Source organism: Rheinheimera oceanensis, assembly GCF_018831085.1.
Lineage (GTDB): Bacteria > Pseudomonadota > Gammaproteobacteria > Enterobacterales > Alteromonadaceae > Alishewanella > Alishewanella oceanensis.
In genome coordinates this window covers 57,672-288,357 of sequence record NZ_JAGPNM010000006.1, presented here as the reverse complement: position 1 = coordinate 288,357, position 230,686 = coordinate 57,672, and the positions used below count along the sequence as shown (strand labels likewise).

Here is a 230,686-nt window from a genome sequence, read left to right as displayed (position 1 = left end):
GAACAACCCTGCCAGCATTTAAACGCCTTCTGAAAGCTGCTTTGTTCTTCAAACCCAAGCTGGTAGGCAATTTGCTGCAGGCTCAGGCTGGCATCCTGTAAATACTGTTGCGCCAGTTGATGCCTGCATTGGCTTACCAACTCGCGAAAGCTGGTATCTGCCTGTTGCAGGGCGCGTTGTAATGTACGGCTGCTCATATTTAATCTACTTGCAGCACCCGTTAACCGGGGCGCCTGAGGCAATTGCTGCAGTATAAACTGGCGCAGCTGCATTAATACCTGTTGTGGCTGTGTACTCTGGCTGCTATCAAATGCCGCCAGGCTGTATCCCGTCAGAATAGTACTTGTCATATTTTGCTCCGCTCTGGCAGCAAAGCAAGATCCACGAGTTTGCTACGCTCTGCCATATGGTGGTGCAAGCATAAATCAGGGTTGTGTATTTATTAAACCTGCTGCATACGTATGCATTGAAAATATCATGTAACTAAGCCACTACCGGCAGCTATATCTCTGCTATACCTGATAAAACAGGTTGCGGACACTGCAATAGACAGTAAAACAGTAAATTGCACCACTTTGGCGCACTCTGTGTTGGTGGCGCTCTGCATTTGTGCAATTTAGTAATTATGAATACGTATTCATATTGAGGTGTTGCGCTAATAAGTTTAATAAATAGCCTTAGACAGAAGTCTGGTTGTACTGATACGGCTGCGCTTACAGCTGACAGACAGCACACACAACACACCGGGGATGAAGGACATGACTAAATTTAAACTCAGTATGCTTACGCTGGCGCTGGCTGCGGCCGGTACTTGCTCAATGGCATATGCGCAAACTACTGATCAGGTTACAGAACAACAGGCCAAAGCTGATGAGCAAATCGAAGTAATTTCGGTAACAGGTTTTCGCCGCAGCTTGCAGGATTCGCAAAACATTAAGATGTTTAACTCATCTATTGTTGAAGCGGTGTCGGCAGAAGATATCGGTAAGTTACCGGACGTTAGTATTGCTGAATCGCTGGCCCGTTTGCCTGGCCTTACTGCCCAGCGTCTTAACGGCCGTGGCCAGGTGATCAGTATCCGTGGTTTATCGCCGGATTTCAGTACTGCGCTGTTAAACGGCCGTGAGCAGGTAAGCTCCGGTGATAACCGTGGCGTAGAGTTTGATCAGTATCCTTCGGAGCTGTTAAGCGGCGTGGTGGTATATAAAACGCCAGACGCGGGTTTAGTGGGGCAGGGTTTATCCGGTACGGCTGACATGCGCTTGATCAGCCCGCTAAAGCATGGTGAAACCACAGTGGCAGTGAATGCCCGCTACGAGTGGAACCAGATTGATGCGTTAAATGCCGGTGCAGATGACAACGGCCGTCGTTTAAGCATTTCTTATATCGACCAGTTTGCAGATAACACTATTGGTATTGCGCTGGGTTATGCCAATATGTCTAACCCTACTCAGATTGAACGTTTTGAAGCCTGGGGTTACGCTGATACCGACGATGGCGATAAAGTCATTGGCGGTGCCAAAGTGTATGCTAACTCTAACTTGTTAGAGCGTGATGGTTTTATCGGTGTATTTGAGTACAAGCCGAATGCTGATTTCAGCACAACAGTTGATCTGTATTACTCCAAGTTTGATGAAACCCAGCGCACCAGTTTTATCGAAATGCCGCTGTTGTGGGGTGGCGCAGCGCTTAGCGATGCGGTGGTAGAAAACGGCCTGGTAACATCGGGCACCTATAGCGGTGTAAAAGCCATAGTACGTAATCATGGTAATTTCCGCGAAAGTGACTTGTTTTCAGCAGGTTGGAAAACCGAATTTAAGCTGGCCGATAACTGGTTTGGTACTGTTGATGTGAGCCATTCAAAACTGGACCGTACCGACCTTATTCTGGAATCAGATGCCGGTACCGGTACTTTAGGCTCGGGTGCAACTGACACTATTCAGTTCCAGATGAACGGTAAAGGAGCCACCTTTAATGCCGGCCTGAACTATGCCGACCCTGCGCTGATTTTGCTTACCAGCCCGCAAGGTTGGGGTGGCGATATTATCCCTGGCGGCCAGCTGGGTTACTACAATTCGCCGACCATTACTGACGAGCTGAACCAGATCCGTCTGAGTGCCAAGACACTGATTGAACATGACGTTTTTGACGAAGTAGAGTTTGGTCTGAATGTCAGCAGCCGCGAAAAAGATAAACAAGCCAATGAATATTTCCTTGGTTTACCTAATGGCGCTACCAGCGCAGCTATTCCAAATGTTAGGGGTACAACCAGCCTGTCTGCTTTTGGCATACCGGGTATGGTTAGTTACGATCCGCGTGAGTTAATTTCATCAGGTACCTTAGAACTGGTACGTAACCCCAATGCCGACGTCCTGATTAAAGACTGGAACGTGCAGGAAGATGTGGTAACAGGCTTTGTTAAAGTGGGTGTAAGTACCAGCATTGGCGAAATTCCGGTAACCGGTAACTTTGGTACCCAGGTGGTACACACAGACCAGTCGTCTTATGCGCTGGCTGCTTCTGGCACCGGTATTGACGTATCTTCTTTCCGCCTTGAAGGCGGTGATAAATACTGGGAAGTACTGCCCAGTATGAACCTGAGCTTTGATCTGGGTGAAGGCCATTTTGTGCGCCTGGGTTTAGCCCGTACTATGGCCCGTGCCCGTATGGACCAACTGCGTGCCAGTCAGGATTTCAGTTTTAACCCGGCAAACAACAATGCCCAGGCCACACCGGAAAGTAACTCTCCGTGGAGTGCCAACGGTGGTAACCCGGCATTAAAACCCTGGATAGCTAATGCACTGGACGTGTCTTACGAGTATTACTTTGATGACAGCCTGGGCTATATGTCACTGGCAGCGTTCTACAAAGACCTTGAAAGCTATATTTATGAGCAAGCGGTTATTCAGGACTTTACCGGTTATCCATCGGGTGGTATTACCCCGGTAATTAACGAAGGCGTTGCCACTAAGCCCCAGAATGGCGAAGGTGGCCGTATTAACGGTTTGGAATTCAGCCTGTCGTTAAGCGGTGCTATGCTGACACCGGCACTGGAAAACTTTGGTACTATTCTGACCGGTTCCTGGACTGACAGCAGTATTGAATCAGATCCTAATAACCCCTCTACACCTTTACCAGGTTTGTCAAAACGTGTTGCCAACTTAACGGTATATTATGAAAACGCCGGTTTTGCTGCCCGCGTCAGTGGCCGTTACCGCTCTGACTTCCTGGGTGAAATTGCCGGTTTTGGTAGTGGCCGTGATCTGAAGATGATTGAAGCCGAAACTGTGGTTGATGCACAAGTAAGTTACAGCTTTGATACCGGTCAGTTTGAAGGTTTGACCTTATTGCTACAGGCCAACAATATTACCGATGAGCCGTTTGTCCGTACAGAAAATGGCAATATTATCGAGTATCAGCGTTATGGCCGTACTTTTATGGCAGGTTTATCTTATAAATTTTAAGTAGTAGATAGCTGTCTATCAGGCCCTGCTTTAATGTTATGTTAAAGCAGGGCTTTTTTATTGCAGCAGGGGAGCGTCAATATGGAAAATAGCACGGTAAAACAAGTGCTTATTGTAGGTGGCGGTACAGCAGGCTGGATGACAGCCGCCATGTTAGCAAAGCTGATGGGCCCGCAACTTAGTATCCGGCTGATAGAGTCAGACGCTATCGGCACTGTGGGTGTCGGCGAAGCCACTATACCGGCGATTCAGCATTTTAATGCGGCATTGGGTATTAACGAAGCCGAGTTTTTACAGGCTACACAAGGCACAATAAAACTGGGCATTCAGTTCGAAAACTGGGGTAAAGAAGGCGACAGCTATATGCACGCCTTCGGCCCGGTTGGCAGACAACTTGGTGTCACCTCGTTTCATCATTACTGGCTGGCGGCACAGGCGCGCGGCGATAGCAGCAGTTTTTGGGATTATTCACTTAATTATCAGGCTGCTCATACCGGCAGATATGCGCCTTTAGCGCACATTCCCAATACGCCGCTGCAGGGGTTGCTGCATGCGTATCACTTTGACGCCAGCCTGTACGCGGCTTTTTTACGCCGTTACAGTGAACAGCTTGGCGTGGTCAGAACCGAAGGCACCATTGGTGCAGTTGTTAAAACCCCGGCCGGTGATATTGCCAGCGTAACATTACAGGATGGCCAAAGCTTTAGCGCAGATTTATTTATCGACTGCTCAGGTTTGCGTGCATTGTTAATTGGCCAGGAACTAGGCGGCGGTTATGAAGACTGGCGCCACTGGCTGCCCTGCGACAGCGCACTGGCAGTGCCAACAGCCGCTACCTTGCCGGTTATGCCTTATACCCGTGCTATTGCCCATAATGGTGGCTGGCAGTGGCGTATTCCGCTGCAACACCGTACCGGTAATGGTTTGGTGTACAGCAGCCGGTTTTTAGACGACAGTGCTGCGCACCATACTTTAATAAGTAATCTGGATGCTGAAGCTTTGGCCGAACCGCGCAAAATCAGCTTTGTAACCGGGCGACGTAAGCAACAGTGGCTGCAAAACTGTGTGGCTATTGGTTTATCCAGTGGTTTTCTCGAGCCGCTGGAATCAACCAGTATTCACCTTATTCAAAGTGCCGTGGTGCGGTTGGTGCAGTGTTTCCCGCAACAAACCGATATGGCCGCGCTGCGCCGCGAGTATAACCGCCAGTCACAGCAGGAATTTGAAGCCATCCGCGATTTTATCATCCTGCATTACTACCTGAATCAGCGTGCTGATCACGGCTTGTGGCAGTATTGCCGTACTATGGCACTGCCGGAGTCACTGGCACAACGCATAGAACTGTTTCGCCAGTCCGGCGCGGTGTTTCGTCAACAGGATGAGTTGTTTACCGAGGTGGCCTGGCAGCAGGTCATGCTGGGGCAGCATTTGCGGCCGCAGCATTATCACCCGCTGGCAGATAGCCTAACCGATGGCCAGTTAAGCGGTTTTCTGGCCGATCTAAAAGCCATTATCAGCCGCACCGCAGAACAGTTACCTTCGCATCAGCAGTTTTTGCAACAGGGGCGTTAAGATAAAAAAGGCCACCTTATCCCGTGGCCTTTGTCGTTTGGCAGACGCCGTTACTGTGCCAGCAGTACCGCGCCCCACTTAGCCGGTATGGTCAGGCTGATTTTATCGCCGCTTACCGATAGCGGCAGTTGGTCAATCTGCTCTTGCCAGTTCAGTTGATCGCGCTTTAGTGTCACTTGCTGTGGTTTATCGCTGTTATTCAGAATAACCCGTACCCGCTGCTGCTGATAATGGCGCTCAAAGCCATACAGTTCTTTGTCGTTGTCAGTAAGCAGGGTAGTAAAATCTCCCAGTTGTAATGCCGGCAGACGGTTACGTAACCGGATCAGCTTACGGTAGTGCTGCTGTAGCGTTTTATTCACTGCAACCTTGTCGGCCGGGCGTTTACTGCCGTTGGGGTTGGTTGCTTCGTCTTCGTACTTAATATCGTCCCAGATCATAGGCTTGCGGTCATCCGGGTCATTGGCACCCCACATGCCTACTTCATCACCGTAATACACCATAGGTGCGCCAACGTAGGTCATCTGAAAAATAACAAACAGCTTTTGCAGGCGCAGTTCTTCGTCATTGGGTTTACGTACTTTGTAATCCGGGTTGCTGCCAACCTGTGATAGCTGAAAATAATCGCCCCAGTCACGGAAGTTACCAATACCACGGTTAACAATGTGCGAGCCAATCCGGTTGGAGTCATGGCTGCCAAACAGGTTTTGTGTTACATAAGCTACGCCTTTTGGATATAAACCGCGCATCTCGCGCAGCTTGGCATCAAACTCTGTGGCGCTGATGTTATGTGGTGGCGGGTTAAACATAAACTCTGCGGCGGTGAAGGCGAAGTTGTAGTTCATTTCGCCATCAAACTCATCACCCTGCAGGTAGGGTTTTACCAGCTCGGGCGGCATCACAATTTCTGCAGTAATATAGGCCTGTGGGTTAAGGGTTTTTACATGGCCGCGCCAGTCTTTCCAGAAACCGTGTGCCACACAAAAGGCCACATCCAGCCGCCAGCCATCAATACCATATTCTGCCCCTTTGCCTTTGGGGTTCATCCAACGCTCGGTAGCAGCAAACACGTAATCGCGCGGGCCCTGTACCAGGCCGTTTTCATCTTCTTTAAATTCAGGCAGCGATGGCACACCAAACCAGCCTTCATAGCTAAATTCGGTGCCGTTTTTTTCGTCTTTAAAACTGTGTACGGTAAACCAGTCTTTATAAGGTGAGTTTTGCTGGTGCTGTTTAAGGTGTTGAAAAGCAAAGCTGTTAGCACCCATATGGTTAAATACGCCGTCAAAAATCACTCTGATGCCGCGCTGTTTTGCTTGTTTAATCAGCTCCAGCGCCAGCTCGTCGGCTTTGGTCCACACCCAGGTGGACGGATCCAGCGGGTTTTCTTTGGCCATCAGGGCGCGGTCGCCGTCCGGGTCAGGGCCGAAGTTAGGGTCAATATGGTGGAAGCTGGCGCCATCGTATTTATGCAGCGATGGGGCATCAAACACCGGGTTAAGATAAATGGCGTTGAAACCCATGTCTTTAATGTAATCCAGCTTGTCGATCACGCCTTGTAAGTCACCGCCATAGCGGCGGCGCAGCAGGTGTTTCCACAGTTCCGGTTCGCCATTGCTAACTTCGTAAGGTTGTAACTTGTACCAGTCGCTGCCCCAGGGATGTACCTGCCACACTTTGGGTTTTTCTACCGGATCGGCACCGGCAATATCGGCGGCTGTCGGGTTGTTAGAGGGATCGCCATCACGAAAGCGCTCAGGGAAAACCTGGTACCACACTGCACTTTTAGCCCAGCCGGGCACAAATTCGCCCTGTTCATTCAGCGCAATCGGGCCTTTTGGTGTGGCGTCTGAGGTTTGCGGGCAAAAAGCCGCTGCCGCCGTGGCATAAAGCAGTGTACCTGCCGCCAGCAAGCCGGCCATAACCGGTGTCAGTTTAATGTTGAGCATATCATTTCTCTTTTTTGCGGCAGGTAACCTGCCGTGGCCTGTTAATTTGTCTTTGCGTTCTAACCACGCGGTTTGAATTGTACTGATGCACCAAAGCTGTGCTTTTTGCTGGCTTTGCCTGCACATAGACAGTGCTTTGTACAGAGCCCTACCTGTTTTATATACCAGTTTGGTGCAGCTGCGGGAACAGCTCCGGCGTTTTTGCACTGCAATGGGCGACTGAATACGTATTCATATTGCGGGTTAGTGGTTAACGGTTAATAAATAAACACTGAAACAACAGGCTGCAGGTTTTCATGCCGGTCGCATGGAGCGCGCAACCCTTTATAAAAATAAACGCGATAAAAATAAAACGGGGAAACAGGGCATGAATAAGTTCAAGCTTAGTCTGCTTACGCTTGCTATGGCAGGGGTGGGTAGCCTGGCATGTTCTGCTGTGGCACAAACAGCAGAGCAGGCACAGCAATCAGCAAATCAACAGACATTAGACGATGTGGAAGTTATTCAGGTACGTGGCTTTGCCGGCAGCCTGTTCCGCTCACTGGACGCCAAACGTTTTGGCGACACGGTATCTGAAACCATCTCTGCCGACGATTTAGGCGCCTTGCCGGATGTGTCGATGGCCGATGCACTGACCCGCCTGCCGGGTATTTCAGCGGTGCGCACCGGCGGCCAGGCAGCAGAAATTAATATTCGCGGTATGTCGGGTGGTTTTGTATTTTCAACCTTAAACGGCCGTGAGCAGGTGTCTACCAGTGGTAAGCGTAATATTGAGTTTGACCAGTATCCGTCAGAGTTAATTAACTCGGCGGCGGTGTATAAGTCGCCAAAAGCTTCATTAATTGAAGGCGGTGTAGCCGGTACGGTAGAGCTGCAAACTGCCAGCCCGCTGCGCAACGAAAAACAGCATACCTTTACCGTAAATGCCCGCGGCATGTATAACGATCGTGCCAATGAAGTGCCGGACGGAGTCGATTTTGGTCACCGTTTTAGTATGTCGTATCAGGGGAAATTTCTTGGCGACACGCTGGGCTTTGCCGCCGGTTATGCCCGCTTGTATCAGCCCAGCGTAGCTACCCAGTTTGTTGGCCTGGCTTACAATGGCCAGAAAGATATTAATGATGATGGTGTTAACGAATTTATCAGCGAAGGCTTTGAGTTGCAGCATAAGGGCGGTGAAGAAACCCGCGACGGTTATATGGCCGCGCTGGAATGGACACCACATGATGCTTTTACGCTAAAAGCCGATGCATTTTTATCCAAATTTGATAAAGAAGCTTTTGCCCGGGGTTTTCGGGTTAAGTTTGGCGGCCCTACAGCGGCGTTGGGTAACCCGGTATTAAACGGCAGCTCTGTCATTGGCGGCACTTTTAACCGTACCTCCAGCAGCTTTACCCGGGTAGAACTGGTTAACGATGATAACCGCGACTACGACGAAGTACGCAGCTTTGGTATTAATGCCGACTGGGATGTCAGCAATAGTGTAAACCTGTCATTTGACGTGTCGCATTCCAGTGCTAAAAGCGATTTTCGCAACGGCTTGTTATGGAGCCTGGTTGCTGAAGATGCCAGCACCGTAACGCCGGTGCTGGACAGCAATGTGTCAATTTCTTATCTGTTGAATGGCCTTAACCTGCCAAGCGTTGGGTTTAACCAGGCCGCTGCGTTTACCGATATTGATAAAGTAATGGTAAGCAAATACGGTATTTACCCTTATGTGAACGACGATGAGGTTACCGCTTACCGCTTTGATGCCAGATGGGCGCTGGATATGCCGGTTATTGCTGCGCTGGAAGCCGGTGTACGGTACTCCGAGCGTACCTATAAAAATAATCGTTCTGTGTTTGAGTATGGTAGCGATGGCGCTTTTTTAACCTCGCAGCCGCCACTGCGCTTAACTGCTGACATGGTAGAGGTGGTGAATTTTAAAGGTGACTTTGCCACTTACCCCGGTTACCTGGCGATAGATCTGGATAAAGCATTAAATGCCTGGTTCCCACAGGGCATTCCGCAACCGGTGCAAACCTGGGGCACCGGCAATGCCGGCATTTTGCCGTCGCAGCAAGTAGCCAATGGCCCGGACACAGGGTGGACAATGCTGGAAAGCGGCGAAGTATACGAAGATGTGCTGGCCGGTTATGTGATGGCAAATCTGGATACGGAAATTTTTGGTATTCCGCTAACCGGTAATATTGGTGTACGTGTGGTGCAAACCGATCAAAGTGCTACCGACTTAGCCGATGTAAATGGCGATCCGCTACGTGGTGCACAAAATATTACCGATGACGCCGGCCTAGTAAACACCCGTTATGCGCCTGGTGTTCTGGGTGAAAAATACACTGATGTGTTGCCGCAACTTAACCTGAATTTTGCCATTACCGACAACTCGCAAATTCGTTTTGCAGCTGCCAAAGTGATGTCGCGCCCACCGATTAACCGGCTGGCGTCTAATACTTCTATTACCATCAGTGATGACGGTGAAATCAATGGCAATAGTTCCAACAGCCCGTTTTTACGGCCGTTTGAGGCTACCCAGTATGATTTGTCGTATGAATACTACATACCGTCGGGGGCCATCGCTTTTGCTTTGTTTTACAAAGATATTAAGTCATTTGTAAATGATTTTACCATTCAGGAGTTTGATTTCGCTGGTGCAGGTTTTGATGTGCCGGAGGTTATTATTGATGAAGATGGTATTCCGCGCCCCACCTTTAACGGGGCTTTCTCTACCGCAGTAAATAACGGCGAAGGCGGCTATATCCGTGGCGCCGAACTGGCCTTTACCAAGGTATTCGATTTCCTGCCTGAGCTGTGGTCCGGCCTGGGAGTGCAGGGCAGCTATTCCTATACCGAAAGTGAAGTCAGCCTGATTAACAGCCTGGGTGGTGCCGCGATAGAAACTACCTTTGAAGGCCTGTCGCAAGATGTGTTCAGTGGTACGGTATTCTGGAACTATAAAGGTTTTGACGCCCGCATCAGCGCCCGCTATCGCTCGCCTTTTGTGTCGTCCCAGGTGGGCATAGATGAGCAAATCACCAACTTTGACAGTGAAACGGTGATCGATATGCAAACCTCATACGACATTAACGACAATTTCAAGGTGCTGTTTCAGGTTAACAACCTGACAGACGAGCCAACAAAAAGCTATTTCGGTGACAAAGCGCAAACCGGCACTATCCAGTTTTTTGGCCGCCAGTTCTACCTTGGCGCGGTGTACACCTTTTAACCGGATTTTGGAGCAACAATAATGACGACAACAATAAAACTGCTAAAGCTCGCTGCTCTGGCACTGGCAGCACACCTGCTGGCCGCCTGCGGCGGTGGTGATTCAACTAAACCCGGTGAAGTACTGCTAACCTGCAATGTGCCGCAAATTCCTGATGCGGCAGGCAAAGAATGTGTTGATCCGCCACCGATAAAATGCAAAAAACCGTCGTTTCCCAGCGCCAATAATGAGTCCTGTATTATTGGTTATGACCCCGGCGCCCCTGAGCCCGTGGTTATGGCCGGCGCTAATCAGGCGGTATTATTTTATAAACGCCCCGACGGTAATTATACCGGCTGGGTATTACATACCTGGAATAACGAAAGCTGCGATGCCTATGAGCAATCCTCTTTGGCACCGTCCTGGCAAAATGGCCTGGTGCATAATGGTGTAGATGTCAACTACGGTGCTTACTGGATACTGAGCTTAAAACCGGGCTATGCCGGTACTGAAGGGGCCTGCGGCAACTTTATTGTGCATAAAGGCGATGAGAAAGACTTAAGCGACGCCGACATGAAAATGCCGCTGACGCAACAGCAACCGGAAGGTGAACCGGATTTCTCCCGTATGAACTGGACCTTCTCCGGTAAGCCTGACGTGTACCAGTACCCGGTGGTGTCGTTAGGCGTTAGCATTGCCGGGGCTGCTGCACACTGGATTGATCAGCATACGTTTGTCTGGAGCTCTGCGATAGCCAAAACAGCAGCAGAGGTAAAGCTGCACTACGCTGCAGATGCCGGGCTTGACGTAAACTTCGACGAGCAAATCCCCGGCAGTGTCGTGTCATTAACGCCGGTAAATCTTAGCGATGAGCAAAAAGCTTTAGTACCGCATCTGGCAGAGCAAAGCGCATTTAGCGTTGATTTTAGCGCTGATGAAGCCAAAGCCATGCTGAAAAATCAGTTAGTGCTGGCGGCGTATGGCAGCGACAATGCGTTGCTGGAAGCCACCTGGGTGCAGGCTGCAAAAGTGCTGGACGACTTGTATACCAAAGGCGATAACGACGCAGACGAAGCAAGCCTGGGGCTGATTTACGAAGGCGGCAATATTACCGCCAAAGTATGGGCGCCAACGGCACGCAGTGTGAATTTAAAGGTATACAACGCCAGCAAAACCCTTACTGCTACCCACGCTATGACAGCCGACAGCGAAACCGGTATCTGGAGCTATGCCGGCAACAGTGCGCTGGACCGCCAGTTTTACCGCTATGAAGTCACAGTTTATCATCCGCAAACCCGTAAGGTAGAAACGACTGAAGCGACCGACCCTTATTCGCTGAGTGTCTCTACCAATGGCCGCTACAGTCAGTTTGTTAACCTGGATGATGATGACCTAAAACCGGCAGGCTGGGATGAGCGCACTATTCCTACCGTAGCCAAACCGGAAGATATCGTGATTTATGAAGGCCATGTGCGGGATTTTTCAATCCGTGATCAAAGTGTCACTGCCGCTAACCGTGGTAAGTATCTGGCTTTTACCGAAACAGATTCAGAACCGGTAAAACACTTAAAATCTTTAGCGGATAACGGCTTAACCCATTTCCACCTGTTGCCATTAAACGACCAGGCCAATATTAACGAAGATGCCAGCCGCCGAATCGAGCTGACTGATACGGTTGGCCGTTTATGTCAGTTAAACGCTGCTGCGCCGGTATGCGGTAATACCAGTGCCGGTGACAGCTTGTTGTCAGTACTGCAAGGCTACTCACCTTTTGGCGAGAAAGCACAGGAACTGGTGCAGGCTATCCGCGGTATTGATGGCTTTAACTGGGGTTATGATCCACAGCATTTTATTGCCCCGGAAGGCAGCTATGCCTCTAACCCGGAAGGTGTGGTGCGTATTAAAGAAGTGCGGGCAATGATCAAGGCCCTGAATGATCTTGGCCTGCGTACTGTGCTGGATGTGGTATACAACCATACCAGCGCCTCTGGCCTTAACACCACCTCAGTGTTCGACAAAATCGTGCCTGGTTATTACCACCGCTATAACCCAGTTAGCGGTGCAATGGAGCGTTCAACCTGCTGTGAGAATACGGCTACTGAGCACCGTATGTTCGAAAAATTTATGCAGGATTCAATGGTGATCCTGGCACGGGATTTTGGCTTTAACGACTTCCGTTATGACGTAATGGGCCACCATCCGAAAGACAGTATTCTGGCTACCCGCGACATAGTGCGTAGCGTGGTGCCTGATGTGTACTTCTACGGTGAAGGCTGGAACTTCGGTGAAGTTGCCAATAACCGCTTATTTGTCCAGGCCAAGCAGCAGGATATGGCAGGCTCAGGCGTCGGCACCTTTAACGACAGGCTGCGCGATGAAGTGCGTGATGCCGTACTGTTTAGCAATCAGGCAACAGAGGAGAATCTGCGCAAACAGGATCTGATCCGTATCGGCCTGGCCGGTACCTTAAAAGACTATGTGCTGCAAAGTTATCAGGGCATTGCAGGCCCGGCATCAAGTTATAGCTGGAATGGCCAGGCGGCAGGCTATGCCGAAAGACCGGCTGATATTATTAACTATGTATCCAAACACGATAACGAAACATTGTGGGATCAGCTGCAGTATGGCCTGGCTCCGGGTGTAAGTATCGACGAGCGGGTGCGGGTGCATAATATGGCTATTGCCATACCACTGATGAGCCAGGGTATTCCATTTTTACAAATGGGTGATGACTTCCTGCGGTCAAAATCAATGGACCGCGACAGTTATGACTCCGGCGACTGGTTTAACTTTGTTGATTTCAGCATGCAAACCAACAACTTTGCTATTGGTTTACCGCTGGCAGAAAAAAACGAGGCTAACTGGTCACGTATCAGCAATATCCTGACTAACCCCAATGCCAAACCGGCAGCAGACGATATCCGTTTTGCCAGCGACGTATTTAAAGAATTTTTAAGTATCCGTGCTGCCAGCCCGCTGTTCCGTTTAGTGACTGCGCAGGACGTTATTGACCGGCTGGGTTTTCATAATATTGGCAAAAACCAGACTCAGGGCTTAATTGTGATGAGCATTGACGACGGCGCCGGTTTAACCGATTTGGATCCAATGCTGGATGCCTTGGTTGTGGTTATTAACGGTACATCGCAAGAGCAATCGCATACTGTACGTACAGCTGCAGGCTTTGACTTACACCCCATTCAACAAGCCTCTGCCGATACCAGAGTGCGGGCTGCAAGTTTTAGCCAGGGCGTAGACGAGGGCACCTTTACCGTACCGGCGCAAACGATGGCGGTATTTGTAAAACAGCAGCAGGGCGCACAAGGCACAGGCCTGGCAGCCGATGCCACCTCAGGTGCTCCGGATATTCCACCCTACGAAGCCACCACCATTTATGTTCGCGGTGGTATGAATGGTTGGGGTGAGGTGGATGCCTTTGAATATGATGGCAGCGGTATTTATATTGCCATTATTGATATTGTTGCCGGTAATTACGAATTTAAAGTTGCCTCGGGAGACTGGTCAACAGTAGATTTCGGTGCCGGCGGCGATGGTCAGGCAGTGACACTGCTACAGGCGAAAACACTGGCAGCCGGTGGTGGGAATTTGCAGGTTAGTTTTGCCAACAGTGCAACCTATGCCTTTGTACTGGATGCCACAAATAAAGATGCACCGGTACTAACGGTACAGGAGCTACCACCTTATGGTGTGGGAACGTCGGTATATTTGCGTGGTGCACGCAGCTGGGAACCGATAGATGAAATGACTTATGTTGGCGGTAATGTTTACCAGATAGATTTACTGCTGGATACCGTTAAACAGTATACCTTCAAGTTCGCTGATGCTACCTGGGGAGCGATTAACTATGGTGCTGGTAGCGGTGCCATGACGCTGGGTACTGGCAAAGTTCTGGAGCATAACGCCGGAGATCTGTCGTTAGATGTAACCGAAGTAGGCACTTACCGCTTTAGTGTGGATGCCACAAATCCGTTGGCACCGGTAATGACCATTACTAAACTTTAACGGTGTTTTATCCCGGGCTTTAACCGGGTTCCCCTGGTGTTTAGCCGCAGCTTGCTGCGGCTTTTTTTATACACCCGCAAGCATAACCGCTTTATTGATCTGCCTGCTGAAAGTATTTGAGCTGCAGTTGCCGGTACTGCGGGCTTTGCTGAAATGCCACCAGGGCCTGATTAAAGCGTTGCACCAGCCAGCTGTCCTGCCCCAGCAGGTGATAGCTGTTAGTACCAAATAGCGGCAGTTGCTGCAGGCCGGTATCACCGGGGGCGGTTTGCTGGTAATAGTACGCAAAAATATTTTTATCCATTACCAGCACATCAACCCGGTTTTTTAGCAGCATAGCCGGTAGCTGTTGTTGATCTACCACTTCCTGATAGCTGGCAAACCCCGGGATCAACTGCGCGTAATCTTGTGGCAAAAACAGATGCGCATTCTGAAATGCCAGTACCCGCTTGCCGGTTAAATCGGCCAGCGTTTTTACCGGTGGTTGCTGATCTTTGCGGGTAATCAGCACATTTTCGTAATGAATATAAGGCAGTGTTGCACTAAAGCCGTCCGGTACAGTGCGTTGCAGCGAAACAAAATCAGCCTGGCCTTGCTTAAACAGTTCCAGTAACCGGCCATTAGGGGTATGTAAAAATACGGCGCAGCGGTGCATTTTCAGGCTAACTTGCTGCAACAACTCCAGCTCATAGCCGGTTTTTGTTGCCACTTCGATATAGGGTGGTTTGTTTACGCCCACTAGAAATGTCAGTTCGGGCCATTGGCATGACAGTGCCGGGCAGCAGTAAAATAGAAGTGCTGTTGTCCATAACTTCATGCCTGCTCCGGTAGATAAAATGTTACGCCCGCAGATATAACACTTTGCATTCGTTAACTATTGTATAGTCAGCTTAACCAAGCTATACCGGTTGCGCCAGTGTCAGAACAGGAACAGTCAGTTTGTTGCTGCGGCAAATGAATAACGGATACTCCTCGCGCTAGCGGGGCTTTTGCTGTAAGCTGCGCGCCCCTCCGTATCGGAGGCCACTGCAGCTGCGGCAGACTTTTTCGCAGCATTAACTGCGGGATATCGCATGCAATTTACTGATTTAAACCTGTCGGCAGCGCTGCTTAAAGCCATTGCCGATAAAGGCTATACCACTCCTTCTCCTATTCAGTTGCAGGCGATCCCTGCAGTACTTGGCGGCCGTGACTTAATGGCTGCAGCGCAAACCGGTACCGGTAAAACCGCTGGTTTTACTCTGCCATTGCTGCAGTTACTGACGGATGGCCCCAAAGTGCAACCTAACCAGGTGCGGGCACTTATTTTAACGCCAACGCGTGAGCTGGCTGCCCAGGTAGCTGAAAGTGTTGCGGTGTATGGCAAGTACCTGCCACTGCGCAGCACAGTGGTATTTGGTGGTGTTAAAATTAACCCGCAAATGATGGCCCTGCGCCGTGGCGTAGATATTTTAGTGGCAACACCGGGCCGTCTGCTGGATTTGTATCAGCAAAACGCTGTACGTTTCAGCCAGTTGGAAGTGCTGGTACTGGACGAAGCCGACCGTATGCTGGACATGGGCTTTATTAACGACATTAAAAAAGTGCTGGCGCTATTGCCCAAAAAACGCCAGAACCTGCTGTTTTCGGCCACCTTTTCTGATGATATCCGCAAACTGGCCAAAGGCCTGGTAAACAACCCGCTGGAAGTGTCGGTGAGCCCGGCTAATACTACTGCCGAACGGGTAGAGCAGCTTATTTACCCGGTAGATAAAAACCGTAAAGCGGCACTGGTCACAAAGTTAATTCTGGATAATAACTGGCAGCAGGTATTAATTTTTACCAAAACCAAGCATATGGCGAATAAACTTAGCCTGCATTTAGAAAATGCCGGAATTAAAGCTGCGCCTATTCATGGCAATAAAAGCCAGAATGCCCGTACCAAAGCGCTGGCTGATTTTAAAGCCGGCGCAGTACGTGCTTTGGTGGCTACTGATATTGCAGCCCGCGGCCTGGATATTGACCAGTTACCCCAGGTAGTTAACTTTGAACTACCTAATGTTGCTGAAGATTATGTGCACCGTATTGGCCGTACCGGCCGCGCAGGTGCTGCAGGCCATGCAGTATCGCTGGTGTGTGCAGATGAAAGCAAAGAACTGGCCGGTATTGAACGTTTAATTAAACAGGAGTTACCGCGGCAGATATTGGACGGTTTTACACCGGTAAATGTGTTGCCACAGTCTAAGCTGAATACAAAACCCTATAAGCCAAAAAAACCTAAAGCACCTAAGCCGGAGCATCGTGATGGCCAGCGCCCCCCAGCCCGGCCAGCTCACAGAGCAAAATAATCTTTAATCAGTTACATCTTGCCCACGGCAAGGTGTAACCTGCTGTGCTAGAATGATATTTCCTTTAGCGCCAGCAGTTTGGGCTGGTGTAGTTCTACTAAAAGCAGATTGCAGTGATCAGAGCATATACCCGCTTTATAGCTATTTTCAGTGTGGTTAGGCAATGAGGTGGTTGGCCTTGTTGGCGATAGTATTATGTTGCGGCATGTTTAAAAGTGCGGCAGCAAGTACTGTTGTGGTAAATAACAGCGTTGCACTGGATAAACTGACATCAGCACAATTACGCAGCATTTTTACCATGCGACAAATTCAATGGCCGGATGGCTCGCCTATCTATGTTGTGGTGTTACCTGATAACAGCGCTGAGCATCAACGTTTTAGCCGTGAACAGCTGCGGCTGTTTCCGTATCAGTTAACCAATATTTGGGACAGACAAAGTTTCTCCGGTACCGCCAGCCGGCCTTGGCAGGCTAAAGATCAAGCCCATATGATGGAGTTGTTACGCACTACGCCTGGCAGCATTGGTTATGTTGAGCAGTACCAGGCCGACCCGGCAGTGAAGGAGGTGCGCATTGAATAATACCTATAATATCGCAGCAGCGGCTTTGCTTAGCGTATGGCTTTACCCGGCCTCTGTTGCTGCAGCCGATATTGATTGGAACGGTTTTATTGCCCAGGGCCTGATCCAGGCCCAGGACAGTGGTTTTGTTAATAGCAGCGGGGATATTTCTGCTGAACTAACCGAGCTGGGTCTGAATAGCCGTTTGCGTCTGGCGCCTGCCTGGCACCTTTCCGGACAATTGGTATATCTGGATGGCGGCAACCGGTATCCGCCGGGCTTGCGGCTGGACTATTTATTTCTCGACTGGTATGTCTACAACAGTACCGACTTGCAAGCTAACCTGTATCTGGGGCGGATAAAAAACCAGCATTGGCTGTATTCCAGTACCCGTGATGTACCTTTTACCCGGCCGTCTATTGTGTTGCCGCAGTCGGTGTATTTTGATGCCTTTCGCGATATTGCGGTAGGCAGCGATGGTATGGCATTGCAGGCGCGGCACTATAACAACCTCGGCGATTTTACCTTTAACTGGAGCCTCGGCAATACGCCGGTGTCAACACAGCAAAGTGAGTTGCTGCTGGGCGGTGCCATTAGCGGCAAACTGAAAATGAATTTTGACCATCAGGCCAGCCTGTATTGGCAACCACAGCTAAGCCGCTTCAGTTTTGGTATGGTGCTGCTGGATTCTGAATTCAGTTACCGTGCCGCTGAAACCGAGCCTTTTTTTGCAGCAGACTTTAGGGTAAGCCGGGTGATGCTGAACATGCGTTATCAACTGGAGAAATGGGAGTTTTCCAGTGAACTGCAACAGGAGCGGCTGCAAATTGACGGCTTTTTTGCCCCGCTGTTTCGTCAGGATCAACTAGGCCAGGGCGGCTATGTGATGGCGCAATACCGCCAGTCAGCCCGGCTAAGATGGTTTGCCATGCTGGATTACTCAGTCGCTAATAAAGACGACCGGCGCGGGCGGCTGTTAAATGAAAATAGCGGTGGCGCTGTGCCGGCATATTTTGCTTACCAGCAATCGGTAGCCAGCGGGCTAAGTTATGATATCAGTAGCAGCTTAAGGTTAAGTGCAGAAATTCACTGGGTAGAAGGTGCAGGCCGCTTATCACCGGTAATACTGCCTGATGTGCTAACAAACCGGTATAAATACTGGCAGCTTTATGCCGCGCAGCTGACATACAGGTTTTAGCCAATGCGTTATCTGAGCCTGTCATGGAAGATACTGCTACTGATGTTAAGCATGTTGCTGCTGTTGCTGATCTGGTTTACCAGCCTGTCGCTGCTGCATATGAATGATCAGTTTAACCGCCAGCAGGCTCTGCGTAAAACACAGGGCCAGCAGTATTTTCAGTTGTATAACCGCGCAGTAGATCAGCAACTATTAACCTGGATGCAAAGCTTTGCTGAACTACAACAGATAACCGGCAGCGAGGGGGTTACCCGGTTTGCTGCGGCGTTGCCAGGACAGATGGAGTCCTTACAACTTAACTTTGCGCTACGTCATATGGCACTGTTTGGCCCTGCACAGCAGATGATTTATCAAAGTAGCCCGCAGTTACCGGCACACAGTAACGATATTGTGCAACACACCCTGCAGCAACAAAGCCCGCAAGCTATGATCCGCTGTGACGAACAATGTTACAAACTACTGACTTTGCCATTGCTGAATGCCGATGGTGAGGTAGCCGTGGTGCTGATGATTACCGAACTGACAGAAGTGCTGTTTAGTTTGCACCAGACACTGGGTACTGAGGTGGCTTTACTTAGTTACCAGCCGGGCCAGACGATAACGCAGCAATTCCGCCTGCTGCAGGCATCTGACCGGCAGCTGATACGACAGTTGTATCAGCAGTTGCCAGATGATATTGAAGTGGCTTCAATACGTAGCAACGGCATTGTTATTGCGCTGAAAGATATGAGCTACTACCTGCATTTAATTCCGCTTGATCCGGATAACGCCTTGTCGTATCAGCTGTTAATGGTAGAAGATGTCAGCAGTGCTATGCAGGATAAACAACGTTACCAGCGGCAAATTTTGCTGGTGGCAGCGGGCTGTTTCGTGGCGGTACTGGTACTGATTTTATTTATTACCCGCCGTATCAGCAGCCGTATTTTGCAACTGGCAGCGGCATTGCCGTTGCTGGCACAGCGGCGATACCATGAGTTTCGTCATGCCAGCCAATTGCCGGCAGGGTTACTGCAGGACGAACTGAGTACGTTTAGCCTGTCTGTACTTAACCTGAGTTACGAGCTGGAACATCTGGACCAGCGGTTAGCCGATAACACCACGGCATTGCAAAAAATCGCTATGTTTGACCCCCTTACCGGCCTGGCCAACCGCAACCTGCTGCAACAACAACTGCGGGTGGCACTGGCGGGTTTGCCGCTGCATAACGGCTATGTCGGTTTGTTGTTCCTCGATTTGGATAAGTTTAAAACCATTAACAATAGCCGCAGCCATGCTACCGGCGACTTACTGTTAATTGAAACTGCACAACGGCTGCAAAGCCTGTGCGGTCACGGCGAGGTGGTGTGTCGTTTTGGTGGTGACGAATTTGCATTGGTTATGCCGCATATCAGCGAACCACAGCAGGCCGAACTTATGGCATGGCGGGTGTTGGCAGTGTTTGAGCAGCCGTTTTTGCAAGGGCAGGGCGCAGTGTCGCTTAGTGCCAGTATCGGTATCAGCTTTACTGCAGAGCCTGCACTGGCAGAGGAAGAATTAATCCGCCGCGCTGATTTAGCCATGTACCAGGCCAAAAGTAATGGCCGCAATTGCTACTATGTATTTAATGAGCAAATGTCGAGCGATCTGGCTAACCGGCTGCAACTGGAGGCTGAACTGCGGCTTGCCATAAGCCAACAACAGTTTTCGTTAAACCTGCAGCCTAAAGTAAATTTACGCAGCGGCCAACTTGCCGGGTTTGAAGCCTTACTGCGCTGGCATCATCCATTGCGTGGTATGGTGTCGCCGGACGAGTTTATCAGCGTGCTGGAGCAAGCCCAGTTGATTGTTGATGTGGGCTACTGGGTGTTTGAACGCTGTTGTCAGCTATGCAACGAGTTAGCTGATATGGGCCTGCCGCAGGTGGTTATTGCGCTTAACTTGTCGGCCGATCAGTTTTTGCAGCCAGGATTGCCGGAGCGGTTTCGCCAGTTAATGCAGCAGTATAATGTCAGTGGCCAGCAGTTTGAGCTGGAGCTGACCGAAAGCACCTTAGTCAGCCATGTCAGCCAGACGCTGGATATTATGCATCAACTAAAAGCGCTGGGGTTTAGCTTTGCTATCGACGATTTTGGTACTGGCTATTCATCGCTTAATTACCTTAAACGTATGCCGGTAGACACCATAAAAATTGATAAAAGCTTTGTACTGGGCATGCTGGATAACCCGTCAGACTACCAGATTATTGTGTCAACCATTGCCATGGTGCAAAAGCTGGGACTGCAAGTGGTGGCTGAAGGCGTGGAAAACTATCAGCAATTGCAGTTGCTGCAACAGCATCACTGTGATTTGGTGCAGGGTTTTTACTTCTCAAGGCCGTTGCCACAGACGCAACTGGCGGCTTTTGTCAGCCAGGTTACGCAAAACAAATGGCCAGCGCAGTTGTTGCGCTGACCACTTAACAATGTGCTAGCTGCCGATCACACCGCCATCGTTTTTAGTAATAACGACGGTAGCCGAACGAGGCCGGCTGTTGCCACCATCCGGCCAGTGGCTGGTGAAATCACCCGGTGCTGAGCGATCCCCGGGATGCTGAATATTAACAAACATGGTTTTCAGATCCGGCGTCATAGCAACACCGGTTACTTCACAGTCGGTTGGGCCAACTAAAAAGCGTTTTACTTCACGCGTTACCGGATCTGCGGCTAACATCTGGTTATTGCCGTAAGGGCCGTTGCTTTGCTGAGAACCGCTCATATCGGTTTGGATCCACAGCAGGCCATTGGCTGCAAAATACAAACCATCAGGGCTGGCCAGATGGTTGTCTGCTGTTAATGTCAGCTCAGTGTCTGGTGTGGCTGTGCCGACATCTCCGGCCAGCAGGAAAATATCCCAATCAAAGGCAGTAGCTGCCTGCGTTTCGCGCTCATTCCAACGGATAATATGGCCAGTTGCATTGCTGGCGCGCGGGTTAGCGGCGTCCACCTGGGCTGCGGTGCGCTGAGTATTGTTGGTCAGGGTAAAATAAACTTCGCCGGTCTCCGGGTGTACAGCGCCCCATTCCGGCCGGTCCATTTTGGTAGCGCCGGCAATATCGGCCGCCAGGCGGGTATTTAGCAACACATCAGCCTGATCGGCAAAAGTAACGCCGGCTGCAGTGGCTTTGGCAATAAAATCAGCGTTGTTGATATCCAGTGGTAACCATTCACCGCTGCCATCTTCGTTAAAGCGCGCTACATATAAAATACCGTCATTAAGTAAATGACCACCGGCAGTGTTCTTGTAATACGGCGCAGTAGAGACAAATTTGTAGATATATTCAAAGGTAGAATCGTCACCCGAGTACACTACTATGGGCTGGCCTTCTTCCAGTTTGCCAAAAATGACCCCTTCATGGCCAAAGCGGCCCAGTGCTGTACGTTTTTGTGGCACGCTGTCTGGGTTAAACGGGTCTATTTCTACTATCCAGCCAAAAGTGTTTGGCTCGTTGCGGTAATCGTCTTTTGCTTCAGCGCCAATGGTGCTGGCATTAAAGCGCTGATACACATCAGCTGCAGGTGTGGCGGTTTCCCAAAAATAACGGCCGTTAGCTGACGGTACGCCATAGCGGCTGTGCTCACGGGGCTTTTGTGCATCGGTATTAACAAAGTAACCGGCCCAGTTTTCTTCACAGGTTAAATAGGTGCCCCAGGGGGTAAAGCCGTTGCCGCAGTTGTTCAGTGTACCGCGGGTACGGCTGCCATCCGGGCTGTATTTGGTTACCACTTTTTCGCTGCCGCGCACCGGGCCTGCCAGTTCCATTGGTGTTGCGCCGGTAATACGGCGGTTAAACGGGCTGTTATTAACCAACGCCCAGCTACCGTCAGCCTGTTGCTGAATATGTGCTACAGATACACCGTGGGCAGCAACTTCTTTACGAACTTCATCGGCAATACGCGGGACAGTGGTAATGCCATTGGTATGGATCAGGTTGTTGTCGATATACTCATGGTTAAACACCAGTAAGCCTTCCTGCGAGTTTTCGCCGGCTCCACGGGCATCAATAGGGAAGAAGTGTATGCCGTCATGGTGGCTACCCACTTGTTGCTCCTGATCGCTGCCGTTGTTACTGCCATCGTCCAGGTAGTCAGGGTAACTGCCATTTAACGGTGTACCCCAGGGCAAAAACGCCTGAGCAGTATAACCTTCTGGCACGGTGATAGCATCGGCACGGTTAGTGGCAATGGCGGTAAAGCCCAGTAGTGGAACAGCAGTTTCCGGCGGTACTGTTTCCGGGTTGTCATTGCTGCTGCCGCAGCCTACCAGTGAACCGCCGATAAAAGCAGCAACCGCGGCTCCGACACTGCCTTTAAGAAATTTACGCCGTGCCATACGGCTGTCAACAATGGCAGCAAAAGTAGGGTTAAGCGAAAAGTTAGTTTGCGGGTCAACACCCGAGTTATCTATCGTTACAACGGTTTTACTGTCTGACATTATTATAGGCTCCATAATAAGCGCTTTAGAAGTTTGAGCTATTAAACCCATGCTTAATGTCAGTGTTGTTACAGTGAGATAGCAGTTTTATGATGCTACAATGACATGGCGATGTCAGTGTCGGGGTGGGCGTAAGGCTTTTTCCTCTGGTATAGTACGGTTTTACGTCGTCAGGGAGCGGGAATAAATGCAGTGGCAGGTACTAACCTTCGGTGAATTAGACACATACACGCTATACAGTTTGTTGCAGTTAAGGGTAGATGTGTTTGTGGTAGAGCAAAATTGCCCTTATCCGGAGCTGGATGACAAAGACTTACACACACAAACCCGCCACATTATTTTAAAAAAAGGCGATAAGGTAATAGCCTATTCGAGGGTACTGGCGCCGGGTGTCAGTTTTGATGGCTTTCCGGGTATTGGCCGGGTATGTGTATCGCAAACCGCACGCCGTTTAGGTTTGGGCCAGGTATTGGTTGAGAAAACCCTTAGTGTGGCAGCAGATCTGTGGCCGGATACTGATATTCATATCTCAGCTCAGTGTTACCTGCAGCAGTTTTATCAGGATTTAGGCTTTAAACCGGCCAGCGAGCCTTATTTAGAAGACGATATCCCGCACCTGAAGATGATAAAGCCGGTGCAGTAAAAGCAAAAAAGCCGCAACGAATGCGGCTTTTTTGCTTTTGATGCTGGCTTAGAAGCGCACGTTTACGCTAACCCAGAAATTACGCGCTTTATCTTTGTTGTTGTAGTCGTCAACAAAGCTGGCACTATAACCATTAGCACCGTCGCTATCGTAAATACAACTTGTGGCGCTGTCGCTACACTCGGTGAATACGATGTTGTAGGTAGTAAAATCGCGATCAAACAGGTTGTTGATACGGGCATTAAAGGTTACTGATTCACTTGCCTGATATGATGCGCCTAAGTGGAACACATTGTAGGCTTTATAATGTAACGCTTTATTGTTTTCTACATCCCATGAACGGAAGCGTTTAGTGCGGTACTCTGATGTTAGAAATATATTCAGCGCGTCTGTCGCTTCCCAGCTTAACGTCAAGTTCGCCATATGTTTGGCACTATTACCCAGTGGCTGGCCTTTTTCAGCGCCACTTTTTTGCTTGCTATCGGTATAGGTGTAGTTGGCGCGAAAGGCAACACTGTCAGTTATTGCCCAACGTCCGGCAAGCTCAGCACCCTCAATAGTCACTTTGTCGATATTCACCGTTTTAGTGCTGGTAGCGTAACCTAAATCAGCATACTCACCAGTGCTGCTGCACTCCACATTGGTGCCGGTACCACAAGGCTGAGAAGCAATTTTGTCGTCGAAATCATTCTTAAAAATAGTGGCATTAAAGTTATGACCATTAGGATGCTGCCAGTACACGGCGATTTCTGAAGAGACACTGGTTTCTGCTTTCAGATCCGGGTTACCAAACATTGGTGAAGTACCCTGACCACCAAAACCAACTACGCCGTCATATAACTGGGTGGTTTTTGGCGTTTTAAAGCCGGTACTAACGCCACCTTTAATGGTCCATTGCTCGTTTAACGTATAAACACCATATAGCCGTGGGCTTAGCTGGCTGCCAAATACTTCATGATCATCACGGCGTAAGCCGGCTGTTATAGAAAATGACTGCGTTGCATCCCAGGTATCCTCAGCAAATACCGACCACATATTATGCTTTTGCACTGCGCCGGGGGTGCCGCTTTCCATACCAAATATGCCGTCTTCCAGTTCGCCACGGATCACCTGAGCACCGGTGACTAAAATATGCTGGCCCGCCAGTTCAAACGGCATATCCAGTTTGGCATCCAGCGTGTACTGATTGCTGGCCATTTTACGTTTGTCACGCGGTAAGAAAGTAGCTTCAGCTAAGTCTTTGCGTGCATCCAGACTTAAGCCTGCATATTCACCGGTAGCGTCAAACATCGCCAGCAGTAATTCACGTTCAGCAACAGTAAATGGCAGGGTACGGCCATGGTTTTGGGTATCTACGTAAGATAGCGACACAAAGCTGTTACCAAAATCCCATTTACCTTCATGGGTTAAAGACCAGGTATCACGGGTAAATTCCTGAGTGGGGCTGTAGCCAACGCGTGGGTTAGCGCGACGTGACCAGGTGCCGCCATTGTTGGTGCAGGCATTCTGGTTATTGCCTGCTGCACCTTGGCAGTAGTTTCCTGCTATCCAGATACTATCAATATTATCTACAGTACCAACTGGATATTCTTTTTCACCGTTATCATTGATAACCGGTGAGTTGTCATACTGTTGTTTAGAGCTTTCAATATCAAACCAGATGCTTTGGTTGCTCGTTGGTGTCCAGCTTAAACGGCCACCGAAAACTTCGTTTTCATTGTCAACTGTTTTACCACCGGCACCAAAACCCAGTGAGCGGTTACGTACTTCACCATTAGGGTACTCTACTGGTGCATACTGAGGGTTAGATGCCAACCGGTTATAAAAACTGCCGCGCAGTGACATACCTAACACGCCGGGAATTAATGGGCCCATCACATTAAAATCAGTGGTGATATCATCACCGAAAGCGTCGTCGGCTTGTATAGTGCGGCTATGGCTTATTGAGCCAACCCACTTATCAGTAACTTTTTTGGTAATAATATTGATTACGCCACCCAAAGCATCAGCACCATACAATGTAGAAGCAGGGCCGCGAATTACTTCAATCCGGTCTACCGCATCCAGCGGCGGAATATGACCAAACTGGTTGCCGCCAAAGCTGTTAGGGTAAATATCACCATGGTTATTCTGCCGCTTACCGTCTACCAGAATTAGCGTATAGTCTGAGCCCATACCGCGCATACTGATAGTACCCTGGCCGGTTTTGTCACGGGTTTCGCCGATATCCACACCTTCTAAATCACGCACTGCATCTAACAAAGTGGTATAAGGACGCTTTGACAGCTCTTCCTGTGTTATCACCGAAATACTGGCAGGTGCATCAACCAGTTTTTGCTCAAAACCTGATGCGGTAACCACGATAACTTCCATATTGTAGTCCGGCGCCGCAGCGGCAAGTTCTGCATGGGCAGAAGGTAGGGTAAACACAGCTGCAACAGCGCACGCCAGTGCGGTAGGGCGAAACAACATTTTTAACTCCTTTAACGGTATTATTCGGGCATTGTTGCCAGTTGAAGTGTAAATCTATGTAAATAGTGTGGCGAATGATAATTATTATCATTAGTAAGATCAATCATTATATTCCGCTTTGTGTGTTTAACTGCCCACCGTTATACCTGCGGTTGTTTCATTTACCATTAATTAACTTAAAAATTGATTAAGGAAACAGGCTGCAACGCCTGTAGAACCGTAGATCAAATGAGATTGATTCGTGTTTTTTACTGTGTTCTAATTGCGCCAATTTTCGATTTTTTGTTAAAAACGGAGTTTTCATGCACAAGTTATCCCTCAGCCTGCTCTCGGCAGCAGTGGTATCAACGTTCTCTGTTGCGGCAGAAGACACGCTGAGTACTATTGAGCGCCTTAGCATTATTGGTTCATCCCAGGCGGTAAATGATATTCCCGGCTCAGCCGCTTATATTTCCCAGCAGGAACTCGATGTGTTTAGCTACACCGATATTTCCCGCGTGCTGGGTAGCACACCTGGCGTTTATGTGCAGGAAGAAGATGGTTATGGTTTGCGCCCTAACATAGGTATGCGCGGCACCGGTACCAGCCGTAATGACAAAATAACGGTAATGGAAGACGGCGTGCTGATAGCCCCGGCATCTTATGTGGCGCCAGCGGCTTATTATTTTCCAACTACCGGCCGCCTGGAAGCGGTAGAAATTATTAAAGGTTCGTCTTCGGTCAAATATGGCCCGCGTACTACCGGTGGTGTATTAAACCTGGTGTCACGCAGTATTCCGCAGGCTGAACTGGCCGGGCGTATTGATGCTGCGCTGGGCGAAGATGGCTTTCGCAAGCTACACGGCTTTGTGGGTGGCGAGCGGGAAAACTTAGGCGCGGTAATTGAAGGTTATCATTACGGTGCTGATGGTTTTAAAGATTTACCCAATGGCGCAGATACCGGCTTTGAAAAAACAGACTTGCTGGCCAAGTTTGCCGGCCGTTTTGGTGCCAACAATGCGCATAAACTGCAGTTAAAGCTAAGTTATGCCGATGAAACCTCAGATGAAACCTATGCTGGCTTAACCGACGCAGATTACCGCGCCTCACCTTACCGCCGTTATGCCGCATCGCAAAAAGATGTCATGGACACCGAACACAAAGGTTATCAGTTAAGTTACCAGTATGATCTGGCCAATGGCGCAAAATTCAGCACCACGGTGTATTTAAATGAATTCAGCCGCAACTGGTACAAGGCCAATCAGGTAAGCCCGGCTAATTTAGCGGCTTACTCTGCATTTGAAGCCAACCCGACTGCAGAAGGCATTAATGTCAGCATTCGCGCGAATAACCGCGAATATGAGTCAAAAGGCGTGCAGTCTGAGTTTACCCTGCCGCTGGCTGCGCATCAGCTGACGTTTGGCGGCCGTTTTCACAAAGATTCAGAAAGCCGCTTTCAATGGGATGACACGTACCGTTTACAGCAAGACCTCAGCATGACACTGACCAGCGCAGGCGTGCCGGGCACACAGGACAACCGTGAAGCGTCGGCAGAGGCTCTGGCGTTATATGTGCATGACGAGTGGACTGTGGGCGATTTGGTTTTAAGCGGTGGTTTACGTTACGAAGATATTGATACGAGAAATGAAAACTGGAACCGGGCACCGGATCGCGCCGGGGCTTCAACGGTAAGTAAGGCCAGCGGTTCTATTGTGTTGCCATCACTGGGTGCCACCTACCGGTTAAATGATGCGGTGGTTTTGCTGGCAGGGGTACAAAAGGGTTTTGCACCGGCCGCGCCAGCGAATGCTGAGCAAAAAGAAGAAGAAAGTATCAATGTTGAGATAGGCGCCCGGTTTAACGTTGCTCAAAGCCGCAACGAGGTTATTTTGTTTCAGTCGGGCTACGACAATATGCATGGTAACTGTGCTGCCAGCATTGGGTGCAACCCCGACAATATTGGCGATCAGTATAACTTTGGTGAGGTAAAAGTTACCGGGATTGAACTGAGCAGCCAGCGTGATTTTGCCCTGCAAAACGGTTTTAAAGTACCGCTGAAACTAAGCTACACCTATACCGACAGTGAGTTCCGCTCTGATTTTAACAGCGGGCTCTGGGGTGTGGTTAGCCGTGGCGATAAAATGCCTTATGTGCCACAAAACCAGTTTAGCCTGCAACTGGGGCTGGAGGGTGAATTATTTGCGCTGCACAGCCGCTTAAGCTATGTGTCTGCTGCACACGCCAGCCTTGAGGCTCAGGGCCTGAACGCGATAGACAGCCGCACCGTGGTAGATTTATCAGCAAAATACCAGTTAGCTGAAAAGCAGCAGTTGTACTTTAACGTCGACAACCTGCTGGATAAAACCTACATTGCCAACCGTGGTAATGGCGGTATTCAGCCCGGTAAACCCCGCACTTTATCGGTAGGTTACCGGTTAGATTTCTAACGCTGTTACATTAAAAAAGCCCGTAAGGGCTTTTTTTAACTTAACGTTGCGGCGGGCCGTATATTTGCTCGGCGCTGTTAAACAGGATCCAGCTGGTTAAAATATACTTGTCATTTGATACCGGCACACAGCCGCGATGAGTGTGGGTAAAATAGGCCGGTGCTATTACCATGCGGCCGGTTTTGGGCGAAATGCTTTTATTCTGGTAATAAAACTCGGTTTGGCCGCCTTCGGTTACGTCATTTAAATAAAACATAAACAATAAGGTACGGTGCAGCGGCTCGGTGCTGCCTTGCTGTGGGTACACTTCGCTGTGCCAGTAACCGTAATTGCCTACACCGGCCTGATATTTTTGCGCCTGAATATTACCCAAACGAAACAGTGCGCGCATAAAATCCAGTGTTTTGGGCTCACCCAGTTCGGCAAAGTTGTCATGTGTAATGGCGGTGGGCTGGCCGGTTTGCGGGTGCGCTATGGTTAAGCCCATCGGGCCAATCAGGGCAAAATGGTACTTTTTAAAATAGTCACTGGCATAGCGGGTGGTAGCTTCCCAGATCACTTTTAGTAACGGCTGGTACTCTGCATGCTGGTACAGATATAAATCGGTACTGATTTTTTTACTGGTATCCACACCGCCGCCGGTACGGCCGGCCGTGGTATGCGGGCTTTGGTCAAACACTTTAATCAGCTGTTGGCAAAACTCGCTGCTTAACGCATTATCGTACACCTCTATAAAATCGGTCATCGGGTTACCTTTATGTGGCAAGTCATTATTTCTCCGCGTTTCTCTGACACGGATGCGTTGGGGCATATCAACAATACTGTGTTTGCAGTCTGGTTTGAAGGTGCAAGACAAGATGTTTTCAAAATTTTTACACCAGAGCTTAATGTGCGCCAGTGGCCGCTGATTATTGCCAGCGTGAAGCTGGATTACCATGCCCAAACGCATTATGGCGCTGAGGTGGAAATTCGTACCTATATCAGCCGCGTTGGTGGCAGCTCTTTTGATGTATATCAGGAGGCCTGGCAGCACGGCGTAAAAACGGTGTCGGGTACGGCAGTATTGGTGCAGTTTGATTATGCCGCCAATAAAGCCGTAGTTATTAGTGCATTGCAAAAACAACAGCTTAATCAGCACCTGTATAGTGCGTAAACATCGCAGGTTACGTTTCACTGGTCGTAAAGCTCTGGTATGGTAGGCGCAAGCTGAGTAAGGTCGAGCAATAATCATTTTCCGGAGTCTGCTATGAAAAGCGTGTTTATGGGGCTGGCCATTGGCGCAAGCCTGGTGTTGGCAGCGGCTGCCCAGGGCTATGACCGCATTACCGGTGCAGAGTTTGCCAGCCGTTCTGAAGTGATCGCCCCTAATGTTATGGCGGCGACCAGCCAGCCTTTAGCAACGCAAATTGCACTGGATATTATGCGCCGTGGTGGCAATGCCATTGATGCTGCTATTGCTGCCAATGCGGCATTAGGGCTGATGGAGCCTACCGGCAATGGCATAGGCGGCGATTTATACGCTATTGTCTGGGACGCCAAAACGCAAAAGCTGCATGGCTTAAATGCTTCCGGCCGTTCGCCACTGAGTTTAAGTTATGAAATGCTGGCGCATGAGCTGCAAAAGCTAGGCCGCACCGATTTACCACCACATGGTATGTTGCCGATAAGCGTGCCCGGTGCAGTTGACGGCTGGTTTGAGCTACACCAGAAATTTGGCAGTATGCCCATGGCGGAAATTCTGCAACCTGCTATCGGTTATGCTGAAAACGGTTTTCCGGTAAGCGAACTAATTGCTTATTACTGGGACCGCAGTGTGCCGGTATTAAGCCAGCAGCCTGGCGATTTCAGCGGCACTTTTACCATTAATGGTAAAGCGCCGGCCAAAGGCGAAATGTTTAAAAACCCGGCACTGGCCAATACTTTTAAAGCGCTGGCAAAAGGCGGCCGCGATGCGTTTTATAAAGGTGATATAGCCGTAGAAATTGACCGTTTTATGCGCGCCAACGGCGGCTACTTACGTTATGCCGACTTTGCCAACCACCGCTCAAGCTGGGTAGAACCAGTGGGCGTAGATTACAAAGGCTATACACTGTGGGAACTGCCACCTAATGGCCAGGGTATAGCTGCCCTGCAGATGCTGCAAATTCTGAAAAACTTTGATTTAAAAGCCGCCGGTTTCAATACGCCGGAAAGTTTGCACCTGTTGGTTGAAGCAAAAAAACTGGCCTTTGAAGACAGAGCCAAATTTTATGCCGATGAAGACTTTAACAAAGCACCGGTAGAGGCACTCATTTCAGAAGAGTATGGCCGCGAGCGCGCCAAGCTGATTGGCGACAAAGCCGCCAGGCGGGTGGATGCCGGTAACCCGAATTTGTATGAGGGCGATACCATTTATATGACCACCGCCGACAAAGACGGCAATATGGTGTCGTTAATTCAAAGTAATTACCGCGGCATGGGCTCGGGCGTAGTGGTACCGGGGTTAGGCTTTGTATTTCAGGACCGTGGCCAGCTGTTTTCGATGGACAAAAAACACGCCAATGCGTATCAGCCGGGCAAGCGGCCGTTTAATACCATTATTCCTGCCTTTATCACCAAAGATGACAAACCGCTGGTCAGCTTTGGTGTAATGGGTGGCGCTATGCAGCCACAGGGCCATGTGCAGATTTTAATCAATATGGTGGATTACGGCATGAACCTGCAAGAAGCCGGCGACGCCGCGCGCTGGCAGCATTTGGGCAGCACCGAGCCAACCGATGGCAGCGACATGTACCTGCAAAACGGCGGCTATATTGAAGTAGAGCGCGGCATACCTTACGAAACTGCGCGCGAGCTGATGAAAAAAGGCCATGATGTACGCTACGGCTTGGGTGGCTACGGCGGTTACCAGGCCATTATGCGTGACCACGCCAACGGTGTTTGGGTGGGGGCATCTGAATCGCGCAAAGACGGTCAGGCGGCGGGGTACTGAACATTTCGCATTAGTGAGAACCGGATTGCTCTAAACTGACCGTTGAAGGCATGGATGCTGACAAATTCGCCAGGAGCGAATTTGAACAGCTGTGCTGGTCCGCAGGATAAACTTCAAGGATGAAGTTTATAGTCGAGCCTACATGGATGTATTCACGGCGCGTCAGCGTGGGCAATCCGGTTCGATACCATTCATTAAGGTTGTAGTTTTACGCCAGTTGCACCTGCACCTGATAATTGGCGCTAATTTGCTCGATGGCCTGCTGCATATCACCGTCAAAATCAGCGCACAGCTCGGCGTAGCTGTGCCGCAGTTTCAGGCGTTGAGTGGTTTTAACAAAGCGCAGCACTTCTTCTTTACTGGTTAAAATCAGCCGGGGTACCCGTACATTATTGCCCTGCTCATCTTTGGCAATCATGGTAAAGTAGGACGAATTACAGTGCTTTACTTTACCACTCTGAATATTCTGCGCTTCCACGCGAATACCCACCACCATCGAACTGTTACCAACAAAAATAACCGATGCTTTTAACGTGACCAGCTCGCCTACTTCAATCGGGTTAAGAAAATCGACTCTGTCTACTGAGGCTGTCACGCAATAACGGCCGCTGAATTTAGAACCACTGGCAAAGGCGATTTGGTCCATTAGTGATAACAGATAGCCACCGTGAATCTTACCGCTGAAATTAGAGTGTGACGGCAGCATCAGCTGCGACAGCGTTACGCGTGAACTGCTGCTTTTTTTATAGAGATCAGTCATAACGGTCCTGTATGTTAGTTAAGCTGCACCAAGTTTAGCAAAGCTTAATGTGCAGCAAAGCTTAGTTCAGCTCTTGCTGCAGTGGTTTATGTTGTACCAGGATCCACGGCGAAATGACCACCGCCCACAGCTCAGTTTGGTTATCAAACCACTGCTGTGCCTGCTGCTCGCTGGTGCGCCCTACAGTGCCATTTGCCAGTAAATCAGCAACGGTGGCTTTATCGTCCAGGCTAAAAGCAAAGGCTACCTCGATTAAATCCAGCTCAGACGCCACCGTAATAACGGCACCGGCAGCATAAAACTTTTGCAGCTCCAGCCAGTTAATCCGGGCCGTTTCACTGATAATTTTCGCTTTAATCAGCTCGGGGCTTTCTGCTTCTTCAGCCAGATAAGCATCGGGTGGGGTTATTGCTGTCATACCTGCTCGCTATTCAGTTTCATCGCTTTGCTCAGTGATCTTGGCGGCGCTGAGTTCATGTTTTTTCAGTAACTTATAAAAGTCGGTGCGGTTACGCCCGGCCAGCTCTGCGGCGCGGGTAACATTGCCTTCTGTCATCTGCAATACACGGATAAGGTACTGGCGCTCAAACTGGTCACGCGCTTCGGTTAATGTCGGCCAGTAGCTGCTGTCATGCGACAGCGCCTGTTCTACCTGAGCCGCACCAATAACCGGGCTGTGCGTTAGTGCCACGCATTGTTCCACTACGTTTACCAGCTGGCGCACATTACCGGGCCATTTGGCTGTTGCCAGCAGTTGCATAGCATCATCAGAAAAACGGGTAACATCTACCTGGTGGCGTTCGACACTTTGCTGCAGCACATGGCGAGCCAGTAGCGGAATATCCTCCGGCCGCTGCTCCAGGCTGGGCAGTTGCAGGTTAACCACATTTAAGCGGTAGTATAAGTCTTCACGGAAGCTGCCATCGCCCATAGCCTGCTGTAAATCACGGTGTGTTGCTGACAGCACCCGTACATTGATTGGTACGGTTTTACTGCTGCCTACCGGGCGTATTTGCCGCTCTTGCAGTGCGCGCAGCAGCTTTACCTGCAACGCCACCGGCATATCGCCTATTTCATCTAAAAACAGTGTGCCACCATCGGCTTCACGAAACAGGCCACCATGTTCAGTAACAGCACCGGTGAACGCGCCTTTGGTGTGGCCAAATAATTCTGACTCCAGCAGGTGCTCTGGCAGGGCGCCACAGTTAATGGCAACAAAGGGTTTAGCAGCGCGCGGGCTGGCTTTATGAATGGCTTTTGCCAGCAGTTCTTTACCGGTCCCGCTGGCGCCGGTGATTAACACGCTGACGTCGCGCTGAGCTACGCGGTAGCTTTGTTCCAGCAGCTCCTCCATTACCCGGGAGCGGGTAATAATTTCTGCACGCCATTCTGCTTGCTCCGGCACGGACTGATGCACCGCATTTTGCAGAATATCGCGCAGCTCATTGGTGTTAAGCGGTTTGGTTAAAAAGCCAAATACCCCACGCTGGGTGGCGGCTACCGCCTCGGGGATTGAACCATGTGCCGTCATCAATACCACTGGCAGGCCGGGGTAGCGTTTGGCAATTTCATCAAACAGGCTCATGCCGTCCAGCCCCGGCATACGTAAGTCGCTTAGTACCACATCAACACTGTTTTTCATCAGCAGTGGCAAAGCAGCTTCTGCTGAATCAGCACTGATCACCTGATAACCTTCACCTTCAAGGCGCAGAGTCAGCAGGCGCAGTAAGCTGGGATCATCGTCTACAAGCAGTAACTTAGGCTTAGGGCTGGCCATTGTTGTCCTCTTTAACCGGCGCGGGCTGGTTTAACTGCGCTTCTATCTGGGTTAATGCATCAATTTTTTTCTGCAGTTCTTTGTTGGTTTTTTGCAGTCGCTCAATATTATCGTGCTGTTGTGCATTAAGCCGGGTTAAGGCGCTTACTGCCGATTCGGCTTCAAGCAATTTTTGGTTAAACACCAGATCCCAGCTTAGCAGTGCAGCCAAAGGTGCCGGTAAAGCGGCCAGCTGATCAGCTGACTGCATTTGCACCCGTAAGCGGGTAAGGTAGGGTGTATCCGGGTGCAACTGTAAAATGGTGCGCTTTAATAGCCAGACATCATCCTGGGCCGTTTCGCTGTTAAGTAAATCGCGCTCTTCATTAATGCGGTTTAGCATGGCCGCACGGTAATTGACCCAGGCCTGCAATGTTGCGGCATCACCGGCAATGGCTAAAGGGGTTTTTACCGGCTCAGGTTCAGGTAGTATTACCGGTTCGGGTTCAGCCTCCAGCAAGGGCTCGGCTATTGGTTCAGGCGCTACCGGTTGTGGTGCAAGCTGGCAGCCGCTAAGTGCCAGTATGGCCACAAAAATTAACCCAGTTTTCATCCCAGTTTTTCCTCTAATAACGGTAGCCGTACCCTAATACAGACATCGGCATAAATAACATCAACAATATCAGCATGGCCGCCCAGCAGGCGGGCACAGTCGGCAACAATCGACAGCCCCAGGCCAGAGCCCTGCACCGAGTCAAAGCGTGGTGTGGTACCGCGCTGAAATGGCTCAAACAGTTTTTCCCGTAATGATGTCGGAATAGGATTGCCGTTATTTGCGACATCTAAAATCAGCTGATGTTCCTGCTGATACAATTTTACCCACACCGGGCTGTCCTGGCTGCCGTACGCCTGGGCATTGTTGATCAGGTTGTCGAGTATACGCCGGAACAGCGTAATATCAGTATAAATTGCGCTTAGCTGACAGCTAAGCTCAATAGCCTGGCCGCGTTGTTGCAACGATAAGGCATGGTCGTTAAAGCAGTCGGTAAATAATTGCTGGGGTGAATGCCAGTCGGGCTCGGGTTTGGCTTGTTGTAATAAGCGGTTGTAGTCAAGCAACTGCTCGGTTAGCTGGCTTAGCCGGTCAGCACTGCCATTTAGCAGGCCAACGACTTCCAGTTGTTGTTTATTTAGCGGGCCAACTAACTGCTCACTGAGCAAGGCGCAGCCTTCGCGGATGCTGGACAGCGGCGTTTTTAACTCATGCGAGGCGTGACGCAGTAAAATCAGCCTTAGCGCTTCCAGTTGTTGTAAGCGTGAACTAAGCCAGCGCAGCTGTTCGCCCAGCTCTGTCAGCTCACGCGGGCCGGTAAGTTTTTCATCAGGGAATTGATGCTGCTGGCCAATAGCACGGATCATTTTGTCCAGTTTGCGTACCGGTGCGGTAATACGGCCTGATGCCCACAGTACTAACAACAGGGTTAACAATACCAGTGCTACTGTTTGCCAGGCCAGTTGCTGCTGGCTTTCTACTACAAAGCGTTGTTGTTGCTGCAGGTTTTGCTCCAGCAGCAGCCAGATTTGCTGTGTCAGCTGTTGCTGTTGCTGGCGAAATTGCTGCATCAGCGGTTCAAGTTCTGTGCTACTTAGCTCAGTAAAGTTATCCAGCAGTATGCCAAGCTGCAGTTGTTGTTGCTGGCACAGTTGCGACTGGCCTATGTTGTCACACACCTGGCGCAGCAATTGTTGATAGCTGTTCAGGTGGGTGCGTGCCACCCGGGCCAGTGCATCGGTTTTTACTACGGCATGCTGGCGTACTGCGCGCTCTATATCCACCACCAGGTTTTGCATATTTTCTGCCCGGCGTACGCTTGCTACCGAGGTTTCAGCTTCAGCTACGGCATTCTGGCTAACACCGCTTAGTGCTTTGTGGCTCTGCCATAGCAATACGGCCACGGGGATCAGGGCCAGAAAAAAGCTCAGCAGTACCAACTGGCGTAAAGATGCGGTCTGAATAGAAAAACGCATAATAGTTTGTCTTAATTACAGGGCTGCTAAGCATACCTTATTTTAGCGGCAAAAAAAAAAGGCCAGTGGGGTTCTGGCCTTACAAAAATTCAGCAAGTGCTGAACTCATGGGATCGTGACGCAAAGAGGCAGTTAAGCGGCCTTTGCCATATAAACCGGTTGATACTGAGTAGCCGGAACCTGAGATGCTGCAACTGCAGGGGTTGCTACAACCTGAGCCTGTTCCCAAGCCAGTACGCTATCATTATTTAAATTAACACGGCGTAACATGGTTACTGCTACAGCTACGTTAGCCAGTAAGAACAGCACTGTACCAAGTAAGAATAAGTCCATAACAACCTCCGTTAAGTGCAGCGTTTACTTCGATTTGGCTGCGTTAAGACGGTTTGAAGGAGAATGTTGCAAAGGCACCTGAGCAATTTGGGCTCTGAGACTTGCGCTTGCGACATTCTCCTGAATCGTCGCTTGCCATAGCTAATACAAGGCTTGTGCCAACTTTGAAATTTATTTTATTTTACATGTAAATCAATGGTTTATTTGTTTTGCGGATGAGTGGCTAATAAGGTGGCCGAATTAACTGTCGCTGTTTAGCAACAGTTAATTCGGGTTGATTGTAAAAGTGTTATTTTTCAAATGATTAGCGTGTATGCTTTTTGCGACATGGTTCTTATGTAATTGATTTTAATCAAATAAAGCCGTAGCGTTTTGCTACGTGGTCAAAATACTCCAGGCATTGCTTGGCATATTCGCGTTTTTCCACGTAAGTGCCGGGGAAAAAGCTTTTTTTAAAGCCGTAAGCCACGATGTCTTTCAGCCGTTTTAGCGGGATATCAAAATTATCCAGCGCCAGCTGGTACTCTTTGCTAACGCTGGTGTTAGACACTAAACGGTTGTCTGTGCAAATCACGGTGGCAATGCGGTTTTCCAGCATATCTTTAAATTTATGCTGCTTTATATCGCTGATAGCCGGGTTGGTTTGCAGGTTGCTGGTTAAGCAGACTTCTATCGCGATACGCTTATCAGCAATATAAGACGCCAGGTTACGGATATAGGCGGTTTTATCAATGATATCGGTGTCGCTAATCATCTGCGGAATAAACATAGAGTAACCATGGCCAATGCGGTCAGCATAGCATTCGGTTATTGCTTCAAATACGCTTTCTGCGCCATAAGCTTCACCGGCATGCAGTGTTTTCAGCAAAAAGTGCTGATGGGCATATTCGTAAACTTCTTTAAATTTACCGGCCGGATAACCGGATTCCTGGCCGGCCAGATCCAGCCCGACAATAGGCATATTTTCTTCGTCGCGTAACCGCACGCTGGCGCGCACCAGCTCCATTGCTGCTAACTTAATCACATCAATAGGGGCAAAATCGCGCATCAGCTGAAACAGGTTGGTGTAGTAAGGCGAAAAACCCTTATCGCCAAACATCCGCATGGCACAGTTAATAATACCGTAGGCAAAGGGTGGTTTTTGGCCGCTAAGCACAATTTCGCTGCGGTTATACTCCTGCATGGCCCGCTTTAAGCCATTATTAACCGCATGCATTACGCGGTCAAAATCGATACCGTTGGGCAGGTCAATTAACAACTGCGGTGCAAAGCGCACTTCAATATAGTTTACGCCTTCAAGCTGGTTGTCTATCGCCAGCTCATAAGCTGCGCGCTCTAAGTTTTCCATATCGCGCAGCACTGCACAGGTATACTGAAAACAGTGCAGATACTCGCCCAGGTTATTGTACTTTTCTTTAAATACCAGTTGCTTTAAGCCTTCTACCGTATCAGCTGGTAGTTTAGTGCCGGTACGTTTGGCCATTTCAATCAGGCTATCAAGCCGCAGGCTGCCATCCAGATGCAGGTGTAAATCAGACTTGGGCATCTCTTTAATAAACTCGGCAGAATAACGTGGCATATCGGCTCCTCAACAAACACTTACTACGGCATACAATTGCTGCTAAGTGTATCGCAAATTCTGCTATTTTCGTTGGTGACAAGCTTAGTTAGTTGCATATTTATTAATATTGGCAAACGCCGGCAGAATACTTTGGGCGTAACTAACGTGCGGGTATGGTAGGTTCCTGCAGCGCACGGGCCTGCCAGCTTAAACCGCTGGCAGGCTGCTACTTAACTGGCCTGGCCTTAGTAGCTGGCTTGTGTAGGTTGTACTATCAGCTCATCCACATTTACATCGTCTGGCTGCGCAATGGCATAAGCAATGGCGTTGGCTATGGCTTCGGGTTTTAACGCCACTTTACGGAAATCTTCCAACCAGGCTTTTGCTGCAGTATCTGTGGTGGTGTGGGCCAGTTCGCTTTCTACTACGCCCGGCGAAACGGTGGTAACCCGTACTTTTTTCGTTTCCATACGCAGGCCGTTTGAAATGGCGCGCACGGCGAACTTAGTGGCGCAATACACCGCAGCGGTAGGAAATACACTATGGGCAGCGATAGAGGCTACATTAATAATATGGCCGCCGCGCTGTTCCATTGCGGTTAAAACTGCTTCTATGCCATTTAGTACACCTTTAATGTTAACGTCGATCATCTGGTTCCACTCGTCTGCTTTCAGTGCCGCCATAGGTGACAGCGGCATTAAACCGGCGTTATTTACCAGTACATCAATCGGGCCAAATTCTTCCGTAGCTGCAGCAACCACGGCTTTGAAATTGTCACGCGATGTTACATCCAGCGCATAGGCTTTAGCCATGCCGCCATCTTGCTTAATTGTCTGAGCAAGTGCTTCCAGACGGTCAGTGCGGCGGGCAGCAATAATAACGGTATGCCCGGCTTTTGCTAACACTTTGGCGGTGGTTTCGCCAATACCACTGCTGGCGCCGGTGATCAGAATAACTTTGGCTTTATTCGTTGTCATAACAAAACTCCTGTGTCGGTAAACAGAAAATACTGCTGAGTAAATACGGGTTGCCCCGATGCCTGTTATGCTAACGGCAAGAAGTGCTGTTATGGATACCCAAAGATACGATATCATTGCCTGATTATCCAACTGATATCGGTAAGCAGCATGGAACACAATAGGCTACGGCAAAGACTTTTGCAGCTGGTACAGCATGCTGCAGTGAATGAAGGTTTAAATAGCACGGCGATCCCCAATGTGTTTTGCTACAAAATCTGCCGCCCCGGGATCACCATGCCGGCCGTGTATGAGCCTTGCCTGTGTATTATTGTGCAGGGCCGCAAAAACGTGCTGCTTGGCACTGAGATGCTGTCTTATGGCGAACTGGAATTTCTTATCGCCTCAGTAGACCTACCTATTTTGGGCACTGTTGTTGAAGCGTCAGAACAACGGCCGTATTTTGTTATTCAGATAAATATCGATGCCCGGTTGCTGTCTGAGTTGCTGCTGCAAATGGAGCATCTGGCTGTGGCCAGCAAAACGGCGAAAAGCGGCTTGTTTATCGGCCAGGTAGACCGGCAAATGGGCGACAGCCTGTTGCGCTTATTTACACTGCTGGAAGAGCCCGACGATATCCCGGTATTAAGCGAAGCACTGATCCGGGAGATGCACTATCGTATGCTGCGTAGCCATTACGGCAAAGAAATCGCGCAGATTTCGCTAAAAGGCACGCCGACACAACGCATCTCTGTTGCCATTCAAAAGCTGCGTCGTGATTATGATCAAACGGTAACGATAGAAGAACTGGCGAGCCTTGCCGGTATGAGCGTGTCTTCTTTTCATGTGCATTTTAAAGCAGTAACCAATATGAGCCCATTGCAGTTTCAAAAATCGGTCCGGCTGGTAGAGGCGCGCAGCTTAATGATTTCACAGCAAATAGATGCGGCCAGTACAGCGTATAAAGTTGGCTATGAAAGCCCATCGCAGTTTAGCCGCGAATATGCCCGTATGTTCGGCCGCCCGCCTGCACGGGATATTGCCAGAATAAGGCTGTAAACAGTTGAGGTGTTAAACCCATAATTAAACGGAAACTTTCCTTGCTGTTGTCGGCGCACACGCCGGAGCTGATGTGTTGGCGCCGGTTGCTCTTTGCTCAGTTGCACGGGGCCGGTATATGGTCTACTCTGTGAAGCTCCGCATATTTAACAGTCAGCGTTGTAAATCTTATTTATAGAAATTAAGTTTTCCCTAAGAACAATAAGTTGAAGGATACATGCATGATGAATAAATTTGTAATAGTCGGCATCGCAGTTGCGATGTTGATCTTCGGTATGGGCCAGGCAGCAGCCGGGGTATACAGTTCAGAGCAGGTTATAGCGGCTCAGCAGCACCAGTACAATAAACAACAGGTGTTGTCTTTTGTCGACAGCGCCGAAGTGCAAAACAAACTGATTGAACTGGGTGTTAACCCTGATGATGCCAAACAACGTATTGCCGCCATGACTACGGCAGAGCTGGATGCGTTAAACAACGAACTGAATGATATGCCGGCAGGTGGTATCGTGGGTGTTATCGTAACAGTACTGGTTGTCGTTGCCGTGCTGGATCTGATGGGTATTACTGACGTTTATCCGTTTATCCGTCCAATAGGCTCGTAGTTCTTTATGCGTTTACTGTGGCAGGCCGGCCTGTTGGCTGGTCTGCTGATCACTCTGACAGCCTGCCAGACCCCACCGCAAACTAAACAATTATTGGCTGCGCCACCTGATATTGCCCGCCGGCACTTTATTGCCCAGGTACCTTTTTATCCGCAGCAAGAGTATTTTTGTGGCCCCACTACGTTGTCTGAAGTTGCAGGCTTCTATGGTCTGCAAAAAAGCCCGGTTGATATTGCGCCTAATACCTTTACGCCGGGTCTGGAAGGTACACTGCAAATTGAGATGGTAGCCGCTACCCGGCAACTGGGTTTGCTGGCGTATGAGCAAAAGCGCGCCAATATGAGCCAGTTGTTAAGCCTGGTGGCAGATAATATTCCGGTTATTGTACTGCAAAACAATTCTATTGCCTGGCTGCCGCAGTGGCATTATGCCGTGGTGATTGGTTATGACATTGATACAGCAGAAGTTATTTTACATACCGGGGTTACAGAAGCGCACCGGCTTAACTTTGCCACTTTTGAGCGTACCTGGCAGCGCGGCAACTACTGGCTGTTAGCTATGTTGCCCGGTGATAAAACCAGTTTGCACCTGGATCCCTTTTTGTTCACTAAAGCCTGCCAGGATTTACTCAACACCGGCCAGCCTGATGCCGGCCTTGCTGCGCTTAAAAGTGCCACCCGGCAATGGCCGGACTACTGGCTAAGCTACTTTTTATTGGGCAATTATTATTTTTCCACCCAGCCTGTTGTTGCAGCCAACTGGTTTGCTCAGGGTTTGCCTTTTGCGCAGCAAGAAGTTAGCTACCTGAACAATTACGCCATGCTATTAAGTGGGCTGGGTTGCCACAGTAAAGCGGCAGAATTAATCGCCACGGCATTGCAAATAGCACCGCAGGATGACAATTTGCTCGATAGTGAAAAGCAAATTATTCAGGCGCAACAAACAGGGGCTGATGTTGTACCGCAATGCCAGATCCAGGCTTTGCAATAAGCCAGATAACCCGTAATAGCGTGTTCAACTGACTTAGGTTGGTGCAGTGGACAATTATCTGCTAGGCTAAATCAGTCTGAATAAAACCTTTTTAAGGTCGGTTATGCAAACTGAAACAATTACCTACTTAAAAGAGCACGCCAACACGCTGGAACTACGCGAAGAGCTACTGATCACTAAAAATGGCAAACCGGCTTTTGTGGTGCAGTCTTATCAGGATTATCAGTTTCAGCAAGACACGCTAGCACTGCTAAAAATGTTGAAGTTGTCGGAAAAGTCATTGCAAGTGGCGGAGCTAAGTCTGGATCAGGCATTTGAGTAGCACTTATACCGTTGTTGCGTCGCCGCTGTTTAAACTATCACAGCAGCGGCTTGCTGCATTTTTAACCGAAAAATACTCCGCCACTCTGACGCAAAATACGCTAATGAATATTAAACAGCGCATTAAGCAGGATCTGGTAACGCATCCCACCTTGGCACCTATCAGCGAACGTTTGCTGGCGCTGGGTATTGCAGATTACCGGCAGTGGCAGGTAGATCAACATAATCTGTTGTTTTACCGGCTCAATGAACAAAAGCAACGTATCGAATTATTATTGCTGATGGATAGCCGGCAGAGTCTGCAAAAGCTGTTGTTTGAGTTAATTCTGCTTATCTGATAGCGATAACAATGAGAAGTAGAGGGTATAACAGCTAAGAAATGGTGCCCGGGGCCGGACTTGAACCGGCACGCCCTTTCGAGCGAGGGATTTTAAATCCCTTGTGTCTACCGATTTCACCACCCGGGCAGAGTCGTTTGCGGCAAAGCGCTTGGTAAGACGGCGCGCATCTTATGTAACCTTGGCGTAATATGCAAGTGGTTTTCATCGCAGATAAAGTTTTTTGCCGTTTAGCCATCTATACTGTTGCAGTTGAAAAATAACCATGCTATTACTATTGGCGTTTTGCTAACCAATGTAATGAACAGAGCAATTAATGAATTTTAACCGTCGCGTTTCTACAATTAGCCTCCTCGTGCTCCTCACCGGCGCGCGGGGTGCTGCTTATTGGTAAAAACGTAACGAACCGATAAAGCTAAAACCCCGTGCCACTGGCCGGGGTTTTTTGCATTTTAAGCCCCCGCCACAGGTTGCAACCTAAACCGAGATAACGGAACAGGAAACACAAGATGAGCGGCGATAACAAAATTTGGATCTTTGACACCACCTTACGTGACGGCGAACAGGCACTGCGCGCAAGTTTAAGCCAGAAGCAAAAAATTCAGCTGGCGCATGCCATTGCCAGGCTGAATGTTGATGTAATGGAAGTAGGCTTTCCGGTATCCAGCCCCGGTGATTTTGACTCTGTGCAGCGTATCGCACGCGAAGTAAAAGGCCCGATTATTTGCGGCCTGGCCCGTGCTGTAAGTGCCGATATAGAGGCCTGCGGCGAAGCGTTAAAAGACGCCGAGCGGCGCCGTATTCATACCTTTATTGCCACCTCACCGCTGCATTTACAGTACAAATTGCGTAAAACCCTGGCCCAGGCCAGCGAGCAGGCCGTAGCCGCCATTAAACTGGCCAGCCGCTATACTGACGATATCGAGTTCTCCTGTGAAGATGCCGGCCGCACGCCGATTGATGATTTATGCTGGATAGTTGAGCGCGCCATCGCTGCCGGGGCTACCACCATTAATATTCCGGATACCGTTGGCTATACGATACCAAACGAATTTGCAGCCATTATCAGCACGCTACGCAATAAGGTGCCGAATATTGATAAAGCCCGCTTAAGCGTACACTGCCATAACGATTTAGGCTTAGCGGTCGCCAATAGCATCAGCGCAATACAGGCCGGTGCCCGCCAGATTGAATGTACGGTAAACGGTATTGGTGAACGTGCCGGTAACTGCTCGCTGGAAGAAGTGGCGATGATTATCAATACCCGTAAAGACGTATTGGCGCCGTTGTATACTGATATTAAAACTACCGAGATTTACCGCAGCTCTCACTTAGTCAGCCAAATTTGTAATATGCCTATTCAGCCGAATAAAGCCATTGTTGGTGAAAACGCCTTTGCCCACAGCTCCGGTATTCACCAGGATGGCGTGTTAAAGGCACAAAACACTTACGAGATTATGGCGCCGGAGCAAGTCGGTATCCGTCAGAACGAGCTGAACTTAACTTCGCGCTCGGGCCGGCATGTTATCCAGCACCGTTTAGCTGAATTGGGCTACACCAACAGTGATTATGACCTGGAAGCAGTATACAAAAGCTTCGTGGCGTTGGCCGACCAAAAAGGCCGGGTGTTCGACTACGACTTAGAAGCCCTGGTATTTTTTGAAAACATGCAGGAGCAAAACGACTACTACGCGCTGGAGTTTTTAAGCTCATCCACCCATACCGGCCACGTGGCCAGCGCTACTGTTGGCCTGCGCTGTGGCGATAAGGTGTTTACCGAAGCGGCTACCGGCAATGGTCCGGTAGAGGCAGCCTTCAGTGCTATTGCCCGTATCAGCAAACTGAATATCAAGATGGTTGATTTTAACTTACAGGCCAAAGGCAGTGGTGAAGACGCGTTGGGCCAGGTGGATATTATTGCCGAGCATGAAGGCCGCCGCTTTCATGGTGCCGGTTTGGCTACCGACATAGTGCGCAGCTCGGTGCTGGCCTATGTGCATGTGCTGAATATGATCCAGCGCGCCCAAACTATCGATGCGCATAAGCATGCGCGGCAAACACATTCAAAAATCGCAGCAGGTGAGCAGCAATGAGTAAACAGATAAACAAGCACTACAAGATTGCCGTACTGGCCGGTGACGGCATAGGCCCGGAAGTGATGGCTGAAGCCGAAAAAGTATTACAGGTAGTAGCCGATAAATTCCGGTTTGGCTTAACCTTAACCCCGGCGTTAGTCGGCGGCGCGGCGATAGACGCCACCGGCGAGCCGTTACCGGCAGCGACACTGGAATTGTGCAAACAAAGCGATGCCATTTTATTTGGCTCGGTTGGCGGGCCGAAATGGACTGGCCTGGCGCCAGACAAACAGCCGGAGCGTGGTTCTTTATTGCCACTTAGAAAAACCTTCGATTTATTCTGTAATTTGCGCCCCGGCCAGATTTATCCGGCTTTTGCCGATTTATCGCCGCTGCACCCACGCGTTAGCAGCTTGGGCATGGACGTACTGTGTGTACGCGAGCTGACTGGCGGCATTTATTTTGGTGAAAAAGGCCGCACTGATACTGATGCTTTTGATACCCAGCGTTACAGTGTGACGGAGATTGAGCGCATTGCCAAAGTCGCCTTTGAGGCGGCAACAAAACGCAGCAATAAAGTGACATCAATCGATAAAGCTAACGTGCTGCAAACCAGTATTTTATGGCGCGAAACTGTTGAGCGGGTGGCGAAAGATTACCCCGGCGTAACGCTGGAGCATATGTATATCGACAACGCCGCTATGCAGTTGATCCGCAGCCCGCAGCAGTTTGATGTATTGCTGTGCGACAACCTGTTCGGCGATATTTTATCTGATGAAATTGCCGCCATTGCCGGCAGCTTAGGTCTGTTGCCTTCGGCTAGTTTAAACGGCAGCGGCTTTGGCTTATACGAGCCAGCCGGTGGCAGCGCACCGGATATTGCAGGCAAAGGTATTGCCAACCCGATAGCGCAAATTTTAAGTGCCGCCTTAATGCTGCGCTACAGCTTTGGCGAGGAAGACGCCGCCCGCGCCATTGAGCAGGCCGTGCAACACTGCCTGGAGCAGCACATAGTAACGCGCGATATTAACCCTAAATCCACTTACGGCACGGCTGCGGTTGGTGCAGCTATTGTTGCCACTTTGCGCCAGGAGAACCAATAATGGGCCAGGCTACTGCTAACGCGAAAACCCTATATCAAAAAATCTATGCCAGCCATGTGGTGGGTAAGTTAAACCCAAGTACCGATTTATTGTACGTTGACCGGCATTTAATTCACGAAGTTACCTCGCCGCAGGCGTTCTCCGGTTTAAAACTGGCCAATCGCAGTGTGCGCCGGCCCGACCTAACCTTTGCCACTATGGACCATAATGTGTCAACGCAGCGCCGTAGTATCGACGCCGCCGGTGACACTTCACGCAAACAGCTGGAAGCCTTAGCAGCCAACTGCGAAGAAAACCGTATTCCATTGCTGGATTTAACCCATCCGGATCAAGGCATAGTGCATGTGATTGGCCCGGAGCAGGGCTTAACCCAGCCTGGCATGATCATTGTTTGTGGTGATTCGCACACCTCTACCCACGGTGCTTTCGGTGCACTGGCTTTTGGTATTGGTACCTCAGAAGTCGAGCACGTACTGGCCACGCAAACGCTGCCGCAGCAGCAGGCCAAAACGTTAAAAGTAGAGATTAATGGCAAGTTAAGTGCCCATGTTACGCCAAAAGACGTGATTATGGCGGTAATAGGCAAGCTGGGTACTGCCGGTGGTAATGGCTATGTTGCCGAGTTCAGTGGCAGTGCTATCCGCGCTATGAGCATGGAAGGGCGCATGACACTGTGCAATATGAGCATTGAAATGGGCGCCAAGGCCGGGCTGATAGCGCCGGATCAAATCACCTTCGACTATATCAAAGGCAAGGCGCATGCGCCCAAAGCCGAGCATTGGGACGCAGCCGTGCAATACTGGCAAAGCCTGTATTCTGATACCGATGCCGTGTTTGACACTGTGGTGGAGATTGATGCCGCCGCCATTACGCCACAAATTACCTGGGGTACTAACCCCGAGCAGGTAATGGCAGTGGATCAAAGCGTACCCTCACCGGATAGTTTTACTGATGTCACCAAGCGCGATGCCGCCGAGCGGGCGCTGGCTTATATGGGGCTGGAACCCGGGCAAAAGCTGACCGACTGTAAAGTAGATGTGGTGTTTATCGGCAGTTGTACTAACAGCCGGATAGAAGACTTACGCGCTGCCGCAACTGTGGTGCAGGGCAAAAAGGTCGCTGCCGGCGTGCGCGCCTTGGTGGTGCCGGGTTCCGGGGTGGTAAAACGCCAGGCTGAGGCCGAAGGCTTGGCTGTTATTTTTAAAGACGCCGGTTTTGAATGGCGCGAACCGGGCTGCAGTATGTGCCTGGGTATGAACGATGACAGAGTTGAAGCCGGCCAGCGCTGTGCTTCTACCAGTAACCGTAACTTTGAAGGCCGCCAGGGCCGTGGCGCGCGCACCCATTTGGTTAGCCCGGCGATGGCAGCAGCAGCGGCGATTGCCGGTAAGTTTGTTAATATCGCAGCGGCGGCAACCACAACCAACGGAGAGCAGGCATGAGTAAGATATTTGCACAGGGCCTGGTGTGCCCGCTGGATAAAAACAACGTTGATACCGACCAGATTATCCCGAAGCAGTTTTTAACCAGTGTCAGCCGCGACGGCTTTGCCGAAGCGATGTTTTTTGACTGGCGTTACCTGGCTGATGGTGCGCCGAACCCGGACTTTGTTATTAATAAGCCGGAATACCAGGGTGCCAGTATATTGCTGACCCGCGCTAACTTTGGCTGTGGCTCCAGCCGCGAGCACGCGCCCTGGGCCATTAAGCAATACGGTTTTACCGTGATTATTGCTGAAAGCTTTGCCGATATTTTCTTTAATAACAGCGTCAATAACGCCATGTTATTAATTCAGTTAAGTAAAACCAATATCGACTTGCTGTTTAATCGTTGCCAGCAAGGCCCGCAGCAGTGGCAAATTGACCTGGCCAGCCAGGAAATACTGTTCGGCAATAACGCGGCTATGGGTTTTAATATCGACGCCGATATTAAGCAGCGGTTGTTATCCGGGTTGGATTTTATCGGCTCAAGCGAGCAGTTAAATGCACAAATTGCCGACTACGAACAAAGCCGCAAAGCCAGCCAACCCTGGCTGGGCTAAACACTAAGGCTCTATCAGCGGCGATCCAACGGGCTGACAGCTAACACAAACACCTCAGCGGCATATCTGCCCTGAGGTGTTTTTTTATATTGTTGCCTGTGCTATCTACCTGCTATAAATTAGTGACTTAAGGCAGCGTGGCATAGAAATATAACGCACAGCCACCGAAATATAACGCATGCTTGTTTTTTCAGACGGTGAAAATAGCAGTTGAAAATTTGTTGTTATTTTCCAATAAATTATCAATTTCTGTTTACTCTATCGGAATTGAGAAAACGAGCATGCTCAAGAATAAAATGTTATGCATGAGTAAGATCGTGGGCATCAATGGATATAGCTAGAAGAGTACAGATCGCAATGTTAGGCGAAGTTCCTCATACACTTCGCTTTCTTTACGTGTCGCTAATCGATAAAAAATTGAGTTTCCATGCGGTTTTTACTGATGATGCAACAGACGATCATCTTGAATCAGCAAGTTGCGTGTTAACGGAAATAATTGCTAGTTGTCCACGTAATGTAGTTCTCAATGAAATTATTGAACGAGATAGTAAAAAGCCATGGAAAATAGGTGGCGGTGACAATCTGATGTATTTAAGGTACGGAGAGTTAAGTCATGCATAACACATATGAGCCTTCCCGGAGTCAATAGGTAAAACCGCTCTTCTGGTCGCGTCAGCGGCCAGGCCCTTGTCCATCAGCAAGATAGACTGCTTCATCTGTCATTATGGTTGCCAGGCGATAGCCTGCAACAAACACATATCGGGGCTCTCTTATCTCATGCTCAATGAGCGCCTGCTGATTTCAGCATCCTTGCTGACAGCAGGGGCACCAGACATTCATCGGTTAACCTGTTTGGCGCTATTCAAGACGTCGGGCTTAAAGCCAGTTAGTTTCAGGCTCAGCACAGGTGCAAACCATCTTGCTGATGGGTATGCGCAGCGACAAGGTGTCTAATCAAAGCAATCTGGTTACGGCAATGTGCCAGAAGGCGGGCGATTCAGCTTATTGCCAGGGGCTACCCAACCATCATTTGAGCATCAGCCATGGTGTTCCAGTTAGACGTTCAGCTCACCTTGTCCCGCGACTTAACCGGCTAAGAATCGCTTTTCATCAAACACCTTCTGATTTTTCAGCATGTAATAAACGCAGCGGCCAATTTTATGCGCCAGAGCGCTAAGAGCCTTGGCTTTGCTCATGCGCTTTTGTAGTTTCAGCAAATAAGCTTTGGCCTTGTCGTTACCGCGCAGGTACAGCACGGCAATCTCACCGAAGGCCCACTTCAAATGGGCATTGCCGATTTTGTTACCTTGTGTGCCATAGCTTTTGCCTGCTGACTCGGCTTTACATTTAATCAGCCGACTGTATGAGGCAAAGTCCTGTACTGTGTTAAAGCGGCCAATACTGCCAATCTCATACAGAATGGTCAGTGCCAGAATACGACCAATACCGGGGAAACTGGTCAGGATGTGGTAATCACTACCGTTATGATGTTTCGCATGTTTTTCAATAAAACATTCAACGGAGCTGAGTTCGTGTTTGTAAAAAGCAATGATGTTCAAATCAAGGTCGATATTGCGTTGTACACAGTCATCATCAAAGCGGTTTCGCATGGCTTCCCGAGCAAAGTCATAGCGTAAGTTCAGATTATTTGGCGACAAATTGTATTGGCTGGTCGTGTTTTTAACGTGCGCTTTAAATCAGCACCGTGACGGACGATACGGGTTCGGCGGCGCAATAAGTCACGGGCAGCACGCATTTCTGGCGGATAAACGTATGCCAGTGGGAAATTGCCACCACGGATAAGATGAGCGATTTTATAGGAATCAATGCGGTCGTTCTTGGCTTTACCGCCATGAATGGCTTTCATATACAGCGCATGACCGAGAATAAAGTCGATACCGTGTTCAGCACAAAAATCACTAACCCAGTACCAGCAGTGCATGCATTCAACGCCGACAACAATATTGCCGATGTAAGGTGCTAATAAATCGAGCAAAGGCTGTGGTAATGCTTTAATTTCACGGTGTAAGATGGTTTCACCGGCAGCATCCAGAATGCAGACGTACAAAGAGCGTGCATGCAAATCAATTCCACAATAGTACGGATGTTGTGTAGTATAAAATTTCATTGAGTCTTCTCCTTTTTGGTTTGGTCGCCTTCCAGCTTAGCCAAATGGCTGGGCTGGGGAGAAGGCTCAATGAGTATCAAGGCGCTGTTGTCGCCACTGTCGTGGCTGGGACGGCTTTCGCTGCGCTTCAGCCGCTCCAAAGCTATGCGTTAGAGATCACTTCAAACATATTCAGTGGGAATCGCTAAATGAAAGACGTCATGGATGCAATAAATTCTCGAATAAAATCGCCATATTTTGGATATGCTGTTTTGGCGTTCTTTGCGCTTAACTGGCGTGGAATATTCTTACTGGCAGTATCAACGGGTTCTCCAGCTGAAAGACTACAGCTGTTTGATACAGAAACAAGTTTCTGGGGCCTTGCCATACTACCTTTAATTGTTGGTGCCTTAGTTGCGGCATCAACTCATTGGCTAAGATACTTATTTCTCCTAGTTGCAAAAAAGCCGCTAGGGTTGATAGAAAATTCAAATCTTGAGGCTGAGCATAGAAAATTTATTCGTCAGGCAGAGCTTGAGCAGGTGCGTACTGACTTAGCTGCAAAGAGAGAAAGCGAACTCATTGATAGAGCAAAAAGAGATGAGTCTATTGCGGAAATATCAGATGAATCCAAGAAGAAGGAGCTAGAAGAAGAAATAAAGAAAATCAGAAATGAGAGAGATGCCAAACTATCGGAGAAGGCTAGAGAATTGCTATTATCTGCCGCGTCAGAAGATAAAGGAGTAATCATGACTCCGAAAACTCTGGGAGAGCAAAGCATACAAGCAGGGAAGAAATCATTCGGAAAGAATTCAAAAAGAGATTATGCGGCATATGAATCCGCACTCAATGAACTTGTTACGAGTGGCTATGTTCAGCCTGTTGGCCACAAAGGCGAAATCTATGAGTTAACACATGAAGGGTGGCAGCTCGCGGATGCCCTCTAACAAAGCCATCAAATTCGCTCCCTGCGGCCGCCGGACGGCGACGTTATGGTTCATCGAGGAATAAGTTTTGCCAAGTATTGATGCAAGGATAAAAAAGGTACTTAAATATATCAAAGAAAACCCTCGGTGTAATTCCAAAGGGCTAGAGGCTGATCTAGTTAAAGATCTAATAGAACAAGGCTTTTTAAGCGGAAATATTTCTCGGACTCTAAATTCACCAACGTATTGTTCTCAATTGCTACTTACCTCTAATGGTGAGAAAAGGCTTGAATCACTGCGTTTTACTAGTTTGCCAAAATGGTTTTGGCCTTCTATTTTTACTGCGTTATTAGCAATAGTCGGCACTGTAATACTAAAATCTATGGGTTTTTAATATGCAAAAAACCATAACAAAAGTGTCAATTTGATACACTTACGCTTCGCTTTAATGCGCAAATTACACTGGCGTTATATTTTTCGGAGAGTTTAAGTGCACGATTTCGTTGGTAAATGGCATATCACTTGGATGTCAAACTGGGATCAGGACTATGTAGATTTAGTTGAACCCGGTTATTTTGAGTTTACAGATGATGGCTTGGGTGAATTTGCTTTTGGTGCTGTAAAAGGTTGGGTTGATGTCCGGGTTTCTACACGCGTTCCGTACATGGAGTTTTCATGGCAAGGCGAATGTGAAGGCGATGATCTTTGTGGTCGTGGGAAAATTGAGTTCACAACTCCTTTCAAAGGCGAAGGCGAAATATTCATTCATAACAGTGACGAATCAGAATTCATCATTGAAAGGAAAAGATAACAATAGCCATAAAAAACGCGCCCCTCGTGAGCCCGACCCGCAACACATTATCCGCTTATACTGGCTGGCGTTATGTTTGCCTGCGAAGGCGGATGCAAGAAACCTGCTCCCACCAACATGGCAATACCCTGTCAGCTTTGTATACTTAAGGTCGGTTTAATTTAGCGGCAGGGTAAAATATATGCGTAGCAAAAACACGAAAATTACGGTTATCAGCGCGCTGGCGGCGATGCTGCTTTGGTTACCCGAAGTGGCAGCGCACCATGGCTGGAACTGGACCGAAGATAAACAAACAGAAATGACCGGCACTATCACAGAGGTTTTTATCGGGCCGCCTCACCCGCGGCTGATGATTGAAACCGATACCGGCCCCTGGCAGGTAGACTTAGGTAACCCCCGGCAAACCAAAGCTGCCGGTTTTGTTGAAGGCGAAGCCAAAACCGGTGATACGGTGCTGATACGTGGCCACCGCTCTGCCAACAAAGATGAGCATATTATCAAAGCCGTACGTGCAACTATTAATAGCAAGCAATATACCTTTTACCCTGAACTGCTGCGTGAGGATTAAGCCGCAATGCTGACGGCGTTGTTGCTTAATCTGGGCGATACGGCGTTAGCATCGGCACTGCGCCAGTCGGATATCGGTTATCCGCTGGTAGCCTCAGCACATATTCTGGGTCTGGGGTTGCTGGTGGGTAGTATTGTCACGCTCGACTTACGTATTTTAAGCATCATTAAGCGGGGCTCTCTTAGCGAACTGGCGCCGTTATTAAGCCGGGTCGCAGCGTGCGGCGTTATGCTGGCAATACTAACCGGGGTGTTGCTGTTTAGCGTACAGCCGGCACACTATCTTGGCAACAGCGCTTTTCTGCTAAAACTGGCACTGATCAGTCTGGCGCTGATTAATGTGGCGGTGGTACATGGCCTGCCGCCCTGGCGCGCCATTCTGGCAGACCAGCCAGCTACCTTGCTGCTGAAACTTAGTGCCTTAATCTCACTTACACTATGGCTTGCTACTCTAACTGCCGGTCGTTGGATCGCTTTTGTTTAGCGTTGGCGCTAATGCCGCTTTGCAGCCTGAAAGGCGCTGTACCTTCGCTTATTGCGGCAGTAAACTTAGCGCACTCAACACTCAACACTCAACACTGAGCAAGGTTAACCATGGCTAAACTATTTTCTTACGGTACTTTGCAACAAAAAAACGTCCAGTTGGCCAACTTTGGCCGCGAGTTAAGCGGCAGCAAAGATATTTTGCAGGGCTATATTATCGGCGAGGTAGAAATAACCGACGAGCGGGTACTACGCGAAAGCGGCAAAGCGTATCACCCGATTTTGCGCCTTAGCGGCAATAATGCCGATGAAGTGCCGGGTACGGTATTTGAGCTGACCGATGCCGAGTTGGCGCAGGCCGACGACTACGAAGTGGATGCTTATGTGCGGGTAAAAGCAAGGCTAAAGTCCGGCACTGAGTGCTGGATTTATGCAGCAGCAGACCTGATTTAACGATGTTTGACATAGTACTGACTTAAGGGGCCAAGATGAAATCACTATTTACCATATTGCTACTTGTTACCTGGCCTGGCTTCGCATCTGACTGGCGTGACAACTCAGAAGTTGAAGCTTTGTTCACACAGGCGGGTATAGCCGGCACTTTTGTACTGTATGATGTCGATGCTGATCAGTTTATTGGTTACAACCAGGCTCGCGGCAAAACACGATTCATTCCAGCGTCGACGTTTAAGATCCCCAATAGCCTGATTGGTCTGGCAGTAGGCTCAGTAAAAAATGTTGACGACATTCTGCCTTATGGCGGCCAACCACAACCTTTTGCTGCCTGGGAAAAAGACATGGCTCTGCGTGATGCGATTACCGTATCCAATGTGCCAGTTTATCAGGAGCTGGCCCGGCGCACTGGTCTTGAACGCATGCGTGAATATGTTTCGGCATTTGATTTTGGTAATGCAGATATTGGTGTAACGGTTGATACCTTCTGGCTGCAAGGGCCGCTGAAAATAAGTGCAGCTGAGCAGACACTGTTCTTGGCAAAACTGGCAAAAAACCAGTTACCTCTACCTAAACACATTCAGCAAAATGTGCGTGAAATTATCTTACTGGAACAAGGCGAGAACTGGCAGCTATATGGTAAAACCGGTTGGGAAAATGTGCCGGGTCCCGGTGTAGGCTGGTGGGTTGGCTGGGTGCAAAAAGAAGGGCGTATTTATACGTTTGCGTTAAATCTGGATATTAAAAACGCGTCCGATGCAGGTAAGCGGGTAACGCTGGGTAAAGCCAGCCTGGAATTGCTGGGGTTATTGTGAAATAACATGGCAAAAACCTCGTTACTTTTAGTACTGGCCGATACCATTCTAGTTGCTCACTTCTTATTTGTGTTATTCGTGGTATTTGGCCTGGTGGCCATTTACTGCGGCTATGTTCTGCATTGGCGTTGGGTAAAAAACCGTACTTTTCGTATTGTGCATTTAGCTGCTATCGGCATAGTAGCACTGCAGTCATGGCTTGGATTAATTTGCCCGTTAACCGTTTGGGAAATGGCACTGCGCGATAAGGCCGGTGCCGCAACCTATAGCGGCTCTTTTATTCAGCACTGGCTGCAGCAACTGTTGTATTACACTGCGCCGGATTGGGTATTTATGCTGCTGTACAGCGGTTTTGCCGGCCTGGTACTGGCCAGTTGGTTTCTGTTGCCGCCCAGGGCGCGCAAGCATTAACACCTTGCTGTCACATTTTACTGCGCTGATTTGTCTTATTGGTACTGACAATTGCAGGAGTTACCGATGACGACAGAACAATTACATCAGGCGGCTGAATTGCCGTTGTGGCACGGCGAATTTAGCGAACAGGATAAACACGATATTGAACAGCTGCGTGCCAGCCAGGCTGCGGCTATAGTTGCCGGTGATGCCAACGCCTATGCACTGCTTTGCAGCGATGATATACAGCTGCTGATCCCATCCAGAGAGCTGGTGTCCGGTAAGGCCGCTTTTCTGCAGACAGAGCAGGCGCTGTTTCGCCACGCCAGCTTTACCGGTTTTCAAAAGCAAGCAGCGCTGGTGGTACGAAGTGGCGATTTAGCCTACGAAGTGGGCGTACAGCAGGTACAGATAAAAAACCAGACTGATACCGCTGGTGTTTATTCCGCAAGGCAAAAGTATACGCATATCTTCCGCCGTACCAGCCTGGGCTGGCGCTTTGTTGTATTAATGTCTAATTCAAACGAGTAGCGGCGATGTCGGATAAACGAACAGAAATTTTTGAGCTGCACCGTAAAACAATTGAAGGGTTGGCTTACCGCATGCTGGGTTCGCTCACGGAAGCCTATGATGCGGTGCAGGAAACCTATTTGAAATGGCATCATGCCGATGTGTCAGCAATAGAAAGGCCGCGGGCCTGGCTAATTACGGTATGCAGCAGAATTTCTCTGAATCAGCTGCAATCAGCCCGCAAACAGCGGGAGTTATACGTTGGCGAGTGGTTGCCTGAACCCTTACCGGATGAGCTCACCCGGCAAACAGCTGACCCGGCGCAGCAGACTGAACTGAACGATACGCTGTCATTTGCCTTACTGCTGACATTAGAGAAACTTTCGCCGCAGGAGCGGGCTGCATTTTTGCTGCACGATATTTTTGAGCTGAGTTTTGCTGATATAGCGCATGTTCTCGGTAAATCTGCAGTGCAATGCCGGCAGTGGGCAACGCGGGCCAGAAAACGCATTCGTCAGCATAGCCAGCGTTTTATTACCACGCCGCAGATGCACAACGCGTTGCTTGAGGGTTTTATTGATGCGACACAGCAACATGATGCCGACAAGTTAATTGCGCTGTTGGCGAATGATGTGGAGCTGTACTCTGACGGTGGGGGTAAGGTTGCGGCCTTAGCGGAAGTGCTGCGTGGTGCCGCCGACGTTGCCGGCTTTCTGGCTGGAGTTTTTGCTGCATATCAGCAAAACGGCATTGAAATCTGTTTTCAACCGCAACGCTTTAATGGCTCACTTGGCGTATTAGTGTTTGAAAATAACCAGCTTGCCACTGCTATTACTATCGAAACTCATGCCGGGCGTATTCAGCATATCTACGCGGTACGCAACCCGGACAAGCTGAAAGGCCTGCATTAATGGTAAGCAGTTACCTCAGAGCACCGACGGTTGCAGGGCTGTATCGTCACTGGTTGTTGTAACGACGTTGGTTGCGGTTATGCTGATAGCAGCAGCGGAAAAGCACTTTTTTGATTGACGGGGTAAAATTGCACGCAGATGGATAATCACAACGATGCCAGCACTGAGCTACTTAATAAGGTGCGCCACTGTCGCTTGTGCACGGCGCATTTACCGCTTGGGCCAAGGCCCATTTTACAGTGGCACCCGCAAGCACGTATTTTAATTGCTGGCCAGGCGCCGGGGCAAAAGGCGCATGATGCTGGCTTGCCGTTTGCTGATGCCAGTGGTGAGCGTTTGCGGCAGTGGCTTGGTTTGAGCGCAGAGCAATTTTATAACCCCAAGCTGGTGGCAATATTGCCGATGGGTTTTTGTTTTCCCGGTACCGGCAAAAGTGGTGATTTACCACCCCGGCCAGAATGTGCCCCTGCCTGGCGCCAGGCATTATTAATACCGCTAAAACAGTTACAACTCACTCTGGTGATAGGCCAGTATGCACAGGCTTATCATTTACCGACAGCCAAATCATCGGTAACCCGCACCGTGGCATCCTGGCAGGATTACTGGCCAGACATCATCCCGCTGCCACACCCAAGCCCACGCAATAATATCTGGTTAAAACGCAACCCCTGGTTTGCCGGGCAGCTGTTACCAAAGCTACAGGCCCGGGTGAAAGAGGTTTGTTACTGAAACCGCAGTAGTGTTGCCGGGCTTATCAGGCCTGTCTTAGTTAGCGGTCAGTTGCAGATTGGCGTATTCAATCATCGCTTCCGGTGTCTCCAGGCCAGGCATGGGTTCACCGCTGGCCAGCTGTTCAAACTGCAGTGGTTCGGCAAAGCTAAATGTCAGCTTTAACTTTTCCGGTTTATTAACAAAGGCTGTCAGGCTGTCTTTCATTGGCTGTGGCAAAGGTTCCAGCATTGAAATATTCAGTAGCGCCATGCCTTGTATGGTTTTTAGATCCGGTGCCTGGCCCTGCTCGGCCGCCATAGCAATAGCACGCTCAATAAAACCTTTATTTTCAATAGTAATATTGCCACTGTTTAATGCGCCGGTAGCCAGTTTAGCCATTACCTGCTGTACATAGTCTTCGCTAACGGTAAGTGCTTGCTGTTGTTCCGGTGACATGGCGCTGAATTCTTTAGCGTATTGCCAGAACTGCTGCATTTGCGCCAGGGTAAAGTCATAGCTCAGGCTAAACTCGTCATTAATGCGGGTGTGCTGGCTAAATAACAGTTGGCCATTGGCCTGATACTCGTAACTGTAATCACCGTGCAGCGCTATGCTTTGCACAAAGGCGCTGATGTGGGGCGGCAGTAATTGTAATGCGGCAGGTGCGGCTTTAATTCCGGTGATTTGCATACTGGCTTTGTCAGCCAGGCTTTGCGGTTTAACACCTTTAGCAGTGATAAGGTCGATAGTGGCAACATTGCCCAGCTCTGCCATGGTAACTTTCAGGCCACTAATGCTGTAACTTGAGGTGAGCACGTTAGCCGATACATCTTTATACGCTAATGAAAATTGAGGCATTTCACCGTTGTCGGCAAGGTCACGGTAGCTTTGGTTTGCCTGTTCAATCTGCTGTTTAATGGCGTCTTCTGCCAGCATGTTGGCATAATACAATCCGCCGCCTGCGGCTACAGCTACCACAACCAACGCTATCACTGACTTGTTCATACTAATCCTTTAAAAGTGTTTGTTAAAAAAACGGTAAAATGTTAACACAAACCGCGCTGGCCGAACAGTAAAGCAGGCGGCTTTTTTATAGAGCCACCGCCTATTTACGCTGTTGCTAAAGCCTGTTACTTTGGCCGCTAAACAGCCCGGGGGCAGATATGGAAAGCTATTTTCACTGGTTTGATTTATTGGGCATTGCGGTGTTTGCTATTTCCGGCACTTTAGCCGCATGGCGCAACCAGATGGATGGCTTTGGTGTAATAGTGCTGGCCAGCGTTACTGCTATTGGCGGCGGTACCTTGCGCGATGTCATTCTTAATGCCCCGGTGATCTGGATTAACAATAACAGCTATTTTTACGCCATTTTTATCGCGGCTGTGGCTACTATTTTGCTGGTACGCAACCGCTTAACCATCCCACATAATACTCTGCAGCTGTTTGATGCGCTGGGGTTGGCATTCTTCGTTATTATGGGTACGCAAAAGGCGCTGGATCACGGCACTTCGACTATGGTTGCCATTTTGCTGGGCACGATGAGCGGAGTTTGCGGCGGTATGATCCGCGATGTATTGTGCCGTGAGGTGCCAATGGTGTTTCGTGGCGAGTTATACGCTGTAACCTGTATTTTCGGTGGTGTGGTTTATACCGGCCTGCTGGCACTGGGCGTGACGCAACTACCCGCTATGCTTAGCGGCATGCTGGCGTTATTGTTGCTGCGTTTGGCCGCCATGAAATGGCAATTAACGATACCGGTGTTCAGCAAGCATCATAACGAGCTGAACGAGCCTTAAGCCGGCGCCAGCTAAACAGCAGCCCCAGTAGCAATAGGGCCAGGCTGAGCACGCCGGTTAGCAGCAACGCCAGCTGATACAAGGTGCCGCCCACGGCAGCCAGATGCAGCGGGTAAAAACTGTTTCGCAACCGCTCTGCCGTTGTCAACTCCGCCGCCGGTACGGCGTACAGCACACTGTTATCCAGCGGATTAAGTTGCAGTACGCCGCGGCCATTCGGGTGCCATTCGTCGCTGGCCTTAGCGCGAAAGCTTATCGGATCAGTGTCCTTTTGCCGCAGACTCACCAGCCGTAGCGACTGCAGTGGCCAGTGCTGCTGCGCGCTTTGCAGTGCAGCTGTCCAGTTAGTGGCATTAAGCGGCACTGCCGCGATATGGCGTACCGGTTGTGCCGGCGGTGCAGAGGGGGGAATTAACGTGTGCAGTACGCTTTGGGTTTGCTTACTAAATACCATCATAGCGCCGGTGGCACTGGTTAGCAGCAACAGCGGCAACAACAGCAGTGCCAACACACTGTGGTACTGGCGTAAGCTACGCATGCTGCTGTCGGGTTTTGGCAGCTGAAACAGGCGGCGGTTAAAACGGCGTGGCCACCATTGCCACAGGCCACTGAGTAACAGCAGCAGGCTAAGCAGGCCGATAACGCCGTTTATGGTATGGCCGCCTTCACCCGCCAGTAAATGCAGATGAAAATCGTACAGCCAATCCAGCCAGTCGCTATGCACACTGCGGGTTAACAGCAACTGATGCTGTTCATTGTAATAGTGGCGCTGGTTATCGAACGTAACGGCTTCCAGCCAGAGTGCATCGGCAGAGGGGAATTTCACATAACGAAACTGTGCATCTTGCTGCAATTGGTTTAGCAGTGGCCCCCAGTGGCTGATATCGGCCACTGGCTGAATATGCTGCAACTGCGGGTATTGCCAGCGCAGCAGCGGGTTTTTATACAGCAACACCGCGCCGCTAACGCCCAGCAACACCAGCCAGATGCCAAGCGCCCAGCTTAGGTAGCGATGCAGCCGCGCCGCGGTTAAGGCCATTTAGAATAAGCTCATTTTAAAAGCTATGGCTCCAGCTTAAGTTTAGCGTGCGGCCGATACCGGCAAAGTAACGGGCATTGGCCGGGGTGCTTTGGGCGTAATAAGTAAAATACTGTTTGTCGGTCAGGTTTTCTATGCCCAGAGTCCAGCGGCCATAGTTTGTATCATAGCTGCTGCTTAAATCCAGGGTGGTATAGCCGTTAAACTGTTCAGCGGTATTTAGCGTATGGCTAAACAGAATATTGGCCTGCAGGCGGCTGCTAAGCTTAGGCAACCATTGCTGTTGCCAGTGCAGGTTTAACCGCTCCGGTGCGATATTCACGCCACCCAGATCGGTGTCAACCTTGCCGTCGTTATCACTGTCAAAGCGGCCATTAGTGCGGGCATAACTAAAGCCCAACTGGCTGTCAGTGCTAAAGTAGTACTGGCCTTCGGCTTCAATACCGTCTATTTCGGTTTTTTCCCGCATTACGCTGTAAATGCCATCGGCATCGGGTTCTAAGCGCGAGCCTAAATCAGAGTCGGAGCGATAGGCGCTGGCGCGCAGTTGCCAGTTGTCAAAGTTGAACTCTACCCCCAGCTCCAGATTGTCGGAAATTACCGGCTGTATAGTCAGAAAGCTGTCTACTGACAAGCCTGGGGTATTGATATCCCGCAGTACGCGGCCCACGTCCGGCATACTAAAGCCTTCGCTGTAGCTGGCATACAACCGGACATTGGCATGCAGTTGCCATACCGCGCCGGCGTTTAACAGCAGTTCGGTAAAGTCTGGTTCGCCACCGACAACAAAGGTGCTGTTGTAAGATGCCAGCGTAGTAAAATCAGCGACTTTCAGCTTACCGTATTCATAACGGCTGCCAAGGCTAAAGGTCCAATCGGGTACTGCGCTGTAACGTAATTGGGCAAAAGGCGCGATATTATTGAATTTTGCCTCCGGCACCCAGTTGCGGCCGGTCAGCGCCAGTTCCTGATAGGTTTTATCCTGTAACCAATCAACGCCGGTGCTTAAATCCAGCGCGTTTACTGCCAGATTAGGCTTAAACCAGGTTAAGCGGCTGCCGTACTTAGTGGATTTATTCTGTGATTGATCATACAGGTTCTCGCCATAAGCCGGATCCTGGAATGCCGCAAAGCGGCCACCGCCATATAGCGCCGCAAAGTCCTGTAAAAACAGTTGCCAGCTTAAACTGCCGCCAAACACCGCCTGGTTAGTGTAATCGAGAGTGGCCGTAGTCACTTTATTCTGTGGGGCTCGGCCTTCGGTTTCGCCACGTACCGAAGTGGCTGCTATGCCCTCATTCACATTGCCCGCTACCTGCACATAGTTGCCGTTACCGCGCAGCTTATAATGGTTTACCATCAGCTGCAGTGTTTCCGTATTGCTTAATTGCTGCCGGGCTTTGATAAACACATCTATGCTGCGCGAGTCCATCGTATCGCCCTGGGTGCCGTCAACGCCAATCAGTTTGCCATTGCCATCGCGGTACATCCCGCTATCGCTGGCCGCTACGCCGGCTACCACAGCTAAACCCTGTTGCTGGTAGCTATGCAAATAACTGGCTTTATAGCTTTGGCTATCGCTGCCGCCGGCCGTAGGTGTGGTAAAGCCGGCACTAAGCTGATGGCGGTTGTCAGCGGCAGATTTGGTAATAATGTTAATAATGCCGCCGCTGGCGCCCATACCCTGAATGGCATTGGCACCGCGGATCACTTCAATACGTTCTATCATCGCCGGATCTATGGTTTTACCGTCGCGCGAGCCGTTACGTAGCGGGTTAGATTGCGGCACACCGTCAATCATATACAAGGGTTCGCGGCCGCGCAGTGTTTCGCCGGCTGAAGTCAGCTTTTGCCGGCTGGGTGAAAAACCGGGTAACAGGTTGCCCAAAATGGCCGAAATATCCTGGGTAAACGCCAGCTGGCTGGCAATTTGCTCTTGCGTGATCACGGTAATGGTGGCCGGTACTGTACTGACCGGCGCACTGCTGCGTGTGGCGCTTACCTGAATATGCTCTATGGCATCGTCGTTGGCCTGCAGCAGCGGGCTGCATAATAACAATGACAAAGCGATGCGGGACGGGGTAAAGCGGGGCAGAGCAGACATAAGCAACCTTATTAACATAAAATGCAATGATAATGGTTCGCATTTATAATTCTACTGTTAACAAAAGTCAAGCCAGCACTGCATAAGCCGGTTAACGGCACTTACGATAGCTGCGTTCTGGCCGGCCGATAGCGCCGTAGTGTTGATCGACCATTAGTTCTGCACTTTCCAGCAAATATTCCAGATAACGTCGTGCGGTAGAGCGGCTGATGCCCAGTTGCTCGCCAATGCGCTGGGCGGTGTAGGTTTGCCCGGGCGTAGCATTGAAAACCTGCCGTACTTTTTGTAGTGTCAGGCCATCAACGCCTTTGGGCAGACGCATATTGGTATGGTCTTTACTGTTGTCCTTGGCAGTGTCGGCCGGGTTTAAAAACAGCGCATCCACCACCGATTGGGTCACTTCCTGTGCGGCAGATAAATGCTGTTGTTTTTCTTCAAACCGGCTTAACGCCTGGTCCAGCCTGGATAACATTATCGGTTTAACCAGAAAGTCACACACCCCCAGCTGCATGGCTTTTTCCAGCACCTGTACTTCTTTGGCGGCAGTTAACAACATAATTTCACTTTTAGTGTCGCGGGCACGTAGCTCTGACAGCAGCGTCAGGCCGTTACCATCTGGCAGATACACGTCCAGCAATATCAGCGCCGGGTTTAATGCCGATAACACCGAGCGCGCTGTGGCCAGATCGCTGGCAATACCCAGTACCTGATAACGTGGTGCGTTAGCCCGCCTTTTATCCGGCGACAGTAAGTACTGCGCCAGTAATTGCGCTACTTCTATTTCATCTTCCACTATCACAACGCTGTAGGTCATGTGTTTTGCCTGCCGTGTTTGGGGATAAACACACTGAGCCTGGCACCGCCAAGATCAGACTTACCCACCTCCAGCGTGCCGCGACAGGCATCAAGGTGGGTTTTTACCAGATACATACCGATGCCGTGGCGGGCATCGCTTTTTGAACTGTACTGTGGGGTGAAAATGGTGTCCAGATCGGCAGCCAGGCCAAAGCCGCTGTCTTCGACATCAAAAATCAGGTTAGTACCCACATCGTCCAGCGTTACCCGCACTGCCGGCGCACGAAAGCGCACTGCATGTTGTGCCGCTTCCAGCGCGTTGTCGATCAGGTTACCCAGTATAGACACCAGTTCTGCCATATCTTTGCGCTCTATCGGCGCTAACTGGCTGTCACTGCTGACTTCAAAGCGGATATTCATCTCCCGCGCCTTATGGTGTTTACCCAGCAATAAACCGGCAATCAGTGGCTCGCTGATGTGCTCCAGCAGGTTATGAATTTGTGCCTGAAAGCCTTGTGATTCCTGGCCAATCAGCTCTATGGCTTTATCGTAGGCACCCATCTGAATTAACGCGCCCAGAGTGTTGAGCTTATTGGCATAATCATGGGTTTGCACCCGCAGTAATTCGGCAAACTCCTGTAACTTGGCCAGTTGCTGGCTTAAGTATTCCAGTTCATCCACCGGGCGCATGCTTAGCAGTACACCATCGGTTTGGCCTTGTACCTGTAACACCGAGCGCCCCATAACAATGCGTTTACCGGCGGCAAACAGCTCAAATCCGCGGATTGGCAGGTGCTGATCGGCCAGCAGATAAGCGCTGTGATCGGGCAGTACCTCATGCAGGCTAAGCTTGCCGTTATGCCGCGCCGGCGCCAGCTCAAGTATTTCACAGGCGCGCTGGTTTAGCTTGCGGATACGGCCATCGGGGTCTACGGCGATAATGCCGGAGCGCACGGTGTTTAAAATAGCTTCCTGTTCGGCAAATAAGCGGCCGATTTCATCCGGTTGCAGGCCAAAAATAGCATGGCGTACCCTGCGGCTGATCCAGATAGAGCTGAATATACTTAATGCCACCAGTAACAGGCCCAATAGCAGCAATTGCAAGCCGTGGCTGTACAGCAAAGGCCGGATCGATTGCTCTAAATAGCCTACCGACACCAAACCAATAATAGCGCCGCTATCGCTTAGCACCGGCACCTTGCCACGGATAGACAAACCTAAACTGCCGGTGGCTTCTGAGATATAACGCTCGCCGTTAAGTGCGCGCCGGCTGTCATCGCCTACCATAGCCAGGCCAATTTTGCTGTCGTCGGGGTGGATAAGCCGCCGCTGTAAGGTGTCGCCAAGCACAATAAAGTCGGCCTGAGCCAGCTGGCGCAATTGCTCTATAGCACCAAGCAGGCGGTTGTCGGCGTAGCCAAGTTGCAGCGCGTGTTGCACATCGGGCCGGCTGGCTACGGCATTGGCCAGGGTTAACGCCCGTTCACCGGTTTGCTGCTGCAGGTTTTCTGCCAGTAGCGCATACACTATGCTGCCAAATACCAGCAATTGCAGCAGGCACAGGCCGGTAACCCAGAGAATTAACCTTGTTTCGAGCTTTTTAGGTCGTTTCATGCTGCTCCTGCTGTATATCAGGGAGTAATTTAGAGAACCGTCTTACTCACGCTAACACGCCGTAAACCCTTCCCTGGGGGCTCGATTCGCCCGTCCGGGGCTGCAACGGTTAGCTTAGAGTAAGCCGGTTCTCCTTATATTACTGTTATATTGCGGCCTTACGTAAGCGCAGAAAGCTTAGCAACGGCATGGCCAGTACCACTATAGCCAGCAGCATAATACCCAGTGTCAGCGGCTTATCCCAGAAGATACTCAGTGAGCCGTCTGATGTCATCATGGCACGGCGGAAGTTACTCTCTATCATATCGCCGAGGATAAACCCCAGCAGCAGCGGCGCCATCGGGAACGCCAACAGGCGCAGCACCAGCGCTACCAGCGCAAAGCCAATCATCATAAACAGGTCAAAGGTGTTAAACGATACCAGATAAACGCCAATCAGGCTGAAAAACAGGATCATCATCGTCAGGATAGCTTTGGGCATAATCAGTACCCGCGCCAGATACGGGATCAGTGGCAGGTTTAAAATAAGCAGCACTATATTGCCTAAGTACATACTGATAATCACCGCCCAGAATACATCGGGGTTGTCTTGCATCAGCATTGGCCCCGGCTGAATACCGTAGGCAATTAGTGCCCCCAGCATAATGGCAGTAGTGCCGGAGCCCGGAATACCCAGGGTTAGCAGCGGTACAAAAGAGCCGGTACAGGCGGCGTTATTGGCAGACTCCGGTGCGGCCAGGCCACGCAATGCACCTTTACCGAATTTTTCCTGTAAGGCTTTGGGCGCCAGATTGCGCTCGGCAGCATAGGCCATAAAGCTGGCAATGGTGGCACCGGCGCCGGGCAGTACGCCGATAATAAAGCCCAGCAATGAAGAACGGCCAATGGCGGGGCTGATTTCTTTTACTTCAGCTTTACTTAAGCGGATAGAGCCAATTTGCATTGGTTGCTCGCTGTTGGCTTGTTTTACTTCCGGTTTCAGTACATTACTCAGGGCTTCAGCCAGCGCAAAGGTCGACATCGCAATCAGCAAAAACGAGATGCCATCGAGCAGGTCGGTATTGCCAAAAGTAAAGCGCTCGGTACCGGAGGACGGGTCAATGCCCACCGTGGATAACGTCAGGCCGAACACTGTCATCATCATGGCTTTTAAAAAGGTACCTTTGTTAGAAAACGCCGCTATGGCGGTCAGGCCCAGACACATTAACGCCACATAGTCGGCCGACTGAAAGCTTAGCGACACTTTTGCCAGCGTGGGGGCCGCCAGCATCAGCAATAACGCACCGATAGTACCGCCGGTAAACGACGCCCAGGCCGCAATGGCCAGTGCTTTACCGGCCATACCTTGCTTTGCCAAAGGGTAGCCGTCAAACGATGACGCTACTGTACCGGCTACGCCGGGTGCATTAATTAAAATAGACGAAGTAGAGCCGCCGAAAATAGCGCCGTAATACACACCTGCCATCAGGATCATGCCTGAGCTGGGGTCAATGCTGTAGGTAATGGGGATCATCAGCGCAATGGCGGTAATGGGCCCAAGGCCGGGTAGCATGCCGATAAAGGTGCCGACAAAGCAACCGGCAATAACGTACAGCAAATTTTGCCACTGCAGGGCGGTCGACAGACCAAGTAAAATGCCATCTAACATAAGTTAACTCCACAGTTCGCCGGGTACCAGATAGATCCCCAGCAACTTCGTCATAATCAGCCAGAACACCACCGCAACCGGCACTGAGGCCAGTAGCAACACGCGCCAGCGGCGTTCACCCATAATAAAAAAGCCGGCAGATAAAAACGCAGAGGTTGCCAGCAAAAAGCCGGTAGGTTCCAAAAGCGCGGTATAAACCCACATTAACAGCAACAATACTGCGGTTTGGCCGATGCTTCTGCGGTTAATCTGTGGCCAGCCAGCGTCACTGTTATGCTGGCGCTTAATGGCTTGTGCCAGCAGTGCCAGCAAGCTGAATATCAGCCCCAGCACGGCATAAACTTTGGGGATAGACGCCGAGTTAACGGCGTCCATTTCTTCAAACGGCAGCAACGGAATTTGCCAGGCAAACACTGCATAAGCAGTAAAAAAAGCCAGGAAAATCAGTGCGCCTAACGTATCGCGATTTAACATAGCTGCCTCTGCCGGTTAGTTGCGGATAAAGCCCAGGTCCAGCATGACCTGCTTCAGCTCCTGCTCTTGTTCAGCCAGTGCTGCAGCAAACTCTTGTGGCCCCTGATACAGGTTGATCCAGCCGTTACGGGCACGCACAATTTCCCACTCAGGCGTTTGCAGCATTTTTTGCAGCATATCGTTATAGGCGGCTATTTGCTCTGCCGGGGTACCGGGGGCGGCGAAAAAGCCACGCCAGTTGGTAAAGCTCATGTCATAACCCAGCGACTGCAATGTAGGAATATCCGGGTAATCAGCCACCGGTTGCTCTGCCGTCATCGCCAGTATGCGTGCCTGGCCGCCGTTGGCCAGTTCCAGCGCTTCACTTAAGCCGGTAGACAGCAGCTCTACTTCACCCGACAGCAAACCGGCTTTGGCCTGGCCGCCAGCGTCGTAAGGGATATAACGCAGGTTGCGGCCAGGGATGCCTGCTGCAGCAATAGCCTGTGCTGCCACCAGATGGTCCATACTGCCGCGTGCCGAGCCACCGGCAAACTTTAACCCGGACGGGTTAACTTTCAGTTGTTCAATCACCTGCTGCCAGCTGGTGAGTGGTGAATCATTACGTACTACAAAGGCGCCGTAGTCGGCTATCAGGTTGGCTACCGGGGTTAGATCGCGATGGCTGAACGGAATAGCACCGGATAGCGCGCGGATCACGATAGGGGTGGAATTCACCATCAAAATGTCGTTTTTCTTATTACCTATTTCAATCATATAGGCAATAGCACGGCCACCACCGCCGCCAGACATATTCTGAAATGAAGTACGGCTTTCCAGGCCGGATTTCATCAGCGCTTCACCTACACTACGTGCTGTGGTGTCCCAACCGCCGCCCGGGCCGCCGGGAATAATAATATGCAGTTCGGCCAGTGCACTATGGCAAAAGCCCGCCAATACCACCGCCAGAACGGATTTTTTCAGTAAGCTGATCATCTTCATAATAAGGTTTCCTAGAATAAGTACTGTACGCGGGCGGCAAAGCCGGTGCCGCTGTCTTCTTCGCCGCTAAGCGCCTGCTGGCCGGCGCCGGACACATTGCTGTGCATCAGGTTGGCCATAAATTTTACTTTCGGATTAAGGTAGTAAGCGCCGCCTAAGGTATAAGTGGTAACATCGGTACCCTGGCCTGCGTTGGCGGTGTTAAGCCGGCTGGCTCTTGCTACCAGCTCCCAGGCATTGCGGATGTCTTTCGGCTGGCCAAACACGGCAGAGCCAGCACTGTAAGGGCGTTGCTGCCCACCGGGAAAAAAGCTGACACTAAGGTGATAACCGCTGTGGTGTTTGCCATTAAGCGCGCTGCTGTTATCCAGGGTATTCAGTGTGCGCAGGGCGTATTCAGCTTCCAGTGTCAGGCTGCGCAGCTGATAAGCCAGCTCCAGCCCCGACTGGCGTAAACTGTCCAGCGCGACCACATCGCCACCGGCGGCATAATCAACCAGCCGTACTGCTGTTTCCCGCAATTCGCCGCGGGCAACCCGAGCCGCCAGCTCATTGCCGCCCATATCGCGCTGCGAATGCCAGGCACCCAGGTGCCATACCTGTTCAGCAGAGGTTTTCGACCAGGTTAAGCGACCAGTGTAGGCCAGCGCCAACTTACCGCTGTCATCTTCGCCGTCTGAGCCAAAAGCATCGTTTTTATATACCCCCAACGCCCAGCGCAGGCCGTTGTCTTTATTATACTGATACGCCGATGCGCCCCAGCGGAAGTACGGAGAGAAGGTATCAGCCAGGCTGCTGCGTTCAATCAGGCTGATATTGTTGCTGCTGGTAAGGGCGTTAAGCGAGATATCTTCGCGTAATTTACCAAATTGCAGACGCAGGCCATTGTCGAAACCGGAATAGCGTACCCGCGCCATAATAATTTCGGCGGTGCCTTCGGCAAATTCCAGCAGTAAGGTGTGGTCCCAGTGTTCAAAGTTGGAATTAATGGCAGCTCTTACGCGGCGCGGAAATAAATCACTGCCGCTGCTGCCGTTTTCATTGGCGTTATAGGCGCCGTTAAACCAGTTGTAATCTAACTGCACCCGGCCATCAAAGCTGATAGCGGGGGAGTCAGCCTGTTTTTTCAGTTCAGCTACCTGCTCGCTGAGTCTGGCAACCTGCGCTGCTAAATCTTGTTCGGTTTCAGTGGCGTACGACGGTGCCGCCAGGCACGACAATGCCAGCACCGGTAAAAGTGTATTATATGGTTTCATCTATCCAGCCCTGTTGATCATAGTTTTATTTTTGTAGCGGCTGAACAGCAAATGAACTCAGGCCGCAACGCAAGCCTGGAAGCAAAGCCGTTTTTGCTCAATATTGTGTGCTTAAGCTGCAATTAGAGCGTTTTGCTGATTTTGTGCATTTTGTTCATGCGCATAAGTAGTGCGGCGCCTTGTTGTGCTGCCAGTGCTTTTCAAACTGGTATTTAGCCGCATTCCATGGATAATAAGCCGCACTAAAACATTGACTGCGGTGCGCAGTTTTTGCACCGCTGACAGGATGCGCTATGTCTCAATTACTTCGTATTGTGCTTATTCACACCCACCTGCCTGGTGTGGTGGAACTGCAACTGGATGAACACACCAATATCTGCGGTACTAATGCCTCGGGTAAAACTACCTTACAACGTCTGGTGCCGGTATTTTTTGGCGAGCAGCCTAACCGGGTAGTACCGAAAACCCGCAAAAAGTTTGATGAATTTTATCTGCCGTTTTCTAACAGCTATATCGTGTATGAATATCAGCGCGAAAACGGCGATATTTGCCAGGTGGTGTTAACGCGTAAAAATGATGGCGGAGTTGATTACCGCTTTATCAATGCGCCTTACCATAGCGACCAGTATTTGCAACACACCGAAGAGGGTGTAAAAGGCCACAGCTACAACGACTGGGCTGCTGCAATGCGCAGCCTGGCTGACGTGCAGGTATCGCATAAAATCAGTGCGACCAGTGAATACCGCAGCATTATTCAGAACGACGCCGCCGCACTGCGTGGTAACAACGCCGACAGCGTAAAATTGCGCCGCTTAGCGGCCAGCTTTAGTCTGGTTAGCAGTGGCCATAAGCTGCGCCATATTGAAAAGCTGGTTAGCGCCGTGCATGCCAAAGAAGGCAAAATGGATACGCTAAAAGCGATGTTAGCGGCCATTTTTGAAGAAGACGGCGTAACCCTGCCTACTACCAAGGTGAAAAACACCAAGGCGCGCGAGTGGATCCAGCAAATGCGCCAGTCGATGCGGCTGGACAAACTGCAACAGGATTTTGAACGCTTAAAACAACTGGCCTTACAACTGGACAGTGCTGAAGCCCAACTGGCCGCGCTACTGCCGTTATTGCAGCAGGACGAGCAGCAACAAAAACTGCAAAAGGCCGATGCCGAGCAACAGGTGCAGCTATTGCGTGGCCAGCTGCAACAGTTAAAGCAGCAGTTTGAACAGCAGCAGATGGAGCAAAACAGCAAACTGAGCAAAGCTGAGGCAGACTTAACCGAAACCAGCGCGCGGTTAGATCAGCTGCAACAGCAGTATGATAGTTTTGAAAGCCGCGATATGGCCAAACTGCAGCGCGATACCGACGCGCTGCCATTGTGGCGCGACACCCTGCAAGAGCTGCTGGAGCAATACCAACTAATGGTAGAGCAGCACGGCGATATGGAGCGCCAGTTAGAGCAGCGCAAAGCCAAACTGCTTGAGGCTTTTAACCGCTTAAGTGAGCAACAGCGGGGTAAAGCCAAACAACTGCAACAGCAAAAAGACAGCACCCGCGAGCAGCAAGACACTAAACTCTCGGCGCTCGAAAACGCCTTTTCGCAGCGTTTACAGCAGCAGCAACAGCGCTTTGCCGAGCAATTAACCCAGTGCAGCAATGGCATTGCGGTACTGCAAAGCCAGCTGAGCCATTCAGCGTTAACCGACGCCGAGCATGATGAACTGCGCAGTGCCGAGCTCAGGCTGGAGCAAACCCAGCAGCAGGCCCAGCAGCAGGCGCGCCAGGTACAGCAACTGCAGCAGCAATATCAGCAAGCCCGGCAACAGCGCGAACAGGCCGATAAGCAACTGGAGCATGCCAGCAAAGCGCGGCATCTGGCCGAGCAGCAACTGCAGCAACTACACCGCCAGCTCACGCCTGAGCAGGGCAGTTTACGCCATTATCTGCGCCTGCATTACAACGGCTGGGAGCAAAAGCTGGGTAAGGTGCTGGATGAACGTTTATTAGAACGCCAGGATTTACAGCCGCATTTGGCAGAACTGAGCGACAGCCTGTATGGCCTGCAACTTGAACTGGCGGTAATAGACACGCCCGACTATGCCCAGGATGAAGCGGCCATCCGCCACCGTATACACAGTGCAGAGCAACAACTGGAGCAGGCGACGGCTACTAAGGTTGCTGCCGAAAAAACACTGAAAGACAGCCATCAGCAAGCCGAGCTGGTGCAGGCTCAACTGGATCAGGCGCAGTGGCAATATACCCAGGCTGAGCAGAATATTGACTACGCCCGCGATGCCCGTAACCGGCTGGAAGCCGCGCAGCGTGAACTGATTAAACAGCGCCAGGCCAGTGCGCGTGCCGAATTGGCACAACAACAGCAGCAACTGGAAAAGCTGCAACAGCAGCAACAGCAGGATTTACAGGCGCTTAAAGCCGATCATCAAACACAGAAAATTGAGCTAAAAGCCGACTGGCAGGCCGAACTGCAGGTATTTGATGAACAACTGGACGAGCTGGAGCGTCAGTTAGAGCGCAAGCGCGACGACAACAAACAGCAACTGAGTGAATTACAGCAAGCGTTTAACGAAGAGTTATCGGCCAAGGGTATAGATCCGAAACGGCTGATCGAGCTGAAGCAGCGCCAGGAGCAATTAAAAACCGATATTAAAGCCACCGAAAGCCGTCAGGATGAACTGACGCAGTGGCAACGCTTTATGCAGCTGGACTGGCAGCAACTGCGGCCACAATTACTGGGCAAAGAAACTGAATTAAAACAACAACAACGTGAATTAAGCCAACTACTTAGCCAGTTAAAAGCTGATTTTGCCGTCAGCCAGAAACGGCTGGACGAACAAAAGCGCCAGTGGCAGGACAAAATGCAGCAGGCCGACGCCTGGCTAAGCCAGTTAAAGCCGTTGCTGCTAAAACTGGCCGAGCTGCATTTGGCTGAGGTTACACCGGCGGTGCTTGCAGCCTCAGCTGATTTAGTCGAGCGCTTAGCCCGCAGCAATGAAGCGCTGGAGCAACGCAGTAAGCTGGATCAGCAGCTAAGTGCGCAACTGGATCAGTTTGAAACGACTTTAAGTAAAGACGCCGGCAGCGAGTTTCTTGACCGGCTGGAACACGAAAAACGCAAACTGCCTGACTACGCCGGTAAACGCCAGCAACTGCCTATTCTGGCCGATTTACTGCGCATCCTAAAAGATCAGCAACAACAGCTGCTGGAAATGGGCGAAAACATTGGCGGCGATCTGAAAAAGTTCTTCACGGTATTTAGCGATATTAACCGGCGTATTGCCTTGCAAAGCCGCCGCTTAAGCGAAGCGGTAGCAGACGATCTGGTACTCGAAGGCATCAGCAAATCTGAAGTGCGTATTTTATCAACTATTGATGAGCTGGGCTTCTGGCAGCCATTAAAACACTTTGCCAAACTGTACGACGACTGGGGCGCCTCGGGCAAAGCACTGCCGTCAGAGCAGTACCTTAACGCACTGGCCGATGTAGTCGAGCTGCTGCGTGCTGATGAGCAATACACCATTGAATCTTTACTGCGGCTTGAGCTGCACTTAAGCGAAGGCGGCTCTGAACTGGTGATTAAAAATGATCGCCAGTTACTGGAATCTTCCAGCCACGGTATGGCCTACCTGATTTTATGTAAGTACCTGCTGGCCTTTACCCGGTTGCTGCGTGGCGGGGCTAAAGTGGCGATTCACTGGCCGATAGATGAAATTGGTACCCTGGCTTATCACAATGTGGAAAAGCTGTTTGCCGCCTGTAGCGCCAACAACATTATTATTGTCGGTGCCTTTCCTAACCCGGAGTCTGACGTACTGATGCTGTTTAAACACCGCTATTTAATAGAGCCAAGCCAGCAGGATCCGACAAAACGCCAGTTAAAACGTATTCAACCAAAAACCAGCCGTTTAGCCGAGCGGCTGGCCCAGCGGCAACAGGAGGCCAGCTAATGTTACAACATGGTCCTTTACTGGAACGGCTGCTGGCCGGTGATTTTATCTGCCAGGTTAGCGACGAAGATGCCTTCCGCCATTTAAGCCAGGAACAAACCCTGCAGGATATTAACCATTATCTGCGGCCGCTAAACCGTCGTTTAGTGAGTAACGATGATAACAGCGTGTATTTTTTGGCATATCACGAGCTAAACAAAGCTGCACGTGAGCAATTAAGCAGCCAGTTTGCTTTAACAGTACAATCGTTGTTACCGCTGCTGGAATGGCTGCAACTGGTACAGGAAACCCTGGGCCGCGACAGTGCGTTAACTGCCGGTGATACGATTAAGCTGCAGGAATTTGTGCTGCGCACCGAGGATAACCAAAGCCTGCGCCAGCGCCTGAATCAGCTGGCCAGTGACCGCTTTTTCAACAGCCAGAGCGACGCGTTGGACAACCAGGTAAAGCTGATTTTCCGCCGCTTAAAAGAGCATGGCTACCTGCTGCAACCGCATAGCGACCGGCAGTACTATATTGTTACCGGCAAAATTGACTATTTAATTGATGTTATCCGGTTTATTCGCGATGAAGAGCATCTGCCGGTAGATGATACGCCAACTCAGCAGGCGATGTTGTAATGGCGCCGCTGGATACTGGTGCGGCGTCTAACCTGTTTAGCGTTGGTGCTGAACGGCTGGCGCTGCTGGGTAAACACCACAAAGCACTGATGCAGGGTTATCTGGACGGTTTTATTGATGAAGCCGCCTTTAGCGAAAGCGCACTGAAAAAGTTGATTGCCGCGCGTATTTTGTGGCGGCCGGATGAGCAACAGCCACTGGCGCTAAGACCGCTGGTCAGCGAGCTGATTGCCAGTATGGTGGCCGATGAAAACCGCCGTCAGATTAATGCCGACGTGGCAGAGAAACTGGAACAAATCCGTAACCGGGTGCAGGCGTACCGCGATGCGCAGTACAAAGGCGACTACAGCGTAGCTGAGCTGCAACTGCAACGGCTAACCGAGCATGTGCATGACTTAAGCGGCCAGTTTGAAGAAGCCATAGACAGCTTATGGCACCGGCTTAACAGCGATTTTGGTTTTGTTGCCAGCCTGGACGATAAAATCCGCGAGAACGAGCGGGCGCAAAAGCAATTACGCCGTTTACTTGATGGCCTCGACTTGCTGGACTTTAACGAGCTGATTGAGCTGTCTGAGGGCAATAACCAGTTGCGTAAGTTGCTGGTAAGCCAGTTACAGCACCAGCTTAGCTCGCATCACAGCAGCCTGCTGGAAGTGCAAAAGCGCCTGGTTGAACTGTTAGCCCGCTTCCGTCAGCAGCAGGCGCGCTCCATGCTGATCACTAATATGGCGGCGTTTTTACGCCAGCACCCGAAGTATCAGCCGGCCGATTACCCGAACCGCTCTGACGTGCCTCTGTTATTTAACCAGGCCGCAGCAATACAGCCACAAGCCGCTATTGCGCTGGATAAAGCCAGCGAACGGCAGATCCTGGCTGAACTGGTGCGGGCGCTGCCAAGAGCCGCCGTTATAAACCTGCCCGATCAGCAAAGCGCCAGTTTTGCAGCAGTAATGGAAGATGAAGAAATTGCCGCCCGCCAACAAGCACTGAAAACGGATGTAGAAAACTTCTACCTGCGGGTGATTGATAAAGCCGGGCCGGTAAGCGCATTGGAATACCTGGTGGAACAGCAACTAAGCTGGGACAGCGAAATCTGGCTGTATCAGATTATTGCTGAGTATCAGGCGCTGCCGCAGGATGAAAAACATATGTTTGCCATTAAACGCGACGAAGTGCCGGCCAGTGCTGTTAACAGCCTGCTGCTTATCCGCGATATCAGCCTGAGCCTGCAGGCAGCCTGATGAATTACCCGCCGCTGAATGCGCAAGCGCTGCGCTACCTGCAGCAACTGCAACAGCGGCTTAATGCCAGTGGCAGCGAGTTTAAGCCTTACCAGCAATGCTGTACTAGCAGTGATGCATTTAAGGGCCTGAATTTGGTTGTTTATCTGCAGGGTTAAGCACTAAATGCAGATTTAATTTACCTCAATACTGCCATGTTTACTTTGCGTGTACAGGGTGTAAGGCAAAGCCACCGTATCGGCAACATTTGGCGTCTCTGCGGTGAAATTCTTAGGCAGTTTAAGTTGTTATGTTTTTAAAGTAAATTTTATGTGTTTTACGGCCGGTTCATTTGGCACTGCTTGACTCATCAAGGGATGTCATAACCTTGTCATCTGAGACTGCTAAGGTTGGCGCCATTTTCCGTAAATGCAGTTTGAATGATGAAAAAGCACAACAGCGTCAGCTTCGATATTTCTGGCACTGAGCCACAAGCCAATTTTTCTGATAACCCGGCTTTTGAACAAGTGGTTAGCCGGCGTTTGAGCCGCCGCCATTTTCTGCAGGGTTCACTGGCCCTGGCGGCAGGCAGTTTTATTGGTGCAGGCCTTGCCGGTTGCGACAGTGGCCGCTCTGCTGTTGGCGCTGCAGTTAAAAAGGGCTTAATGGGCTTTAGCCCTGTTAGCATTAACCGCTTTGATACGGTAACGGTGCCGTCAGGCTACAGCGCCAGGGTGATTTTACCCTGGGGCACGCCCTTATTGCCGGGCGCACCTGCCTACAAAGCAGATGGTACTAACAGCGCGGCTGATCAGGCTATGCAGATAGGGTCGCACCATGATGGTATGCACTTTTTTCCGATCGATGTAAAAAACGGTGGCCAGAGCTCTACCGAGGGCTTGCTGGTGATGAACCATGAATACTGTGACCCAACCATACTGCACGCCTACGGTGGCGAGGCACAACTGCCGCGCAAGGCTGCTGAAGTACATAAAGAAATTGCGGCTCATGGTGTCAGTGTGGCGCATATTCAGCGCCAGCCCGACGGCAACTGGACGCTGGTTGAAAACAGCCCTTATCAGCGGCGTATTACTGGTATGACCCCAATGGCGCTCACCGGCCCGGTACGCGGTCATGATAAGGTAAAAACCCTATACAGCCCGGATGGCACCGCCACCCGAGGCACCCTTAATAATTGTGCTCATGGTGTAACGCCCTGGGGCACTTATCTGACGTGCGAGGAAAACTGGGCGCTGCTGTTTGTCAACCGCGACACAGTGCAGCCACGCGAGCATCGCCGCTACAGCATTTCCAACGAAAACAGCATTATGCATTGGGATACAGCGGCAGCAGAAGACAGCGAACTGGCGCGTTTTAATGCCAGCGCCCGGGCCGAATCGGCCACGGCAGATTTTCGCAACGAGCCCAACACCTTCGGCTGGATAGTGGAAATCGACCCCTTCAACCCCGACAGTGTACCGGTGAAACACACTGCCATGGGCCGCTTTGCCCACGAAGGCGTTATTTTTGCCAAAGCCGAAGCCGGTAAACCGCTGGTGGCCTATTCCGGCGATGACTCGCGTTTTGAATATATCTACAAGTTTGTTTCGGCAGGGCTATACGATCCGGCGACGGCAGGCCCGCATCTGCTGGATAGCGGCACCCTGTATGTGGCGCGCTTTAACGAGGATGGCAGTGGCGATTGGTTGCCGCTGGATATTAACGACGCCAGTTTTGCCGCCAAAGCACAGGCAGCCGGTGCCTTATTCAGCGATCAGGCCGATGTGCTGCTGAATACCCGGCTGGCAGCGGATATTGCCGGTGCTACCAAGATGGACAGGCCGGAATGGGGCGCGGTACACCCTGACAGCGGCGAAGTGTATTTCACGCTGACTAATAACGACAGGCGGCATAGCTCGCAATTAAACAGCGCCAATCCGCGGGCCAGTAACAGCAGTGGCCATATTATCCGCTGGCGCGAAGCGCAGGGGCAGCGTTTTAACTGGGATATTTTCCTGCTAAGCGGCGATGTCTATACCTATACCCCACAACATCAGTTTATGCTGACCGACGATAATCATCATGCTTCACCAGACGGCCTGTGGTTTGACCCCAACGGCTTATTGTGGATCCAGACCGATATGTCGGGTAGCCAGCTAAGCAGCGGCCCTTTTGGCAACAATCAGATGTTGGTTGCCGATGTCAGCAGTCATCAGATAAAGCGCTTTATGGTTGGCCCTGTGGGGTGTGAAGTAACTGGTGTGGTGATGACACCGGACTGTCGCACTATGTTTGTTAATATTCAGCATCCTGGAGAAGGTTCCGGCCCGTATAGCTTCAGCAGCACCTGGCCGGATCGTGGCACCCGCAGGCCACGCTCAGCCACTGTGGTGATTAGCAAAGATGACGGCGGCATTATTGGCAGCTAAGCCCCGGGCTTAATTTACGTTAATACGGCTACCGGTGTTTTTCGCGTATCAGGCCCGCCTTGCCTGGTACCACGGAGTCAGGTCGTACCGCTTACACGGGGGCGTGCTTGCGCAGTAGTGTTACACCCAGCCAGCTAAACCAAATAAGCTGGCTGATACCAAAAGCATCTTTCAGGTAGGGCACTGTATGCAACACAGTCAGGATGCCTAAGCTGCCGACTAGCAGCCCCAGCAGATGCAACGGCCTGGCAAAGCATTGCTGTTGCAGCCCAGCGATGCTTAGCAGTAACACCCAAAGGCCGCCTACCAGCTCGATGCCGCCGCCCAGTGCTTCTGTGATCAGGTTGCGGCTGTGGTACAGCGCCAAAGCCTGCTCAGGTTCGCTATCTATTAAGCGCAATGTCATATCCAGCCCGATTAACGCAGCCATACCTGATGCCATCATCAGTATTACCCAGATATTGCCAAAACGCTCTGCTAAACCGGCCACGGCAGAATGCCTATCTGGCAAGGCTTGCTGCAACGCCTGCAGGAGTATCGCCAGCAGAACACCAAACAGCAGATAGCCTATGCCATAACCGGCGGCGACCAATCTATATTCCTGCTGCAGGTATAGGATCCGGCCAAGTGTGTCGATGTCTGATGGTACTGATAACAGACCAAAAAAAATCACCGCTACACTGATATAACACAGCGCCATGCCAATAGCGGCCAGGCCACCGCTGCGTAGAACCGTTGTATTGTTTAAGGCTGTTGCTTGCATTATGCGCACCTGCACATCAATAGAAGTGGCTATAAGATAGCCTGTTGTTTTACAGCAGGGCGTTTTTATTTGTATCAAGGTATGTTTAGCTGGGCCAATACTGCTGCCGGTTGGCTTAGCGGCAAAGCGACAATAACCGCTTCACCCGAGCGTGGAAAAATGCCGGTTAGGGCGGTGAAATTTACCTGATGGGTTACCAGTACTGTGGGCTGGCGTAACTGAGCTTGGGAAAAGTACTGTATTAACGCCTGAGTTTGTTTATCACCATCACCACGGCCGGCAAAGAAAGAATTAAGCAGCGGCAGCGGTTGTGGGGTAGATAGCGCCATCAGCCGGGCAGTATCTAAACAGCGGCACCACTGGCTGCTATAAAGCTGTATATCGCCGCTGTATTGCTGGCGCAATAATTTACCCCAGCGCAGTGCCTGCTGCTGTCCTTCGCTGTTCAGGTTACGCTGGGTACTGCAATCGTTTAGTACAAAACCGGCAGGATCACCGGTGCCCGGCGCTAAGGCATGGCGCATTAGCAACAGTGCTTTACCCTCGCGCCAGGCTGCCCAGGCAATATCATCAGCTAAGCCTGTGGCAGGTAATAACAAAGCTATCAGCAAGATAAAGGCTTTCATTGTTTAGTTTATCCGCGACATTTGTTAGTTATACGTAGCTTCACCCCTGCAGGTTTATTGCATTACAGTATTTTTGTGGCTGCTACTGGCCGGTAGTTTCACCTTTAAACCAAACAGCCAGCGGCTTAGCCAGAAGCGTTTGATTAGGTCGTAACCGGCCCCGCAGCCGAAACAGGTTAATACAATCAACGCTATGGCCTCAATACCTGTTGGCAGGGCCAGTGGTTTTAGCCATACTGCAAATACGATAATCAGGGTTTGGTGCAGCATATACCAGGGCAAAATAGCGTTATTGCTGTAGTGCAGCAGGTTGCCGTTTTTATCCAGCGTATTGGTTGGCCGGTTCAGGTAGCGGCCAGCGTAGCCCACCAAGGCCAGGATCCAGCACCAGTGATTAAGCGAAAGTACAGCAGAGAAAACCAGCCGCAGCATAAAAGTAACTTCATTGTCCGGTATGCTGCCAAATGCACCGTTACGATCAGCAATAATCAGGCTGTAGCACAGCAAAGCGGCCAGCAGGAAGTAACGCCGGCAACGGATAACCTGCTGCCACCAGTTCCCTTGCTGTGCAAACAAATAACCCGCAATAAATACCAGCATATATTTACCGTGGTTATACCAATCGTCCAGCAGCGCATGGGTAGAGGGGAAATGCGCGCGTAATGTCAGCCAAATCAGCATCATACTGGCCACGATCAGTAAAAATGCATAGCGTCCGGGTAGCGCCTGCAGCCAGTTTGCTGTGGCAAGCCGGTTTAACGGGCCGGAAAATAGCAACACCAGTACGCTGTAGCACCATAAATACGGCAAAAACCACAGATGGTTCCAGGTTAGCAGGCCAATAGGGCTGTGGTGATCCCTTAACAGCTCTGTGCTGGGATTAATATACTGCCACCAAAAGCTGAGATAACCCGGTTCAATCAGCTGCTGCGATAGCGCTTCAAAATAGACCTGCGGCACCACCACAATAAACATGGCGCACAGCAGTGGAATAAGTAAGCGGTTACTGCGCAGGCCAAACAGGCTTAACCGGCTGCTGCGTTGTTGTGCTAAGGCCAGCGCCATGGCACTGATAAAAAACAACAGCGACATCCGCCATTGGTTGGTCAGGATCATCAGGTTTTGCAACGCTTCGCTGGTTACATCACTTTTAATATGCCAGCCCCAGTCGGCGACATAGTACATGCCAATGTGATACAAAATCAGCAGGCCAAAGGCCAGGGTGCGCAGCCAGTCCAGGTCATAGTGGCGCTGATAAGGTGTGGTGATCATTGTTGTGCTCCGTTATTACTGTTGCACTATAGTGCGTTGCTGCACTAGCATGAGAAACCGCAGAATGACTGACAGGCGGCGTTTGGGGATAACAGGTGGCACAGTGTGACGAACGGTAAAACAAAAAGTGCGTTTGAACGGTTTGATCAGCATCCGCAGTTATTCAGCTATCTGCTGCTGATAGTGTATTTTTTTATTAATGCCGCTATTAACGCCAGCTCTGTCTGGATGGAGCACAGCCGAAACAGCAATAATACCCTGCAGTTGTGGGAGCCCATAGTGTGGGAATACAGCAGTGCGGTAAGTACTTTGTTGCTGTGCCCGCTGTTTTTCTGGTGGTTTAGCCGCCATCCGTTGCAACTAACCGGCATACGCCGGCAGATACTGCTGCATTTACTTGGCAGCCTGGTATTTTCTGTCTGCCATGTGGCCATTATGGTGGGCCTGCGCGAACTGGTTTATTACTGGCACGGCTGGAATTACAGCTTTGGCCCACTGCTGCGCGAGTTTTTCTATGAGTACCGTAAAGATGCCTGGGGTTATCTGTTTTTTCTGCTGGGGTACCAGCTGGCGCAGTTCGTTTACAGCCGGATGAAAGGTGAAGCGCATCAGTTAGACAATGCTGAAGACAGTGGCGCCGCACAACCTCTCAAAGCACCGGAGCATTTTCTGGTAAAGAAGCTGGATAAAGAGTTTTTAATCCGGGTAGATGACATTGAATGGCTGGAAGCCAGCGGCAATTACGTTAACCTGCACAGCAAAGGCCGTATTTATCCGCTGCGTGCTACCTTAAGTAATACCTTGGAGCAGCTAAGCAGTAAAGGTTTTAGCCGTATTCACCGCAGTTTGGCAATAAACCATAATGCGATAGACAGCATTAGCTACGACAGCAGCGGTGATGGTGATATTTTGCTGAAAAGCGGCCGGCAACTGGCGTTGTCGCGCCGTTATAAAGAAGCGTTCAGAGCAGCATTGCAGCCCGGCTGACAGTACCATCGGGCTGCTTGGGCGTATTTACTTAGCGGCCATCGTTAAAGCGGCGTTCAACTTTGCTTTGCAGCGCCGGGTTTTCTATTTGTAACTCAACGTCCTGTTGCAGAATGATTTTTCCTTCCACTATTGCATCAGCGCCGATATATAAAGTGGGCTTATTGTTATTTGCCCAGCCAAAAAAGGCATTTTTCTTGCCACGCGGTTTGTACACCACATCACCTTTTACCACGGTTTTGCCGGTTAATTTAATGTCGCCATTTACCGTAGTTACATCACGGCCTGCCTGGCTATTGTCCAGCACAATATCGCCATTCACTGTGGTGACATTGCCACCAATAACCGCATTGCTACCGGCTAAAATTTTACCGTTAACGGTGCTTAGTTCATCTGCTACCTGCAAGCCGCTGCCGCTTTCAATACTGCCGTTTACGGTGCTGGCGCTGTGCAACTTTACGTTGTCGCGCAGCTCTATGCTGCCATTAACGGTAGAAACGCTTTTGGCACTGCTGTTACTGGCCATTTTTACACTGCCATTTACCAGCGAAATGTCGTCATAGTGTTGGTTGCTGCTCACTGAAGCGGAGCCCAGTACTTTATCAATACTGCCATGCTCTGCAGCATAAGCATTAACCAGACAACCGGACGCAATAACTAAACTTACAGTGGCAACAATTTGAGATAATTTCATGGTGATATCCTTTTTATAGTTAGGTTGCCATAGGTTTTGCAAAAGCTTTGCCAGTTTTAATTTATTGAAATATATCAATTTATTTTATAGATGACCGGCCGATAACAGTCATTTTCGCCACATTGTAGCGAAAATGACTAATTACTGACTGCGGTGATTTTACACATGCCGGGTTTTGGCCGGTGGTTGCTACCACAGGTTGGCGTAGCCATTGGCAGAACGGTGAATAGCGGGTAATTTTTACCCTGTACAGTAAAAATTTACTTACCGATGCCAGGATATCTGCTGTACCAGTGGCTATTTTTATCCGGTGCTACAAAAAAACCGCGTTATTCTCCACAGTTAACAGCCTTTACCAACCCTTATCAGCCTTTGGCATGATGTTCGCTTAGTTGTTTCCTCGCTGCAGGCTTTTCTGGCCTGTTATATCCGTAGTGTTACAACTAAAGGAGATAATCATGAACATCAAAGATATTATGAGTAATAACCCGGTGTTGGTTAAACCTACTACCAGCGTTAAAGATGCCGCAGCTTACATGGCGCGTGAAGGCATTGGTTTTTTGTTAGCGGGTGCTGATGACGAATTAATAGGTACTCTGACTGATCGCGATATTGTGTTAAGAGCGGTAGCTACCGGCAAAGATCTGGAAAACACCACTGTGGCGGACATTCTGACAGATGATATGCTCTATTGCAGTGAAGAACAGGGCGTGGAAGAAGTGGCCCGCAATATGGGTGAAAAGCAAATCCGGCGCTTGCCGGTTGTTAATGCACAAAAAAGACTGGTGGGAGTGGTGAGTCTTGGTGATCTTGCTAAGCATTTACGGCCTGAAACGGCAGGCAAGGTATTGCGTGATATTTCGATGAAATATTCTGCTCACTAAATACCAGCCTCTGATAAAGGAGTGATGTTATGTCCCATGAAAAATACCTCGCTTGTATTGATGCCTGTAACAGTTGTGCCGATGCTTGCGATCATTGTTCAACTGCCTGCTTACAGGAAGAACATGTTGCGCAGATGGAGCGCTGCATCCGGTTAGATATTGATTGTGCTGCATTGTGCCGTTTTGCTGCTGCAGCTATGGCACGTAGCAGTGAACATGTCAGCGATATTTGCCGTTTATGTGCATTACTTTGCGAAGCCTGTGCCGCTGAGTGCAGTAAACACGACCATGATCACTGTATGGAATGTGCCGATGCCTGTCGTAGCTGTGCTCAGGCTTGTCAAGCGATGCTTGCATAATGGCAAACAGCAGCTGGCCCGGCGTTATCTCCGGGCCATTTAAGTTATTGTAAACCAGTACCGTCCAGCCATTCCCTGTCGCTAGCCAAAAAGTAGCTCAGAATATTCACTACTAAGCTTCTGTTAAGATATTAGGAACGGTGTTTGCGCTTGAAAAATGCTTCTTTATGCTATATTTTGTACAATTAAATTTAACTTTTTGTTTAACTTTAAATTGGCTCTAGTGTCGGTTTTAGCAGTAGCGGCGCTCATTTGCAGGAGATCTGAGGCATGTCTCAAGTTCCAACCGATATTGATAATAATCTTAATCAGCATATCAGCTACCTTTGTCCGTTTAGCCTTGGCCAGAATAATGGCCAAAACCACTGCGCGCATTTTGTTTCTCATGTTATGGGCTACGAATTTGCCGGGCCAACCTGTAAAAACTTTACCTGGGACGATAAACAAAAAGCCGATGCCGGTGCCACTATCCGGGTAGATGATATTTTTAAGCGCTCACAGCAAACCGGCTTACTGGAAGATAAAAGCGCCGCGATGACGGAATGCCTGATTTTCGTTACGCTGGCGTCTAATGTCAGCAAGGTGGGTGGCTCGCTGGTAATGGGCAATCATCCGCGCAAGCATATTGGTATTTTGTCGCACGGTAAGGTGTGGAATTACAGCAACACCGGCAACAAGGTTGTGGCCGACACGCTGGAAGCATTTAAAGTTAAGTTTACTAACGCCTACAAAACTGCAGGTACTACGGTTGAATTTTATTACGGTAAATTGATATGAAAAATCCCGCTTTGCCCGCGCTGCTGTTTAGCGCTTGCGCCTGTGCCGGATCGGCAGCTGTAACGCCGCCCCTGGCAGAGCAGGTGTTTCAGGTGTTTATGCAGAACATGGCATTACCACTGAGCAGCGAACCAAATTGCCAGCAAACCTCTGCCGCTAACCCGGCGCAAAGCCTGACACTGGGCCAGCATTTTGCCACTAATTTATCGGTGAGTTATGCCAGCGATAATAATGTTAGTGTGAAGTCATCCTGCACAGCCTCAAAGTTTGAGCAGGAAAATGGCCAGTTACAACCGGTATGGGATTGCAAAATAGAGCTGCAGGAGCAAGATGCGCAAGGCGAATTTATTTCCAGCTCTATGACAGCATTTTACTTAACGGCAGACAGCAAAACTTTATTGCCGGGCTCGTTACGCTGCTTTTAACCTGTTGTGTAACAGTGAAAACTTAGTCATCCTGCTCAAGTGCGCGGGCTTTGCGCTCTTCAGCTTCGGCAAAAGCGGCTTTTATTTGCTCTAGTACGGCATCGACATCGGTTTCGCTGGTGTCGGCAATAAACTCGCCGCTTAGCTCTACTTCAGGGTGCAGTTCACCGGCTTCATACAGCGCCCAGATTTCTTCAGCATATTGGGTGCCAAGTAGTGCCGGTGCATACTGGCCATAATAGTCGCGCATATTGTTTACATCGCGGCAAAACATCCATTTGGCGTTGTTATTGGCTGCGGCATCAACGGCCTGTGGCAGGTCAATCACTACCGGGCCGTGGTCGTCGACTAACACGTTAAATTCAGATAAATCACCGTGTACCAGGCCTTCGCACAGCATAATAACAATATAGTGCAACATGGTGGCGTGATCGGCTATGGCTAAGTCGGCATCCATTGCTACATCGGCCAACCGTGGTGCTACCATGCCTTCGTCGTCGCACACCAGTTCCATTAGCAATACGCCATCGTAACAGCCATAGGGCTGCGGTACGCGTACACCGGCTTTGGCCAGTTTAAACAGTGCATCTACTTCGGCATTCTGCCAGCTTTCTTCCTGCTGCTGACGGCCAAATTTTGAGCCTTTTTCCATCGCGCGGGCGCGGCGGGTACTACGTACTTTGCGGCCTTCCTGATACAACACGGCTTGCTTAAAGCTGCGTTTATCGGCTTCTTTATACACTTTGGCGCAGCGGATATCGTCGCCACAACGGACGATATACACAGAGGCTTCTTTGCCGCTCATCAGCGGGCGTATTACTTCATCCACCAGGCCTTCATCGACCAGCGGCTGAATACGTTTCGGTATTTTCATTGCGCCGTTATACCTTAGTTATCGGCGTATAGAAATAGCTGAAAGGGGCTCTGCCCTGAAAATAATTGCGGCACTACCGCCGGTTACCCGGCGATGTAGAAGCGGACAAAATACAGCACCATAATCGTCAACGCAGACAAGGCAATAACGCTGAATGTGAGGACCATACCAAACACACGAAATTTAAACGGTTCTTTTAGCTGGCGCACGCCCCAGGCATGGCTTAACCGGCCCAGTAGCAGCGCAATACCTAAAATATGCAGGTAAATAGCAGCCAAGCCGCAGTGCTCGGCCAGAAACATTAATAACAGAGCAAAGGGTACATATTCAGCAAAATTAGCATGCACCCGAATGGCGCGCTCCAGGCACAGTTCACCTTTGCTGCCGATACCTACCTGAAAACGGCGACGTTTCGCCACCACGTTAATACTCAGCACCAGAAAAAACAGGCCAAGTATTGCGGCATATAAAGCTGTTGTCATAGTGTATCCTCAGAAATTATAAAGCCCGTTACGGGCACGGGCTTTAGCATAGCGCTGTTTCAGCTAATTTACAGCATCTTACGGCGGGCAGGCGCCTGCTTGCCAGTAACCACTGCTGGTAGAGTGCAGAATACTGATCCCCCAGGTAGAACCGGCTAATGCAGTATTGCTGCCGCTAGCAAAATAGTCTGGCAGCAACGGGTTACCCGTGCTGTATGCCCGGCCGGCAACCTTGTGGCTATAATTGTTGCTGCTAAATTGCACGCAGTCTGCCGGTGGTGGTGTGCTACCGCCATTGTCGCCACCATCGCCTGTTGCACTACAGCTTTGGCTTGGGCCAAAACAGCTGCCGTCATCATCCTGCCAGCGGCACTGTGCGCCGCTTACCAGTTGCTCGCGCAGTACAAAGCTGGCGGTACCGTATTCCAGATAGCAGTTGGCATAATTGGTGTAATCTAACCGGCCGGCACTGATATGCTGATCCAGCGTAGCGTTTTGCCCGGCATCTATGCTGAAATTAAGCAGCTCAGTGCTGAATAACCCACTTTGATCCAGCGCTGTTATTAAAGCGGTATTTTCGCCACCGGGCAGATTACAACGCTGGGTGCTGAACAGATCGCCGTTAACAGTGGCATTCATGATGCCGTTACTGAATTCCACACTAACAGAGGCTAAATCGCGGTTTAGATCAAACACCTTGCCCGTTACCGTAGCACACTGGCCGTTAACACTTACCTGCAGCTCACTCAGCTCGGGCGCCGCATCCGGTGGCGGAGGCCCCAGCAGTAATGAGGCGCTGTAAGTGCTGCTGATCAGGCCGTTACTGTCGGTGGCATTTACACTTATCTGGTACCAGTCGTCTGCCAGTGGTGGGCTGCTCAGGCTGAAATTACTTGTGGGGTCCGGTGTAGTAACGGCGCTTTGTTGCTGGTTCAGGCTGTTAGTAAAGCTGGCACTAATGCTGATACTATCACCGTCGGCATCAACGGCTGTACCGCTGATACTGATCTGGTTATTGGCCTGGCTAATACTGATATTACTCAGCTCTGGCGCACTGTTACGGTTAACCCTTTGGTTATTATTCTGAAAATACTGCCCTAAATAGCTGGCATAATTAATACTGCCTGCGCTGATATAAGCGCCACTGGCAGCCTGACCACCAGACCAGGCATGGTTCACGCCATTAAACCACAGCATGGACACCCGACCGTCCTGCCACAGGGTTTCATCGGCGGTACGGCCGCTACCTTCGCTAATCAGGTTTTCGCCGTTTAGCCTGGCTACGTTATATAGATTGGCCATGCCGGTGGCATTTTGCTCGTTGTAGCACAGGTTTACTGTGGTATCGCTGCGGCCATGGGCAATTGAGGCAATCTGGCTGCTAAAGTGGCTGGCGTAGCTGCCGGCGTACTGGGTGCAGCGCGCGGCCACGTCGGCGCTTTCACACGGGCCTATAGCACCATTTGAACTGGTGCCTATGCTGGGGCCGGCACTGACACCTACACCGGCAAAAATATCCGGTGCCAGGCAGGCAGTGGTATGGGCGAAACTGGCGCCGGAGGATAAACCGGCAATATAAACCTGATTTGGATCAATCTGATAACTGTTGTTGGCAATTAGCGTGGTGGCCAGGGTAATCAGGTTTTTATAGTCGCCCGCCGTGCGTGATCGGGTGCCTTGCCAGTAAGACCAGCAACCAAAACCGGCTTTGTTCATTGCATCCGGTACAGCAATCACCAAGCCATATTGTTCTGCTGCCTGCGCCAGATTAGCGGTTAAATAGGCATCTACCGATTGGGTGCAGCCATGCAGCACCAGCAGCAGGCCCCGGCCCTGTCCTATAGCGGATACCGAATCCGGTGTATAAAGGTGCACTTTATTAAAACCGCCAATGGTGACATTTTGTTGCCAGCTACCGGCGGTTGCCGCAGCAGAGCTTAGCAGACCAAGTACAACTAAGGCCGCCAGTGTAGAGTGGTGTTTTTTCACGTCGTCTGTTCCTTATCATTATTGTTTTATTGAACACCGAAGCGACGCAGCCTCTCCCTGTCTGTGTTATACCAACCGCAGCAGCAGGCCTCAGCGTGGTAAAAACTATAGGCGGTAGCAGGAAAAAGTGGTTTAGTACTTTAGTGCTGCATTGTGGTGCAAGACGTCTGGTACGGCAGCGGGCAATGCGCTATGGTGAGTTTTGGTAGCTTTGGGGCTGTGTTATGCAAAAAATATATCTGGCGTTGATGTGTATATGGCTGACAGGCGCATGCACTGTGGCAGCAAAACCTTTTAACTGGCCAAACGGCGCTAAAGCTGCGGTAAGCCTGGCTTATGACGATACGTTGGCTTCACAGTTGGATGTGGCGCTGGTGCAGCTAAACCAACATCAGCTTAAAGCCAGTTTTTACCTGCAGTTATCCAGCCCGCTGTTAACTGCACGTTTAAGCGAGTGGCGTGCAGCAGCTGCGCAGGGCCATGAACTGGGCAACCATACGCTGTTTCATCAATGCTCTGCGAGCAAACCCGGCCGTGACTGGGTAGCAGCAGAAAATAACTTAGATACCATCAGTGCCGTGCAACTGGTACAACAAATTCGTTTAGCCAACAGCATGCTATTTGCCATTGATGGTAAAACCGAACGCACCTTTACCGCACCCTGCGGTGACGAGTTAGCTGGCGGCCAACCTTATTTACCGCTGATCTACGACGATTTTGTCGCGATAAAGGCCAAAACTGGGCCTGTGGTTGCCAATATGGCGCAGTTAAATGCGTATGCAGTTGAGGTAATAGCACCGGTGGGCAGCAGTGGCGCAGAGCTAATCGCGCTGGTTAAACAAGCCGCACAGTATGGCACTATGGTGAATTTCACTTTTCATGGCATTGGTGGCGATCACTTAAGTGTGTCGGCCGGGGCCCACGCTCAATTGCTGGCCTATCTGGCTGCCAACCGTGATATTTACTGGACCGATACATTTCTGAATATTATGCAGTATGTAAAAGCACAACAGCCTGCTGACTGAATCGCTCATTCCTGCCAGTCAGGTACACAGCTGGCGCAGGTCGGTGATATTCGTAAAGGCACTGTCCGGCGCTGTCGGCAACTGTGCCGGGCTAAACCAGATTGCGGTTAAACCTGCAGCAACGGCCGGTATAATATCTTTGTCCGTCGTATCACCTACCATTATCAGATCCTTCGGGTTTACAGCTAATGCTGCGGCAATTTTCAGATAAAACTCCGGGCGGCCTTTGCCAATGCCCAAGTTGGCTTTGCAAAAATAGCCGCTAATATATTGCGCTAAACCTACACGTTCAAAGGCCTTGCGGATATCCGATGCTGTTGAGGCAACGGCATTGGTAGCAACATAAATTTTATGGTTTTTTGCCAGAAACGCCAGCGTGTGCTGTGCGCCCGGCACTGCGGCGACAGTTGGCCAGTCGCACATTTTCCCGCTGTATTGTGGGTAATCCACCATCAGCGTATCACCCCAGTCAAACAGATAAATGTTGTTCATTAAGCCTTCTCCTGCATACAACACAACATTTTCAGCTGATAACAATAGCTATAGGTTGCTTATAATTGACGATAAATAGTACTTAATTAGTATATCTATGGTAAGCAACATTATTTATTACCAGCTGGACAATAGTTGCCTTCTGATGGGACAGGAAATATTGTCGCTTGCAGATATATAAGGCTTAAGCGGCCGGTGCCGCCTGTTAGATTTAAAGTGTGCAAATTTCGGAGATTAAATGAATAGAATAAAGACGTTTGTGTTTGCTGTAGCGGCCTTTTGTTGTTTTTCGCCACTTGCTTGCGAGCTGCCTGAAGAGTTGTGTAGCGCGCTAGCAGACTATGAGTTAGCGGATAGTGATTTAAACAACACCTATCGGCAGATTATGCAAAAAATCGCTGCGGATGAATTTAAAGACTACAGGGTTGCTAAAGCCGATATAAAAGACAGCTTAGTGAAAGGCCAGCGGGCATGGTTAAAATATCGGGATGCCAATTGCGAGGCGTACTACACCTTGTTTAGCGGCGGTACATCGCGAAACGTTGACCGGACGCAATGCCTGACAGAAATGACCAACACCAGAATACAGCTGTTGCGACAGCTTTATTTTTAACGTTACGCCCCGCCTGTTGATGTCCAGAGTTAAATCGAAATATGGATAAATTAATACAAGCAGCAAAGCGTACATTGCAATACCCTGACAGCTTGCCGTTTTCGGTTTATTCATCTGTTAAAGAGCAGCGGCTGGTCAATGTTCCGGTAATAAAACCGCTGTTAATTTGTGTGCTTGATGGCTGTAAAAAAATAGGTAAAGACGATGAGGTAAGCTGTCCTGCCGGCAGTTTTGTTTTTTTATCGAACAGCCCCAAAGTCGACTTGCGCAATATTGCAGCCGACAGAGAATATTTAGCCTTACTGATTGAGTTTGACTATCAGGACTTTGCCAGTTTTGGTTATCGGCAGCACAAAACAGCAAACTATTTCCATGGCCCAATACCGGCGTTGTTGAAAAACACCTTGCAACAGTTTGTTGAGTGGTCAGCCTTTGCACCTGCCGCGCTTTGGCCGCTGCGTCGGCAGGAAATTTTGCAAACGATGTATCATGCAGGTTATCAGCAGGTTAGTGCAGTAATAGAACCGCCAAGCCTCAGCCATAAAGTATATAGCCTTATTTCTGCCGATATTAGCAATGATCATAGTGTGGCGGCGTTATCGACCAGGCTGGCAATGAGTGAATCGACATTAAGGCGCAAGTTAACGGCAGAAGGGGTAAGTCTGCAGGCCCTTAAAGACAGAGCAAAGTTAGGCTATGGCCTGCACCTGGTACAAACCAGCCTTGCACCGGTTGGGCATATTGCAGAGCAGTGCGGCTACCAATCGCAGTCGCGTTTCACCGATAAATTCAAACAACTGTTTGGCATTACGCCAACAGAACTAAGAAGAACAAAAATGCCCGATTAAGGCGAATAACTGCCCGTTTTAGCACTAATTTATACGCCGGTTCCGGTTTATTCTGCTCACCTTTAATGAGTTAGATAGAGGGTGTTATGCAACAACTGGCAAAGAAAGTAGCGGTGAGTGTTTTATCATTATTGTTATCAGGTGCGGCATTGGCAGAGGGCTTTACCCTAACCAGTGCAGATATACAACACGGCGGTTTTATGAAAAAAGCGCAGGAGTTTCAGGGATTCGGCTGTAGTGGTGCAAATACATCACCACAACTGACGTGGTCTGGCGCACCAAATGGCACGGCAGCGTTTGCCATATTAGCCTACGATCCGGATGCCCCAACAGGCAGCGGCTGGTGGCATTGGCAAGTGGTAAATATTCCTGCAGATATTAATACGCTAGCCACAGGAGCAGGTGATGCCGGCAAAAACCTGCTGCCAGCCGGCAGTATGCAGCTACGTAACGACTATGGCGCAGCCGGTTTTGGTGGGGCTTGCCCGCCAGCAGGGCATGGTGTACATCGCTATCAGTTTACAATACATGCTTTGTCAAAAAAGCTGGAATTGCCCGAGAACGCTTCCGGGGCATTAACAGGGTACATGGTACATGCACATTCATTGGCTTTTGCTACCATAGAAGCACTGTATAAACGCGATTGAACCGGGTAATCAGATGTTTATACTGCAGGGAAAATTACACAGAACAAGGCTATTATGCGCCTGCAGTTTTCAATCAGCGCTGCTCAGTTAGACGGTTTGCCCAGCCGCAGCATGCTGCGGCTGGCGGGGCTATTTTTAGTAAAGCGGCACATGCCTTTACCAAGTTCTGTGCCGTCCCGCTCAATAAAGCCATAGCGGCGGTAAAACAGCTCTTTGCCTTTGGCTGCTAATAGCCCAACAGTAGCACCTGTTGTGCATGCTTTGGCCAAATAAGCTTCCACTCTGGTCATAACCACATGGCCGATACCGCAGCCCTGATGGGCAGGGTCAACAATAACGTCCTGAATATAAAAGTACATAAAGCCATCACCCACAACACGCGCCATACCAATAAGCTTGCCATCAAGCCGCACGGTAGTGGTAAACAGTGAGCTATTCAGACTATTTTGCGCAGTGCTAAGCTCAACGCTGTCCCAGCCCACTTTGCAACGCAGGGCGATATATTCAGCCGATGTGGGTGGCTGGTCAGTGGTAATGTAACCATGCGTTTTCATCGTGGGGACCTCTGGCTTAGTGGCTTACTCTTGGCTGCCGCAACTGGTGACCACTGAGCGGGAATAATCCAGCAGCACGTTCAGGCTTGGATCATTAAACTCGGCACTATAGGTTCGGTTGAAGAGGTTTGCCAAATCCTCAGACGATTTATTCGTTGTACCATTGCTGGTGCCGAGCATCTGAAAGATCTCCATTATATTGGCGTGCAGGCACTCGGCTTCCGGCTCAGCTGACTCGCTACAATACTGTGTCAATTCCTCGCGGGCAGCATTGTTGTTGCTGCCGTTGGCGGTGGCCAGAAACCGAAGCACACTAATATAGCGGGCGGTAACTTGCTCTGGATCATCAGACAGCGGCTCCATAGCGTTCAGTATGGCAAGGGCTTTATCAAAGTCTTTGCTGTTTTGCGTTTTAGCACCGCGCAGAATTAAAAACCGCGCAACATTGTTGCCTACAACATACTCGCGGTCGTTGCCAACTTCTCGCATGGCGGCGATCGCTGCATCTGCCCCCTCGGTGTTATAACGATATTCTGCACTGCACAGTTGTTGGTACATACGGGCATTATTATCGCTGCACGCGGCAAGGATGATAACAAGGGGCAGAATGAAGATTGGCCGGTAGAGCATACTGTAGTCCATTTTCTAAGTCGTTGCGGAGCGCTTATAAGCGCCAGGATAATGTGTTGGTGGATGGCAAACTTATATGTGGCGCAGAGTGCTGTCAATATGGCGTGTCTCTAACGGTCTCCGCCCCTTTGGGCTTTTTCTGTAGTAAGTCCAATCAATCCTCTATTTAAATTACCTGTTAATTTACAATAAAAAAACAAATGTTGATGTAATTGCTGGTGTCGCTTACAATTCACTTTTTAATTGGTTTGATTGGAAACTCAAAATGGACTTAATCAAAGAGTGCGGCGTGCTGTGTAATGACCCAGCTTTTATTTCAATGCTTAACAGAGCTCGTGGTCAGGTTGGTGATGAAGTCAGGGCTGCGAATCATCGGGGTTCTAACAATAAACCAGCTACAGGGTATGACGCTATTCGTGCTAATTCTCCCTTAGGGTTGGTCATTAGAAAAGACAAAGATATTGGCTACAAATATAGTCGTGTTGGCACCAATGCAACAGCTGGGCGGGAATGTAACGGCAATAACGGTATGGTATGTAACTTTGTTAATATAAGCGAAGACGACACGGCAGTTGCGGTACTGGTTGGAGTACAGCCAAGAGCCCGATTAGAAAGCTTCAATTCTGAGCATTTCAGAGCGGTTTATAAAAAACTGGCACGAGAGACTCAAAGGCCGGTATTTGTGATGGGCACTGGTACTAATGCGATTGGCATCATTTATGTTACGGATGGGGTTTCGTTCACGCGGGTTGATATGGCTCTTAAAACGCAGAGGTAATAATGGGAACAAGTAGATATTTATGCGTTGCTTTGGTGATCTCTGCCTTCGTATTTGGCTGTAATGCATCCACTAACGAGGTAAAAACTTATGACGCTGTAACAACCGTTATCAACCTGATTGCTACACCAGAGCATTTTTTCAATAAAAAGATTGAGGTAGATGGCGTTTTCGTTGGCTTTCACCAGGATAGATTGTATTTAAGCTCAGAACATGCTGAAAATTTGATTTCGTCACTGTCTATCAGTGTCTTAGATGACACAGAAACTGAAGAAGGCAGCTTATCTTTTTCGTCATGCAGTGGTGAGTGGGTGAAGCTTTGGGCTACTTTTATACCGGCTCAGCAGCCAGGTATCAGCACAGAGCAGGGCCGTCTGGTGGTAGATAGGGCGATGCTGCATAAAGATGGCAAAACGTGCTGGAAGAGAACAGAAAAGTCGCGGTTTATAGAATAGTAAAATTTACCTTGTCACTGACTGACTTGTAAGCCATAGCCAGTTGGCCGGTATCCTAAGTGCCACTCGCGTTTGCCGCTGACAAAGGGGTTGTCGTGGCCCATATGTTGCTGGATGCGCTGGTTTAGCTCACGCTCTTGCGGTGTTACCGGATCTTGCTTGTGCCAGGCGATAAACAGCTGTTGCTGGGCGCGGGACAGGTTGAGGTTGTATTTGTCGGCCATATAAAAGTAAATACGCGCTATATCACCACGCACCGGCGGGGCGGGCTCGAATACCTGTTGTTTAAAATCTACCTTAACAGGGCAGGCACCGTGTTGGGGCTGGGTGCCTGGCAGAACACCAAAGCGGAAGTTACTGCGATCGCCGTTTACCTCACCAATAGCTGGTACCAGGTTGTATAAATCGGCTTCCATGGCGCGAAATACGCTGTCAGTTTTTACGCAGTTTTTGCGCCCGCCGTCTTGCCAGCACTGGCGCTGGTGGCCAAAGTGATGCGCCGGCATAACGTGCTCCCACTCTATCCTGTTAGCGCGGGGGCCGTTTTTGCGCACCTGATAACCGCAACCGGCTAAATCGGGAATACCTTTACCGCCCTGCCAGCGAATATCGCAGTCGCAATAAAAGCTTTTCGCTTCAGGGGCATGAATGCGCTGGGCTAGACGTTTGGCCTGGTCAAAATTGGCGGGGGCGGCTAAAGCAAATACAGAAAACAGCAGCAAAAAGCTGCCGGCACAACAGGATAAAAACTTCATTCACTACCACTTACTTCAGTGAGAACAGCCATGCAGCTGCTATCGCAGAGCTCGCCCTGCTACGATCATTTATTTTCGCCGCTCAGCTTAATCAGCCATGCTGAACAGCAACTGACTTAATGCGTTTTACCGGCAATTTGCTCAATATTGTGCTGCAGCGGTTTACGCAGGCCAAGTTTAAAACCCAGTTCGGCCATAATAAATAACGGGCCAATCAGTAAGCCTGTTAAGTCATCGATAAAGGCCGGTTTTTTGCCTTCGTAATAATGGCCAATAAACTGCAACACCCAACCAACAACAAAAATGGCGATTGAACTGCCAAGCCAAAGCCCGAAGGGTAAGGCGGCCAGTTTTGCTGCCAGCAGCAGGCTAATACCGCTAAAAACAAACATAACCAGGCCAAAGCGTAAGTCCAGCCGCAGGTAAAACGCCATACTGCCAATAAACAGCAATAATGCCGGTGTAATTACCATGCCTGCCAGCGTAAATAACGGCCAGTACAGCAGGGCAAATACTGCCACCACTATTAACGGTATGCCGGCGTAGTGGGTAAGAATATTGCGCTCGTCGCGGTGGTACAGCGCATACTGGCTTAAATGTTCGGTCAGGGTTTTCATTGTTATTCTGCCTGCGTGTGTCCGCTGTTGGGTCAGGTATTGCTAAGCCTAAATCCGGTATGGCAGCGGGTCAATGAGACACTTTGTTCCCAATGTAGCTAAGTTGTGAAATTGGCGTATATAGGCAATAAATTTTGTAGCTAAAGGCGTAGGCTTGCGGTGTGTTAACGGAGCTTGCTGTCAATAACACTTAGTGGTGCGGCGGGGACCGCACTGCTGCCCACTCACGGATGACTTGCATAAACCAATGAAAAATAAAGGATAGACCAATGCAAGTAATCAGTACCATGCTAAAGCGTCAGCTGTTGTGGCTGGCATTAGTTGTTAGTTCAGGTGTGTTTTCATCGGCCGCTGTTGCCGATGCTATTTTGCATGCCTTTGACTGGCACTATGATGAAGTCGCCGCTAAAGCGACTGAAATTAAAAATCTGGGCTACAAAGCGGTATTGGTAGCACCGCCGTTAAAATCGAACGCGGGCAATTGTGCCTGGTGGCAGCGTTATCAGCCGCAGGATATCCGCGTAATTGATCATTGCAAAGGTAACAAACAATCGTTTGTAAATATGATCAATGCCCTGAACGACACCAACCCGGCGCGTAAAGTTGATGTATACGCCGATATCGTATTAAACCATATGGCGAATGAGCGTAACGGTGCAACTGACTTTCCCGGCCAGGCTGCAGTAAATAGCTATGGCAGCAACAGCAGTTACTGGAATAATCAGCGCCTGTTTGGCAATTTAACCCAGGGCTTGTTTAGTGCCAGCGATTTTAACCCGGCCAACTGTATCAGCAATTATAACGATGTATGGCAGGTGCAAAACTGGCGGCTGTGCGGTGGCGCGGGTGATGCCGGTTTGCCGGATCTCAACCCCAACAGTTGGGTGGTGCAGCAACAGCGTAATTACTTAACCGCATTGAAAGACTTAGGTGTAAAAGGCTTTAGGGTTGATGCGGCCAAGCATATGACCATTTGGCATATTAATGAAATTTTCACCAGCAGCATTAAAAACGGCATGTACGTGTTTGGTGAAATTATTACCAGTGGTGGTGCCGGTAATAATGAATACGATAGCTTCTTATCGCCTTACCTGGCCTATACCGATCATAAAGCCTACGATTTTCCGTTGTTTAGCGCTATTCGCAGTGCCTTTAGTTTTGGCGGTAGTTTAAGCCAACTGGTTAATCCGTTGTCTAACGGCCAGGCGCTGCAAAACAGCCGGGCAGTTACCTTTACTATTACGCATGATATTCCAACCAATGATGGTTTTCGTTATCTGATTATGGATGCTACCGACGAGTATCTGGCCTATGCCTACATTATGGGCCGTGATGGCGGTAAACCGCTGATATTCAGTGACAGCACCGGCACTGATAACAACCGTTGGGTCAATGCTTATAAAGCCGATCATATTGGCAAAATGCTGAATTTCCATAACCGCATGCAAGGGCAGGGCATGGAAATGCTGGCCTGGAATGATTGCGCCATTTTGTTCCGCCGCGGCCAGGAAGGCGTGGTAGGCATTAATAAATGTGGCAGTAACCAGAGCTTTAACATTAACACTAACGGCCGCTTTTATTGGTACCGTAATTACCGCGATGTGCTAAGCGGCGGCAATCTGGTGTATATCAATGGCGGCAGTTACAACTTTAGCATTCCGGCGCGCCAGGCCAGAATGTGGTACGCCGACTAAGTAGTTTGTGCTTAGTCAGCACTGAATAACGCCAGTAAGTCTTCGGCCTTGCCTTGCCATGGCTGGCCCTGGCCACCGGCAAACAGCTGGTCGGCCAGCTGGCGTTTGTGCTGCTGCAGCAGCTGTACTTTTTGCTCTACGGTATTACTGGCGATCAGCTTATAAACAAACACGGCTTTTTTCTGGCCGATGCGGTGGGCGCGATCGGTAGCCTGGGCTTCTGCGGCCGGGTTCCACCAGGGGTCGTAGTGAATAACGGTATCGGCAGCGGTAAGGTTTAAACCGGTACCACCGGCTTTTAAACTGATTAAAAATACCCGGGTTTCACCACTTTGAAAGGCATTAATCTGCTGCTGGCGGTGCTTGGTCTGGCCGGTGAGTTTGCTGTAGCTGATGCCCAGGGCGTTTAGCTCATCTTCTATCAGTGTCAGCATGCTGGCAAACTGGCTGAACAGCAGAATATTGCGGCCCTCTTCCAGCATTTCCGGCAGGGTGTCGCGTAGCCACTGTAACTTGGCATTGGTTTGCACTGAGCGGGCATGTTCAACCGGTACCAGCCGGGCATCACAGCAAGCCTGGCGCAGCTTTAACAAGGCATCTAAAAACTGGATCTGGCTGGCAGCCACGCCTTTTTGCACAAAGAGTTCACGCACTTTGGTTTCCATTACCAGGCGGATACTTTCATACAGGTTGCGCTGGTCGCTTTCCAGTTCCAGCAGTTGCACTATTTCGGTTTTGTCTGGCAACTCGCTGGCTACCTGGGCCTTGGTGCGGCGTAGCATAAAGGGCGCAATACGGGCTTTTAACGCATGGGCGCGCTCGGCATCACCGTGTTTTTCTATCGGTTTGCGGTATACCTGGTTAAAGTGAGTGTCGTTACCCAGCAGGCCGGGCAGCACAAAATCAAAAATCGATTTTAACTCGCCTAAGTGGTTTTCCAGCGGGGTGCCAGACAACGCCAGTTTAAAATCGGCTTTTAATAAGCGCACCGCTTTGGCCGCCAGGCTGCCGGCATTTTTAATATGCTGGGCTTCATCCAGAATAACAGCGCTAAGCGGCTGGTTCTGATAATACTTATGATCACGCACCACCAGCGGATAGCTGGTTACGATCAGATCGTAATTGCTCAGTTCATTAAACAGTGGCTGGCGCTTATTGCCATGAATTTGCAATACCCGCAGTTGCGGTGTAAACCGCCCGGCTTCAGCCAGCCAGTTACCCAAGACACTGGTAGGGCAGATAATCAGCGCCGGGTGTTGTAACTCGCCGTGCTGTTTTTGTAGCAGTAACAAGCTTAGGGTTTGCAATGTTTTACCCAGACCCATATCGTCGGCCAGTACGCCGCCTAAGCCAAACTCGCGTAAAAAGCTCAGCCAGCTTAAGCCCTGTAACTGGTAATCACGCAGTGATGCTTGCAGGCCCTGCGGCACGTCGCACGGGGTAATGCCATTAAAATTATGCAGCAGGTTACTTAAACGCTGTACACGCTGGGCGTTTAAAAACTGAATGTCCTTCGCGGTTTCCGGCGGTAATAACGCCGCTTTAAATGCCGGTAAATCCAGGCTGAACTGCGGTTTATTCGGGTTTAGCAGTTCAATAATAGTGTCGATAAACGGCTGGATCAGCGCCAGCGGTAACGCCAGCTTACCTTGCGGCAATGACAACCAGATGGGTTTATCTGCACCGGGCAGGCCATGCTGGCGCAGCCACTGGCTGATTAGCGGCAGCAGCGGCACCTGGGTGCCGTCGATATCAACCTGTATGGCTAAAGCAAAACCACCTACGGCATTGTCCTGCACTTGCAGGTAGGGCGCGTCGTTTAAAATATCCAGGTTAAAATTGTCATCACGGGCAATATGCCAGCCTTGCTGCTCCAGCTGTGGCAGGGCGTCCAGCAGGGGTTGCCACAACAGCGGGTTGTCTGGTCCTTCGCCGACACCAAACGCACTTTGGTCGCTGTAAGGTGGCGGCAATGCCGGTAGTTGCAGTAGTTCAAGCTGTAACAACTGTTCCAGCGCGTTGGTTTCTGTTGCCCGGTGCCGTTTGATAAAAACGGTGGTGTTGTCCTGTACCAGCTCAGTTTGTGCCTGAGTCAGATTAAGCGGCAACAGGTAGCTGGCATACTGAAACTGCAGCACAGCTGTAGGCTCATTGCGGCCTTTTGCTTTATGTGGCAGCATTTTTAACTGTAATACCGGCCGTGGCGTGCTGCTGATTTGCTTTAACCCGGCGGCGTTCGGCAGGGGCAGGCTGGTTTGGTTAAACAGTTGTTGCAGGCGGCTGATGCTGGGCGCCAGAGCTTGCTGCGGTATCGGCGGCATTTTGTTTAACAGCTTTAACTGCGCACTGCTAAGAGCGGTGTCCAGTTCGCCTATCTGGTAGTAACTGGTGTCCAGGTAACAGGGCGGATCGGTGTATACCAGTTCGAAGTCGCGGTCATCGTCGTCCAGTTGCCAGCTCAGTTGCTGGCCTGCGGCGGTATCCTGCCAGGTAAAGGCCAGCGCCCGTTTCGGCCCTTGCTGCACCGGGTAGCGTGCTTCAGAAAAAAAGCAGCGGCCACTGCCCAGTAATTGTTGCAGCAACTGATAACCCCAGTCACCTTCCAGCAGTGGTAAGTCGCGCAGGCTTTGGGCACGGAAATAACTTAGCAGGCGGTAATCCTGCTCATCAATCCAGTGCGGTATGCCGGGGGTAACTAAATCGTATTTGCCAATGGCAACGCCTTTGGTATAACCGCCTTTTTTGCTTTCGCGCACCCGGCGTGGGCTAAGTTGCAGCCCGGCCTGGCCATAAGACAACAGATACAGCACCACATCTTTTTCATCCTGCGCCGGGGCAAGTGATTGTTCTACCTGTTCAAACCACTGGTTGAGCTGGCGTACCGGTTGTTGCTCCAGTTGCAGCTTGTGTTGCTGGTAATCGCGTTGCAGCCGCAACAATACGGCCAGCACATGCTTGCAGTTAGCGCCTACCGGGCAGGTGCAGCGGTTTTGCAATTGCCAGCCGCTGCTGTTGTGTTTCAGGCTGATAAATTGCCGGTACGGCGTAAAAGCGGCGCCCCACACCTGGGCGCTGATTTCAGATAAGTCGCTGTTGTACTCCAGCTTGACCACTTTACCGGCTTGCAAATACGCCTGAGCCCGGTGAAAGGTCACGGCATCAAACCAGTGTTCCAGCTGTTGCTGGCTAAGTGGGAACGCAGTATCGGTTGTCATAACGCCTGAATGTTAAACACAAAGGCGTAATGCTACCGCAGTTTTGCCCCAAGCCAAATGCGATAGCGTGAAATAAAATAAATTTGTGCAGATTTAGCTCGGTAAACCGCCACTGGAGTGTTAACAAAAAGCCAGCTATGTTTATTGCGGCCCGGAGCAAGTTAACCTTGCTAACACCGCAAAATCACTACAGGGGTAACAATAATGATTAAGAAACTACTGCTCGCTATAGTTGTGTTGCTGGCAATACCACTGGTGGCGGCACTATTTGTAAAGCAGGATTATAAAGTAGAAACTCAGGTGGTTATTCAACAACCGGTGACAGTAGTATTTGATTACATTCGTTTTTTAACTAATCAGGACAACTTTAGTGTATGGGCCGCACAGGACCCGAATATGCAAAAAACCGATCGCGGTGTTGACGGCACTGTAGGTTTTGTTTCGGGCTGGCATAGTGAAAATCCAGATGTTGGCACCGGCGAGCAGGAAATAAAGGCCATAGTGGAAGGTTCGCGGATAGATTACGAGCTGCGTTTTTATCAGCCTTATGCTGCGGTGTCGCCAGCTTACATGCAAACAGAAGCCGTTAGCGCAGAACAAACCCGGGTGATATGGGGTTTTGCCGGCCATATGCCCTATCCAATGAACCTGATGCTGCTGTTTATGGATGTTGAAGCGATGATAGCGGCAGATTTGCAGCAGGGCCTGGAAAACCTGAAGTTAATTCTGGAAACGCCAGCGGCAGAGCCGGCAGAAACGCCGCTTAGCTGAGGCGTCAGAAGTAAAAATCCAGGCTCAGCTGCAGATAGTCGTCACGGCGGATAAAGTACAGTGGATCTGATGTCAGCTGGCTTTTAAAGAACCAGGCATCCAGTCTTAAGCGCAGGCTGTTAGACAAACGCATAGAGGCTTCGACCTTGCCGCTGCGGCTGTTGCTGTTCTGCAAATCCTGCATCATCCCCAGCAGAATTTCGCTGCCTGCCTCATCATTGGCCACAATACGGCCACCGATAAACACATCATTCTGTCCTGGTACCGGCGCCTGCCGGTCGCGGCTGTCGAACTGGTATTCGGCGATCCAACCCACATCCCAGCTACTACCGAATACACCGACCTGGGTATATTCAAAGCCGGCCGTGCTGGCTATAAAGTCTTGCTGCCGGGTTTTGCGATAAATGCTTTCTAATTTCCAGGCCCAGCTACCGCTAAGCCACTGGCTGTCCAGCCCCAGTTGCTGCATCTGCAGATACACCGGCTGCAGGCTGCCAGCTGAGGTTAGCTGTAGCTGCGGCTCCCGATTATTGCCTTCAAAATAACTCAGGCCTAAATCCAGTGCGCCAAACTGCCGGCTCCAGCGTAAGGCGAAGTCGAGGTTTTGTTCACCCTGTGCTGACTCATAAAACGGATTATCGCTGTCGATAGGCAGCGGCGGCCTTAAACGGCCATCAGGGCCAGGCAGGGTACGCTCGCGAAAATAAGGCAGCAGATACAGCGAAAAAGTACCACCGTTGCCATACAGGTTCCAGTTTAACATCGGCTGACCCAACTTGGTTTCGCCGTCAACACTGGCAACGAGATCGGTTTGGTTAATAACATCTACCAGGTGCTGCGATTCCGTCACGCCCCAAAACACGATGTCAACACCGGCTTTAATATCGAAGCCTGTGCCGGCATACTGCCAGTAAGCCTGGCGCAGATCGGCCAGGTTGCGCTTACTATCACGCTGATCCAGCCGCAAAAAAGGCTCAAGGGCTACCTGGTGAGCACGGTTATCACTTTGCCAAACCCACTCGGCGCTGACGGCCACACTACTGTGTGCTTTGGCCTGGCCTTGCTCTCCCTGCTGTGGGTAATAGCGTTGCTGCAAAGTCAGACTGTAATCACTGCTAAGGTTTTGCTGCCAGCTGTTCGGTGTAACCTCCGGGCCGGGTTCGGGTTGTGCAGTGGCAATTGCCCGGCGCTGTAATATTGCTGCGCCACTAAGCTGTGCCGCTGAGGTGGCCAGTTCTGTGTCGGTAGTACTGGTGGTACTGATAGCGTAACTGGGGTTTTCTGCCACTGGCGCTGCAGCAACATTGATATACTGTACTGGCGTAACCACACCAAGCGGCTTATCGGCAATGGCCTGATAATACCATTGCCGGGCCTGCGATACCGGCGTGGCCAGCATTTGCGCGCGTTGCGGCACCTTTAATACAGCGCCGCGCTGCAGAGCGTTGATATTGTTGGCGCGAAAGGCCTGCGGATTAGCCTGCCACAGTGCATAAACCACCTGTACCATCGCCACCTGTTCGTCTGGCCGGGCTGCGGTTGCCAGTTTCCATAAGGTATCTGCCGGCTGTACCGGAGGCAGTTGCTGCGGCTGTGCCTGAGCCAGCGCAGTACAGAATACCAGAGCAGAAATCAGCTGATGCATCGCTAAAGTATCCTTGTGCTAGCGCACCCGTTGCAGTGCATTGGTGTCAAAGTCTGCCGTAGTGCGGCCAGTGTTAAAACTGATCTGATGAATTAACAGATCGGTACTTTTTCCGGTCTGGTGATTCACCATACTGAGCTTATGTGGTCGCCAGTATTTATCCAGATACAACTGATAGTCGTGCAATGTCAGCGTTTTTAACAGCGTATTTTTGCGGTCGTAATATTCGGCCTTATGTAAACGGTAATGCTGCTGATCTACCCAGACCACTGTTTTGCTATAGCCGGAAAACTCGTCAGCAGGCACTTGCTCCAGTACAAAGCAGAGCTGGTCATTGCAGCTTTCATCACGCAGGTAGCTAAAACGGTATTTTTCTATTTCAAACGAGCTTAAATCTTCGTAGGCAAATTCACTGCCCATGAAAGGCCCTGATTTATTGCGTGATGCGATACGTTTCACCCGTTTTACGGCGGGCAGATACAGCCACTGATCATCTTCTGCTGTCGGGTGCGAGTGGTTTAAAAAGGCGGTTCCACGTACATCCCGCGGTTCATCAAAAATGGTCAGCCCCTTATCGCCATCGCCCTGCACTTCCAGTGCGGCAGTGCGGATTTCCCGCTGGCTTTCATCCCCTTTGGCATTACGCAATACCATAGTGGTGCGGCTTTCACTGTCACCCCAACCTGCATCGCGCGCTTTGCGCTCCTGGGCAATAGCCAGACCTTTGGTTTCGTCGGCTACTGCAAAACCCGTTATCCAGACTGCACCGGTCAGGCCCAGTATTAGCAGCGGCGTTAGCAAAATATTACGCATGATGTTGGCTTTCCTTAGTATCAAATTTAAGCAAAAAGGCTGGCAGGAATAAAAAGTCGATTACCAGCGCAGTAAAAATAATAATAGCGGTTAACAGCCCCATATCCGAGTTAAGCCGGAAACTGGATAACATCAACACGCTAAAACCAATTACCAGTACGGCAGTGGTGATCCAAAGCGCCCGGCCGACACTGTTGAAAGCATAGCGTACAGCGGCTTCAGCATTGCGGCCTTCGTGGCGTGCATGCTGGTACTTGGCCAGAAAATGCACAGTGTCGTCAACAATAATACCCAGACTTATGCTTGCAACCACTGATAACCCCAGATTAATCTCACCGCTATACAGGCCCCAGATGCCAAAACCAATAGCTGCGGGGGCAATATTAGGTAACAGGCTGATTAGCCCCATGCGCCAGGAACGCAGACTAAATACCAGCAACAGTGAGATCAGTACCAGTGCCAGAGGCAGCGTTTGCAGCATCGACGCCATATTGCGCTCACCAATATGGGCAAACATCAGCGCTGTACTGGCTGCGCTGGCCTGATACTGCGGAAACTGGCCGGCAAAATACTGCAGGGCTTTTTGTTCAAAACCGGTAATCTCTTTACTGCCCATATTTCTCAGGGCAGCGGTCAGGCGGGTGGCACTTTTATCCAGATTCAGCTGGTTATTCAAATCGAGGCCGTAGGGCAACGACATTTCATACATCAGCAGATATTGTGCGGCTTCGTCCTGTGTTTGTGGGATGCGGTAAAAAGCCGGGTCGTCGGCATGCATATTTTTGTTCAGGCGTTTAAACACTTCACTGATGCTATTAACATGCGCCACTTGTGGCTGTTCTGCCAGCCACTGACTGAAGTTCTCCACTGCTGCAATAAACTCCGGCTGGTTTACGCCACTGCTTTGGCCGCTGTGTAACACAAAGTCCATCGACATTGATGCCGCCAGATGCTGATCAAGAAAATCCATCGCCTGACGAAAATCAGTCGCGGGTGCAAAATATTTAACTGCTTCATCATTCACTTTATTCAGGCTGATAAAACCGGCAAAAACGATCATCAGTAGCGCCATTGCCGGCAATAACAGGCGTTGACGCAATATCACGAAGCTGGCCAGTTTATCCATTACAGTATCCTGCTGGTGCTGCGGTTTTACTTTGCCGGGCTTTACCGGCAACACTGCCAGCAGTGCCGGTAAGGTAGTGACACTGAGTAAGCACGCCAACATCACACCAACCGCAGTCATATTGCCTAAGTCGGCCAGAATGGGCACTTCAGAGAAATTCAGTGTTAAAAAACCAATGGCAGTCGTTGCACTGGTAATAAAAATAGGCATTAAATTGCGCTGCATGCTGTATTCAATAGCACTTTGCTTATCATGGCCCCGGCTTAACGCAAACTGCACCGATGCTATAACATGTACACAGTCGGCCACCGCCAGTGTCATCAGAATAGTGGGTACATTAACGGTGGCGGTACTTAAAAAAATACCGGCCGCACCTGCCAGACCAAGGGTACTGGTGATGGTAACCACAATAATAATGACAGTAGCCATGGCAACAACAACTGAGCGCAGTAATAACGCCAGCATCAGTACGATCACGACAAACATCACCGGGATCAGCGTCCGGGCGTCGTGTTCGGCTTCATAGGCAAAGGAGTGATTCATTGCGATTACGCCAGCCAGATAAAATCTGACATCCGGATAACGCTGGCTAAATTCGTCTGTTAATTGGCGGGCAAAACCAAAGGTATCAAACACCTCTTTATTTTTATCCAGCTCGGGCAGCTGCACGGTGATATTAATAGCAGTAACGGCGCCATCTGCGGTAACCAGCCGTTTTACCAGTGTTGGTTCGGCCAGCGCAACACGCCGGATGTCAGCTATTTTTGCTTCATCCAATTGTGCTGGATCGAGCAGCAAATCGGCCACCAGCAAATCATCGGCATCGGCTTGAGTATGCTGAAAATTACTGATCGAGTCGACCCGGATAGAGTAAGGCGTCTGCCAGGCGGCGTCAGTTATTTGCTTAACCAGCGTCAGATTGGTTGTGTTGAAGATCTGCCCGTCTGCCGGCGCGATACCAATAAGAATGTTGTCGCTCTTATTAAATTCGTCCTGCATTTGCTCAAACATTAGCAATTGCGGGTTGTCAGCGGTGAAAAATACCCGGAAGTCACCGCGAAAGTACAACTTGCCCATGCCGCTGCTCATCAGTAACACCAGCACCAAAGTACCCAGTAATACCCACCACGGATGTTTCAGTACCCAGCCAAGCCAAAGTTGCCTCATCTTTTGCTCCCTAAGACAATTTATCAATCTGACCAACAGCTTGGGCTGAAAATATAGCGCTCCGTGCTGTGTTACCCAGTGTAGTCGATCTGGCCAGGGGCTTAGCATATTATTTAACCTTGCTAATATTTAACAATATGCTAAATATTAATTATCTTTTTATTTTATCCGCGCAGGAGACAGGATGTCACTGGCCGTTGTTTTCAGTCGTGCCCGTCATGGTTTAGATGCCCCTTTAGTTACTGTTGAAGTGCATATCAGTAATGGCTTACCAGCTTTTCAGCTGGTTGGTCTGCCCGAAACCTCGGTAAAAGAATCGCGTGATCGGGTACGTAGCGCCATGGTAAACAGCGGTTTTGCTTTTCCCGATCGCAAAATTACCGTTAATTTAGCCCCGGCCGATTTACCCAAAGAAGGCGGTCGTTTCGATTTGCCGATAGCGCTGGGTATTATTGTTGCTTCCGGCCAGTTAGCCGAAAAAAGCCTGCAAGGCTATGAGTTTTGTGGTGAGCTGGCGCTGTCGGGTGAAATCCGCAGCATAGTAGGTGAAATTCCGGTAGCCATAGCCTGCCGTGATGCCAGCCGTGAAGTGGTGCTGCCGATGTTAAATGCTCAGCAGGCGCAGCAGGTACCCAAGGTAGTGGTGCACGGTGCCGAACATTTATTGCAGGTGCACAGCTTTTTGCTGGCCCAGCAACCGTTGCCTGCTATTCCGGCATTACCGGTACGTGAACAGCAACATTTACCGGATTTAGCTGACGTAAAAGGTCAGGCCCATGCCAAACGGGTGCTGGAAATTGCTGCGGCCGGTGAACATAACCTGTTAATGCTGGGCCCGGCCGGTACCGGCAAATCTATGCTGGCGCAGCGTTTACCCGGCATTATGCCGCCGCTGACAGAGCAGGAAGCGCTGGCTACGGCCGCTATTTACTCTATTGCCGGCTTAAAGCGTAACTTAACCGACTGGCAGCAAAGGCCGTTTAGATCGCCGCATCACACCAGTTCTGCTGTAGCCCTGGTGGGTGGTGGTTCTGTGCCCAGGCCTGGCGAAATTTCGTTGTCGCACCACGGCATTTTATTTTTGGACGAGCTGCCAGAGTTCCCACGTAAGGTGCTGGATGTGCTGCGCGAGCCGCTGGAAACCGGTGTAGTACATATTAGCCGCGCTGCGCGCCAGGCGGAATTTCCGGCACAATTTCAGTTGGTAGCAGCATTAAACCCCAGCCCGACCGGGCACCATCAGGATGGCCGTGCTACCCCCGAGCAGGTAATGCGTTATTTAAACCGACTGTCTGGCCCTTTTATCGACCGGATAGAGCTGCAAATAGAAGTGCCGCTAATACCCAAAGGCATGCTTAGCCAGCACACGCAGGAAGAAAGCAGCGCCAGTGTGCGTGAGCGGGTACTGGCAGCCAGGCAGTTACAGCTGGCACGGCAGGGTAAAGCTAATGCCCGTTTAAGCGGTAGTGAAATTGCCGATTTTTGCCCGTTACAACAAGCCGATGCGCGCTTTTTGGAAGATACCATTCACCGCTTTAAACTGTCGGCCCGTACTTACCATAAGATAATCAAAGTTGCGCGCAGCATTGCCGATTTACAGCAGCAAGCACAAATAAGCCGTGCCCATTTAATGGAGGCCCTCAGCTACCGCGCGCTGGAGCGGCTGCTGAGTTATTTGAAGAACTAAACCAATTTCCAGTTTAACGTTTCGCCGGCATAAAACGGTACTATCGGGTTGCCGTTGGGCAGCGTAATTTCGTTTGGCACCTGCCACTGCTGCTTTTGCAGAGTCACTGTGCCGCTATTACGTGGCAAGCCGTAAAAGTCAGCGCCGTAGTGGCTGGCAAAGCCTTCCAGCTTGTCCAGAACACCTAAATCATCAAACACCTGAGCATACAGCTCTATCGCGCTGTGGGCACTGTAACAGCCGGCGCAGCCACAGGCAGACTCTTTGCGGTGTTTTTCATGCGGCGCAGAATCTGTGCCTAAAAAGAACTTGCTGGAACCGCTGGCCACAGCCGCACGCAACGCTTCCTGGTGAGTACGGCGTTTTAATACCGGCAGGCAATAGTTATGCGGCCGCACGCCGCCGACTAACAGGTCGTTGCGGTTTAACAGTAAATGCTGCGGTGTAATGGTGGCGGCCACATTGTTTGATGCTTGCGCGACAAAGCTGGCGGCATCGGCGGTGGTAATATGCTCAAATACCACTTTTAACGCCGGTAAGCGCGCGACAATATGCTGCAGGTAGCGGTCAATAAACACCTTTTCGCGGTCAAAAATATCAATATCGTGATCGGTAACTTCGCCATGAACCAGCAGCAACATACCTTGCTCTGCCATGGCTTCAAATACCGGATACAAGCTATCGAGCGCACTTACCGCATCGCTGGAGTTAGTGGTGGCACCGGCCGGATACAACTTAGCCGCAACTACACCGGCGGCTTTGGCTGCGCTGATATCGGCAGCGGTGGTTTTATCGGTTAAAAATAAGGTAACCAGCGGCTGAAAGTTGCTGCCTGCCGGACGGGCAGCCAGAATGCGGTTACGGTAGGCTACTGCCATGTCTGCCGTGGTTACCGGCGGTACCAGGTTTGGCATCACAATGGCACGGGCGAATTGCCGGGCTGTAGCCGGTACGGTTTCGCGCAGCATATCGCCGTCACGAAAGTGTAAATGCCAGTCATCCGGGGTTTGTATGGTAAGCGTAGTCATGGAGCGCTCCTGCAACTGCTGCGGCAAAAAAGTGGCGCTATGATATCAAGTAACCTCGCCCGGTGAAATTGCTTCAGCGTGTCTTGTGGTAAGTTAGCGTTCAGCGTAGCTTAGCCATCATTGATATTTACTCACCGGAAAGCGCAATGACATTAGAGCAGGGAATGCTATTTGCAATTTTACTTTGCACTATAGCGTTGTTTATCTGGGGCCGCTGGCGGCATGATACGGTGGCGCTTGCTACCCTGATGGCGGCAGTTGCTGCTGGCCTGGTACCAACCGATACCGCCTTTAGTGGTTTTGGTCATCCGGCGGTTATTACCGTTGCCTGTGTGCTGGTGCTAAGTTATGCGCTGCAAAATAGCGGCGCGGTTGACCTGTTAGCGCGTAAATTACTTCCTGCCAACAGTGGTTTGATGGCCACTATTGCCCTGTTAACCACCTTAGTAACGCTGCTATCGGCATTTATGAATAACGTTGGTGCTATGGCATTGATGATGCCGGTGGCTATTCAGGCGGCAACCCGGCTTAAGTTAACGCCGGGGCAGGTGTTAATGCCGGTGGCATTTGGCTCGATACTGGGCGGTATGACTACGTTAATTGGTACACCGCCCAACCTTATTGTTTCGGGCTTTCGTGACAGTAGCCAGGGCAATAGCTTTGCCATGTTCGACTTTAGCCCGGTGGGGGTGCTGGTGGCACTGGCAGGTTTGGCTTTTATTACGGTGATTGGCTGGCGTTTGGTGCCTAAACGTCAGCAGGGCGGGGTTGAGGGCTTTGATACCGCCAGTTATTTAACTGAAGTGCGGGTAGACGCTAAAGGCAAAGCCGATGGCCTGCGACTGGCGGCACTTGAGCAGTTGCTGGAAGAAGCTGATGCGCAGGTGGTTGGCCTGGTACGCAATAAATTCCGTGTGTCGGCCCCTACCGGGTATCGCATGCTAAAAGCAGACGATGTGCTGGTAATTGAAGCTGAACCGGAATCGCTGGGCAATATATTGTCTGAGCTGGGGCTGACTCTTGAAGAGAATGTGAAGGTTGAAGCAGACTCCACTGAGGCAGAAAAAAACGCCGGGGTAGGCAAAGAAGAAGTGCTGCTGGAGCTGGCCGTGATGCCTGATGCTCTGCTGATTGGCCGCTCAGCTGCAGATCTGAGTCTGCGCAGCCGGTTTGGCATTAATTTGCTGGCGTTGTCACGCCAGGGCAATCGTTCAATTAAACGGTTACGCCGCACTGAGCTGGTTGCCGGTGATGTACTGCTAATGCAAGGTGAAGCAGAACTGCTGTCGGCATTTGCCAGTGAGTTTGGTTGTGTGCCGCTGGCAGAGCGGTCTATTCAGGTACCGGATAAACGCCGGATCTGGTTAACCAGCGTTATTATGTTAAGTGCTGTGGCTGGGGCTGCCTTTGGTTTGGTGCCTGCTGCAATCTCCTTTGCTGCGGGTGTGCTGGCCAGCATGTTATTTAAAGCACTGCCGCTGAGTAAGGTGTATCAGGCCATTGACTGGCCGGTGGTGGTGTTGCTTGCAGCGTTAATACCGGTAGCCGAAGCGATGTTAAGCACCGGGGCTGCGGCTTTATTGGCAGAGTTAATGTTGTCACATTTGTCGCAAGGCAGTGCGGTAATAACCCTGATCCTGTTGCTGGTACTGACAATGACCCTGTCTGACTTTATGAACAATGCCGCCACTGCAGCAGTAATGTGCCCGATAGCCTTAAGTATTGCCAGACAGCTTGATGTCAGCTCCGATACCTTTTTAATGGCCGTTGCCATTGGTGCCTCTTGTGCTTTTTTAACGCCGATTGGTCACCAGAATAATACCCTGATCCTGGGGCCGGGTGGCTTTAAGTTTGGTGATTACTGGCGGCTGGGGTTGCCACTGGAGCTACTGGTTGTCGCGGTATCGGTCCCGGCACTTTTATACTTCTGGCCGCTTTAGCCTGACCGTGGCCTTTGCTACACTACTAATGCTATTTAACTGAGGGGAATAATGATGTCTGAGCTGGATTTTGATTTAGACCATCTGGACTTTGCTGAGGCCGAGCAGAATGTTGAGCGCCAGCAGCAAGCTGAACTTAGCCGTGCTGAGGCGCCACAATATGGTGATGACGACGATGAATGCAGTGGCGGCGCCTGTAAAATTTAGTCCGGGTTGGCTGCTGTAACGGGCAGCCCAGCGGGTTTATGCCACAACTGGCTTACCGCAATACACAGCACCCCTGCCAGCATCAGTAAGGCAAATGGCAGTGGAGTGCCGTTATAAAACAGCGCCAGTAACGGCCCAGCCAGTGCTCCTATACCAAAGCGTAAAGTACCTATTACCGCCGTTGCGGTACCACTGTTATCCGGAAATTTCATCAGGATCATTGCATCAGCGTTAGTGGCTATCAGACTTAAGCTGGCCATTAGCGGGGCTATCGACAATACCGTGTACACCAGCTCAAACTGCCAGAAGTTGAACATGGTTAACGCGCTGGCGCTGACAATTGCTGTTGCCAACCCGGTTCGCAGCATACGCTGTGGGCCAAGGCGGGTAACCAGGCGGCTGTTGATCAGGTTTGCCAGCATCAGCATTAATACATTAAAGCCAAATAGCAGGCTGAACTCCTGCTCGTCTACACCAAAGAATTTGATATAAACAAAAGGCACAGCGGTTAAAAAGCAAAAAAATGAAAACGAGGCAAACATCGACGTAGCAATATCCGGCCGGGCAGAAGCCCTTGAAAATACCACTTTATAGCCGGCAAAAAATGCCAGCTTCTGTGATGCACCGGCAGGTTTTATCTCCGGCAGATAACGCCAGCTAAGCAGCAGGATCAGTAGGCCATATACTGCCAGCGTAACAAAAATCATCTGCCAGTTGGCCAGCCACAATACGCCGCTGCCAATGGCCGGTGCCAACAAAGGCGCCAGCATCATAATCATCGACACATACGACATCCCCTTAGCGGTATGTTCCTGATATATGTGCCGTACTATGCCTGGTACCACTACCGTAGCAGCCGCGCCACATAAGGCCTGAATAGCGCGCCAGAATAAAAACCACTCAATGGTGCTGACTAAACTTAATGCAATACTGGCCAGTACAAAGCCGGTTAAACCAAAAATAGCCAGCGGCCGGCGGCCAAAGCTGTCAGCCAGCGGGCCGCAAATCAGCATACTGATACCAAAAAAGGCCAGGAAAATACTTAACGACTGTTGCACCATGCCAATAGAGGTATTCAGTTGTTGCGCCATAATGGGCATAGCTGGCAGGTACATATCAATGGCCAGCGGCGTGGTGGCAACAACTGCTGCCAGCAATATAATGATCCAGCCAGCGGGTTTATTTGACATAGGTTAAGGCTCTTAATGTGGCAGCGCACTATAATACGCGGTTTTGTTAGCCTCAGCTAATGGCTGAGTGTAAAAATAGGTTAGCAAATATGTCTGACAGCTCAGAAGGATAGCTCACGCAGTAAACCAATAGATAAGCTGCAACCGTTTAAACACAGGGCAGCTATCGGAACAGAATAGCCTAAGTCAGGGTATTGCGCTTATACTGATTAAACTCAGATTGTTGGATTCGGATAATGAAAAAAACCAAAATAATTACTACAGATGAAATATTACTCACCTTATGTCAGTCGGTAACAAAAGTATTATCGGGCGCTGGCAACAGTAATGTGGCTTACTCACCCATGGTACAAAAAATACAAAAAACCTGCCTGCGGCCTGATCTGGGCTGCTTTGTATTGTTTGACGGCGGCTTCTCCGGCCTGGTGATTATTAATTTTACCGCTCAGGCTGCGATGGAAATTTATAAAAAATATTTAATGAGCATGGGCATGCCGGAAAGCGAGCTGGCACAGTTTCATACCTCTGATGAAGTTGGCAATGTAATGGGCGAGCTGATGAACCAGATCGTCGGCGATTTTACCAACACGGTACGCTATGACCTGCACACATCAATTAATCAGAGCCAGCCGAAAATGATGGCAATTAATAAGCAGGTGCAAATTTTAATTAATACCCAGCTTGATCAGCCACAGGCACGCCGCGTTACCTTTAGTACGCCAGAGCATAATATCTTTTATCTGGAACTGGCGATGGATAAAACCGAGTTTATTCAGCTGCATGAGTTTGACAAAGCCGAGCAGGAACACCCGGACGATATTCTGGCCAGTGCGCAGCAATATACTCCGGAACACACCGTTAGTGCCTCGGCAGAAGTGGATGATGATTTTCTGAAAACACTGGGCTTATAAATACGCCCGGCCCTAAGTTACGTATTCAGGAGGGTGTTGCCTGACGAACCGGCAGGCGCAGACAAAAACGGGCACCACCCAGGGTAGCAGACTCACTTACGCTGATGCTGCCCTGATGCCACTGTATAATACGCTGCACTATGGCCAACCCCAGGCCAAAGCCGCCACCTTGCTTATTACGGCTGGCTTCAAGACGAAAAAAAGGTTTCAGAATATCATCACGCATGGCTTGCGGAATACCGGGGCCATCATCTTCAACATCAATATGCCAGTAATTTTGTCGTTGTTGCAGTGTCAGTGTAATGCGCTGCCGGGCGTATTTTTTGGCGTTAACCAGCACATTTTGCAGTGCCCGTTCCAGATAATGGCCATCGCCAAACAGCAGAGCCTGCTGCGGCATAGTTAAACTGATCGCGGCGCCAGGCAGCGGCGACAGTTTCTCGTTTAAGTTGGCAATCAGCTCGGTCAGGTTTATCTGTTGCAGCTGCAGTGGTAGCTGGCCGGTTTCCAGCCGGGCATAGTCGAGAATTTCATCCACCAGTTGCTGCAATTCGCGCACATCCTCACACATCAGGCGGCGTTCGTCCTCCGGCAGCTGGGTTGCCATTTCCAGCGCAAAGTTCAGTCGGGCAATAGGGGTACGCAGCTCATGCGATACCGCATGGGTCATTTCGCGCTGCAGGTTTAGCAAGTCGCGGATTTGCAGGCTCATCTGGCTGAAACTTTGTGCTATCGGTGCAATAAATGAATGCGCCGGTACGGCAATTGTACTGTCGCTATTGCTGGCAAACTGTTTCAGGCTGAGCTGCAGGGTACGGATATCACGTGCCACCGGCCACAGCCATAGCGCTACCGCAACAGCCAGCAAAACAAAAAACAGCAGCGTAAACCAGGTGGCGCCTTCTTGTTGTATTATTGGCAACGGCCCCAAACGCCATAATTGCTGGCCTTGTTGGTAGTAAAAATACACACTGTCGGCTTCAAACAAGGTAACAATATCACCTTGTTGCAGTAACTGTTGCTCTTGTGGCAACCAACTGATGCTGTCAGGGCTCAGTTCAGTGTAAGGCAGGCTGATATGGCTTTGCCATTGCGTGGCGGGCTGTTGCAATTGCTGCTGCAACAGCTGGCTGTAGCTGTGAAGCCAGGGCGGGGCAGTGTCGGGTTGCCATTGCTGCCACAGCTGTTCTACTGCCCAGCCAATGCCAAGTAATACCAAAAACAGAAACAGGTAAAAGTGCCAGAATAACCTTTGCATGCTTAGTGCCAGGCGTCTGCAACAAATAAATAGCCTTTACCCCAGACAGTTTTAATACGAAATGGTGTTTCGGCGTTGTCGCCCAGCTTACGGCGTAAATGCGAAATCCGCACATCGACAGTGCGGTCGAGGCCGTCATATTCACGGCCAATAATCTGTTGATGAATAGCTTCACGTTTTACAGTTTGGCCAGCATGTTTGGCCAGCATCCAGAGTAAATCAAATTCATAGCTGGTCAGCTCTACGCGCTCATTGTCGTACCAGGCTTCGCGGGCACGCTGTTTTAACAGTAAGCGGCCAAATTGCAGTTCTTGCTGCTCGGTTTTGGTGGTACTTTGGCTGCGCCGCAGCAAGGCGTTGATGCGTGCTACCAGCACACGTGGCTCTACCGGTTTTACCACATAATCATCTGCGCCCAGTTCCAACCCCAGCACCTGGTCAATATCGCTTTGTTTTGCGGTTAACATTAACACCGGGCCTTTATACCAGGGGCGGATCTGGCGGCAAACGCCAAAGCCATCCAGGCCCGGTAGCATCAGGTCCAGTACGATAAGATCCGGCTGAAACTGGCGGCAGTGCTCAGCCACCGCATCGCCCTGGCTTTGCTGTTGCACGGTAAAGCCGTGTTGGGTAAGAAAGCTCTGCACCAAAGAGGCCAGGCGGGCATCGTCTTCTACTAACAATATTTTGGCCATCAGAAAATACTCCATGGGCTGGCGATCCGACGCCGCATGGGTTTGCGGCTTAATACTTTCAGTTCTGTTTGTAACAATACAATATTATGGTTATTACGCAGGCTAAGTTCAGTATTTTGCCACGACAGCGGCTGCTGCCATTCGCCGGTGGTGGTATCTTGCCAGCATTGGATAAGTTGCTCTGCCAGAAACAGGCACGGGCTTAGCTTTTGCTCGCTGTACCACTGCACCTGCAAGTTAGCGTGGCAGGGTTGATTGGGTTGCTCGGTAACACAAATTTGTGGTTTTACGTTCCAGCATAGCGCAGCCGCACAGGGTGCAGGTGCAGCCTGTGGTGCAGTCACTCCGTTCAGTGCCAGTAACAACCAGAAACCGTGCATTAATAAAACCGGTAACTCACGCCCAAAAACCAGGTTGTTACATTATCAGACCGCACCAGCGGGCTTAGTGTCATAGCATCATCCAGATGTAGGTAGCGTACAAAAGCCAGCACAGAGACGCGTTCAGACACGGGCTTTTGCCAACTTAAACGCAGCTCAGGCTGCCAACTTGGCCTGCCATCGTAGCGTGGCAGATAAAACGGCTCATTATTATCAATGCCATAATAAGTATCAATCAGTTTGGCGCTTTTCCAGTTTAGTTTGGCCGTGGCCTGCCAAAGGCCACTGTTTAGCTGCCAGTTGCGACCGATACTGATACTGGCATGCTGGCCCTGGTAAGTGTTGCTAATGTCTTGCCACAGTATCGCTTGTGCCTGCCAGTCTTCATTAAACCAATCCAGCTGTACGCCTAAATCGAAGGCAGTTGGCCGTTTACTAACCTGGCGTACAGAAACGACCTGGGCACTGCGCTCTTCAGCGTAGCTGGGCCCTACCATAGCGGTATGATTAAATTGCATCAGGTTGCCACCAAACCATTTTTGAAAGTAGCCTTTTTCCTGATTAAACTGGCCCAGCACACTTAACTGCCAGTTGTCTGACAACGCCAGACTGCTGCCAAGTTTGCCGTTGTCAAAAAACCAGTAGCGGCTGTAATAGTAAATATCCGGCAGGATAACCAGCGGTAACTCTTCGCCACCATACAGCGGATTGCTGCGTTGGCCATAGCCCAGTGCCCAGCTCAGGTATAGCCTTTGCTCTTCTACGCACTGAGCGCCTTGAGCACACACCGGCGTGGGTTCTGCTTTCACCTGCCAGCTGAGCAGCAATAAAAGTATGATCAGGTAGCGCAATCTTCACCTTAGCTCAGAAGTTTAGTTCACAAATTTTTCTACGCTGTTAGTTTAGCAAGTTGTGCGGTCAGACATAAGCAGGCATAACAATGTTTCACAATTCGCTGCACTAAATTTAGTCTTCGCCAGACTGTAGCAAAGTGATCCTAAAACCATCCGTTCAGGTATAAAGCAGGCTGGCGTAAGATGTAAATTGAATCCCCTGCCAATTCACTTTATGATAAGGCCACAATAATTCTAAGATACCGGTAGTTGCTGCGGCGGGCGTCCGGTGTTGATAAGCGTAGTAATATCGCTGTCATAGCAGAGCGTTTTGATGAGAGACAAAGCTACCTCGTTCGACATTGCTTATATGGCTGGTGTATCGCAGTCCACGGTATCGCGTGCGCTACGAAACAGCCCGCAGGTTAATAAAGAAACCCGCGAAAAAGTACAGGCGATTGCGCGGCAACTAAATTACAAAGTAGATAAAAATGCCAGTAACCTGCGCCAGCAGCGCAGTAGCACACTGGCGTTGTTATTGTTTGAAGACCCCACCACCGACGAGTCGCTGATTAATCCGTTTTTTTTATCCATGCTTGGCAGCATTACCCGTGCCTGTGCCAAACGCAGCCAGGACTTATTGGTGTCTTTTCAGCAATTAAGTGACGACTGGCACGCCGATTACGAAGACAGTAATAAAGCCGACGGCATTATTCTGCTTGGTTATGGCGACTATAAAGATTACGAAGAAAAACTGCACAAATTACTGGCACAGGAAACCCACTTTGTTTGCTGGGGTGCCGAAGTGCTGGGCCACCCGGAATTTACCCTACGCAGCAATAACCGCGAAGGTGGTCGCCTGGCCGGTGAGCATTTGCTGGCTACCGGACATAAAAAGTTTGCCTTTGTTGGTAATGCCTCTGAAGGCAGCCCGGAGTTTAGTGCCCGTTATCTCGGGTTTATTGATGCGCTGAATACCGCCGGTATAAATGCTTCGCAAGTACCGCACTTTGATGCTATTTCTACTGAAAGTGCCGGAGATAAGGCAACAGAACAGTTGCTGGCAGCCGGTCATCAGGTCGATGCTATTTTCTGCGCCAGCGATCTTATTGCTATTGGTGTTATGCGTTGCCTGAAACGGCGCAACTTAAGGGTGCCGGAAGATATAGCTGTAATGGGTTTTGACGATATTCCCGTGGCATCGTTTGCCACCCCGGCCCTTAGCACTATTCAGCAAGACACCACCCAGGCCGGTGAGCTGCTGGTAAATAATCTGCTGCAGCTGATTAATAACCAGCCGATTACTGTCAGCCAGATTGAACCCAAGTTAATTATCCGCCAGTCTTGCGGCTATAACCGTAATACCTGACAGCCCGGTGGTGACGGGCAATTACTGTGGTTTCTTTACCTGCCTATAACCTTGCTTACGCCGCTGCTGCTTTGTGTTAATATCCTGCGCCAGAATATTGGTTTAAACAGGAACAAGTATCAGTGCGTTTAATTTCACTTCATTTTTTGCTGTTATTTTGCCTGCAGCTGGCTGTGCCAGCTATGGCCAGCCAGACTTTAGCCGACCGTATGCTGGATGTACGCAAAGTTGAAGGCATCGACGTGTACTATAACCTTAGCAATGGTCTGGCGCTGCAAGGTGAGTACCGTTTAGTGCGCGATAGCCAGGGGTATACGCAAGCTACTTTTGATCAGGGCATTGCGCAAGGCAACTGGCAAGTATTTGATCAGCGGAATCAGCGGCTATTAAGCGGCCAGTACAAGGCCGGGCGCCAGGATGGCGAATGGCAATACTTTAGCGTTGATGGCAGCCTGGAGCACATTGAACACTACGACGCAGGTGTAGCAACCGGCGTGTGGCAACGCTTTAATGGCCAGCGTCAGGTTGTAGAAACTACCGAATTTGAACGCGGTGCTATTGTTAAAGTAAGCCGCTTTTATGACAACGGGAAAATGCAGAGCGTAGAGCACTACCAAAACAATCTGCGCCATGGCCTATGGCAAACCTTTCATGCGAATGGTGAAGTGGCCGAAGCGTGGACCTACGCCAATAATCAGCTTAACGGCCCTTACCAAAGTAAGGATGAACAAGGCAGCGTGTTGCTGCAAGGCCAATATAATAGCAACGGTCAGCAAGATGGTTTATGGACGCAATTTTTTGCCGCCGACCGCCCCGCCGCTAAAACGCATTATTTGAATGGTCAACGCCATGGCGTGGCCGAGCAGTTTAATACCGACGGTACCCTGATTAGCCGCTGCGCCTTTCAGCACGGTGCGGAGCACGGAGAATGCCGCGAGTTTCATGTTAATGGTCAGCTCGCCCGGGTATCAGCCTATCAGCAAGGCAAACTGCATGGTGAGCATCTGCGCTATAGCAGTGAAGGCGTGTTACTGGAAAAGTTTAATTTCATTGATGGTATGCAGGCGGGTGAGCAGTTAACTTACCACAGCAATGGTAAACTGGATCACCGTATTCAGTATCATACCACTGAGCGTAATGCTAACGGGCAGTTTCCACAACATGGTGTTCAAGAACGTTACCGGGACGATGGTCTGCCTATTGTTACTGCTCACTTTGCCATGGGGCTGCGCGATGGCTTATTTAAACGTTTTCAGGGCGAAAAACTCGTTGAAGAAACACAGTACAAGGCAGGCAAACGCCATGGCGTAAGTAAAACTTTTTACTCTTCAGGCGAACCACGGGAACATAATACCTATGTAGAAGAACGGCTGACCGGCCCCTTTAAAGCCTGGCATATCAATGGCCAGCTGCGAGAGGAAGGTGAACGTGACAATGGCCACATCATTGGTCGTTATCAAAGTTACTACGACACGGGCAAGCCACAAAAGCTGGAGCACTTCGCTACCGAGAAAAAGCCGGGTGAACATAGCTATGGCCGGGTTGGTGAATATAAACAGTGGGCAGCTAACGGTGATCTTACTCAGGAAGGTCAGTATCTCGACAACAAGCGCCATGGTATCTGGATCACCTATCAGCAAGGTGAAAAAAGCCGTGAACAGGAGTTTATAAATGGTAATGCCGAGGGACGTTTTGTTGACTATTATCAGGGACGCCGCCGCAGCAGTGGCTTTTTCCTGAACAATCAGAAAACCGGCGAATGGATTGAATACTATTACCAGGCAGACGACCCAACCTACGGTTTTATTCCGGAAGGCACAATACGCTACAAAACCCAGTGGCAGGACAACAAACAACACGGTAAAGCCGAGTTTTATACGGCCAAAAATATTCTGTATAAAGTTGAGAGCTGGGATAAAGGCGTAAAAAGCGGCGACTATCAGGAGTTTTATGTCAGCAACGGCGAACCTAAGCTGGCTGGCAACATGCAAAAGGGCGAGTGGTTTGGCTTGTGGCAAGCCTGGTATGAAGACGGCACTCTGGCGCAGGCCGTGCATTATGATGCCAGCCGTAAGCATGGTCTGGCGCAGGAATACTACGACAATGGCCAGCTAAAAAGCGAAATTGAATACGAGTATGACAAACCACATGGCCGGTACGAGTTATTCCATTTAAATGGCCGGCCGCAGCAAAAAGAAAGCTATGTTAAAGGCTTAAAAGAAGGCAAGGCTGAATACTTTCATCCTAATGGTAAACCGGCGCAGCAGGGGGATTACCTGCGTGATCGCAAAGAAGGCGAGTGGCTGGAGTACTGGCCCAATGGGCAGGTGCGTACTCAGGGCAGCTATATCAGCAACCGCCCGTCAGGTGACTGGCAGTACTTTGATCAACACGGCAAGTTAATTAAAACCGAACATAAAGGCTAATTAAGATCCGCTGCTGCCAGCGATGGCAGCAGCGGATTGCCGAAGAGTTTTGTTTAATGTAATTGTAATGGTAATTATTATCATTTAAACTTTGCAGCCTGTTTAATTCGTCCTGATATACAGGTTGTAATATAATGTTGTCTTTCTCTGCTGCAAGTCTGCGTCTTTCTGCTGTCAGTTTATTCTGCACTATGGCATTTTCTGCTAACACCCAGGCCGATACGGCACCGGTTAATACTTCTACTAGCGCACTGGAACATATTGAAGTTAAAGGCCGGGCACAAACGCTGTACCGGGTTGACTCGTCTAGCCTGGGCACCCGTACCGACACACCGCTGGATGAAGTACCGCAAAATATTCAGGTATTACCGGAAGCTTTAATCCGCGATCAGGCGGCGCGGCAAATTACTGATCTGTATCGCAGCATGAGCGGTGTCAGTGCTTTTAGCTACTCGGGCGTGACCTTTCGTGGCTTTCGCCAGGACGAAATCTTATACGACGGTGTACGCGGCGATCCGTTTAACGGCTTTGCCGTACCACAGCTGTTTAACGTAGCTGAAATTCAGGTGCTTAAAGGTGCTGCCGGCGCCTTGTATGGCAGTATGGCCCCAGGTGGCCTGATTAACTACAGCACAAAAAAACCAACCGCCGTGGCCGAGCGGCAGCTGAAAGTCGGCCTGGGTAACGACAGCTTTTACAGCGGCTCACTGGAGCTAAGCGGCCCGTTAACCGATGACGCTGCCCAGTGTTACCGTGCCGGTATTTACAAAGACAGTGAAAAACCTTTCCGGCAGAACACCGATGTGGAAAACCAGATCATCGATTTAGGCTATGCCATAGACCTGACACAGGACACCACGCTGACGCTGCAATACACCGATGTAGAGCAAGACTACGGTGGTGCCCGCTTACGTGGCGTTATTACCGATGCTGCCGGTAACTTTCTGGCAGACCGCAGCTGGAACCACAATGAAAGCACGGATTTTCAGCTGTTAACCGCCGAAGTGTATCAGGCCAGGTTAGAGCATCAGATAAGCAGCCGGTGGAGCACTGATATTACCGTGCGCGGTTACCAGAATCAGGAGTTGCAAAACTACCATGAGCCGTTTTGCAGTTATGACACCGACGGCGATGGCGTTATTGATTATTGCCGCCGTCAGTTTCGCGATCAAAACCGCGAGAATGACTCGCTCAGCCTGACCTGGAACAATATTGTTGAGCTAAACACCGCTGATATTGAGCATACGTTGTTAGTGGGGGCAGACTATTTACAGCAGGATTCGTATTTTTCTGGCCGTAATGCTACACCGCTTGAAAACGGCGGCACAGTGCCCGGCCTTAGCCTGCGCGACCCGGTATACGGCCTGACCAGCCGCGCCGATTATAACCTGGATGCCGTAACACCCAACATTACCGATAGCGAAACCGTGCGTAAGGGCCTTTACCTGCAGGACCAGTTAACTCTGTCAAATAACTGGAACTTGCTATTAGGTGTACGCTGGGACAGTTTTGAAGATACCAATAAGCGTGATGGCAGCAAAGTATCAGGCAACGATACCTCCTGGCGGCTGGGTACAACTTACCAGCTAACCGACTATGCCCGCGGTTACCTGGTGGCCGCTACCGGTTTTGTACCGCAGGCAGCAGCCTCGCAGGCAGAGGAAGTTGGCGGGCCGTTCGAGCCGGAAACCTCGCGTTTATATGAGGCCGGTGTGCGTTTTTCGCTGTTAAACGATAGTGTGCGGCTCAATACTGCCGTGTATGAAATTACCCGGAAAAATATTCTGCAGGCCGACCCGCGCGGTGATGTAGGCAATGACGGCCAGGATGATTTACTGGCACTGGGCGAAGTACGCAGCCGCGGCTTTGAGCTGGATGTGTTAGGCGATTTAACCGACAACTGGGTAATGAATTTAAGCTACGCTTATAACGACACCAGAGTAATGCAGGACAACAACGGCATTACCAATGCCTTTAACGGCCGTTTTGCTAATGCACCTCAGCATCAGTTAGGGTTATGGAGCCGCTATGAACTACCGGCGCTGCATTCATCTTTTGCCGCCGGCGTTGACTATGTTGGTGAGCAACAAAGTATCAGTGGTCAGGCGGTAAAAGCCTACACGGTATTTGATATCAGTTGGCAGACTGAATGGCAAAGCTGGCTGATACAGCTAAACGTAAAAAACCTGTTTGATAAAACCTATGCCAGCAGTGGCTTTATTGACCGCACCGGGCATTTTCCGGGTGAGCCACGCCGGGTTTATCTGACAACCACTTACCAGTTCTGATATGACGAACCGGCAATGGTTTGCTCTGCATTCGTGGGCCGGTTTTGTGCTGGGGGCACTGTTGCTGCTGGTGTGTGTCACAGGTGTGCTGGCAGCGCTTAGCTATGAAATACAGTATCTGAGCGATAGCAAATACCGTGCACTTAGCAGCCGAAATGGCCCGGTTAACTGGGCACAACTGGAGCAAAACCTGGCATTAGCCTACCCGGATAGCCAACTGATCAGCGTACAGGTGCATCAGCAGGCTTATTTGGCAGGTGAAGCGTCACTGGCTACGCCAGAGGGGTTTCGCTTTGCTTATTTTGATCCGGCCAGTGGCAGCCTCACCGGTAGTGGTGACTGGGGCCGGTTATCCCGCTTTTTGCGCAATTTGCATATGTACTTGTCGGTTGAAGGCGTAGGCAAGGTTATTGTAACTTCGCTGAGCTTTTTACTGCTTATATCTGTTATCTCCAGCTTTTATGTTTATCGTAACTGGTGGCAGCAATGGTTACGTCACCCCGGTAAATGGCGCTGGGCAGTGCGCAGCAACTGGGCGTCGTGGCACAAGCTTATTGGTTTATGGAGCTGGTGGTTTGTATTACTGATGACGTTAACCGGCCTGTGGTATTTTACCGAGCATTGGTTGCTAAAAACACCGCTGCAATATTATCCGCCGGTGCCAAAAGTCACATTAAACACAACAGCGCCAACACAACCTTTATCGCTGGCACAAATAACCTTCATTGCGCAGCAACAGCGGCCACAGCTGGATATCCGCGCTGTGCTGTATAACAGCAATGCCAAAGCGCCGATTGTGGTTAGCGGCCAGACGGGAGATTTGCTGCTACGCGACCGGGCCAACCGTATTTATCTGGACAGCGCGGGTAATGTAACGGGCAGCCAGAGCAGTGCCGATTTAGGTGTGCTGGCTTACCTGACCGATATGGCTGACCCGCTGCATTTTGGTAACTTTAGTGGTCTGGCAGTTAAACTGATTTACGCGCTGTTTGGCACCGGCCTGTGTATTTTGGTGGCAGGGGGTATGCGTATGCACTGGTTACGCACCAAACATAAGCAGCCAAGTTTGGCACGCTGGCTGGGCCGGTTCGGCTGGCTGGCGCTGCTGCTGGCATTAAGCGGTATTGTCTGGACCAGCGCGACATTTTCGCAGCGCGAGCTAAGCAAGCTGCCGTTATCGCCGCTGTTGGGTACGCTATACAATAAAGCTCAGCCGTCCTGATCTGCTGCCGCTTGCTGATACAGTGTTTCCAGCGCTTCGCGCAGTGTCGGGTAAAAGCTCAGTTGACCCGGCACGGGTTTTACTCCGGCTTTGGCCAGGGTTTTTAGTGGCTGAAACTGTAAATCAGCAATAATCAGCTGAGTTTTGCTTTTATGGCACTTGCTGATCAGTTTATTCAGGGCGGCCAGGCCACCTGCATCCAGCAGTGGCACGCCGTCCATATACAACACCAGGCCACGGCTATGGTCACTTAAACGGGCGATATCGGCAAAGATACGATCGGCTGCGGCAAAAAACAGCGGCCCGCTGATTTTTAGCACCTGCCAGCCAGTTGGGATAGGCTGTTCAACCTGTTTACGGTTATGGCTGATATCAGTCACTTTGCTCATTTCGGCTATTTCTTTAACAAACAGTAAGGCCGCCAGCAGAATACCGGTGGTAATAGCGATCACCATATCAAACAGCACGGTAAGGGAAAAACAGGTAATAAATACCCAGATATCGCTGCGCGGGGCGGTTTTCAGTAAGTGCACCGCTTTGGACGCTTCGCTCATGTTCCAGGCCACTATAAGCAGCAATGATGCCAGCGCGGCCATAGGCACATAAGATAATACCGGTGCCAGCAGCACCAGCCCCAGCAGTAATACCAGTGCATGCACCATAGCCGATACCGGTGACTGGGCACCGGCTTTAAAGTTAGCCGATGAGCGTGCCAGTGCTGCCGTTGCGGTAATGCCACCAAAAAACGGCGTAATAATATTACCAAGGCCCTGGCCGAACAGTTCGCTGTTGGCGCTGTGTCGCCTGCCGGACATGCCGTCCAGCACCACAGCACACAGCAGCGATTCAATAGCACCCAGCATGGCCATGGCAAAAGCGGCCGCCAGTAAATCTTTTACCAGCTGCCAGCTAAAGCCAAGCAGTTCGCCATCGGGGCCGGGGCGTAGCCAGGGCCAGTCAAAGTAAGGCAGGTAAGGCGGAATACCGTTGCCGCTGGCGCCATCGGGTGTGGTGTAACTAAAGCGCGAGCCTATGGTGTCCAGTTCAGCGCCTAACCCCAGCAACACTAATGCCAGCAAGGTGCCAATAAACAGTGCCGGTAAATGCGCCGGTATCATGGTTTTTAGCCTGGGCCACAGCAGCATAACAGCCAGCGTTACTGCAGCAACCAGCAGGCTGGGCCAGGATAATTGTGGCAGCATTTGCCCCAACAGCAGCAGTTTATCAACAAAGTGCTCGGGCATGGTTTGTATTGGCAAGCCAAAAAAGTCTTTCACTTGTAGGGTGGCAATTACCACCGCAATACCGCCGGTAAAGCCTAAGGTGACAGATTCAGGTATATATTCAATTAAGCGCCCCAGCCGCATGGCCGCCATAACCAGCAGCAAAACACCGGATAGCACAGTGGCAATAAGTAAGCCGCTTAAACCGTACTTTAACGCTACCGGGTACAAGATAACCACAAAGGCTGCGGTGGGGCCGCTGATGCTATAGCGCGAGCCGCCGGTTAGCGCAATAACAAAACCGGCAATAATAGCGGTGTACAGGCCGTATTGTGGCGCCACACCTGAGGCAATGGCCAGTGCCATCGCCAGTGGTATGGCAATAATGCCTACAGTAATGCCTGCCAGCAGGTCTTTGCCGAATTTATTCAGGTTATAGCCTTCGGCCAGCACATCACGCAGGGCGTGGCCAGCACGCAAAGAAAACAGGTGGGATCGGTCAGACATAACAGCATCCGCGATAAAAGCCGCTAAGGGATAAACTTATTGTAGCGCCAACAAAGGCTTACGCCTATGCGCTTTTAGTATGGTTGTGTTACTTTCATAATGGCGCAATACTGCTTCTCTACAATAATTGCCTCTGTTAAGACAAAAAGAGCCGTTATGATAAAAGCTGTTAAGTTTGTTTTGTTGTTTGGCTTATTTACAGCCTGCAGTATGCCGGTAAAAGTAAGCGCAACCAGCCTGGTTGTTGAAAGCTTTAATATTCGTTACGACAACCCCGCCGATGCAATCAATGCCTGGCCAAACAGGCAGCAGTTGATTTATGCCCACTTAAAAACGCTGCAGCCCGATGTACTGGGGTTGCAGGAGGTGTTGCACCATCAACTTAGCTGGTTAAGCGAGCAACTGCCTGATTACAGCTACATTGGTGTTGGCCGGGACGATGGCGTGGTTGCCGGTGAGTTTGTGCCGTTGTTTTACAATAAAAACACTATTAAAAAACTGGATGGCGGTAACTTTTGGTTATCTGAAACGCCGTATGTTGCAGGCTCAATTGGCTGGGAGGCCCAGCTTCCACGCGTTGCCAGTTGGGGGCATTTTGAAAAAAGCGGCAGCGATTTTTTTGTATTTAATGTGCATTTTAGCCATGTAAGCGATTTGGCCCGGCAAAAAAGCGCTGAATTTTTGCTGACACATATTCCGGCTATTGCGGGTAACAAGCCGGTTATTCTATTAGGTGATTTTAATATGCTGAATAATAGCGCCGCCTATAAAACGCTCACCTCTGACCGCTTGTTACCGCTGACAGATACCGCAGTCCTGGCAAATGCAGAAGAAGTAGGCACCTACAACGGTTTCGCTGCAGGCGATAGCAGCCGTATCGACTATATTTTTATCAGTAACGGCTTAAAAAGCCATGACTACCGCACTTATCAACTAAGCGTTGCCGGTGTATATATTTCTGATCATTTTCCTATTTCTACGGTAATTACCTTACCGCAAAAGCCGTAGGAACTGTTGCCACAGGCACTTTTATGTACTGCTGTAAGTTATAGTGCGGGGCAGGGAAAACCGCCGGAGTGACCGGCGGTAACGGGGAATATCAGAGGGCGCTTTGCAATAGCAGCAGGCCAAATGGCGCCAGTGTATTGCCATCCAGATCAAAGGCCCAGCCAGCGTTTAAACCGTTACGGTTAATGGCGCTGATATCCTGCGCGCTGTCGCTCAGGTTTAAGATAAACAGGCTTTTACTGCCGTTTAGTTCCCGTGCAATTTTTACTATGCCGTTATCCAGCTGAGTTACCTGATAACTGCCATCAATACCCAGCTCTGGCCGCTGTTTTTTCTGCGCAATTAAAAGTTTATAAAGTGACCAGATAGAGTTTGGCTGCGCCTGTTGTGCCGCTACGCTGCGATCTTCTGCCTGCAGTTGCTTCGCGAGAAAATCCGGATACCAGTTAGGGAAGCCTTCACCAAACAGATGCATTTGTTCTACCCAACTGCTATCGGCTTGGGTAAAGCCTGCCTGTTTGCTGTTATCCCATAACATAGGCGCGCGTTTAAATACGTCGTGACCGCTGCGATCCTGAGTTAGGCCAATTTCTTCACCATAGTAAATGTACGGCGTACCCGGCGAGCTGAATAACATGGCTGCTGCCAGTTTGGCTTTGGCATCATGTTGTTTAAGTTGATAGGCGATGCGCTCCTGATCGTGGTTGGTTAAAAACGGCGCAAAAAAGTGCAGCGGTGCTTCAGACTCATTACGTTGTTGCACGTTCTGCTGTAATACCGAGGCATCTGCTACCTGCTGTTGTGCAGAGTGCATAGTGCCAAACTGTGCTTCGCCCCCGGCGTTGGGTTGCAGCAGGCCAAGAATTTTGTAGCCGACTTCAAAATCAAAGCCCTGGTCCAGACCTTTACCTCCGCCGTAGTAACGTGCTGCCACCGGGATATCTACCCAGGCTTCGCCCACTAAGTACGCCTCTGGGTTAACGCTTTTCACGTACTGGTTAAAACTCTGCCAGTAGGCGATAGTTTCATCGGTGTCGGCCTGGGCATCGGGGCCGCCTTCCATCGCAAAACGCACGGCATCCAGGCGAAAGCCGGCTACGCCTTTATCCAGCCAGAATTTGGCCATTTTTTCCATTTCGGCAATAACATCGGGGTGGCGCAGGTTTAAGTCAGGCTGGCTGGCACCAAAAGCGGCGTAATACCAGGCTTTGCGCGTGTCGTTATAGTGCCATACGGCTTCGGGCTTATCATTGTCGCTCCAGGCGTGGCCCCAGCCACTGCCTGCCGGCGGCATATCGTCACGCCAGACAAAGTAATCTTTATACGGTGCTTCGCCGGCGGCCGAGCGTTTAAACCAGTCATGCTCACTGGAGATATGGTTAATCACCAGATCCAGTATCACCTTCATGCCGTGGCTATCTGCGGCCTGAATAAAAGCTTCAAACTCGGCCATTGTGCCATAATCACTTTCTACCTGATAAAACTCGGTAAAGTCGTAACCGTGGTATGAGGGCGCTTCAAACATTGGCGTTAGCCACAGTGCATTTACCCCCAGCTCCTGCAAATAGGGCAGTTTGGCGGTCATGCCGTTAAAGTCGCCGTGGCCATCGCCGCTGGTGTCATAAAAACTGCGTGGCCAGATTTGATAAAACACGGCGTCCTGCCACCAGTCTTTAGCCGCCGCGCTTTGCTGCACGGCAGTTACTGCCTGCGTAGTATTGGGTTCAGTGCTGTTGGTTGGTGCCGGCTTACAGCCGGCCAGTAATAAAGACAGCGCCAGTGCGCTTAAGGTAAAAGCTTTCATTGCATCCCCGTCAGAGTATTATTTCAGGCACCATTATTTTATGTCGCACTCTGTTGTGTTGAGCGAGACGCAGCAATTTGGTGCAGTTTTGCTAATTAATGGTTGGTAATAACGCCAAAACAGTGCAACAACAAGATGAATACGTATGCACAGTTTTGCGCAAAATGGCTGCTATCGTGTAGTTTAGGCCAACATAAGAAGCATCATAATAGAATAAAAGTATCCGGGGACCTGTAATGAAACAACCTAAGCTCTCTTTCTGGCAGATCTGGAACCTCAGTTTCGGTTTTCTGGGTGTGCAAATTGGTTTTGCGCTGCAAAACGGTAACGTCAGCCGGATTTTATCTGATCTGGGGGCCGACTTATCATCATTGTCGTTATTCTGGCTGGCGGCCCCGGTTATGGGCTTGCTGGTACAGCCTATTGTCGGTGCGGCGTCTGACCGTACCTGGAATAAACTCGGCCGCCGGTTACCCTTTATGTTGGGCGGTGCCGTAGTTGCAGCGGCGGCTATGATATTGTTGCCTAACTCGTCAATGATGGTGGCTTTTATTCCGCCAATGTTGTTTGGCCTGATTATTTTCGCTATTAAAGATGCTGCTTTTAATGTGACCTTTCAACCGTTTCGTTCTCTGGTATCCGATATGGTGCCGCCGGAACAGCGCAACATTGGTTATTCAGTGCAAACCTTGCTGATCAATATTGGTGCAGTATTTGGCTCTGTTCTGCCTTTTGTACTGACTAACGTAGTCGGGTTGGACAATGCTTCGAAAGCCGGTGAAGTGGCGCCTTCTGTGATCTGGGCATTTTATATCGGTGCAACGGTATTGCTGGGTTCTGTGTTGTGGACAGTATTTCGCACTAAAGAATATGCGCCTGAACAATACTATGCTTACAAAGGGCTGGATTCAGAAGCCCAGGCTTTGGCCGAACAGGTGCGCCAGTCGCGTTCACTAGGCGAGAAGTTAACTGATTTCTGGCAAACCATGAAAAGCATGCCGCGTATTATGAAACAACTGGCGCTGGTGCAGTTTTTCTCCTGGTTTGCGTTGTTTATTATGTGGACCTATTTTCCGGCTGCTATTGCGCAAAACACCTGGGGCGTTGGTGTGGAGTGGTATAACGGCGCCTATATTGCCCAAATGGGTGGTGTACCGGCGCATATCGCAGCTGCTAAAGGCGCTGCAGGTGACTGGGTAGGTATTTTATATGCCGGTTACTCATTGTTTGCTGTGCTATTTTCATTAGTAATGGCTAAATTGGCTAACCTGTTTGGCCGCAAGTTTGTTTATTCAATATCGCTGTTAGCCGGTGGCCTGGGTTACTTAAGCTTTGTGCTGTTTACCGACCCCACCATGACCCACGTAAACCTGTTAATTACCCAGGTAGAAATACCCAAAGGCGCACTGGGCCTGATGATCCCGATGCTGGGCGTGGGCATAGCCTGGGCGGCTATTCTGGCTATGCCGTATGCAATATTGGCTGGTGCCTTACCGGCAAATAAAACCGGCGTGTATATGGGTATTTTTAACTTTACTATTGCGGCGCCGCAGATTATCTCCGGTTTAATTGCCGGTTGGATTTTAGGCTCGGTATTCCAAAATCAGGCGGTGTATATCGTTATGCTGGCCGGTGCCGCTATGGTGCTGGGTGCACTGTCGGTATGGCTGGTAAAAGAGCAGGACACAACAACCAGCGAATAAGCTGTTGCACACAAACTAAGGCGCCGTCTGGCGCCTTAGTTATTTCAGCGATGCTGATCGAACATAATCTGGTTACCATCCGGGTCTTGCAGAATAATATGCTCAGGTCCGCTGCTGCTTTCATCAGCTGTTTTAATTAATGTAACCCCTTGCGCTAACAAGTGTTTCTGAATGTCACGTACATCAGTAAATTCAGCTAAGTTTTGCGCGTTTTGATCCCACCCCGGATTAAACGTCAGGATGTTTTTCTCGAACATGCCCTGAAACAAACCAATTATCGTGTCGCCGTTTTTTAAAATCAGCCAACCCTGGCTTTGCTCGCCACCCATGGTAGTAAAGCCGAGCTTTTCATAAAAGGCTTTTGAGGCGGCAATATCTTTTACCGCTAAACTGACTGAAAATGCACCCAAGTCCATTGTTATTGTCCCTCACTCTGAGTCGCCTGTCGCTTCAATGCTTGCTGGCGCTGCCGTTCATATTCTTCATAGCTCTGATCCATGTTTTGCATACACTTGTCATACTCCGCCACCGGTCCGCGCATACATTGTTGCTGTTTGTTTAGTTTCAGGTTTTGATATGCCGCTTTGTTGCTGCAGCCAATTACGCCCAGCAACAGACAAATAACGAGTATGGTTTTCATTGCGCCTCCGTTAACGCTGCAAGTTTAGCCGCGGTTATAGGCTTCTGCCAGCCAGTGTTCAGCGTGGGTACGTTTGGGTAAAATAAAGCCCAGTTTGCTAAACAACGCATACATAATGCGCGTGCCCAGTGTTGCAGCCAGGTGCGGAGCAGGTGTCAGGCCAGAATAGTAACGCCGGTCAAGCTTACCGATCTGCCATCACTGATCAACCACCACTGGACTAAAGCACTGGCAGCGAGTGCCGATGGGCGTTTTCTTTACGTCGGTATTGGCTCTAACAGCAATATTACTGAGCGGGGCATGGAAGCTGAAGCAGATCGCGCGATGATCTGGGAAGTAGATGCCCAAACCGGGGCGCACCGGCCTTACGTCACCGGTTTACGTAATCCAACAGCGCTCACCATACAACCAGAAAACGGCCAATTGTGGGCAGTGGTGAATGAGCGTGACGAGATGGGGCCAAACCTGGTGCCTGATTACCTGACAACGGTAAAAGAAGGCGCATTTTATGGCTGGCCTTATAGCTATTGGGGGCAAAATATTGATGGCCGTGTACGGCCGCAAGATCCAAAAAAAGTGGCGTCGGCTATCAAGCCTGATTATGCGCTGGGCTCGCACGTAGCTGCGCTTGGGCTCGATTTCTCTGTAGCCGCCATGGGAACCGAATTCGCAGAAGGGGGATTTATTGGTGAGCATGGTAGCTGGAACCGTAAAAATCCGGTGGGCTACAAAGTGGTATTCGTACCGTTCCGTAATGGTGTTCCTGCCGGGCCGCCGGTAGATTTTGTCACTGGCTTTCTCGGCAAAGATGGTAAGACCCGTGGCCGACCTGTAGGAGTAACAGTAGATCCAAGAGGCGCATTAATTGTTGCTGACGATCTGTCCAATACTATCTGGCGTGTAGTTGCTACGGCTGCGGTGCAACGGGCTGATTAATAATGTCTACCACAGCATTGGCCGAGCGTACGGCCGATTCCAGCAGCGGCACGCCCTCACAGGCCCAGGAGCCACAAAAAAACACCTGGCGGCCGCTTTGGCAGTGCCACTGGTTAAGTGCTTTATGCACCTGGGCGGTGCCAGGGGTAACCACTGCGCGTTGCAGTGGTATGCGTGCCAGTACGGTATCCGGCTTGGGTTCAAACAGCGGGTTCCAGGTTTGAAATACCGGCGCGCTGTCTGTAAGCGTAGGTTCTACCCTGTTAACCCAGACAGTAAACATCGGTTTTGTTAGTGTTTTATCCAGCTGAAAATTCAGTGCCGTCCAGTCTTGTTGTTTTAGCGGCATAAAGCGGCTGTCCTGATGCACCCAAAGCTCGCCTGAATCAAAGCCAATGCTTTGCAGTATTTCGCGCTCAGCGCCAAACTGGGCGTCATCCAAAAAACTTAGCTGGTTAGCCTGGGTGGCAACAATTACCCGATCGAACACGCCACCATCACCGTGTTCGTTATAGACCTTTACCCCTTGCCCGGCTGTTTTAACCTGTACTACAGGGCTGCCACTATGCAAAGGCAGGCCTTTAGCCAACGCTTGCACCAATGCTGAAGTACCACCTTCCAGCCGGCAAAGCTGGCTGCTGTGCAAAATGCCATTCAGTAATGACAGCAACTGCGCTGCGGGCCAGTTCAGCAGGTGTTTTTCTTCACAGGTACAAATAGTGGTAAGAATGGGCAGCACCAGGCCGCGCCAGAACAGTGGGTCAAAGTTGTGCTGCTGTAAAATGTCAGCCAGCGTGGCATCGTTCAGTGTGGCATTGTTGCTACGGTGCTCAAGCTGGCGGGTTAGCCGCCGTAGTTGCCAGATACCCAACCCCATGCGCAGAGCTCGGCGGTTCAGGTAGCGCCACGAGCCAATAAAGGGCCAGCCCAGCAGCGGGACTTCGCCACTGCGAAACCAGGTATGGCGGTTAGTCCAGCTACAGGTGGTATGGGTTTGTACGTTAAAAGTGCCCACGCCAACTTCTTTGGCCAGGGCAAGCAGGCTGGGCCAGCTTTCGGGGCTCATTACGCGCAGAGGTACATCTACCATGCCGCCATTTACGTTAAGGCGGTGAGCATCCATCCCATGGCTGTTGTGGGTTTCAAATACTGTAACATTATGGCCGGCACAGCGCGCCCGATAAGCCGCCGCTAACCCCGCCATACCGCTGCCAATTACAGCAATAGAGTATCTGCTACCACGTTCAGCCATCAATGCCCTCCCGGTTCGGCTAATTGGCAACATCTGGCGATGTTGTTTTCAGACAATAAGGCACAGTAAAACACATTTCGGCGGCGGGTGTCGCCAAAGGGCAAAATTTCAGTATTAAGTTGGTTTGCCAAAGACACCACTTCAAAATTAACTGCTGTTTAGCAAGCTCAGTCATTTAAATTAGAAATTATTGATTGACATTTTTAAATCAATAAATTAACTTTTGTTTCTTTTTAGTCGGAAATGGAGTTCAGTTATGCAACCGTCCTTACCCTACAGAATGCCTGAAACTATGTCAGGTCAAATTGATTACCTGTGTCAGTTACTTGATTTTCCGCGTAATATGTTTTCCGCACGCGGCAATATGCCCGCCCTTTCTGAGGGGGTTGTACTGGAAATTCTCACTGGTATCGTGCTGTATCATCACTTGCCGAGACAAGATAAGATGAAAGTTATGCGTTTAATCCATGACAATTTACAGGGGCGGCCAGCGATAGCTAAAGCGATCGCTAAGATCACAGATCCTATGGTAAACCCTATGTGGGGGCTTTGGGCGAAGACAACTCATGAACTGGAAGCTGATTTAGAATTTGCCGAATCTGTAAGTACATATTTAGGGCTGGCTGGTGCAGGATTTTCTGTTCCATCCTTGTACGATATGGCCAAAAGCAGTAGAACGCCGAAAGCAGGCATTGGCCGCGCACATCCTGTTCTTACTGTGATGATTTGGGGCTTTTACTTTAATCATGAATCAGGCCGTCAAGCTATTCAGGCTGAGTTAGTTCGCCGTGCCAGAAGCCATTAATTTGAAGTTGAAAATATCAAAAGCGGCATTTTTTTTGGAAAGCAGTTCTATACTTGCCTGGATAAAATTTCTTATGCTGCCTTTTGCAATTGGGTTTATTTATTATTTTATTAATAGCGAGCTGTTGGCCAGCACTGCCAGCCGGGTTGTCTTAGCACTGGTTACAGTGTTTTTGTTTTTTTATGTGGTGGAACGTTTAAGCCTGTGGTTATCGAAATTTCAGACTGACCAATGTCTTATCGCTACTTTTGATAATACCAGATTACGGCTTGCGTTAGATGTGCAGGCTGATTTTCTAGCGAGTGAACTGCTAAGCGTATCTTTTTCAGACAAAGCGATTTTCAATGCACTTCGTTTACCAAACAGTAAGAATGTTATCATAGTAACGACGACTGATGGTGTAACTGAGCTGCCGACAAATTTTTGCTATGCTCCATTACAAACGTTTCTACAACAGGTGAATGCTACTGTTCAAAAGCAGTATGCTAAATAGTTCTATGGTTTTATTTTGTCGGATATTAAATAAAATATTGCTACAAGCTTTCATAATGTCATTGACCGTAATGACATTATTAACTCCTTTTATTCAGCTCCACGCAGAGATAGATCCGAACAGTGTTTTGGTTGCGTCAGAACGTCAAAGGTTGCAACAACTGGTACTGAGTGATGATGCGCCCGCTCTTGAAAAATACCTTCAGTCTTTACCTCAACAGAGTTTGCAGCAACTGTTTGCTGTAGAGAACCCGCTTTACTTGTTGATGACAAGTGCAGAAGGCTGCTCTGTATCAACGATTGATGTACTCATAGCCTTCGGTGCTGCTTCAACATTTGATGACGATGGTAACGCATTGCACCACATCGGGTATTTTCGTAAAGCGGAAGATAACCGTGAGTGTATAAATAAGTTGCTGGCTATTGGGCTAGATATTAACCATCAAGATAAAGACGGTTACACCCCATTGATAAAGTTACTGTACTCGCAAAATGAGCACACCCCGGATTTACTCAGATATATGCTGGAAAAAGGGGCTAACCCTTTAATGCGCTCACAGTCAGGAATGGATTTTTTACATCATGCGTTAGCAGTGCAGTTGTTATATACCGAACAGCTTTATTTTTTACCTGAAGATGATGCTCTGTATGTTGCGGCAGATAAAATGGTGGCGACGGCCCAATTTGCCCGTAGCCTTTATGCAGAGTTTTACTCTGTCCAGCAAGAGAACAAAATTCAGGTAACTAATCACAAGTAACCTAATATATCTGCAGTTGGCCTATTTTTGGGCGCGATAATAGGCAACCAGCGCATTGGCATGGCCGTGGCCAATGCCATGCTGCGTTTTTAAAAACGCGACCTGAGCCATATGCGGCTGATCTTTCACGTTATCCAGTAAGGTTAACCAGTGTTGTATGCTTTGGCCGTAGTTTTTTTCAATCGACGGAAAGTAAGACGCCGGGCCTTTAACAGCTTGTTCTGTGCTCATTGGGTTTCTCCTGTTAGTTAAGTGATAGCAAGGTGTAGTCGTACCATAGCGGGAAAATTCGACATGGCAAATAAAGTGCTATAAAAAAACATGCAACCAAAAGGTTGCATGTTTGGCTGTGCTGTGTTTTAGTTAAGCTGTAGTCAAGCTAAACTCAGATACGGAGCAACTTATGCAAAACACTATTCAGCGCGAGCTAACCATTAATGCCAGTGCCGAGCGCATATATAACGCCATTGCCACACCGGAGCAGGTGGTAAAGTGGTTTCCCGATACGTTAACAGGCGACTACCGGCAGGGTGCACAAGCGGTATTCGGCTTTGGTGAAAAACACAGAAGCAGTGTTTATATTGAAGCCGCCAACCCTTACAACTATTTTGCCTATCGTTGGGTGCCTGGCGGCAATAACTTCACCGGTGAAGTACTAACCGTGCCGCACACTCTGGTAGAATTTCGTATTGCAGAGTTAGAGCCGGGCCGATGCAAAGTGAGCTTAACGGAAAGTGGTTTTGCCGATTTACCGCCACAAATCGCTGCCAGCAGTTTGGCACAAAACAGCGACGGCTGGGACTTTATGCTGATGCGGCTACAACAATACTTTAGTGAGGAGAGCAAGTGAGCCAGCTAGCCATAGCACAGATATTTAAAGCATTGGGCGACCCGGTGCGGTTGCAGATAGTGCAGCGGTTATCGAACGGTACAGCACTGTGTATGGGCGAATTATCTAAAGATCTCGGTATTAGCCGCCAGGGTGCGCGTAAGCAAATTCAGGCGCTGGTGTCAGCTAAAGTAGTACAGCTGCACCCGGTGGGGCGTGAAGTTAAAGTGCAGCTGGATGCCGTTGCTCTGCAGCAAGGGCGGGACTTTATCGCCAGGTTGGAAGCCCAGTGGGACAAGCGCTTACAGGCATTAAAACAGTTTACCGAGCAGTGAATGCCAGGTCTGGCGGTTACCCCGGCGCCGGCTTATTCGTTCCAGGAACGCGCCAGAAAGCGCGCCTTACCCCCAGCCAGCACATATATTGCCAGTTTGGTATTGCGCGCCTGTGCCTCAGCAGACTTTAGCCGGGCCAGATAGCGCAAAATTTCTTTTTGCAGGCTTGGAATAAGGGCTGCCCAGCGCTGGCTGGCTGCTGGGTTTTGCTCTAACGCTACGCGAAACCAGTCTGGCATCGGATCAACAGGTCCGGGCGTGTAGGCGGCATCAAATTGCAGCGCTACCTGTACCACGTCACCAACCCCGGTGCCGGATGCGTTGAGCACATCGGCATGCAGATACAAATAAAAACTGCCGTCACCAACCGGCATCATATTAATCCGCCACGGTGGTTCAGGTTTGCCGTTTACCTGCACCAGCACCGGCAGTGGTTTACGCCACTGCTCTTTTAGCTGCGTAGCCAGCTCGCCGCTTACCAGTACGTACGGATTAATACCGCGTATGGTGATGGGTGCGCTAAAAGTAATGCCAGTCATTGTCAAACTCCGTAGTGGTGTTGGCTGTTGCTTGCCCGATGTTTTGCACAGCGGCGGTGTTCACTTACCGGCTTAATTAAACTGGATCTGAGACAAAGAAGATAGTATTAGAAGGTTTGCCTAGATAAACATGCTTTCCCATGTTTGCGCCATTAGCTTCTTCGCAGACCCCCAGCGGTAACCGCCCAGTGCACCACTTTGCTGTATAACCCGATGGCATGGGATCAGTAAAGCAACCGGGTTCGCGCCAATAGCGTTACCAACTGCTCTTGCTGCGTTAGGGGCACCGAGCGACTTAGCAACCCTGGCATAGCTAGCCACAGCGCCAGGAGGGATTTTGAGCAGGGCGCGCCACACAGCGATCTGGAAATTGGTGCCTGCCACATGCAGCGACAGAGGACCCTGCCTTGATGTTATATTTGCGCCAAAAAAAGCATCAATGGCATGACGCGTAGATGTGAGATTTTCTGTGATTGCACTCAAAGGCCAGGCGTTATGCAAGTCATCCAGTAACACCGGCACAGTATTAAAGCCGATGAACTCTGCCCGGCAAACACCACGCGGGGTTACTGCCACAAACATAGGCCCCAGCGGAGTAGAATGTAAACCATATTCTATATTCAGCTGCCTTCCCCGGCTCTTATACTCGCCTGGTGTGACAGCCTCAATCTGCACAAAATGATCATGCAGCCTTGAACTGCCACTTAGTCCAAGCTCATGTGATACGTCGAGCAGGCAGCGGGATTCGTCCAGCAGCTTTTTACCCCGTTCCAATGTCAGGACCTGCAAAAAGCGCTTTGGAGTTGTGCCTGCCCAGCGGCAAAAAAGCCGCTGAAAGTGATAAGGACTCAGGTGTATATGGGCGGCAATCTCTGCCAAACTGGGTTGATCAGCAGCCCTGTCCACCATATAGACCATAGCTTTTTCAATACGATCGTAGTCCGACATAACAATACCTCTCAAACCCGGTTTATGGAAACGCCGCCATCTACCAGCATCGCTGATCCCGTAGTAAAGCTGGACGCATCGGAAGCCAGATAGAGTGCAGATTGGGCAATCTCCTCTGGCGTAGCAATACGTTTAAGTGCGTGCAGATTGCAGACAAACTCTTTCGCTTCTGGCGTACCCGCAAATTCCTGTGCTGCAGCTGTATCAGTTCCACCCGGCAACAACGCATTTACCCGGATATTATGACAGCCGTACTCACAGGCAAGTACCTGGGTAAGGCCAATCAGCCCCGCTTTGCTGGCGGCATATGCAGACATTCCCGGCATACCTGCTGTATAGCCCACAAAAGTAGAGGTAAAAATTATGGAGCCGCTACCGCCAGCCAACATGGCAGGAAGTTGGTACTTCGCCGCCAGAAAAGCACTCGTCAGATTCGTTGCGATAACCTGATTCCAATCACTCAAAGACATGTCGGGAACCGGCCCTCTGGCACCTAATATGCCAGCATTATTAAATGCGACATCCAGGCGGCCAAACCGGGCTAAAGTCTGCTCGACCAGAGCCCTGGCAAATTCTTCTTCACCAACATCGCCCGCAATTGCCAGCGCTTGTCCGCCTTCATCAGTGATAAGGTTAGCTAAAGATTGAAGCTCAGGCTCTCTTCGTGCGGCCAGCACCACAGAAGCGCCTTCTTTGGCGAACAGGCGTGCGGTTGCCCGGCCAATACCGGCACTGGCACCAGTAACAATGACAACTTTATTCTCGAGAGTATTCATATCCGGCCTCTTGGTTCTGTTTGAAATTAGTGTCTGATTGAAACAGAGCCAATTTTAAGAGGTTGCGCCCAGCCTGCCGACCCGGATCTTGCTGAGTTGAAGTGTAGTGTAAAGTATTAATGAGCTAGCCTTGCCGTAATGAATTGCTATATTCCCTGCCAGGCAGCAGAATGTTTTAGTTAACCCAGCACAATCAAACATTAAAGGACAGGACTATGACTCTGCATATTGACCTTATTCCGGTGCTCTCCATCGTTGCCGGTATTCTGATATTGATCCGGCCCAGGATCCTAAACTATGTTGTGGCTATTTATCTGATTGCCGTAGGCGTAATCCAGATTTTTGGTTTACAAATCTGATTAACTGGGGCAGATCGAAGCTAACGCCATGACTAACCCTTACTACACATGATGTCGAGATATGTTACAGCATACAGTACTCTCTCCCGCAGGCCTGCTACATCGGGCAACAGCAGATGCACATTCCAGTCGGCTACACTGTAATCTTCGGGATCAAACGTAGAGGCATTGGCAGTAATGATAGAAGGACTCCAACCACTAAGATAAGCAAGGCCCTTCTCGTGAAAAGCCCTGGCATAATGGCCATGAAAGAAAACTCCGTCATTTTCTGCTCTAATGCCTTTAATATTCCGCCAGTCGATGGGTTGTTGCCAGCGATAGTTAGTTAAAAACTTAACCGTATCGGCTGCCCAGAAATCGTGATTGTAGTGGAATGCGGTGCGGGAGGCTGAACTTGCCAGGGTTATGCAGCGCTCTGTTGTTTTAAGCGTGACTACATCACCTTGATTCTGCCATTCATTGCCTTGTGACCCCAACCACGGTGTTCTGGGCCAGGAGCTGCGGAAAAGCGTGCCTTGCGCGGTTACGGCATCAAGGAACGCTTGGGCATTTTCTACTGTTTCGTACTCGCCGCCCCACTCGAAAGGGTGGCGTTGCCGCATCAGGTCGACCTGTGGCATCTGCTGTGTATGCAACTGCGCCTGCAGTGTCCGCTGGCTATAGGTATTTATTTTATCAATTTGCACTATGGCATGAGCTTCCAACATTGCCCACACATCGGCATCTACCCCGGCAACAAGCAATGGCGCAGTGTCTGTAGGGCCTGCACAATACAACTGATTTCTCTGAAAGTAACAGGTAACCCGCTTGGCGTCATCGCTGGGTTTTAAGCCTGCTTTGTGATCGATCTGATATAGCATCACCTCCTCTTCGTTAATCTGCGCCAGCATTAGCAGACGTTTATTGGGGATTTCCCAGGCAAATTGCAGGTTTACTGCGCCTTGGCGTTCCGGTTGCGCCTCGGCCGCTGCTGAGAATTGTTTCCAGCTCTCTTGCTCAAGAACAGAGATAGTAGCTGAGCAAGACAGCAAAAGCAGGCCGTAACAACCGCACAGCAGCAAACGGAAACAAAGTGTTATAAGATGCATAGGTAAAATCTCCGCTATTGGGCACTGGCGCGGTTGCAGGATTTGGTTTCCTGCCGGGCAGGGCAATGCATTTCTGCTGTACAGGACGCGATCTTGGCGCCGAAGAAATTGACAGGTTGTGAACATTGCAACGGTGCCAGTGTACCAGGATGACCATTGCATAATTTACTGCGGTCAAGCGCGGCGTAATCTTTCATGGCTTTGGCCTGCAACATGACGACGGGAGTGAAATCCAACTTTTTTGTATAAGCGGCATAATCATGCGTGCATTTTTCTGGCTGGCGCGGCATTTTTTTACGGGCTTCTTCGCGCGCTTCTACTAAACGCTTAGCATTCTGCGCAGAAAGCTGTAAGCGCTTTGCCTCAGCTGCAGCCAGTTTTTCCCGGCGAGCTTGCTCTGCTGCTATTGCAGCCAACTGGCGTTTACGATCTTCCTCCGCTTGCAGACGCTTACGCTCGGCCTCAGCTGCTTTGGCTTGCCGCTCGCGCTGTATTTGTAACTCTTCAGCTGCCATTTCCCGCTTTAGTTCATCTGCCGCGGCCTGCTGTTCCGGCGACGCAGCCTGGCAGTAACCCAAGGCAACACATTTTACCTGAGTAACACAATAAAGATTTTCGATGTCATTAACCTGCATACCTACAGTATTGACCCTTAGATACGAGCGAATATCCACGCTACGTCCTTCTGCCCGGGCTTTGCTGCCTGAGCAAGGGATCCAAAAGCTAACCTGCGCATGGGCTAAAGATGGCAGTAGCCCGATAATCATTACTAACATTAACAGCGGCAGAATCCAATGGCGCGGTTTTACGTGAGGGGGACACTTCATAATTGGCTCCTGACGCTGGGTTACGGGCCTGTAATCATATATAAGAGTAAATAATCGAAAATATTTTTACAATATTCAATCGCAAACCGAGTATATAACAATACTGGCACAGTTTTCTGCATAACACTTTTTGGGTAATCGACGGCTAAGATCAATAAACAGCCCTTTTCTATGCATGAGAACTAATTGGTTTATTTAATTAGCGGTTAATTTTGCTGCGATCTAATAATGGTAGCGTTTTATGCTGAAGCTGGCGCCTTAGGTTAATGAAAACTGCCAGGCCTCTTTAATCAGCGGTTCAATATGTTTAAGCTCAGCCAGGCTGGTAATTTTCGCCACATGGGTAACTTGTTTGCCGTCAGCAACAATTTTAATAAAAGCCGGGTTATCGATCTGGCGGCCAAGATGGATCGCCACCCGCACGGCATCTTGCATAATCGACAGGTCGACAAAGATGCGGCGGCTGCGAAACAACACATAGCGGTCGCGGGCAACGGTTTCTACTTTGCCAAGGTTATTAATAACGCTTTCTATAGCCCGGTAAACCTCAATAACTGCTTCTGGCCTGCCCCGTAATACATCAGCGCTATCACCGGTGCCACAAGCATGGCGCTGATTTTTGCGGGTGAACTCACGCGCGCATTTCGGGCACTGCCACATTTCCGGGGGCATTTATACCTCTGATACAAAGCTTTGGGGTAATTTGAGTTTAGCGTAAGCAACAATTTAGCTGCGCCCTTTTCCCTAATGAATTGCTATATTCCCTGCCAGGCACCACAATGTTTTAGTTAACCCAGCACAATCAAACATTAAAGGACAGGACTATGGCTCTGCATATTGACCTTATTCCGGTGCTCTCCATCGTTGCTGGCATTCTGATATTGATCCGGCCCAGGATCCTAAACTATGTTGTGGCTATTTATCTGATCGCCGTAGGCGTAATCCAGATTTTTGGCTTGTAAAGTTGATTAACGGGCAAACATAAGTAATTAATTTGTTCTGACTGTTTGCTCTTCATTCCAGCTATTGCCGCTAACAAAAGTGGACAGGTCATTACACCTAACCCCTTGTTCGCGCAGTACCTTAAGGGCTTTTCCTGCCACCAGTTGGCGTAAATAAAATGGCTGATGCACCACAAAATGATGGATAGTATGGGTACTGCCAAAGTTACAGCAAAATAGCTGCAGCGGCATAAAATACCAGCGATCCAGAATTTGGGTTTGCTGCAGCAAGTTATGTACGTTGCCGTAGTAATGCATATGGGAAGTGATAAAGTTTAAGCAGGCCGAGCGAATTACGTTAGGGGCGATTAGCACTACCACGGCGAAATCAATGCCCTGCATCAGCCATACTAAGCTGTCTGGATAAGGTGCAGCGCTAAACCCGCCGAATAGCGCATCATAGGCGTGAAATAATAAAAACACATACCAACAAAGAAAATACAGGCTGGCCAGCGGAAAGCTCGCTTGCAGTAGCTGTTGTACGGAAAAGTTATCTACTTCCCGGCGCAGAACAGCGCGACGTATATATAGACCCAATAAACCATCAAACATCACGATAAAACGGCTAAAGCCATAGGCGATGCCATTACCTACCAGGCGTTCTTCTATATCGTTGGTGCTGCCGGAGACTTTATGATGTAACAGGTGCATATCGCGCCTGTACCAGGGGCTAACTGTGTTAGGGCGCATCAACCAGGTTAGCAGCATCATGCCGTGGTAGATAATTGGCGAGTTACGAAAATACTGGCGATGGATCAGATCATGTTCAATTTCATGGGCCAGGGAGGCACACAGTGCAGCCGCGATTATGCAAGCCCAGGCCGGAATTAACTGCAGGTAATATAAACAGGCGGCAGTTACCATACCGGTTAGGGCAAACAATAAGATACCCAGCCCAAGCCAGTTCTGGTAGCGCAGGATGGGATAGCGTTCGCGCCAATATTGTTCTTCGGCACGAATTGCCTGAATGATGTAGCGGACCCGTTGCTGCGGCGATAGCTCATCTGACACTTTGCTTACTGACATATATGTCGCCTTTCCAAATAGACCAGCCTGACAGCTGGAATTAACTAACGATGGGCTCTTTCTCTGTGCCTGACACAGCGCTGAAAGCAAAGCTTACCGGAGCAGGATTTTAGCCAGCGTTTTATGCTGTTCGATCATTCGGGTAGTTGCAATTGACGCTCACTACGCCAGACGCGGATCAGGCTGATACAGTCTGCTTCGCGCAGGTATACCACACGAAACGGTGGCAGGATAATTTCACGGATATTGGCCTGATTAAACTCCGGCACCATCCGGCCGGAATCAGGTTGAGTTGTCAGGCGCTGTGCCGCGGCCATAATGTCGGTAACAAAACGCTGACCAATATGCGGCACGCCTTGCTCCAGATACCAGGCCTTTATTGCCAACAAGTCAGACAGCGCGGACTGAGCAAACTCTAACCGCACTCAATCAATTCCCAGCAGTTGTTTAGCCTGTTCGGCAGTTACGGTATTGCCATCACGAATATCCGCCAGGCCAGTGGCAATGGCTTTAACAAAGCGCAGTTCTTCAGCGGTGTTTTCGTAATCTTCCAGTGCCTGCACCACGGCAACGCCGCGGCCACGGCTGGTAAGCAGCACTGGCCGGTGGGTGCTATTGGTTTGCGTTACCACTTTGCCGGGGTTTATTTTTAAATCCGATAACGGCACTACGTCTTCAGAGAATTTGGTTTGCATCATCAGCTCCTGCTGTTAACAGTAGCCATTAATAGCACCTGTTAAAAGGTGCTGTCAAGCGAGTGAAAACTGCCCAGGCCTCTTTAATCAGCGGTTCAATATGTTTAAGCTCAGCCAGGTTGGTAATTTTAGCGATATGAGTAACTTGTTTGCCGTCAGCAACAATTTTAATAAAAATCAGGTTGTCGATCCGGCGGCTAAGATGTATTGCTACCCGCACGGAATCTTGCATAATCGACAGGTCGACAAAGATGCGGCGGCTGCGAAACAGTACATGGCGGTCGCGGGCAACAGTCTCTATTTTGCCAAGAATATTAATAAAGCTTTCTAAACCATATATTTTGGCTGACCAACAGCGAAAGATGCGGTTTTAATTAAGCCGTTCTGCACTTCGTAAACGCATAACATTTCAATTTCGCCTTTGCCTTCCGGGAAATTACGGGTAATGACTTCGTGATCTACTATGATATTTTCCATAACAGCGCGGCTTAAAAGGCGGGCATGTAGGTCGGGCTCGGCAAACCGAACCAGCATGCGCTTACGCATTTCCTCATGACCAGAAGCCAGGCATACGCCGTGTAAAGCGAATTGTTGTGCATCTTCAGCATAGGTACTTAGCCAGGCTTCGATATCTTTATTATTGTAAGCGTCCAGCTGGCGCTGAATTAAAACTGCGTAATCGTTCATTTCACTCTCTCCGATGTCTGGGCTGTATAGCGAATAGCATACTTTGTAAAAATATTACTAATGTAAATTAATTGTATTTTTTAGGGGTGTCGTTATAATCCGATTTTCTTCTTGGTCACATCAGGACGTGAAAATGATAACGCCACAGCAAAAACAGCATGTACGGGACTTGATTAACATACTATACAGCCGTGCAGGAATTAAAACCCAGTTTCGGGGTGAGGTGAATGAAGATGTTGCAGCGGTTGTAGGCGATCTGCTGACAGATATCGCAACTTGTTCCGATGCATTTCGATGGGTTCCTAAGCCAACAGGCGGCAAAGCGAGTGTACTCTGGTTGGTTAAAAATAATTCACAAAGCGTAATGGCGGAACTGAAACAGAAGCAGTCGGTAACTTGCATGCGAGCACGTATACTGCAGTACAAAACATCATTGGATATGGCAGCTGCAGGGCTGGGTTACTAACTGAGGCGGTTACATGATTAAACACCTTCTATTACTTTCGCTGTTTGCCCTGTCTGCTTGCAGTTTACAAGCGCAGCCAACAGTTACAGCGTGGCCTGCATTTAATTGCAACACTAATGTTGTCCCCATCACTTTTGTCGATCTGCATATTTGTACAAGCGCCGAAACTTACAGCAAGGTTGAAGTGCTGGCAGGCGCAACCCCAACCATAGTGTTTGAACAAGGCGAAAGCCGCTTTGATGCGCTTAGTTATGAATCTGCTGATAAGGCATTGTCTGGTTTACCCGCTCGCTTAGAAACCGCAAATGTCCGCCAGGCATTAGATGCTTTGTTTTCCTGGCGTGGTAGCTCAAATCTGTCGCCTAAACAGCAGGCATTATTACAGGTATTTGGTATTGACGCTGAAACCCGGCTTATGCAGTTTAATAATGGCAACATGACAGCGTATGTGCGGTTAAACGAAGGTGCTGCTGACAATACAGTTTTTATTATCGTCGGTGACAGCAACAACATTTACCGCTTAATTGGCAACTTTAAGGAAGCTGATGTAGAGCGCTGGCTTAGCTTGATCAACGCTGTATAAGTTCAACAAAGATAGCGGCAATTCGGGTGATACAGCTAAACTTTGTGCGGTAAATCTATTGCCGCTGTATTTTTCCGGTACCGGATTTTTGCCTGTATGTCGTTAATTAGCTACGACCCTTTTTCGTACCGGCTCCCCCACCAGGAAAAGGTCGTTTGGCTCAGCACGCCTATCTGGATCTTTCCAGTACAGGCTATAGCTCAATCCAGAATCTTTGTTTGACGCGACTGCATCTAAAACTACAGCAAAGGAATAGAAGTTACCTACAGCAATCATCTGATCACCTAACGAGCCTGTAGAAAAACCTGCTTGCACCGCGGGATCTCCCTTTCCATACTGTTTTTACATTTTGCCAAATTAACCAAAATTTAACTATAAATCAACTACATAATATTGAGTGTGGTTTACAGTGATTTTTGTGCAGATACCATTGGTTAGCTATGACTCCCTTCCCGATATGCTATTAAGCATACGAGTATTACCATTCAAAGCCTGCTTTTAGCAATTGAAAGGCAAATTTATACCATTCAGGAAAACCTTGATTGTAACTCATCACTCGCTGCGCTAGCGTAGCGACAACAGCACTAAAAAAATTTTTTATGACATTTAATCGTAAAGAAAAGCTCGTTATCTCTTTGTTGCTCGGGTTCCTATATCTTATTCCGGCAAGTTTAGAGTGGTTGCAGCACGCCGATGGCCACTTGCCAATCATCGTAGTAAGTTTGCCTATTTGGCTGGTATTTTTTTACATAGGCCCTTTCTGGCTGTTCTACCTGTTGCAAAAAACGACCTTTGTCAGTGGTCTTAATGTTTTTATGCAAGGGGCCATTTATGTGGTCATTATGTACGCTGGGGCATATCTGGTAGATATATTGCACTTGTTGGCTTTTCCACATTACCGGTTTTCAGTGGCAGAGCAGTTGGCATCTGCAATATTGTGGGGGGTATTTATATTTTCCATGGCGCAAATGTATCTCTTATATTTACGTCTGGTGTTGGAGCAAAAGCTTCGAAAAGAAACTCAATGGCTGAACCTGACCAACAGGTTGAATCCTCACTTTCTATTTAACTCCCTCAATACCATATCGGCATTAATTTATGCATCACCACAAAAAGCTGATGAAGTATTGCACAAGCTGGCTGATATTTTGCGTTATTCGGTTGAGCAACAAAAACAATGGGTGGCGCTTGAAGACGAACTAACGATTTGCCGTACCTATTTAAGTATTGAGCAGGCGCGTTTTACCGATAGCTTAATTATCAACTGGCAAATGGATAAAGCGCTAAATCCTGCTTTATATAAAGTGCCGCCAATGTTATTGCAGCCCCTTATTGAAAATGTGGTAAAGCATGTTAAAAACCGCCCCGTCGTGCTTAATATTACAATACGCCTGGACGACCCAAATCTAGTTTTCTTGATACAGGACAACGGTAAAGGCTTTGCTGAGTCAGTGTTAAGCGAAAAAAAGCAGAACGGCCATGGGCTGGATATCGTGAAAAAACGAGTCGCTCTGGTCGGTGGTACCTTAGCACTTTATAACCAGGGAGGAGCAGTTTGCAAAATCAGCCTACCGATACACCACTGCGTGTGATCATTGTTGAAGACGAAGCGCCAGCAAGATTAAAGCTAAAAATGCAGTTACAGCAGCTTGCGGATATTTTATTAATTGCCGAATGCGCCGATCCCGTTAAAGCGATTGACGCCATTAATGCACAGCAGCCAGATCTCGTTTTTTTGGATATTGAACTTGGAGAGTTATCTGGCTTTGATGTGCTTGAAGCGATCACGCCACCTTGCCATATAATTTTTACCACCGCGTATAGTCACTATGCGGTGAAAGCTTTTGAAAAAAAGGCGCTTGATTATCTGCTAAAGCCATTTGACCTGAACCGTTTGCGCCAAGCCTTGTCACGTCTGGTGATACCTCATATCCCAAGCGCAGCGCACAGTGATACACAGCTGATCGCAAAAGTGGGAGACAAGATGCATATCTTACAAACATCAGGTATTTATTTTGTGAGTTCAGTACAGGGTATCTCTACTGCGCAGTGTATTAAAAGAGATTATCACTTAGACACAAGCCTGGAGTCTCTGGCTCAGCAGCTGCCGTTATCTTTCCTGCGAGTCCACCGTAACTGCATTGTCAATACCAGGCTTATCAGTCAAATAGAGAAGTGGCACAACGGAACTTTTTTACTTCGCTTCGAGAATATAGGCGGCACTGTCACAACAAGCCGACGTGGCGCTTTGGCAATAAAAAAACACTTTAAAATCTAAACCTTAAATAAATTTTTACACCATTAGTTTGGTGCGAGTTCGTGCACCCCAAAAAAGGAAACTTGTATGAAAACACTGTTGATATACCTCATTTTACTGCTGAGTTTTCCGAGTTGTGCAAGCAGCTTCGTATTAAATAACGTTTTGTTACCAGACTTTCAGACGCGCAAGTTAACCCCCGCTAATGTCGAAATAGCCAATGGTAAGATTAAGCAAATTGTTGATGTGCATATTAATCTGCTTCACCCGGATACCCGTGACGGGCAAGGCAAAGTGATGATGCCCGCACTGCTTGATATGCACTCACATAGCATGGGAAATAGCTCGTTAGATAGAAGCGATTATCAGTATATAGGTATTCGCGGTACCGCGAATGCCATGCTTTATGCCGGGGTGCATGGTTGGCTCGATCTTTATAGTAAGGAAAAAGATATCTTGAGGTATCGGGATAGGCAATTTCCCCTGCAGCGGGATGAAGCCTTTGTTTTTGCTGCCGGCCCTTGTTTTACTGTGCCTACTGGCCATTGTGATACAGGTGATACCCGCCTAATAAGCTCTCCAGAACAAGCTATTAATGAACTTAGAGACTTGAGCAAAGCAAAACCCAATGTGGTCAAAATTGTGTTTGATACCTCAAGCAAAAGGCCGACAGTCGATAAGCCGACATTAAAAGCTTTTTTGAATGAAGCTAAACGATTGAATATTAAATCGGTAGTGCATGTTGGATCTTGGGAGGATGTCAGAGTTGCAACCGAGTTTGGAGCCAGTGCCGTCACGCATCTACCATGGCAAAAGATGCCAGATGATCTGCCAAAATTGATGAAACAGCAGGGTACTGCGTTTATTCCCACGGTTGCAATTATCGCTGAGCTGTTGTTTTTACATAATCCAAGCCCAGAAGAGTTATCAGCGTCTGTGCTATCTATTCCAATGACCAGCGCTTTAGTTAAGGAAAAATTATTAAAAGATTATCCGATAACTGAACGTCATAAAAATCATTATGATTGGATAACTAAGTTAAAAGCAGAAAATGCTTTTTCTGAAATGCAGAATGCATTGCTCAAACTAGATCAAGCAGGTGTCGACATACTGGTTGGCTCTGATGCGGCTAACTTAGCCATGTTTCAAGGTGTAGGCTTTCACCGGGAAATGTTTTTTTTACAAAAAATGGGAATGTCATCGTGGGATATTATTGCTGGTGCAACTCATAAGGCTTATCAGTTTCTTAACTTAGATTGGGAGCTAGCTGAAGGTAAGCCTGCACATTTTACCTTGCAGAATAAAACGATTTTTGATGATTTAAGCCAATCTACACAGGTTTCAGACATTTATATTTATGGCCAGAAAGTGCACCGAGAGCCTTTATTGCGTTATGCCAAACCTGGTTTTTTCCAATACGCCAAATTATTTCTCGGTTTTGAAGTATAAAGGCAAGGTGTTGGTTCTGCAGAAACTCTGGTGGGTTAATCTTCTGCAGTTATGCTTTTTGAAAACGCTTGGTTTAAGCTTGCGATTAACTTATTAACAAAAATAGCGCCGCTTGACAGTATGCTACATAGTATTTTGCCTGCGGTATTGCGGCAAAAAGCGAAAGGGCTTGATAACCCACAGCGGCTTTCGCCGCTGTGTTGTGTGAAAAGTTAACGAATATCCAGTACCAAAGTACCGCGTGCTGGTACGGTAAGTTGGTTGTTCAGCTTTATGCTTTTGCCGGTAATAACCTCGGTGGCGGTTTTACCTTGCGGTAGTACTTCATTAAAACGGGCTAAATCCAGCGTTACTGCTTTGGTTTGTTTATTCATTACCACCATTACTGTTTGCGCTTCGTTATAGCGGAAAAAAGTATAGGTGCCGTTATCGGGTGCAAAGTGCATTAGCTTGCCGTTGTGAATAGCCGTGGCGGTTTTACGCCAGTTAAGCAGGGTTTTTACCAGCTGCTGCGCGCTTTTTTGTGTGGCATTTAAGCCTTTACCGGTAAAGGCATTAACCTTATCGCCGGCCCAGCCGCCGGGGAAGTCGGCGCGTACTTTGCCGTCGTCGCGCTGTTTCGGGCTGGTCATGGCTATTTCTGTGCCGTAAAACATTTGTGGTATACCGCGCATGGTAAGCAGGTAGCTTACTGCCATGCGGTATAAGTTAAAATCTTCATCCAGCACAGAAAACAACCGGGCTGTGTCGTGGTTGCCTTCAAAGGTAACCAGGTTAAACGGATCGGCGTATACATGGTCGTTGCTGAGCATTTCATACAGGCCAATCCAGCCGCTATTCCAGTCTTCAGCGGTGGTAAGTGCTTTTAACAGCGCCTCGTACAGTGGAAAATCCAGCATTGCCGGGGTGTGTGACACATAACCATCTTTGTTTTGTTTGCCACGTTGCCAGTACGACACGATTAGCGGGTTGGGGCTCCATTCTTCGCCAACGATATTAAAGTCTGAGTACTCCTGCATAATGCGCCGGCCCCATTCGCTTAAAAACTGTTTGTCGGCATAGCTGTATGTGTCTTCGCGAATGCCGGCTAAATTAGCGTACTCTACCCACCAGATACTGTTTTGGATCAGGTAAGTGGCCAGTAGCGGGTGGCGCTGGTTAAGATCGGGCATGGTGTCGACAAACCAGCCGTCGGTAAAGAGCTCGGTGTCAGCTTTGCTGGCGTAAGGATCTTGTATGGTACTGCGGCTGTGGTTGGTGCCCATAAAGGGCGCACCTTGCAGAGTGTCTTGCTTATTCAGCCAGTTGTCGTCGGGTAAGTCGGTTAGCCACCAGTGCTGATGGCCAATATGATTCAGAATAATATCCTGAATAACCTTAATGCCTTTGGCATTGGCTGCGGCAACAAAATCGCGGTATTGCTGGTTAGTACCATAGCGCGCATCAATATTGTATAAATCGGTGGCGGCATAGCCGTGGTAAGAATAAGCGCTCTGGTTGTTTTCTGTCAGTGGCATAGGCCAGATGGCGGTGTAGCCCATGCTGGCGATATAGGGCAGAGCATTTTGCATACCGGCAATATCACCGCCGTGGCGGCCGCTGTCATCCTGGCGGTTGGCCTGCTCCAGCATGCCGGGCATATTGTCGTTGGCGGGGTTGCCGTTGGCAAAACGGTCCGGGGACAGCAGGTAAATAACATCGGCCGGGTTAAAGCCCTGGCGTTTGGCCGAGTTGGCGCTGCGCTGTAATAGCGGGTAGTTATGGCTTAGCACTGTTTCGCCATTATGGCTAAAATGCAGGGCAATATCGCCGGGTTTTACATTGCCGGTCAGTGTCAGGTTAACAAACAGGTAGTTAGGGTTGTTGGTGCGGGTAACGCCGCTAAGTGTTACGCCGTCGTACTGTACCTGTGGTTGCAGTTGGGCGATATCTTTACCATATAACATTAACTGCAGTTCGGGGTGCTGCATACCAGCCCACCAGTTGGCGGGTTCCAGCCGTTCAATAACAAAGCTACTTGCCATTACATGGCTACTTACCAGGGTGGTTAGGGCAATAAGGGTTTTGTGGTACATAGCAAAAGGTCCGCTGACACTTGGGTTGCCTATCGTGAAGCAGTGCACCATTATGACGCAAGGCTAGCCGCGGTTTTGCATACGTATTCAGCCACAACCCGGACCAGTGCCGGTAGCTGTCAGCGGTGTAATGCCGCTATTTGCTGCTGCAAAAAGCGTTGTTCGGGTGCCTGTTTGCAATGGCTTAATGCCTGTTGGTAAGCCTGAAGCGCTTCGGTTTTAAAGCCAAGCTGGCGCAGCAAATCGGCCTTGGCGGCATACAGCAGGTGATACCGGCTTAGCTCACCCTGTAACTCCAGCTCGCTTACCAGTGCCAGCCCGGCTGCCGGGCCGTCGCGCATGGCAATTGCAACGGCCCGGTTAAGTGCGATAACCGGCGATGGGTCGGCCTGTAGTAGTAAATTGTATAAGCCGCAAATTTCCTGCCAGTCGGTGTGTTCTGCACTTGGGGCTTCGCTGTGAATGGCGGCAATAGCGGCCTGCAGCGTATAAGGGCCAATACGGCGGGTGCGCAATGCCCATTGCACTAATTCACTGCCCTCATGTATTTCATCCTGTTGCCATAAGCTGCGGTCTTGCTGCGGCAGCAATACCAGCTCACCGTTGGCACTGATGCGGGCGTTGCGTCTGGCATGTTGTAGCAGCATCAGTGCCAGCAAACCTGCGGTTTCGGCATCGGGCAGTAGCTGTAACATTAAGCGGCCCAGGCGGATGGCTTCATCACTTAAGCTGACGTCCAGTAACTGCATACCAGCGGAGGCAGAATAGCCTTCGTTAAACAGCAGATAAATAACCTGCAGCACGGCATCAAGCCGTTGCGGTAATGCTGCCGGTGGCGGCACTTCGTAGGGGATGCGTGCATCGCGTATTTTGCCTTTGGCGCGCACTATGCGCTGCGCTACTGTGGTGGGGCTGGTTAAAAAGGCGCTGGCTATTTGCTCAGTGGTTAAGCCGCATACTTCACGCAGCGTTAATGCCAGCTGTGCATCGGCAGCTAAGCTGGGGTGGCAGCAGGTAAAGATCAGCCGCAGTTGGTCGTCGGCTATCGGTGGCTGCTCCGGCGCATCTTCGGCTGCCAGCTGTTGCAGTATTTCATCCGGCAGTTGGGTTAAGCGGGCCGTTTTACGCAGTTGATCAATAGCTTTAAAACGCCCGGCCGATACCAGCCAGGCGGCAGGGTTAGCTGGTATGCCATCTTTTGGCCATTGCTTAAGCGCAGCATGAAAGGCTTCGTGCAGCGCTTCTTCGGCTAAGTCAAAATCGCCCAGCAGGCGGATCAGCGTAGCCAGCACTTTACGTGACTCATGCCGGTATAGTGCACTGATCCGCTGTTGTATGCTTATTGTTTCAGCCTTTTGCTCCTGCTGCACGTTTTTACAGCTCAAGCTGGCGCACAGGCCGTACTTCTACCGAGCCTACCCGTGCTGCCGGTATGCCGCTGGCAATTTGGATCGCTTCGTTTAAATCATGCGCTTCTACCAGATAAAAACCGGCCAGTTGCTCTTTGGTTTCCGCGAAAGGGCCATCGGTAATACTAACTTTACCGCTGCGCACCCGGATGGTAGTGGCAGTGCTTACACTCTGCAGGGCTTCGGCGGCCAGCATGCGGCCGCTGCCATGTATTTTTTCAGCATAGGCCAAGCATTCGCTGTCATGCGGGCTGTCGGGCAGGCTATGCAGGCTGTTTTCGTCGCTGTATACCAGACACAGATATTTCATCGTTGTACTCCTTAAGGCGCTAAGTTTGACAGAATAGCACCGCTTTCCATATCAAATGGCATTGAGTAGTGCTCGTGTACTATTTTCCAGCCATCGCTGCCATGTTGCCAGCACTGGGTGGCGCGCATCCAGCAGCGTTGCATTTCGCCCTTGTCGTTAGCACCGCCGCAGTGGGTCAGGCTGTGGCTAAACGCCAAGTGTTCGTTAGCCTGCACTTTTAGCTGATGCAGTTCAAACATCGATTCGCCGCTGCAAAATTCCATGCAGCGCTGCCAGTGGGCGCGGTACGCGTCTATGCCTTTAAACTGTAGCTTTGCTATAGCGTCAAAGGCGACAATATCAGCATGATAAAGGCGGGTAATGGCGGCAACATCTTTTGCCCGTACGGCGAGGGTCCAGTTAGCCAGAAGATCGCTGATTTGTTGTGCACTTTGGTTGTTGTTCATACTGTAGCTCCTGTTGTTACCATCAAATGGTATAACTAGTCGCAACAGTGACGGCTGATTCGACAGCCGCCGGGAGTTTTTTTACAGGCTCTTTTTCGGTGGTAGTGCTACGTTGGCAAAAATCAGCCCGGCTACCAGTGCCATTAGAATGAGGAAGGTTTGCTGGCCTACGCGGTCAGACACTACAAAATCCTGGCCGGAAATCAGCGAATTTAAACCGATATAGGTTTTACTGCCCGGCACCAGTACGATTAAGCCGTGCATAGCAACGATAACAGCCGGAGCATTGGCCAACCGGGTAAACAGGTTGCTGTAAATACCCACGGCAAAGGCACCGAGAAAGGCGCCCATCGTATAATCAAATAATGTAGCGCCGGTAATACTGACACCATAAGCGATAAAGCCAGCAGCCAATGACCACAACGTATATTTGCCACGGCTTTTAAACAGCACAATCAGCGAGCTGACCAGAATACCTACTGCCAGCCAGGCAAAATGGTGTGAAATTGGCGGCGGCTTAACAAAGTCGACCACACCAAACAGGGCAAAACCAATAGCTATGCCCAGTAAGGCGCCAAAGTACAGCTTAAACAGCAGCATCAGCGCATCCATAATGCGGGCATTGCCCGATACCAGATGCCGTGCTGCCAGTTCAGCAAAGCCGATGGTTAGCGCCAGGCCCGGAATAAACGAAATAATGGCTGATAACACTGCCAAACGAATATTAATGCCGGGGTCTATATAACTGCTAATGGCGCAGGCGCCTATACCGGCCGCCAGCGCCACTAACGGCTCCAGCATATTGGCAATGCGCGGTGAGCGCGCGGCCCACAGCATAAACAGGTAAACCAATAGTGATAATAATGATGACCACAATACATCATTCCAACTGGTGGCCATTAGCATGGCAAAAGCCCCGCCAGAGGCCATCATCGCCACCGCCGTGGCTAGCTTGCCGTACGAGCTGGGGCGGGTATCGATAGCATCCAGCAGTGCATCGGCTTCATTAATACTGACTTTACCCTGCAACACCTGATCTACCAGTTCGTCGGTACGCGACAGTGCACCCAAATCCAGATCGCCGGGGTTCACCCGTGAGGCATGGGTGTACTCCTGCTCGTGGCCGTCGGTCCACAGTACAAACGTCATCGAGGTGGGGGAGATAATAAACGAGCCTTTTAAGTTTAAGTGGCTTGTCAGCTCGGTTAAATGGGCCTCCAGCCGATAGGCGGGGGTACCGTACTTGTGCAGCATCTTGCCCAGTTTGACGACAAATTTGCGTTTATTATTAAAATCAGCTGTGTACACAAGCGGCATCCGTCAGATTGGTAACTTGTTCATTGTAATGCAAAAGCGCGCTGTTACCAGCAGCAATGCCAGTTATTTCCGGCAACAAGGTAGACAAAACATCCTGCAGAGCCAGACAAATATTTAAATGTTGCAGATTAAAAATCTGAGTCTCATAGCACTGCTAAAAACGCAATCTGACAATAAACAGTTTCCAATGCCTGCCTGGACCAATAGAATAATTGTCATACCCCAATAGTTTGTCGTAGGTACTGCGTGAGTGAGCTAATTCTTTACACCACTGAGGATGGCCAGAGTAAGATCCAGCTGCGGGCTGATAGCGGCACTGTATGGTTAACCCAGTTGGAAATGGCAGAGTTGTTTAGCGCTACCAAGCAAAACATTTCGCTGCATTTAAAGAATTTGTTTGCTGATGGTGAATTGAGTGAGGATTCAGTTGTCAAGGAATCCTTGACAACTGCCCTGGACGGTAAGCGTTATCGCACAAAGCTGTACAAGCTTGATGCCATTTTGGCGGTGGGCTACCGGGTGCGTTCACCGCGTGGTGTGCAGTTCCGCCGTTGGGCCAGTACGGTACTCAGTGAATACCTGCACAAAGGTTTTGTCATGGATGACGAGCGGCTGAAAAACCCTGACGGCCGCCCTGATTACTTTGATGAAATGCTCGCGCGCATCCGCGATATTCGTGCCTCGGAAAAACGGTTTTATCAGAAAGTACGCGAGCTATTTGCCCTTAGCAGTGATTACGATAAAACCGATAAAAGTACCCAGCAATTCTTTGCCACAGTACAAAATTTGCTGTTATATGCCGTAACACAACAAACCGCCGCTGAGCTGATTTGTGCCCGCGCCAACCCGGATGACAACCACTTTGGTTTACTCAGCTGGAAAGGCGATAAAGTGCGCAAGCAGGATATTTTGATCGCCAAAAATTACCTGAGCGAAGATGAAATAGATACGCTGAACCGGCTGGTGGTTATTTTCCTCGAAACCGCTGAGCTTAGAGCGAAAAGCCGCATTGAAACCCGTATGGCATTCTGGCAGCAACGTGTGGGTGAAATTATTAGCAGTAATGGCTTTCCATTATTGGCAGATGCCGGCGCTATTAGCCATGCCAAAATGGAGCAGCTAACTCAGCAGCGTTATGCCGATTTTGACCAGCGCCGGAAAACGCAGGAAGCAATAGCAGCCGAGCTTGCCGATGAAGCCGAGCTTAAAACGCTGGAAAATAAACTGAAACACCGACCAACACGATAAGTTTAAGCTACCACCGGCTTAAACCGGTGGCAGCAAGGTTTAAGTGTTATCTACCTGATAGTCAGCTGCGTTTTATCCGCCTGCCAGGTAATTTTTACTTTTAACTGCTTAGCGGCTTTATCGTACCAGGCCACATTTTGCATCCGGTTAAAGCGGGCCTGCTGCGGTGCCAATTGAATATAGCGACCATCAACGCTGATATGCTTAGGCGTGGCCGTTTGGTTATGCACCACCAGCGTTAACTCACGGCTGTCTGGTTTACCGGGGTAATCGCCGCTGCGACGCAGTTCAAATTTCTGTTCGCCATCCTGCTGCAGATAATAAAAGTTCAGCAACTCAAACTGGCCTTTGGCGATGGCGTCCGGCGTTTTGCCATCGTCTTCATACATTTCACCTTTGGCGCACTCTACGCTTGGGTCGGCGTAGTAATGCAGAGTCAGTTTATTACTGCTGTAATCCTGTGTGCTTTGTACCGCTGCAGTCATTGGTACAAAACTACCGGCTTTTACCAGCACTGGTATAGTGTTAATAGTTACCGGCACCCCGACTTTGTTACTACCGGCATAGCGTTTGCCGCTGAAATAATCAAACCAGACGCCACCGGGTAATTGCACCGGCCATGAAGTTACACCAGGTTCGGTTACCGGCGCGACTAAAAAGGCGTCACCCCAGAGGTAGCTGTTTTTCTCATCCATCAGTGCTGTATTCGCTTCGTTGGCGACACTGTCTTGATAAAAGAATAGCGGCCGCATTAATGGCATGCCGGTCAGGCTATTTTGATACGCCAGCGTGTAGTTATATGGCAACAGCTGATAACGTAAATTTAGCCAGGGCCGCAGGGTTTCTATGGTGTCGCTATCGTGAAATACCATTTCCGGTGCGATATGCTCCTGCGCATGTGGCCGGTATACCGGCTGGAACACGCCGTATTGCAGCCAGCGGATATACAGTTCTTTATCGAATTGTTCGCCACCGGCAAAGCCGCCTAAATCAGAGTGGATATAGCCAAAGCCAAACAAGCCCATGCTCAGCGCCAGTTCTACCTGCGGTTTTAAACCACCCCAGCTGCGCTCAACGTCTCCTGTCCAGGGTACCATGCCATAGCGCTGGCTGCCCGGTGCGCCTGCCCGCATCATAATAAAAGGCCGCTGCAAGGGGAAATCACGGCGCATGCCGTTGTACACCATATCGGCCCACTGGTGGCCGTAGGCATTATGCACTTCGTTGGCCATGCCAATAGCATGCACAGTATCATCCGGGTGTACTTCAGGCTCGCCTAAATCGCCCCAGACACCGGCCACACCCTGGTTGGCCAACCCCTTATAAATTTGCCAGAACCAGTCTTGCGCTTTGGGATTAAACACATCAATTAAGCCGGTATTACCGAAGTAAAAATCAAAGGTTTTCGGTTTACCATCTAAACCCGCTGCTATAGCTCCGGCCGCTACCGCTTCCTGCCAGCGTTTTGAGCTGGTAAGTACAAAGGGCTCGGTAACTAAAATGGTGTTAACGCCATCGGCTTTGAGATCGGCCAGCATTGCTTCCGGTTGTGGAAAGGCGTTTTTATCCCAATCCAGGTTACCCATATGGCCCTGAATATCCGGGCCAAACCAGTATAAATCCAGCACTAAGGCATCAAGCGGCAGCTTTAACTCACGGAACTTTTGCACCACAGCCCGGGTTTCTGCCTCGTTGCGGTAACCAAAGCGCGAGGCATAGTTACCTAAGGTCCAGCGCGCCGGTAGCGGTTGGCGGCCGGTTAAGGCGGTGTAGTTGTTGATTATTTGCGGATAAGAATCGCCTGCAACAACCACATAGCTGCTGCGGCCGCCCTCAGCGCTAAACTGCATAATGTCAGGCTCAGTGTGGCCAAGATCAGCTTCGCCTTTGGCTGAGTTATCAAACAATAACAAATAGTTATTGCTCGACATAACGGCAGGCAGGCTAAAGTACATCTGGCTGGACTCTGTGGTGTAGCCATAATGGGCTTTGTTATACAGCGGGAATTTTTGCCCGCGCCGGTCCATACCTAACACGCGCTGGCCGCCGCCCAGCAGTTTTTCGCCATCGCTTAGTGCAAAGCGAAAGCCGTGCTGTTGTTGCTGCGGATGTTGAAAATAACCTTGCTCTTCGGCCAGTAGTAACTTGCCCTGATAGTAGTAGCTTAGCTGCAACGGGGCTTTGTTAATTTTTACTGTTAAACTGGCCGAGCCCAGTGTTAAAGCGGCAGCGCTTTCGGTCAGGCGTAATTGCTGCGGTTCGCTTAGCTGGCTAATTGAAAACGACGGCAGTTGTTTTACGCCTTCGCGCTGATAAAACGCTTCTACTACATCGTTTTGGTAAAATGTCAGGCTAAGCTGGCCACTATCGGTTTGAATAGTTAGCGTATTACCCGTAAGGCTATGTTGCTGGTACTGTGCCGCCTGTGCTGCAACAGTGCAGCACAGCGTGAATAAAACAAAGAATAACCGCTTCATATTAAAGCTCCAGAATAACCGATGCCAGCGGTGCCAGTTGCAGCGCCACTGTTCCCGTGCCGTTTGCTACCTGCAGGCTGTATTGTGTATTGGTTAACTTGTCGGTTAACGGGTATTGGCCATCGGTTAGCTGCCATTTTGCAATAAGTTCTGTGGGCACTGTTAAGCTAAAACTTACGTTATTATCGCTGTTAAAGTGGCTAACAATCAGCAGCTTTTGCTTATCGTTATAACGGGCAAACGCCAGTTGTTGTTCACTGTAGGCTGAGCCAGCAGCCAGGTTGGCACTATGCAGCTCAGCGTACTCACCCATTAGCGCCGGTGCGTTGGCGGTAAAGCTAAGCAGGGTTTTGTAAAAGTTATGCAGTGCCAGTTCGTCAGCACTTAAGCCGCCGCCATCAAACTTGCCGCCGTTCATCCAGCGCTGGTGGTGTGGTACGCCCCAGTAATCAAAAATGGTGGTGCGGCTGGCTTTACCAAAACCGGCATCGTCAGCACCCGGCTCGCCAACGTCCTGACCAAAGTACAGCATGGTGGGCGATGTGCTGATCGTTGCGGATACTACCATAGCTGGCATGCCTTTGCGGGCATCACCGGCAAACTCCGGGCTGGCAATACGCTGCTCGTCGTGGTTTTCTAAAAAGTGCAGCATATGGTGTTCGATGTCGGCCATGCGCTGCTGGGTTTCTATCAGGGCAGAAGTAGGGCCTTTGCCCTGCATCACCAGTTTCAGGCTATCGTAAAACTCTACTTTGTCGTACAGGTAATCCATTTTACCTAAGCGGATATAATCGCGGTATAAATGTGGCTGATACACCTCGGCCAGCAAAAAGGCATCGGGGTTTTTGTGTTTGATATGCGAGTTTAAATAACTCCAGAATTCTACCGGCACCATTTCGGCCATATCATAGCGAAAGCCATCTACGCCTTTATCCAGCCAGTATTGCGTAATATCACGGAATTTATGCCAGGAGTCGGGTACATCTTTACCCTGCCAGAAAGCATAATGTGCCGGCCAGTCTTTGTCGGCGTAATCTGCCGGTAGCTTGTCAAAGTCGTAGCTGCCGTCCGGGCGTACACCATAGTTAATTTTTACTGTTTCGTACCAGTCATCAAAATCTGGCTGCGCTGCACGCGAGCCATTGCCGGTCCACTTAGCCGGTGTTTCATTAAACCTGCCATCGGCTGCAGGGTGGGCTTCTCCGCCCAGTACTTTATAGCTGGCAGGAAAGGCCGGTACACTAAAAGGCTGGCCCGGTACATAGTAAAAGTTATTGTCGCGGGCATATTCCACGCTGGTGTCATCATTGGCACCAAAATCAGTAACACCTGCCGGGTTTGACAACGATTGATAAGCACGTGCCACATGGTTGGGTACGATATCAATCAGCACTTTCATATCGTGCTGGTGCGTGCGTTTAATTAAGGCTTCAAACTCGGCTAAGCGGTTCGCCGGATCGGTGGCTAAATCGGGGTTAACGTTGTAGTAGTCTTTTACTGCGTAGGGTGAACCGGCTCGGCCTTTAATTACGTCCGGGTCGTCATGGCTAATGCCATAAGCGCTGTAATCACGCACCAAAGCATGGTGTGGTACACCGGTATACCAGATATGGCTGGTGCCCATAGCTTTAATGGCACTAAGGGCTTCTGGCGTAAAGTCAGCAAATTTGCCTACACCGTTTTGCTCCAGCGTGCCCCAAGGGGCGTTGGTGGTGTTCTGGTTACCAAATAAACGGGTGAATACCTGATACACCAATACTTTATGTTCTGCAGTATTCACAATAGTGGCATTATGCTCTGTGGGTTCTGCCTTAACAGGCGTGGCTTGTTCCGGTGCTTTGCCGCCGCAGGCCAGCAGCATACTGCCGGTAAGGCTTAGCAGCAGAATAGTGGTTGCTTTGTTCATCTGTCTACCCTGTATTGTTCTATTTGTGCTGTAAAGTAACCGAGTGTATTACAGCTGGCTTGCCTTTTTATGGTGCATACGTATGCAGGCATGGCCATAAGGCTTATCAACTAAGGTCGCATCCCGCTTTCTTTCCGCATTGTTTACACTATGCTGTAACAGAATCAACTTGTTATCGCCATTTTGCGGAGCTTGTCTATGTTTAACTTTAAGCTGAAAAATAAAATGCTACTGCTGGCAGTTTTGCCAATAGTAACAGTGGTATTAGCGCTGATGCTGTTGATATACAGCCAGATGCGCACTATGGGGGAAGCAGAAGTTGTACAGTTTCGCGCTGATATGATGCACGAAAAGCAAAATGCCCTGGAGCACCATGTCGCTATAGCAATAACGGCAGTGGCACCCTACTTTAGCGGCGGTGAGCCATCGGCAGAGCAGCTGGATACTGCCAAGGCGGTGATCCGTGCCATGAAGTTCAGCGATGACGGCTATATGTTTGTGTATGATTTAGCTGGCGTAAATATAGTGCATGGCTCCAATGCCGCACTGGAAGGACGCAACCTGATTGAGTTAAAAGATCCCAATGGGGTGCTGTTGATCCGCGATTTAATTGAGGCCGGTAAAAAAGGCGGTGGTTTTGTTACCTATATGTGGGATGAGAAAACCCGTGGCGGCTTAACACCCAAACTGGGTTATGCCGCGCCAATGTACAATAACCGCTGGATTTTGGGCTCGGGTTTTTATATCGACGATATTGACCGGCGCGTGGCAGAGCAAGAGATTCAAATCAGCGAACGTATTCGCAATACTCTGCTGCTGATTATTGGCGGCGCCATAGTTATGCTGGTGCTGGTGGTATTACTGGCATTATTTGTGGCAAATTTAGTGGTGTCGCCACTGCAAAAAGCCTCAGCAGCATTGATTAACATCGGCCAGGGCGAAGGCGATTTAACCCAGCGGCTGCAGGTAGAAACTTCCGATGAAGTAGGCGAAGTTGCGCGTGGTTTTAATGAGTTTGCGCAGAAAATCCAGCAGCTGGTAAACGAGGTAAAACAAGCTGTGCTGGCCCTGAGCCATTCCGCTTCTACCATGCAGCAAATTGTGCGTTTAACTGATCAGGATGCGGGCAGGCAAAAGGCTGAAACCACTCAGGTGGCAGCAGCGGTGTACCAGATGTCTACCGCCGTGCAGGAAGTGGCTGGTAGTGCCGGTTTGGCTGCCAGTGCGGCGCAGGATGCAGATAAAGAAGCGGTTGGCGGCCAGCAAAGTGTGTCACTTACCATCAGTTCAATTAATAAGCTGGCAGATGACGTAAACCGCGCCGGTGATGCTATTGAAAAACTGGGCGCCAATGCCGATCAGATAGGGTCGGTGGTTAATGTTATCCGCGGTATTGCTGAGCAAACTAACCTGCTGGCGTTAAACGCGGCAATAGAAGCTGCCCGTGCCGGTGAGCAGGGCCGTGGCTTTGCCGTAGTAGCAGACGAAGTACGTACACTGGCAACCCGCACGCAGCAAAGCACTAATGAAATTCAGCAGATGATTGATCTGTTTCAGCAGGGCACCCGTGATGCCGTGCAGGTAATGCAGCGTGGTAAGGAGCAATCGCTGCAAACAGTCGCTCAGGCCGATAAAGCCAGTGAGTCGCTGCAAACTATTACCAAATCGGTGAGCACCATTACCCAGATGAATATTCAGATTGCTACCGCAGCCGAGCAGCAAACGGCAGTGGCAACTGATATCAGCCGTAGCATTCATGAAATTGCCCAGTTGGCCGATCAGGCTGCGAATAATGCTTCTGAGCTGGCAAAATCGACCGACGAGCTGGGCACTATTGAGCAACGCCTTAGCGCCCTGGTACAGCGGTTCCGCGTTTAAGCTGCAGGTATCTTGTGCGCCGGGGCGGGTAGTTCAGCCAGTGGCCGGCGTACAAACCAACGGCCTAGGTGCCACAGCAGCCACAATGACAACAGTGGAAACACCAGAGTTTGCAGGCTGTACACTACAATTAACTGAATTAGCTTTTCTACCATATTGTCGGAAAAGCTTTTAACCGCCGCAAACATATCGTTGGCCTGCGCGGCCATTTGTTTCAGCCAGCTTAATGAGCCTTCATCACCGCTTTGCAGCGGCTGATCAACCCGTTGTAAAGCCGCTGTTTCACCGCTAAGCGCTGCTTCTGCAGCTATACGCTGCGGCTCCAGCACCCAATCTGACAATTCGGCCACGCCAAAGGCTGCCAGTGGCACACCAATGCGGATAACCAGCAGCAGGGCAATAAAAATACGTAACAGGTAGGTGGCAGTGCCGCGCCAGCCTGGCGGGCCCAGCAATAACATAACGGCCGACAGCAGAATGCCGGTGCCAAACAAGGGCAGGGCCGCCAGTTTGCCAAACTCCAGCAAAAACAGCTGCAGGCCAATAGATGTCATGGCCAGCACCATTAAATCAGAATAGCGTACTGCCATATCCTGCAGCGGCTTTAACAGCTGGCCGGGTTTTATACTGGCAACGCCAACGCCAACCTGAGCTTCTGATACAAAAGCTATACCACGGTCAATTAAGCGGGCAGTGGCAAAAGAGGCACTGCTAAGCATTAAGCTGCGCTGCAGCGCGCTACTTGCTCTGTCATCCAGCGGTGACAGCGCCGGGTTTAGCAGCCGTTGTTGCAGTATACCGCTATAAATACCGGCAGAAAGTGCCAGCAGAAGCAGCAACAACGCAAATAAACGTTGGCCAGGGCTAAGGTTGGTTAGTTGTTTCATGGCAGCCTCCGGTTAACAGCATGGCGGACGCCTGCTTAAGCCAGTATTAACCATTTTGCTATCCGGTAACAGCATTGCAGTTAAAGTAAAGGCGCCCTGAGGCGCCTTACGGTTTAAAACGAATAACTGACACCGAGCATAATATTGTCGGCCTTATTACCTTCCAGATGATAGCGGTTAAACACAGCCTGCAAGGCGATGTGCTCGTCCAGCGCATAACTGGCGCCAAGCGCCCAGTAGATGTCGGTGTCGCTGGTTTTGTAGCGGATCAGGTTATCACCGGCGGTGCTGTTGGTTTCGCTGTCCCAGGCGAATACCCCGGCCTGCACAGTAGCCGACCAGCCGACATGTTGCCAAACGTGGTAAGACAAGCCGCTGCGCACACCTTTTGCCAACATAGGGCCAATGTCTGATACTGCCTGATGAAACGCTTCCGGGGTCAGTGTTTCACCGCGCATGCTGACACTGGCGTCGCCTAAGTCAACATAGTGCGCCTGTACTGCCAGCCGTGGCGTGAAATAATAGCTAAGCCCCAGCGCCCAGCTTTTACCGCTGTCATCATATTGCAGTAATTCTGCGTTTGCAGGTAGCTGGGCAAGGATCTCTGATGTTGACTGTCTGGTGGTGCTTTTACCAAACATAGCATCAAGCGACCAGTTTGCCTGAGTATTAAAACTCAGCAGCGCCGCTAACAGCAACACGGGTTTTAGCAGCATTTTGCGCCGCCGGCCCAGTGCCAGCCCGGCCAGTAATAACAATGGCCAGCCGTTTAGCGCACCACCAGACGATTTATTTACCACTGTAATAACCTCATATGCCGTTATTGATATTGTCACTGTGCCATTAACACTGCCGCCGCGCTGATCGCTTACTGTAAAACTGATGGTATCAGTACCGCTATAGCCTGCTTGCGGGGTGTAGCGCAGGGTTTGTGCCGCAGTGATTGTTACGCTGCCGTTCTGCGCGCTGGCACTGCTGACAATAAGCGTGTCGCCATCCGGATCACTGGCGTTGGCCAGCACATCAATGTCAATCGCTGTTTTATCATTAGTGCTGGCTGTTGCATTGCTTACCAGTGGCGGCCTGTTGTAGTACACCTCCACTGTAACTGTGGCACTGGCGCTACCGTTATTACCATCGCTGATACCATAGCTAAGGGTGTCAGTGCCGATAAAGTCTTGCGCCGGGGTATACAGCAATGTCTGGCCATCATCACTGATGCTTACACTACCAAATGCTGCTGCAGCCTGATTAATGCTCAGCGTATCCCCATCCGGATCGGTGTCATTTTGCAACACTTCCAGAGTATGACTTTGGTTCCATTGTACTGAGTAGTTATCGTCTGCGGCTATTGGCAACTGGTTACCATTTAGCGCAACGGCAACACCACCCGGGTCAACAATAGTGCCGTTAGCTAAACCGTCGGCATCGTTCGGGCCGCCATCTTCAATGGTAAGCTGAATACACCAGTGGCCGGCTGTTAAACCCGGTTGCCAGCTGCTGCCGCCAGGCGGTGGGCAGAAGCCCGGTTCGCCGGCAGTACTAAACAACTGGTTGCGCGCGTTTTGTACAAAGTTAGTCCAGCCGCTGGCAGGCGTAAACTTACGGTAAACTGCGTTTTGTGGCACAGGTTGCCGCTGTGGTAATACCAGCGCATAACTGGCACCGGCAGTTGGCAGGTTGCGCAGAATAAAGTCAAAAGTACCGCCAATATTAGTGGCCTGCATGTCTGGTTCCAGCCATTGCATATCAGCACCGGTTAGCTGAATGCCGCCGGTATTGCTAAGCGCCGCGGTAGCACCTTTACGCAGGCAGATACCCGGTTCACCTTCTGCTACGAACTGGGTTACAGTTATCAGTTGCTCCGGCATTACGTTACAGTCAAAGCCTGGGTCCAGGTAATCCGGAATTCCATTGCCGTTGCTGTCACCCAAACCTTCGACATTGTCCGGGATCAGGTTGTTGTTGCTGTCGCTGCCATCCAGTACCGGCAATACATCCTGTACCAGCAGGTACACTTGCGCAGTATAGCTTAGTGGTTCTGCTGCATTATCTGTCGCGGTTAGCGCTATCTGATAAACGCCACTGCTCAGGTTTGCCGGGTTAAATACAAACTGCGATATATCGTTCGAAATATTGGTCAGTGCTGCGTCAGCCTGCCACTGCAGGCTGACGGTATCGCCAGGGTTAGGATCAGTAACCTGTGCGGCAACAGTAACCTCACCGGCAGTTTTGCCCACGGTCAGCCGGATTTGATTTTGCTGCTGTGCTTCCAGCATAACCACAGGAGCCAGATTAGCTTCTGTCGCCGTAATGGTTGTGCTGGCATTGGCGCCCAGGTTCAGGCTGTTGCTAAGCGTAACAACAATATCTTTTTCTGTCTGGGTAGTTAAATCAGCAAAGATATCGAAGCTGATGCTGGCACGCAGGCCCGAACTTATTTGCACTGAACCGGCGGCCAGATTGTGTTCCGTTACCGCACTGGCAGAACCACTTACACTATAAGCCACCTCAAGCGGATAGGCCGGAGCCGGGCCATTTAGAATAACCTCAATGGTAACGGTGCTGTTGTTAATAACCGTTTGCGGCTTGCTTAGTGACACCAGAGGATTAATTTGCAGCAGCTGGGTAACCGTGCTGCTAACACCGCTGGCATCAGTTGCCCGCCAGTATAATTCATGGCGGCCTGACGCAAACAGCGGCGAGCCGTTAACTAACGACACTGCCAGCCGGTTGCCATTGCGATCAACTGCTGTAGCTACACCCACATTTACCTTGGTAAACAGGCCGCTGGCATTAACAATTAAATCATCCGGCGCTGTAATTACCGGTGCATCAGGGTTACTGCCGTCTATTTGCAGGGTAACTTTTGCCTGATCAGTTAACTCACCGTCAGTAATGCTGTAGCTGAAGGAGGCAGTACCACTGAAGTTTTCCGGCGCGTTAAATTGCAGCTTATTGGCCTGAATACTCACCAGGCCAATACTGGCTTTGGCAGCGGTAATGGTTAAGGTATCGCCATCCGGATCAGTATCATTTGCCAGTACATCCAGCAGGTAAGTATGGTTACTGCTAAATGGCAGGGTGAAATTATCATCTACCGCTACCGGAGCAGCATTAACAGCAATAACTTCAATACTAAATGCCGCTAAGCTGGCGCTAAGTTCGCCATCTGACACACTAATTACAATACCGCTGGTGGTGCCCACATGCTCTTTCGCCGGAGTACCGGTTAGTGCACCTGTGGCAGTATCAAAACTTGCCCAGGTAGGCTTGTTTTGAATACTGAAGGTCAGGGTATCATCATCCGGATCCGTGACAGTTGGCACAAAACTATATGCCTGCCCCTGATCCACAGAGGTAGCCGGTGAGCCTGAGATTTGCGGTGCAGAATTAGCCGGGTTGGGCGTAACACTGTTAGACGCTGCAGAAGCAGCACCGGTACCGGCAGAGTTAGTTGCCGTTACGGTAAAAGTATAAGGCGTGCCATTAGTTAAACCATTCACTACCAGAGGCGAGCCAGCACCGCTGGCTGTCAAGCCGCCGGGGTTAGACGTAGCAGTATAACCGGTAATATTAACGCCACCGGTATTTACCGGTGCGGCAAAAGCAACGCTTGCTGTAGTATCACCCGCAGTGGCAACAACAGCTGTTGGTATGCCGGGCGCCACCGGGTTAACCGTAAAGGTTCTGCTCACCTGAGTAGCCGCTAAGTAGCTGCTATTACCTGCCTGATCAGCATTAATGGTACACATACCTGCGGTAACGAAGGTGAGTGCACCGCCCGATGTGATGGTACACACGGCAGGTGTGGCTGAGGTAAAGGTTGGCGTTAAGCCGGAATCCGAGGTCGCCGTTAGCGTTGGTGTAGTACCAAAATTCTGCGCGCCCGGGTTATCAAAGGTGATGGTCTGGATAGCCGCAGGTGTTACCGAATTGGATGCCGCCGAAGCCGGGCTGGTGCCCGCAACGTTGTCGGCAGTCACGGTAAAGGTATAGGCCTGACCATTAGTTAAACCATTAACGACAATCGGGGAAGCAGTACCGTTTACTGGCCCAACATCTGGTGGGCTGACGGTCACGGTATAACCCGTGAGGGTTATTCCACCGGTGTTGACAGGCGCTGTAAAGGCAACGCTGGCCTGGGTGTCACCAGCAACCGCAGTTCCTATCGTTGGTGCAGCTGGTGCTACAGGGTTAACGGTGAAAGAACGACTCACCTGGCTGGCAGGTAAGTAGGATGAGTCGCCTGCCTGGTCGGCATTGATAGTACAGGTACCTGCCGTCACAAAAGTTAACACACCGCCAGTGGTAATCGTACAAACACCGGTAGTTGAGGAGCTAAATGTCGGCGTCAAACCGGAATCGGATGTCGCCGTCAGTGTAGGCGAAGTACCAAAGTTTTGTGCGCCAGGGTTATTAAAGGTAATCGTTTGCGGCGCTGCCGGTGTAACAGAGTTTGAGGCCGCTGATGCCACACTGGTACCCGCCGAGTTAGTTGCCGTTACGGTAAAGGTATAAGCCACACCATTGGTTAACCCGCCTACCGTAATCGGAGAGCCTGCTCCGGTGCCGGTAAAACCGCCGGGGTTAGACGTAACGGTATAGCTGGTAATTGGCGCACCGCCGGTATTAGCTGGAGCGGTAAATGCTATCGAAGCCTGGCCATTGCCGGCTGTGGCTGTGCCTATGGTAGGGGCGTCAGGTACTGTTGCACCATTAACCAGCACAGCAGCGGTACTGCCGACATTATTAAGCACCAGATTCATGTTATTGCCGGCGCCATCTTGTAGCGTACCGCCACTGGCGTCAATCACAGCCGCAACAGTAATACCGTTAGCATCCAGATCTCCGCTTTGCACAATGTAACGAAATACGATAGCAGACGAACCACTGCCGCTAAGGTAACTCGCGTAGCGTGTGGTTACTCCTACAGTAAGAGCTATCCGCGGTGTTCCACCATTGGTATCAAGAACGATGTTTTCGTTGGTATTAACAGTAAAATCAAGGCTTTGGTTTGCAAGGTAGGTGCCGTTTGCAGGCACACTTACACTGGCAACCACCGGTGCGGTATTGTCTACATCAGCATTACTGGTATCGGCTGCGGTAGCAGTGTTACCTGCATTGTCTGTAGCAGTAACTGACACATTGCGAGCACTGGCTTCTATTGCTCCGGCAACAATAGTGTAAGTAGCTGTCCATGTATTTGCATTGTTGCTGGCGGCAACTGTACCGCCACCAAATTGGCTGAAGTTAACTGTCACGCCGCTAATGGTATCACTATTGTTATCTCCGCCTGCAGTATTGTTCCAGCTTGCGGTTACGGTGTCGCCAATAATATAGGCGCCACCCGCTCCGGTACCACCGGAAATACTGATCCGCGCATCGGTTACTGTAGGTGCCACGTTATCTACAGTGGCATTACTGGTATCAGCGGTAGTGGTAGGGCCATTCGCATTGCTGGCGGTGATGCTGACATTACGGTTAGTAGCATCAATAGCGCCTGCTGTAATGGTATAGCTTGCTGTCCAGATACTTGCATTATTAGTTGCAGCCACAGCGGCACTGCCGCCAAACTGGGAAAAGTCTGCAATAACGCCGGTAATACCGGCGTTATTGTCGCCACCAGCGGTATTGTTCCAGATTGCACTGACAGTATCGCCAATTTTATAAGCGCCACCGGTGCCTGTGGCGCCGGAAATGCTGATATTGCCATCGGTAACGGTTGGAGGCGGAGGGGGTAAAGCTATAAAGCTACCACCAGCAGTTCCCACTGAAGTGGTTATTGTGCCATCGTCATCTCCTCCCCAGTTATTGCGGTTGACAATTCGTGCCAGCCACCCCGCGCGATCAGTACTGCTGGTAGGGCCGGTATAGGCCACATTATCAAATTGTTCTTGCGCGACTGTACCTCCGCCAGGATTGGTAAGTATCCCAAGCGCATTTACACCATCAGTTAATGCATTTTGGCTACCCACGCCATTAGGAATCATAGAATGGATCAACGAATTTGCAGTAATAGTTGTTTGCCAGTATGTCGCGTCGAGATTGGTATTGCTGCTGGCATTAAGACCAAAAATAAAATAAGGATTATTGTCATCATCCTGATAAATAAAAACCTGATCGCCTGATGCCAGAAGGGGATCATTAGCGGAGTAGCCAGAAAGTGAAATCTGAGCTGTTAAATCAACATTTCCTGCAGTGACATTGATTAATGCTGTAGCTGGAGAGTTATCGCCACCACCTAAAGTTAATGTCAATATTGTCCCCGCTTGAACACTAGACACAGTTGTCCAAGTGACAATGCCATCACCTGTCATACCGGTTGTAAATGCATTATTAATCTGATCCCATCCTCTATCAGTAATCTTGATTACTGTCCCTGCAGGGATATTAACTAATGTTGCAAAGGTAATTGTATCGCTAAGTGAATTAATACCTAATACAACCATATCACCTGCATTTATAGTATTAAGCAAATGCGGATAAGATTTATTGATTGGCAGAGTATTGGCCTGAACTGTGCCGATAACAGTTTCCAGTTGCCAGTTCCCGCCTTGTTTTGCATCGCCGGTCCAATCGTCAGAGGCGGCAATACTGGCATTGGTTATACTGGCAATGGTATTTAATAATGCTTTACCTCTTACCCCGGCTGCTACCTGGCAGCCATAAATGTAAATACTGCCATTGGTGGCTAAAGCTTCACCTATAAAAGCTAAGTGATTGCGGGCATTATCAATACTGTCGGCCGACAACCAGGTATTACCTGCCTGAATTTCACCATCGCGGCCATGAGAAATTAAATGAATTTGTGCGATATCGCGCTGATCGTAAAGCTCTTCGGCAATCTGGCTAAAACCGTCGCGGTCTGCTTGCAGGATTCTTAGCTCAGCACCTGCAGGCAGGTCGCCGAGTAGTTGCTGGTGATCTTTAACTGCCGGGTCAACAAAAATCCATGTTGTTTTGTTTACAGGCAGGCTTTGTTCAGCGGCCTGAGCAGAAAATGACATTGTTACCAGTGACAAGCTACACAGCAATAAACAGCGACTTAGGCTATTTATATTTAATGCGGTAGCAGCAAAATTTTTCATCCGGGAACAAAAGCTGTAATCAGACCGTGACATAGTATTTCCTTAGTAAACAATATAGATTTTTGCTGGCGGGTATCCTTTACCCGCCAGCAAAAAAATAAAACATAGTGTTAAAGCCACGGTATATAAAACCGCTGCATATCAAACTTAATTACGGGAGGGGTATATCCCCGTAAGCGCAATAATAAAGTTCATTCCAAGGTAAGGGCTGCGTGTCGGCACAGGTTGATTTGTGCCAGTGTATGTGCCCTGCGCTGTTATATTTGCATTAAATGGCGCTAAGGTGGTGGAGCTACCTGAATTTAGCGGTGCATAAAGGTCGACTTCAGCTCCGACTGCGGTATCGACAGCGGTGGATAATACGCTGTTATTTGTTGGTGTTTTAGATGTGCCGTCGCTGGTATTTGCTGGTATAGCGATAGTTGCGGTACCGGTCAGTGATACATTGAAACTGGGAAGTTGCGTTTGGTTTAGCGTTACCTGTTCTGTGCCTGCAACCTGACCAAGTGTTACATTGCTTAATCCGGGGCTTGTGCCAACGCCGAGCGGGCTGCGGCCTTGCAGATTGGGTAAACCGAAGGTTGAAGTACCGTTACCACCATAAGTTATTCCTAAGATAGAGTATAAGGCAGGGTAAGTTTGAATTGACAGTAGCTGCCCGTGACAAAATGCCCAGTCTTGTGGGGCAAAAGTGCCAGCAAACATCCGAATTTCACCGATAAATGGATCCGCCATATTGTATTCCTTATTCAGAGGTTAATAGTCTAAGTTATGAGGGGTTTTTACGCTAGCTGAATACAGGCTTAACAATAGTGAGGTGTGAGCAATAAAGCAACAATTTGCGTTTGTTAGTAGATATTTTTTAACGGTTTTACCTGTTTTACGGATGGCTACACTGCCAACACATATAATAATGAAAATCTTGTTGCTGTATAATGCTAAAGCCCAGTTTAAGGTATAACGCCAGGGCGCGCTGATTAGTTTGATCAACCGACAGTTTTAGCGGCAGTTGCTGTTTGTCAGCCAATGCCTGTAACGCCTTAATCAGTGTAGTGCCATAACCTTTGCCCTGATGCTGTTGCAATATAGACAAATCCATCAGGCGTATGTCGTGGCTACTGTGATTGACAGTTAATTGCCCGGCGGGTGTATTGTGCAGTAACACAATAAATACTTCTGCTGCGGGGGCTTGTTGCCGGTAAGATGCCTGCTGCAGCTGAAATTGCTGCTCTGCCAAATGTGTTGCTAAAGCCTCTGGTAAGCCCATCTGGCTGAAAACCGGCCTGCTGCTGGCAAACAGCTGCAATAAAAACGGCCTGTCATCTGCTGTTGCAAGGCGCAGCGTCAGATTAAACGGCAGGTAAGGGGTTAAGTTCATCTGCATTCCAGTCGTGGCATTGTAAACGTAGTAAATGATATTGCTGCGCCAGTTCAGGGCTGCAGTCAGATGCTGCCGGTTCAGCCGGCCGGTATAGCTGGCCGCTGTTTTTAGCATCTAATTTCAGGTGCTGCTGCCAGGTCATTATTTCGCTGTCGCTTAGGGCTAAACCGGTAAGCTGTTGCCACTGCGCATTGCTAAGTTGGATCAACTGCTGATAATCAATCAAAGTGCTGTTGCCGGTTTTAACAAGTTGTGCAGTAAATTGCATTAACTGCGTCAATTTTTGCTGTTGATAGGTAATAAGATCTTCGGCCTGGCAATTGTCATCAAGCCAGACTGTAACGCGTTGTTTCACCATATGGCGGCCTGCTTCATGCTGGTGTGAGCGTAATATAGCGGCCGGTTGTCTTATCAGGCACAGGTTTTTTGCATCGGGAAATGCAGTTTGCCACAGGCGCCATTGTTGTAAATCCCAGGCATTGGTTTTAATAATGATGCTGGAACATTCCGGCCAGGGGCCGCTTTGCAGATGCACCAGCAATTGCAGTAGCTCTTTGGTTCTGTCTTGCCAGACCGGATCGGTTAACACATCGCTGATTAACATAGACTCTGACAACACCAGACAACCGGCAACAGGCATCATACTGGATGCCAGCAAAGTTGAGCCGGTTCTGGACCAGTGAAATATCAACAAGGCAGGTGCCACTTTGGCAGGGGTTGCAACAGCCAGTAAATCCGCTAGCAGGCTGTAAGGCTGAATCAATGTCGCCAGCAGGCTCTGGCGGTTTGCGGCGATATAATCGGCCAGAAAAGGCTGTTGTGGTTTTTCGTTGGCCAGTAGCCAGCGCACGCTTTGTTGGTTTGACTGATAAGCATAAGGAAACCAGCAGCGGTTAAATTCTGCGCTTGCCGGTACTACTGCCCGGGCATTTTGCTGGCGCAGAAAGGTAAGCATTTGTTGTTCTGTCAGATCCGGCCAGTCAAGATAGCGCGCCAGCAGATCGCAAAAGTGGGCCATGCTGTGTTGTGCCGCCAATTGTTGCAACTGTTGGCGGTTGTGTAACAACTTTATATAGCGTTGTGTCAGGTCGTTCATTGTAGCGGATAGGCATTAACGTATTGCACCATTCTTGGCTTAGCCGCCCGGTTTACACTGGCACCATGTGGCAATGCCTGATGCCAGATTATTAAATCTCCTGCTTTAGCTGCGATGGCTTTGACCGGCCAGGCTGACCAGTCTTGTTGCTGCATTTCGAGCTCTGTTTTGTTTTGAGCGTTGATCCAGTTATCTATTTGCAAGTGGAACCCCGGCACACAGCAAAATGCGCCTTGCTGTTCTGTGGTATCGGTCAGGTAAATCAGGCCCTGGGTTGCAAAACTAACTGGTGCGCGCAGTGGCATGTCCCAATGCATATCTGGCCCCGGAAATGTCCAGTTAGCCGTTTGAGGCGGGTTAAAGCTAACCCGGTCTGTACTCATTACCAGATCGGTTCTTTGCCAAAGCTGCTGAAAAACCTGTCGGATCAGTGGCACTTGCCGGTTTGCATCTAAAGCCGGATGCCGGAACAATGGCAGCATAATCTTTTCTGATTGTGCCTGATGTTGATACCAGCTGTCAGGCTGTTCTGGTGAAGCCTGCAGATACTGCCAGATAGCCTGTCGGCTTTGTTCACATTGTTCCGGTGTTAACACTGCCGGCACCACCAGATAACCATGCTGCTGCCAGAATGCCAGTTGTTGTTCCGATAGCACTGAAGGTATTGCCATACGTTGTTGCCCAGCGGCCAGTTCACGCAATTGTTGGTTGATCTGCTGTTTTTGCGCTTCAGTGAATGATAATTGCCGCACTTCCTGCTGTAACTCAGACAGCCTGTTGCAGCGATATAACAGCTGTAAACCAGGATGCAAGCCTAAACCTGCCAGATCCAATAGTGCTCTGTCGATTAACCATTCGTCCGCTGGCAATACGGTGGGGAGTTTTAACTTTTTGATCTGAATTTTTTGCCACAATCTGTAGAAATGGAATAGTCCTTCGACACTCAGATCATCGCTTCCCACCAATGGAAAGGTCAGGCTTTGATAATCTAACTGCCACAACGGAGTTTGCCCGAACTGATAACTAAACTCCAGCACTGAGCCGGGTTGAAGCAACAGTCGCTTACGGTATTTTGCCAGCGTTAATTGGCTTTGTTTCTCCACCAACCAAAACTGCTTATAGACTTGAATTTCAGTGCACAATTTAATATCTACAGGGCCTGGTTCAAATTCGGGCAATAACATGCTGCTGTGTAATACCCCGTTTTGGCCTTGCGCCATAGCTTTAGCAGTGTCCAAATTCAAACAAAATACAGGCCCTAAATGATGACTTTGCAGCTTTTGCCTGTACTGCCATTCCAGCTCTGCCGACAACAACACCTGTTGCGGGATCAGGCTGCCACCTGCTGCCAGACAGCGTTGTAAATTAACGAATATTTGGATCTGTGGCTCCTGCTCCAGAAACTGATTCATGGTTTCAGACAGGACTATGTCATAGCTGTGTTCCTGCTGAGGCCGCCATGTAGTGGCATCTGCACAGACCCAGGCTGAAATATGATCTTCAAGCCCGAATGCCTGACAAATTGCACAAAAACTGTCCAGTGACGCCGGGTGAATATCCAGCGCAGTGATCTGTACCTGCTGCGCAGTAAACTGGCCCAGCATGGGAAGTACCAGCCAACCCAACGGGCCCGTACCTGCATATAATAAGCGAACCGGGCGCTGTGGTGTCAGGCGTTCCTGCACAGCCTGATAAACAGCCTGCATAAACAGGCGGCTACGTTCAATATCTTCGGCACATTGTGCAGCAGTGGTTGGAGAGACAGCTTTGCCATATGGAGTTAAGGTAAATTCCTGATCAAGGTAACAATCCGGGTGTAAATCCAGTGCCAGATGGTGGCAAAGAGTGGCTAAGAAAGGCGTGATTAGCGGGCTGGCGTCTGCTGCACCCTGACATTGTAATATCCCGGTGGAAAACTGTGATAACAACTCTTTCGTCAGCTTTGGGCTGCTAAGTACTCCGCCGTGCATAAACGTGCTCCTTTAAGTGATCATTTACTACACAATCCAGTACCAAATTAATGCGGGGCTCAGAGCCTTTATTTTCGACTCTGTGTACCTGATCAGCATTGATATACCAAAGCTCACCTGCCTGCATAGGCACTCGTTCATCATTCACAAAAAAATTTAGCTGCTCATTGGTTTGAAGAGGTAAATGTAGCCGGGCTTCTCCATGCTCCAGACTTAAACCATGATCGCGGTGGGGTTTAATTTCAGCACCGGGGTGTAACCGCATTAATCTGACCGACTTGAGTGAATAAGGCAAATTAGTAGTAAAGCGCAATAATGCCGGGCTTTGTTCAAGTGCAGGCAGGTTTTGCCAGGCTTCTCCTGCTGCGATAGCAAAGCTTTGTAAAATACCGTGACTATTAAAGTGTTGCGTAGCACAGCGTAGAGCTAATACATCCCAGCCGCCCTGATAGTCCTGTTTATTAACATGTGCATGCCACTGCTGCTGCAGTAACAGGCTGAGTTCCTGCTGCATTTGCAGGTAATCAGGCACAGTGCCCAGCAAGGCAAAACTACAAATAGTCATAGCTAATTCATTAACTTTATTTTATAAAAACAGAGGCTAACAGAAAAAAAGCACTATGGAAGCTCTTTGTTTGTAAAATCAACTGCCTGGGACTATACAGATGACAGATGAACTGCATAAGGTGCTGGATTTTTTCAGCACTATTGGCATTAGCTGGAAGCTGCAGCCGCTGACACAAACCGGTTTTTTACCGGGGGTACAGATTAAAAACGGTGGCTTGTGTATTGACCCGCAACAACTGAAATACCCCGGAGATTTACTACATGAAGCTGGCCATATTGCGGTAATGCCCGCTGCCAGCCGACACTTGCTGCAGGAAGATGTGAGAAAGTCTGCTGGCCAGGGGCCGGCTGAAGAAATGGCTGCTATTGCCTGGTCCTGGGCGGCATTAATGGCTTTACAGTTGCCACCGGAGTTTCTGTTTCATCCGGCCGGTTACAAAGGGAGTTCTGCTGCTTATATCACTGCATTTTCTGAGCAGGGTGGGTTTGGCCACCCACTGCTAAGCTGGTATGGGTTGTGCCATCCTGCCGGGCAAGCCGGTGGTTATCCGCACATGCAGCGCTGGCTGCGCCCTTAATACAGTATTAGCACTGTTCCCAGCACGGTAAGCGCTGCCCCCAGCCAGGCTCCGGTTGCCGGGCTGCGTTTATATATCAGCCATAACAGCGGCAGCACCAATACCGGGCTAACTGAGGATAAAATAGCTACTAAACCGGCATCGCCGTATTTTAAAGCCTGCAGTATCAGTGTCATACCTAGCACCATGGAAATACCGGCATTGGCCAACACCAGCAAAAACACTTTTTTGTTCATCGGTAAATAAGCGCGGGCGACCTTAAAACCCAGCATAAAAATAAGCTGGTGCAGCATAAAAGCGGTTGTCATACGCACTGCTGAGGCGGCTACGGCATCTATATCTGTTTCCATCAGCGGCTTTAACATTAAGGTAGCCACTGCCTGGCATAAGGCTGCCAGCAAACCCAGCGCTACGCCAGAGGCTAACTGGCTTTGGTTGGCTTCCCATACATGCAGTTCGGTTTTTCGTTTGCCAAAGAAAATAGCCGTCATTACACCGCTTATCAGCAAACTGCTGCCGATAAGTGTCCAGCCCCATAAGGTTTCACCGAGAAAAAAATATGCCAGCACTACAGAAAACAGCGAGTGCGTAGCAAACAACACACCGGCACGGCGCGGACCTAAGCGGTTCATCGCGGCAAATAAGGCGGTGTCGCCGATAAAAATACCGATCACACCGGAGAGCAGTAACAAGCCAAAGCTGCTAAAAGCCAGTGTAGCCCAGCCGCTGCTGATGGCCGCTATCAGCCATAGCAAGCTGGCAGCGCACAGCATACGCCAGCGGGTAAAGGCAAAGGCGCCTAAATGAGATGAAGCCTGCGCCGACAATAAACTGCCCAAAGCCCAGCAAGCGGCGGCTGCCAGCGCCATATATTCGTAAGACAAAGTTACACAGCCTTCGCAGAATAAAAACGCAGATTATACGTGGCTACACAGTTAACACCAGAGCTGGCTGACTAAGGACGCTTTGCATCCAATTGACATATTAATAAATATCAGAGGACAGATAACGATCACCGCGGTCACAAATAATGGCTACGATTACTGCATTGTCGAGTTGCTCGGCCAGTTTAATTGCAGCATGTACCGCACCGCCTGAACTGACACCGGCAAAGATACCCTCTTCACGGGCTAAGCGGCGCATAGCCGTTAATGCGTCCTGCTGGCCGATATCTATAACCTGATCAACCCGGCTTTTATCAAAAAAGCCTGGCAAATAGGCCTCGGGCCAGCGGCGGATGCCGGGAATGTTGGCACCTTCAGCTGGTTGCAGGCCAATAATCTGTATCGCCGGGTTTTGCTGTTTTAAATAGCGTGACACGCCCATAATGGTGCCGGTAGTGCCCATACTGCTAACAAAATGCGTAACCTGCTGCTGGCTTTGCTGCCAAATTTCCGGCCCGGTGCTGGCATAATGTGCTGCCGGGTTATCCGGGTTATTAAACTGGTCCAGCACTATGCCTTTACCTTCAGCCTGCATTTGCAGGGCTAAATCCCGCGCACCTTCCATGCCTTGCTCTTTGGTTACCAGTATCAACTCAGCGCCATAAGCACGCATACCGCTTTTACGCTCTTCGGTAGCGTTATCCGGCATAATCAGTGTCATGGCGTAGCCTTTAATCGCCGCCGCCATTGCCAGCGCAATACCGGTATTACCGCTGGTGGCTTCAATAATACGATCGCCTGGTTTAATAGTGCCGCGCAGTTCTGCCTGCACTATCATATTCAGCGCCGGGCGGTCTTTTACCGAACCTGCCGGGTTATCACCTTCCAGCTTAAGCAATACCGTGCTGTTGGTATGTGCCGCCATACGTTGCAGCTTTACCAGACGGGTGTTACCAACAGAGTGTTCAATAGTAGGAAAAGGCATAACCGACACCACAAATTAATAAGCGAAAACTGCCGCCAGTTTAGCGCAAAGCAGCCTGGCTGTTAATGCTTAGGCACATTGCAGCTAGTTAGTATTCTTGTTGATACAGCATTGGAGAAACATTATGGCTAAGGCATTTGGTAGTATTGCGCAGGGGTTGCAAGGAAAAGGTTAAATTCTCCTAAATCACCGCTATTCACTTTAAGGCACGGCAAACTTTAACACCTCACAGCGGCAAAAGCCGCTGTGCTTACTAAAAGCCCTGTCATTGTTTAGCCACAATATCGCGCTTAAGCACTGTATAATCTACTGTAAAGCAGCACTATTATTGTTAACAAGTAAATCGCAAGCTTAAACCCTGCTTTCACACAGAGGCTTATTAGGTCAGGCGCAAGATGTTGTTGATTTAGCGACAAATGTTGGTTAGTTTAGCAGGATGTAAAAACAAGATAGAAGGGAGAGTCCCGCAATGAAAGCAGGGATTTTGCCTTCTAATAATATTGTTATGTTTTCTTACCAAATAAACTATGGAGCCAGAATGAGCGCGTATGAAGATGTTGTAAAGATAGCTGCGGAATTTAAAACTTTCCCTTCTCTGATCACTGCCCTTGGTAAGGTTAGAGCAAAGACTGAGGATTCAAATCTTATTGCCTCAATAGATGCTCTAATACTTGAATTGCAGCGTGGTCATGCTGGAGCTAAAAACAAATCTATGCCTGTATGTATGGAAAAATTCACGTTAAATGAGGCAAAAAATCTTCTTACTTATTGTAAGAGGGCGATTGGAACGAAAAAACCAGAATGGCAAATTCTTGCAGAGCGCCATGGTTGGGCTCCCAGAACATAACAAGCGGCTGTTGTCGCGCCTTCGGCGCTGGGACGGCCTTTCCGCCGCTGCGCGGCTACAAGTCCGCCCAAAGCCGGGCGTTAAATTGCACGAGGTAGTAAGTGGTATCACCTGAAATATTGCATGAACTTGCACTAAAGCATTCGGATAAAACTAAGTTTTATGCAGTTTCGTTTTTTTTCTTCTTAGTGTGTTTCTTTTATATTGCAGACAGCAGTACAAGTCAGCAGTTAAGCTTAACCGGAGTGTTCGGGCTGCTGTTTGGGTTTGCCGCAGCACAGTGCTTTTTTATCGTGTGTTTTTTACTCTCTTTCAGAAGTTTAGGCTCCCGGCAATCGACCGATCCAATGTGGTACTTATTTAGCAGAGGTTTAGAATGGGTTAAGACCATTCTTATATTATTGGTGCTTCCAATACCATTAATAGCTCTAATAATCACAATTTTTGTATTTATCGGGCAAGCAATTTAACCAATTGCTTAATTTCGTTCCGGCCACCAACAGCGTGGTATCCACTGGACTGTCTACGCTACGCTGCGGCAGCCAATTAGCAAAACGTTAGGTGTGCTTATGGCTTGTATGGGAAATTGGGTTTGTTTTGGTTGCCGTATTACAAAGAGGCGCCCAACATGGAGAAGGGTAACTTATACTAGACCTGAAAGCATCGGTATGAGAGGCAATGTTAAATGCCAACAATGCTCTAAACTGATGTATTTTTTAGGGCCAACTATCCAAATCCCGCCTAAATCTAAGCCTAAAGAGTGGGCTAAACTTTATGATGCATTAATTGAGTTTCGGCAGGAATTCGCCAAAAAACATGAAATAGGGAAAGTCAAACTGAGGCATGAATTAGAGAAAGCGATTAGCGAGTTAGAGCAACGTGGTTACAATAAAGAGCGTGAAAAGTTAATAAAAGAGTATGAAGAACGTTTGTGCAGACACACCTAACAAAAACTTAAACACGCCCGCAGGGGCAGGCTGGGACAATAACACAGCGGCGGCTCCGCCATTTTCGCCGCTATGTTATTGCCCGTTAAGTAAAAGTTAGGCCGCATCAATATGCATTTGTATTCTCTTAGATTCTTCTTCTCTCCGGGCAGCAACATTTGCCTGTGGTCAGGAAATGACGCCGCTCAGCAGAGGTGGGATTACCCGGTTGAATCGTGCGCTCTTCCATTAGCGGAGAATACTTGGCGTTATGCGCTTTATCTGTGTGCTTGGTACGACACCAGTATCGATTGGAGTTACCCTCCAAACCCATCGTTGTGGGATTCGAGCGAGCGAGCACGGTTCAATCTTGCGAGCCAGCAGTTTCTGGTGCAGCTTCGCAGGGAGCTTGGCCCCGACTTCGTCATCACTGACGAGTCAGAAACGGCCTAACAAATTGTTGTGGTTCGTTCCGGGTCTTTGGCCCTCCACCGGACGCCCATTTCACTGCGTTTCATGGGAAGAGCAATTGGTATAAGCTTCGATTAATTAGGAAGTTAAATGATTTATGTAAAAAAATGCACAGCGATATTAATACTCTTACTTCTCGTAGTTTCTTGGGAAATATTTGCTGCAATGCCAAGAAAAGGAAATATTCTTTTAGCTAATACCGAGATTGAGATATTGGGAAGTTATAAGATAAAGCATATGCTATTTCCAAATGAAGAGTGGGAGTTTTTTATAGTCGTAGTTCCAGACTATGTCAGTCAAGGATCTTTGATACATATAGCGAAAGACTTTTATATTAAGTACCCAAATACAAGAGCGAGATTTTTTAATGACAAAAAACATATTCAACAATATATAGACCGAGATCGGTATGTAAATGACCGTACTGGTAGAGTTCGTGAGGTTGAATTTCCTAATTCAGTGTGGGTGCAGAGACACCATTTGGGCAATATTAACAATAGATCTCAGAGCCACAACCGTAAGTGGATGTTAGAAGATCGCTACGGTACAAATATATCTCTACTGCCATGAGTACTAAATCTAACAAACGCCTAAACCAGCACCGCCTTTGGCCGCTGAACTCGCAACAAGTTGCTCGCATGTGTGACGGGCGTTAAGGCACTATGAAAGTTGTCCATTATGGATCTGATTCCCCTTGGGTAGGAAAAATGAGATGCCCTAATCCCAAGTGCGAAAAGGAGACTCCTGCGTGGCAATCCAGTGGCATGAGCGATAGCTGCCCACATTTCTTTTGTGATACTTGCTCTAACGTCATCCACAGAGAAAAAGACCACGCGTTGCTATACGAGAATGAACCCAGTGATGAGCTATTGCAGAAAATCGAGGCAACGCTTCCACATTGCCCTTGTGGTGGAAAGTTTGCTCCTGGTGCTAATCCCAAGTGCCCAAGCTGTAAAACAGAGTATGCTCACCAGTGGGATGCGGTAAAACGACTTGCTGTTCCATTTATGCCGATACTTGATGGTTCCTGCTTGATCAGAGATCATCTGTATTCATACGAAGTATGCATTGGGCCAAAACAAAAATACTGGTGGCGTTTATTCGTAAATGCCTTAACAAGTGCATGCAAGGGACGCTCCTGACGTCGCGCCCGTGCTAAAAGCGTTAACGCCAAGCACTACTAACTAAGCCGCAGCAAATTATCGCAAATTACCGCTGCCGCTATACCCACATTAAGCGACTCCGCCTCACCAAAGGCGGGGATGGTAATTTTACGGCTTATTACGCCCTCTAACTCTGCACTGATACCATTAGCTTCATTACCCAGCACGATAAAGCCACCGGGTTGGCTAAGTTGTAGCTGATGTACCGACTCGCCACCTAAATACGCGCCATACACCGGCAGCGTGGCTTGTGCCAGCAACGGTTGCAGCGGCTGATAATGCAGCTGCACGCGCAAAAACGAGCCCTTAGCGGCGGCAATTACCTTGGGGTTGTAGCAATCGGCGGTATCCTGCGAGCAGACAATATGCTTAATACCGTACCAGTCGGCAATGCGGATAATGGTGCCGAGGTTACCAGGGTCGTTGACCTGATCTAGCACCAATACAAAACCGTGACTATGTGGCACAAAATTGCTGTGCGCGGGCATTTTTACCACCGCCAGTGCGGCATCATTGCTGCTAAAGGTGCCTGCTTTTACCAGCTCGTCGGCGCTGCATTGCTGTACCAGCGCGGCGGCGGTTAGTTGCTTTGGGTAGCGCTGTAAAAAGTGTTCGGTAGCAAAAACAGCCTCTACCTGCCAGGTGGAGGCCAGCAATTCCAGCACGGCTTTTTCACCTTCAACAAAAAACAGCTGCTCGGCTTTGCGGTATTTTTTTTGCTGCAAGGAGCGGATTAATTTGCTCCATTTCTGGCTGATCATTTAGCGAATACCTGCTTACCATTAACGAAGGTTTGCTCTACCTCTACCTGCCATAACTGCTCGGCCGGAATAGTATAGATGTCGCGATCTAGCAGAATAAAGTCGGCCCAGCTGCCGGGTGCCAGCGTGCCCATGCTGTGTTCCTGAAAGGCGCCGTAGGCGGCGTCAACGGTGAATGAGCGCAAGGCTTCAGTCAAGCTGAGCTTTTGCTCTGGCAACCAGCCGCCCACCGGTTGGTTGTCCTGGCTTTGCCGGGTAACCGAGGCATGAATACCATGAAATGGTTCGGCCAGCTCGACCGGAAAATCGGAGCCGCCAACAATAATACTGCCCTGGTCGATAAAACTGCGCCAGGCATAGGCTCCGCGCAGGCGTGCTACGCCTAAGCGATCACCGGCCATATTTTTATCTGAGGTAGCATGCACGGCTTGCATTGCGGGTAACACATGCAGTTTGGCAAAGCGCGGAATATCTTTTGGCGACACAATTTGCGCATGCTCAACCCGGTGGCGGCTTGCCTGGCGTTTATCCTCGGGTACTAATTGCTCGAAGCGGTCCAGCACCAGGCGGTTAGCTAAATCGCCTATTGCATGCACGTTGGTTTGAAAACCGGCATCTATTGTCATTTGCATAATTTGCGTTAACTGGTCTGGCTGGGTAACCAGTAAGCCTTTTTGCGATGGCTGATCACTGTAGGGCTCGATAAGTGCGGCCCCCCTGCTGCCCAGGGCGCCGTCGCCATAAATTTTAACCGAGCGGATATCCAGAAAGTCGGTTTTGTCATCAATAATACCGGCTTGCAGCCACTGCGGTAGCTGTGGGTCACGTGCCGAGAGCATCGGGTAGATACGCAGTGGCAGTTTTTGCTCTGCCGCCAGTTTTTGGTACAGCTTAACGGTGCCGGTATCCACACCGGCGTCGTGTACGCTGGTTATGCCCAGCGCCAGCAAATGGGAGAATGCCACGTTTAACGCCCGCAATGTGTCGTTTTCATCCGGTTCGGGTATATGTTGTTCTACCAGCGCCATGGCATTGTCTATTAATACGCCGGTGGGGTTGCCTTTGCTGTCGCGGATAATCTCGCCGCCGGGCGGGTCTATGGTGTCTTTGTTAATACCTGCCAGCGCCAGCGCTTTGCTGTTGGCCCAACCGGCGTGGGCGTCAACCCGGGTTAAGTACACTGGCTTATTATTAACGGCTTCATCCAGTAAAGCGGTAGTAGGAAACTGCTTAGTAGGCCACAGTACCTGGTTCCAGCCACGGCCGATAATCCAGGGTGCGTCCTGATTAGCAGCAGCAAATTGTGCTACCCGGGTTACGGCGTCTTGCTCTGTTTCGCTGCCACGCAGTTCTGCCACGGCTAAATATTGCCCTAAGCCTAATACGTGGCCGTGGCCGTCAATTAAACCCGGCAATACCGTTTTACCGTTGCCTGCCAGCTTTTTTGCCTGTGGATATTGTTTTAACAGCGTTGCATCACCACGTGCCAGTACTTTACCGCTGGCATCGTCAAACACCAGCACACTGAATTGCTGCAACTGGCGTGCAGAGTCGAAGCCATAACCTTTAATATCTGACAGTACCACAGGTGTGGCGCTGAGGTTGCTGGTAAAAAGGCCGGTAGCAAATAAAGCGCAGGCTAAACTGGCAAAGCGAAACATAAGGCATTGTCCCTGTTTGGTTTTGCTGGCAACTATAGCAATAAAACAGCGCCAGCGGAATCTGGCGCCGGTATTCAGGGTGTGTCGTGTTGCCGGGCCTGTTCAATACGCTCGCGGGTGTCGGGGTGGGTGCTGAGGTATTTTAATAATGTGCTGCTACCTTGATCGTCAGTACTGCGCTCGTTCAGTAATGCCGACATCGCATCGGCGAAAGCTGAGGGCGATTTACCCAGCGCTTTTAATTGCTCAACGGCAAACTGATCAGCTTCACGTTCCATATCGCGTGAAAAAGCACTTTGCAACATGACTGAGCCCGAGCCAAGTAATAAGTCGGCAATGCCTTCAGGATCGCCAAACAAAATACCGAATACCAGTGCCGCCCCCAGCGACTGGGCAATTAACCGCACACTGTGCTGGCCTTCAACATGGCCTATTTCGTGTAACAGCACGGCCAGAATGGCGTCGGGTTTGTCTTTTAACAAGGTAATCAGTTCATCTGTTATGACTACCGTGCCGTCTGGCAGGGCAAAGGCATTGGCGCCAAAAAAATCTGATTTATATAAATGCAGTTTGTAGCTGTTATATTCCAGCGGTAGCTTTTGCAGTGCCATTTGCCAGTGATAATGCACCGTAGCTTGTTGTGCTGGTGTTAGTTCTGTTGGCTGCAGCGCAGTTTGTTGCAAGGTATAAAATGTTTGCTGGCCCATCTGCTGTTTAACGCTGTCGGGTACCAGTGGCACCGCAGCACTTGCCAGCATGGGCATTAAATCAACGATAATCCACCACAGTAACAAGGGCGACAGAACAACTGCCGCCAGAATAGACAGCTTGTGGCTTTCCAGCCTGGCTGCTGTTTTAGCTGCGCCAGACAACTGCGGCCAGCGAAAGCGCGGGTCATCTGGTACAAAGATGGCGCCATCACGCAGTTGCAGCTCAACAGGCAGCCCCGGTATTACGCTGCCAAAACGGTAGTCGGCCGCTGTGGCTTCGGTAAATACAGTATCACTGTCACTGGCCCGGATAGTAAGCTGGCCGTTATCTGCGAACGTGGCAACAGCACGGTATAAGGTGCTGCTGCATGCATGCTGAAACTGGCCATTAACGGCAGGTAAAGCTGACATCAGGCTAAAGACACATCTATGTCAAACAAGCCTGCGGCTTCTTCACCAAAAGCATTGCTGCTTTGCTGTACCTGATCAACCAGCGAGTCGGCCTGCGGATATACCGCTATTGTCGTTACAGACGCCAGATAAGCCGCTTTACGGATTTTTGCCCACGGATACGCCAGGCCCAGGCTGAAAATAATTGCCAGCAGGTTTGTTACTGTTAACCATAAATAGGGCATTACCCGCATTTCAGACTTAAATTTGGCAATACCGGGCAGTTCGGTGCGCTCAAATATATGGTTGCGGATCATACTGTGATAAATCGCGCCGCTTAAAGCAAAAGCAAAAAAGTACATAACAAATACCGCGGCGGTAACAAGTACTGTAGCAACGCCAGCGCTTGCGGCGCCGGTAGCAGCCATAACACCAACTAACACTGCACCGACAATTATCATCACCGTAATAACGCCCATAACGGCAGCCATCGCAACTAAAACAGCGATATAGTATGAACTGGTGTCGGTATTTATTTGCATTTTCTGGCCACCAAAGCTGGTGTTACTGCAAATATAGCCGTCGATTTTCTTCAGTACCCAAGGCATGGCCAGATACAACGTGAACACGGCCAGCACCGGCAGTAATACAAAGTATTTGAATGCGCCGGCATAATCACCGTGAAAGGCAAACCGCACGTTACGATAGCTGGTCATGCGCATATTAAATTTAAGGCTTTGTACAATTAACCAGGGTGAAGCTGGCAGAAATAACAGCGCCAGCACAACGGCCAGAACCGGCGATAAAGATGATGCGATGAAAAACAGTGCAAAGATAATAACCGCGATAATACGGCCTTTTAAAATTTGTACCGGTGTAGCCAGATAACGGAATGACTGGTTGTCAATGCGGGTATGGCCATAAAAATACTGGTTAGTGCGTACCTTAGCCCAGGCACTGTATATACCTAAGGTAACAATACTCAGTAACAGATTAACTATCCAGATACCAAAAAACTCACCGGCCTGACCGCTAAATGCGACCTTGCTGATACGCGCTTGACCAGGTTGAGACACGGTGGTGTCTAAGGTGTTTTCCATAAAACCGCTTCCTTTGTTATTTGGGTGTTAAAAAGTAGCAATTATACTGGAAGGTGCCCTGTGTTTGGCAATAAATATTTAGCAAAATCATCAAAAAGTACAGCCTGATTTCTCCGTTGTCTAAACCATTTCTGGTTTTTAGTGTTGCGTTTTACATTTAATATATTAGCAATATTTATATATTGTTAATCTGTTTGGTGTGATTTGACGATACTTTAAATAGTTGTTTTTGAATGGAATTGTCTGCTTTGTTTACATTGTTTCCTGTGCTGGGAAAAGTGCTTTTCATAACTTACTACTTTAGAAAGAATAAATATAGTGGCGCGGATTATGCAATTTTATTATTGGCCTGCATTGTTGGTGTGGGAGCTAAGCAATAGAACTGCGATAGGTGTAGTAATACAACGTATAAGGACATTAATTATGAAACGCAAGACAATGTTATCCCTGATATTGTTAACAGGAAGTTTGCCTGTTTCTGCTGCGATGATTGATTTAACCGGTATAGGCTATGTGACCTATGGTGATTTTAACTCGTATTCTATGCCGATAGCGGCATTGCAGACAGGCTGTGCTAATTTTAATAACAGCTGCCCGTTTTACATTCAATCCGGCCCTGGCCAGATCCAGGATCTGGTAGTCGTTGCTACAGGTGCCAGCGGTAACCCGGTAAACACTAATTTTGCCGGTATGGACAATGCCTACAGTACACCCAGTGGTGTCAGTGGATCTAACTTTTTTAGTACCGGTACTACGGCCGATCCTAACCAGGTAACAGATTTTTTTGGCGATAAAGCCAACACCTGGGATAGTTCTTTGTTGGCATTGAAAAACTATCTGGCTGGTGATGCTATGGCGTTCTTTTTTAACAATAATAATCTGAACGGTGCGAATCAGCAAAGCCTGGCGGTATGGGCTCAGATGGAAGTTACAGATGACAGCGGTAACCGGGTCGGTATTTTTGATTTTACCAATAATGCTGGTGCCTATAGTTTGGTATCTGAAGGTGGTGGAGGCACTTTTCTGGGCAACGTTGCTGATTATAGTTCCACTGGCAGCGGGCCTATGGTAGGCGATAACTCGGCTACAGATTATGTATTAGCTGGGGGACCAATCTGCATTAATTACAGCCTGATCCCCGGCATGCCAACACCGGTAAGCTGTAGCTCACCTCTGGCAGAAGAAGGCCCGGTTAATCATAATCTGGGCGCTGATACAGCAGCTTATGCGGTAATTGCGCCAGAACTGAATGCGTTGCTGGAAAGCTTGTTTGCGCTGGACGATCAGTTGTTACAAAGTTACACCTTGCATATTGATTTTCGCATGGGATGTGATCCTTTATTCGGCGTCAGTACTGATGAGATCTGTAGCGGCGCGCTTTCAGGTTATGGCAAAAATATAAATAATGGCTATGAGCAATTGTTTATTGGTACTGCCCGCATTAATAGAGAGCCCCCTCCTGGCATTCCTGAGCCAGGTATTTTGTTTATGTTTTGTACCGGTTTAGCTGCTCTGCGCTGGCGCTCAGCGTTGCGCCGTTAGCCTGTAGCTGATTAAAAAAACACAGCCTGAGCAACCTTCAGGCTGTGTTTTCCGGGCAGATTTTAAGGCTGTGCTTCGTAACCGCTGATATCACCTATGCCGGCGGGCAGTAAGCCTTTTAGCATATCAGGTGTATAAGCTCCGGCGTCGGTCCACAGCACCCAGTCGATATCGCCAAGATAACCGCTGCCACCGGCATCACCAAGTTGCAGGTAATTATCGGTATTATTGCTGGCAGGGCGCATGGTTACGCCTTCAAGCTGTACTAACGGCGTGCTGTTACCTGCCACATATAAAGCAACATTACCGGTAGTGGGCGACGTTAAGGCAATGGTGAAGTGATAAACCCGGAACTGGCTCATATCCAGCGGATCGGGCTCGTTGCCTTTACCGGCGGTAACGGATGAACCGTTATCGGCATTTTCCAGTTGTACGCCCGAGTTGTTGCCGTCATTACGAAACACTACTTTTAACCGGCTGCTAGCGCCGGTTGCGGCAGTGTCGCCCAGGGCAACTTCGGTTTCCAGAATACGGTTACCACCGGCATTACCTTTAATACCCATGAGTAAGGTGAAAAACTTCGGATAAACACCATCTGCCGGTGCCACATTGTTCAGCTTGGCACGGCTGCGATCGGCTGCATTGGCCAGGCTGTCGAATGTTATGGTGCCATCACCGTTGGCGGTAAACAGGTTTGGCTCGGCTGCGCCACCGCTTTGTTGCGGTTCGAAGCTGCCTTGGCTGCCATCCGGTAACGTGATGGAATTGGCAGCAAAGGGCTGCAGGCTGCCATCATAGGTACCCCAATCGACACTCAGCGGTGGTTCTACCGGGTCAATTGGCACCGGTTCCGGCCCCGGATCTACCGGCTCTGCTGGTGGCGGTGGTGCACACAACCCCGGGCTTGGTGGTGTGTCGATAACACCAACACCGGCGTAAGACAGTACGGTGGCCTTAACATTGTGCACTGGGATCAGGCTGCCGCTGTAGTCGTATGGCACGTCCAGCTCGCCGGTAGATTCAGCATCTTCACCGGCGACAACGCCGTCGTTTGGACTTTCCTGCCAGGTAATATTTTCAAAGATATTATCAATCAGTTGCCAGTAGCCAATTTCCTGGCTGTATAACGACATTACCGGGTTTTTCATATCAGCAAAATGGTTATGTTCAATACGGATCACTGCGCCCATGCGCGAATTAATACCGCTTTCCAGCGCGCCGTCATAAAAGTTGTTGTAGATATGGCCTTTACCAAAGCGGAACAGCGGTAAGCGCGAATTAACGTTATACCAGTGGTTGTGGTGATAGGTTAGCGTGCGGTCAAAGTTGTCGCTGTCTGATGAGCCTACCAGTGAGGTTTTCCAGCTGTTATGGAATTTATTAAATGAGATGGTAATAAACTGGGCATCGCCTTTGGCGTCTACCAGACCGTCATAGTAGTCTTTTACCTGATCTTCGGTTAGTGCCGGGTCGTCCACCGTCAGGCTGTTGTAGATTTCGTTGTGGTCGATCCAGATATTGCGTACCGGGCCTTCCATGCTGATACCATCGCCCGGTGCGCCCAAATTAGCACGCACATGGTGAATACGCAGGTTGCGGATAATAATATTTTCGGCCCGTACAATATTAAAACCGATACCTGCCATTTCACCCTGCGTACCCAGGCCTATAATAGAAATATCAGATACATCTTTAATATCGATGCGGCTGTCGTTGGCATTTTGCAGCGTAATAGTGCCATTTACCCAGATGGTAAGCGGGCGGTTTGGATCTTTATTTTTGATAGCACTGATCATTTCTTCGCCGGTACAGACAGTAACTTCTACTTTGTTTTCGCCGCTGCCGCCGGTGGTGCCGCCATTTTCTGCGGCATAGCCGTATACCGTGTCCAGATCTGTCAGATTAACCACGCCGGTATCCGGTGCCGGCGTTTCTGTGCCGGTATCGGGCTCTGGTGTTGTATCGTCGGTGTTGCTGCTGTTGCAGCCCAGCAACAAACTACTGCCAACCAGAATGGCAAGAAGAGTTTTATTAAACATTGTTAGCTACCCTTTGCGTTGGGTGCACTTAACCGTCGTACTGCTTAACCGAAAATGTAAGACACCCTGTTGATTTTAAATAATTATTTTTATATGCAGCTATTTATTGGTTTTTTGTCTACCGGTAGCAATTTTGGTGCGTGCCAAGGTAGTAATAATATTGCTGCGGGCATAGTTATGGCTGAAGGGAGCGATAAAGCGCAAGCCGTGGTGATAAAATCACCAGGCTTTAGCGCAAAACGTTCGTATTTGAACCAAATATAGCTGATTAACCGACATTACCGCCGGTACTGAGGCGGGCCGGATCGAGCAGTTTTTCCAGTTCGCTACGGCTGTAGCTGGTGTGTTCCAATGCCACGTCCAGTACCGGCCGTTGCTGTTTATAGGCTTGTTTGGCAATTTCTGCCGCTTTGGCATAGCCAATTAACGGGTTAAGTGCGGTAACCAGAATAGGGTTGCGCGCCAGGGCTTTACTGATATTGTCTTCGCGTACGGTAAAACCTTTAATAGCCTGTTCTGCCAGGGCTTTGCAGCCATTGGCCTGTAGTTCAATGCTTTGTAACAGGTTGTAGGCAATAACCGGCAGCATAACATTCAGCTCAAAATTACCAGACTGGCCGGCAACGGTGATAGTGGTGTCGTTGCCTATTACCTGGGCGCTAATCATCGCAACAGCTTCCGGAATTACCGGGTTAACTTTGCCCGGCATAATGGATGATCCGGGTTGCAGTGCCGGTAATTCGATTTCTGCCAGCCCGGCAAGCGGGCCGGAGTTCATCCAGCGTAAATCGTTGCATATTTTCATCAGGCACACGGCCAGGGTTTTTAATGCACCGGACGTTGCCACGGCAGTATCCTGTGAGCCAATAGCACTGAAAAAATTGTCAGCAGGGCGAAAGGGCATGCCAGTGTTGCTACTAAGCTGCCGGCAAAATGCCGCCGCAAAGCGCGGATCGGCATTAATACCGCTACCTACTGCTGTGCCACCTTGTGCCAGCGCCTGCAGCTGGCTTAATTGGTGCTGCAGCTGTTGTTCAGCAAATTGCAGCTGAGCCTGCCAGCCACCCAGCACCTGAGCAAAGCTGACCGGCATGGCATCCATCAGGTGGGTGCGGCCGGTTTTAATGAAGTGGCCTACTTCGGCTGATTTTTCTGCCAGGCGCTGCTGCAATAGTTGTATCGCCGGTAATAATTGCTGTTGGATTGCCAGCGCAGCACTCACGTGGATAGCACAGGGTATAGTGTCATTACTGCTTTGGCCCAGATTAACGTGATCATTCGGGCTTACAGCAGCATCCAGGCTTTGGCTGGCCAGTGTCGCCAGCACTTCATTTACATTCATATTACTGCTGGTGCCGGAACCGGTTTGAAAGATATCCAGCGGGTATTGCTGCATATCGGTTGCCGCCAACTGAGTATCTGCAGCCTTTATAATGGCCTGGCCGATGCCGGCATCCAGTAAGCCCAGCTGTTGGTTGGCACCGGCGGCGGCTTTTTTGATTTGCAACAGCGCCTGAATAAACTGCTGTGGCAGCGTTAAACCACTTAAACTGAAGTTTTGCACGGCGCGCTGAGTTTGTGCCTGATATAACGCCGATATGGGTACCTGTAATTCGCCCATACTGTCACGTTCGGTGCGGGTAGTCATAAAACCTCCTCTAAGTTGGCTGCGGTTAGCCTGTTTAGTTGTATCCTGTTTACCGTGTTGGCGCCAGTTAGCAAAGCAAATAGTCGCGGTTGTATATTGCGATAAATATCAGTTTTTGTGCGGTAAAGCCAAGCGCCAGCTGCCGCTAAGCAGGCCGGTTTAAATAGACTTTTCTGGCAGATAACGGTATAAATACTGCCGTTACACCCGACAAACTGATTTTTTTATCCCGCCCATGTTGCAAAGGCAATCTGTCTTCTATGCTTAGTTAACTGCCTAGAATATCAACAACTTAATCTATAAGATTAATGGCAGAGGCTGGATGTATCGGTTAAGTTTATTCTAATAAGGACGCGCGACAGTTATGACACTCATGTGGATTTTACTTCTGCCGCTGCTGGGAACTCTGGTTCCGTTGCTGGCTGCCAAATGGAACCGCAGTGCCTGCGCACTGGCTACCGCTCTGCCGCCCGCTATTGCGCTGATGTTGGTGCTGTTACATACCGAACAAGTACTGAGCGGTGAAACAGTACGTTTTTTCCTGTCGTGGATCCCACTGCTTGGTCTGGACATCTCCATACGGCTTGATGGCCTGGCGTATTTATTCAGCCTGCTGATCTTAGGCATTGGCTTGCTGATTATTCTGTATGCGCGCTATTACTTATCTGAGCGCGATTCTATGCCGCGTTTTTATGCCTATTTAATGCTGTTTATGACAGCTATGCTGGGCATAGTCTTGTCGGGCAATTTACTGCAGCTGTGGATGTTTTGGGAGCTTACCAGTATTAGCTCTTTCCTGTTAATCAGCTTCTGGTGGCATAAGGCTGAAGCACGCCGTGGTGCCCGTATGGCGTTAACGGTAACAGGGGCCGGTGGTTTAGCCTTGTTAGCGGCATTTTTATTAATAGGGCAAGTGGTAGGCAGTTATGATTTAGATGTGGTGCTGGCCAGCACCGATGTGATCCTACAACACAGCTGGTATCCTGTATTGTTAGTGCTGTTTTTGCTGGGCTGCTTTACCAAATCGGCACAGTTCCCGTTTCATTTCTGGTTACCCAATGCGATGGCAGCACCCACGCCGGTAAGTGCTTACTTACACTCAGCTACTATGGTAAAGGCGGGCATTTTCCTGCTGGCGCGGTTTTATCCGGCGCTGTCTGGCACCGAGTTATGGTTTATTCTGGTCAGTTTAACCGGTCTGGCTACCTTGCTGATAGGTGCCTATCTGGCGCTGTTTAAGCATGACTTAAAAGGCTTACTGGCCTATTCCACTATCAGCCATCTGGGCTTAATTACCTTGCTGTTTGGTATGGGCACCGATTTAGCCGCTGTGGCCGGGGTGTTTCATATTATTAACCACGCTACGTTTAAGGCGTCGTTGTTTATGGCAGCCGGTATTATTGACCATGAATCCGGCTCGCGGGATATGCGCAAGCTAAACGGTTTATGGCAATTTATGCCAATAACCGCAACACTGGCTATGGTTGCAGCAGCAGCAATGGCCGGGGTGCCGTTGTTAAACGGGTTTCTGTCAAAAGAAATGTTTTTTGCCGAAACACTGCATCAGCACCTGCTGGGGTCATTGTCATGGGTTATTCCGGTGTTAGCAACGGTAGCTGCCATTTTCTCTGTCGCTTATTCAATGCGCTTTATTCATGACGTGTTTTTTAACGGCCAGCCAAAGGGCTTAACCAAAACTCCGCACGAGCCTCCGCGTTATATGCGCGTACCGGTAGAAGTGTTAGTGGCGCTGTGTATTCTGGTGGGTATTTTCCCGGCCTATTTAATTGGTGATCTGTTGCATGCCGCGTCGGCGTCGGTGCTCGGTGGTGTGGTGCCGGAATACAGCCTGGCTATCTGGCATGGTGTTAACCTGCCGCTGATGATGAGCATACTGGCGCTGGCTGGCGGTACGCTGATTTATGTTAACCGCAAACACCTGTTTGACTTTCAGAATAGCTTGCCTGATGTAGACGCACTGAATAGTTTTGAAGGCGGTGTTAAGTCGCTGATTGCCCGCTGTGATCAGTTTTATCAGTGGCTCGATAATGGCTCGTTACAACGCTACATGGTGCTGGTGTTGCTGGCCTTTATTGTACTGGCAGGTATGCCTTTGCTGGAGCTCGATACCCTGTGGGGCGGGCGTGACGAGTTACCGATTGATGCGGTAAATGCCACGGGCGCCGCTATGTTGCTTATTGCTGCTTTTGCCACTGTGGTGTGGCACCGCAAGCGGGTTGTGGCGCTGTTAATGATCTCAGTTGTAGGTTTGATGGTGTCTATCGCCTTTACCCGTTTTTCTGCGCCGGATCTGGCGCTAACCCAGCTGTCGGTAGAAGTGGTAACCGTTATTTTGTTGATGTTGGCGTTGTTCTTTTTGCCGCATAAAACCCCCAAACAATCAGAAGCGCCAAGAGTGGTACGCGATATCAGCATCGCCAGTATGGTAGGCGTGCTGGTTGGCAGTTTAAGTTATGCCCTGATGACCAGGCCGCTTAGCAGTATTTCTGAGTTTTTCCTGGCCAATGCCAAAACCGGTGGTGGTGGCACTAACGTGGTTAACGTTATTCTGGTTGATTTCCGGGGGTTCGATACCATGGGCGAAATTGCGGTATTGGGTATTGCCTCTTTAGGTATATTCAAGCTGCTTACCCGCATTCCGGTATTTAAACCCAGCAGTGACGGTGAAGGCCGGCCCTGGGCGACAGAGCGCCATTCATTGTTGTTATCTACGGTATCGCAAAGTTTGTTACCTCTGGCCATCATGGTGTCGGTGTATATTTTCTTCCGCGGCCACAATTTACCCGGTGGTGGCTTTATTGCCGGTTTAATTACCGCTGTAGCAATTATTTTGCAGTACATTGCGCAGGGGGTTGACTGGGTAAAAGAACGGATGAACGTAGAATATCAGCGCGTGGTAGCCATAGGCCTGTTGATTGCGTTGTTTACCGGTGTGGCCAGTTGGGCGTTTGGTAAACCCTTCCTGACCTCCTGGTTTGACTATTTTGATATTCCGCTGCTGGGTGAAATTGAACTGGCTAGTGCCATTGCGTTTGACCTGGGTGTTTATATTACGGTTGTGGGCTCGACACTGCTGATCCTGGCAAGTCTGGGTAAAATGACCACCAGCCACCGGCCTGTACATAAGGATACAATTTAATGGAAACCTTGTTTGCTTGCTGTATCGGTTTTCTTACCGCTTGTGGCGTATTTCTGATGTTACGCGGTCGCACTTTCCCGGTGGTACTGGGGCTGACGATGCTGTCTTATGCGGTTAACTTGTTTCTTTTCTCTTCCGGCCGGTTAACGCTACGTGGTGCTGCCGTGCTGGGTACCACTGAGCAATACGCTGATCCTTTGCCGCAGGCGCTGGTGCTTACTGCAATTGTTATCGGTTTTGCGATGACCGCATTTCTGGTGATTTTAGCCATACGGGCGCGGGCAGATCTGGGTAATGATCATGTAGATGGCAAGTTGCCGGAGTCTGAGCTGTCGAAGAAGGAGAGTCGCTGATGTGGCATCTGATTACCGCGCCCGTTTTACTACCATTTTTAACGGCATTATTGATCATGCTGCCGCCAGTACATTACTCGCCAATGCGCCGTCGCTGGTTAAGCATGATTTCCAGCGCCATTCAGCTGGTGCTGGCGGTGCTATTATTGTTGCAGGTGCAGCAGCAAGGCTTAATGCATTATGCAGTAGGTAACTGGCAGGCGCCTTTTGGTATTATTCTGGTAGCCGATACCTTGTCTGTTGTTATGGTTTGTCTGACATCTTTTCTGGCATTAGGGGCCATTTGTTACGGCAGCGCCGGTGAAGATGAGAAAGGCTCATTCTTTCATCCGTTATTTCAATTCCAACTGATGGGCATTAATGGCGCTTTTTTGACAGGCGACTTATTTAACCTGTTCGTGTTTTTTGAAGTATTACTGATAGCGTCTTATGCGTTGCTAATCCATGCCGGTGGCAAAAATAAAACCAAAGCGGCAGTACATTACGTGGTACTGAATTTAACCGGCTCGGCTATTTTTCTGTTTTCACTGGCAGTACTTTACGGCACGCTGGGTACGCTGAATATTGCTGATATGGCGGTAAAAGTTGCGGCATTGCCAGAGGAAGATCTGATGCTGGTTAAAGCGGGCGGCTTAATGCTGATGATAGTATTTGCCTTAAAAGCTGCTGTGCTGCCGCTACAGTTTTGGTTACCAGCAACCTATTCCTCAGCATCAGCACCGGTTGCTGCACTGTTCGCTGTGATGACTAAAATAGGCGTTTATGCGCTGTTACGGGTATACAGCACCATCTTTGGCGAGAATGCCGGGCCGCTTGCAGGCATGGCCAGCGACTGGTTGTTACCCGCAGGCCTGGCTACCATCGCGTTAGGCGCAGTAGGGGCATTGGCAAGCCAGGATTTTCGCAAATTGGTGGCTAATCTGGTGCTGGTGTCTGTTGGTACTCTGGTTAGCCTGGTGGCATTGCAAACCGAGTTGTCAGCTGCTGCTGCATTGTATTACACCGTGCATTCCACACTGGTGACAGCAGCGCTGTTTCTGATAGCGGATTTAATCGCCAATCAGCGTGGTAAAGCCGGTGATCGTCTGGTGTCGGGGCGGCGGGTGAGTCAGCCTATTTTGCTTGGCTTTATCTTTATGGTCGGTGCATTAACGGTAGCGGGATTACCGCCGTTTTCAGGCTTTGTTGGCAAGCTGATGATTTTACAATCTGCTGTTGAGCCGGTTAGCCGGATATTACTGTGGAGCCTTATTCTGCTAAGTAGCCTGATGGTTATAGTCGCGTTGTCGCGTGCAGGCAGCACGTTGTTCTGGCGGGTTAGTGGTACTGAACCCGGTGGTGGAAAAGCACCGCCGTTACAGGTTTTTGCGGTTATCTGGTTGTTGCTGGCCAGCCCTTTACTGGCAGTGTTTGCCGGGCCGCTAACAACGCTGTCACAGCAAGCTGCCGCGCAATTGTATGATACCAGCACCAGCATAAATAGCATTCTTGGCCAGTACCCGGTAGAGGAGATCAAACCATGAGATTTGAACCCAAATATCGTTGGCTACCAACACCTTATCGCAGTGCTTTACTGTTTGTTGTCTGGCTGCTGCTAAGCCAGAGCCTGGAGCCGGTGCACTTGTTTTTTGCGGTGATACTGGCGTTGGTTATTCCACTCTTAACACTCAGGTTCCGGGATCCGCAGCCACTAATAGAGCGCCCTTTGCTGGGGCTGCGCTATATATTGCGCGTGCTGGCCGATATTGTCACAGCAAATGCTCAGGTGGCAGTGCTTATTCTGGGGCCAAAAGCGCGGTTAAAACCGGCTTTTGTTAAAGTACCGCTGGATTTACAGCATGAGCTGCCCATTACTATTCTGGCCAGTACAGTATCGATGACGCCAGGTACAGTCAGTGCGGAAATTTATCCGAGCAAAGACAGTTTACAACCCGGCGAGCCGATGCCGCCGCGCTGGTTATTAATTCATGTATTAAACCTGTCTGGTACCGAGACAGAGCTGATTAATGACATTAAACAACGCTACGAAGCGCCGTTAAAGGAGATTTTCCAATGTTAGATAATGTCATTATGCTGGTGTTTGCCATGATCAGTATCGCCTTGTTGTTAAACCTGTACCGCCTGTTACGTGGTCCCAGTATTCCGGATCGTATTCTGGCATTGGACACTATGTACATTAACAGCATCGCACTGATTATTCTGTATGGTTTGCTGATGGAGTCACCGCTGTATTTTGAGGCTGCACTGCTGATCGCTATGCTGGGGTTTGTCAGTACTGTAGCAGTGTGTAAGTTTTTGCTGCGTGGCGACATTATAGAATAGGAGTGCATAATGGAATACTGGATAGAGTGGGTGGTAGCGTTTTTTCTGTTACTGGGTGGCAGCTTTGTGCTGATAGGCTCTATTGGTCTGACCCGGATGCCGGATTTTTTCATGCGTTTACATGGGCCAACCAAAGCAACTACGCTTGGTATGGGGGGCATACTGCTGGGCTCAATATTCTTTTTTTATACCCATGGTGAAACCAGCGTACATGAACTGCTGATCACCATATTTTTACTGATCACCGCGCCCATTAGTGCACATATGCTGATAAAAACAGCATTGCATTACAAGTTAAAGGCTATTGATAAAACGACAGGAAAAAACAACATACATCCGGCACAGCAGAAACAACATGACAGAAAACCGCTGCCTTAGCGGCTTAGCTTTCTTAATAGCTTAGTTTTCGTCGAAACCGTTTTTGATCAACTTAACCACCGCGTCCAGCGCCTGCTGGGCATCGGTACCTTCGGTAGACACCCGCAGCGTTTTACCTTTACTGCTGGCCAGCATCAGTAATGCCAGTACGCTGCTGGCATCGGCAGTTTTGTCTTCCTGCACCAGCTCAATACGGGCACTGAACTGCTGGCACAGCTGCGCCAGCTTGCTGGCAGCTCTGGCATGTAAACCCAGCTGATTAACTATAGTAACCGATTCACTGCATTTGCTCATAATTAGCCCTTAGCTGCATGTCTGAACAACTCACGGTGCCTTACCTGAACATCATCGCGCAGGCTGCGGTAGCTTTCTGTCAGGCTTTCTGCAATATACACTGAACGATGTTGTCCGCCGGTACAGCCGATAGCAATAGTTAAATAGCTGCGGTTATTACGTTCAAGGTGCGGTAGCCAGGTACTGATAAAGCTGTTAATTTGCCAGATGTACTTTACTACCACAGACTGGGCCGCCAGATAGTCTTTTACCGGTTGGTCCAGCCCGGTTAATGGTTTCAGATCCGGCTCCCAGTGCGGGTTGGGTAAAAAGCGTGCATCAAAGACAAAATCGGCATCTTTGGGTATGCCGTACTTAAACCCGAATGATTCAAACAGGATCACCAGACGGCCGGTTTTCTGGCCTAAAATGCGCTCGCGCAGTTGCTCTGCTAATTGGTGTACGTTCAGCTCAGTGGTATCAATATACAAGTCGGCACGGCTGGAGATAGGGTCCAGCAGTTGCTGCTCTTCAGAAATAGCTTCATCAAGCGACATGGCCTGATGTGACAACGGGTGCAAACGGCGTGTTTCACTGAAGCGTTTAATCAGGCTGGCGTGATCGGCATCCAGATACAGAATGGTCAGTTCCAGTTTTCTTGGCAGATAAGACAGAATTTCGGTTAGTTCGTCCGGATCCTTGGGTAAGTTACGAACATCAATACTAACAGCGACACGTTCGTACTGGCCTATTACGGTAGTGGCCAGCGTAGGCAGTAAATTTACCGGAATATTATCAACACAATAGTAGCCAAGATCTTCCATTACACGCAGGGCTACAGATTTACCCGAACCGGAACGACCGCTGACTACCAGTAGCTTCATTTTAACGTTTCTGCCTCACTGTACTGCACGAGCAACTGATATAACTGTTGGTTGGTTTGTGCATGACGGATTTTTTTGGTCAGCTCTTTCTGGCTGAGTAATTTGGCAATACCGGCCAGAGTGCTCAGATGTGCCTGGCATTGTGCTTCGGGGATCAGAATAGCGCAAAAAATATCAACCGGCTGGTTATCAATAGCATCAAATGGAATGGCTTCTTTACTGACCACAAATACCAGCAAAGGCGAAGTAACGCATTTTAACTTGCCATGCGGAATAGCAATACCGCCGCCGATACCGGTAGAACCGAGTTTCTCGCGCGTCATCAAGGCTTCAAGAATGCCGTATTCGGTCATTTCTGGTAATTGTTGATGGGCCAGTTCTGCGATGTATTCGAGGATACGTTTTTTGCTATTAAAAAGAACTGCACTTTTAGTGCAGTTCTCGGCCAGCATAGAGGTTAAATTCATCATAATTTATTTAGTGCCGGGCTATTTTCTCTTTGTGTTTAATGACCTGACGATCCAGCTTGTCTATTAACTGGTCGATGGCTGCGTACATATTCTCGTCTTCGGAAACCGCAAAGACCTCGCCACCATTCAAATGCAGCTTAGCTTCTGCGATCTGCTTTAATTTTTCCACGTTTAGGATCACATGTACATTGTTTATATGATCAAAATGGCGTTCCAGTTTAGCAAATTTGGTGTCAACGTATTCTTTTAATGCAGTTGTAATTTCAACATGACGACCAGTTAGATTGATTTGCATAGACATATTCCTTCTTTTAGGCTGACTTACATCAAGGTCTTGCGTTGATTTGACGGCGGAATAAACAAAGATTCACGATACTTGGCAATAGTACGCCGCGCTACGTTTATGCCTTGCTCAAGCAGAATATCAGCCATTTTACTGTCACTAAGCGGTTTGGCTGGATTCTCCGCCGCCACTAATTTCTTTATAAAGGCGCGGATAGCAGTGGATGAGCATTCGCCACCACTCTCTGTACTAACATGACTTGAAAAGAAGAACTTAAGTTCAAAAATACCTCGCGGTGTATGCATATACTTCTGCGTAGTAACACGTGAAATAGTGGATTCATGCATACCTACCATTTCTGCTACGTCATTCAGTACCATAGGTTTCATGGCTTCTTCACCATGCTCAAAAAAGGCTTGCTGTTGCTGCACGATACAGTTGGCTACTTTCAGCAGTGTCTCGTTACGGCTTTCCAGACTTTTTAAAAACCACTTAGCTTCTTGCAGATGCGAGCGGATAAACTGCATATCGGCACTGCTTTTAGCTGTTCTGGACATTGCCGCGTACTGCTGGTTAATACGCACCTTGGGCATAGCGTCCGGGTTTAGCTCTACCTGCCAGCGGCCCTTCACTTTTATTACGCTGACATCAGGTATGACATATTGCTGTTCTTCCCGGATAACATCTGCACCTGGCCTTGGGTTCAGGCTGTGAATTAACTGCATGACTTCTTTTAACTCGTCTTCTTTGAGTTTAGTCACACGCATCAAAGAACGAAAGTCGCGGTTGGCTAAAAATTCAGTATGATCACGGATCAGTTTTTGTGCATCGGCAAGGTAAGGTGTAGCAGGATCGAACTGGCGCAACTGTACCAGCAGGCACTCCTGTACTGAACGGGCGGCCACCCCCACAGGATCAAACAGCTGAATACGTTTTATTACCGCTTCAACTTCATCGGCTTCAATATCGTCCATGCCCAGCGATTCAAGGATCTCGTCGCAACTGATAGTTAGCAGGCCATTGGGGTCAATGGCTTCAATAATAATTTCGGCAATAACGCGGTCAGTGTCGGAAAAAGGCGTTAGCTGCATCTGCCAGCGCAAATAGTCTTGCAGGGTTTCAGACGTTTCGCCCTGATAAATATAATCTTCGTCGGCACCATTACCTGCACTGACCGGAGCGGCGCTGACTAAGTCATCCCAGTTATTGTCCAGTGGCAAGTCTTCCTGAATGTTTTGTTCAGTCATTGCCTCACTGGTATCGGGTTCAGAGGGTTCGTAGTTGTCGTCAGTTGCCTGGGTTTCAGCAGTGTCTGCATAATCATTCCGTTCAGCCTGGGTTGCCGCCTCCGGGAAGCTGTCAAAATCATCTTCAGCTTCAAGTAAAGGGTTGGCGTCCAGAGCTTCCTGAATTTCCTGTTGCAACTCAATTGTCGACAGCTGGAGCAGGCGTATAGCCTGCTGCAACTGCGGCGTCATGGTTAGCTGCTGTCCTAAGCGAAGTTGCAAAGAGGGCTTCATGTACTTCTACCGTTCTCCTGAATGATACGCTGTTATTATTTTTGCTAACTATAGCCTGAATTGCTCACCCAGGTATACATCGCGCACCTTCTGATCTGCCAGAACCTGTTGCGGTGGCCCGGAGGCTATCAGCTCACCGTGGCTGACAATATAAGCAATTTCACACACATCAAGGGTTTCACGCACATTGTGGTCAGTAATTAATACACCGATACCACGCTGACCTAAGTGCTGGATAATTTTTTTTATATCAAGCACTGAAATAGGGTCGACACCGGCAAAAGGTTCATCCAGCAAAATAAACGCCGGATTAGCCGCCAGCGCCCGGGCAATTTCTACCCTGCGCCGCTCTCCGCCAGATAGACTCATACCCAGACTGTGTTTTATATGACCGATATGAAACTCTTCCAGTAAGTCATCTGCTATTTCTTCACGTTTGCTGCGGCTGAGATCTTTACGGGTTTGCAAAATAGCCAACAGGTTATCGTGTACTGTCAGTTTACGAAAAATTGAGCTTTCCTGGGGCAGATAGCCAATACCCTGGCGCGCACGGGTATGAATAGGATCAAAAGTGATATCTTTGTCACCCAGAACAATATGGCCCTTATCTGACGGAACCAAGCCGACAATCATATAAAAAGTAGTGGTTTTGCCTGCACCATTTGGCCCCAGCAAGCCTACAATCTGTCCCGCATTAACTTCAAGGCTGACATCTTTAACCACCTGTCGGCCTTTGTAGCTTTTGGCCAGATGCGACGCAACTAACTTCATGGGTTATTTTTTTCCTCTGGCGTGAAAATGGTTGTCACGCGCTTTGACTCGTTGCTCTCGGCACTCAGTTCCTGCTTTTCTACGTTATAACGAATGGTGGATGCCTTTACCACGCTGCCACTTTGTGCCAGTTCTGCTTCGCCGCTGAATGTCAGGGTGCGGTTTGCCGGCTCGTAGCGCATTTCTTTGGCCTGAGCGGTAACTTGCTGGCCGTCTGCCAGTAACTGAGAGTAGGTAACAGGATTGCCGGTGGCGATATACACTTCATTACCTTTGCCGGCGGTGGCATTAATTTCCAACTGATCGGCTTTTAGCCGCAGCGAGCCCTGAGTAACCACAACATTGTTACGATAAGTAAGCACATTTTCTTTAACTGAAGATAAATTATCAGCATCTATCTGAATTTGCTGGGTGTAGTCGGGTTGATTCGCCTGTACAGATAAGCTGCACAGTAGCAGGGCTACAGCCGGAAGTATGTTAATCTTCATTACGATATACCGTTTTTTGATGTTGGACTAATTGCAGCGTTCTTTCTGTTAAATCTGCCTGCAAACCAATACCTTCAATGTAAAACCCTTTACCATGAATGTAGACCGGTTGGTTATTTTGCAACCTGTTATCAGGAAATAACATCTCCAGTGTATCTGTTTCTATGCGCTCAACCAGCTCATTTTGCAGTAAACTTTCAATAATGACCTGTTGCTCAAGAATTATTTTGTCCTGTGGGAACCAGATAGCGTATTTACTGCTGGCTTGCCAACTGGGCTGAAATTCTTCATTAAATAACGTATACACCGGTTGCTCAAACTGGGTAAAGCCCAGCAACTCAAAGTGTTCCAGCCGTAAGGCAGTGACAGAGTCAGCGCGGTAACCTTCTTCGTTATACAAGGTCCGGGTAATGTTTTCTGCCACATAATCGGGTAATAATTCCTGATCCGTTTGCAAGGCATCCGGATTGTCTTCAGGTTCAAACCATAAATAAGCTGCGGTGCCTGCTAATAAAAGTACCAGTAAAACAAGCAACTTTCTCATGAACTGCTACCATCAAAAAGGCCAAAGTGCTGCTGGCTAATCAGTATTAAATCACAGAGCTCACGCACTGCACCAAAGCCGCCGGCCATAGTGGTAATGTAATGAGCATGCTGGCGCAGATATGGGTGTGCATCTTTCACTGCCACAGATAAACCGCAGTGCTGCATTACTGCCCAGTCAGCCAGATCGTCACCTATATAGGCAATCTGTTCAGACGTTAGTTGCAGTTGCCGGCACAAATCAGCAAATGCAGCCAGTTTATTTTCCTGACCCTGATAAATATAAGGTACAGTCAGTGCAGTCATACGCTGTTGCACTATGGCTGAGTTGCGGCCGGTAATCACTGCAACCTCTGTTCCGGCCTGGCGCAGCGCTTTAACGCCGTAGCCGTCGCGGGTATGAAAGGCTTTTAATTCTTCGCCGTGATTACCCAAATAAATACGGCCATCAGAAAATACGCCGTCAACATCACATATCAGCAGCTTTATGGCTTTGGCTTTATGAATAATACTGTCAGGTACCGGCTGATACAGCGTGTTAAACAACGACATGTTATAGTACTCCGGCACGCAGTAAATCGTGCATATTCATTGCACCAATTGGCACTTGTGCTTCATCAACCACAATCAGGCCATTAATTTTCTTCTGCTGCATAATTTGCAGCGCCTCTGCCGCCAGCATCTGTGCATTGGCGGTAATGCATTTGCGTGTCATGACTTCTGCAATCAAATTGGTGTGAATGTCGTAGCGCTGATCCAGAATACGGCGCAGGTCACCATCGGTAAAAATGCCCGCCATCCGGCCCTGTTCATCTACCACTGCGGTCATACCCAGGCCTTTTTTGGATATTTCCAGCAACGCATCTTTAATTGATGCTGTTTGCACTACCACTGGTACCTGGTCTGAGCGGTGCATAATATCGTCCAGTCGCAGCAGTAATTTACGGCCCAAACTGCCGCCAGGATGCGACAGCGCAAAATCATCAGCTGAGAAGCCTCTGGCATCCAGCAGTGCCACTGCCAATGCATCACCCATAGCGAGGGTGGCGGTGGTGCTTGCAGTAGGTGCCAGGCCCAGTGGACAGGCCTCCTGCTCAACCTTAACACACAAGTGGGCATCAGCCAGCTTAGCCAGTGTTGAGGCGGGGTTGCCTGTCATGGCAATCAGTTTTATGCCCAGGCGTTTTATCACCGGAATAATGGTTAGTATTTCTGCTGTTTCACCGGAGTTAGAAATGGCTATTACTACATCATCGACTGACAACATACCCAGATCACCATGGCTGGCTTCTCCCGGGTGAACAAAAAACGCCGGCGTGCCGGTAGATGCCAGTGTTGCGGCAATTTTGCTGCCAATATGGCCTGATTTGCCCATACCAGACACAATAGTTTTGCCTTTACTGTCAAAAATAAGCTGACATGCCAGGTTAAAATCGGCATTCAGATATTGTTGCAGTTGCTCAACTGCGGCTGCTTCAATTCTGATAACTTCAGCAGCTCTGATACGAAAGTCGGTAGTCATATTACTTCCATCAAGCCTGTATAGTGGTAAACAGCAGGTACTGATAACCAAAAAAACCTGCCAGCAGCAGCAAACCTTCAATACGGTTTATCCGCCGGATACGGCCAAAACGAAATGACATCACCAGCATCAGCAAAGTTGCACCTATCATCACATAACTGTCACGGCTGCCAGCCATCGGGTCCAGCACTGACGGATGTATCACTGCGCCAATTCCCATAACGGCCAGAATATTAAAAATATTTGAGCCGATAATATTGCCAAGTGCCAGATCATCCTCGCCTTTAAGAATACCAATAATACTCGCTGCCAATTCAGGTAAACTGGTGCCTATAGCAATAATGGTCAAACCTATTACCAAATCGCTCATACCGGCATAACGGGCTATTGTCACCGCACCATGCACCAGCAACTGTGAACTGGCCAGTAACACTAACAGCCCGATAAACACCCATAACAATGCCTTAGGCAAAGGTGCATAATCAGGTATTTCACGGTTTATTTCGCTGATTAATGGGTCATCACTGCTGGCATTTTTGCCCCAGTACACCATTAGGCATATAAAGCCGGCAAAAGCGACCAGCAACATAATACCTTCGATACGGCTTAAGTTGTTATCAGAGATAAAGAAATAACCCAACAAGGTACACAGTAACACCAGCGGATATTCACGTTTTAACGTAAGTGAAGAGACTGCAATAGGCTTTAACAGCGCAGCGGCACCGATAACCAGCAAAATATTGGTGATATTAGAACCAAGCGCATTGCCGACAGAGGTATCAAGACGGCCGTGCCAGGCGGCATTAGCAGAAACCAGCATCTCCGGTGCTGAAGAACCCATAGCCACTATAGTCAGGCCAATTATCATTGGGGATATGCCCGCAGAACGGGCTACAGAAGAGGCACCAAAAACAAAACGGTCTGCACTCCAAAGCAGCAGGACCAGACCAACAATGACGAAAATAATAGCGAGTAGCAAAGGTGACAATATGTAGTTCCCTGTTCTGTGTAAGTTTTGTGTAAGATATCGTGTGGTATTTTCCTGCTTATCGGCGCGAATTGCAAAAAAAGCTGCCATACGGCGCGAATATCGATTTTTCGCATACTTTGTTACGATTTTATGTAACGACTTTAAGCCGGAACACGTTTACAATAATACAACTTTAGCAGCAGTCTGATTGAAAACATACACTAATGTATGTATATTGTCTGCCATATCAGGTTGTGGGAGCGCAGCAAACAGTATAGCTGCGATAAGCGGAGAGAAGAGTTTGGCTGATACGCTGATTGATATCCAGCACCTGACTTTTAGCAGAGGTGAGCGGATAATTTACTGTGATTTGAACATGCAGTTTGCCCGCGGCAAGGTTACTGCCATTATGGGCCCCAGCGGCATAGGCAAAACGACTTTGTTGCGCTTAATCGGTGGCCAGTTAAAACCAGACAGTGGCAAAATTTTGTTTGAGGGGCAGGATATACCATCATTGTCGCGACGTGAACTGTATCAGGCGCGCAAAAAAATGAGTATGTTGTTTCAAAGCGGCGCTCTGTTTACCGAAATGTCTGTGTTTGACAATGTGGCGTTTCCGATCCGTGAACATACACGTCTGCCTGAAGCGCTAATCCGGTTGATGGTACTAATGAAGCTCGAAGCCGTTGGTCTGCGGGGCGCCCGCGACTTAATGCCTGCCGAGTTGTCCGGTGGTATGGCCAGGCGCGCTGCACTGGCCAGAGCAATAGCACTGGACCCTGAGCTGATTATGTATGATGAACCTTTTGCTGGCCAGGACCCTATTTCAATGGGGGTGATAGTGCGGCTGATCCGCTCGCTGAACAACGCGCTGGGCCTCACGTCTGTTGTGGTATCGCATGACGTGACCGAAGTAATGAGTATTGCTGATTATGTGTATGTTGTTGCTGAGCAAACCGTGATTGGGCAAGGAACACCGGAGCAATTGCGCAATGATCCGTCCGCATTAGTGCAGCAGTTCCTCAAAGGCGAAGCCGACGGCGCTGTGCCATTCCATTTCAAAGCCGCACCGTACGAGCAGGAATTAATGGAGTTAACCAGGTGATTGCAGATAAGTTACAGCAACTGGGCGCGGCAACGATTAACAGCATTACCGGCTTTGGCCGTGCTGGCATTATGTTGTTTGGCTCTATTATTGGTGTTCCGAATGTTCGTAAAGGCTTACCATTACTGATAAAACAGCTGTACGTTATCGGTGTGCTGTCTTTACTGATTATTCTGGTATCCGGTTTGTTTATTGGTATGGTGCTGGCATTACAGGGCTATACCGTGCTGGTGAAGTTTGGTGCCGAGCAAATGCTTGGGCCTCTGGTAGCACTAAGTTTGTTACGTGAGCTGGGCCCCGTGGTTGCCGCCTTGCTGTTTGCCGGACGGGCGGGTAGTGCGTTAACGGCAGAAATTGGCCTGATGAAAGCCACAGAGCAGCTATCCAGCATGGAAATGATGGCGGTAGACCCGCTGCGACGCATCATTGCACCACGCTTCTGGGCTGGCGTAATTAGTTTGCCATTACTGGCGATAATTTTTACCGCGGTGGGTATTCTGGGTGGACATCTGGTTGGTGTTGACTGGCTTGGTGTTGACGGCGGTGGTTACTGGTCTGCTATGCAGGCAAACGTCGATTTTTATGACGATGTTGTCAACGGTATTATAAAAAGTATCGTATTCGCTCTTATCGTTATCTGGATTGCTCTGCACAAAGGCTATGACGCTGTACCCACATCTGAGGGCATCAGCCGGGCAACAACGCAAACTGTTGTTACTGCATCGCTGGCAGTGTTGGGTTTTGACTTTATTTTAACTGCATTAATGTTTGGTGGATAACATGACCACACGGAAAATTGAAATTTTAGTAGGTTGCTTCATCGTATTAGCAATAGCAGCATTTCTGATGTTGTCGTTGCAAGTTGCCAGCACTGGCATGGGAGCGAGTAGTCAAAATTATCGCTTATATGCGAAATTTGAGAATATTGGTGGTCTGAAAGTACGTTCACCGGTGAAAGTTGGCGGGGTAGTAGTAGGCCGTGTGGCAGCAATACAACTGGACACCACCTTTTACACCCCGGTAGTAACGCTGGAAATTAACAGCAATTACAGTAATTTCCCGGAAACCAGCACGCTGGCTATTCTGACATCTGGCTTGCTGGGTGAACAATACTTAGGGTTACAGCCGGGTTTTCTTGATGAAACCGTTGAAATTCTGGTTGATGGTGACTACATCGAAGACACCAAGTCAGCGCTGGTACTGGAAGAGCTGATTGGACAATTCTTATTTAACCGCGGGAACTGATGATGAAACTTTATGCATTCTTAATGGCTTTTCTGGTCGCAGCAAGTGGCTACATTTCTTCTGCGAACGCATCGACAGATACCTATACTGATCCCTATAAGATGATGGAAGTGCTGGCAGACAAAACGTTTAGCCGCATTGCTCAGGATCAAAGTAAAATTCAGGCCGATCCTGAAACATTACGGCTGATTGTTAATGAAGAACTGGTGCCTTACATCGACAGTCGCTACGCTGCGCTGCGTGTTATTGGTAACAGCGCTGATCTGCGTAACACACCAAGAGAAGATTTACTGGCGTTTGTTGAAGCGTTTCAAAACTATATGGTTGCCACTTACGCCGGTGTGTTTACTCAGTACCGCGATCAAAAAGTGATGATTGAGCCGGGCCGCATTGCTGAAAATCAGAAAATCATTTCTATCCGTACCCGGGTTATCGACCCTGGTAAGCCTGATATTAATATTGAGTTTAAGCTGCGCCGTGGGAAAGATACTGATAGCTGGTTGGTATTTGATATGGTAGCTGAAGGTATATCATTACTTGATAGCAAAAGAGCTGAGTTGGGTAATCTGATCCGCCAGCAAGGCCTTAACAGTGTTACCGCTATGCTGGTTGAGAAGGCAAAAGCACCTATTGCTAAGGTAGAAGAAAAGTGACGTTGAACATCGTGCAGGACGGCGACAGTTTGCGTTTTACCGGTGCGTTAAATCGTGATACGTTAATGCTGTATTCACCCTTTACCCTGTTAAATAGCCTGCAAAATTCAGTGCGGTTTGATTTTATCGCACTGAATAACGTTGACACAGCGGGCTTAGCCTGGTTACTGCAGCAACTGGCAGTAGCCAAAAGCCAAGGGGTTTCTGTAGCATTATGTAATGTACCGCAACAGCTGTTATCATTAGCAGATGTCAGTGCGGTCAGGGCGTTATTGCCTGTTATAGATTAAGGTTTAACTTTGGAAATAAAACAAATTGAGCAGCTGTTGACTGAGCAATTGCAGTTAGCTGAAGTAAAAGTGACTGCAGAAGGTTCTCATTATGCCGTTATTGCAGTGGGCGATTGTTTTGCTGATGTCAGCCGTGTTAAACAACAACAAATGATTTATGCACCTTTAATGGCTGCGATAGCTGATGGTTCTATTCATGCTGTCAGTATTAAGACCTTTACGCCGCAGCAGTGGCGTAGAGAAAAACTTCTTAACCCTCCGATGTAGTAATATATGCAGCAATTTCTTGTAACAGGTGGCAAGGCTTTAACAGGGGATGTCACCATATCCGGCGCGAAAAACGCGGCTTTACCGATCCTTTTTGCCAGTTTACTGTCTGAAAAACCCACAACCATCACTAATGTCCCTAAACTGAAAGATATTGAAACAACTGTTAAGCTGTTACAGCTGTTCGGTGCGCAAGTCAGTTTTGCGGATAATGTAGTGCAGGTTGATGCCGGTAAAGTGAATAACCAGTTTGCCCCCTATGAGCTGGTGAAAACTATGCGGGCTTCTATTTTGGCACTTGGCCCTTTGTTAAGCCGGTTTGGCCAGGCTGAAGTATCGCTGCCCGGCGGTTGTGCTATTGGTGCACGGCCGGTTAATTTGCACATTGATGGCCTGCGTAAAATGGGGGCCGATATCACCGTTGAAAACGGCTATATAAAAGCGACTGCCAGCCGCCTTAAAGGCGCTCATATCATTATGGATATGGTTAGTGTCACCGGTACAGAAAATCTGCTGATGGCCGCGGTGCTGGCGGACGGTATCACTACCATAGATAACGCAGCGCGCGAGCCTGAGGTAGTAGATTTAGCAATATACCTTAATACCATGGGCGCTAAAATCAGTGGCGCAGGCACAGACTGTATTGTGATCGAAGGTGTTACAGCACTGCACGGCGGTGAGCATAAAGTACTGCCGGATCGTATCGAAACAGGAACATTCCTGGTTGCAGCAGTCGTCAGCGGGGGGGATGTTACCTGCCGTAGTACTGATCCGGCGGAGTTGGAAGTTGTACTGGAGAAGCTGCGTGAAGCCGGTGCCGACATTACGACGGGTGCCGATTGGATCCGCGCTGATATGACCGGGCGTACATTAAAAGCAGTCAACGTAAAAACAGTACCACATCCTGGCTTTCCGACAGATATGCAAGCGCAGTTCACTGTACTGAATGTCGTTGCGAAAGGCGTTGGTATGGTTACTGAAACGATCTTCGAAAACCGCTTTATGCATGTGCCTGAATTACAACGTATGGGCGCACGTATCAGCCTGGAAGGTAACACAGCTGTTTGTCAGCATACAGACAAGCTGATGGCGGCACAGGTAATGGCAACTGATTTACGGGCTTCTGCCAGCCTGGTAATCGCTGGCCTGGTAGCGGAAGGCACTACAGTGGTAGATCGCATCTATCATATTGACCGTGGCTATGAGCAAATTGAGCACAAACTCAAGCGGCTTGGTGCTAATATTGAACGGGTAAACGCGGCTTAGGCCGCGTTTTTTAACGGCGTAATTCGCGGGTAACTGCTTTAATATCCAACTGTTGATTATTGCGATCAATAGTCAGCATCAGTTCGCTGTTTGGCGCGGTTTCTGCAATCATATTCAATGCCTGTTGTACGCTGCTAAAGCGTTTACCCGCAATTTCCAGAATGATATCACCGGTTTGTAAACCCGCTTCTGCAGCCGGGCCGTTGGCGTTCACCGAAGTAATGCTAAGGCCGTATAACGTCTGACCTGATGATATCAAGCGGTCGCCGGCTGCATTGACGACTGCATCACCCGACACGCCAAGGTGGCTGCGGGTAACTTTGCCATGTTTGATTAGTTTTTGCATAACGTTCAGCGCCAGTTTATAGGGTATAGCAAAGAAAATACCCTGAATGTCCTGATTTTCCAGCTGAAAAGCGGCAGCATTAATACCCACCAGAGTGCCGTTACTGTTTACCAGAGCGCCGCCGGAGTTGCCACGGTTTATGGCAGCATCCATCCGCATAAAGTCAATATAACCGCGTGAACTTAAGCCGGTATTGCCATTGGCACTAATAATACCCTGGGTAATCGTTTGCCCCAGATTGAGCGGATTGCCTATTGCCAGTACTACATCACCCACTTGCGGATCCAGCTCGGTATCTTGCGGAATTACCGGCAAATTCTCTGCCTGCACATATAATACGGCCAGATCGGTGAGCTCGTCCTGGCCAATCAGTACCGCCTCCAGCCAGCGGCCATCCTGCAACGCAATTTCAATATGATCAGCACCGTAAACCACATGGTAGTTCGTCAGAATATAGCCTTGTGAGCTCATTACTACGCCGGAACCGAGCTCCTGCCGTTCGATGGTGCGTGGGCGTAAAGAGCGGGGGTCAACCAGAGTGCTGCGGGTGTAAACATTAACCACCGCAGGTGCGGCACGCCGCACTGCCTGAGCATAGCTAACAGGAGCGTTATCTTCGCTGACTTCAGTAGCTTTAAATAGCGGTATTGACAGATGATTAAAAGAGGGAAATACCAGCATCAGCAAAAATGCTAATGCGAGCCCGTAGGCGATGCTTTTAAGCAAAAAAAACAAAAATTTGGCCACGGGTTCTGATTTATCTGCAAAGTTAAGGTTAGGCTAGCATAGCATTAATATTGTTTAAGCAGTAGCCATGGGCTACTGCTTAAACCTTTGCTATCAGCGAATTAACACATAAAGATTAGTATTGCCGCGCTGGATATTAAGTGCAGCTACACCACTGCGGTTCTCCAGTGCTTTGCGCAGTTCAGCCAGATTGGCAATACGCTGGCGGTTAACACCCACGATTACATCGTCCGCCAGTAAACCTATCTGAGCTGCTGCTGAGTTATTGGCTACGGCATCAATTTTCACGCCGCCGTTAGTGTTAGTCAACTCGGCACCGTCCAGCATCGGGTGCATCTGATTGGCCGCGACCTGGCCACTGGCTAATTCCTGCAACTTCACCGTTACAGTACGCTCTTTGCCATCACGTAGTATACCAAGCTTGGCTTCGCGGCCAGCTCCCAGTGTACCTACTTTGGCGCGCAGTTCCAAAAACGAGCTGATCCTGTTGCCATTCATGCTGACAATAACATCGCCGGATTTTAACCCTGCTTTTTCTGCTGCGCTGTCAGGCAGAACTTCATTAACAAAGGCTCCCCGGCTAACACTTAAGTTCATTGCTTCAGTTAAGTCGGCAGTGACATCTTGTCCTCTGATGCCTAAGCTGCCGCGACGAATTTCGCCATGTTCAATAATCTGATCAACCAGGTTTTTCATCATATTGGACGGAATGGCAAAACCAATGCCGATATTGCCGCCGTTTGGTCCCAGGATCGCGGTATTAATGCCGATGAGTTCGCCGCGCAGGTTAACCAAAGCACCACCGGAGTTGCCGCTATTAATGGCGGCATCGGTTTGAATAAAATCTTCCAGGCCTTCTATGCCCAGGCCGCCACGGCCCAGCGCACTGATAATGCCGGAGGTAACAGTTTGCTCCAGACCAAAAGGGTTACCAATGGCAATAGCAAAATCGCCGACCCGGGTTTTATCTGAGTCGGCCAGCGGAATTTGCACCAGTTTTTTTGCTTCAATTTGTAGCAAGGCGATATCGCTTTCCGGATCCGCACCGAGTTTCTTCGCTTTAAAAGTACGGCCATCTTTTAGCCGTACTTCAATGTCTTTAGCATCCTGAATAACGTGGTTATTGGTAACGATATAACCTTTGGCTGCGTCAATTACCACACCAGAGCCCAGGCCTCTGAAAGGACGCTCTTCGCGGTACTCGCCCTGACCGCGCTGGCCAAAGAAATAGCGAAAAGCTTCAGGTAAACGCTGACGTACCTCGCGGCTGCCTTCAACCGAAATATGGACCACTGCCGGTGTTGCCTGTTCGAGCATTGGGGCCAGAGTCGGCATTTCCTGCTCTGATGAGAACAGCGGTATTCTGGCATCTGCCGGTTGTGGCGTTGTCAACAACAGACTGGCAGCAACAGCTGCGCCAAGCAATGACAATTTCTTATTCATAGCGTAATAGTCTCCTTTAACATTGTGCGACTAAGAACGTGTCTTAATAAAAAAAGTTCAGCTGACGGTTTTGTTTTATGTAACAAATTATTCTGTAGCTTTACGTTCCTTAATAAGGCCACTGGCTTCGCCGGAATAATCACGTGGTTGTTGCTCTGCAGTGGAATAAATCCGGCGCTTTTCGTCAATTTGATTTAGTGACTGGCGAATATAAGCCGCGGTATCACCGGAGAGGTAGTTAATATCCTGACGTACTGATTCAGTCGGGCGCTCTACCAGCTGCATTTTAGAGTCAGCAATATGGCGGGCAATGCGGGCGTAATTGTCCTGCAGCTGGGTCATAAGCTGGTTAGTGGTTTCCAGATGCTCTGAAACATCATGCCGGTATTGCTTTAACTGAGTTTGGCTTTCCTCCAATTCCAGTTGCAATTTATGCCTGTTAAACTGTTTCAGCGTTAACCAGCGTGCAATGCCAGCACCTATTACTAAACCTGCAAGCAGCCAGGCTGCAGCGTACATATATTCCATAACAACTCCTGCGGGGGTAAATTCAGTAATAAGTGTAACCTAACTTCTTATACAGAGTGGTAAGGCATGTTACTATTAATCGTCTTATTTAAGGCTTGGCATATCAGCTTTCAAGTAGTACTCAGATGACACCACTAGAAAAATACCAGCAAGATTTAACGCAGGATGACTTTCAGCATGATGCTGCACAGGCTTTTGCCGTTGCTCAGTTGCAACGACTTTACGATGACATAGTCAGTCATCAGCCTGTAACGCCATCGCTGTGGCAGCGGCTAACCGGCAAGGCTGCAGTGCAGCAACCGTTGAAAGGTTTATATTTCTGGGGCGGAGTTGGCCGGGGTAAAACTTATCTGGTCGATACCTTTTACGAATGTCTGCCGACAACACGTAAACTACGGATACATTTTCACCGTTTTATGCACCGGGTGCATGAAGAGCTGAAACTGCAAAAAGGTGTCAGTGATCCGCTGGAAAAAGTGGCGGATAAGTTTAAGCAGGAAACTGATATTCTGTGCTTTGACGAGTTTTTTGTCTCAGATATTACTGATGCGATGATCCTCGGCACGTTAATGCAAGCCTTGTTTGCGCGGGGTATTACGCTGGTGGCAACGTCAAATATTGAGCCAGATGGCCTGTATCGTAATGGCTTGCAACGCGCACGGTTTTTGCCGGCAATAGCGTTAATTAAACAGCATACGCAAACGGTTAATGTAGACAGTGGCATTGACTACCGTTTGCGTACACTGGAAAAAGCAGAAATTTATCACTTCCCGCTTGATACACCGGCAGAGACAAACCTGTTGCAGTACTTTAATGCGCTGTCTACAGAGCCGCGACAGCAAGATGCGCAAATAGAAGTGGCCAACCGTAAGCTGAGCGCACGGCATGAAGCCGATGGTATTGTCTGGTTTGCGTTTAATGAGTTATGTGAAACAGCACGTAGTCAGTATGACTATATGGAGCTTAGCCGTTGCTACCATACTGTGCTGCTGTCTGGTGTAAAAGCCATGGGGCGGCACAATGATGACGTAGCCCGGCGCTTTATTGCGCTGGTCGATGAGTTTTATGAGCGGCATGTAAAATTGATTATTTCAGCCGAAGTTGCGTTGGAACAGCTATACAGCGACGGTATTTTAAGTTTTGAGTTTAAACGCTGTATTAGCCGGTTGCAGGAAATGCAATCCCGCGATTATCTGGCTAAAGCGCATCTGCCATAATTTTTTTGCTATTTAAGTGGAAATTTCTGCTTGCAGTGCTGATTTTTGTAATAGGTTAATATATAATCCGCGCCCGGCCTACGTTACAGCCTAATACTGCCGTTAGCCCGGTAGTTTTTGTACTCGAAGGGGTACGCTAACGACACCCGCTGCATCAGCCCTGCACGGTGTCAGGTGTAACTAAGTTATTTTTGGATAGATAAATGAAAACTTTTACTGCTAAGCCAGAAAGCGTAACCCGCGACTGGTACGTTGTTGATGCGTCAGGCAAAACACTGGGCCGTATCGCAACAGAAATCGCTGCCCGTTTACGTGGCAAGCACAAGCCAGAGTACACTCCACACGTGGATACCGGTGATTACATCATCGTGGTAAACGCTGAGAAAGTGGCAGTTACCGGTGCTAAGGCTCAGAACAAAATGTATTATTCTCACACTGGCTTCCCAGGCGGTATCAAGGAAATCAGTTTCGAGAAATTGATCGCGAAAAAGCCAGAAATGGTACTGGAACTTGCCATCAAAGGCATGTTGCCAAAAGGCCCGCTGGGCCGCGCTATGTTCCGTAAGTTGAAAGTTTACGCCGGCGCAGAGCATCAGCATGCTGCTCAGCAACCGCAAGTATTAGATATTTAATCGGAGCATAATATGGCACAGAATCAATATTACGGAACTGGTCGTCGTAAAAGCTCAACGGCCCGCGTATTCATCAAAGCCGGTTCAGGTAACATCGTTGTTAATCAGCGCGCGTTAACTGAATACTTCGGCCGCGAAACCGCTTGTATGATTGTTAAGCAACCATTAGAGCTGGTTGGTATGGTTGAGAAATTCGACCTGTACATCACTGTTAAAGGTGGTGGTATCAGCGGTCAGGCCGGTGCTATCCGTCACGGTATTACCCGTGCACTGATGGAGTTTGACGAGTCATTGCGCCCTGCACTGCGTAAAGCAGGCTTCGTTACCCGTGATGCCCGTCAGGTTGAACGTAAGAAAGTGGGTCTGCGTAAAGCACGTAAACGTCCACAGTACTCAAAACGTTAATCGTTTTATCCAGTACCAGAACCCGGCCCTGTTGCCGGGTTTTTTTCGCCTATAATTTGCGTTGTTCTGTTGCTGCAAACTGGCGGCTAAAGCTTGCCGTATAACGCAAAGCATTAAGATAATACTGATTCAGCCCGCCTTAATCCTTGTGTAAAGCAGGGCTTTTCATTATGATCGGCGATATTTTTTCGATTTATAATAATTGCTGAAATTCAGCCGCTTAAATTCTGTTTAAGCGTTAACGTGGAGATGAGTGGATGAGCAATGCGCCTGTAGATCATGGTCGCCGCCGCTTCCTTACCATTGCAACCTCAGTGGTAGGGGGCGTGGGAGCTATCGGAGCTGCTGTGCCTTTTGTCGCGTCCTGGATGCCAAGTGAAAAGGCAAAACAGGCTGGGGCAGCGGTCAGTGCGGACATCAGTAAGCTTGAGCCGGGCCAGTTAATTCGGGTTGAATGGCGTGGTAAGCCGGTGTGGATTGTAAAGCGGCCTCAAGCAATGCTGGACGAGCTGGCTACGCACGAAGATAAACTACGTGACCCTGAGTCTGAAGTTGAGCAACAACCTGCTTATGCACAAAACCGTCATCGCTCAAAAAAACCGGAAATCTTTGTTGCAGTTGGTATCTGTACTCACCTGGGGTGCTCACCAACTTATATCATTAATGATTTCGCCGCTCAGGTTGAAGGCGTCAAATCAGGCTTTTTCTGCCCTTGCCATGGTTCTAAGTTTGATATGGCCGGCCGCGTATTTCAAAGCGTACCCGCACCGAAAAACCTGCAGATCCCTCCGTATATGTTTACCGACGACAATACCATCCTGATTGGTGAAGATGAGGGGACTGTCTGATGTTTAAAAATCTGATGAGCTGGATTGAATACCGCTTACCCTTTATGGATAAGATGAATCTGCATGTTATGCAGTACCCGGCGCCAAAAAACTTTAACTTCTGGTACTTTTTCGGCTCACTGGCCATGTTGGTGCTGGTTAATCAGATCCTGACAGGTATCTGGCTGACAATGAACTACGTACCTTCTGCAGAAGGCGCTTTTGCTTCTGTTGAATACATCATGCGTGATGTTGATTACGGCTGGTTGTTGCGTTATATGCACTCTACCGGTGCGTCGGCATTTTTTGTTGTTGTTTATCTGCACATGCTACGCGGCATGATGTACGGCTCTTACCAGAAGCCACGCGAGCTATTGTGGATTTTCGGTATGTTGATATTCCTGGTGTTAATGGCTGAAGCTTTCATGGGTTACTTGTTACCCTGGGGCCAGATGTCGTTCTGGGGAGCACAGGTTATCATCGGCATTTTTGGTACTATTCCGTTTATTGGCGAAGATTTAACCCTGTGGATCCGTGGTGATTACGTGATCTCCGGCGCTACATTAAACCGTTTCTTCGCACTGCACGTTATTGCGCTGCCATTGGTTCTGGTTATTCTGGTGTTCCTGCATATTATGGCGCTGCACGAGGTAGGTTCAAATAACCCCGACGGTATTGACATTAAGAAAGATAACGACGGTACGGTTGAACAAACTGAAGCGGATAAGAAATTCACTTTCCATCAATATTTTACCCGGGGTGGTAAGAAAGTTATTGTAGATGCGATACCTTTCCATCCGTACTACACCGTTAAAGATTTACTGGGCGTAGCCGGCTTCCTGCTGATTTTTGCCTGGGTTATTTTCTTCTTCCCTGAAGGTGGTGGTTACTTCCTTGAAGCGCCAAACTTTGAACCGGCAAATGCTCTGAAAACACCAGCGCACATTGCTCCTGTTTGGTATTTCACGCCGTTCTATGCCATTTTACGCGCTATTCCGCACCCATTTATGGGCGCAGTAGCTATGTTCGCTGCTATTTTGGCAATAGCCTTGTTACCGTGGCTGGACAGAGGCAAGGTGCGTTCTCTGCGTTACCGTAGTGGCCTGCACACTGCTAACCTGATCAACTTCTGTATCAGCTTTGTAGCGCTGGGTGTATTAGGTGTGTTGCCAGCTGAAGGTGTCTATACCTTATTGGCGCAGATATTCTCATTTACGTACTTTGGCTTCTTTATTTTGTTGTGGTTTTACAGCAAAAATGAGAAAACCAAGCCATTACCAGTAAGGTTAACCTGATGATGAAGAACTTATTTTCAGTAATTGCATTGGTAGCATCGTCATGGGCGATGGCTGCTGGCCCGGCCGTGCATCTGGACAAAGCACCTATTGATCTGACAGATAAAGCATCGCTGCAAAACGGTGCCAGGCTGTTTCAGAATTACTGTCTGGGCTGTCACCAGATGCAGTATCAGCGCTACTCACGTACCTTTAGCGATTTAGGTATTCCGGAAGAAATAGGTATGGAAAACCTGATGTTTACCGGTGAGAAAGTAGGTGATCATATTACCAATAATATGTCAGCAAAAGACGGTGAGAAGTGGTTTGGCGCTACGCCGCCGGATTTAACTAACGTAGCCCGTGTACGTGGCCCAAATTGGTTATATACCTATCTGCGTAGTTTTTATGCTGACCCGTCACGTCCGTTTGGCGTAAACAACGATGTATTTCCACTGGTGGGTATGCCGCATGTATTGCAGGAATTGCAGGGCGTGCCGTATAAAGCTTATGAAACCAGGTTGGTAGATGGTGCGTCAAAAGAAGTTTATGTTGGTATTAAAACCGACGGCAGCGGTGAGCTAAGTGCAGAAGAATATGATCGTGCTGTAGCAGATCTGGTAAACTATCTGGAATATGTTGGTGAACCAACCAAGCTGGAAGCCCGCGCGTTGGGCATTAAGGTTATGGTGTTCCTGCTGATTTTCTTTGTGCTGGCTTATTTGCTGAAGAAAGAATATTGGAAAGATGTACATTAACTAGTTATATCAACTAGATATGTTTACAGGGGCCTTCGCGCCCCTTTGCCGTTTTTTATTTTACCGGAGGAAGACATGGCGATCACTGCCAATAAACGCCCTGTGATGACGTTGTTCTCAGCAGCTGATGATATGTTCAGTCATCAGGTACGCATAGTACTGGCAGAAAAAGGCGTAACTGTCGATATTCTTCAGGTCGCACAAGATAACTTGCCGGAGGACCTGTACGAAGTAAATCCGTATGGTAGCCTGCCAACTTTGCTTGATCGTGAGCTGGCGTTGTATCAAGCTAATATTATTATGGAATATCTGGATGAACGTTTTCCGCATCCACCACTGATGCCGGTATATCCTGTAGCACGTGGCCAGGCCCGCTTGATGATGTATCGCATTGAAAAAGACTGGTATCGCCAGGCTACAGCCATATTGAATAACGACGACAACGCCGCCACAGCAAGGCAGGAACTGAAAGAAGGCTTGCTATCCATTGCGCCGCTGTTTAATGAAGCGCCATTTTTTATGAGCGAAGAGTTTGGTCTGGTTGATTGCTACATGGCTGCCTTATTATGGCGCTTGCCTTTACTGGGCATTGAACTGAGCGGCCCAGGCAGTAAAGAGCTGAAAAACTACATGACACGTATTTTTGAACGGGACGCATTCCAGGCATCTTTAACGGATATTGAACGTGAGATCCGCAGAGGAATGAAGTTCTGATGAAAATGACGGCAAACCGCCCTTATTTATTACGGGCGTTTTACGAGTGGATTGTAGATAATAACTGTACTCCTTATCTGGTTGTGGATGCCACTTTTGAGCGGGTGAAAGTACCCACTCAGTTTATTCAAAATGGCCAGATTGTACTAAATGTTACGCCCTCAGCTGTAGGCAATCTGCAGCTGGGCAATGATGCAGTAACTTTTAATGCCCGCTTCGGCGGTCAGCCATTTGCACTTTATATTCCGGTGAATGCCGTACTAGCAATATATGCCCGCGAAAATGGCGCTGGTACAGTATTTACTCTGGAAGAGGAAGAAGATGAAGCTGATATTTTTAGCGAAAACTTCGATCATGATGATACTCATCCCGAGCCACCCAAGCCAAAGAAAGGCTCGCATCTGAAAGTCATAAAATAAAGAAGCTGCCGTTGCAGCTTCTAGTTTTTTGCAACAGCGACTTGCCAAAATGCCTGGATCAGCGGCTCGTTCAAACGTTTGCTCAGCATACATACGCCTAAATCAAAAGCTTCAAACTGATACCCCAACTCCAGGCTACGCACCCGGTCACGTACCGGGCTGTGTAACACTACGGCATCAGCTGCCAGTGCAATGCCGGTGCCCAGCGCTACCATAGATACCATAGCTTCATGCCCGTCTACTTTAGCCACTACCGGCGGGTTAATACCGGTATCGTGCAGCCAGCGGTCGAAGCGGCTGCGTGCCGGGCCGTGTTCAGGCAGGATCACCGGTATATCCTGCCAGGGGATGGGGTGTTTCTGCAGCAAATCGTTCACTTTACACGGAATAACCGGCGCAATCATCTGTACCGGCAGCTTGGCGATACTACGAAAAGCCATGTTTGCCGGCAAGGTTGTAGGGTGAGCAGCAAGCGCAATATCAGCCTCGTCCAGCCGCACTTTTTCGATAGCGGCTGACGCATCACCTGTAGTCAGTTTTATCTCTGCTTTGGGGCACATCAGGCGAAACCGGTCCAAAATTGCGGGTAAATGGCTATAACTGGCGGTGACAGTACAAAATAATCTGATTTCACCACTGAGCCCGGCACTGGCCAGTTGTAAATCAATTTGCAGTTGATGCCATTCATCCAGCCATACCCTGACAAACTGCTGAAAGCGATGGCCGGCGGGCGTTAGTTTTACTGAGCGCTTGTCACGGTAAAATAACTCAGTATTTAACTCTTGCTCCAAACGTTGGATCACTCTGGTTAGCGTGGGCGGGCTAACATAAAGTTGTTCGCTGGTTTTGCTGAAATTCAGGCTGCTGGCCAGATGCTGAAACAGCTGTGCGCTGCGGATATCCATTGGCTTATATTCCATAAAGTGAAATACAGAGTTGTAAATATATCACTTCACGCAATTATATCCAGCGACTATGATGAACCTATTAAAGTAAAGCCATTGCTTTGCTTATGCTCGCCAAACCGGCTGGAGCAAACCTTAATAAATTCTGAGATGTAGTATGACAAATTATTTTAATACGTTGAATTTACGTCAGCAGTTAGGTCAGTTGGGCCAATGCCGTTTTATGGATAAATCTGAGTTTGCCAATGGCTGCACACTGCTACAAGGTTGGAACATTGTTATTGTAGGTTGTGGTGCTCAAGGGTTAAATCAGGGCCTGAATATGCGTGATTCAGGGTTAAGTATCAGTTATGCCTTGCGTGCAGAGGCCATTGCAGAAAAACGTGCATCGTTTCAAAAAGCCAGCAGCAACGGTTTTGTTGTTGGTACATACGAAGAGTTAATTCCGACAGCAGATTTAGTATTAAACCTGACGCCGGATAAGCAACATAGCAGTGTAGTAGATGCCATTATGCCGCTGATGAAGCAAGGTGCGACCTTAGCGTATTCACATGGCTTTAATATAGTAGAAGAAGGTAAGCAAATTCGTCCTGATATCACGGTAGTGATGGTGGCGCCTAAGTGCCCTGGTACGGAAGTGCGGGAAGAATATAAAAGAGGATTTGGGGTACCGACATTAATTGCGGTACACCCGGAAAATGATCCCAAAGGACAAGGTTTGGAAATTGCCAAAGCATACGCATCGGCAACGGGGGGAGATCGGGCTGGTGTGCTGCAGTCGTCTTTCGTGGCGGAAGTTAAATCCGACCTGATGGGCGAGCAAACCATTCTGTGTGGCATGTTACAAACAGGCGCTATTTTAGCCTTTGATAAAATGGTTGCTGATGGTGTAGAGGCAGGTTATGCCGCCAAGTTAATCCAGTACGGCTGGGAAACAGTTACTGAAGCGTTAAAACATGGTGGTATCACCAACATGATGGACCGCTTAAGTAACCCGGCGAAAATCAAAACCTTCGATTTAGCCGAACAGCTGAAACAAAGATTACGGCCATTATTTGAAAAACATATGGACGATATTATCAGCGGTGAGTTTTCGCGCACCATGATGGCGGACTGGGCCAATGATGATAAAAATTTGCTGACCTGGCGTGAGCAAACCCGCAGCAGCGGTTTTGAAAAAGCACCAATGTCGGACGAGAAGATTGCCGAGCAGGATTACTTTGACCGTGGCTTGCTGCTGGTAGCGATGGTTAAAGCGGGTGTAGAACTGGCGTTTGAAACCATGGTAGACGCCGGCATAGTAGCAGAATCGGCTTACTATGAGTCGTTGCATGAAACACCGTTAATTGCCAATACCATAGCGCGTAAGCGTTTGTATGAAATGAACGTAGTGATTTCAGATACAGCAGAATATGGCAACTATCTGTTTGCGCATGCTGCAGTACCGTTATTGAAAGATATGGTAAATGGCTTAAGCAGTGAATATATCGGTAAAGGTATCAACAGCAGCAATGGTGTGGACAACCTGAGGCTGATAGCAGTAAACGACGCTATCCGTCAGCACCCGGTAGAGACAGTAGGTAAAAAGTTACGTGGTTATATGACAGCGATGAAGCGCATAGTGGAATCCAGTCAGTAACCGGAAGAATGATGTGGTTAAAGGTGCATGGCAGGTCAGAAGCCGCTGTGTTACCTGACCAATAACGATGTTATACGTGGACCTTGGTTGTTTTGCCCTGCTATGCAGGGCTTTTTTTTATCTGGTATATTAGGGCTTGTTTGACGTTTCAAGATTAAATTTTGTTCGCTCTGGGCGGTGTAATGCAGATTAAGGAGCACGACAGATATGAAAACTATAGCATTAGTTGCCCATGACGGTAAAAAGCAGGCATTGCTGCACTGGGTAACTACGCACAAAGATTTTTTTGCTGATAAACAGCTGGTTGCCACTGGTACCACCGGTAAGCTAGTGGCTGACGCTTTGCACCAACCGGTGCAGTGTTTAGCCAGCGGGCCGCTGGGGGGAGATCAACAAATTGGTGCTATGATTGCTGAGCAGAAAATTGACTGGCTGGTATTTTTCTGGGATCCGCTGTCATCACAACCCCATGATCCTGATGTAAAAGCCTTAATACGGCTGGCTGTTGTATGGAATATACCAGTAGCCTGTAATCAGGCTACTGCAGATTTTATTGTTCACTCTTCGCTGTATCAGCAGGATTACCAGCGCGAAGTGCCGGATTTTTCGGTATATCAGCAACGGCTGGATAAGGTATCAGGCTGAGTTTGCGCTAACAAGTTGCTGCAACAGCTGCATCGCCTGTTGTTTTTCTGCAAAATCCTGCTCATTTGCCAGCAGTTGCCGCAGTAATTCAATAGCTTCGGCCTGACGTTGCAGTTTTACCAGCGTATAAGCGATATGAAAACGGATAGCCGGATCAGTAGCATTCAGTGCATTTGCCTGCCGTAATACGGCTACGGCTTGCTGATACTGGCCTGATTTCGCCAGTACCCAGCCGTAAGTATCTAACGAAAATGCCTGTTTAGGTGCCAGTGCCAGCGCTTTTTCAGCATGCTGTAAGGCTTTTTCGGTATCAGAGGCCAGATAGAGGTTGGCCAGGTTATTGTGCAATAAAGCATCTTCAGTAAAATCACCGTTGGCCAGCAATGTTTCATACAAAGTAATAGCTTCAGCTGCCTGTTGCTGATTGACATAATGTTCTGCCAGTAATCTTCTAAGCCAGCTTACATCGCTGGTTGTACTCAGTGTACGGTGGGCTGCGTCAGTAAAAGCGCTGGTGCCATAGCCTGATTTAGCCAACTGATACAATTTAACCCAGGCCAGTCTGAACTGTGGATCCTGTGCTATTGCCTTTAAATATACAGTTCTGGCTGCTTCATACTGGTGCTGTGCCGCAGCTATGTCAGCTTGCAACATCAGTATATTCGGGTCTGATGGGAATTGAGCCGTCAGCTGTTTAAGTTGGTGCTCTGCTTTGCTGTATTGCTCTGTGATAAGGTAGTGATTTACCAGCTCCAGTTGTAGTAGTTTATGCTGTGGCGCTAATAATAATGCATTCTGCAGTGACTGGCCTGATGCTACAAGATCGGTGCTTTCACGTTGTAGCAGAGCCAGACGCAGCATTTTGTCGGCATCTGCTGTGATCAGGCCAACAAGCAAGTTCTGAACTTTTATGCTTTCATCCGGTTGTTTTAATAGCAACAGTAATTGTGCTTTCTTCCATAGCAGGGTTTCATCCATAAAAGCACGCTTAAGCCCCTGCTCTGTTATGGCTAACGCCTGCTGATAACGGCCCTGCTGGAAGTACAAGTCAAATAGCAGCTCATCTGCCGGTGGATAGGGTTTACTGGCAACAGTCTTCAGCAGTATTGTTTCTGCTTTTTCAAATTGCCCGGCACGGAAATATGCCACTCCAAGCAAAGTAGCGGCTGGTTTATGCTGCGGGTAAAGCTTTACCATAGGCTCCAGCAATGTGATTGCCTGTTGATAGCGCTGCTGCTGAATAGCCAGTGTTGCCAGATTAAACTGCGCCGCCGTATGTGCTGGCTGTAACTTTAATATGTGCTCCAGCAAAGAAATGGCATCTTGTGCCTGGCCGCTTCTTATTAATACGGCTGCTTTAAAGTTCAGATAATGCACATTACCGGCGTCTTCCGACAGCAGTTTATCGGCCAGCATCAATGCCTGGGTATAATCTTTATTGTCCAATGCCAGCAAAGCATGGTTTATGCGCAATAGCAGATTATCGCTATGCAGTGCCGATTGCCCGGCAATTAAATCGCGGGCTTGTTGATCCTGAGCTATTTGCTTTAATACCGCAGCATGAAGCAGCGTGAAGTCGATATTATCCGGAAACTGTAAGCGTAAATCTGCAATCAGCTGTTCCGCTTTATACGCCCGGTTTGTTCTTACATAAAGTGTGATTAAGCGTTGTGCCAGTTCCGGCATATTATTAAGCTGGCTTAAATGACGCTCCAGTAGTTGTATCGCCAGGCCATTATCGCCCTGCCGGATATAAACGTCTGTCAAAATAGCCACAGCGTTAAGATCTGCCGGCACGGCCTGATTATAAGACACCAGATCACTGCGGGCTTTTTCGTAATTGCCATCGACATAAGACAGCAAGGCGCGGGAAAACAGCAGCGACGGCTGATTAACGATCTGTTCTTTTGTCAACTGCCATAATTTCTCACTTAACTGGGCACTGACAGCTACGGTATCTGCCTGATTTTGTTTTAATGACGACAGCCAGGCTGACAATAACAAGGCATAAGGATCTGTCGGGGTTTGCTGTAAAATGATTTGCAGCGTTTCTTCTGCCTGGTCAGTTTTATACTGACTTACGTAATTGCGCAGCAAGGCTCGTCGAAGTAAAGGATCCTGCGGGCTTAGCAGAACGGCTTGTTCATAGTACTGCTGTGCTTTGGGCAACTGTCCCTGTAATTGCAATAACTCAGCTTTTAGCTGCAATGCCTGAGGGTTAGTGCTATTTTGCTGCAGCGCTTGCCCGATCAGTAATTCTGCTTCTTTTAAACGCTTTTCTTTTAACAGCAATGCAGCCTGACTGTTTAATAGCCGCACAGAGGTTGGTTGAAGTTTACCTGCTAACAGAAAATGCCGGCGGGCGTTGTCAGTGTCATTCAGGTTAAGATAGGCTGCAGCAGCAAATAAGTGCCAGTCAAACTGGCTGTCGGCAGAGAGCTTGTAGTTCTGGCCTAATGCTATAACCTGTTGATGTTTACCGGTAAATAAATAGCTATTTGCCAATTCAGTTAACATAAGCTCTATATCGGCGCCTTCACGCAGGGATTCTTCAAACTCGGTAATAGCCTCGTTGAAATAACCTTTTTGCAGCAAAATTTTTCCCATTAATACTTTGGCTGGGATATGGCCTGGCGCTTGTTGCAGTACATTTTTCAGATGAATATAAGCAGCCTGAGGCTCATTTTGCTGAAAAGCCTGTAAAGCTTTCTCATAATTGCTATCTGCTGAGGCATACAAGGCAGTAGGTATGATTAATAAACACCACAAAAATATAATGCAGATTTTATGTCCGTTTAGTGGCATAGCGGGTTCAGGTCCTTTGACAGATTACAGCAAGGCCAAGTGTAGCCTGAGTAAGGTAATATTACATTGGGTTTTGCACTGAATATTGTATAAATGGGGGGCGGTAAGCAGATATAAGTGCGGCAGTAATAAAGAAGGTAGGCCGCAAACTACGCGGCCACCTAAGGTCCTTTTTCATCATCCATGCTGATACTTTCCGTAGTATTTCATCCCTGGCTCCATCCCGGAGTGTCCAAAAGGCATCTTGCCTGGTCCTGTTATCCATAAACATTATCATCCTGATAATGTACTCTCATCCTGAGAGGTCCTGCTTGCTTCCATTGTATTTTCAGCGCCGGTGAAGAATCTGAAAATTCTGTGCCCATCCTGGGCATGTCCTGTCTGCTACCGCTGTGCTATCCTAGCAAGGTACTGCTTCGTGCATTAACGCTGATGTCCTGTCAGCCTGCTTATCCGTTGACGAAGTAAGTATGCGCTTTGTTGTGAGAGTCTGGCATGGCTTTTTTATAATTTTTACCATGTAATATTATTGTAAAAGTGTGATTTTATGTAATTTCACTTTATTTTTCATAGTGATATAGTTCTTTTGTCTTTCTTCATTCTGTATAAAATAGCGTTTAAACTTACTCTTTTGTGAGATATATCTCACAAAAATACCGGCCTGAAAGCGGTTGGTGTGGCATGTAGTAAAAAAGGATAGTTATGGCCAGAGAGCAACTGGGAATTTGTACTGAAGCAAACCTGCATGGTAGTTATTTATTCTTTAATGCGCTGGAAGGGCATGAACGGGTACTCCGGCATAAGCTTGCCCGTTTACCACAGCTATTTGACCGCCTGGCCGCGCATTTTTCTGAGGCATTACTCACCAGCGTAGTGGCTATTGGCAGCAATTACTGGGATATACTGTACCCGGATGCCAGACCAGCTGGCCTGGGGCCTTTTCCTGAATTACCCACTGAGGATATCAGCCTTGCACCTGTGCCACTGGATTTATTGATCCAAATTCGTTCCGACCGTCTGGATGTGAATTTCATTGCCTCCCAACAGGTGTTGCAATTGCTACAGGGGCATGCCGAGTTGCAGGAGCATATTCAGGGGTTTCGATACCTTGATGGCCGCAGCCTTACCGGCTTTATTGATGCGCCGTGCAATCCAAGGGGTAAAGCCAAGCGCATTGCTGCCTTGGTTGATCATATGCAGCAGCCGGTTTTCGCCGGTGGCAGTTACTTGTATTTACATTGCCTTAGTTTTGATTTCAGTAGCTGGCAGCAACTGAATACTCAGCAGCAGGAAGAAATAATGGGGATGGATAAAGTATCGGGCAAACCGCTTCTGCCGGCACTACAGGCCGCCGATAGCCATTATGCTGTCATGCAGCCAGATACCGCCCAGGGCATTTTTTTACAGCAGAACATGCCATTTTCACAACCAAAGGTGCAAGGTATGTTGCAGCTAAGTTATTGTGCAGATGCAGATGTTTTGTTGCAGCAGCTTAAGCGCAGATTAGGGCTGGCAGAACAAAACCAGGGTTATGATCAACTGTTAAATTACCACCGCATTGATTTCAGTGCAGCGTTTTTTGTCCCTTCTATAAGTTTTCTTGAGCTGGCAGCTAAACTGTAATCAGGCTAGCTTTCCTTCAAATAATTTAGTCACCGTTTGTAAAATCTCATTAATATTCTGCACTTTATTGGGGGCAATAAAAATGGTGTCGTCTCCGGCGATAGTGCCAAGCACACCTTCAGCCTTGCCTATAGAGTCAAGCATACGTGCGATAAGCTGTGCTGCACCGGGGCTGGTGCGGATAATGATCATTACATCATTATGTTCTATGTCCAGTACCAGTTGACGTAACGGGCTTTTGGTTGTTGGCATCCCTAATTCAGGAGGAAGGGTATAAACCATTTCCTGCTTGGCATTGCGGGTACGTACTGCACCATATTTGCTTAGCATGCGTGATACTTTTGACTGGCTTATATTATCAAAACCGTCATTTTTCAGCGCGTCGACAATTTCACTTTGAGAACCAAATTTTTCCATTTTTAACAGTGCTTTAAAAGCCTGGGTTAACTCTTCCTGTTTGGCTTGCCTGGTCATATAACACTCTTACCTCTTGTTTCGTGTCGTTATCTTAGCAAAGTTCGTCATCGCATTCACTTTGTGAAGTAAAGTACACTAAAATTCGCTAAAATGCTTAGACTTTAGGCTTAAGCTATTTGTGTTTTCAACGCGGTTTCAGTATTGTTGGCGCGTTTTCATTCAACCGTTATCTAGGGAGATAATTATGAAAGTTGCCGTATTAGGTGCCGCCGGTGGTATTGGCCAGGCATTATCGTTATTGCTTAAATTAGACTTACCTGCAGGCACAGATTTAGCGTTATATGATTTGGCGCCGGTAACTCCGGGTGTTGCGGTTGATTTAAGCCATATCCCTACCGCTGTTAAAGTAACAGGTTACGGTAAAGAAGATTTAAACACTGCACTGGCTGGTGCTGATATCGTGATGATCCCTGCCGGTATGCCACGTAAGCCAGGTATGGACCGTTCAGATTTATTCAACATCAATGCCGGTGTAGTAAAAACTTTAGCTGAGGCGATTGTACAACAGTGTCCCAAAGCATTGGTGGGTATTATTACTAACCCGGTAAATACTACTGTAGCGATTGCTGCTGACGTATTTAAAAAGGCCGGTACTTACGACCCGCGCCGCCTGTTCGGTGTAACGACACTGGACGTGATCCGTGCTGAGACTTTCGTCGGTGAATTAAAAGGTAAGAACCCGACAGAAGTGACAGTGCCGGTAATCGGTGGTCATAGTGGCACCACTATTCTGCCGTTATTATCACAGGTTGCAGATGTTAGTTTCTCTGATGAGGAAGTTGCATCATTAACACACCGTATCCAGAATGCCGGTACCGAAGTGGTTGAAGCTAAAGCCGGTGGCGGATCTGCTACGTTATCAATGGGTCAGGCAGCTGCGCGTTTCTGTATTTCTTTGATCAAGGGTTTACAGGGCGAAAAAGTAACTGAATATGCGTATGTTGAAGGTAATGGCGAGTATGCCCGTTTCTTTGCTCAGCCAATTACGCTGGGTAAAAACGGTGTAGAGGCATTACTGCCAATCGGCACTTTAAGTGCCTATGAGCAAAAAGCCATGAACGATATGCTGGGAACATTAAAAGCCGATATCACCTTAGGCGAAGAGTTTGTAAAGAATAACTAAGTTATTCTCAGTAAAAAAAAGGCGCTGATGCGCCTTTTTTTATACCCGGCAAATTTAGTGGCTGCGGGACACAGCAATATTGGCTAGCGCCAGTAATGCCTGTTTATATTCTGATTCTGGTACCGCCGTCAGCGCTTGCCGTGCTTTCTCTGCCTCTTGCTCTGCCAACTGGCGGGTGTACTCAAACGCATTGGTTTCATGCAACGCGGCCATAATGGCATCAAAATGCGCCATACCATTACCTTCTGCTATAGCTTCGCGGATCAGCCCTTGCTGGGCAGCGGTGCCATGTTTTAAGGCATGGATTAATGGCAGGGTGGGCTTACCTTCAGCCAGATCGTCGCCGATATTTTTACCAAGTTCAGAGGCATCAGCCTGATAATCCAGTACATCGTCAATCAGTTGAAAAGCGGTGCCAAGGTGCATACCGTAAAGCTTCATGCCGTTCACGATAGCTTCAGGTTGATTAGTAATAATAGCGGCTAACTGGGTAGCGGCTTCAAACAGTTTTGCAGTTTTACAGTAAATAACCTGCATATAGCTTTGTTCTGTGGTGTCGGGATCATTTACGTTCATCAGCTGCAATACTTCACCTTCAGCGATAATATTGGTCGCGTCGGCCAGAATATTCATGATGCGCATATCGTTCAGGGACACCATCATCTGAAACGAACGGCTGTACAGGAAGTCACCCACTAACACACTGGCCTGATTCCCAAACACGGCATTGGCGGTTTGCTTGCCCCGGCGTAAAGTAGACTCATCTACCACGTCATCATGTAATAAGGTTGATGTGTGGATAAACTCTATAATAGCGGCAACGGTAACATGCTCATTGCCCTGGTAGCCCAGTGCTCTGGCTGCCAACACGGCTAACAGGGGGCGTAAGCGTTTACCGCCACTGTTAACGATGTAGATACCCAATTGATTAATCAGGGCCACGTCAGAGTTTAGCTGCGAGAAAATGTGCTGATTAACAGCTTTCATATCTGTAGATGATAGCTGCTGGATCTGTTCGAGCGTCATGAAAAACAACTGCTTAAACCATAGAATGTCGCTAATTCTACACTATTGGCCGGGCAGTCCCAAAGCAAAACCGGATCCTTTTGTCAGCAGAGTGATCTTTTTTATATTACCACTTGCGGGGGTAGGGGAAATTGCGTACAATTCGCGCCCTGTGAATTGAATTAACACGCCCCTTAACCAAGCGATGGCGTGCTTTGTACGGAGTTAACTATGTACGCGGTTTTCCAAAGTGGTGGCAAACAGCACCGTGTGACGGAAGGTCAAACTCTACGTCTAGAAAAACTAGATTTAGAAACCGGCGCAACAATCGAATTTACACCGTTGATGGTCGCTAATGGCGAAGATATCAGTATCGGTGCACCTTTAGTAGAAGGTGGTAAAGTAGTAGCGGAAGTGGTCACTCATGGCCGTGGCGATAAGCTTAAGATCGTTAAATTCCGTCGTCGTAAGCATTCACGTAAACAGATGGGCCACCGCCAGTGGTTCACTGAAGTGAAAATTACCAGCATCAGCGCGTAACAGGAGTATCGACACATGGCAAGTAAGAAAGGTGTAGGTAGCACTCGTAACGGTCGCGATTCAGAAGCTAAACGCTTAGGTGTTAAGCGCTTCGGTGGCGAAACAGTTTTAGCTGGTAGCATCATCGTACGTCAGCGTGGTACTAAGTTCCACCCTGGTACTAACGTTGGTATCGGTAAAGACCACACTTTATTCGCTTTAACTGAAGGTAAAGTGAAGTTTGAAGTGAAAGGCGAGTACAACCGCAATTTCGTAAGCATTGTCAGCGAATAAGCTGATAGGCTTCAGAAAAACCCCGCCTGAGTGCGGGGTTTTTTATTAAACAAGTACAGCAGGTTGCATAATGTGATGTTAGCAGCACACTTGTACTTAACCTAAGTTATACTTATCGCCAGTTAAGTTGTTAACTGGTTTTAATCTGATTAATCAGGACGCACCCGATGAAGTTTGTAGATGAAGCGGTAATTCGAGTTGAAGCCGGCGACGGTGGCAACGGCATTATCAGTTTTTTACGTGAAAAGTTTATATCAAAGGGTGGCCCTAACGGCGGCGATGGCGGCGATGGCGGCGATGTTTATCTGGTGGCAGATGAAAACCTGAACACTTTGGTGGATTATCAGTTTGAAAAGTTTCATCGTGCTGAACGCGGTGAAAACGGTGGCAGTGTAAATTGTACCGGTAAGCGAGGTGTTGATCTTGAGCTGCGGGTGCCAGTAGGTACGCGCACCGTAGATGTGGATACCGACGAGATCATAGGTGATTTAACCCGTCACGGTCAGCGTTTACGTGTAGCCAAAGGCGGTTGGCACGGTTTAGGTAATGCGCGTTTTGCCACCAGCACTAACCGTGCACCGCGGAAAAAAACTAATGGTACACCGGGCGAAATCCGTAATTTGCGGCTGGAGTTATTATTACTGGCAGACGTAGGCTTACTTGGTTTGCCTAATGCAGGAAAATCGACGTTAATTCGTGCTGTGTCAGCCGCAAAGCCCAAAGTGGCTGATTATCCTTTTACAACATTAGTTCCTAACCTTGGTGTAGTGCGGGTTGAGTCTCATCGCTCTTTTGTCATCGCCGATATTCCGGGGTTGATTGAAGGCGCAGCAGAAGGTGCCGGTTTAGGTATTCAGTTTTTAAAACATTTAGAGCGTTGTCGTTTATTGTTACATGTTATTGATGTACTACCGGCTGACGGCTCAGATCCTGCTGAAAATGCCGTAACCATCGTTCAGGAACTGGCGAAGTACAGCAAAAAGCTGGCAGGTAAACCACGCTGGCTGGTATTTAATAAGCTGGATTTGGTTATGGAAGACGAGCTGGAAGAGATCATTGCCAGCGTTACTGCGGCACTGAACTGGGAAGGGCCGGTATTTAAAATTGCTGCTGCTGCCCGTACCAATACTGAACGCCTGGCGGCCGATATTCTGAATTATATTGAGCAGTTACCGGTAGATAAGCCTGCCGAGCTGCTTGCTGATCCGGTGAGCTTTAAGTGGGATGACAGCCCGGCAGATATGCAGCCGGTTATCGATGAAGACGACGATGATGATGATTTTGATGACGACGATTATGATGTCGAAGTTATTTATCAGCGTTAAGGCAAGCTTATGATTATCTCTTTGGTGGCAGCAATGGCTGCCAATCGTGTCATAGGTAAAGACAACAAGATGCCCTGGCATTTACCGGCAGATTTAAAACATTTTAAAGCAGTAACACTGGGTAAACCGGTAGTGATGGGCCGCAAAACCTTTGACTCTATTGGCCGGGTGTTGCCTGGACGGCGCAATATAGTTATTAGCCGCCAAACAGTAACTGATCCGCGTGGCGCAGAATGGGTTAATAGCTTAGCGCAAGCTTTTGAGTTATTGCATGACCAGCCTGAAGTCATGGTCATTGGCGGCGCTGAGATATACCGGCAGTGCTTGCCTTTAGCGCAACGGTTGTATTTAACGGAGATATCATTGGAAACAGAAGGTGATGCCTGTTTCCCTGATTATCAGGCTGCTGGCAGCTGGGAATTAGCAGAGCAAAGTTTTATGCCGGCAGATGATAATAATCCGTATGATTGTCGTTTTATTACCCTGATACGTAATTAGCTGCTGCTGGCTATATTTGCACCTGCTGCTGCATATTGTTAAGATGCTTCAGGTTGTGTTCAGCAAGGAGTAGTAAATGAGATTATTACCAACGTTGTTTTGCGGTGTTGCTTTGAGTATTACCGCACTGGTATCGCCGGTTGCGGTAGCAGATGATCAGTTAGCTGCTTCTATGTGTGATTATGTGGCAGCTGATGACAAGAACCGTCTGAGAAAAGTTCTTAGTGACTATCGTCTGCGTTTGCGCAATATATACGATGGTGTGGTATGTAACGGTGAAAGTCTTATCCGGCATGCTTTTAAGAGCAATGCTGCAGATGTTGGCGAGTTTATTGTTAAACAGTTACCGGGGTCTGCTGTTGGCGCATCAGGTGACATTGCCTGGGCTGAAGCAAACGGCTTTACGGCCTCACCATTACTGGCTGTGCTGAAAAGTCGTGCCGGTGAAGGTGATTAAAATTAGTATATAAATAAAAAAATCCGCCAGCTGGCGGATTTTTTTATTGTTAGCAGTTAAATCAAACTTTGAACTGATCTACAGACACACGTAACTCCTCTGCCAGTCTGGCCACTTCATGGCTTGATTCAGAGGTTTGTTCTGCACCTGATGCCGTTTCTTCTGCAATAGAAACAATCGACTCCAATAGCTTGCTGATCTCATGCGACACCTGATTTTGCTCTTTAGCTGCGTCAGAGATTTGTGTACTCATATCATGCGCCAAATGCACCGCGTGGGTGATAGAATCCAGCGCCTTGGTTGCCACCTCAGTTTTTGCCACACAGTTTTCAGCTTGTTTTTTACCTTTATTCATGGCTTCTACTGCTGCCTGGGCACCGCTTTGCAGCACCTGGATCATCGCCTGAATTTCCTGCGTAGATGCCTGGGTCTTGCTGGCCAGCGAACGAACTTCATCGGCTACAACTGCGAAACCACGGCCTTGCTCACCGGCACGGGCTGCTTCAATAGCCGCGTTTAACGCCAGCAGGTTGGTTTGCTCGGCAATACCACGTATTACATCCAAAATACTGCCGATAGAGGCGCTGTCTTTGTGTAATTTATTGATAACAACCGATGCCTGTTCAACCTCGTGTGATAGCTGAAGAATAATGGATTTATTTTCCAGAGAAATGCCTTTAACACGCTCTGCTTCATTGTCAGCATTTTTAATTTCTGCAACCGCATCGTTAGAGCTTTGTAGTACGCCCTGCGCTGTGCTGCTCATCTCTGTGGTAGCTGTTGCTGCCTGGGTAACCTGAGATTTCTGTTCACGTATAGCTTGGGTTGTCTGTACCGTAATTGCTGAAGTTTGTTCAGACGCGGCTGCCAGTTGCGTAGAACGGGAGATAATGCCCTGGATCAGTTGTTGCAGGTTAGCAATAACCTTGTTGCAGTTACGGGCCAGCTCACCAAACTCATCTTTGGCGCTGTCATCCAGTTTTTGTGTCATATCACCGGAGGCCACTACGCCTAAGATCTGATTTACCTTAGCCAGAGGAATAGAAATACTGCGCACAGTTACCGTTGCAATAACAACGGAAACAATAATTGAGATCAGCACTACGATAAAAATCAGTGTAATAGCGTTAGATACACCCGAAGCTGAGTCTTGCTGAATTGTTTCTGCTGCTTTGCTGGCCTGGTTCAACAAGCCGGCAAGGCTGGCCATAGCACTGGCGGTTTGTTGTTCCGCAGAGGCCAGCAGCGCGGTTGCATCTGCAGTGCTTTGCAGCCGCCGGGTTTTTAACTCTACAATACTGTTATTGCCAGCCAGCAGAGTGTTAATTTCA

The 230,686-nt window shown here is 49.3% G+C and carries 217 protein-coding genes, 1 tRNA gene and 1 pseudogene (2 of these 219 only partly in view); 114 read left to right on the top strand and 105 right to left on the bottom strand.

The genetic code is table 11. The annotated features are described in order from the left end of the window. Positions 1-350, bottom strand: partial view of a helix-turn-helix transcriptional regulator gene (locus J3B89_RS14900; protein WP_215398398.1) — the 5' portion only. Its footprint begins 103 nt before the window's first position; 350 of the gene's 453 nt are visible here — the first part of the coding sequence; the start codon lies at positions 348-350; its stop codon lies beyond the left edge, outside the window. Between the two features lie 408 nt (positions 351-758). Between J3B89_RS14900 and J3B89_RS14895 the strand changes: the two genes are divergently transcribed. Then, positions 759-3,464, top strand: coding sequence for a TonB-dependent receptor (locus tag J3B89_RS14895; RefSeq protein ID WP_215398397.1), 2,706 nt, complete (start codon positions 759-761; stop codon positions 3,462-3,464). An 81-nt stretch (positions 3,465-3,545) separates the two neighbouring features. After that, entirely contained in the window at positions 3,546-5,036 is a 1,491-nt protein-coding gene (locus J3B89_RS14890; protein WP_215398396.1) for a tryptophan halogenase family protein, read from the top strand. Positions 5,037-5,086: 50 nt separating this feature from the next. Here J3B89_RS14890 and J3B89_RS14885 read toward each other — a convergent pair whose 3' ends face one another. After that, the gene (locus J3B89_RS14885) at positions 5,087-6,985 is read right to left on the bottom strand and encodes a glycoside hydrolase family 13 protein (protein ID WP_215398395.1); all 1,899 of its coding nucleotides are present in this window, start codon (positions 6,983-6,985) and stop codon (positions 5,087-5,089) included. A 367-nt stretch (positions 6,986-7,352) separates the two neighbouring features. Here J3B89_RS14885 and J3B89_RS14880 point away from each other — a divergent pair, with 367 nt between their 5' ends. Both J3B89_RS14880 and pulA read left to right on the top strand, forming a co-directional pair. After that, complete coding sequence (locus J3B89_RS14880; protein ID WP_215398394.1) at positions 7,353-10,211, top strand: TonB-dependent receptor; 2,859 nt, start codon at positions 7,353-7,355, stop codon at positions 10,209-10,211. Between the two features lie 21 nt (positions 10,212-10,232). Continuing rightward, positions 10,233-14,210: a pullulanase-type alpha-1,6-glucosidase gene (pulA, locus tag J3B89_RS14875; RefSeq protein ID WP_215398393.1), complete on the top strand. Its 3,978-nt coding sequence runs from the start codon at positions 10,233-10,235 to the stop codon at positions 14,208-14,210. 91 nt (positions 14,211-14,301) lie between these two features. On the opposite strand, the gene J3B89_RS14870 is transcribed toward pulA, so the two are convergent. After that, a complete protein-coding gene (locus J3B89_RS14870) occupies positions 14,302-15,027 on the bottom strand; it encodes a substrate-binding periplasmic protein (RefSeq protein WP_215398392.1) in 726 nt (241 codons plus the stop codon). A gap of 256 nt (positions 15,028-15,283) precedes the next feature. Here J3B89_RS14870 and J3B89_RS14865 point away from each other — a divergent pair, with 256 nt between their 5' ends. The 4 genes from J3B89_RS14865 to J3B89_RS14850 all read left to right on the top strand — a co-directional run bounded on the left by J3B89_RS14865 (position 15,284) and on the right by J3B89_RS14850 (position 20,724). After that, positions 15,284-16,537 (top strand): DEAD/DEAH box helicase, encoded by a 1,254-nt coding sequence (locus J3B89_RS14865; RefSeq protein WP_215398391.1) that lies wholly within the window; start codon positions 15,284-15,286, stop codon positions 16,535-16,537. A 163-nt stretch (positions 16,538-16,700) separates the two neighbouring features. After that, complete coding sequence (locus J3B89_RS14860) at positions 16,701-17,117, top strand: type 2 periplasmic-binding domain-containing protein (protein ID WP_215398390.1); 417 nt, start codon at positions 16,701-16,703, stop codon at positions 17,115-17,117. Further along, complete coding sequence (locus J3B89_RS14855) at positions 17,110-18,294, top strand: hypothetical protein (protein ID WP_215398389.1); 1,185 nt, start codon at positions 17,110-17,112, stop codon at positions 18,292-18,294. The genes J3B89_RS14860 and J3B89_RS14855 overlap by 8 nt, the downstream gene beginning before the upstream one ends. Positions 18,295-18,297: 3 nt before the next feature. Next, positions 18,298-20,724 carry a bifunctional diguanylate cyclase/phosphodiesterase gene (locus J3B89_RS14850; protein WP_215398388.1) on the top strand — a complete coding sequence of 809 codons (2,427 nt, stop codon included), beginning with the start codon at positions 18,298-18,300 and terminating at the stop codon, positions 20,722-20,724. A 15-nt stretch (positions 20,725-20,739) separates the two neighbouring features. Here J3B89_RS14850 and J3B89_RS14845 read toward each other — a convergent pair whose 3' ends face one another. Beyond that, positions 20,740-22,743, bottom strand: coding sequence for a PhoX family protein (locus J3B89_RS14845; RefSeq protein WP_215398387.1), 2,004 nt, complete (start codon positions 22,741-22,743; stop codon positions 20,740-20,742). A gap of 187 nt (positions 22,744-22,930) precedes the next feature. On the opposite strand from J3B89_RS14845, the gene J3B89_RS14840 reads away from it, so the two are divergent. Next, positions 22,931-23,386: a GNAT family N-acetyltransferase gene (locus J3B89_RS14840; protein ID WP_215398386.1), complete on the top strand. Its 456-nt coding sequence runs from the start codon at positions 22,931-22,933 to the stop codon at positions 23,384-23,386. 48 nt (positions 23,387-23,434) lie between these two features. On the opposite strand, the gene J3B89_RS14835 is transcribed toward J3B89_RS14840, so the two are convergent. Then, positions 23,435-25,858: a TonB-dependent receptor domain-containing protein gene (locus J3B89_RS14835; RefSeq protein ID WP_215398385.1), complete on the bottom strand. Its 2,424-nt coding sequence runs from the start codon at positions 25,856-25,858 to the stop codon at positions 23,435-23,437. 302 nt (positions 25,859-26,160) lie between these two features. Between J3B89_RS14835 and J3B89_RS14830 the strand changes: the two genes are divergently transcribed. Continuing rightward, on the top strand, positions 26,161-28,284 hold the full coding sequence (locus tag J3B89_RS14830; protein ID WP_215398384.1) for a TonB-dependent receptor family protein: 2,124 nt from the start codon (positions 26,161-26,163) through the stop codon (positions 28,282-28,284). Positions 28,285-28,324: 40 nt separating this feature from the next. Here the strand turns inward: J3B89_RS14830 and J3B89_RS14825 are convergent, their stop codons facing one another. Continuing rightward, a complete protein-coding gene (locus tag J3B89_RS14825) occupies positions 28,325-29,029 on the bottom strand; it encodes a 2OG-Fe(II) oxygenase (protein ID WP_215398383.1) in 705 nt (234 codons plus the stop codon). A gap of 12 nt (positions 29,030-29,041) precedes the next feature. On the opposite strand from J3B89_RS14825, the gene J3B89_RS14820 reads away from it, so the two are divergent. Then, positions 29,042-29,437, top strand: a complete 396-nt coding sequence (locus J3B89_RS14820; RefSeq protein ID WP_215398382.1) for an acyl-CoA thioesterase — start codon at positions 29,042-29,044, stop codon at positions 29,435-29,437. Positions 29,438-29,530: 93 nt separating this feature from the next. Then, positions 29,531-31,255 (top strand): gamma-glutamyltransferase, encoded by a 1,725-nt coding sequence (gene ggt / locus J3B89_RS14815; RefSeq protein ID WP_215398381.1) that lies wholly within the window; start codon positions 29,531-29,533, stop codon positions 31,253-31,255. A 208-nt stretch (positions 31,256-31,463) separates the two neighbouring features. On the opposite strand, the gene J3B89_RS14810 is transcribed toward ggt, so the two are convergent. The 8 genes from J3B89_RS14810 to J3B89_RS14775 all read right to left on the bottom strand — a co-directional run bounded on the left by J3B89_RS14810 (position 31,464) and on the right by J3B89_RS14775 (position 38,670). Then, positions 31,464-32,015, bottom strand: a complete 552-nt coding sequence (locus tag J3B89_RS14810; RefSeq protein WP_215398380.1) for an acyl-CoA thioesterase — start codon at positions 32,013-32,015, stop codon at positions 31,464-31,466. A gap of 61 nt (positions 32,016-32,076) precedes the next feature. Then, a complete protein-coding gene (locus tag J3B89_RS14805; protein ID WP_215398379.1) occupies positions 32,077-32,433 on the bottom strand; it encodes a DUF2288 domain-containing protein in 357 nt (118 codons plus the stop codon). A 9-nt stretch (positions 32,434-32,442) separates the two neighbouring features. Then, positions 32,443-33,792: a sigma 54-interacting transcriptional regulator gene (locus J3B89_RS14800; protein WP_215398378.1), complete on the bottom strand. Its 1,350-nt coding sequence runs from the start codon at positions 33,790-33,792 to the stop codon at positions 32,443-32,445. After that, positions 33,779-34,384, bottom strand: a complete 606-nt coding sequence (locus J3B89_RS14795) for a hypothetical protein (protein WP_215398377.1) — start codon at positions 34,382-34,384, stop codon at positions 33,779-33,781. Before J3B89_RS14795 ends, J3B89_RS14800 begins: the two co-directional genes overlap by 14 nt. Then, positions 34,381-35,799, bottom strand: coding sequence for a sensor histidine kinase (locus J3B89_RS14790; RefSeq protein ID WP_215398376.1), 1,419 nt, complete (start codon positions 35,797-35,799; stop codon positions 34,381-34,383). The genes J3B89_RS14795 and J3B89_RS14790 overlap by 4 nt, the downstream gene beginning before the upstream one ends. A gap of 132 nt (positions 35,800-35,931) precedes the next feature. Then, complete coding sequence (locus J3B89_RS14785; RefSeq protein ID WP_215398375.1) at positions 35,932-36,132, bottom strand: hypothetical protein; 201 nt, start codon at positions 36,130-36,132, stop codon at positions 35,932-35,934. 352 nt (positions 36,133-36,484) lie between these two features. Continuing rightward, the gene (locus J3B89_RS14780; RefSeq protein ID WP_215398374.1) at positions 36,485-37,711 is read right to left on the bottom strand and encodes an adenosine deaminase family protein; all 1,227 of its coding nucleotides are present in this window, start codon (positions 37,709-37,711) and stop codon (positions 36,485-36,487) included. Positions 37,712-37,938: 227 nt separating this feature from the next. After that, on the bottom strand, positions 37,939-38,670 hold the full coding sequence (locus J3B89_RS14775) for an SDR family oxidoreductase (protein WP_215398373.1): 732 nt from the start codon (positions 38,668-38,670) through the stop codon (positions 37,939-37,941). A 150-nt stretch (positions 38,671-38,820) separates the two neighbouring features. On the opposite strand from J3B89_RS14775, the gene J3B89_RS14770 reads away from it, so the two are divergent. The 5 genes from J3B89_RS14770 (at position 38,821) to J3B89_RS14750 (ending at position 41,959) form a co-directional block, all read left to right on the top strand. Further along, complete coding sequence (locus J3B89_RS14770) at positions 38,821-39,708, top strand: AraC family transcriptional regulator (protein WP_215398372.1); 888 nt, start codon at positions 38,821-38,823, stop codon at positions 39,706-39,708. A 221-nt stretch (positions 39,709-39,929) separates the two neighbouring features. Then, a complete protein-coding gene (locus J3B89_RS14765; RefSeq protein WP_251372446.1) occupies positions 39,930-40,310 on the top strand; it encodes a PA2779 family protein in 381 nt (126 codons plus the stop codon). A gap of 6 nt (positions 40,311-40,316) precedes the next feature. Further along, positions 40,317-41,300 carry a PA2778 family cysteine peptidase gene (locus tag J3B89_RS14760; protein WP_215398371.1) on the top strand — a complete coding sequence of 328 codons (984 nt, stop codon included), beginning with the start codon at positions 40,317-40,319 and terminating at the stop codon, positions 41,298-41,300. Positions 41,301-41,403: 103 nt separating this feature from the next. Beyond that, positions 41,404-41,622 carry a type II toxin-antitoxin system Phd/YefM family antitoxin gene (locus tag J3B89_RS14755; RefSeq protein ID WP_068236328.1) on the top strand — a complete coding sequence of 73 codons (219 nt, stop codon included), beginning with the start codon at positions 41,404-41,406 and terminating at the stop codon, positions 41,620-41,622. After that, positions 41,615-41,959: a hypothetical protein gene (locus J3B89_RS14750; RefSeq protein ID WP_215398370.1), complete on the top strand. Its 345-nt coding sequence runs from the start codon at positions 41,615-41,617 to the stop codon at positions 41,957-41,959. The genes J3B89_RS14755 and J3B89_RS14750 overlap by 8 nt, the downstream gene beginning before the upstream one ends. A gap of 42 nt (positions 41,960-42,001) precedes the next feature. Here J3B89_RS14750 and J3B89_RS14745 read toward each other — a convergent pair. Further along, a tRNA-Leu gene (locus tag J3B89_RS14745) sits at positions 42,002-42,088 on the bottom strand. 380 nt (positions 42,089-42,468) lie between these two features. On the opposite strand from J3B89_RS14745, the gene leuA reads away from it, so the two are divergent. The 5 genes from leuA to J3B89_RS14720 all read left to right on the top strand — a co-directional run bounded on the left by leuA (position 42,469) and on the right by J3B89_RS14720 (position 47,799). Beyond that, the gene (leuA, locus tag J3B89_RS14740; protein ID WP_215398369.1) at positions 42,469-44,052 is read left to right on the top strand and encodes a 2-isopropylmalate synthase; all 1,584 of its coding nucleotides are present in this window, start codon (positions 42,469-42,471) and stop codon (positions 44,050-44,052) included. Further along, the gene (gene leuB, locus J3B89_RS14735; RefSeq protein WP_215398368.1) at positions 44,049-45,137 is read left to right on the top strand and encodes a 3-isopropylmalate dehydrogenase; all 1,089 of its coding nucleotides are present in this window, start codon (positions 44,049-44,051) and stop codon (positions 45,135-45,137) included. Before leuA ends, leuB begins: the two co-directional genes overlap by 4 nt. Beyond that, positions 45,137-46,579 (top strand): 3-isopropylmalate dehydratase large subunit, encoded by a 1,443-nt coding sequence (gene leuC / locus J3B89_RS14730; protein ID WP_215398367.1) that lies wholly within the window; start codon positions 45,137-45,139, stop codon positions 46,577-46,579. The genes leuB and leuC overlap by 1 nt, the downstream gene beginning before the upstream one ends. After that, a complete protein-coding gene (gene leuD / locus J3B89_RS14725) occupies positions 46,576-47,178 on the top strand; it encodes a 3-isopropylmalate dehydratase small subunit (RefSeq protein ID WP_215398366.1) in 603 nt (200 codons plus the stop codon). Before leuC ends, leuD begins: the two co-directional genes overlap by 4 nt. A 327-nt stretch (positions 47,179-47,505) precedes the next feature. Then, positions 47,506-47,799, top strand: coding sequence for a MafI2 family immunity protein (locus J3B89_RS14720; RefSeq protein WP_491009106.1), 294 nt, complete (start codon positions 47,506-47,508; stop codon positions 47,797-47,799). Between the two features lie 464 nt (positions 47,800-48,263). Here J3B89_RS14720 and J3B89_RS14715 read toward each other — a convergent pair. Next, a pseudogene (locus tag J3B89_RS14715) lies at positions 48,264-49,306 on the bottom strand (IS110 family RNA-guided transposase). Between the two features lie 188 nt (positions 49,307-49,494). On the opposite strand from J3B89_RS14715, the gene J3B89_RS14710 reads away from it, so the two are divergent. The 11 genes from J3B89_RS14710 (at position 49,495) to J3B89_RS14660 (ending at position 55,883) form a co-directional block, all read left to right on the top strand. After that, positions 49,495-50,232, top strand: a complete 738-nt coding sequence (locus J3B89_RS14710; RefSeq protein ID WP_215398364.1) for a hypothetical protein — start codon at positions 49,495-49,497, stop codon at positions 50,230-50,232. A gap of 67 nt (positions 50,233-50,299) precedes the next feature. Continuing rightward, on the top strand, positions 50,300-50,605 hold the full coding sequence (locus tag J3B89_RS14705; protein WP_215398363.1) for a hypothetical protein: 306 nt from the start codon (positions 50,300-50,302) through the stop codon (positions 50,603-50,605). A gap of 96 nt (positions 50,606-50,701) precedes the next feature. After that, complete coding sequence (locus J3B89_RS14700) at positions 50,702-51,022, top strand: hypothetical protein (RefSeq protein ID WP_215398362.1); 321 nt, start codon at positions 50,702-50,704, stop codon at positions 51,020-51,022. Between the two features lie 181 nt (positions 51,023-51,203). Further along, complete coding sequence (locus J3B89_RS14695) at positions 51,204-51,590, top strand: DUF6152 family protein (protein WP_215398361.1); 387 nt, start codon at positions 51,204-51,206, stop codon at positions 51,588-51,590. A gap of 6 nt (positions 51,591-51,596) precedes the next feature. Further along, on the top strand, positions 51,597-52,073 hold the full coding sequence (locus J3B89_RS14690) for a DUF6644 family protein (protein ID WP_215398360.1): 477 nt from the start codon (positions 51,597-51,599) through the stop codon (positions 52,071-52,073). A gap of 110 nt (positions 52,074-52,183) precedes the next feature. Beyond that, entirely contained in the window at positions 52,184-52,525 is a 342-nt protein-coding gene (locus J3B89_RS14685; RefSeq protein ID WP_215398359.1) for a gamma-glutamylcyclotransferase family protein, read from the top strand. Between the two features lie 35 nt (positions 52,526-52,560). Next, a complete protein-coding gene (gene blaOXA / locus J3B89_RS14680) occupies positions 52,561-53,340 on the top strand; it encodes a class D beta-lactamase (RefSeq protein WP_215398358.1) in 780 nt (259 codons plus the stop codon). A 6-nt stretch (positions 53,341-53,346) separates the two neighbouring features. Next, the gene (locus J3B89_RS14675) at positions 53,347-53,751 is read left to right on the top strand and encodes a DUF2784 domain-containing protein (RefSeq protein WP_215398357.1); all 405 of its coding nucleotides are present in this window, start codon (positions 53,347-53,349) and stop codon (positions 53,749-53,751) included. Positions 53,752-53,817: 66 nt separating this feature from the next. Next, positions 53,818-54,264: a YybH family protein gene (locus J3B89_RS14670; RefSeq protein ID WP_215398356.1), complete on the top strand. Its 447-nt coding sequence runs from the start codon at positions 53,818-53,820 to the stop codon at positions 54,262-54,264. 5 nt (positions 54,265-54,269) lie between these two features. Then, positions 54,270-55,154 carry an RNA polymerase sigma factor SigJ gene (sigJ, locus tag J3B89_RS14665; RefSeq protein WP_215398355.1) on the top strand — a complete coding sequence of 295 codons (885 nt, stop codon included), beginning with the start codon at positions 54,270-54,272 and terminating at the stop codon, positions 55,152-55,154. A gap of 138 nt (positions 55,155-55,292) precedes the next feature. After that, complete coding sequence (locus J3B89_RS14660) at positions 55,293-55,883, top strand: uracil-DNA glycosylase family protein (protein ID WP_215398354.1); 591 nt, start codon at positions 55,293-55,295, stop codon at positions 55,881-55,883. Positions 55,884-55,919: 36 nt separating this feature from the next. Here the strand turns inward: J3B89_RS14660 and J3B89_RS14655 are convergent, their stop codons facing one another. Beyond that, a complete protein-coding gene (locus J3B89_RS14655; protein WP_215398353.1) occupies positions 55,920-56,870 on the bottom strand; it encodes an aq_1923 C-terminal domain in 951 nt (316 codons plus the stop codon). A 158-nt stretch (positions 56,871-57,028) separates the two neighbouring features. Between J3B89_RS14655 and J3B89_RS14650 the strand changes: the two genes are divergently transcribed. After that, positions 57,029-57,661 (top strand): trimeric intracellular cation channel family protein, encoded by a 633-nt coding sequence (locus J3B89_RS14650; protein WP_215398352.1) that lies wholly within the window; start codon positions 57,029-57,031, stop codon positions 57,659-57,661. Here J3B89_RS14650 and J3B89_RS14645 read toward each other — a convergent pair. The 8 genes from J3B89_RS14645 to J3B89_RS14610 form a co-directional block, all read right to left on the bottom strand. After that, complete coding sequence (locus J3B89_RS14645) at positions 57,627-58,700, bottom strand: PepSY-associated TM helix domain-containing protein (protein WP_215398351.1); 1,074 nt, start codon at positions 58,698-58,700, stop codon at positions 57,627-57,629. The genes J3B89_RS14650 and J3B89_RS14645 overlap by 35 nt on opposite strands. A 16-nt stretch (positions 58,701-58,716) precedes the next feature. After that, positions 58,717-60,804, bottom strand: coding sequence for a TonB-dependent receptor (locus J3B89_RS21410; RefSeq protein ID WP_215398350.1), 2,088 nt, complete (start codon positions 60,802-60,804; stop codon positions 58,717-58,719). A gap of 91 nt (positions 60,805-60,895) precedes the next feature. Continuing rightward, positions 60,896-61,618 (bottom strand): response regulator, encoded by a 723-nt coding sequence (locus J3B89_RS14635; RefSeq protein ID WP_215398349.1) that lies wholly within the window; start codon positions 61,616-61,618, stop codon positions 60,896-60,898. Further along, complete coding sequence (locus J3B89_RS14630; protein WP_215398348.1) at positions 61,615-63,213, bottom strand: sensor histidine kinase; 1,599 nt, start codon at positions 63,211-63,213, stop codon at positions 61,615-61,617. Before J3B89_RS14630 ends, J3B89_RS14635 begins: the two co-directional genes overlap by 4 nt. A 145-nt stretch (positions 63,214-63,358) precedes the next feature. Continuing rightward, a complete protein-coding gene (locus J3B89_RS14625; protein WP_215398347.1) occupies positions 63,359-64,861 on the bottom strand; it encodes a tripartite tricarboxylate transporter permease in 1,503 nt (500 codons plus the stop codon). 3 nt (positions 64,862-64,864) lie between these two features. Further along, positions 64,865-65,335: a tripartite tricarboxylate transporter TctB family protein gene (locus J3B89_RS14620; protein WP_215398346.1), complete on the bottom strand. Its 471-nt coding sequence runs from the start codon at positions 65,333-65,335 to the stop codon at positions 64,865-64,867. 15 nt (positions 65,336-65,350) lie between these two features. Continuing rightward, entirely contained in the window at positions 65,351-66,316 is a 966-nt protein-coding gene (locus J3B89_RS14615) for a tripartite tricarboxylate transporter substrate binding protein (protein WP_215398345.1), read from the bottom strand. A gap of 11 nt (positions 66,317-66,327) precedes the next feature. Further along, positions 66,328-67,572 carry an OprO/OprP family phosphate-selective porin gene (locus tag J3B89_RS14610; RefSeq protein ID WP_215398344.1) on the bottom strand — a complete coding sequence of 415 codons (1,245 nt, stop codon included), beginning with the start codon at positions 67,570-67,572 and terminating at the stop codon, positions 66,328-66,330. 293 nt (positions 67,573-67,865) lie between these two features. Here J3B89_RS14610 and J3B89_RS14605 point away from each other — a divergent pair, with 293 nt between their 5' ends. From J3B89_RS14605 to J3B89_RS14585, 5 genes are all read left to right on the top strand, one after another. Further along, on the top strand, positions 67,866-71,531 hold the full coding sequence (locus J3B89_RS14605; protein WP_215398343.1) for an ATP-binding protein: 3,666 nt from the start codon (positions 67,866-67,868) through the stop codon (positions 71,529-71,531). Continuing rightward, positions 71,531-72,151, top strand: coding sequence for a condensin complex protein MksE (locus J3B89_RS14600; RefSeq protein WP_215398342.1), 621 nt, complete (start codon positions 71,531-71,533; stop codon positions 72,149-72,151). Before J3B89_RS14605 ends, J3B89_RS14600 begins: the two co-directional genes overlap by 1 nt. Continuing rightward, positions 72,151-73,392, top strand: a complete 1,242-nt coding sequence (locus J3B89_RS14595) for a hypothetical protein (RefSeq protein WP_215398341.1) — start codon at positions 72,151-72,153, stop codon at positions 73,390-73,392. The genes J3B89_RS14600 and J3B89_RS14595 overlap by 1 nt, the downstream gene beginning before the upstream one ends. Further along, positions 73,392-73,550, top strand: coding sequence for a hypothetical protein (locus tag J3B89_RS14590; protein WP_215398340.1), 159 nt, complete (start codon positions 73,392-73,394; stop codon positions 73,548-73,550). Before J3B89_RS14595 ends, J3B89_RS14590 begins: the two co-directional genes overlap by 1 nt. Positions 73,551-73,811: 261 nt before the next feature. Next, complete coding sequence (locus tag J3B89_RS14585) at positions 73,812-75,800, top strand: PhoX family protein (protein ID WP_215398339.1); 1,989 nt, start codon at positions 73,812-73,814, stop codon at positions 75,798-75,800. Positions 75,801-75,891: 91 nt separating this feature from the next. On the opposite strand, the gene J3B89_RS14580 is transcribed toward J3B89_RS14585, so the two are convergent. The 3 genes from J3B89_RS14580 to J3B89_RS14570 form a co-directional block, all read right to left on the bottom strand. After that, on the bottom strand, positions 75,892-76,563 hold the full coding sequence (locus J3B89_RS14580; protein WP_215398338.1) for a hypothetical protein: 672 nt from the start codon (positions 76,561-76,563) through the stop codon (positions 75,892-75,894). Positions 76,564-76,637: 74 nt separating this feature from the next. Continuing rightward, the gene (locus J3B89_RS14575; RefSeq protein ID WP_215398337.1) at positions 76,638-77,189 is read right to left on the bottom strand and encodes a histidine phosphatase family protein; all 552 of its coding nucleotides are present in this window, start codon (positions 77,187-77,189) and stop codon (positions 76,638-76,640) included. Between the two features lie 54 nt (positions 77,190-77,243). Further along, positions 77,244-78,461 carry an acyltransferase family protein gene (locus tag J3B89_RS14570; protein ID WP_215398336.1) on the bottom strand — a complete coding sequence of 406 codons (1,218 nt, stop codon included), beginning with the start codon at positions 78,459-78,461 and terminating at the stop codon, positions 77,244-77,246. 105 nt (positions 78,462-78,566) lie between these two features. On the opposite strand from J3B89_RS14570, the gene J3B89_RS21520 reads away from it, so the two are divergent. Beyond that, positions 78,567-79,448, top strand: a complete 882-nt coding sequence (locus J3B89_RS21520) for a LytR/AlgR family response regulator transcription factor (protein WP_215398335.1) — start codon at positions 78,567-78,569, stop codon at positions 79,446-79,448. A 31-nt stretch (positions 79,449-79,479) separates the two neighbouring features. Here the strand turns inward: J3B89_RS21520 and J3B89_RS14560 are convergent, their stop codons facing one another. Continuing rightward, positions 79,480-80,142, bottom strand: coding sequence for a DUF4097 family beta strand repeat-containing protein (locus tag J3B89_RS14560; protein WP_215398334.1), 663 nt, complete (start codon positions 80,140-80,142; stop codon positions 79,480-79,482). Positions 80,143-80,600: 458 nt separating this feature from the next. Between J3B89_RS14560 and J3B89_RS14555 the strand changes: the two genes are divergently transcribed. The 4 genes from J3B89_RS14555 (at position 80,601) to J3B89_RS14540 (ending at position 82,587) form a co-directional block, all read left to right on the top strand. Continuing rightward, positions 80,601-81,026: a CBS domain-containing protein gene (locus J3B89_RS14555; RefSeq protein ID WP_215398333.1), complete on the top strand. Its 426-nt coding sequence runs from the start codon at positions 80,601-80,603 to the stop codon at positions 81,024-81,026. Positions 81,027-81,055: 29 nt separating this feature from the next. Then, positions 81,056-81,385 carry a four-helix bundle copper-binding protein gene (locus J3B89_RS14550; RefSeq protein WP_215398332.1) on the top strand — a complete coding sequence of 110 codons (330 nt, stop codon included), beginning with the start codon at positions 81,056-81,058 and terminating at the stop codon, positions 81,383-81,385. A gap of 270 nt (positions 81,386-81,655) precedes the next feature. Beyond that, a complete protein-coding gene (locus J3B89_RS14545) occupies positions 81,656-82,162 on the top strand; it encodes a hypothetical protein (protein ID WP_215398331.1) in 507 nt (168 codons plus the stop codon). Further along, positions 82,159-82,587 (top strand): hypothetical protein, encoded by a 429-nt coding sequence (locus J3B89_RS14540; protein ID WP_215398330.1) that lies wholly within the window; start codon positions 82,159-82,161, stop codon positions 82,585-82,587. The genes J3B89_RS14545 and J3B89_RS14540 overlap by 4 nt, the downstream gene beginning before the upstream one ends. Before the next feature lie 22 nt (positions 82,588-82,609). Here J3B89_RS14540 and J3B89_RS14535 read toward each other — a convergent pair whose 3' ends face one another. The 3 genes from J3B89_RS14535 to J3B89_RS14525 all read right to left on the bottom strand — a co-directional run bounded on the left by J3B89_RS14535 (position 82,610) and on the right by J3B89_RS14525 (position 85,932). Next, a complete protein-coding gene (locus J3B89_RS14535; protein WP_215398329.1) occupies positions 82,610-83,461 on the bottom strand; it encodes a PA4780 family RIO1-like protein kinase in 852 nt (283 codons plus the stop codon). An 83-nt stretch (positions 83,462-83,544) separates the two neighbouring features. After that, positions 83,545-83,943 (bottom strand): MAPEG family protein, encoded by a 399-nt coding sequence (locus J3B89_RS14530; protein ID WP_215398328.1) that lies wholly within the window; start codon positions 83,941-83,943, stop codon positions 83,545-83,547. Positions 83,944-84,021: 78 nt separating this feature from the next. Then, a complete protein-coding gene (locus J3B89_RS14525) occupies positions 84,022-85,932 on the bottom strand; it encodes an extracellular catalytic domain type 1 short-chain-length polyhydroxyalkanoate depolymerase (protein ID WP_215398327.1) in 1,911 nt (636 codons plus the stop codon). 278 nt (positions 85,933-86,210) lie between these two features. Between J3B89_RS14525 and J3B89_RS14520 the strand changes: the two genes are divergently transcribed. Then, a complete protein-coding gene (locus J3B89_RS14520; protein ID WP_215398326.1) occupies positions 86,211-86,957 on the top strand; it encodes a polysaccharide deacetylase family protein in 747 nt (248 codons plus the stop codon). Between the two features lie 18 nt (positions 86,958-86,975). On the opposite strand, the gene J3B89_RS14515 is transcribed toward J3B89_RS14520, so the two are convergent. Beyond that, the gene (locus tag J3B89_RS14515; protein ID WP_215398325.1) at positions 86,976-87,449 is read right to left on the bottom strand and encodes an HAD family hydrolase; all 474 of its coding nucleotides are present in this window, start codon (positions 87,447-87,449) and stop codon (positions 86,976-86,978) included. Positions 87,450-87,687: 238 nt separating this feature from the next. Here J3B89_RS14515 and J3B89_RS14510 point away from each other — a divergent pair, with 238 nt between their 5' ends. From J3B89_RS14510 to J3B89_RS14500, 3 genes are all read left to right on the top strand, one after another. Beyond that, positions 87,688-88,062 carry a lysozyme inhibitor LprI family protein gene (locus J3B89_RS14510; RefSeq protein ID WP_215398324.1) on the top strand — a complete coding sequence of 125 codons (375 nt, stop codon included), beginning with the start codon at positions 87,688-87,690 and terminating at the stop codon, positions 88,060-88,062. A gap of 41 nt (positions 88,063-88,103) precedes the next feature. Further along, entirely contained in the window at positions 88,104-88,910 is an 807-nt protein-coding gene (locus J3B89_RS14505; protein WP_215398323.1) for a helix-turn-helix transcriptional regulator, read from the top strand. Positions 88,911-88,996: 86 nt separating this feature from the next. Beyond that, entirely contained in the window at positions 88,997-89,557 is a 561-nt protein-coding gene (locus J3B89_RS14500; RefSeq protein WP_215398322.1) for a YbhB/YbcL family Raf kinase inhibitor-like protein, read from the top strand. An 83-nt stretch (positions 89,558-89,640) separates the two neighbouring features. Here J3B89_RS14500 and J3B89_RS14495 read toward each other — a convergent pair whose 3' ends face one another. Together J3B89_RS14495 and J3B89_RS14490 are read right to left on the bottom strand one after the other, a co-directional pair. Then, positions 89,641-90,111, bottom strand: a complete 471-nt coding sequence (locus J3B89_RS14495; protein ID WP_215398321.1) for a GNAT family N-acetyltransferase — start codon at positions 90,109-90,111, stop codon at positions 89,641-89,643. Between the two features lie 24 nt (positions 90,112-90,135). Further along, positions 90,136-90,753, bottom strand: coding sequence for a hypothetical protein (locus J3B89_RS14490; RefSeq protein WP_215398320.1), 618 nt, complete (start codon positions 90,751-90,753; stop codon positions 90,136-90,138). 253 nt (positions 90,754-91,006) lie between these two features. Between J3B89_RS14490 and J3B89_RS14485 the strand changes: the two genes are divergently transcribed. Together J3B89_RS14485 and J3B89_RS14480 are read left to right on the top strand one after the other, a co-directional pair. After that, positions 91,007-91,519, top strand: a complete 513-nt coding sequence (locus tag J3B89_RS14485; RefSeq protein ID WP_215398319.1) for a hypothetical protein — start codon at positions 91,007-91,009, stop codon at positions 91,517-91,519. 2 nt (positions 91,520-91,521) lie between these two features. Beyond that, positions 91,522-91,974: a hypothetical protein gene (locus tag J3B89_RS14480; RefSeq protein WP_215398318.1), complete on the top strand. Its 453-nt coding sequence runs from the start codon at positions 91,522-91,524 to the stop codon at positions 91,972-91,974. Between the two features lie 14 nt (positions 91,975-91,988). Here J3B89_RS14480 and J3B89_RS14475 read toward each other — a convergent pair whose 3' ends face one another. Together J3B89_RS14475 and J3B89_RS14470 are read right to left on the bottom strand one after the other, a co-directional pair. Next, positions 91,989-92,729 (bottom strand): endonuclease, encoded by a 741-nt coding sequence (locus J3B89_RS14475; RefSeq protein ID WP_215398317.1) that lies wholly within the window; start codon positions 92,727-92,729, stop codon positions 91,989-91,991. A 116-nt stretch (positions 92,730-92,845) separates the two neighbouring features. Next, positions 92,846-93,346, bottom strand: coding sequence for an Mpo1 family 2-hydroxy fatty acid dioxygenase (locus tag J3B89_RS14470; protein WP_215398316.1), 501 nt, complete (start codon positions 93,344-93,346; stop codon positions 92,846-92,848). Between the two features lie 269 nt (positions 93,347-93,615). On the opposite strand from J3B89_RS14470, the gene J3B89_RS14465 reads away from it, so the two are divergent. Continuing rightward, positions 93,616-95,040, top strand: a complete 1,425-nt coding sequence (locus tag J3B89_RS14465; RefSeq protein ID WP_215398315.1) for an alpha-amylase family glycosyl hydrolase — start codon at positions 93,616-93,618, stop codon at positions 95,038-95,040. 11 nt (positions 95,041-95,051) lie between these two features. Here the strand turns inward: J3B89_RS14465 and J3B89_RS14460 are convergent, their stop codons facing one another. Further along, positions 95,052-98,255 (bottom strand): DEAD/DEAH box helicase, encoded by a 3,204-nt coding sequence (locus tag J3B89_RS14460; protein ID WP_215398314.1) that lies wholly within the window; start codon positions 98,253-98,255, stop codon positions 95,052-95,054. A 204-nt stretch (positions 98,256-98,459) separates the two neighbouring features. Between J3B89_RS14460 and J3B89_RS14455 the strand changes: the two genes are divergently transcribed. Next, positions 98,460-99,026 (top strand): SRPBCC family protein, encoded by a 567-nt coding sequence (locus tag J3B89_RS14455; protein WP_215398313.1) that lies wholly within the window; start codon positions 98,460-98,462, stop codon positions 99,024-99,026. Positions 99,027-99,030: 4 nt separating this feature from the next. Here J3B89_RS14455 and J3B89_RS14450 read toward each other — a convergent pair whose 3' ends face one another. The 3 genes from J3B89_RS14450 to J3B89_RS14440 are packed head-to-tail and all read right to left on the bottom strand — an operon-like array spanning position 99,031 to position 103,777. Beyond that, positions 99,031-100,671: a FimV/HubP family polar landmark protein gene (locus J3B89_RS14450; protein ID WP_215398312.1), complete on the bottom strand. Its 1,641-nt coding sequence runs from the start codon at positions 100,669-100,671 to the stop codon at positions 99,031-99,033. Positions 100,672-100,689: 18 nt separating this feature from the next. After that, complete coding sequence (locus J3B89_RS14445) at positions 100,690-101,484, bottom strand: outer membrane lipoprotein-sorting protein (RefSeq protein ID WP_215398311.1); 795 nt, start codon at positions 101,482-101,484, stop codon at positions 100,690-100,692. After that, a complete protein-coding gene (locus J3B89_RS14440) occupies positions 101,477-103,777 on the bottom strand; it encodes an efflux RND transporter permease subunit (RefSeq protein ID WP_215398310.1) in 2,301 nt (766 codons plus the stop codon). The genes J3B89_RS14445 and J3B89_RS14440 overlap by 8 nt, the downstream gene beginning before the upstream one ends. Before the next feature lie 184 nt (positions 103,778-103,961). Here J3B89_RS14440 and J3B89_RS14435 point away from each other — a divergent pair, with 184 nt between their 5' ends. Beyond that, positions 103,962-105,464, top strand: a complete 1,503-nt coding sequence (locus tag J3B89_RS14435; protein ID WP_215398309.1) for a YifB family Mg chelatase-like AAA ATPase — start codon at positions 103,962-103,964, stop codon at positions 105,462-105,464. Here the strand turns inward: J3B89_RS14435 and pyrC are convergent. Continuing rightward, positions 105,461-106,492 (bottom strand): dihydroorotase, encoded by a 1,032-nt coding sequence (pyrC, locus tag J3B89_RS14430; RefSeq protein ID WP_215398308.1) that lies wholly within the window; start codon positions 106,490-106,492, stop codon positions 105,461-105,463. The two genes, J3B89_RS14435 and pyrC, sit on opposite strands and share 4 nt — an antisense overlap. Before the next feature lie 146 nt (positions 106,493-106,638). On the opposite strand from pyrC, the gene J3B89_RS14425 reads away from it, so the two are divergent. Continuing rightward, on the top strand, positions 106,639-108,432 hold the full coding sequence (locus tag J3B89_RS14425; RefSeq protein WP_215398307.1) for an SLC13 family permease: 1,794 nt from the start codon (positions 106,639-106,641) through the stop codon (positions 108,430-108,432). Between the two features lie 51 nt (positions 108,433-108,483). Next, positions 108,484-108,639 carry a hypothetical protein gene (locus tag J3B89_RS14420; RefSeq protein ID WP_156420328.1) on the top strand — a complete coding sequence of 52 codons (156 nt, stop codon included), beginning with the start codon at positions 108,484-108,486 and terminating at the stop codon, positions 108,637-108,639. Here the strand turns inward: J3B89_RS14420 and J3B89_RS14415 are convergent. Next, a complete protein-coding gene (locus tag J3B89_RS14415; RefSeq protein WP_215398306.1) occupies positions 108,636-109,829 on the bottom strand; it encodes a Bcr/CflA family efflux MFS transporter in 1,194 nt (397 codons plus the stop codon). The genes J3B89_RS14420 and J3B89_RS14415 overlap by 4 nt on opposite strands. Before the next feature lie 236 nt (positions 109,830-110,065). Between J3B89_RS14415 and J3B89_RS14410 the strand changes: the two genes are divergently transcribed. After that, on the top strand, positions 110,066-110,740 hold the full coding sequence (locus J3B89_RS14410) for a DUF3334 family protein (protein ID WP_215398305.1): 675 nt from the start codon (positions 110,066-110,068) through the stop codon (positions 110,738-110,740). Positions 110,741-110,765: 25 nt separating this feature from the next. Here J3B89_RS14410 and J3B89_RS14405 read toward each other — a convergent pair whose 3' ends face one another. The 4 genes from J3B89_RS14405 to J3B89_RS14390 are packed head-to-tail and all read right to left on the bottom strand — an operon-like array spanning position 110,766 to position 113,882. Beyond that, entirely contained in the window at positions 110,766-111,998 is a 1,233-nt protein-coding gene (locus tag J3B89_RS14405) for an ATP-binding protein (protein WP_215398304.1), read from the bottom strand. A gap of 2 nt (positions 111,999-112,000) precedes the next feature. After that, a complete protein-coding gene (locus tag J3B89_RS14400; protein WP_285895619.1) occupies positions 112,001-112,693 on the bottom strand; it encodes a response regulator in 693 nt (230 codons plus the stop codon). After that, positions 112,693-113,073, bottom strand: coding sequence for a DUF3019 domain-containing protein (locus J3B89_RS14395; protein WP_215398302.1), 381 nt, complete (start codon positions 113,071-113,073; stop codon positions 112,693-112,695). The genes J3B89_RS14400 and J3B89_RS14395 overlap by 1 nt, the downstream gene beginning before the upstream one ends. After that, positions 113,073-113,882, bottom strand: a complete 810-nt coding sequence (locus tag J3B89_RS14390; protein WP_349814224.1) for a MipA/OmpV family protein — start codon at positions 113,880-113,882, stop codon at positions 113,073-113,075. Before J3B89_RS14390 ends, J3B89_RS14395 begins: the two co-directional genes overlap by 1 nt. Positions 113,883-114,240: 358 nt before the next feature. Here J3B89_RS14390 and J3B89_RS14385 point away from each other — a divergent pair, with 358 nt between their 5' ends. The 4 genes from J3B89_RS14385 (at position 114,241) to J3B89_RS14370 (ending at position 121,211) form a co-directional block, all read left to right on the top strand. Continuing rightward, on the top strand, positions 114,241-115,275 hold the full coding sequence (locus J3B89_RS14385; RefSeq protein ID WP_215398300.1) for a LacI family DNA-binding transcriptional regulator: 1,035 nt from the start codon (positions 114,241-114,243) through the stop codon (positions 115,273-115,275). Between the two features lie 122 nt (positions 115,276-115,397). Next, positions 115,398-117,701 carry a toxin-antitoxin system YwqK family antitoxin gene (locus tag J3B89_RS21515; protein ID WP_215398299.1) on the top strand — a complete coding sequence of 768 codons (2,304 nt, stop codon included), beginning with the start codon at positions 115,398-115,400 and terminating at the stop codon, positions 117,699-117,701. A gap of 134 nt (positions 117,702-117,835) precedes the next feature. Next, complete coding sequence (locus J3B89_RS14375; protein WP_215398298.1) at positions 117,836-119,989, top strand: TonB-dependent siderophore receptor; 2,154 nt, start codon at positions 117,836-117,838, stop codon at positions 119,987-119,989. A gap of 1 nt (position 119,990) precedes the next feature. After that, positions 119,991-121,211, top strand: coding sequence for a PepSY-associated TM helix domain-containing protein (locus J3B89_RS14370; RefSeq protein ID WP_215398297.1), 1,221 nt, complete (start codon positions 119,991-119,993; stop codon positions 121,209-121,211). Here the strand turns inward: J3B89_RS14370 and dauA are convergent. Beyond that, positions 121,199-122,941, bottom strand: coding sequence for a C4-dicarboxylic acid transporter DauA (gene dauA, locus J3B89_RS14365; RefSeq protein WP_215398296.1), 1,743 nt, complete (start codon positions 122,939-122,941; stop codon positions 121,199-121,201). The genes J3B89_RS14370 and dauA overlap by 13 nt on opposite strands. A gap of 156 nt (positions 122,942-123,097) precedes the next feature. On the opposite strand from dauA, the gene J3B89_RS14360 reads away from it, so the two are divergent. Then, entirely contained in the window at positions 123,098-123,949 is an 852-nt protein-coding gene (locus tag J3B89_RS14360; protein ID WP_215398295.1) for an endonuclease/exonuclease/phosphatase family protein, read from the top strand. A 91-nt stretch (positions 123,950-124,040) separates the two neighbouring features. On the opposite strand, the gene J3B89_RS14355 is transcribed toward J3B89_RS14360, so the two are convergent. Beyond that, positions 124,041-125,753 (bottom strand): alpha-amylase family glycosyl hydrolase, encoded by a 1,713-nt coding sequence (locus tag J3B89_RS14355; protein ID WP_215398294.1) that lies wholly within the window; start codon positions 125,751-125,753, stop codon positions 124,041-124,043. Positions 125,754-125,989: 236 nt separating this feature from the next. Between J3B89_RS14355 and J3B89_RS14350 the strand changes: the two genes are divergently transcribed. After that, positions 125,990-127,456: an MFS transporter gene (locus J3B89_RS14350; protein ID WP_215398293.1), complete on the top strand. Its 1,467-nt coding sequence runs from the start codon at positions 125,990-125,992 to the stop codon at positions 127,454-127,456. Positions 127,457-127,500: 44 nt separating this feature from the next. Here J3B89_RS14350 and J3B89_RS14345 read toward each other — a convergent pair whose 3' ends face one another. After that, positions 127,501-127,872 carry a VOC family protein gene (locus tag J3B89_RS14345; protein ID WP_215398292.1) on the bottom strand — a complete coding sequence of 124 codons (372 nt, stop codon included), beginning with the start codon at positions 127,870-127,872 and terminating at the stop codon, positions 127,501-127,503. 2 nt (positions 127,873-127,874) lie between these two features. Beyond that, positions 127,875-128,096, bottom strand: a complete 222-nt coding sequence (locus J3B89_RS14340) for a hypothetical protein (protein WP_215398291.1) — start codon at positions 128,094-128,096, stop codon at positions 127,875-127,877. Between the two features lie 141 nt (positions 128,097-128,237). Between J3B89_RS14340 and J3B89_RS14335 the strand changes: the two genes are divergently transcribed. Then, positions 128,238-129,032: a PQQ-dependent sugar dehydrogenase gene (locus tag J3B89_RS14335; protein WP_215398290.1), complete on the top strand. Its 795-nt coding sequence runs from the start codon at positions 128,238-128,240 to the stop codon at positions 129,030-129,032. On the opposite strand, the gene J3B89_RS14330 is transcribed toward J3B89_RS14335, so the two are convergent. Further along, a complete protein-coding gene (locus tag J3B89_RS14330; protein ID WP_215398289.1) occupies positions 129,004-130,284 on the bottom strand; it encodes an FAD-dependent oxidoreductase in 1,281 nt (426 codons plus the stop codon). The genes J3B89_RS14335 and J3B89_RS14330 overlap by 29 nt on opposite strands. Before the next feature lie 256 nt (positions 130,285-130,540). Between J3B89_RS14330 and J3B89_RS14325 the strand changes: the two genes are divergently transcribed. Genes J3B89_RS14325 through J3B89_RS14315 form a run of 3 tightly spaced genes read left to right on the top strand, consistent with a single transcriptional unit; the run spans position 130,541 to position 132,339 of the window. Then, the gene (locus tag J3B89_RS14325; RefSeq protein WP_215398288.1) at positions 130,541-131,089 is read left to right on the top strand and encodes a hypothetical protein; all 549 of its coding nucleotides are present in this window, start codon (positions 130,541-130,543) and stop codon (positions 131,087-131,089) included. Continuing rightward, complete coding sequence (locus J3B89_RS14320) at positions 131,073-131,582, top strand: hypothetical protein (protein ID WP_215398287.1); 510 nt, start codon at positions 131,073-131,075, stop codon at positions 131,580-131,582. Before J3B89_RS14325 ends, J3B89_RS14320 begins: the two co-directional genes overlap by 17 nt. Positions 131,583-131,637: 55 nt before the next feature. Continuing rightward, positions 131,638-132,339 carry an ankyrin repeat domain-containing protein gene (locus J3B89_RS14315; protein WP_215398286.1) on the top strand — a complete coding sequence of 234 codons (702 nt, stop codon included), beginning with the start codon at positions 131,638-131,640 and terminating at the stop codon, positions 132,337-132,339. Between the two features lie 21 nt (positions 132,340-132,360). Here the strand turns inward: J3B89_RS14315 and J3B89_RS14310 are convergent, their stop codons facing one another. Continuing rightward, entirely contained in the window at positions 132,361-132,570 is a 210-nt protein-coding gene (locus tag J3B89_RS14310; RefSeq protein WP_215398285.1) for a DUF4287 domain-containing protein, read from the bottom strand. A gap of 172 nt (positions 132,571-132,742) precedes the next feature. Between J3B89_RS14310 and J3B89_RS14305 the strand changes: the two genes are divergently transcribed. Together J3B89_RS14305 and J3B89_RS14300 are read left to right on the top strand one after the other, a co-directional pair. Beyond that, complete coding sequence (locus tag J3B89_RS14305) at positions 132,743-133,189, top strand: SRPBCC domain-containing protein (protein ID WP_215398284.1); 447 nt, start codon at positions 132,743-132,745, stop codon at positions 133,187-133,189. Beyond that, entirely contained in the window at positions 133,186-133,503 is a 318-nt protein-coding gene (locus tag J3B89_RS14300; RefSeq protein WP_215398283.1) for an ArsR/SmtB family transcription factor, read from the top strand. The genes J3B89_RS14305 and J3B89_RS14300 overlap by 4 nt, the downstream gene beginning before the upstream one ends. Positions 133,504-133,535: 32 nt before the next feature. Here the strand turns inward: J3B89_RS14300 and J3B89_RS14295 are convergent, their stop codons facing one another. The 3 genes from J3B89_RS14295 to J3B89_RS14285 form a co-directional block, all read right to left on the bottom strand. Continuing rightward, the gene (locus J3B89_RS14295) at positions 133,536-134,042 is read right to left on the bottom strand and encodes a YdeI/OmpD-associated family protein (RefSeq protein WP_215398282.1); all 507 of its coding nucleotides are present in this window, start codon (positions 134,040-134,042) and stop codon (positions 133,536-133,538) included. Between the two features lie 120 nt (positions 134,043-134,162). Next, positions 134,163-134,990 (bottom strand): bifunctional helix-turn-helix domain-containing protein/methylated-DNA--[protein]-cysteine S-methyltransferase, encoded by an 828-nt coding sequence (locus J3B89_RS14290; RefSeq protein WP_215398281.1) that lies wholly within the window; start codon positions 134,988-134,990, stop codon positions 134,163-134,165. Positions 134,991-135,001: 11 nt separating this feature from the next. After that, positions 135,002-135,766: an SDR family oxidoreductase gene (locus J3B89_RS14285; RefSeq protein ID WP_215398280.1), complete on the bottom strand. Its 765-nt coding sequence runs from the start codon at positions 135,764-135,766 to the stop codon at positions 135,002-135,004. Between the two features lie 215 nt (positions 135,767-135,981). On the opposite strand from J3B89_RS14285, the gene J3B89_RS14280 reads away from it, so the two are divergent. Next, positions 135,982-136,125 (top strand): DUF3096 domain-containing protein, encoded by a 144-nt coding sequence (locus J3B89_RS14280; protein ID WP_215398279.1) that lies wholly within the window; start codon positions 135,982-135,984, stop codon positions 136,123-136,125. A 32-nt stretch (positions 136,126-136,157) separates the two neighbouring features. Here the strand turns inward: J3B89_RS14280 and J3B89_RS14275 are convergent, their stop codons facing one another. From J3B89_RS14275 to J3B89_RS14265, 3 genes are all read right to left on the bottom strand, one after another. Continuing rightward, positions 136,158-137,213 (bottom strand): hypothetical protein, encoded by a 1,056-nt coding sequence (locus J3B89_RS14275; RefSeq protein ID WP_215398278.1) that lies wholly within the window; start codon positions 137,211-137,213, stop codon positions 136,158-136,160. 14 nt (positions 137,214-137,227) lie between these two features. Further along, positions 137,228-138,040 carry a hypothetical protein gene (locus tag J3B89_RS14270; RefSeq protein WP_215398277.1) on the bottom strand — a complete coding sequence of 271 codons (813 nt, stop codon included), beginning with the start codon at positions 138,038-138,040 and terminating at the stop codon, positions 137,228-137,230. Between the two features lie 258 nt (positions 138,041-138,298). Next, positions 138,299-138,712 (bottom strand): DUF5655 domain-containing protein, encoded by a 414-nt coding sequence (locus tag J3B89_RS14265; protein ID WP_215398276.1) that lies wholly within the window; start codon positions 138,710-138,712, stop codon positions 138,299-138,301. 152 nt (positions 138,713-138,864) lie between these two features. Here J3B89_RS14265 and J3B89_RS14260 point away from each other — a divergent pair, with 152 nt between their 5' ends. Then, the gene (locus tag J3B89_RS14260; RefSeq protein WP_215398275.1) at positions 138,865-139,002 is read left to right on the top strand and encodes a DUF3096 domain-containing protein; all 138 of its coding nucleotides are present in this window, start codon (positions 138,865-138,867) and stop codon (positions 139,000-139,002) included. 27 nt (positions 139,003-139,029) lie between these two features. Here J3B89_RS14260 and J3B89_RS14255 read toward each other — a convergent pair whose 3' ends face one another. The 5 genes from J3B89_RS14255 to J3B89_RS14235 form a co-directional block, all read right to left on the bottom strand. Further along, the gene (locus J3B89_RS14255; protein ID WP_215398274.1) at positions 139,030-140,067 is read right to left on the bottom strand and encodes a fatty acid desaturase; all 1,038 of its coding nucleotides are present in this window, start codon (positions 140,065-140,067) and stop codon (positions 139,030-139,032) included. A gap of 134 nt (positions 140,068-140,201) precedes the next feature. Then, positions 140,202-140,492, bottom strand: coding sequence for a type II toxin-antitoxin system RelE/ParE family toxin (locus J3B89_RS14250; RefSeq protein ID WP_215398273.1), 291 nt, complete (start codon positions 140,490-140,492; stop codon positions 140,202-140,204). Continuing rightward, the gene (locus tag J3B89_RS14245; protein WP_092790632.1) at positions 140,493-140,762 is read right to left on the bottom strand and encodes a type II toxin-antitoxin system Phd/YefM family antitoxin; all 270 of its coding nucleotides are present in this window, start codon (positions 140,760-140,762) and stop codon (positions 140,493-140,495) included. It lies immediately after the preceding gene. A 28-nt stretch (positions 140,763-140,790) separates the two neighbouring features. Beyond that, on the bottom strand, positions 140,791-141,033 hold the full coding sequence (locus tag J3B89_RS21510; RefSeq protein ID WP_349814227.1) for a DUF5655 domain-containing protein: 243 nt from the start codon (positions 141,031-141,033) through the stop codon (positions 140,791-140,793). A gap of 56 nt (positions 141,034-141,089) precedes the next feature. Continuing rightward, the gene (locus J3B89_RS14235; RefSeq protein WP_215398271.1) at positions 141,090-141,449 is read right to left on the bottom strand and encodes a nuclear transport factor 2 family protein; all 360 of its coding nucleotides are present in this window, start codon (positions 141,447-141,449) and stop codon (positions 141,090-141,092) included. Between the two features lie 133 nt (positions 141,450-141,582). Here J3B89_RS14235 and J3B89_RS14230 point away from each other — a divergent pair, with 133 nt between their 5' ends. From J3B89_RS14230 to J3B89_RS14210, 5 genes are all read left to right on the top strand, one after another. Then, positions 141,583-141,915 carry a hypothetical protein gene (locus J3B89_RS14230; RefSeq protein ID WP_215398270.1) on the top strand — a complete coding sequence of 111 codons (333 nt, stop codon included), beginning with the start codon at positions 141,583-141,585 and terminating at the stop codon, positions 141,913-141,915. Positions 141,916-142,099: 184 nt separating this feature from the next. Next, positions 142,100-142,498, top strand: a complete 399-nt coding sequence (locus tag J3B89_RS14225; RefSeq protein WP_215398269.1) for a hypothetical protein — start codon at positions 142,100-142,102, stop codon at positions 142,496-142,498. 599 nt (positions 142,499-143,097) lie between these two features. After that, positions 143,098-144,090: a sensor histidine kinase gene (locus J3B89_RS14220; RefSeq protein ID WP_215398268.1), complete on the top strand. Its 993-nt coding sequence runs from the start codon at positions 143,098-143,100 to the stop codon at positions 144,088-144,090. Beyond that, positions 144,054-144,776 carry a LytR/AlgR family response regulator transcription factor gene (locus J3B89_RS14215; protein ID WP_215398267.1) on the top strand — a complete coding sequence of 241 codons (723 nt, stop codon included), beginning with the start codon at positions 144,054-144,056 and terminating at the stop codon, positions 144,774-144,776. Before J3B89_RS14220 ends, J3B89_RS14215 begins: the two co-directional genes overlap by 37 nt. Before the next feature lie 66 nt (positions 144,777-144,842). Then, a complete protein-coding gene (locus tag J3B89_RS14210; protein ID WP_215398266.1) occupies positions 144,843-146,204 on the top strand; it encodes an amidohydrolase family protein in 1,362 nt (453 codons plus the stop codon). Between the two features lie 212 nt (positions 146,205-146,416). Here the strand turns inward: J3B89_RS14210 and J3B89_RS14205 are convergent, their stop codons facing one another. The 5 genes from J3B89_RS14205 to J3B89_RS14185 form a co-directional block, all read right to left on the bottom strand. Continuing rightward, a complete protein-coding gene (locus J3B89_RS14205; RefSeq protein WP_215398265.1) occupies positions 146,417-148,279 on the bottom strand; it encodes a glycoside hydrolase family 13 protein in 1,863 nt (620 codons plus the stop codon). A gap of 119 nt (positions 148,280-148,398) precedes the next feature. Next, positions 148,399-149,664, bottom strand: a complete 1,266-nt coding sequence (locus tag J3B89_RS14200) for an RNA polymerase sigma factor (protein ID WP_251372444.1) — start codon at positions 149,662-149,664, stop codon at positions 148,399-148,401. Next, positions 149,654-149,998 carry a YciI family protein gene (locus J3B89_RS14195; RefSeq protein WP_215398264.1) on the bottom strand — a complete coding sequence of 115 codons (345 nt, stop codon included), beginning with the start codon at positions 149,996-149,998 and terminating at the stop codon, positions 149,654-149,656. The genes J3B89_RS14200 and J3B89_RS14195 overlap by 11 nt, the downstream gene beginning before the upstream one ends. 11 nt (positions 149,999-150,009) lie before the next feature. Continuing rightward, positions 150,010-150,444, bottom strand: coding sequence for a YybH family protein (locus J3B89_RS14190; RefSeq protein WP_215398263.1), 435 nt, complete (start codon positions 150,442-150,444; stop codon positions 150,010-150,012). Positions 150,445-150,525: 81 nt separating this feature from the next. Continuing rightward, complete coding sequence (locus J3B89_RS14185; protein WP_251372442.1) at positions 150,526-151,761, bottom strand: threonine/serine exporter family protein; 1,236 nt, start codon at positions 151,759-151,761, stop codon at positions 150,526-150,528. A gap of 246 nt (positions 151,762-152,007) precedes the next feature. Here J3B89_RS14185 and J3B89_RS14180 point away from each other — a divergent pair, with 246 nt between their 5' ends. Continuing rightward, positions 152,008-153,009, top strand: coding sequence for a virulence RhuM family protein (locus tag J3B89_RS14180; RefSeq protein WP_215398261.1), 1,002 nt, complete (start codon positions 152,008-152,010; stop codon positions 153,007-153,009). Between the two features lie 50 nt (positions 153,010-153,059). Here J3B89_RS14180 and J3B89_RS14175 read toward each other — a convergent pair whose 3' ends face one another. Further along, positions 153,060-155,486 (bottom strand): glycoside hydrolase family 31 protein, encoded by a 2,427-nt coding sequence (locus J3B89_RS14175; RefSeq protein ID WP_215398260.1) that lies wholly within the window; start codon positions 155,484-155,486, stop codon positions 153,060-153,062. 1 nt (position 155,487) lies between these two features. Next, positions 155,488-157,392 carry an alpha-amylase family protein gene (locus J3B89_RS14170; RefSeq protein ID WP_215398259.1) on the bottom strand — a complete coding sequence of 635 codons (1,905 nt, stop codon included), beginning with the start codon at positions 157,390-157,392 and terminating at the stop codon, positions 155,488-155,490. A 198-nt stretch (positions 157,393-157,590) separates the two neighbouring features. Here J3B89_RS14170 and J3B89_RS14165 point away from each other — a divergent pair, with 198 nt between their 5' ends. Beyond that, positions 157,591-159,270 carry a methyl-accepting chemotaxis protein gene (locus J3B89_RS14165; protein WP_215398258.1) on the top strand — a complete coding sequence of 560 codons (1,680 nt, stop codon included), beginning with the start codon at positions 157,591-157,593 and terminating at the stop codon, positions 159,268-159,270. Here the strand turns inward: J3B89_RS14165 and J3B89_RS14160 are convergent. From J3B89_RS14160 to J3B89_RS14130, 7 genes are all read right to left on the bottom strand, one after another. Then, positions 159,267-160,157 carry a hypothetical protein gene (locus tag J3B89_RS14160; protein ID WP_215398257.1) on the bottom strand — a complete coding sequence of 297 codons (891 nt, stop codon included), beginning with the start codon at positions 160,155-160,157 and terminating at the stop codon, positions 159,267-159,269. The genes J3B89_RS14165 and J3B89_RS14160 overlap by 4 nt on opposite strands. A gap of 113 nt (positions 160,158-160,270) precedes the next feature. After that, the gene (locus J3B89_RS14155) at positions 160,271-167,281 is read right to left on the bottom strand and encodes an Ig-like domain-containing protein (RefSeq protein WP_215398256.1); all 7,011 of its coding nucleotides are present in this window, start codon (positions 167,279-167,281) and stop codon (positions 160,271-160,273) included. A gap of 114 nt (positions 167,282-167,395) precedes the next feature. After that, a complete protein-coding gene (locus J3B89_RS14150) occupies positions 167,396-167,983 on the bottom strand; it encodes a phage tail protein (RefSeq protein ID WP_215398255.1) in 588 nt (195 codons plus the stop codon). Between the two features lie 145 nt (positions 167,984-168,128). Then, positions 168,129-168,626: a GNAT family N-acetyltransferase gene (locus J3B89_RS14145; RefSeq protein ID WP_215398254.1), complete on the bottom strand. Its 498-nt coding sequence runs from the start codon at positions 168,624-168,626 to the stop codon at positions 168,129-168,131. Further along, positions 168,598-169,725, bottom strand: coding sequence for a hypothetical protein (locus J3B89_RS14140; protein WP_215398253.1), 1,128 nt, complete (start codon positions 169,723-169,725; stop codon positions 168,598-168,600). The genes J3B89_RS14145 and J3B89_RS14140 overlap by 29 nt, the downstream gene beginning before the upstream one ends. Further along, a complete protein-coding gene (locus J3B89_RS14135) occupies positions 169,722-171,695 on the bottom strand; it encodes a phytanoyl-CoA dioxygenase family protein (RefSeq protein ID WP_215398252.1) in 1,974 nt (657 codons plus the stop codon). The genes J3B89_RS14140 and J3B89_RS14135 overlap by 4 nt, the downstream gene beginning before the upstream one ends. Further along, positions 171,676-172,260 (bottom strand): aspartyl/asparaginyl beta-hydroxylase domain-containing protein, encoded by a 585-nt coding sequence (locus J3B89_RS14130; RefSeq protein ID WP_251372440.1) that lies wholly within the window; start codon positions 172,258-172,260, stop codon positions 171,676-171,678. The genes J3B89_RS14135 and J3B89_RS14130 overlap by 20 nt, the downstream gene beginning before the upstream one ends. 100 nt (positions 172,261-172,360) lie before the next feature. On the opposite strand from J3B89_RS14130, the gene J3B89_RS14125 reads away from it, so the two are divergent. After that, a complete protein-coding gene (locus tag J3B89_RS14125) occupies positions 172,361-172,840 on the top strand; it encodes a hypothetical protein (protein WP_215398251.1) in 480 nt (159 codons plus the stop codon). Here the strand turns inward: J3B89_RS14125 and J3B89_RS14120 are convergent. Together J3B89_RS14120 and cysM are read right to left on the bottom strand one after the other, a co-directional pair. After that, positions 172,837-173,724: a DMT family transporter gene (locus J3B89_RS14120; RefSeq protein WP_251372438.1), complete on the bottom strand. Its 888-nt coding sequence runs from the start codon at positions 173,722-173,724 to the stop codon at positions 172,837-172,839. The genes J3B89_RS14125 and J3B89_RS14120 overlap by 4 nt on opposite strands. Positions 173,725-173,824: 100 nt before the next feature. After that, the gene (gene cysM, locus J3B89_RS14115) at positions 173,825-174,709 is read right to left on the bottom strand and encodes a cysteine synthase CysM (RefSeq protein WP_215398250.1); all 885 of its coding nucleotides are present in this window, start codon (positions 174,707-174,709) and stop codon (positions 173,825-173,827) included. Positions 174,710-175,178: 469 nt separating this feature from the next. Between cysM and J3B89_RS14110 the strand changes: the two genes are divergently transcribed. From J3B89_RS14110 to J3B89_RS21600, 4 genes are all read left to right on the top strand, one after another. After that, positions 175,179-175,556 carry a hypothetical protein gene (locus tag J3B89_RS14110; RefSeq protein ID WP_215398249.1) on the top strand — a complete coding sequence of 126 codons (378 nt, stop codon included), beginning with the start codon at positions 175,179-175,181 and terminating at the stop codon, positions 175,554-175,556. Positions 175,557-176,224: 668 nt separating this feature from the next. Next, positions 176,225-176,503: a hypothetical protein gene (locus J3B89_RS14105; RefSeq protein WP_215398248.1), complete on the top strand. Its 279-nt coding sequence runs from the start codon at positions 176,225-176,227 to the stop codon at positions 176,501-176,503. Between the two features lie 540 nt (positions 176,504-177,043). Beyond that, positions 177,044-177,523 carry a hypothetical protein gene (locus J3B89_RS14100; protein ID WP_215398247.1) on the top strand — a complete coding sequence of 160 codons (480 nt, stop codon included), beginning with the start codon at positions 177,044-177,046 and terminating at the stop codon, positions 177,521-177,523. Between the two features lie 92 nt (positions 177,524-177,615). Continuing rightward, positions 177,616-178,095 (top strand): hypothetical protein, encoded by a 480-nt coding sequence (locus J3B89_RS21600; RefSeq protein ID WP_491009105.1) that lies wholly within the window; start codon positions 177,616-177,618, stop codon positions 178,093-178,095. Between the two features lie 38 nt (positions 178,096-178,133). Here the strand turns inward: J3B89_RS21600 and J3B89_RS14095 are convergent, their stop codons facing one another. The 4 genes from J3B89_RS14095 to J3B89_RS14080 form a co-directional block, all read right to left on the bottom strand. Further along, a complete protein-coding gene (locus J3B89_RS14095; RefSeq protein ID WP_215398246.1) occupies positions 178,134-178,877 on the bottom strand; it encodes a TrmH family RNA methyltransferase in 744 nt (247 codons plus the stop codon). Next, positions 178,874-180,538 carry an amidohydrolase gene (locus J3B89_RS14090; RefSeq protein WP_215398245.1) on the bottom strand — a complete coding sequence of 555 codons (1,665 nt, stop codon included), beginning with the start codon at positions 180,536-180,538 and terminating at the stop codon, positions 178,874-178,876. Before J3B89_RS14090 ends, J3B89_RS14095 begins: the two co-directional genes overlap by 4 nt. A gap of 74 nt (positions 180,539-180,612) precedes the next feature. After that, the gene (locus J3B89_RS14085; RefSeq protein ID WP_215398244.1) at positions 180,613-181,659 is read right to left on the bottom strand and encodes a M48 family metallopeptidase; all 1,047 of its coding nucleotides are present in this window, start codon (positions 181,657-181,659) and stop codon (positions 180,613-180,615) included. Next, complete coding sequence (locus J3B89_RS14080; protein WP_215398243.1) at positions 181,659-182,738, bottom strand: YjgN family protein; 1,080 nt, start codon at positions 182,736-182,738, stop codon at positions 181,659-181,661. Before J3B89_RS14080 ends, J3B89_RS14085 begins: the two co-directional genes overlap by 1 nt. 423 nt (positions 182,739-183,161) lie before the next feature. Between J3B89_RS14080 and J3B89_RS14075 the strand changes: the two genes are divergently transcribed. Then, positions 183,162-184,280, top strand: coding sequence for a hypothetical protein (locus tag J3B89_RS14075; protein WP_215398242.1), 1,119 nt, complete (start codon positions 183,162-183,164; stop codon positions 184,278-184,280). Between the two features lie 62 nt (positions 184,281-184,342). Here the strand turns inward: J3B89_RS14075 and J3B89_RS14070 are convergent, their stop codons facing one another. Then, positions 184,343-186,319 (bottom strand): pectate lyase family protein, encoded by a 1,977-nt coding sequence (locus tag J3B89_RS14070; RefSeq protein ID WP_215398241.1) that lies wholly within the window; start codon positions 186,317-186,319, stop codon positions 184,343-184,345. A gap of 69 nt (positions 186,320-186,388) precedes the next feature. Here J3B89_RS14070 and J3B89_RS14065 point away from each other — a divergent pair, with 69 nt between their 5' ends. Further along, a complete protein-coding gene (locus J3B89_RS14065; RefSeq protein WP_215398240.1) occupies positions 186,389-186,583 on the top strand; it encodes a hypothetical protein in 195 nt (64 codons plus the stop codon). A 4-nt stretch (positions 186,584-186,587) separates the two neighbouring features. Here the strand turns inward: J3B89_RS14065 and J3B89_RS14060 are convergent, their stop codons facing one another. Then, positions 186,588-187,967 (bottom strand): class II fumarate hydratase, encoded by a 1,380-nt coding sequence (locus J3B89_RS14060; protein WP_215398239.1) that lies wholly within the window; start codon positions 187,965-187,967, stop codon positions 186,588-186,590. A gap of 364 nt (positions 187,968-188,331) precedes the next feature. Here J3B89_RS14060 and J3B89_RS14055 point away from each other — a divergent pair, with 364 nt between their 5' ends. From J3B89_RS14055 to J3B89_RS14030, 6 genes are read left to right on the top strand one after another with little or no spacing between them, the layout of a single operon-like run. Further along, positions 188,332-191,127 (top strand): monovalent cation/H+ antiporter subunit A, encoded by a 2,796-nt coding sequence (locus J3B89_RS14055; protein WP_215398238.1) that lies wholly within the window; start codon positions 188,332-188,334, stop codon positions 191,125-191,127. Continuing rightward, positions 191,127-191,480 carry a Na+/H+ antiporter subunit C gene (locus tag J3B89_RS14050; protein ID WP_215398237.1) on the top strand — a complete coding sequence of 118 codons (354 nt, stop codon included), beginning with the start codon at positions 191,127-191,129 and terminating at the stop codon, positions 191,478-191,480. Before J3B89_RS14055 ends, J3B89_RS14050 begins: the two co-directional genes overlap by 1 nt. Next, positions 191,480-193,003 (top strand): monovalent cation/H+ antiporter subunit D, encoded by a 1,524-nt coding sequence (locus J3B89_RS14045; protein ID WP_215398236.1) that lies wholly within the window; start codon positions 191,480-191,482, stop codon positions 193,001-193,003. The genes J3B89_RS14050 and J3B89_RS14045 overlap by 1 nt, the downstream gene beginning before the upstream one ends. Then, positions 193,000-193,539 (top strand): Na+/H+ antiporter subunit E, encoded by a 540-nt coding sequence (locus J3B89_RS14040; protein WP_215398235.1) that lies wholly within the window; start codon positions 193,000-193,002, stop codon positions 193,537-193,539. The genes J3B89_RS14045 and J3B89_RS14040 overlap by 4 nt, the downstream gene beginning before the upstream one ends. Continuing rightward, on the top strand, positions 193,533-193,802 hold the full coding sequence (locus J3B89_RS14035; protein WP_068233961.1) for a K+/H+ antiporter subunit F: 270 nt from the start codon (positions 193,533-193,535) through the stop codon (positions 193,800-193,802). The genes J3B89_RS14040 and J3B89_RS14035 overlap by 7 nt, the downstream gene beginning before the upstream one ends. A gap of 9 nt (positions 193,803-193,811) precedes the next feature. Continuing rightward, a complete protein-coding gene (locus J3B89_RS14030; RefSeq protein WP_215398234.1) occupies positions 193,812-194,180 on the top strand; it encodes a Na+/H+ antiporter subunit G in 369 nt (122 codons plus the stop codon). Positions 194,181-194,201: 21 nt separating this feature from the next. Here J3B89_RS14030 and J3B89_RS14025 read toward each other — a convergent pair whose 3' ends face one another. From J3B89_RS14025 to J3B89_RS13975, 11 genes are read right to left on the bottom strand one after another with little or no spacing between them, the layout of a single operon-like run. Then, positions 194,202-194,474 (bottom strand): HPr family phosphocarrier protein, encoded by a 273-nt coding sequence (locus J3B89_RS14025; protein WP_215398233.1) that lies wholly within the window; start codon positions 194,472-194,474, stop codon positions 194,202-194,204. Positions 194,475-194,476: 2 nt separating this feature from the next. Continuing rightward, entirely contained in the window at positions 194,477-195,337 is an 861-nt protein-coding gene (rapZ, locus tag J3B89_RS14020) for an RNase adapter RapZ (RefSeq protein WP_068233953.1), read from the bottom strand. Then, a complete protein-coding gene (ptsN, locus tag J3B89_RS14015) occupies positions 195,334-195,807 on the bottom strand; it encodes a PTS IIA-like nitrogen regulatory protein PtsN (RefSeq protein WP_215398232.1) in 474 nt (157 codons plus the stop codon). Before ptsN ends, rapZ begins: the two co-directional genes overlap by 4 nt. A 7-nt stretch (positions 195,808-195,814) precedes the next feature. Beyond that, positions 195,815-196,102, bottom strand: coding sequence for a ribosome hibernation promoting factor (gene hpf, locus J3B89_RS14010; protein WP_092796140.1), 288 nt, complete (start codon positions 196,100-196,102; stop codon positions 195,815-195,817). A 26-nt stretch (positions 196,103-196,128) separates the two neighbouring features. Beyond that, positions 196,129-197,610: an RNA polymerase factor sigma-54 gene (locus J3B89_RS14005; protein ID WP_215398231.1), complete on the bottom strand. Its 1,482-nt coding sequence runs from the start codon at positions 197,608-197,610 to the stop codon at positions 196,129-196,131. Between the two features lie 48 nt (positions 197,611-197,658). Then, positions 197,659-198,381 carry an LPS export ABC transporter ATP-binding protein gene (gene lptB / locus J3B89_RS14000; RefSeq protein ID WP_215398230.1) on the bottom strand — a complete coding sequence of 241 codons (723 nt, stop codon included), beginning with the start codon at positions 198,379-198,381 and terminating at the stop codon, positions 197,659-197,661. Next, positions 198,378-198,869, bottom strand: coding sequence for a lipopolysaccharide transport periplasmic protein LptA (gene lptA / locus J3B89_RS13995; RefSeq protein ID WP_215398229.1), 492 nt, complete (start codon positions 198,867-198,869; stop codon positions 198,378-198,380). The genes lptB and lptA overlap by 4 nt, the downstream gene beginning before the upstream one ends. Further along, positions 198,859-199,413 (bottom strand): LPS export ABC transporter periplasmic protein LptC, encoded by a 555-nt coding sequence (lptC, locus tag J3B89_RS13990; protein ID WP_215398228.1) that lies wholly within the window; start codon positions 199,411-199,413, stop codon positions 198,859-198,861. The genes lptA and lptC overlap by 11 nt, the downstream gene beginning before the upstream one ends. Then, positions 199,410-199,964, bottom strand: coding sequence for a 3-deoxy-manno-octulosonate-8-phosphatase KdsC (gene kdsC / locus J3B89_RS13985; protein WP_215398227.1), 555 nt, complete (start codon positions 199,962-199,964; stop codon positions 199,410-199,412). Before kdsC ends, lptC begins: the two co-directional genes overlap by 4 nt. 1 nt (position 199,965) lies before the next feature. Further along, positions 199,966-200,934, bottom strand: coding sequence for a KpsF/GutQ family sugar-phosphate isomerase (locus tag J3B89_RS13980; protein WP_215398226.1), 969 nt, complete (start codon positions 200,932-200,934; stop codon positions 199,966-199,968). 10 nt (positions 200,935-200,944) lie between these two features. Beyond that, on the bottom strand, positions 200,945-201,913 hold the full coding sequence (locus J3B89_RS13975; protein WP_349814226.1) for a calcium/sodium antiporter: 969 nt from the start codon (positions 201,911-201,913) through the stop codon (positions 200,945-200,947). Between the two features lie 292 nt (positions 201,914-202,205). Here J3B89_RS13975 and mlaF point away from each other — a divergent pair, with 292 nt between their 5' ends. From mlaF to murA, 7 genes are read left to right on the top strand one after another with little or no spacing between them, the layout of a single operon-like run. Then, positions 202,206-203,009, top strand: a complete 804-nt coding sequence (gene mlaF / locus J3B89_RS13970) for a phospholipid ABC transporter ATP-binding protein MlaF (protein WP_215398224.1) — start codon at positions 202,206-202,208, stop codon at positions 203,007-203,009. After that, the gene (gene mlaE, locus J3B89_RS13965; protein ID WP_215398223.1) at positions 203,006-203,788 is read left to right on the top strand and encodes a lipid asymmetry maintenance ABC transporter permease subunit MlaE; all 783 of its coding nucleotides are present in this window, start codon (positions 203,006-203,008) and stop codon (positions 203,786-203,788) included. Before mlaF ends, mlaE begins: the two co-directional genes overlap by 4 nt. Before the next feature lies 1 nt (position 203,789). Beyond that, positions 203,790-204,254 (top strand): outer membrane lipid asymmetry maintenance protein MlaD, encoded by a 465-nt coding sequence (gene mlaD / locus J3B89_RS13960; protein WP_215398222.1) that lies wholly within the window; start codon positions 203,790-203,792, stop codon positions 204,252-204,254. Further along, positions 204,254-204,907: an MlaC/ttg2D family ABC transporter substrate-binding protein gene (locus J3B89_RS13955; protein WP_251372436.1), complete on the top strand. Its 654-nt coding sequence runs from the start codon at positions 204,254-204,256 to the stop codon at positions 204,905-204,907. Before mlaD ends, J3B89_RS13955 begins: the two co-directional genes overlap by 1 nt. Next, on the top strand, positions 204,904-205,197 hold the full coding sequence (locus J3B89_RS13950; RefSeq protein WP_215398221.1) for an STAS domain-containing protein: 294 nt from the start codon (positions 204,904-204,906) through the stop codon (positions 205,195-205,197). Before J3B89_RS13955 ends, J3B89_RS13950 begins: the two co-directional genes overlap by 4 nt. 9 nt (positions 205,198-205,206) lie before the next feature. Next, positions 205,207-205,464 (top strand): BolA family protein, encoded by a 258-nt coding sequence (locus J3B89_RS13945; protein ID WP_215398220.1) that lies wholly within the window; start codon positions 205,207-205,209, stop codon positions 205,462-205,464. 6 nt (positions 205,465-205,470) lie between these two features. Continuing rightward, the gene (murA, locus tag J3B89_RS13940; protein ID WP_215398219.1) at positions 205,471-206,730 is read left to right on the top strand and encodes a UDP-N-acetylglucosamine 1-carboxyvinyltransferase; all 1,260 of its coding nucleotides are present in this window, start codon (positions 205,471-205,473) and stop codon (positions 206,728-206,730) included. A gap of 10 nt (positions 206,731-206,740) precedes the next feature. Here the strand turns inward: murA and J3B89_RS13935 are convergent, their stop codons facing one another. The 3 genes from J3B89_RS13935 to J3B89_RS13925 all read right to left on the bottom strand — a co-directional run bounded on the left by J3B89_RS13935 (position 206,741) and on the right by J3B89_RS13925 (position 209,794). Beyond that, positions 206,741-207,757, bottom strand: coding sequence for a trypsin-like peptidase domain-containing protein (locus J3B89_RS13935; RefSeq protein ID WP_215398218.1), 1,017 nt, complete (start codon positions 207,755-207,757; stop codon positions 206,741-206,743). Positions 207,758-207,916: 159 nt separating this feature from the next. Continuing rightward, a complete protein-coding gene (locus tag J3B89_RS13930; RefSeq protein ID WP_215398217.1) occupies positions 207,917-209,266 on the bottom strand; it encodes a Do family serine endopeptidase in 1,350 nt (449 codons plus the stop codon). 87 nt (positions 209,267-209,353) lie between these two features. After that, a complete protein-coding gene (locus tag J3B89_RS13925; RefSeq protein ID WP_215398216.1) occupies positions 209,354-209,794 on the bottom strand; it encodes a Z-ring associated ZapG family protein in 441 nt (146 codons plus the stop codon). Positions 209,795-209,919: 125 nt separating this feature from the next. Here J3B89_RS13925 and zapE point away from each other — a divergent pair, with 125 nt between their 5' ends. The 8 genes from zapE (at position 209,920) to J3B89_RS13885 (ending at position 216,040) form a co-directional block, all read left to right on the top strand. Beyond that, entirely contained in the window at positions 209,920-211,011 is a 1,092-nt protein-coding gene (zapE, locus tag J3B89_RS13920; RefSeq protein ID WP_215398215.1) for a cell division protein ZapE, read from the top strand. A 203-nt stretch (positions 211,012-211,214) separates the two neighbouring features. After that, complete coding sequence (rplM, locus tag J3B89_RS13915) at positions 211,215-211,643, top strand: 50S ribosomal protein L13 (RefSeq protein WP_134052690.1); 429 nt, start codon at positions 211,215-211,217, stop codon at positions 211,641-211,643. A gap of 12 nt (positions 211,644-211,655) precedes the next feature. Next, positions 211,656-212,048 carry a 30S ribosomal protein S9 gene (gene rpsI, locus J3B89_RS13910; protein ID WP_068233894.1) on the top strand — a complete coding sequence of 131 codons (393 nt, stop codon included), beginning with the start codon at positions 211,656-211,658 and terminating at the stop codon, positions 212,046-212,048. 257 nt (positions 212,049-212,305) lie between these two features. Further along, a complete protein-coding gene (gene petA, locus J3B89_RS13905) occupies positions 212,306-212,896 on the top strand; it encodes a ubiquinol-cytochrome c reductase iron-sulfur subunit (RefSeq protein WP_215398214.1) in 591 nt (196 codons plus the stop codon). Then, positions 212,896-214,170, top strand: coding sequence for a cytochrome b (locus tag J3B89_RS13900; RefSeq protein WP_215398213.1), 1,275 nt, complete (start codon positions 212,896-212,898; stop codon positions 214,168-214,170). Before petA ends, J3B89_RS13900 begins: the two co-directional genes overlap by 1 nt. After that, positions 214,170-214,907 carry a cytochrome c1 gene (locus J3B89_RS13895; RefSeq protein ID WP_215398212.1) on the top strand — a complete coding sequence of 246 codons (738 nt, stop codon included), beginning with the start codon at positions 214,170-214,172 and terminating at the stop codon, positions 214,905-214,907. Before J3B89_RS13900 ends, J3B89_RS13895 begins: the two co-directional genes overlap by 1 nt. Before the next feature lie 75 nt (positions 214,908-214,982). After that, a complete protein-coding gene (gene sspA / locus J3B89_RS13890) occupies positions 214,983-215,621 on the top strand; it encodes a stringent starvation protein SspA (protein ID WP_215398211.1) in 639 nt (212 codons plus the stop codon). Between the two features lie 5 nt (positions 215,622-215,626). Continuing rightward, complete coding sequence (locus tag J3B89_RS13885) at positions 215,627-216,040, top strand: ClpXP protease specificity-enhancing factor (RefSeq protein WP_092796180.1); 414 nt, start codon at positions 215,627-215,629, stop codon at positions 216,038-216,040. 20 nt (positions 216,041-216,060) lie between these two features. Here J3B89_RS13885 and ilvY read toward each other — a convergent pair whose 3' ends face one another. Next, the gene (gene ilvY / locus J3B89_RS13880) at positions 216,061-216,945 is read right to left on the bottom strand and encodes an HTH-type transcriptional activator IlvY (RefSeq protein WP_215398210.1); all 885 of its coding nucleotides are present in this window, start codon (positions 216,943-216,945) and stop codon (positions 216,061-216,063) included. 157 nt (positions 216,946-217,102) lie between these two features. Between ilvY and ilvC the strand changes: the two genes are divergently transcribed. Both ilvC and J3B89_RS13870 read left to right on the top strand, forming a co-directional pair. Next, positions 217,103-218,584 (top strand): ketol-acid reductoisomerase, encoded by a 1,482-nt coding sequence (ilvC, locus tag J3B89_RS13875; RefSeq protein WP_215398209.1) that lies wholly within the window; start codon positions 217,103-217,105, stop codon positions 218,582-218,584. Between the two features lie 207 nt (positions 218,585-218,791). Continuing rightward, on the top strand, positions 218,792-219,229 hold the full coding sequence (locus tag J3B89_RS13870) for a methylglyoxal synthase (RefSeq protein ID WP_215398208.1): 438 nt from the start codon (positions 218,792-218,794) through the stop codon (positions 219,227-219,229). Here J3B89_RS13870 and prsT read toward each other — a convergent pair. After that, the gene (gene prsT / locus J3B89_RS13865; protein ID WP_215398207.1) at positions 219,221-221,998 is read right to left on the bottom strand and encodes an XrtA/PEP-CTERM system TPR-repeat protein PrsT; all 2,778 of its coding nucleotides are present in this window, start codon (positions 221,996-221,998) and stop codon (positions 219,221-219,223) included. The genes J3B89_RS13870 and prsT overlap by 9 nt on opposite strands. A gap of 738 nt (positions 221,999-222,736) precedes the next feature. On the opposite strand from prsT, the gene J3B89_RS13860 reads away from it, so the two are divergent. Then, the gene (locus J3B89_RS13860) at positions 222,737-223,657 is read left to right on the top strand and encodes a Dyp-type peroxidase (protein ID WP_215398206.1); all 921 of its coding nucleotides are present in this window, start codon (positions 222,737-222,739) and stop codon (positions 223,655-223,657) included. On the opposite strand, the gene argR is transcribed toward J3B89_RS13860, so the two are convergent. After that, complete coding sequence (gene argR, locus J3B89_RS13855; protein ID WP_215398205.1) at positions 223,658-224,131, bottom strand: transcriptional regulator ArgR; 474 nt, start codon at positions 224,129-224,131, stop codon at positions 223,658-223,660. A gap of 187 nt (positions 224,132-224,318) precedes the next feature. On the opposite strand from argR, the gene mdh reads away from it, so the two are divergent. Next, entirely contained in the window at positions 224,319-225,257 is a 939-nt protein-coding gene (gene mdh / locus J3B89_RS13850; protein ID WP_215398204.1) for a malate dehydrogenase, read from the top strand. 54 nt (positions 225,258-225,311) lie between these two features. On the opposite strand, the gene ispB is transcribed toward mdh, so the two are convergent. After that, complete coding sequence (gene ispB, locus J3B89_RS13845; RefSeq protein WP_215398203.1) at positions 225,312-226,283, bottom strand: octaprenyl diphosphate synthase; 972 nt, start codon at positions 226,281-226,283, stop codon at positions 225,312-225,314. 210 nt (positions 226,284-226,493) lie between these two features. On the opposite strand from ispB, the gene rplU reads away from it, so the two are divergent. From rplU to J3B89_RS13820, 5 genes are all read left to right on the top strand, one after another. Continuing rightward, positions 226,494-226,802 (top strand): 50S ribosomal protein L21, encoded by a 309-nt coding sequence (gene rplU, locus J3B89_RS13840; protein WP_068233856.1) that lies wholly within the window; start codon positions 226,494-226,496, stop codon positions 226,800-226,802. 15 nt (positions 226,803-226,817) lie between these two features. Beyond that, a complete protein-coding gene (gene rpmA, locus J3B89_RS13835) occupies positions 226,818-227,075 on the top strand; it encodes a 50S ribosomal protein L27 (protein WP_068233853.1) in 258 nt (85 codons plus the stop codon). A gap of 167 nt (positions 227,076-227,242) precedes the next feature. Further along, positions 227,243-228,400 (top strand): Obg family GTPase CgtA, encoded by a 1,158-nt coding sequence (gene cgtA, locus J3B89_RS13830; protein WP_215398202.1) that lies wholly within the window; start codon positions 227,243-227,245, stop codon positions 228,398-228,400. A gap of 9 nt (positions 228,401-228,409) precedes the next feature. Beyond that, entirely contained in the window at positions 228,410-228,898 is a 489-nt protein-coding gene (gene folA / locus J3B89_RS13825) for a type 3 dihydrofolate reductase (RefSeq protein ID WP_215398201.1), read from the top strand. A gap of 76 nt (positions 228,899-228,974) precedes the next feature. Further along, a complete protein-coding gene (locus tag J3B89_RS13820; RefSeq protein ID WP_215398200.1) occupies positions 228,975-229,355 on the top strand; it encodes a DUF3718 domain-containing protein in 381 nt (126 codons plus the stop codon). Between the two features lie 61 nt (positions 229,356-229,416). Here J3B89_RS13820 and J3B89_RS13815 read toward each other — a convergent pair whose 3' ends face one another. Then, positions 229,417-230,686 carry the 3' portion of a methyl-accepting chemotaxis protein gene (locus J3B89_RS13815; RefSeq protein ID WP_215398199.1) on the bottom strand. The gene runs 743 nt beyond the window's last position, so only the last 1,270 of its 2,013 coding nucleotides appear in the window; its start codon lies beyond the right edge, outside the window; its stop codon occupies positions 229,417-229,419.

Bases quoted from the DNA above. Each gene is read 5' to 3' on its own strand.
- J3B89_RS14895 (WP_215398397.1), top strand. From the start codon at position 759: ATGACTAAATTTAAACTCAGTATGCTTACGCTGGCGCTGGCTGCGGCC.
- J3B89_RS14890 (WP_215398396.1), top strand. From the start codon at position 3,546: ATGGAAAATAGCACGGTAAAACAAGTGCTTATTGTAGGTGGCGGTACA.
- J3B89_RS14885 (WP_215398395.1), bottom strand. From the start codon at position 6,985: ATGCTCAACATTAAACTGACACCGGTTATGGCCGGCTTGCTGGCGGCA.
- J3B89_RS14880 (WP_215398394.1), top strand. From the start codon at position 7,353: ATGAATAAGTTCAAGCTTAGTCTGCTTACGCTTGCTATGGCAGGGGTG.
- pulA (WP_215398393.1), top strand. From the start codon at position 10,233: ATGACGACAACAATAAAACTGCTAAAGCTCGCTGCTCTGGCACTGGCA.
- J3B89_RS14870 (WP_215398392.1), bottom strand. From the start codon at position 15,027: ATGAAGTTATGGACAACAGCACTTCTATTTTACTGCTGCCCGGCACTG.
- J3B89_RS14865 (WP_215398391.1), top strand. From the start codon at position 15,284: ATGCAATTTACTGATTTAAACCTGTCGGCAGCGCTGCTTAAAGCCATT.
- J3B89_RS14860 (WP_215398390.1), top strand. From the start codon at position 16,701: ATGAGGTGGTTGGCCTTGTTGGCGATAGTATTATGTTGCGGCATGTTT.
- J3B89_RS14850 (WP_215398388.1), top strand. From the start codon at position 18,298: ATGCGTTATCTGAGCCTGTCATGGAAGATACTGCTACTGATGTTAAGC.
- J3B89_RS14845 (WP_215398387.1), bottom strand. From the start codon at position 22,743: ATGTCAGACAGTAAAACCGTTGTAACGATAGATAACTCGGGTGTTGAC.
- J3B89_RS14840 (WP_215398386.1), top strand. From the start codon at position 22,931: ATGCAGTGGCAGGTACTAACCTTCGGTGAATTAGACACATACACGCTA.
- J3B89_RS14835 (WP_215398385.1), bottom strand. From the start codon at position 25,858: ATGTTGTTTCGCCCTACCGCACTGGCGTGCGCTGTTGCAGCTGTGTTT.
- J3B89_RS14830 (WP_215398384.1), top strand. From the start codon at position 26,161: ATGCACAAGTTATCCCTCAGCCTGCTCTCGGCAGCAGTGGTATCAACG.
- J3B89_RS14825 (WP_215398383.1), bottom strand. From the start codon at position 29,029: ATGACCGATTTTATAGAGGTGTACGATAATGCGTTAAGCAGCGAGTTT.
- J3B89_RS14820 (WP_215398382.1), top strand. From the start codon at position 29,042: ATGTGGCAAGTCATTATTTCTCCGCGTTTCTCTGACACGGATGCGTTG.
- ggt (WP_215398381.1), top strand. From the start codon at position 29,531: ATGAAAAGCGTGTTTATGGGGCTGGCCATTGGCGCAAGCCTGGTGTTG.
- J3B89_RS14810 (WP_215398380.1), bottom strand. From the start codon at position 32,015: ATGACTGATCTCTATAAAAAAAGCAGCAGTTCACGCGTAACGCTGTCG.
- J3B89_RS14805 (WP_215398379.1), bottom strand. From the start codon at position 32,433: ATGACAGCAATAACCCCACCCGATGCTTATCTGGCTGAAGAAGCAGAA.
- J3B89_RS14800 (WP_215398378.1), bottom strand. From the start codon at position 33,792: ATGGCCAGCCCTAAGCCTAAGTTACTGCTTGTAGACGATGATCCCAGC.
- J3B89_RS14795 (WP_215398377.1), bottom strand. From the start codon at position 34,384: ATGAAAACTGGGTTAATTTTTGTGGCCATACTGGCACTTAGCGGCTGC.
- J3B89_RS14790 (WP_215398376.1), bottom strand. From the start codon at position 35,799: ATGCGTTTTTCTATTCAGACCGCATCTTTACGCCAGTTGGTACTGCTG.
- J3B89_RS14785 (WP_215398375.1), bottom strand. From the start codon at position 36,132: ATGGACTTATTCTTACTTGGTACAGTGCTGTTCTTACTGGCTAACGTA.
- J3B89_RS14780 (WP_215398374.1), bottom strand. From the start codon at position 37,711: ATGCCACGTTATTCTGCCGAGTTTATTAAAGAGATGCCCAAGTCTGAT.
- J3B89_RS14775 (WP_215398373.1), bottom strand. From the start codon at position 38,670: ATGACAACGAATAAAGCCAAAGTTATTCTGATCACCGGCGCCAGCAGT.
- J3B89_RS14770 (WP_215398372.1), top strand. From the start codon at position 38,821: ATGGAACACAATAGGCTACGGCAAAGACTTTTGCAGCTGGTACAGCAT.
- J3B89_RS14765 (WP_251372446.1), top strand. From the start codon at position 39,930: ATGATGAATAAATTTGTAATAGTCGGCATCGCAGTTGCGATGTTGATC.
- J3B89_RS14760 (WP_215398371.1), top strand. From the start codon at position 40,317: ATGCGTTTACTGTGGCAGGCCGGCCTGTTGGCTGGTCTGCTGATCACT.
- J3B89_RS14755 (WP_068236328.1), top strand. From the start codon at position 41,404: ATGCAAACTGAAACAATTACCTACTTAAAAGAGCACGCCAACACGCTG.
- leuA (WP_215398369.1), top strand. From the start codon at position 42,469: ATGAGCGGCGATAACAAAATTTGGATCTTTGACACCACCTTACGTGAC.
- leuB (WP_215398368.1), top strand. From the start codon at position 44,049: ATGAGTAAACAGATAAACAAGCACTACAAGATTGCCGTACTGGCCGGT.
- leuC (WP_215398367.1), top strand. From the start codon at position 45,137: ATGGGCCAGGCTACTGCTAACGCGAAAACCCTATATCAAAAAATCTAT.
- leuD (WP_215398366.1), top strand. From the start codon at position 46,576: ATGAGTAAGATATTTGCACAGGGCCTGGTGTGCCCGCTGGATAAAAAC.
- J3B89_RS14720 (WP_491009106.1), top strand. From the start codon at position 47,506: ATGGATATAGCTAGAAGAGTACAGATCGCAATGTTAGGCGAAGTTCCT.
- J3B89_RS14710 (WP_215398364.1), top strand. From the start codon at position 49,495: ATGAAAGACGTCATGGATGCAATAAATTCTCGAATAAAATCGCCATAT.
- J3B89_RS14695 (WP_215398361.1), top strand. From the start codon at position 51,204: ATGCGTAGCAAAAACACGAAAATTACGGTTATCAGCGCGCTGGCGGCG.
- J3B89_RS14690 (WP_215398360.1), top strand. From the start codon at position 51,597: ATGCTGACGGCGTTGTTGCTTAATCTGGGCGATACGGCGTTAGCATCG.
- J3B89_RS14685 (WP_215398359.1), top strand. From the start codon at position 52,184: ATGGCTAAACTATTTTCTTACGGTACTTTGCAACAAAAAAACGTCCAG.
- blaOXA (WP_215398358.1), top strand. From the start codon at position 52,561: ATGAAATCACTATTTACCATATTGCTACTTGTTACCTGGCCTGGCTTC.
- J3B89_RS14675 (WP_215398357.1), top strand. From the start codon at position 53,347: ATGGCAAAAACCTCGTTACTTTTAGTACTGGCCGATACCATTCTAGTT.
- J3B89_RS14670 (WP_215398356.1), top strand. From the start codon at position 53,818: ATGACGACAGAACAATTACATCAGGCGGCTGAATTGCCGTTGTGGCAC.
- sigJ (WP_215398355.1), top strand. From the start codon at position 54,270: ATGTCGGATAAACGAACAGAAATTTTTGAGCTGCACCGTAAAACAATT.
- J3B89_RS14660 (WP_215398354.1), top strand. From the start codon at position 55,293: ATGGATAATCACAACGATGCCAGCACTGAGCTACTTAATAAGGTGCGC.
- J3B89_RS14655 (WP_215398353.1), bottom strand. From the start codon at position 56,870: ATGAACAAGTCAGTGATAGCGTTGGTTGTGGTAGCTGTAGCCGCAGGC.
- J3B89_RS14650 (WP_215398352.1), top strand. From the start codon at position 57,029: ATGGAAAGCTATTTTCACTGGTTTGATTTATTGGGCATTGCGGTGTTT.
- J3B89_RS14645 (WP_215398351.1), bottom strand. From the start codon at position 58,700: ATGGCCTTAACCGCGGCGCGGCTGCATCGCTACCTAAGCTGGGCGCTT.
- J3B89_RS21410 (WP_215398350.1), bottom strand. From the start codon at position 60,804: ATGTCTGCTCTGCCCCGCTTTACCCCGTCCCGCATCGCTTTGTCATTG.
- J3B89_RS14635 (WP_215398349.1), bottom strand. From the start codon at position 61,618: ATGACCTACAGCGTTGTGATAGTGGAAGATGAAATAGAAGTAGCGCAA.
- J3B89_RS14630 (WP_215398348.1), bottom strand. From the start codon at position 63,213: ATGAAACGACCTAAAAAGCTCGAAACAAGGTTAATTCTCTGGGTTACC.
- J3B89_RS14625 (WP_215398347.1), bottom strand. From the start codon at position 64,861: ATGTTAGATGGCATTTTACTTGGTCTGTCGACCGCCCTGCAGTGGCAA.
- J3B89_RS14620 (WP_215398346.1), bottom strand. From the start codon at position 65,335: ATGTTAAATCGCGATACGTTAGGCGCACTGATTTTCCTGGCTTTTTTT.
- J3B89_RS14615 (WP_215398345.1), bottom strand. From the start codon at position 66,316: ATGAAGATGATCAGCTTACTGAAAAAATCCGTTCTGGCGGTGGTATTG.
- J3B89_RS14610 (WP_215398344.1), bottom strand. From the start codon at position 67,572: ATGAAACCATATAATACACTTTTACCGGTGCTGGCATTGTCGTGCCTG.
- J3B89_RS14605 (WP_215398343.1), top strand. From the start codon at position 67,866: ATGTCTCAATTACTTCGTATTGTGCTTATTCACACCCACCTGCCTGGT.
- J3B89_RS14600 (WP_215398342.1), top strand. From the start codon at position 71,531: ATGTTACAACATGGTCCTTTACTGGAACGGCTGCTGGCCGGTGATTTT.
- J3B89_RS14595 (WP_215398341.1), top strand. From the start codon at position 72,151: ATGGCGCCGCTGGATACTGGTGCGGCGTCTAACCTGTTTAGCGTTGGT.
- J3B89_RS14590 (WP_215398340.1), top strand. From the start codon at position 73,392: ATGAATTACCCGCCGCTGAATGCGCAAGCGCTGCGCTACCTGCAGCAA.
- J3B89_RS14585 (WP_215398339.1), top strand. From the start codon at position 73,812: ATGATGAAAAAGCACAACAGCGTCAGCTTCGATATTTCTGGCACTGAG.
- J3B89_RS14580 (WP_215398338.1), bottom strand. From the start codon at position 76,563: ATGCAAGCAACAGCCTTAAACAATACAACGGTTCTACGCAGCGGTGGC.
- J3B89_RS14575 (WP_215398337.1), bottom strand. From the start codon at position 77,189: ATGAAAGCCTTTATCTTGCTGATAGCTTTGTTATTACCTGCCACAGGC.
- J3B89_RS14570 (WP_215398336.1), bottom strand. From the start codon at position 78,461: ATGATCACCACACCTTATCAGCGCCACTATGACCTGGACTGGCTGCGC.
- J3B89_RS14560 (WP_215398334.1), bottom strand. From the start codon at position 80,142: ATGAAATTATCTCAAATTGTTGCCACTGTAAGTTTAGTTATTGCGTCC.
- J3B89_RS14555 (WP_215398333.1), top strand. From the start codon at position 80,601: ATGAACATCAAAGATATTATGAGTAATAACCCGGTGTTGGTTAAACCT.
- J3B89_RS14550 (WP_215398332.1), top strand. From the start codon at position 81,056: ATGTCCCATGAAAAATACCTCGCTTGTATTGATGCCTGTAACAGTTGT.
- J3B89_RS14545 (WP_215398331.1), top strand. From the start codon at position 81,656: ATGTCTCAAGTTCCAACCGATATTGATAATAATCTTAATCAGCATATC.
- J3B89_RS14540 (WP_215398330.1), top strand. From the start codon at position 82,159: ATGAAAAATCCCGCTTTGCCCGCGCTGCTGTTTAGCGCTTGCGCCTGT.
- J3B89_RS14535 (WP_215398329.1), bottom strand. From the start codon at position 83,461: ATGAAAATACCGAAACGTATTCAGCCGCTGGTCGATGAAGGCCTGGTG.
- J3B89_RS14530 (WP_215398328.1), bottom strand. From the start codon at position 83,943: ATGACAACAGCTTTATATGCCGCAATACTTGGCCTGTTTTTTCTGGTG.
- J3B89_RS14515 (WP_215398325.1), bottom strand. From the start codon at position 87,449: ATGAACAACATTTATCTGTTTGACTGGGGTGATACGCTGATGGTGGAT.
- J3B89_RS14510 (WP_215398324.1), top strand. From the start codon at position 87,688: ATGAATAGAATAAAGACGTTTGTGTTTGCTGTAGCGGCCTTTTGTTGT.
- J3B89_RS14505 (WP_215398323.1), top strand. From the start codon at position 88,104: ATGGATAAATTAATACAAGCAGCAAAGCGTACATTGCAATACCCTGAC.
- J3B89_RS14500 (WP_215398322.1), top strand. From the start codon at position 88,997: ATGCAACAACTGGCAAAGAAAGTAGCGGTGAGTGTTTTATCATTATTG.
- J3B89_RS14495 (WP_215398321.1), bottom strand. From the start codon at position 90,111: ATGAAAACGCATGGTTACATTACCACTGACCAGCCACCCACATCGGCT.
- J3B89_RS14490 (WP_215398320.1), bottom strand. From the start codon at position 90,753: ATGGACTACAGTATGCTCTACCGGCCAATCTTCATTCTGCCCCTTGTT.
- J3B89_RS14485 (WP_215398319.1), top strand. From the start codon at position 91,007: ATGGACTTAATCAAAGAGTGCGGCGTGCTGTGTAATGACCCAGCTTTT.
- J3B89_RS14480 (WP_215398318.1), top strand. From the start codon at position 91,522: ATGGGAACAAGTAGATATTTATGCGTTGCTTTGGTGATCTCTGCCTTC.
- J3B89_RS14475 (WP_215398317.1), bottom strand. From the start codon at position 92,729: ATGAAGTTTTTATCCTGTTGTGCCGGCAGCTTTTTGCTGCTGTTTTCT.
- J3B89_RS14470 (WP_215398316.1), bottom strand. From the start codon at position 93,346: ATGAAAACCCTGACCGAACATTTAAGCCAGTATGCGCTGTACCACCGC.
- J3B89_RS14465 (WP_215398315.1), top strand. From the start codon at position 93,616: ATGCAAGTAATCAGTACCATGCTAAAGCGTCAGCTGTTGTGGCTGGCA.
- J3B89_RS14460 (WP_215398314.1), bottom strand. From the start codon at position 98,255: ATGACAACCGATACTGCGTTCCCACTTAGCCAGCAACAGCTGGAACAC.
- J3B89_RS14455 (WP_215398313.1), top strand. From the start codon at position 98,460: ATGATTAAGAAACTACTGCTCGCTATAGTTGTGTTGCTGGCAATACCA.
- J3B89_RS14450 (WP_215398312.1), bottom strand. From the start codon at position 100,671: ATGCATCAGCTGATTTCTGCTCTGGTATTCTGTACTGCGCTGGCTCAG.
- J3B89_RS14445 (WP_215398311.1), bottom strand. From the start codon at position 101,484: ATGCGTAATATTTTGCTAACGCCGCTGCTAATACTGGGCCTGACCGGT.
- J3B89_RS14440 (WP_215398310.1), bottom strand. From the start codon at position 103,777: ATGAGGCAACTTTGGCTTGGCTGGGTACTGAAACATCCGTGGTGGGTA.
- J3B89_RS14435 (WP_215398309.1), top strand. From the start codon at position 103,962: ATGTCACTGGCCGTTGTTTTCAGTCGTGCCCGTCATGGTTTAGATGCC.
- pyrC (WP_215398308.1), bottom strand. From the start codon at position 106,492: ATGACTACGCTTACCATACAAACCCCGGATGACTGGCATTTACACTTT.
- J3B89_RS14425 (WP_215398307.1), top strand. From the start codon at position 106,639: ATGACATTAGAGCAGGGAATGCTATTTGCAATTTTACTTTGCACTATA.
- J3B89_RS14420 (WP_156420328.1), top strand. From the start codon at position 108,484: ATGATGTCTGAGCTGGATTTTGATTTAGACCATCTGGACTTTGCTGAG.
- J3B89_RS14415 (WP_215398306.1), bottom strand. From the start codon at position 109,829: ATGTCAAATAAACCCGCTGGCTGGATCATTATATTGCTGGCAGCAGTT.
- J3B89_RS14410 (WP_215398305.1), top strand. From the start codon at position 110,066: ATGAAAAAAACCAAAATAATTACTACAGATGAAATATTACTCACCTTA.
- J3B89_RS14405 (WP_215398304.1), bottom strand. From the start codon at position 111,998: ATGCAAAGGTTATTCTGGCACTTTTACCTGTTTCTGTTTTTGGTATTA.
- J3B89_RS14400 (WP_285895619.1), bottom strand. From the start codon at position 112,693: ATGGCCAAAATATTGTTAGTAGAAGACGATGCCCGCCTGGCCTCTTTG.
- J3B89_RS14395 (WP_215398302.1), bottom strand. From the start codon at position 113,073: ATGCACGGTTTCTGGTTGTTACTGGCACTGAACGGAGTGACTGCACCA.
- J3B89_RS14385 (WP_215398300.1), top strand. From the start codon at position 114,241: ATGAGAGACAAAGCTACCTCGTTCGACATTGCTTATATGGCTGGTGTA.
- J3B89_RS14375 (WP_215398298.1), top strand. From the start codon at position 117,836: ATGTTGTCTTTCTCTGCTGCAAGTCTGCGTCTTTCTGCTGTCAGTTTA.
- J3B89_RS14370 (WP_215398297.1), top strand. From the start codon at position 119,991: ATGACGAACCGGCAATGGTTTGCTCTGCATTCGTGGGCCGGTTTTGTG.
- dauA (WP_215398296.1), bottom strand. From the start codon at position 122,941: ATGTCTGACCGATCCCACCTGTTTTCTTTGCGTGCTGGCCACGCCCTG.
- J3B89_RS14360 (WP_215398295.1), top strand. From the start codon at position 123,098: ATGATAAAAGCTGTTAAGTTTGTTTTGTTGTTTGGCTTATTTACAGCC.
- J3B89_RS14355 (WP_215398294.1), bottom strand. From the start codon at position 125,753: ATGAAAGCTTTTACCTTAAGCGCACTGGCGCTGTCTTTATTACTGGCC.
- J3B89_RS14350 (WP_215398293.1), top strand. From the start codon at position 125,990: ATGAAACAACCTAAGCTCTCTTTCTGGCAGATCTGGAACCTCAGTTTC.
- J3B89_RS14345 (WP_215398292.1), bottom strand. From the start codon at position 127,872: ATGGACTTGGGTGCATTTTCAGTCAGTTTAGCGGTAAAAGATATTGCC.
- J3B89_RS14340 (WP_215398291.1), bottom strand. From the start codon at position 128,096: ATGAAAACCATACTCGTTATTTGTCTGTTGCTGGGCGTAATTGGCTGC.
- J3B89_RS14330 (WP_215398289.1), bottom strand. From the start codon at position 130,284: ATGGCTGAACGTGGTAGCAGATACTCTATTGCTGTAATTGGCAGCGGT.
- J3B89_RS14325 (WP_215398288.1), top strand. From the start codon at position 130,541: ATGCAACCGTCCTTACCCTACAGAATGCCTGAAACTATGTCAGGTCAA.
- J3B89_RS14315 (WP_215398286.1), top strand. From the start codon at position 131,638: ATGTCATTGACCGTAATGACATTATTAACTCCTTTTATTCAGCTCCAC.
- J3B89_RS14310 (WP_215398285.1), bottom strand. From the start codon at position 132,570: ATGAGCACAGAACAAGCTGTTAAAGGCCCGGCGTCTTACTTTCCGTCG.
- J3B89_RS14305 (WP_215398284.1), top strand. From the start codon at position 132,743: ATGCAAAACACTATTCAGCGCGAGCTAACCATTAATGCCAGTGCCGAG.
- J3B89_RS14295 (WP_215398282.1), bottom strand. From the start codon at position 134,042: ATGACTGGCATTACTTTTAGCGCACCCATCACCATACGCGGTATTAAT.
- J3B89_RS14290 (WP_215398281.1), bottom strand. From the start codon at position 134,990: ATGTCGGACTACGATCGTATTGAAAAAGCTATGGTCTATATGGTGGAC.
- J3B89_RS14285 (WP_215398280.1), bottom strand. From the start codon at position 135,766: ATGAATACTCTCGAGAATAAAGTTGTCATTGTTACTGGTGCCAGTGCC.
- J3B89_RS14280 (WP_215398279.1), top strand. From the start codon at position 135,982: ATGACTCTGCATATTGACCTTATTCCGGTGCTCTCCATCGTTGCCGGT.
- J3B89_RS14275 (WP_215398278.1), bottom strand. From the start codon at position 137,213: ATGCATCTTATAACACTTTGTTTCCGTTTGCTGCTGTGCGGTTGTTAC.
- J3B89_RS14270 (WP_215398277.1), bottom strand. From the start codon at position 138,040: ATGAAGTGTCCCCCTCACGTAAAACCGCGCCATTGGATTCTGCCGCTG.
- J3B89_RS14265 (WP_215398276.1), bottom strand. From the start codon at position 138,712: ATGCCCCCGGAAATGTGGCAGTGCCCGAAATGCGCGCGTGAGTTCACC.
- J3B89_RS14260 (WP_215398275.1), top strand. From the start codon at position 138,865: ATGGCTCTGCATATTGACCTTATTCCGGTGCTCTCCATCGTTGCTGGC.
- J3B89_RS14255 (WP_215398274.1), bottom strand. From the start codon at position 140,067: ATGTCAGTAAGCAAAGTGTCAGATGAGCTATCGCCGCAGCAACGGGTC.
- J3B89_RS14245 (WP_092790632.1), bottom strand. From the start codon at position 140,762: ATGCAAACCAAATTCTCTGAAGACGTAGTGCCGTTATCGGATTTAAAA.
- J3B89_RS14235 (WP_215398271.1), bottom strand. From the start codon at position 141,449: ATGAACGATTACGCAGTTTTAATTCAGCGCCAGCTGGACGCTTACAAT.
- J3B89_RS14230 (WP_215398270.1), top strand. From the start codon at position 141,583: ATGATAACGCCACAGCAAAAACAGCATGTACGGGACTTGATTAACATA.
- J3B89_RS14220 (WP_215398268.1), top strand. From the start codon at position 143,098: ATGACATTTAATCGTAAAGAAAAGCTCGTTATCTCTTTGTTGCTCGGG.
- J3B89_RS14210 (WP_215398266.1), top strand. From the start codon at position 144,843: ATGAAAACACTGTTGATATACCTCATTTTACTGCTGAGTTTTCCGAGT.
- J3B89_RS14205 (WP_215398265.1), bottom strand. From the start codon at position 148,279: ATGTACCACAAAACCCTTATTGCCCTAACCACCCTGGTAAGTAGCCAT.
- J3B89_RS14195 (WP_215398264.1), bottom strand. From the start codon at position 149,998: ATGAAATATCTGTGTCTGGTATACAGCGACGAAAACAGCCTGCATAGC.
- J3B89_RS14190 (WP_215398263.1), bottom strand. From the start codon at position 150,444: ATGAACAACAACCAAAGTGCACAACAAATCAGCGATCTTCTGGCTAAC.
- J3B89_RS14185 (WP_251372442.1), bottom strand. From the start codon at position 151,761: ATGCCGCTTGTGTACACAGCTGATTTTAATAATAAACGCAAATTTGTC.
- J3B89_RS14175 (WP_215398260.1), bottom strand. From the start codon at position 155,486: ATGAAGCGGTTATTCTTTGTTTTATTCACGCTGTGCTGCACTGTTGCA.
- J3B89_RS14170 (WP_215398259.1), bottom strand. From the start codon at position 157,392: ATGAACAAAGCAACCACTATTCTGCTGCTAAGCCTTACCGGCAGTATG.
- J3B89_RS14165 (WP_215398258.1), top strand. From the start codon at position 157,591: ATGTTTAACTTTAAGCTGAAAAATAAAATGCTACTGCTGGCAGTTTTG.
- J3B89_RS14160 (WP_215398257.1), bottom strand. From the start codon at position 160,157: ATGAAACAACTAACCAACCTTAGCCCTGGCCAACGTTTATTTGCGTTG.
- J3B89_RS14155 (WP_215398256.1), bottom strand. From the start codon at position 167,281: ATGTCACGGTCTGATTACAGCTTTTGTTCCCGGATGAAAAATTTTGCT.
- J3B89_RS14150 (WP_215398255.1), bottom strand. From the start codon at position 167,983: ATGGCGGATCCATTTATCGGTGAAATTCGGATGTTTGCTGGCACTTTT.
- J3B89_RS14145 (WP_215398254.1), bottom strand. From the start codon at position 168,626: ATGAACTTAACCCCTTACCTGCCGTTTAATCTGACGCTGCGCCTTGCA.
- J3B89_RS14140 (WP_215398253.1), bottom strand. From the start codon at position 169,725: ATGAACGACCTGACACAACGCTATATAAAGTTGTTACACAACCGCCAA.
- J3B89_RS14135 (WP_215398252.1), bottom strand. From the start codon at position 171,695: ATGCACGGCGGAGTACTTAGCAGCCCAAAGCTGACGAAAGAGTTGTTA.
- J3B89_RS14130 (WP_251372440.1), bottom strand. From the start codon at position 172,260: ATGACTATTTGTAGTTTTGCCTTGCTGGGCACTGTGCCTGATTACCTG.
- J3B89_RS14125 (WP_215398251.1), top strand. From the start codon at position 172,361: ATGACAGATGAACTGCATAAGGTGCTGGATTTTTTCAGCACTATTGGC.
- cysM (WP_215398250.1), bottom strand. From the start codon at position 174,709: ATGCCTTTTCCTACTATTGAACACTCTGTTGGTAACACCCGTCTGGTA.
- J3B89_RS14110 (WP_215398249.1), top strand. From the start codon at position 175,179: ATGAAAGCAGGGATTTTGCCTTCTAATAATATTGTTATGTTTTCTTAC.
- J3B89_RS14105 (WP_215398248.1), top strand. From the start codon at position 176,225: ATGAGAGGCAATGTTAAATGCCAACAATGCTCTAAACTGATGTATTTT.
- J3B89_RS14100 (WP_215398247.1), top strand. From the start codon at position 177,044: ATGATTTATGTAAAAAAATGCACAGCGATATTAATACTCTTACTTCTC.
- J3B89_RS21600 (WP_491009105.1), top strand. From the start codon at position 177,616: ATGAAAGTTGTCCATTATGGATCTGATTCCCCTTGGGTAGGAAAAATG.
- J3B89_RS14095 (WP_215398246.1), bottom strand. From the start codon at position 178,877: ATGATCAGCCAGAAATGGAGCAAATTAATCCGCTCCTTGCAGCAAAAA.
- J3B89_RS14090 (WP_215398245.1), bottom strand. From the start codon at position 180,538: ATGTTTCGCTTTGCCAGTTTAGCCTGCGCTTTATTTGCTACCGGCCTT.
- J3B89_RS14085 (WP_215398244.1), bottom strand. From the start codon at position 181,659: ATGTCAGCTTTACCTGCCGTTAATGGCCAGTTTCAGCATGCATGCAGC.
- J3B89_RS14080 (WP_215398243.1), bottom strand. From the start codon at position 182,738: ATGGAAAACACCTTAGACACCACCGTGTCTCAACCTGGTCAAGCGCGT.
- J3B89_RS14075 (WP_215398242.1), top strand. From the start codon at position 183,162: ATGAAACGCAAGACAATGTTATCCCTGATATTGTTAACAGGAAGTTTG.
- J3B89_RS14070 (WP_215398241.1), bottom strand. From the start codon at position 186,319: ATGTTTAATAAAACTCTTCTTGCCATTCTGGTTGGCAGTAGTTTGTTG.
- J3B89_RS14060 (WP_215398239.1), bottom strand. From the start codon at position 187,967: ATGACTACCCGCACCGAACGTGACAGTATGGGCGAATTACAGGTACCC.
- J3B89_RS14055 (WP_215398238.1), top strand. From the start codon at position 188,332: ATGACACTCATGTGGATTTTACTTCTGCCGCTGCTGGGAACTCTGGTT.
- J3B89_RS14050 (WP_215398237.1), top strand. From the start codon at position 191,127: ATGGAAACCTTGTTTGCTTGCTGTATCGGTTTTCTTACCGCTTGTGGC.
- J3B89_RS14045 (WP_215398236.1), top strand. From the start codon at position 191,480: ATGTGGCATCTGATTACCGCGCCCGTTTTACTACCATTTTTAACGGCA.
- J3B89_RS14040 (WP_215398235.1), top strand. From the start codon at position 193,000: ATGAGATTTGAACCCAAATATCGTTGGCTACCAACACCTTATCGCAGT.
- J3B89_RS14035 (WP_068233961.1), top strand. From the start codon at position 193,533: ATGTTAGATAATGTCATTATGCTGGTGTTTGCCATGATCAGTATCGCC.
- J3B89_RS14030 (WP_215398234.1), top strand. From the start codon at position 193,812: ATGGAATACTGGATAGAGTGGGTGGTAGCGTTTTTTCTGTTACTGGGT.
- J3B89_RS14025 (WP_215398233.1), bottom strand. From the start codon at position 194,474: ATGAGCAAATGCAGTGAATCGGTTACTATAGTTAATCAGCTGGGTTTA.
- rapZ (WP_068233953.1), bottom strand. From the start codon at position 195,337: ATGAAGCTACTGGTAGTCAGCGGTCGTTCCGGTTCGGGTAAATCTGTA.
- ptsN (WP_215398232.1), bottom strand. From the start codon at position 195,807: ATGATGAATTTAACCTCTATGCTGGCCGAGAACTGCACTAAAAGTGCA.
- hpf (WP_092796140.1), bottom strand. From the start codon at position 196,102: ATGCAAATCAATCTAACTGGTCGTCATGTTGAAATTACAACTGCATTA.
- J3B89_RS14005 (WP_215398231.1), bottom strand. From the start codon at position 197,610: ATGAAGCCCTCTTTGCAACTTCGCTTAGGACAGCAGCTAACCATGACG.
- lptB (WP_215398230.1), bottom strand. From the start codon at position 198,381: ATGAAGTTAGTTGCGTCGCATCTGGCCAAAAGCTACAAAGGCCGACAG.
- lptA (WP_215398229.1), bottom strand. From the start codon at position 198,869: ATGAAGATTAACATACTTCCGGCTGTAGCCCTGCTACTGTGCAGCTTA.
- lptC (WP_215398228.1), bottom strand. From the start codon at position 199,413: ATGAGAAAGTTGCTTGTTTTACTGGTACTTTTATTAGCAGGCACCGCA.
- kdsC (WP_215398227.1), bottom strand. From the start codon at position 199,964: ATGTCGTTGTTTAACACGCTGTATCAGCCGGTACCTGACAGTATTATT.
- J3B89_RS13980 (WP_215398226.1), bottom strand. From the start codon at position 200,934: ATGACTACCGACTTTCGTATCAGAGCTGCTGAAGTTATCAGAATTGAA.
- mlaD (WP_215398222.1), top strand. From the start codon at position 203,790: ATGACCACACGGAAAATTGAAATTTTAGTAGGTTGCTTCATCGTATTA.
- J3B89_RS13955 (WP_251372436.1), top strand. From the start codon at position 204,254: ATGATGAAACTTTATGCATTCTTAATGGCTTTTCTGGTCGCAGCAAGT.
- murA (WP_215398219.1), top strand. From the start codon at position 205,471: ATGCAGCAATTTCTTGTAACAGGTGGCAAGGCTTTAACAGGGGATGTC.
- J3B89_RS13935 (WP_215398218.1), bottom strand. From the start codon at position 207,757: ATGCTGGTATTTCCCTCTTTTAATCATCTGTCAATACCGCTATTTAAA.
- J3B89_RS13930 (WP_215398217.1), bottom strand. From the start codon at position 209,266: ATGAATAAGAAATTGTCATTGCTTGGCGCAGCTGTTGCTGCCAGTCTG.
- J3B89_RS13925 (WP_215398216.1), bottom strand. From the start codon at position 209,794: ATGGAATATATGTACGCTGCAGCCTGGCTGCTTGCAGGTTTAGTAATA.
- zapE (WP_215398215.1), top strand. From the start codon at position 209,920: ATGACACCACTAGAAAAATACCAGCAAGATTTAACGCAGGATGACTTT.
- rplM (WP_134052690.1), top strand. From the start codon at position 211,215: ATGAAAACTTTTACTGCTAAGCCAGAAAGCGTAACCCGCGACTGGTAC.
- rpsI (WP_068233894.1), top strand. From the start codon at position 211,656: ATGGCACAGAATCAATATTACGGAACTGGTCGTCGTAAAAGCTCAACG.
- petA (WP_215398214.1), top strand. From the start codon at position 212,306: ATGAGCAATGCGCCTGTAGATCATGGTCGCCGCCGCTTCCTTACCATT.
- J3B89_RS13900 (WP_215398213.1), top strand. From the start codon at position 212,896: ATGTTTAAAAATCTGATGAGCTGGATTGAATACCGCTTACCCTTTATG.
- J3B89_RS13895 (WP_215398212.1), top strand. From the start codon at position 214,170: ATGATGAAGAACTTATTTTCAGTAATTGCATTGGTAGCATCGTCATGG.
- sspA (WP_215398211.1), top strand. From the start codon at position 214,983: ATGGCGATCACTGCCAATAAACGCCCTGTGATGACGTTGTTCTCAGCA.
- J3B89_RS13885 (WP_092796180.1), top strand. From the start codon at position 215,627: ATGACGGCAAACCGCCCTTATTTATTACGGGCGTTTTACGAGTGGATT.
- ilvY (WP_215398210.1), bottom strand. From the start codon at position 216,945: ATGGATATCCGCAGCGCACAGCTGTTTCAGCATCTGGCCAGCAGCCTG.
- ilvC (WP_215398209.1), top strand. From the start codon at position 217,103: ATGACAAATTATTTTAATACGTTGAATTTACGTCAGCAGTTAGGTCAG.
- J3B89_RS13870 (WP_215398208.1), top strand. From the start codon at position 218,792: ATGAAAACTATAGCATTAGTTGCCCATGACGGTAAAAAGCAGGCATTG.
- J3B89_RS13860 (WP_215398206.1), top strand. From the start codon at position 222,737: ATGGCCAGAGAGCAACTGGGAATTTGTACTGAAGCAAACCTGCATGGT.
- argR (WP_215398205.1), bottom strand. From the start codon at position 224,131: ATGACCAGGCAAGCCAAACAGGAAGAGTTAACCCAGGCTTTTAAAGCA.
- mdh (WP_215398204.1), top strand. From the start codon at position 224,319: ATGAAAGTTGCCGTATTAGGTGCCGCCGGTGGTATTGGCCAGGCATTA.
- ispB (WP_215398203.1), bottom strand. From the start codon at position 226,283: ATGACGCTCGAACAGATCCAGCAGCTATCATCTACAGATATGAAAGCT.
- rplU (WP_068233856.1), top strand. From the start codon at position 226,494: ATGTACGCGGTTTTCCAAAGTGGTGGCAAACAGCACCGTGTGACGGAA.
- rpmA (WP_068233853.1), top strand. From the start codon at position 226,818: ATGGCAAGTAAGAAAGGTGTAGGTAGCACTCGTAACGGTCGCGATTCA.
- cgtA (WP_215398202.1), top strand. From the start codon at position 227,243: ATGAAGTTTGTAGATGAAGCGGTAATTCGAGTTGAAGCCGGCGACGGT.
- folA (WP_215398201.1), top strand. From the start codon at position 228,410: ATGATTATCTCTTTGGTGGCAGCAATGGCTGCCAATCGTGTCATAGGT.
- J3B89_RS13820 (WP_215398200.1), top strand. From the start codon at position 228,975: ATGAGATTATTACCAACGTTGTTTTGCGGTGTTGCTTTGAGTATTACC.